The organism is Rhizobium sp. P2_G2, assembly GCF_056403555.1.
On sequence record NZ_JBFUFF010000003.1, the window covers coordinates 1 to 230686 of the forward strand.

The following is a 230686-nucleotide window of genomic DNA, read 5'->3' on the forward strand; positions in this document are numbered from 1 at the left end:
GGCCTGTCGTGGTCCACCGTTCCGCCACACCCACCCCCTTTGGACTGCAGCGTGCGACATGCCACGCCCGAGCTTCAAGTCTAAAGCCAATCATATCGCGTATGCCGCCGAATYGCCATTCAATGTCCGCCTCGAGTTCCCCAGGCCACCGACTCGACGAACACAATCAAAGAGAAATGTATAGCATAAATACAATCATTAAACGCATCATGCTGACATCCTATGTCACTGGGCCGCGCTATGAAAGGTTTAGCCAACCACTGACAACGAAAGGTATGACTATGACAAACAACAGCCCCGCGCTTCAGGTCGCTTTGGCCTACTATGAGGCCTGGAAAAATCACGATCACGCCACGGCCATGAAGGTCGTCGCAGGCGACGTGGTTTCCGAAACGCCGTTTGGCGTCATCGAAGGCGGCGACGCACTGCACGCGTCGGAAACGCAGTTCGCCGGCATGCTCAAGGGTGCAACCATGGTTGCCGCTTTCGGCGACGAGATGACGGCTCTGCTGATGTACTACACCCATACCCATCCCGTCCCCAATGTCCTCTCCACCAAGTATTTCAAGGTCGAGGATGGCAAAATCACCGGGATCAAGGCGCTCTTCGACAAAAGCGTTTTCGGGACACGGTAAGACAATGAACGCGTCCATGATCATCATCGCTGCAGCAGTGGGTGATGGTCGATCACCATGCCCAGGCGCCGGCAGGTGCCGGTTTGCCGGGCTTCGAGGCAGACATCGTCGCCGATAGATATACTGGCAGCACCAACCTGCCGCGCCTTTGGGCCGGTCGAGCACACCGCTCGCTGAGGTCGTCGCAACCACCCTGAACAGAAACGGACTAGCATGAAAAGAATTCAGTATCACAAATACGGCGGTCCGGAGCTGATGCGGCTGGAGGAATTCCAGCGGCGTGCGCCAGGCAAAGGCGAAGTCGCAGTAAAGGTCAGCTTTGCCGCCATCAATCCGATCGATTGGAAGGTCCGCAACGGCCATCTGAAAATGGTGACGGGTAAAACGTTCCCCCGCGCCATGGGTAGCGATTTTTCCGGGGTCGTCACGTCGGTCGGATCTGGCGTGACGCGTTTCAGGCCCGGTGATGCCGTCTTCGGCATGGCGAACATCAAGGACGGCGGCGCTTTTGGGGAAGCCGTCATCGCCCCCGAAACCTTTCTGGCAAAGAAGCCGGAGCCGGTTTCGTTTGAAGAGGCGGCCTGCCTCGCAACACCAGGTGTCACGGCTTGGAATGGTCTGTTTGACAAGGCTGACTTAAAGAGCACCAAGCAGGTGTTCATCAGCGGCTGCACCGGCGCCGTGGGCGAAACGGCGGTGCAACTCGCCCGCCGGCTTGGCGCAACGGTGTCGGGTAGCTGCAGCGGCGGGGCGATGCAAAGGGCGCGCGCGATCGGGGTTCAAAAGGCCTTCGATTATCGCACCACCGATCTGGCGACGATCGGCGACCGATTTGATGTCGTCTATGACACGTCTGCCACCATGAGATTGGCCACAGGCCTCCATCTGTTGCGCAAGGGCGGAGTCTTCCTGGACATCAACCCGACGATGGGCAAGTTCATTCGTGCCATCTTCGACCGCAGGCTCAAGCCGATCATCTGCACCGCACGGGCGGACATCCTCGACGGCCTCGCGAGCGCAGCAGCTGAAGGAAATCTGCGTTTGCCGATTGCCGAGATCATCCCGCTGGCAGACGCGATTGTCATGCTCACGAAGCTGGAGCAGGGTCATAAACTCAACGGAAAAGTCGTGGTCCGCATGGATTAGGCCGGCGGGGTACCAGGACAAGGTTGCGGCCTTGTTCTGGCGCGTCCCGTGCTAGGATGCCGTCATGTCCCAAAGCCAGCGCCTCTTCGATCTGCTGCAGATACTACGCCGGCACCGCCAGCCCGTCTCCGGCAGTTATCTGGCGGAAGAAACCGGCGTTTCGCTGCGGACAATTTACCGGGACATGGCGCTCCTCCAATCCATGGGCGCGGAAATCGAAGGCGAACCCGGTTTCGGCTACGTGCTGATGCCGGGCTTTATGCTGCCCCCACTGATGTTCTCGGAACGGGAGCTGAAGGCCATTACCCTCGGGATTCAATGGGTCAGCCGCCAGACTGATGACGAACTGGCGCTGTCGGCCCACGATGCGCTTTCGAAAATCGAGGCGGTTCTGCCGTCCGAACTCCGCCACAAACTGAACGACAACGATTTTCACGTCAGTCACGCGTCGCTCCCCACGCCTGCCATCGACCTGAAGATACTGCGCCAGGCCATGCAGCAGCAAATGAAGCTCCGGATCACTTACCGGGATGTGAAGGATGCAGAGAGCGAACGGGTGATCTGGCCGATTGCCGTCGCCTTCTTCGACTCCCGGCGCATTATCGCTGGCTGGTGCGAGCTGAGGCAGGATTTTCGCATGTTCCGGGCCGATCGGATTCGTCAGGCCGAGCTTCTAGCCGATCGCTACCCTGGGAAACGACGTGAGCTGGTCAGGCAATGGCGTTTATTGGTGGCCGAGCAGGCGAAGCAAGAATTCGAAGCGCCGCGGCAAATAAATCAAGACAGCGGCAAGACATAGCTTGGCGGCTGCAGCCGATCAGGCGCTGCAGGCAATCGTCCACCTTTACAACATGAGATTTTTCTTGCGCTATCCGTTCATCAATTGGCGCTGGGACTCACGGCAATCAAACCCAAAGAGCAACACTCCCCCAACCCCGCAGGATCGCCTCGGGTTTGGTGCGCGCACAGAGCGCAATCGTTCCGGCAGCTGACATTCTGCACCTCAAACGGTTGGTGTCCGACGTGTCGTCTGCTGGCGCACCGTTCTGTGCGGCCTCGGTCACCGGATTGACCGAGATATCGGCGCATTGGACGAGGCTTGGCATCCGCCATGAGCGCATCGATCCCAGCCAGCCACAACAGAATGGCCGCCATGAGCGGTTTCATCCGACGCTCAAGGAGGCAATGCTGTCATCGCAAAACAGCCAGGATGAACAGCAGCACCGCTTCAATCGCTTTCGTCACGACTATAATCACGAGCACCCGCACGAGGCCCTCGGACAAAAGCCGCCGGGCCGATTCTACCAACCAAGCCCGAGGCCGATGCCCGCCAGGATACCAGAGCCGAATTACCCGGCAGGCACGAAAATCCGACGGGTGCGATCCAACGGAGAGATCAAGTGGCGCGGCCACAAAATCTATATCTCCACCGTCATCGCCGGAGAGGAAATCGCGCTCAGAGAAATCGACAACGATCTGTGGTCAACACAATTCTACGACCGCGCGCTCGTCGTCCAGAAGCCATCATCTCACCTTGACGACGACCTTGCCTTTTGCTCGCCCGGTCTCGACATAGGCCAGGGCATCGCTGGTCGATGCGAAGGGGAAAATGCGGTCCACGACCGGCCGTATGATGCCGGAATCGATCAGTGAAGTGATCTCGCGCAGCTGATCGCCACTCGCCCTCATGAACAGAAACGAATAACCGACGCGATGGGACTTTGCCTTCTTCCTGATCCCGGAGCTCAAGAGACGCATGACCAGCCGCAAAAACCAGCCCGATCCGAGTTCGTCTGCAAAATCGGGATCGGGCGGACCGGAGATCGAGATCAGCTTGCCGCTGGGTTTCAGCACGCGGAGGGATTTCTCGAGCGTGTCCTTGCCGAGACTGTTCAGGACGACGTCATAGCCACTGAGGACCGTCTCGAAATCGTCCTTCTTGTAATCGATGACGATATCCGCACCAAGATTCCTGACTAGGTCGACATTCGCAGTGCTGGTCGTCGTGGCAACCGTTGCGCCGATATGCTTTGCCAGCTGAATCGCAAACGTTCCGACGCCGCCGGAGCCGGCATGGATCAGGACTTTCTGGCCCTTCTTGAGGTTGGCTTTCTCAATCAGTGCCTGCCAGGCGGTCAGGCCGACGAGAGGAATCGAGGCCGCCTCCTCCATGCTGAGGTCCTTTGGCTTGATCGCCAGGTCGGCTTCGCGGATGGCAATGAATTCCGCGAACGTGCCGATGCGGTCTTTGTCCGGCCGCGCATAGACCTCGTCGCCCGGCTTGAAGCGCCTGACTTTCGGCCCGACCCGGACCACCACCCCGGCCACTTCGTTGCCGAGAATGAGCGGCAAACGATAGGGCAGGATCAGTTTGAACTCGCCATCCCTGATCTTGGAATCGAGCGGGTTTACGCCGGCAGCGTGAACCTGGACCAGCACGTCGCCGTCGCGCAGTTCCGGATCCGGCCGTTCGCCGATCCGTGCGCCATTCTTCTTGCCATATCGATCGATGAAGAACGCCTTCATGTTGTTTTCCCGTTCATTGTGTTTCTGTTTCCGGTTTTCGCCGATTGTCTGAAGGCGCTATTGCTGACGTATCCAGGTCTGCGAACGGCCCAGCAGTGATATGCCGATATAGCCGCGCACATTGAGTTTCCTGCCGCCGTCGAGCAGGTGCAGCTTGCTGCGATAGAGCTCGCCACTCTCCGGATCGAGGATTTGGCCATCGGCATAGTCGTCGCCATCCTTTTTCAGTCCGGATAGAATCTGCAAGCCGACGATGGGCGCATTCTTGAGAGCGCCTTCGCATTTGACGCATTTTGGATTCTGATCTTCGCTGGGGGCCGGGAAGACCTGTTCGACGGTGCCCTGCAGCGTTCCGTTCGTTTCGGTGATGCGTATCAGTGCTCTGGACTTGCCGCTGACATCGTCGATGTTCTTCCACAGGCCGACGGGAGACGTGTCATCCGCCCTGGCAATGGAGCAGGTGAGCGCAGTTGTCAGTGTGATGGCCAGCATGGCCGCATGCTTGAAAGTCATCTATTGTCTCCGGGAGCTTGAGTGTCATTTGTCTAAAAGCCGGCCGCGGCCGGGTTTGATGGGCGGCAGAAGTGCACCGCGCGCCCGCGGTGCCGGATCTTTCACCTGCAGCCCTTGGACTGCATCGCAGCCTCGATTGCATTGAGTTCGCCCTTGCCACGGGCAACATCGTCTTGCCTGTCCTGGCCGGTGACGGCGGCGATGGGAATATGGATGACGGCCATGGCTCCCATGTCACGCTCAGCTGCCCTGCGCTGGGCCTCCTCGAGGTTTTGCTGGGCGACCTGTTTGGCAGCCCGATCGGCGACAAGCTGGGTGCAGGGCAGCTGCAGATAGGGATCGGTCGAGACCGACAGTGCCGCTATCTGCCCGGGCTGCTTGGCGCAGCCGGAAACGACCAGCGCCAGCGCACACAGCACCGCTGTTTTCATAGGAATTTTCCTGGGGCTCACCCGCATGGTCATCAAACTCGATCGAGACCCAATTGCTTGCGCAGGATTTTGTCGACCATGGCCTCCGGGAAATAGCGACGCAGCGAGCGAACCTGGCCCGACTGTTTGCCGGCCGAATAGCGCAGTTTGGGTTTGGCGGCGGTGGCCGCCTTGACGACAGTTGCCGCAACGACCTCCGGAGAATCGCCGGCGCCGACCCATTTGCGCATCAATGCCTCGGAGCTTTTGCGCGCCGTGTCGTAAACCGACAGCGGCTGGTCGACCCTCGTAAGGTTGTCTTCAAACGACGTTCGGGTGACACCGGGCTCGACCAGCACGACCCGGATACCGAAGTTCCGCACTTCGTGATCAAGCGACTCTGAATAGCCCTCGATCGCATGTTTCGTGGAGGCATAGAAGGCGTTGAAAGGCGACGGGATAAGACCCAGGATCGAGCTCATATTGATGATCCTGCCCCGCTTCTGGCTCCGCATGATGGGCAGGACCGCATTCGCCACGCGAGCCACCCCGAAGACATTCACATCGAACAGCCTTTGCGCCTGAGCGATCGAAGACTCTTCCGCACCGCCAATGAGGCCAATGCCGGCATTGTTGACCAGGACATCGATCCGGCCGGCCTCCGACAGCACCGTCGAGACAAGAGAATGGACAGACGCATCGTCCGTCACATCGCAGACCAGCATCGATACGTTGCGCGGGCTGCTGCCGGTCATCCGGCGGCTCGTCCCGAAGACTTTGAATCCCGCCTGGGCCAGGGCCTCGGCGGTGGCGCGGCCGATGCCCGAGGAGGCCCCCGTCACGATCGCGGTTCGCTGCGACTGCATGTTCATTCCGTTCTCCAAATCCGCGGCAAGCCTTTCGCCGCTCTTTAAATTATGATCGTACTATGATATAACACTCGTAATATCATTTGAAAAGCCCTAAAGAGAATCATGCGCTACGAAAAAGGTCGAAAGGACGCCTCGCGTCGCCACATCATGAAGGTCGCAGCGGAGCGGTTTCGCTGTGACGGTATTGCTGCATCCGGACTTGCCAGCGTTATGAGCGATGCCGGGCTGACCAACGGGGCCTTCTACGCCCATTTCGAATCCAAAGCGGACTTGGTGCGGGAAACCGTCGCGGCAGCGCTGGAAGATCTGTCAAAACAGGTAGAGGACGCCATCGCCGCCGGCGGGCTGGCGGCTGCTATAGCCACCTATCTCTCAACCGCGCATCGGGACGACCCGGCACATGGCTGCTCGTTTGCAGCGCTTCTGCCGGAACTCGCGCGTCAGCCGGCAGAGACACGCCAAGTATACACCCAACGATTCCTGACCCTGGTCAACCAGCTGGCAGCGGCCCTACCGCCGCAAACACCGAATGCCGAAGACACGGCAATGGCGATGTTCGCCACCCTTATCGGCACGCTTCAGCTTGCCCGCACCCTGGAGGGGACTGCGTTGTCGGCCCGCATGTTGAAAGCAGGCGCGGATGCGGCGCTGCGGCTGGCAGAGCCGCGGCAGGACTAAACGAGCACGGTGGGCATGAGAACTCCGGCTGGCTCGACCTCTGGACCGGTGACATTTCTTTCAGCTCCACGCCGGCGACAGCTTTTCCTTCAAGAGCACCGAGACGCATCGGTGTACGAATTCGGGCAGCGAGCCGGTGAAAGTGGTCTGGGTGATCACGCCGCCGCTTTATTGAGACGGGTGTGATACTGGCCTGACGAAGCTTGATATCGCCCGGCCGCACGTGATCGAAAATGCTTGGCAACAGACCGGCGTCGGTGGTAATTATTACCACCGAATTTTCGGAGACCAACCATGGCCAATGTCGAAAAAGTCAGTGTCTCGATGACGCCGCAGCATGCGCAATTGCTTCGTGACGCCGTCGAAAGCGGCGCTTATGCCAGCGGCAGCGAAGTCGTCCGCGAAGCGATGCGGGATTGGTCGGCCAAGTGGCAGCAACGGCGCGGCGATATTCAGCGCCTCCGCGAACTTTGGGCTGAGGGCAAGGCCAGCGGCCCTGCCACGCCTGTCGATTTCGACGAACTGCTCGAAGAGGCGCGAGAGGAACTGAAAGCCATCCGCTCTCATGGCGGCTAGACTTATCTGGACGCGACAAGCGCGTGCCGACGCCAAGACAATCTATCTCGATATAGGCCAGGAGCAGCCACGGAGCGCCGAACGATATTTCCAGCAATTCCGCCAGAAGGCGAACATGCTGGTGGATTATCCCCGCCTTGGCCCGCGTCATCCRGAAATCTTCCCAACGGCCCGTATGCTGGTCGAAGCGCCTTATATCATCCTCTATGAAACGATCCCCGATGATGACGATGCGGATGTGCGCACCGTGGAAATCGTACGCATCGTCGATAGCCGCCGCGACCTGACTACCCTTTTCTGAAAACCCCTACCGCGTCACATACTCCAAAAACTCCCGATGGCCGAGCGCGCGCGCAGATGCTAGCCGATATTCCTTCACCAGGCTGTCGGCCGTCTCTCGCGCAAATTTCCTCAGCGCCGGGTCGCGCTCCATCTCGGCGCGCGCGACAGCGGGATCGAGCAGGCCAAGCCCATCGAGCACGGGATAGTGGAGCTGGGTCTCGATATGCGGCAGGCCATGGAGGAAGTCGCCGAAATGCTCGTGCCGCGGCATTTCGCGCTTCCAGCGGGCAAGCCGCTCCCTGGTTTCCGGATGCAGGCGTTCGGCGCGGACATTGCGCCAGAACGGCGTGTCGTCGCGTTCGGTGACGTAATGGGTGTTGACGAAGGTCCTGAAGTCATCGACCTGCCGGCCGAACTTCTTGTTGTAGTCGGCGCGGTCCGCCTCCGTCATCCGGTCGGGATGCTTGAGATAGTGTTCGGCAAACAGCATCATCTGGACGACCGTACCGTGGATCGATGTCGATTCCAGCGGCTCGATGAAGCTTGAGCTCAGGCCCACGGCCAGGCAATTGCCCATCCACGGCGTCTCCAGCCGGCCGATGCGGAAATGGATGTCGCCGCGCACCTCGATCTCATGGCCGAGCAGCGCCTCGATCTCGCGCTTGGCGCCGTCCGGATCCAAAAACTCGTCGGAATAGACATAGCCGCAGCCATAGCGCCATTGGGTCGGGATCTGCCACATCCAGCCGGAGCTCAGAGCGTGCGCGAGCGTGTAGTTGGCAAGCTCTTCGCCTTCCTTGACATCGACCCAGAACGGCATGGCGCGATTGACCGGCAATTCCTGAGCATAGGAGAGCCAGGGCGCGTTCAGCTCGCCGACGATCAGCCGCTTGCGGAAGCCGGAGGCGTCGACGAAGAAATCGCCCTCCAGCCGCGCGCCATCCTCAAACACCAGGGCGGCAATATTGCCGTTCTCGGGATTGCGCTCGACGCCGGCAATCGTCGCGTCGATGATCTCGACGCCTCTGGACCGGCGCTTGAGGAACTGGCCGACCCGCGCCTGGTCGAAATGGAAGGCATGATGGAAGGGGCCGAGCGCGATCAGCGATCCGTCATCCCTCAGCGCATAAGGCGCTTTCTTCTGTTCCAGCAGCGGACCGAAAAGATGCATATCCTGCACCTTGCGGCCAGCGGCGACGGAAAAGACGTTGAGATAGTCCGATGGCGCGCCTTCCGGCGGGGTCACGACCTGATGCGGGTCATCGATCGGGCCGTAATAGGTAAAACCCTTGCGGCGCCAATCCTGGTGACGGATACCGAGCTTGAAGCTCGCGCCCGTTTCACGGAAGAATTCGAATTCGTCGAGCTTGAAATATTGCATCATCACCCGGAACGCCGCGGTCGATGCTTCGCCGACACCGACGGTGGGGATTTTCGAGGATTCGACCACCGATATCCGCGCAGCGATTTTCTGGCGCTTGAGGCCATCCTGGATGATGAATGCCGCCAGCCAGCCGGCCGTGCCTCCCCCGACGATGACGAAATGCGGCTCTCTCTCCATCCCGCGGCTCCCCCCTGGATTTTGCGTTTCTCATGAAGGGGATACGTTATCCTGCCACCGATGAACAAGGCCGATCGGCTGATATGGCGTCAAAAATGCGGATGGTTCACGCAACCTTCGCCGCGAGGATGCGGACAGGAGCGGTAACGGAAAGAGGCCTTAGCCCCGCGCCGGCACAGTCTCGATTGGCATCGGCCGCAAGCCATTTGGCAGTATCTGCCACTGCTAAAGAGCGTACCCATCCTTAGAAAACGGGGGGCGCCGAGACCCGATATCTCGGCGCTCAAGGATGGAAGTCGAGCCGGCCCAGCCGCCGAGACATCCTAAAGTAACGACAGCCATCGCCCCGACCGCTGACCTTTTGGCGCCGGCGGCAGCCAAACATCTAAAGGACATCTCATGCAGACCTTCAATCTATTCAGACGAATGGCCATCGCAATGGCGCTGGTCACTGCCGGACTGCTTTTTGCCCCCGCGGCCTTTGCCGGAGAGCCGGCTGCAGATGCCATTATCGGTACCTGGGCAGCTGACGATGGCAGCGTCAAGATCGACATGTACAAATCGGGCGACGCGTACCAGGCCCACCTTCTCTATGGCAACCACGTCGTCGAAGCCGACAACGTCACGTTCAAGAAGGACACCAGGAATCCGAACCCCTCGCTGCGCTCCCGTTCCCTCAAAAACATCGTACTCCTCTGGGGGCTGCGCTGGGACGGCGGGAAATGGACCGGAGGCTCGATCTACGACGGCTCCTCCGGCCGCACCTATAATTGCAAGGCTGAGCTCGATGGCGGAAAAATGCTGTTGAGGGGCTATCTCGGCGTCTCGCTGCTCGGCCAGACCCAGGTCTTCCACCGGGTCAGCAGCTGACATCTTGCGCGTTGGACGATTGACGTCCGGCGCGTCTCCACCTGTTCAATCGTTGCTTGGTGGTGTGTTCGGGCGCATGATTGGCGCATTATGCAAATGCCCTGGCATCCTTCGTCAGTGATCGATCCGACATGGGACCCCATAATCAGTCTCATAACCAAGAGAGGTCGATATGATTGACAACAGACAGAAGACAGCACTCGTCACCGGAGCATCCTCCGGCATGGGCAAGGCGATCGCCAAGCGGCTCATCACCGATGGCTACAAGGTTTACGTGGCCGCTCGCCAGGTCGACAAGATGAATGACCTTGCCCGGCTCGGCGCCAGGCCGCTCAGCATGGACATTTCCAGGGACGATGAGATCCAGGCCGCCGTCCAGACCATTCTGACCGAAGCCGGTGGCGTCGATGTCCTGGTCAACAATGCCGGTTTCGGCCTCTACGGCCCGGTCGAGGATATCGGCCTCGAAGAGGCCCGCTATCAATTCGAAGTGAACATGTTCGGCCCCGCACGGCTGACCCAGTTGCTGCTGCCGGCCATGCGCCAAAAAGGCGCCGGGACGATCGTCAACATCACCTCCATGGGCGGCAAGATCTATACCCTGCTCGGCGCCTGGTACCATGCCACCAAGCACGCGCTGGAAGGCTGGTCGGACAGCCTCCGGTTGGAACTCGCCCCCTTCGGCATACGGGTCGTCATCATCGAGCCTGGCTTGATCGAGACCGGTTTCGGCGATGTGGTTGCCGATGGCCTGCTCAAGCGCTCGGGCCAGGGCGCCTATGCCAAGGTAACACAGGCCGTCGCCAAATCGACGCGAGAAGCCTATAGACCAGGCCGCGGCACCGATCCGCGCGTGATCGCCGACATCGTCTCCAAGGCGGTTCGGGCAAGAAGGCCCCGCACGCGTTACGTCGCCGGCAAATATGCGAAGCCGATGATCACCATTCGCAAGTGGTTCGGCGACCGGATGTTCGATCGCATCATTCTGAGCCAGATGCGCTGAGGGAGACGAGGATGAGTGGAGCGCCGGCGGACAGGTGTAAAATCCCAAGGGCCTTCTGGCCCGCGGTCGAACAGATCGGCGTGCCCGCGGCGGCTCTGTTGCGGCAGGCACGCCTGCCGGCGACCTTGCATCTGAACGGCCAGGGTCTGGTCACCACAGCACAATTCTTCGCGGTGTGGCGGGCGCTGGAGGAACTGACGCAGGATCCGGGTCTCGGCATGAGGCTGGTGGAAGCAGCGGAAACCGCTGTGCATCCGCCCTCCAGCCTTGCGGCTTTCTATGCCCGCGATTTCCGCGACGGCCTTTCCCGCCTCTCGCGGTTCAAGCGCCTCTGTACCCCCGAGCAGCTGCATTTTACCGAAGAGGGCGGCGAGTGCACTGTCATGTTCGAATGGATCTATGCCACCGCGCCGGAGCCGGCGATCGCCGTGGATGTCGATTTCGCCACCCTGGTGGAGCTGGGACGCCGGGGCACCGGCCAGCGGCTGACGCCGGTGCGGGTGGAATTGCAGCGCCCGCGGTCCAAGAGCGGCGCACATGCGGCCTATTTCGGCTGTCCTATCCGCTACGACGCGCCCGGCAATGTGCTGGTTCTCAAGTCGGCCGATCTGGACCGCCCGTTTCCAGGCCACAATCCGGAGCTTCTCGAACTCCTCACCCCGGCCCTTGGCTCCGCCCTCGGTGAAATCCAGGCCCGCAGTTCCATCCGTGAGCAGGTCAAGATCGTGCTCAAGCGCAGTCTCGCAAGCGGCCGGCCGGAACTGTCCGACGTGGCTGCCGACATGGGCTTGAGCGAACGCACATTGCAGCGGCGGATTACCGAGGAGGGCGCGACCTTCCGGGAACTGCTCATCGAGGCTCGCCAGGAGCTGGGGCGGCAGCTGCTTTCCGATCCCGCGGCCGAGATCGACGAAGTGGCCTGCCTGCTGGGTTACCAGGATGCGAGTTCCTTCTACCGGGCCTTCCGCGACTGGGAAGGCGTGACGCCGAACCAGTGGCGGGAACGTCATGCCCACAGTTCCGGCGGCCAGCTTGGCCCGGACATCTCCCTGCATTGACGGCGCAACCGCTTTGGCGCCGAGCGCAAACGGATTGGCATGCCTTGCCACTGTCGCAGTGGCGTCCGGGTGTTACCTCTCGCGCACAGCATAGGCTGGAACGTCAACAATCCTGGAACATTATCATGTCTGGCAAAGTCTGGTTCATTACTGGAGCATCCCGCGGCTTCGGCCGCATTTGGGCGGAAGCCGCCCTTCAACGCGGCGACAGGGTCGCCGCAACGGCGCGCTCGCTGGCAAAACTCAAGGATCTGGTCGACCGCTACGGCGATGCCGTCCTTCCTCTCACCCTCGACGTGACCGACCCGGACCAGGCCTGGGACGCGGTCACCAAGGCGCATGCGCATTTCGGCAGGCTCGACATCGTCCTCAACAACGCCGGCTACGCCCTGGTCGGTGCCATTGAAGAAGCGCGCGAAGCCTACGTGCGGGACGAGTTCGAGACCAACTTCTTCGGTGCGCTGCGGGTCATCCAGGCCGCGCTGCCGCTGCTGCGCCAGCAGGGCCACGGCCATATTCTGGGCGTCTCCAGCGTCGCCGGCCTCGTCGCGCATCCGATCTCCGGTTTCTACAACGCCTCCAAATGGGCCTTCGAAGCCATGCACGAGGCGCTGGCGCAGGAAGTGAAAGGGTTTGGCATCCAGGTCACCCTGCTGGAACCGGGCGCCTATGCCACCGATTTCTCCACGGAATCCTCCCTCGCGATCTCGTCAATGCTCGAGGCTTATGCCGAACTCCGCAGGCATGCCTTTGAAGCAGGCGCCAAGATGGACTTTGGCGATCCCCATGCAACAGCAGAGGCCGTTCTCGCGATCGTCGACCACGAGAACCCGCCGCTGCGGTTCTTCCTGGGTACGGAAGGCATGCCCGCGGTGCGCAAAGCCTATGCCGAGCGTCTCGCCTCCTGGGAGGCATGGGCGGATGCTTCGAACATGGCACAAGGCTCGGCGCCCCAGCACAGGATTGCATCGCTCTAGGCTCGACGCTGTGGCCGTTTGTCGGCTTGGGTGTGGGGCTGGCGCCCCCACCCTAATTCCCATGCCCATTCTCTCTTGCCGCAAGCAGCTGAGCCTTGGCGCGTTCAATGAACTCATGCTTGAGCTCGTTGTATTGCGCACGACTGTCCGGCGATGCCGCGGCCGCATATTATATGCCGCACGCAGCTCCGGATTCTGCCGCAACGCATCTCTCAAGGCCAAGTTCGACTGCCAGGACTGGCCCATATATTCGACGACATGCACCAGATGTGTCCGCTCGGTCATGTCGCGGCCGCGTCCGAAAATGTAGTGCCCTGGCACGCCCGCATGCGCTGCATAATCGTAACCGAGCCCGAGCAGGGGGTCGTGGCACTTCTGCCAATTTGACAGCGGGAGAACACCCACCAGAATGTCCAGGATCGGTTTGGCACGCATGCCTGGCACCGCTGTCGAGCCGTAGTGCTCTATTCCTCTGGGGATATCGCCAAGCGCCGCGGCAAGCCGCTGCCGTTCGGAGTTGAACTCGACCTCCCAACCCGGATGGTAATCGAACAGGACATTCGTGTTGTGTTTGAGGCCCAACATGTGTGTTTCCTCGATATAGGACGAGGATACTACACCACGTTGCAGAGCCGAAAAAGCAGTCGCGCAAAGCCTGCGTTATCGGCGAGCAGGGAAACGGTCGCTTTCTTGCCTCGGGAGGCCGCACTACGCAAACTTGCGGAACGAGGACAGCAAAACTCTATGAAAGTTCGACTTTCATACCAGTGACGGCGGCTGAGATATCGCGAAGCCTTGTCAAAAGATGGACGCCCTTGATCTCCAAGCCTTCGAGGTCGGCGGAATTCGCGAAAATCAGATGCGTGCAATCGGGCCAGCCCGGCCCTCCGCCAACAATGGCATCCCAGAGAGCATCAAGGTTTCTTCCGAAAAAGGCGCAGTTATCCCTTCCGACGGCACTTTCATACCTGTTCCAAAACACCTCGCCGCTGGCGGCGTTTGCGCAATCAACTATCAGGGGCATGCTGGCAACCTTGGCAAGTTTGATCGTCGTTGGATCCACGACGGGCTGATGGCGGACAATACCATTCGGCAAAACTGACACATCTTCCTGAAAGAATTCAATGTCCGTACGGGTTGTTTTTGCCCGCACTGCCCTTGGGTTGGCCTTACCCAGATGACGGCAGGTTCCCGATCGCCACCGCCCGCCCATCATCCCTCCCCCCACATCTTTTGCCACGACCATCATCCAGGCCTTGACAATCGCTTCATCCTGCCGCTTTATCACCATATCCAATGCTATGGACACATGTCTATTATATTGGACACTATCAAAACGAGGGGAATGACCATGACCAAATCGCTACGCGCCTATGCACTCTCTTTCCTGGCCTCGCTCGCGCTCAGCGCCGCGCCGGCTTTGGCGCAGGAGGCCAAAAGCAAGCTTGACGAAGTCCTCGCACGCGGACATCTCATCGTCGGCACCGGCAGCACCAATGCGCCCTGGCACTTCAAGGATGCCAACGACAATCTCGTGGGTTTTGACGTCGACATGGGCCATATCATCGCCAAGGCGCTGTTCGACGATCCCAACAAGGTCGAATATGTCGACCAGTCGTCGGATGCCCGCATCCCCAACATCACCACCGGCAAGGTCGACATTACCTGCCAGTTCATGACCGTCACCGGCGCCCGCGCCCAGCAGATCGCCTTCACCATTCCCTACTATCGCGAAGGCGTGGGCCTGATGCTGAAGGCCGACAGCAAATATGCCGATTATGCCGCGCTGAAGGCCGCAGGCTCCGCCGTCACCATTTCCGTGCTGCAGAACGTCTATGCCGAAGCCATGGTGCATGCGGCTCTGCCGCAAGCCAAGGTCGACCAGTATGATTCCCAGGACCTGATCTATCAGGCGCTCGAATCCGGCCGCGCCGATGCCGCCGCCACCGACCAGTCGTCGCTTGCCTGGTACATGACTCAGAATGCCGGTCGCTACAAGGACGCCGGCTACGGCTGGAACCCGCAGACCTATGCCTGCGGCGTCAAGCGCGGCGACCAGGACTGGCTGAATTTCGTCAACACCGCCCTGCATGAGGCAATGACCGGCGTCGAGTTCGATTTCTACGCAAAGTCCTTCAAGACCTGGTTCGGCAAGGACCTGACCCCGCCGCAGATCGGCTTCCCGGTCGAGTATAAGTAAGCCATTCTCCCCGGCGGTCCCGCCCTCGGGCGGGCAATCGCATACCGGGTAAAGACCCTCTCTGGCCTGCCGGCCATCTCCCCCACAAGGGGGGAGAAGACTTGCGGAACCGCCTCGGCCCCAATTGAGGCATTCGCGGTGCGGCCAGGTTAGTCCCTCCCCCTTGTGATTGGGGAGAGGTCTTCGCCCCAAAATGCGATTTCCCTTGCCCCCGGGGCGGGGCCGTTTGATCTTCGTGAATGGTAGGCTTGCATGGGTTACACACTAAATTTCGCCGCCGTCTGGCGGAGCTTCGATCTGTTGCTCGAAGGCCTGGCGCTGAGCCTGGGCCTGGCATTCGCCGCCATCCTTGTCGGCTTCTTCGTCGGCCTGGTGGTTGCCTTCGCGCTGGTGTCGAAAAAGCTCTGGCTGAGAAAACCGGCCGGCCTCTATGTGACGGTCATCCGCAACACGCCGATCCTGGTTCTGGTGCTGTTCAGCTATTTCGCGCTGCCGGAACTCGGGCTCAGGCTCGACAAGATCGAAAGCTTCATCCTGACGCTGGCGCTCTATTCCGGCGCCTATCTGGCGGAAGTGTTTCGCGGCGGGCTTCTGTCCGTGCCGCCCGGCCAGCGCGAGGCCGGGTTGGCGATCGGGCTCAGCGAAATGCAGATCCGCACCTCGATCATCATTCCGCTGATGCTGCGCAATGTGCTGCCGTCGCTGTCGAGCACCTTCATCTCGCTGTTCAAGGACACATCTCTGGCCGCGGCCATCGCCGTTCCGGAACTCACCTTCGAGGCGCGCAAGATCAATGTCGAGACGTTCCGCGTCATCGAGACCTGGATCGTCGCCAGTTGCCTTTATGTCGCCACTTCATCGCTGCTCGCCGCATTGCTGCGGATGATCGAGCGGCGGCTTGCCGTGCCGAGGTGAGTGCCATGGATTTCTCCGCCTTTTTCCACCAGGCCTGGATCGCCCGCATCCCCCTCCTCAAGGGGTTGGGGATGACGATCTCGATCTCGCTGCTCGCCATCATCGTCGGCACCTTGCTCGGCATCGCTGTCGGGCTGACGCTCACCTATGGCTACAAGCCGTTCCGTCTGCTGGTGCGTGCCTATACGGATTTCATCCGCGGCACGCCGGTGCTCGTCCTCGTGCTTGCCAGCTATTATGTGCTCGGCACGATCGGCATCGATCTCAGCCCGTTCGAAGCCGGTGTGCTGGCGCTGTCGGTGTTCTGCAGCTCGCATGTCGGCGAACTCACTCGCGGCGCCTTGCAGGCGATCCCCAAAGGGCAGACCGAGGCGGCGAAAGCCATCGGCCTCACCTTCTCGCAGACCTTCCTCTACGTGCTCGGCCCGCAGGCGATGCGCGCCGCCCTGCCCGCCTGGGTCAACACCGCCGCCGAAATGGTCAAGGCTTCGACGCTGCTCTCCATCATCGGCGTCGCCGAGCTCTTGCTGCGCAGCCAGCAGATCATCTCGCGCACGTTCCTGAGCCTCGAATTCTATTTCTTCGCCGGCTTTCTCTATTTCGTCATCAACTACGCCATCGAGCGTTTCGGCCGCTATGTCGAGCGCAAGGTGACGGTTGCATCGTGAGGTCAAGGTGACAGACACACTGCTTGAGATACGCGACCTGCACAAGCGCTACGGCACCGTGGAAGTGCTCAAAGGCGTCGACTTCTCGATGACGCGCGGCGAGGTGATCTCGATCATCGGCTCCTCCGGCTCCGGCAAGACGACCATGCTGCGCTGCATCAACATGCTGGAGGAATTCCAGGCCGGCTCGATCCAGATCGACGGCCAGGCGATCGGCTATGACATGGTAGGCGGCGTGCGCCGGCGCAAGAAGGAAGCCGAGATCGCCCGCCAGCGGGCGCTGACCGGCATGGCCTTCCAGCAGTTCAATCTCTTCCCGCATATGACGGCGGCCCGCAATGTCATGCTCGGCCTGATCAAGGTCCGCAAGATGGGCAAGGACGAAGCCCGCGCACTGGCCGAGAAATGGCTCGACCGGGTCGGCCTGCTGTCGCGCATCGATCACTATCCGGGCCAGCTTTCGGGAGGCCAGCAGCAACGCGTCGCCATTGCCCGGGCGATTGCCATGAACCCGAAACTGATGCTGTTCGACGAAGTCACCTCGGCGCTCGATCCGGAACTCGTCAATGAAGTGCTGCAGGTGATCAAGGCGCTGGCCGAGGACGGCATGAGCATGCTCCTGGTCACCCACGAAATGCGCTTCGCCTACGAGACCTCCAACCGGGTGATCTTCATGAACCAGGGCCGGATCGGTGAACAGGGCAATCCGCGCGAAATGTTCGTGAAGCCGCAGACCGAGCGGCTGGCCGAATTCCTCAAAAACTCGACTTTCAACTAGACATCAGCAGACGGAGAATGAACGTGACGATCAAGCGATATGGCGCGGGTGAAACGGGCGCAGGCGGACAGGCATTGCCCTTCGCGCGCGCCGTCGAGGCGAACGGCTGGCTCTACGTCTCCGGCCAGGTGCCGATGGAAAACGGCGAAATCGTCAAGGGCGGCATTATCCAGGAAAGCCGCAAGGCGATCGACAACATGATCGCCATCCTGCACGAGGCCGGCTATGGCCTCGAAGACGTGGTGCGCGTCGGCGTCTGGCTCGACGACCCCCGCGATTTCTGGAGTTTCAACGGTGTCTATGCCGAATATTTCGGCGCCCACCCGCCGGCCCGCGCCTGCGTGCAGTCGCGCATGATGGTGGACTGCAAGGTGGAAGTGGATTGCGTGGCCTATAAGGTGAAGTGACGGCCTTTGCGCGAGGGCTTTGACGCGGAAAGCCATTCATTGGTGGCCGGGCGTCGCGCCGGACGCTACTTTGTCTGTGCCGGCCACATAGGTTCTTACGCTACATCTTGACCTGCCGCCCTATGCGGCAGGTTCCTGCAAAGCCTTGGATTTGCGATCAGGCGTGTGCATGAGGATGGTGCTGCTGCCAGACCGACCAAAGCGATGCTGCGGCCACGAGAAGTCCGAGCACCACGTCAGTCCACATCGCATTCACGTTGGTTGCAAAACCAAGCAACCAGGGAGATGCGACCAGCCAGCAGCCTAGCACCAGGCCAACCCATTCTTCCCATTCGGCGAAAACCGAAATTTCGGCAACCGCCAGCGCGCCAAGCAGTCCTCCGACAAGCCACGCGTTCCAGCTCGGCATGGTTTCGGGTACGAAACCGACAACCCATGGCGAAGCGAAGACGCATGCCGCGAGGACCACATTGACAAGATCCAGCGCACTCTTTCCTTTCATCTGAACATTGGGCATGTCAGACCTCCATACTAGAAGTTCAACTGAAGTATTATACCTCTTCTTCGACATTCGACCCAAGGAAAATAATGACGGAAGGACCGTCTTTTGAAAGATTTTGTCTTTGAGATCTTAGCTGTTCGCGGCCGTCCCGCCTGTCTTAACTTTCGGTGGGGACGAAAGTATCAGGCAAGTGCTCGCCTTCGCTCGGGGCATTCCCCACCGCCGACAGCGTGGAGCTCGACCGCCCAGGTCATCGCTGCGTCCGGCCCACCCCGTCACCATGGTGCCCAATGACGTGAAGCGCAATGGCGCCTCGAAGGATCAGCCGCAGCCACGATGCGTCATGACACGCTCCTTAAGTGATCAGGCCTGCGGCAACAGGCTTCATTTGCGAAGCACAGTCGATTGGCTGCCCACTGCTGTCACAGGACTTTCAGAACAAGAAATCGCCAGCGGAAAGCGCGCGCACCCTGCAGCGCCGCCGCACAGCGGCGCTGGGAAAATCGCCGATCGCCTGTTGCAAGGGCCTGCGCACAGAGCGCGCCCAATCGCTGCTGTATGGCAGCGGCCTCGTCATCGCCGGCCAATTCGATCGCTGGATCGGCGACAATTTCTTTCAGCTCCACACCGGCGACGGCATTTCTCCAACCGAGGTCTATCCAGTCGCACGCCCAACAAATGCGAAGCCGCCCAGTTGTCAATTGTCAAACTACCTGAAAATATCTCCGGGTACTGAGACTGCAGGAACGATGATGGACACCCAGGCTGACCCGCGGACCGATTTCGAAACGGCCGGACTATTCGATGCCGGTCACACCGCGTTTCTCGAGACCATCACGCATCTTCGCCCCGCTTTGCACCGCTACTGCGCGCGCATGACGAACTCCGTCCTCGATGGCGAGGACGTCATGCAGGAGGCGTTGTTCGAAGCCTATCGCAAATTGGCAATGCACGATCAGAGCATGGCGCTCAGCCATTGGCTCTTCCGCATCGCGCACAACCGATGCATCGACTTCCTGCGCCGGCGGCGTGTTCGCCAACAGGCGGAGACGGCTGTCATGCCGTCCGATGTCGTTCTTCCGATCGAGCCGCCGGGTGGCGGTGTCAGCCGTGCCGTTGAGCGACTGGTCTATCACCTCCCGCCCAAGGAACGCGCCTGCGTCCTCCTCAAGGACGTCTTCGACTATTCGCTCGACGAAATCGCCGATCTGGTCGGTTCGACATCCGGCGGCGTGAAATCCGCGCTCAGCCGCGGGCGCGCAAAACTGCAGGCATTGCCGCAGACGCCAGCAGCCGGATCGATGCCGAATGCCGAGGCCATGGAACTGCTGCGCCTCTATGTGGATCGCTTCAATCGGCGCGACTGGGACGGCGTGCGTGAGCTTGCCAGCGCCGATGCAAGGCTGCGGGTCGCCGATTGCTTCTCGGGCCGCCTGGCCGACTCGCCCTACTTTGTCGAATACGAACGTCCGATCATTCCCTGGCGCATGGCGCTGGGTTCGATCGACGGCGAAATGGTGGTCATCATCCTGCGCGCCGATCTCGCGGAGCAGACCCCATTCTCGGTGATCCGTCTCACCACGACCGAGGACAAGATCACCGGTATCACCGACTATATCAAGAGTTCCTGGATTCTCGACGCCGCAGAGCTGACCACGATCACCGACACTTGAAGCGGCACTCGGCCAAAAAATGCCGCTGTCAAAAAATGCGGTGGCCACGTATCCCGCGGCGACCGGGCTACGTCTTATGAGCGCAACCATCGTCGAACCCGCTCGAACCCGTTCGAACCGGCGTCGATGACAAAGGAGATCGCTCATATGACTTTAAAGACTTATTCCGGCGGCTGCCATTGTGGCGCGGTGCGTTTCCAAGCTGATGTCGATATCGCAGCAGGTACGATAAAGTGCAATTGTTCAAGCTGCACGAAAGCACGATCCTGGCTGATCTTCACGCCAGCCGACAGGTACCGGCTCGTCGCGGGTAGCGAAACCCAGGCCGAGTATCAGTGGATACCGCCTGGTCGATCGGAGCCATCGATCCAATTTCATTTCTGCAAGGCCTGCGGCATCCGCACGCCCGGCCGTGGCGATCTTGAAACCATGGGCGGTGTTTTCTACGCCGTTCAGGTTCAACTGCTCGACGATGTGAACCCGGATGAATTGGCCGCAGCACCAATTCACTATCTGGATGGCCGCCACGATCGCTTCGACCGACAACCTGCCGATATACGTCTGCTTTGAAGCCGCCCGAGCGGATCAGGAACTGTGGAAACGTGGTGGCAATGGTTATCGTCTGTTGCCACCACACCGCGCTCAATCGCACTCTTTGCGCCGTTTCTGACTTTCGGTTCGGTGCGGAGAAGGCCGCGTGCGGTCGGCGAGCACGTCGGCGCGTTACGGTTTCAATGACATCAGGGAGGGCGGGAGCATCGACCCCGTCGAAAGCATCATCACACTTTCGGCTGAAAACCTGGAATATCTTCCTCATAGGAATCGATGTCAGGTTTCAGTCGCTTCCTTTGCATGTCAGCGCGGGAGGGGCTCAACGTGTCGAAGCGTGAGACGAAGGCCGACAGGCCGCCATTGCAAGCCGCACCCCCTCCAGCAAATGCGCGAGGTCACTCTCGCGTTCGAACTCGGTGCCCCGCTCAATGTCGGTCTCGACGCCAAGGTCGGGTTTCATATCCACGGCTATGGTGATGTAGCGGGCGGCGGCGGCCTCGTTGCCACTCATCGCGTGAGCGGCCGCGCGGAGGATTTCTGGCGCGCGGTGGTGGAGGGGTAGTCCTTCGATCGCCTCGACCGCCTCGGCATAGCGGCCAAGCACGTAGAGCGCCATCGACCGATCGAAATGATACCATGGCGGATGAAACGGATTAAGGGCTGCCGCGCGATTAAGCCATCTAAGCCCGTCGAGCGCGTAACCCCGCATCGTGCGAAGATAACCCATTTGGGCAAGCGTGTCGGCATCGTAGGGGTTGAGGTCCAGTGCACGTTGCAGGTGCCCCTCCGCGGCAGCATGTTCGCGAAGATATAACCGCACCAGCGCCATAATGCGGTGGCAGCGCGCCTCTTCGGGCGCGAAGGTGAGAGCCTGAAGCGCATTATTGCGGCACGCCTCCAGGACAGGTCTTGGAGCAGAGCCATATTCGGCGATTATCAGGTCGCTCAGTGCGAGATAGGCGTAAGCCAACCCATAACTTGAATCGATCGCGATTGCGCGCAGGAAATAGTCTCTCGCCTTCTCGTTAACGTCCTGCCCATAACCTCTCAGATAGACAATTCCCCGCGTGAGATATTCGAAAGCGTGCAGGCTTGCAGCCGGTTTCGTTGCGCTACGGCGAAGTACGGATTCTTCGATATTGGCGACGAGACGACTGATAATGCGTCTGGCGATGATCAAGTCGATGCCCAGAAGATCGGCCTCGGCGCAATCAAAACTCTCGCCCCAGATCTGCCGGCTGCTCGGAGCATGCGTCAGCGTCACGGAGATACGGAAGCCGGCTGTCGTTCGGCGAAATGTCCCTTCGACGAGATGATCAGCGCCAAGTTTTTCGCTGACGACCTGCGGCGAGGGCCGGTTGGTCGCAGGAAAGGCAAAGGCCGATGCACGAGCGATGATGGTCACAGTCTTGAAACGGGCTAGACCATCGGTAATCTCTTCGATAATGCCATCCACCAGCACAGGGTCACTGTCACCAGCGACTGTGAAAGGGAGAACGGCAACGACCGGTTCGGAAGCCACCGTGGATACCGAGACATTCCTGGGAGACATTTGCGCCGCGCCCCTGACATTGGGATCGCCAATCTGCAGCGAATAGACATGGACTGGATCAGGGATGTTCTTGAGTTGCACTGCGCCGCGGTCGATAACCGCGACTTCGAGCCGTGCCCTGACTTGCCAGTAGGCCTGCTCGGACAAACATATGCAGCCGGGCTCGCAAACACCTTCAAGGCGCGCGGCCACATTCACCCCGTCACCCATCAGATCACCGTCGCTCTCTTGTACGACGTCACCCAGGTGAATGCCGATCCGCAACTCTACGCGGCGGTCGCTGGACCGGCCGGAATTGCGCTCCAGCATCTCCGTTTGGATTTTGATGGCGCACTGCACGGCATTTACGACACTGCCGAACTCGACAAGACTGCCGTCGCCGGTGCTCTTGACCACACGACCATGGTGCATGGCCACGGTGGGCTCGATAAGATCGCCGCGCAGCACTCGTAGCTGCGACAGGATATCGTCTTCGTCTATCCTCGCCAGCCGGCTGTATCCGACGACATCGGTGACCAAGATTGCTGCCAGCTTCCGGATTTCACTCATGCGGCACACTGCCCCATCTGGAGACCGGCAAGATACGGGGAGGCCAGGTCAAAGAAAAGATGCAAGTTGGCAAAATCGCCTCGGCCTTGGTTGGGAATGTGTGCTCGACAGGATTGGGTCAGCTTCTATTTGAAAACTTGACATGGTTTGCATGCAGGATTCGATTTCAGGTTTCGTTTCCCCCGGGCGGCGGAGAGATCGTCATCTATGCCATTAAGCCCCAATAACGGCGACCGATCAAATGGCGCCCGGCAAAGCCCGCCCCCAATCCAAGCACCATACCCCACCAAAAATCTCACAATGCAGTTGCGGTTATGGATCATCCCTACAAAGCAACAGGGCGAATTCCTGATTTTGCATCACCCGGCCGCTGGTCAGCCTCTCCAACCAGGCGGTGGAAATATCGGAGACGTCTTGAAGTCAAAGTTTGTCATGATCCACCCGCTTCCGTTCCTCATGAATATATATCTTAGAAATAGGAATTGATTGAGCGGAAGATCCGGGTGCGGAAAATGCACATAGTCGATGATAATATTGATAGAGTTGCCGTATTTCGTATTCAATACTTCATCCTCGACGTCGGCTTTGCCGTTTTTGGTGAGGAGTTTGAAGGCGGTCGTCAATTGGTCGGAATTGGACTTTGTTGACGTCGTTGAGCGTAAATCTTTCTCGAGGGCCGCAGACGCCTCATCAGGCCTGGCATCGGCCAAGAGTTTGGATATCCCCGCAGACGCGGCACCGGGCTCGACGACCGGATAGACATATTCGGCGGCAGAGGCTGGATAGACGTTCAGAAGCGCCAGAAACGCAATGTAGCAGCATGCTTTGTTCATTGTGCTCTCCCTGTGGTCACTGCTTTAAGATGAGCTTTCGCATTGGCTCGGCTTGTCGCGGAATTCCTGACTCTCCAACAACCAGCCTGTCTTGCGCTTTACGTGTCCGATGAGCATCATCTGCGGCACGACGTCGAAATCGGACTCCAAAATGAGCCAAGTCACCGACTATTTGATCGACCAAAATGGCAAAAACTGGAAGGAATTGCTCGCCGATTGGCTTGCGGTCTTTCCGCCCAGGTTCACGGTCTGGCTCGTCAACAAAGTCGGCGACATCATCGCTGTCTTCGAAGACGGGAGCGTCCATTTCCTCGATCTCGGAGCCGGCAGCCTGACGCGGATCGCCGACAATCAAAACGACTTTGCCGCTCGGCTCAAGCAGGGCGACAACGCCTCGATTTGGCTTGCAACATCGCTTGTCGATGGCTGCGTCGCTGCCGGCATGACTCTGGGTGAAGACGAGTGCTACAGCTACCGCATTCCGCCATTCCTGGGCGGTGAATATGCCGTCGAGAACCTGGAACCAACGGATTTGTCCGTTCACTACAGTGTCCTTGGACAAATATGGCAGCAGATCAAGGACCTGCCGGATGGCACACCTATGGGGAGCTTTTCGATAGGCGATCGATAAGGCCACGTTTGCCCAAGTCTTGAATTTCGCGGGCCGATCAAACCCTCAGCGACATCATCTCACTCATACAAAAGCTTCTCGCCATTTGCCCCCAACTTCGCCGCATAGAAGGCCAACCCAGTTCAGCGGCTTGGCAAGGCATCCTGCACGTCATGGCAGAGGAGTGCCCATCAGCTTCAATCATTCGTGATCCGCAGCCTCGTGCCCTCACGTCATCATAAAATAATCGTGATCAGGGCCGAATAAACTCCCTCGGCGATGCGTCTTCCACCATGCCGGCAGACCGCGCCAAAAGCGGTCGCGCGTGCGACTTTACCCGAGGGAGGCAAATGTTGCGGCTCAACGACCGACATGGTGATTTTACGCGTGCACCTGCTGCGCCGAGGCCTTTTGCGCTTCCCTTCACCAGACACAAATCCTTCATTTCGCAAGACAATTCATTGGCGGGAGGCATTCGATCAGCACTTCGATCTTGACTTGCCTCCGCCCGCACTGAAACATTGGATCATCGGCCCAGCGCCACAATCGGGAGCACTTACGTCCATGCGCACGTTCATCCGATCCGCCCTCATTCTCGGTACTTTGCTACTTCAGCCCTTCGCCGCCCACGCCGCCGGCGCCAACCACAGCGTGGTGACCGTCAAGGATGCGGATTATTTCGGTTTCGACCTGCGCACCGTGCAGAACCTGACGCTCGACCAATGCAAAACCACCTGCATGGGCGACGACCAGTGCAAGGCCTTCACCTATAATGTGAAAGCCAAGTGGTGCTTCCTGAAGTCGGATTTCAACAAGATGAACCCCTTCGTCGGCGCGATCGCCGGCAAGGTGGTCGACACCATAGCCGAGCCCGATATCGGCGCCGCACCGCCGCTGAAATTCCTCACCGAACAGCAGACCAACGACGCCAAACAGATGCGCGCCAATCTCGCGACCGCTGACGGCCAGGCCGATATGGGCCTGCAGTCGCTGCTGTTCATCGCCCGCAAGGACGTGACCTCCGGCACGATCGACCATGCGCTCGCCACGTTCAAGAGCGCGCTGGTGATCTCGCCCGACGATTCCCAGCTCTGGACCGAGATGGCCGATGCGGCCAACCGCATCACCGCCAACAGCGACGTCAACAATGCCGGCCTGCAGGCGGCGATCAACGCCTATCAGGTGAGCCGCAGCAAGGGCCTGCGTGCCGCAGCACTCTCCAGCCTCGCCAAGGCGCTGGCGAATATGGAGAATTACCGCCCGGCGCTGACCGCCTACAAGGCCAGCCTGAAGCTGGTGCAGAGCCCGGCGGTCGAGACCGCCTATGAGGACCTGCGCGCCCGCCAGGGTTTCCGCGTCACCGGCAACACCATCGACAATGACAATGCCAATCCGCGCGCCTGCGTGCAATTCTCCGAAGCGCTGGTGAAGAGCGGCACCGATTATTCGTCCTATGTCACCGTCGACGGCGCCGCCCCCAAGGCGATTTCCAACAAGGGCAGCCAGCTCTGCGTCGAAGGCCTCGTCCACGGCGACCGCTACAAGATCGCGCTGCGCGCCGGCCTGCCGTCCTCGGTCGACGAGCCCCTGCAGAACCAGGTCGACCTCGACGTCTATGTCAAGGATCGCGACGCCTCCGTGCGCTTCACCGGCGACAATTTCGTCCTGCCGGGCACGGCCCGCCATGGCATTCCGATCGTCTCGATCAACACGCCAAGCGCCCTGCTGAAACTCTATCGCATCGGCGACCGCAACATCACCTCGATCCTGACCAATTCGCAATTCCTCTCCCAGCTCGACGGTTATCGGGCGCAGACAGTCGAAAACGACCAGGGTCAGCTGATCTGGCAGGGCACGATCGACATCAAGTCGGAACTCAACAAGGAAGTCATCACCTCCTTCCCGGTCGACACGGCGCTGCCGAAGCGCGAACCCGGCATCTATGTCCTGACCGCCGTCGCCGGCGACAAGGACAGTTCCGACAATTGGGACGGCAAGTCGACGCAATGGTTCGTCGTCTCCGATATCGGCATTTCCACCTATGCCGGCACCGATGGCCTCAACGTCTTCACCCGTTCGCTCGCCTCCGCCAAGCCGCTGCCCGGCGTGACGCTGACGCTGCTGGCCCGCAACAATGAAGTGCTCGGCACCGCGACATCGGACCAGAACGGCCGCGCCGTGATCTCCGCCGGCCTGATGCGCGGCAAAGCCGGCATGACACCGGCCATGCTGACCGCCAGGAGTGGCGACAAGGACTATGTCTTCCTCGACCTGACCCGCGCCGGCTTCGATCTTTCCGACCGCGGCGTCACCGGCCGTGCCGCCCCCGGCGCCGTCGACGTGCTGAGCTGGACCGAGCGCGGCATCTACCGCGCCGGCGAAACCGTGCATGTCTCGGCCCTTGCCCGCGACATCGCCGCGCAAGCGATCGACAAGCTGCCGCTGACGTTCATCTTCACCCGCCCCGACGGCGTCGAAGATCGCCGCATGGTCGTCAATGACAGCCATGCCGGCGGCTATAATCTCGACCTGCCGCTGCTCAACACCGCCATGCGCGGCACCTGGACGGTCCGCGCCTATACCGACGTCAACCAGGCGGCGCTGAGCGAAGAGACCTTCCTCGTCGAAGATTTCACCCCCGACCGCATCGAATTCACCATGACGGCCAAGGATAAGGCCATCGAGCCCGGCCTGGCCGCCAAGGTCGACATCGACGGCCGTTTCCTTTATGGCGCGCCCGCTGCCGGTCTTGACCTCGAAGGCGATATCGGCGTCAAGCCGACCCATACCAGCGATGCCTATCCGGGCTATCTCTTCGGCCTCGCCGACGAGCAGGCCGGCGACGACACTCGCACGCCGCTCGATAACCTGCCGTCGCTCGACGACCAGGGCAAGGCCACGCTCGACATCAATCTGCCGAGCCTGCCCTCGACCACCCAGCTGCTGCAGGCCAATATCGTCGTCCGCATGAAGGAAGCCGGTGGCCGCGCCGTCGAACGCCACGTCACGCTGCCGGTCAGGACCGGCAATGAAGTGATCGGCATCAAGCCGGAATTCGACGGTTATGTCGGCGAGAATTCGCTGGCCGCCTTCCATGTCATCGCGCTCGACCGCGACGCCAAGAAGACCGCCATGACCGGCCTGACCTGGCGTCTGATGGCCATCGACCGCGACTACCAATGGTATCGCGATGGCACCTCCTGGCGCTATGAACCGGTCGACACGCCGAGACAAGTCGCCAGCGGCAATATCGACGTGACCACCGACGGCGCCCGTGTGCAGGCGCCGGTCACCTGGGGCCGCTATCGCCTGGAAATCGAGACCGCCAGCAGTGACGGCGCGACGTCGAGCGTCGAATTCGACGCCGGCTGGTATGTGCCGCAGGCCTCGACCGATACGCCGGATGGCCTTGAAATCGCGCTCGACCGCGACAGCTACAAGGTCGGCGATGTCGCCAAGCTGCATATCTCGCCGCGCTTTGCCGGCGAAGCGCTGATCAATGTCGGCACCGAAAGCGTTATCGAGACGATCAACGCCTCGGTTTCGAAGGACGGCACCGATATCGAAATCCCCGTCACCAAGGATTTCGGCGCCGGCGCCTATGTCACCGCGACGCTCTTCCGCCCCGGTGATGCACAGGCAAGCCGCATGCCGATGCGCGCCATCGGCGTCAAATGGCTGACGGTCGATCCGGGCGAAAACCATCTCGATGTGTCGCTGACCGCGCCTGACAAGATGCTGCCGCGCCAGCCGCTCGATATCGCCGTCGCCGTCAAGGGCGCCGGCGCCAATGAAGACGCCTATGTCACGGTCGCCGCCGTCGATGTCGGCATCCTCAACCTCACCAATTACGAACCGCCGGCGCCGGAAGACTGGTATTTCGGCCAGCGCCGGCTCGGCCTCGAAATCCGCGACATCTATGGTCGCCTGATCGATGGGTCGCTCGGCACGATGGGTGCGCTGCGCAACGGCGGTGACGGTACGGAAAGGCCGCTCGGCGCCAACCCGCCCACCCAGAAGCTGATCGCCTTCTTCTCCGGTCCGGTGAAGCTGGACGCGCAAGGCATGGCGCATGTCAAGTTCGACATCCCGCAGTTCAACGGCACGGCCCGCCTGATGGCGGTGGCCTGGACCAAGGCCGGCCTCGGCCATGCGACCCGCGACGTGATCATCCGCGACCCCGTGGTGATCACCGCCTCGATGCCGAAATTCCTCGCACCCGGGGATCAGGCGGAATTGCGCCTCGACGTTGCCGACACCGATGCGCCGGCAGGCGACTATACACTGACCATCTCGCCGGATCCGACGATCTCGATCGACAGCAAGGCGCAGACCCGCAAGGTGACGCTGACTGCCGGCGGCAAGACGGCGCTGATCGTGCCGGTCAAGGGTGGCCTGCCCGGCCAGGGCGCACTGACCTTGACGCTTGCCAGGGAGGGCGGCTTCAACATCACGCAGAATGTCGATGTCCTCGTCCGGCCCTCGACGCTACCGATGACCGAGCGGCGCCTGGTGCGCATCGATCCGGGTCGCACTCTGCTCGTCGACAGCCAGCTGCTGGCCAATTCGATCATGCAGGGCGCCTCGATCAGCGTCAACCTGACGCGGTCGCCGGCCTTCGACATACCCGGCCTCTTGATGTCGCTCGACCGCTACCCCTATGGCTGCGCCGAGCAGACCACCAGCCGCGCGATGCCGCTGCTCTATCTCAGCGAGCTCAACGCCAAGGCCGGCCTGCCGGATGACGGCGAAGTCAAGAAGCGCGTGCAGGAGGCCATCTATCGCGTGCTGTCCTACCAGGCCTCGACGGGCAGCTTCGGCCTCTGGGGTCCGGGCTCCGGCGACTTCTGGCTCGATGACTATGTCACCGACTTCCTGACCCGCGCCCGCGAGCAGAAATATGACGTGCCGGAACAGGCTTTGGTCTCGGCGCTCAACAATCTCGAAAACCAGCTCGGCTATGACAACAATGTCGCCGGCCGCGGCGAAGAGATGGCCTATGCGCTCTATGTGCTGGCCCGCAACCGCAAGGCCGCGATCAGCGACCTGCGTTACTATGCCGACACGATGATCGGCCAGTTCCCCACCGAACTGTCCAAGGCCTATATCGGCGCGGCCCTGGCGCTCTACGGCGACCACGAACGTTCCGAGCGCATCTTCGCCGAGGCCGCGCATCAGCAGGGTCTGCTGACCGAGGTCAACTGGGCTCGTTCCAACTATGGTTCGAACCTGCGCGACGATGCGGCGATCCTGGCTCTGGCGGCCGAAAGCCGTCCGATGTCGCAGATCGTGCCTGACATGACCAACGTCGTCGGCAAGGAATGGGAGAAGTCGACCTGGACCAGCACCCAGGAACAGGCCTGGCTGACGCTCGCAGCCCGCGCGCTCAAGGATGCCGACCAGGATATCCGCGTCGAGGTCAACGATCAGGTGAAGAAGGGCGGCTATGAAACCCGGCTGACGGGCGATGCGCTGCTGACCCATCCGATCAACATCGTCAACACTGCCAATGATCCGGTCACGGCAGTGGTGACGACGGTTGCTTCGCCCAAGGAGCCGCTGAATGCCGGCGGTAACGGCTTCGACATCTCGCGCGCTTACTATACGATGGACGGCGAGGAAGCCAATATCAGCGACATCAAGCAGAACGAGCGTTACGTCGTCGTCCTCAAGGTCAACGTCAACAACGACTGGTCGTCGCGCCTGATGGTCACCGACCTCCTGCCGGCCGGCTTCGAGATCGACAATCCGAGCCTGGTCAACAGCGCCGACCTGACGAATTTCGACTGGCTGCCGCAGACCCAGGCTGCCCATCTCGAATTCCGCTACGACCGGTTCCTGGCGGCGGTCGACCACAATCCGGGCGACAATTCCGAGATCACGCTCGCCTATGTCGTCCGTGCGGTGAACCCGGGCGTCTATGACCATCCGGCCGCACAGGTCGAAGACATGTACCGGCCGCAATTCTCGGCCCGTACCGCAGCCGGCAAGATGGAAGTCGACAAGCAATGAAGCTCGGGCACAGATTGCTGGCTTTCTCGGTGGTCCAGGCGGCATTGGCCGCCGGGATCACCTGGGGTCTGCATGCCGCCGACCGGGCCTTTCCGCCGCCGCTCACCGCGGCGTCGGAGCGTTCACGCGAAGTGCTGGATGCCGATGGCCAGCTGCTGCGCGCCTTCACCACCAAGGACGGCAAATGGCGCCTGAAGGTCAAGGCGTCCGACGTCGATCCGCGCTATCTCAAAATGCTGGTCGCCTACGAGGATCAGCGCTTCTACGATCATGACGGCATCGATCTCGTCGCCATGAGCCGCGCCTTCCTCCAGGTCTTCACCCATGGCCATGTCGTCTCCGGCGCTTCGACGCTGTCCATGCAGGTGGCGCGCCTGATCGAGCCGCGGCCGGAACGCTCCCTGGGCGCCAAGCTCTTGCAGATGGCCCGCGCCGTGCAGATCGAACGGCGGCTGACCAAGGCTGAGATCCTCGATCTCTATCTCAATCTCGCCCCCTATGGCGGCAATGTCGAAGGCATCCGCTCGGCGAGCCTCGCCTATTTCGGCCGCGAGCCGAAACGGCTGACCGTCGGCGAGGCCGCCCTGCTCGTCGCGCTGCCGCAATCGCCCGAACGCCGCCGCCCGGACCGCTTCTACGACAATGCCCGCGCCGCCCGCGAACGCGTGCTGGAGCGGCTGTCGGTCGAGACCGTCATCGGCGACAGCGAAGCCGGCCGCGCCCGTTTCACCGCCATTCCGCGCCGGCGCCTGATGCCGGCCTTCGCCGCCCATATCGCCGAGGCAGCCCTGCGCAAGCAGCCGAAGCAGCAGGTCTTCAAGACGACGCTGAAGCGCAATATCCAGCGGGCGCTGGAAGACGTGGCCCGCGATGCCGCGTCGCGGCTTGGCCCGAAAGTCTCGGTCGCCATGGTCATGGCCGATGCCCGCACCGGCGCCATCGTCGCTGAGATCGGCTCGGCCAATTATTTCGACGCCAGCCGCTTCGGCTGGATCGACCAGACGCGCATCCTGCGCTCGCCCGGCTCGACGCTGAAACCGTTCATCTATGGGCTCGCCTTCGAAGACGGCATGATCGCCCAGCAGACGATCATCGAAGACCGTCCGGCCGATTTCTCCGGCTATCGGCCGAAGAATTTCGACACATCCTACCAGGGCGACGTCACCATCCGCCAGGCGCTGCAGATGAGCCTCAACGTACCGGCGGTGCGCGTGCTCGATGCGGTGGGTACGACGAAACTGCTCGTCCGCTTCCGCCGCGCCAACGTCAAGCCGGTGCTGCCGACCGACGACACGCCGGGCCTGGCGATCGCGCTCGGCGGCGTCGGCATCACGCTGCATGATCTTGTGCAACTCTATTGCGGGCTGGCCAATCGCGGCCATCCGGTCAATATCGGCGACGGCATCCACGAGCAGCCGAGCCAGATCGACGGCGAGCCGATCCTCGATGCGGTCGCCGACTGGCAGGTGACCGATATCCTCTCCGGCATGCGCCCGCCGCTCGGCGCCATCAATCGCGGCATCGCCTACAAGACCGGCACCAGCTATGGCTTTCGCGACGCCTGGACGGTCGGCTTCGATGGCCGCTACGTGCTCGGCGTCTGGGTCGGCCGCGCCGACAATGCCGCGATCCCCGGCCTTTCCGGCTTCGTCTCGGCCGCGCCCATCCTGTTCGACGCCTTTGCCAAATCGGGCGTGGCCTATACGCCGCTGCACGAAGCACCGGCCGGTGCGTTCAGGCTCTCGGAGTCGGAGCTGCCGGTCACCCTCAAACGCTTCGCCCGCAATGCCAATGGCCTCGTGACGATCAGCGCACGCGAACCTGCACCGCAGATCGTCTATCCGCCCGAGGATGCGCAGATCGAGCTCGACCTCGCGACAGCCGACGCCATGCCGCTGTCATTGAAACTGCAGGGCGGCAGGCCGCCGTTCCGCTGGCTGGCGAACGGCAGGACGCTGGATGATCCGACCCGCAACCGGACCTATCAATGGCAGCCGGACGGGGCGGGGTATTCGACGCTGACGGTGATTGATGCCGTCGGGCGGGCGGCGACGGTGCATGTGTTTTTGAAGTAGGCATGCACGGTGGCGACACGACTGTTGGGTCTACCCCATTTCCGGACGGAGAACCGGTATCCACTTCTCCTGGAATTGCTCTGGGAATACGCAGCTCTGCCTATTTCAACCCGACTACTCATCGTTTGCAGAGGAACTATGTATGCAGTTTGAGATCCGCTTTCGAAGGACACATAAGAAACCAATTGCAGTGGAAATTGAATGCGCCGCCGACGCGGACTATGGCGTCAAGCTCCGCGAGGCCCTGGGCCAGGCGCTGGAAGCCAATGCAGATCTGACGGGGGCGGAGCTCAAAGGGATCAACCTTCAGGACGCACTTTTGCGAGGAGCCGACCTCAGCGACGTCGATTTGCGGAAAGCGGACTTGCGGGGCGCTGCGCTGACAGGCACCGATCTGACCGGCGCCGACCTTCGGGAGGTTGATCTCAGGGACGCCGATATGGCAGGCGCCACGCTGACGGGCGCCGATCTCAGGGGCGCCATCCTGCCGGCTGCGCCGAAAATCGACAATATCCACCGGACTGTCTACGCTGCGGCATCGCGACCCGGCGCACTTGATATGGAATACTGGCATACTTCGGAGACAACGCACAGCCGTGCCGGCTGGGTCGTGACATCCGCCGGAGATGCGGGACTGAAACTCGAAGAGAGCGTCGGTACGGCGACTGCGGCGATCCTGATCTATCTGGCCAGCGATCCGACAATCGATCGCGTTCCAGATTTTTACAGCGAAAATGCCGAGGCACTCGCCGACATGAAACGTCTGGCCGACGCCGAAGAGGCGAGATGATGGACCACAACGCGCTGGAAGGCTGTAAATGAGCGCAGCGCAGTCTGCCTTCCAGCAAGTTGGCCCAGTCGGCCCGAAGCTGCGATTTCGGCCAACTCGCAGAACAATCGTGGAATATGTAACATTAAAGTGGCTCGACCGCCCAGAGGGGGGTGCCACACGGTAAAATGCCGAAGCCCCAAGCAATCGCAGCGACAGCCGCTAAGCCACCAACTGCCCCGCCTCACCCTTCGCCGCATCGCCAATCCTGAACTGCCCAATCAGCGCCATGAGATTATCAGCCTCCGTGGCGAGATGCTGGGTGGCGGCATTGGTCTCCTCCACCATGGCCGCATTCTGTTGCGTCATATGATCCATCGAATTGACGGACGCATTGACTTCACCCAATGCAAGCGCTTGGTCACGGCTCGCCACGGCGATCATCTCCACCCGTTCGGAGACGGTGACGATTTTTTCCGAAATCTCCGTCAGGACCCTGCCGGTCTCCTGCACCAACTGCGATCCTGCTGACACTTCATTACTCGACGTTTCAATCAGGCCCTTGATTTCCTGCGCCGCCTGTGCCGACCGCTGCGCGAGCTCGCGCACTTCCTGCGCCACGACCGCAAAGCCCTTGCCGGCCTCTCCGGCGCGTGCCGCTTCAATGCCGGCATTCAGGGCCAGCAGGTTGGTTTGAAAGGCGATTTCATCGATCACGCTGATGATCTGGACGATCTGGTTCGAGGCTCCCTCGATCCGGCCCATGGCATCGATCGCATTTGCGACGACCACCGAGGACGCATCCGCGGACTGCTTGGTCTCGGAGACGATCTGATTGGCCTCCTGCGCCCGCTCGGAAGAGGATTTGACCGTCACGGTAATCTCCTCGACCGCTGCCGCGGTTTGTTCGAGAGAGGCGGCCTGCTGTTCGGTGCGCTTGGACAGTTCGTCGACCGCCGCACTCATCTCGCCGGCATTGCGCTGGATCAGGAAGATATTGTCGCGGACATTCGCCATCGTCGTCTGCAACCGTAGCAGCGACGTGTTGAAATCACTGCGCAGCTGTTCGAGACGGCCGAAGAAAGGCGTCTCGATCGTCTGCGAAATATCACCCTGCGACAACCGGCCGAGGCCTGCGGCAAGCGCATTGACGGCAAAGTCGATCTGGCCGTCGATATCGAGCTTTTCCTGGTCATTGCGCAGGCGCTCGGCTTCCGCAGTGGCGCGCTCGGCTTCGCTCTGGCGTTCGATCTCGATCTTGGCGACCGCATTCTGCTTGAAAACGCCGAGCGCGCGCGCCATTTCGCCGATTTCGTCGACGCGCGCTTGCCCATTGATCGCTGTGTCGAGCTTTCCTTCCGAGAGCTTGCGCATGGCCGACGTGATCTGCCCGATCGGCCCCTTGAAGGTCATGACCAATCCGATGCCGGCAAAGATGGCGATCAAGATTCCGGCCAGCGTCGTGCCGATCGAGATAGAATTGGCGCTGTCGCGCTCCGCTCCGGCGCTTTGCATCTGCGACTGGGCGAACTGGGTGAGATGTTGCCAGACCGCGCCGATTTCAGCGGAGCCAACGGCAAATTCGGTGCTGCGCTTCTCGCTGATATCAACCAGAGCCTGGCTGTGGGACAGCAGGCTGTCCGCCACTTTGCCAAGCTGCGTTCCCAAATCCTTGAACTCTGCAATGCTGCCGGAATTCGTCAGCAGCCCGCCAATGCTCTTCTTCATGAACTGCAGCCTGTCGGACACCGCAGCCTGGTTGCTCTTGCTTGCCTCGAGCAGAAAACTTGCAAACTGGATCTTGACGTTGAAGACATCCTCTACGATCTGCTTGGCGGCGAGCGTGGCGCGATCGACCGGGATCGCCGCGGTCTTCGCTTTGGTCAGCTGTGCCGCCGCCTCGCGCATTTTTTCGCCATAGGCGTCAATCAGCCTGGCCAATGTCTTTTTCGCGGCAACCGCGCTCTCGGTCAGCGTGTCATTCGGCAGGACGGAGGTCACGTCGACTGCCGCCTGCAACGCCTTGAAGGATTGGTCGAATTCATTCGGAAGCAGCTTGAACGCCACCGGCAGATTGCTCTCCAGCAGGCCGCGTTGCCAGCTGAAGCCGGCAATCAGTGCCTTGACCGCGGCCTGCTTGTCGCCAACGGATTTTGCCGCATCGAATTTGTCGAAGCCACCGGCGATTGCCTGGATGACATTGTCTATTTTGCTGGCGGCGAGAAAGATCTTGTCGGCCGCGTCCGTGTCCTTCTTCATCAGGAACTGAAGCTTGGCGCTATTGGTCTTGAGTCCCGCCTGCAGCTTGGTCAAAGCGTCCATGTCGCTCTTGATCTCAGCCTGCACAGCGCTTTCGTCCTCGAAAAGCTTCCAGAGCGTTTCGATCTGAGCGTCCGTGTGACCGACGCCCTCGATGGCCGCCGTCAGGTCCGAAGCGCCGGCCGCCTTTCCTGCCAGCGAGGCGCGGACCGTCTCAAGTATGGTCTTCTGATTGGCCAATTGAGCGAGAACGGCGTCGCGCGCATTCGTGGACGAATGTTCGAGAAACTGGTTCATCGCCGCCGAGACGTCGCGGAAACCGCCAAGGGAGCGCATGATCTCGCTCGACAGCACAAGTCTGTTGCTCAGGGTGCGTGACGTCGCAAAGCCGATGACGCCGACTGCGCAGATACACAAGATGAACGGCACGACGAAGATCGATACCTTCGTCTGTATCTTGAAGCGCGAAAGAAGGTCATCGATTCTCACGGAGCAACTCCTTGATCGCTGTCGCATCGCATCGGATGCGGGTGTCGTCACACTGTTCGAATTTTGGTGGAATCGCATTTGAGAGAGGTTGGACGCGACAGTCGTGTCGCATCGGTGTGCTTTCGGCGCTTCCGGCCATCGGCGTTCCGCAGTGTTGACACCCCATCGGCCCTGCTGCGTTGATCGAAGGCGCGCATCTCCCAACGAGGCAAGGCTCGCAGATGCTTGCTCCCTCTTCTCCCATCGGGGAGAAGTTGGCCCATAGAGGCCGGATGAGGGGGGCGCCCCACGCGCGAAGCCCTCATCTGTCCTTAGGACAACTTCTCCCCGCGGGGGAGAACAGGGAGGGCGCGGCTACGCCCTGCCTTTGCGCTTCTGCCTGTAGACGTCGATCGCCACCGCCGCGACGATGATCGCGCCCTTGACGATTTCCTGGTAATACGCACCCACCCTGAGGAAGGTGAAGCCCGACGTCACCACGCCGAGAATGATCGTGCCGATCACCGTGCCCGTGATCCGTCCGACGCCACCCGCCAGCGACGTGCCGCCGATCACCGCGCCGGCAATCGCGTCCAGTTCGAAGCCGATGCCCATATTCGGCTGGCCGGACTGGGCACGAGCCGCGAGCATCACGCCGGCGAGGCCGGAGAGCAGGCCGGCAACGGCATAGACCTTGATCAGGTGTCGGCCGATATCGATACCCGAGACGCGGGCCGCCAGCGGATTGGCGCCGATCGCATAGGTGAACTTGCCGTAACGCGTATAGGCRAGCGCTATGTGGCAGATGATTGCCACAAGGAAGAAAATGATCACCGGCCGCGGCACCGGAAAGCCCGCAACCTCAAAGCTCTGTCCGAACCAGGCGAAATCCGGGCTGAGCAGCGCCACCGGCTGGCCTTCCGTGTACCAGCGCGCCAGACCGCGTGCCGACACCATCATGCCCAGCGTGGCGATGAAGGGCGGAATGCCGGTCTTGGCGATCAGGAAACCATTCAACCAGCCAAGCAGCAAGCCAAGCAGCAGGCCGGCAACGATCGCCCAGACCGGGCTCGCATCGATGAACCAGCTGAAACCGAACTTCGACCATTCCGGCTGCAGGAAGACGGCGCGCGAATTGATCGCCGTCTGCGCAAAGCTGGCGGCCACCATGGCGATGAAACCCACCATCGATCCTGACGACAGGTCGACGCCGCCGGTGATGATGACCTGGGTGACGCCCACGGCGATGATGCCGGTGACCGCCACCTGCAGCACGATGATCGAGATGCGCTGCTTATTGGCGATGAAGCTGTCGCCGATGAAATACCAGCCGAGCACCTCGAAGACCAGAATGATGCCGATCAGCACCGCAAGGATCGAAATCTCGGCCGGCAGTCTGCGGACCTTCTTCAGACCGGTGGCGGAAGTATTGCCTAATTCGTTTGTTCTCTCAGTCATAACCGTCTCCCCACACCGTCACCGATCAGTGTGACGCCAGTTCCATGATCTTCACCTGGTCCGCATCCTTGCGGTCCAGAATACCCGTCACACGTCCTTCATGCAGCACCAGGATGCGGTCGCTCATGCCGAGGACCTCAGGCATTTCCGACGAGATCATGATGACCGCCACCCCCTGCCCCGCCAGTTGCGAGATCAGCCGGTGGATTTCCGCCTTGGCGCCGACATCGATGCCGCGCGTCGGCTCGTCGAGGATGAGAATCTTCGGGTCGGTCATCAGCCAGCGGCTGATCAGCACTTTCTGCTGGTTGCCGCCGGACAGGTTCAGGATGCGCTCATGCATGTCGGGCGTGCGCACCCGGAGCCGATTGGCCATGGTAGCCGCATCGCGCGACAGCTTGCCCTGCTGCACGAAGCCGAAATTGACATAGCGGTTCTGCAGCACCGCCATCTGGGCATTTTCCTGGATGTCGAGCAGCAGGAAGCAGCCTGTTTCCTTGCGATCTTCCGTCAGGAAGGCCATGCCATGCCGCATCGCCACCGCCGGCGACGACATCTTGACCTCCTCGCCGCGGATGAAGATCTGGCCGGAATTGGCCGGCGTGACGCCGAAGATCGTCTCGGCGACATTGGAGCGCCCGGAGCCGACCAGCCCGGCAAAGCCGAGAATCTCGCCGGCGCGGACATCAAAACTGACATCGTGGAAGATGCCCTTCAGCGTCAGGTTCTTGACCGAAAGCACCACATCGCCGATCGGCACCGTCTCCTTGGGGAACATCTGCGTGATTTCGCGGCCGACCATCATGCGGATGATGTCGTCACGGGTGACCTCGCTCGACGGCTTGGTGGCAATATAGTGTCCATCGCGAAACACCGAGACCTCGTCGGCGATCTCGAACAGCTCGTTCATCTTGTGGGTGATGTAGATGATGCCTTTGCCTTCGGCCTTCAGCGACCGGATGATGCGGAAGAGGTGGCTCACCTCCTTTTCCGTCAGCGCCGAGGTCGGCTCGTCCATGATCAGCACATCGGAATTGTAGGAGACCGCCTTGGCGATCTCGACCATCTGCCGGCTGGCGACCGACAGCCGGCCGATCTTGATCTCGGGGTCGATATCGATATCGAGCCGCTTGAACAGCGCCTCCGTCATACGGTTCATCTCGCCGTGATTGATCAGGCCGAAACGGCTCCTCGGCTCGCGGCGGATCCAGATATTCTCGGCCACGGTCATCGGATTCATCAGGTTGAGCTCCTGATGGATCATGGCGATACCGTTTTCCAGCGCATCGAGCGGGCTCTTGAGGCGGATGTCCTGGCCGCGCAGCTTGAAGCTGCCGGTGTCGGGCGTGTAGATGCCGGCGAGAATCTTCATCAGCGTCGACTTGCCGGCGCCGTTTTCGCCCATCAGCGCATGCACCGTGCCGCGCTTGAGCTTGAGCTCGACCTTGTCGAGTGCGACGACGCCGGGAAATTCCTTGCGCACATCCTCCACTTCGAGAAGGTATTCGGAGCCGGGCACCGCACCGCTTTCGCGCACGGCCTGCATCGTGGACGGGCTGACTGTCATGGGCATGATCCTTGCAACGGCACTATCCTTGGAGCATACCGTGCGCCGCCCCTTGACAGGGCGACGCACGGCAATCGGATACCCTCGCCGATCAGTTCTTGGTCACGAACTTGGCCATGTTGTCAGGCGTGACCAGCTGGAACGGGATCCAGACCTTCGTCTCGACCTTCTCGCCCTTGGCGAGCTTGATCGCCGCGTCGACCGCGCCGGAACCCTGGCCGAACGCATCCTGGAAGACGGTGACGTCGAGATCGCCGTTCTTCATGTAAGCCAGCGCTTCCTGAGTGGCGTCGACGCCGCCGACGACGACATCCTTCATATCCCAGCCGGCAGCCTTCATGGCGTTGATCGCGCCGATCGCCATATTGTCGTTGTTGGCGATCACGGCGGCAGGCTTGTGGCCGGCGGCGATCCAGTTGGTCATCAGGTCCTGCGCCTTGACCGGATCCCAGACGGCGGTCTGCTCGTCGAGGATCTTCATGCCAGCGCAGTCCGGCGTGGCGATCACGTCATGGATGTCCTTGGTGCGCTGTACGGCGGCCTGGTTGGCAAGGTCGCCTTCCATGACCAGGATGTCGCCCTTGCCCTTGAGCAGGCGGCAGACTTCCTTGGTTTCCAGCGTGCCGGAATCGGCTTCGTTGGAAGCGACGAACGCACCCTTGGGACCGAGCGCATCGACGTCGATCGGCTGGCGATTGACATAGACGATCGGGATGCCGGCATCGTTGGCGAGTTTGGTCATCGGTGCCGAGGCCGAGGTATCGACCGCATTGACTATGATCGCATCGACCTTGGCGGCAATGAAGTTCTGGATCTGCGACAGCTGCTTCTGCACATCGTCGTCGGCGATTTCGATCTGCACCGGCTGGTTGGCATCCGCCGCAGCCTTCTCGATACCCTTGCGCAGCACCGTCAGGAACGTATCGGAATCGGCCATCGACACGCCGATCGTGCCGGCATGCGCCGAAGCCGCCATGATCGCGGCCATCGCTGTTCCGAGCAGGAATTTCTTCATTGTCTTTCTCCTCCACATGCGGTGTCCGGCGGCACCTCACTTGAACCGGAACCCCGTTCTTCGGGGCCAACTGTTTGCGGATATCTCCCAATATCCAATATGGAACATAAAATCCGTCATTCCATATTTCGGAATGTTTATTCCATTTTCTGCGGCTGTCAATCCGGTCCGTTCCCTTTTTTGTGGAACGGACCGGATTTCGCCCTCGCTCATCGAACTTTCAGACCGGCCGGTCGATATAGTCCATGCTGTCTTTGATCATCTTCTCAGGATCGGCATTGTCGTGTACCGACGCCGCGAACGGCTCGAACGAGAAGTAGCCGTCGTAACCAGCGGCGCTGAGCGCCCTGATCTGGCTGACATTGTCCATCCGGTCGCCCGGCCCGACCATGACGCGATGCGCATCCAGCATATCGTCGATGCCGACGGCAGTGTCGGTGACACCGGAAATATGCACCAGTCCGGTCCGCTCGGCAAAAATTTCCGGTTCGCCAGCGAGCACGTGATGGAATGTATCATGCACCAGGCGAAAAATGCCGGTGCCGCCGACGGCATTGATGGCGTCGACCGCCTCCCGCTTGGAGCGCAGCGAACAGATCTGGAAGCCGAGCGGCTCGACCAGGCCGGTCAAGCCGTGATCGGCCAGGATCGGCTTCAGCGCCTTGAGCGATACCCGCACATTGCCCTGCCGCTCGCCTTCCGCCCGGCCGCTGCCGTCATTGACGGGCACCAGGACCAGCGCCTTGGCACCGCAATCGCGGGCATAGGCCGCAAGCTCGACCGCTTCCTTTTCCCGCGCATCATTCCATTCGTTGAAGCGCTGCAAGGCATTGATCGAAATGATGTCCAGACGGGCTTCGCCGGCCAGGTCGCGGATTTTTGCCGGCGGCGTGCCGTCGAGAATGGCGTTGCCGGCGAGGTCGTTGCGGATTTCCACCGCGCTGATGCCGAGCGATTTTGCAAGCTCGAAAAACTTGGAAACGCCGAGACGCGGCGCGGTCATATGGTTCAATGCGTATTTCATTCTGCCTCATTCCGGCGCTTATGTCAGCGGCCGGTTCCTCCGGTTTCGCGCATAAGTCAGCAGGTTCGGAGGCTTTCGTCAAAGCGGAATCGGCTTGCGAAAGTAGCATCCCTGAAAGAAAGAACGGCAGAAATGATGGGATTCTTGCAAGAGAAGGCCGCCGGCTCCTCTTCTCCAGCGGGGAGAAGAGGGAGCCGGAAGCGCTCAAATATTCTCCGGCACATACATCTCGAACGGCAGGAACGTCTGCCCCGGCACGCTCGCCGGACCATTCTCGATCGTCTTGACCATCAGGCCGATCAGGTCGCGGCAGAGATGCTGCAACGGCGTGGCGATCGCCATCATCACCACGTCGTCGGCGAGCGCCGAGCGCGAATCCGGCGTCAGCTCGTTGACGACGATGTTGAGCTTGCCGCCGAGCTGCTCCTCGCGGATCGCCGAGATCGCCCCTTCCATGCCGCCGCCGGCGACATAGAAGCCGATCAGGTCCGGATGCCGGTGCAGGAGATCGAGCGTCGCCTCATGGGTGATCTGCCGCGTCTCGAGATTGACCAGCGTGTCCAGCACCTCGAATTCCGGTGCATGTTCGCGGAAATAGGAGCGGAAACCCATTTCGCGCAATTCGTGACCATGGAATCTGTGGCTGCCGACGAAAACCGCCACCTTGCCCGGCCGCTTTGCCGCCTTGGCGATCATCCAGGCCGCCGTCCGCCCGACCTTGCGGTTGTTGAGGCCGAGATAGCCCTCGCGAATGCCGGAGGCGAAGTCGGAGAGCAGCGAAAACACCGGAATGCCCTTGGCCTTCAACTCCTCGACCGCCACCGTCAGCGCCGGATAATCGGGCGCCGTCATCGCCAGCGCCTGGTTGCGGCCGCCGACCGTGCGGATCATGTCGGCCAGCGCGGTCGGCGTCTGGTTGGTGGCGAATTCGATCTGCGGCACACCGCGAATACCCGGTGCAGACAGCACTGCATTTTCCAGTTCGCGGGCGAAAGCCTGGTAGAAATCATGCTTCGGCTTCTGCAGAATGAAGCCGAGCTTATATTGCGGCAGGCCTTCGAAGACGCGTTGCCGCAGCAGGCTGACCGCATGGAAGCCGATATCGGTGGCGGCGTCATAGACCCGCCGCGACGTTTCCTCCCGCACCTTGTGACGGCCGTTGATCACCCGGTCGACCGTGGCGACGCTGACGCCCGCGGCCTTGGCAAGGTCGGCAATGGTGGGGCGCGAGGCCATGCCCTCTCCTCCGTTTGAGAGAAACATATCATCATGAGGATGTGTTTTGCAATGAATGATAGAATATTTCATAAGCGCATTGAGCAACGCCGCCGATCACCCTATCCTTTCGTCATTCAACGCGCACCCGATATCCGGCGCCGGCGGCCCGAACCGCCGCGGGAGGAAGTTTATGAAGACACCGACGAAAAGAGATTACAGCCTGCTGGGGATCGATGGCGCCAAAGCCGCCGAGGACGGACTGTCCGCCGCCGAATGGTATCACACCGACATCCCGCGCAAGGAGATGAAGGAATTGATGAGCCGCAGCGACGGCCCGGCGATCCGCGACACGATCCTCTGGTTTGCGCTGCTGATCGGCTTCGGCGGCACCGCCGCCCTGCTCTGGGGCTCCTGGTGGTCTGTTCCGTTCTTCATCGCCTATGGCGTGCTCTACGGTTCGTCTTCGGATTCGCGCTGGCACGAATGCGGCCACGGCACCGCCTTCAAGACGCGCTGGATCAACGACGCGGTCTATGCCATCGCCTGCTTCATGATCATGCGCAATCCGGCGATCTGGCGCTGGAGCCATACGCGCCATCACACCGACACGATCATCGTCGGCCGCGACCCGGAAATCGTCGCCATGCGCCCGCCGGCCTTGTGGAAGATCGCGCTCAATTTCTTCAACATCATCAACGCGCCCACCGCGCTATGGAGCGCCGTCAACTATGCCTTCGGCCGGCTGAGCGAGGAGGAGAAGACCTTCGTTCCGCAATCCGAATGGTCGAAAGTTTACTGGACCGCGCGGGCCTGGATGGCGATCTATGTGGTAACGATCGCGATCGCCCTTGCTTTCCATTCCATCCTGCCGCTGATGCTGATCGGCGTCCTGCCGACCATGTATGGCGGCTGGTTCTCCAACATGGTCGGCCTGACCCAGCATGCCGGCCTTGCCGAGAACGTGCTCGACCATCGGCTGAATTCGCGCACCGTCTACATGAACCCGGTGTTCCGCTTCCTCTACTGGAACATGAATTATCATGTGGAGCATCACATGTTCCCCATGGTCCCCTATCATGCGCTGCCCAGGCTGCATGAGCGGATGAAGGCCGACACGCCAAAGCCCTATGCCTCGACCTGGGAAGCCTATCGGGAAATCATTCCCGCCCTGTGGCGCCAGCGCCGCGAGCCGGAATGGTATGTCCGCCGCGAACTGCCGGCCTCGGCCAAGCCCTATCGGCCGGAATTCCACGGCGAGGTCGTCGCCATGCCGGCCGAATAGATCATTTTGATGCCAAATTGATCACGACACACCTCAAAAAGACGCTATAACGACATCATCATTTCAGGAGGAAACCCGATGAGCGAATGGGTCAAGGTCTGCGACAAGGACGATATCGATGAAGAAGACGTGATGCGCTTCGATCACGGCGGCAAGACCTATGCCGTCTATCGCAGCCCGGAAGACACGTTCCATGCCACCGATGGGCTTTGCACGCATGAGCAGATCCATCTCGCCGATGGCCTGGTGATGGACGACATCATCGAATGTCCCAAGCATAACGGCCGCTTCAACTACAAGACCGGTGACGCCAAGGGTGCGCCGGTCTGCGTCAACCTGAAAACCTATCCGGTCAAGGTCGACGGCGACACCGTCCTGCTCCAGGTGCCCTGATGCTGCGCATGGATCAAAGCGCCGTCATCATCGGTGCCGGCGAATGCGGCGCGCGCGCCGCCTTTGCGCTCAGAGACAACGGCCATGCCGGCCCGATCGTGCTGATCGGCAGCGAGGCGCTGCATCCTTATGAGCGGCCGCCGCTCTCCAAGCATGGACTGGCTGCCGATGCGCTGCCCACCCATGTCGCACCGCGCGAAAGATTTGCCGAACAGAATATCGATCTGCGCACCGGCGTCTCGGCCATGGCGCTCGACCCCGCATCGCGGGCGATCGAACTCTCCGACGGCAGCCGGATTGTCTTCGACACGGCCCTGCTCGCCACCGGCGCCAGCCCGCGCCGGCTGCCGTTCATGCCGGCCAACAGCCGCCGGATCGTGACGCTGCGCAGCCATGACGACGCGGTGACCATTCGGGGCGCGCTCGGCCAGGGCCGCAGGCTGGCGATCATCGGCGGCGGCTTCATCGGCCTCGAACTCGCCGCTTCGGCGCGCAAGGCCGGCACCGCGGTGACGCTGGTCGAAGGCCTGCCGCGCGTGCTGAGCCGCGGCGTGCCGGAAGCCATTGCCACGCGCATCGCCGCACGCCATGTCGCCGAAGGCGTCGACCTGCGCTGCGGCGTCTCCATTGCCGGCCTCGAAGAGACTCAAGACGAGGCAGTCATCGTGCTCGCCAATGGCGACAGGATCGCTGCCGACCTGGTGATCGTCGGCGTCGGCGCCGCACCCAATATCGGCCTGGCCCAGATCGCCGGCCTCGCCATCGACAACGGCATCGCCGTCAATGACAGGCTGGAGACCTCCGCGCCCGGCATTTTTGCCGCCGGCGACTGCTGTTCCTTCCCGCTGCCCATCTATGGCGGACGGCGGGTGCGGCTCGAAGCCTGGCGCAATGCCCAGGACCAGGGCACGCTTGCGGCCCGCAACATGCTCGGCCATGACGAACCGATCGCCTCGGTGCCATGGTTCTGGTCGGATCAATATGACCTGACGCTGCAGGTCGTGGGCCTTGCGGACGGCGCGACCACCCATGTCACCCGCCCCCTCTCCGACGATGCCTTCCTGCAATTCGATCTCGCCGAGGACGGGCGGTTGCTGGCGGCAAGCGGCATGTCCACCGGCAATGCCGTGGCCAAGGATATCCGCATCGCCGAAATGCTGATCGCCAGGCGCGCCCATCCTGACCCGGCCGCCCTCGCCGACCCGGCCACGAAGATGAAGGCACTCTTATCCTAACTGCATCGCCGATTGCGGCGCAAACGGGTCGTCCTGCTCGGCCTGGGCGCTGACGATCAGCCTGAGCACGAAGTCGATCTTGGTGATCACCATCGGCGTCAGCACGAAGGGATAGAAATCCGGCTGGCCGAGGCTGCGGTTGAGGCTGTTGATCGCCACGGTAAGCGGCACCCAGGAGGCAATGACCGGCCTTATATTGGTGGCCCGATAAGGATCGAAATCGGGATCGGCCGGCTTGCCGAGCCCCATGTCGACCTTGAAATCCGGATGGATGCCGAACACCTTCGCCGTTTCCAACCCGTCGACCATGTGGAAGCAATGCGCCCAGGTCTCGGCAAAATCCTCCCAAGGATGGGCCGAAGCATAGGCGCTGATATAGTTGTCGCGCCAGCCGACGAGCGCGCCGCTCTGGTAATGCTGCTGCAGCGCTGCGGCATAGTCCCGATCGGGATCGCCGAACAAAGCCGTGAACGCCTCCATCCGCTCGCCGCTGCGGACCAGCAGGTCCCAATAGAAATGCCCGATCTCATGGCGGAAATGGCCGATCAGCGTACGATAGGGTTCGCCCATCGCCGTACGCCGCTGCTCGCGCTCGGCATCGTCGGCCTCGGCGACGTTGATCGAGATCAGGCCGCTGGCATGTCCCGTCATGACTGGCTCCGCCGTGCCGTCCGCATTGACCATGTCGGCGAGGAATTCAAAGCCGAGGCCGTTCTCAGGATCGGCGGCCCGGTTCGGAATCGGCAGTTCGAAACGCGTGAGCGAATAGAAAAGGTGCTTCTTCGCCTGCTCGATCTTCTGCCACCGTTCGCGATTGTCGGGCACCGAAAGATCGGGAATGGTGAGATTGTAGCGGCAGGCAAGGCAGAACGTCTCACCCGATTCCTGCGCCACCAACCAGTTGCAGGCGGCCTCACTGGCATTGTGGCAGAAGATATAGGGACGGTTCGGATCGACCAGCGCGCTCAGATGCTCGCCTTGCGGCTGGAGCGCCGACATGGTGAAAAGCTCGGGTATATAGCCGACCTTCAGGCCGCAGTTCAGGCAGGTGTCATTGTTGAAATGGAGGGTATTGCCGCAATTCTGGCATTTGAAGATCTTCATTCGTCCWCCTTGATCGAGTTCATTGCACCACCGCTGCCTGGTTCCGCATCTGCACGGTATTGCGCAAAAGAGCATAGATGACCAGCAACGACGGCACGGCGATGAAGCCGCCGATCGGCCCCCAGAGCCAGATCCAGAAGGCCAGCGCCAGAAACACCAGGAACGGGTTCATTGTCATGGTCACGCCCAGAATCTGCGTCGTGACGAATTGCGACTCGATGAGGTGCAGGCCAAGATAGACGCCCGGGGGCAGCAATATGTCGAAACCGTGTCGCGTCGCCAGGCCGATGGACAGGAGCACCACGGCCATCATGGCCGGACCGACATAGGTGACATAATTCATCACCGCTGCCAGCACGCCCCAGAGCACAGGCGACGGCATGCCCACGGCCCAGAGTGCCAGCGTCACCGCGATTCCGAGACAGATATTCACGCTGGTGATGGTCAGCAGATAGCGCGAGATCAGGATTTCCACATCGCGGAAGAAATGGGCGATACGCCAGCGCAGGCGGCGCGTCATGCACAGCGCCAGAACCGAAAGCCGGAACTGGTCGCGCGTGGCGATGAAAAAATAGATGCTGGCGAAGAACAGCAGCAGTTCCGCGACGATCGTCGGTCCAAGCGTGGCCACGCTTTCCACCGGACTGCCGCTGTCGAGCTTGACGATCATCGCGCCCGTCTGCCCCATCAGGCTGCCGAACTGGCTCTGCAGGCTGGTGAGCGAGGAAAGCACGCTCTTCCAGTCCCTGATATGCAATTGCAGGCTTTTCCAGATATCCGGCGCCCTGTCGATCCAGTTGGAAAGCGGCACCGCGATCGCCGTCGCGATCAGCAGCAACAGCAGGATAAAGACGAAGACGATGACCAGTCCCGAAAGCCAGTTCGGCACGCCGTGCCGCTCGATGGACCGGGCGACCGGGGAGAACATCAGCCCGATCACCAGGCCGAGGAAAATCGGCGCCAGGATGATCTCGGCATAATCAAGTGCATAAACGGTGGCGATCAGCGCCACGACGACTTGCGAGACGCGCGCGGCGATAACGAAGACATGCTCGATGCCGGTCCGCGGCGCCAGTTTCACGGTGCGCAGCCCGAAAGTGCCAATACGCATACTTTTTACCCAGGATTTTCCCGGAAACGCGACGGATTGGGGTTTTGTTCCGGGGGAAGGGGGTGGGCGAACAGGGAGTAGCGAATAGTTATTGACCAATAGCGAATAGTTAAGAAGCAGTTGACGTCATTGCTGTAAAACTATTCGCTGACAACTATTCGCCATTCGCTCACCCACGGACTTCCAATGCCCCACACCACCGGCCTTTCCACATGGCTGCTTCTGGCGCTGATCATTCTCGTCTGGCCGGTCTTCTTCGGCGGGCTGTGGACCTTCGTCCTGATGTCCATGTCCTTCATCGGCGGATGGCGGCGGCTGGCCAGGCGCTATCGCGCCACCCGGCCGCCGGAAGGTCGGCGCGTGATCCGGGGCGTAACCGGCATGGTTGGCATCACGAGCTACAATCGGGTCCTGACGGTGACCATCACCGATGATGGCATGTTCCTCGCACCGCTTTGGATGTTCCGGATCGGACATCCCGTACTCTTCATTCCCTGGCGTGACATCCGCAATTCTCGCCATGCTCGGTCGTTCTTCCGCGACTATGTCGCCTTTGATGTCGGCGATCCCAAAGTCGCGGGCATGCGCTTGCCATCGGACGTCTTTGACGGCACGCCGGTATTCATCGACTAAGCAGGTCCCTGAAAGCAGCCCCCATGGCAGGCCGGCCGGTCACCTCTGACTGACGGCGAGGGGTGGGTCGACGCCATCGTTCTACGCCGTTCACTCAGACACATCGTGGGCGCCACGCGATCCAGGATCTGTGCGTCACGGCAACAATGGAAATGAAGGCGTCGGAGAGGGGCTGCCGATGCGGCCCCTCCCCAATTCGATCGATCACGTCAATTGCAGGCCGGCTTTGCGCCGTTGCAAGCATCCGTCAGTTCTGCAGGCGGGTCCTTCTTGAAAACGGTCTTGTAGGATTCGAGCACATTGGATTGCACGACCGGCAATGACTGGACACCGACCCAGGCCGGCGGCGTCTTGCCGATGAGCGCATTCATCATCGCCATCGCTTCGGCGACACCCTGGTCATAGGGCCGCTGCGAACCGGTCGCCTTGAGCGGGCCGCCCTTGGCTATTTCGATCGAGGACTGCAGGCCCAGATCCACCGTCGCGATCGGGATGTCGACGCCCTGTGCCCGCATCGATGAGAGCGTGTCAAGCGCCGGCTGGTCCCAGACTGCAAACAGGCCCTTTACATCGGGATTCGCCGTCAGGAAGTCCCCTGCGATCTGCGACACTTTCGAAGGGTCGGTGAAATCGACCTGCTTCATTTTGATGTCCGGCCGGTTCTTTGCCATCCAGTCGTGGACGCCTTTGGTGCGTTCATTGGTGCTGAAGTAGTCGACGCCGAAATTGACCAGGCCGATCGTGCCGTCCTGCGGAACACAGGATGCCAGGATCTGCGCAGCGATCCAGCCATTTCCCTGGCTGTCGGCGGAGATCATCGATGCATATTCTTCCGGATGCTTGAGACCGGTCGGAACGTTGTCCATGAACACCAGTTTGATGCCGGCCTGGGAAACCTTTTTGTAGGTCGCAGCCGTCGCCGTTCCATCGACCGGAATGGAGATGATGCCGTTGGGATGCTGCTGGATGGTGTTTTCAATGTCGGCGATCTGCTTGTCGACCTGATATTCGGCAGATGCAACGCCGGTCACTTCGACGCCATATTTTTTCAGCGTATCGGTAATGCCCTGCACCTGCAGTTGCGACCAGTCGAGATTGACGGTCTGCATGGAAATCCCGACCTTGAAGTGGCCGGCCTTGACCTTTGCAGCATCGTCGTCCGAAAGCTTGAGTTCATCAACCGAGGCTGCTTTTTCGCCGTTCGGCCCCTGCCCTATGATCGATGTCGGCCCGAGTTTCGTAAGATCGACACCTGTCACGCAGGATGCGGTCGTCTCCGCCCGGCTGACGGCGGCGGACAGCGCGACCGCGCTCGTTGCCAGCATCAGCGCCGCAAACAATGTCTTTGATTTCGAAACGTAATTCATGATTTCCTCCATTGATGTCTTGTGCTTTGGTCATCGATGCACCCGCCTCGGTGACCCCTCCTCCAGGCAGACCTCTCCTGGCTAGCTGTGTGAGCGCATCGGCTACCTCCTCGTGAAAGCGACCGCGGCAACGATGATCGCGCCTTTGATGACAAGCTGCAGCGAAGAGGTGACGCCAAGCAGCACCAGTCCATTGTTGAGCGTGCCGATGATCAGGCTGCCGAGCAGTGTGCCGAGGATGAATCCGCGCCCGCCGAACAGGCTGCACCCGCCGAGGATCACCGACGCGATGACATCGAGTTCAAGCCCCTGCATCACATCCGGGCGCGCCGCATGCGACCGTGCCGAAAGCACGAGGCCGGCCAGGCCCGCAAGCATGCCGGTGAGCACGAAAGCCAGCGTGGTGACGCGCTTTGTGTTGATGCCCGAATAGAGCGCTGCCGTCGGGTTGCCGCCGGAAGCGTAGATCTGGCGGCCATAGACGCTGTAATGCAGCAGCAGGATGCCGAACACTGTCGCCGCCGCCGTCCAGATGATCGGCGCCGGCATCCCCGCAAGAGTGCCTTCGCCGAACAACGCGAAATAGGTCTCGTTGGTGATGATGACGGGTTTGGTATCCGTCACCAGCAAGGCCAGTCCACGTGCGGCGCTCAGCGTTCCCAGCGTGACCAGAAAGGACGGGATCGCGAGCCGCGTGGTGAGAACGCCATTGATTGCACCAACCAAAGCCCCGGTCCCCAATCCCGCCAACGTACCGACGAGCCAGTTATTGCTGATGTGAGCCATGGCCAGAGCCGCACACATGCCGGAAAACGCCAGCGTCGATCCGACTGAAAGGTCGATCTGCCGCGCGATGATGATGAATGTCATGCCAATCGCGACGATCGAGACCAGCGTCGTCTGGCGTCCGATATTGAGGAAGTTGTCGATGGAGAGGAACCAGGGCGATGCCATGCTGAAGATGACGAGCAGGACCAAAAATGCGATATAAAGCATATAGGGTCTATCGCCTTGCAGCAGCAGCCGAGCCAGCCGGCGGCCACGCGGCGGCTGGTGTGCTCCGAAAGCTGGCCGCTCGGCCGGAGAGGAAGTAACAGTTTCGGTCATGCCGCGCCCTCATCCTGGGATTGGGAGGTTTGAATCAGATGGTGAAGTTGTTCAGCGCTGTCGAACGCCCCGCGTTCCACGGTCTTGACGACCCTGCCATCGACGACGAGCGAAATCCGGTCGGAAAGAAGTAGAAGCTCCTCGAGGTCGGAGGAGACGACCAGGACGCCGGTACCGGCATTCGCCGCTTTGCGGATCGAGTCGTAGATTTCCTCACGCGCGCCGACATCGACGCCGACGGTCAGTTCATCAAGCAGGAGAACCTTTGGTCGCGGATGGCTCCATTTTGCGAAAACGACCTTCTGCTGGTTGCCGCCGGAGAGGTTCTTGACCTCAGTCGATGGACCCGGCGCCTTCACAGACAGTGTCCGCATGGCCAGCTCGGCCTGCCGGACCGACGAGCGGTGCTGCAGCCATCCCCAGCGGGAAAAAAACCGCAGCCGCGGCAGGGTTAGATTTCGCTCGATGGAATGTTCGAGGACGAGGCCCTGCTCGTGACGGTCTTCCGGCACGAGGGCAACGCCGAGTTCGATGATCTCTGCCGGGGTGCGGTGGCTGAGCGAAACCCCATCAAGCACGACATTGCCTGTATCGATGCGCCGGAGGCCGAAAATCGTCTGCAGGATCTCCGTTCGAGAACTGCCGATCAGCCCGGCAATCCCGTGAATCTCCCCTTCGAGAAGCGTGAGATCGACTTGGCGAAGCCGATCGTTGCAGACACCCGACAGGGTCAGAACCGGATTGCCGCCGGCAGCCAGCCTTTGCCGATGCGATGCGCCCGGTTGCGGCAGCTTGCCACTCTGTTCGCCGGACTTGGCGACGGAATGGCCGGGTCCGACAATCGCGGCAACCAGTTGCTTCATGTCCGTTTCGGCCGTCGCGAAAGAGCCGGCATTGACACCGTCGCGAAAAACGGTGACCCGCTGCGAAATGCGAAACACCTCGTTCAATCTGTGGGTCACGTAGATGACGCCAACGCCGCGGTCGGTGACCGTGCGGATGGCATCGAAGAGAATCTCCTCTTCATCACCCGTGAGCGCCGAGGTCGGCTCATCGAGGACGAGGACACGGACATCCCCCATCAATGCTTTGCAGATTTCGGTCATCTGCCGGTAGGCAAAGGGCAGCGAACCGACGGATGCGCGTGCATCGAGCGGCATGCCATGCTGCTTGAGAAATGCATCGGCCTCCTCCATCAGCTGGCGCTTTCTGAGAAAACCCAGACGCGTGCGCGGTTCTCGACCCAACATCAGATTGGCGCCGACGGAGAGCGACTCGACCAAGCTTAGATCCTGATAAACCACGGCAATGCCGGCATCGCGCGACTTCGCCGGGGAATCGAATGCCACCCTTTGTCCGGCGATCTCTATGAACCCGCCATCACAGGCATGAACCCCGCTGAGGATCTTGATCAGAGTGGATTTCCCGGCGCCGTTTTCACCCAGAAGCGCATGCACTTCACCTGGATAGACGTCCAGATTGACTCCTCGGAGTGCCTGTACGCCGCCAAAATTCTTGGTCACCCCCTCGACGCGAACCAAGGGCGTTGGCGACGGCGATTGCTTCGCAACCGAATTCGTTTCGACCATACTGCCTCCCCGCCGAAACAGCCGCGCGCCTCAAAATTGTGGCCAGCGCTGTGAGTGACGGCACCCAACGCTGTTAGAATTTCATCAACATTTTGCGATGTCAATCACAAACGCGCAAAAACTCACGACCAATCTGTTATACTCTGTTAAAATCGCGGTTTTCGAACCAGGCGTGGAGACCCAGGCATGCACTTGATTTTTATTGTTATTCGTCATCTTTTCTGCGCAAGAAAACGACTTCATAGACGGGCGGGACCTGGAATCCTGCCCGGTCGCGGAATTCGAGACCGCCCCCGCCGATTGCCACACGCCCAGCGGCCAATTTTCATGAACCTCGATCTTGACGCCTTGTCCCTATGATGAAATTCTAACAAGGAATGAAACAACTATAACATCGACTCCAGATGGAGCAGGCTACGGGAGAGGGCGCGTGAAGGTGGGCATTTCAATTCTTGGTATTTTTGTCGCCGACACCGCTTATCTCGCAGGGCGCATGCCGAAGCCCGGCGAGACGATCAAGGGCACCGGCTTCTCGGTCGGCCCGGGAGGCAAGGGCTCCAATCAGGCGGTCGCAGCCGCACGAGCGGGCGGCCAGGTGTCGTTCATCTCGAAAATCGGTCGCGACACATTTGGCGATCTGGCCCTGTCGACCTATGCCGAGGCCGGCGTCCTGCCAAAGCTGACGACCATGGACGACATGCCCACGGGCGCTGCCTTCATCTATGTCAACGATGACAATGGCGAGAACGCCATCATCGTCTACGCTGGTGCGGCAGGCACGATCGGCATCGACGATGTCGAGGCGGCGCGAGAAACGATCGAGGCATCGAAAGTGTTCGTCACGCAACTGGAACAACCCGCCGCGGCGGCCGCACGGGCCTTGGAGATTGCCCGCTCTGCCGGCGTCACCACGGTCTTCAATCCCGCTCCGGCTGAGCCTTTCCCGGATAGCATATACCCGCTCTGCGACTATATCGTTCCCAACGAGACCGAAGCGGAAGCACTGGTGGGTTTCTCGCTCACTTCGCTCGATGATGCGCGGCGGGCGGGCGATGTACTGCTTGGCAAAGGCGTGAGGACAGCGCTGATCACCCTTGGCAGCCGCGGCGTTCTTTACCACAAGGCCGGCCATTCCGAGCTTGTTCCAGCGATCGCCGGCGGCGCCGTCATCGACACGACGGGCGCGGGAGACGCCTTCATCGGCGGTTTCTCCGCAGCGCTGTCGAATGACGCAAGTCCCATCGACGCCGTGCGCTTCGGCTGCGCCACGGCTGGAATCTCCATTACCCGGCGCGGCACGGCACCCTCGATGCCAATCCTCGACGAAATTCGCGCGCTGCTTGCCGCTCAGGCACCGGCAATATCGGCCTTTCGCAGCGTTTCGCTGGGTGGCGTCAGCCGCCCTTGAGTGATCGCGAGGGGAAAAGATATGTCGCTTCCCTGCGCGCCGCGCTGATCACTTGCTTTGTCGCCTCGTCGTCAATGGCTGCCTCCGCCTGTTCCAAGCCGGTGAGCGTGTCATCGAGAATCTTGTCGATATCCTGGTCGGAAAGCGTTCCCGCTCTCCTGAGGGCATGGACCAGCGAATTCAAAATGCCTCCGATAGCAAGGACTTGGGCTGCGGTATTGTCTTCTCTGCCCGGCATTGGTTCATACCTTTGCAAAAGAGCAAGCTCATTGGAGCTAACCGATCCGGGCTGCGATGGTTGCGTGCGGCTAAATCACGCAGCGTCGTCAGCGGCACCGTGGCGCCATGTCGCAGCTCTGGAAAAGCTGCGACCTCGTCAGAACTCTTCCCAAGCGCCCTGTGAAGCTGCGCCGCCTGCCGCGACTTTCTTCGGTGCGGAAGCATGGAGCGGCGCGCGAACGGGTTGCGCCATGGCGCGCGCCGTCTGGCGTAGCGCCACGGCCGGAGAATTGGCCCGCTGCAGTTTGAACTGGCCGACGAGTTCGCGCAGCTTGGCCGCTTCCAGCGCAAGGTTTGCCGATGCCGCGGTCGATTGCTCCACCATGGCGGCGTTTTGCTGCGTCGTCTGGTCCATGGCGTTGACGGCAGTGTTGACTTCGGCAAGGCCGGTGGACTGTTCCCTGGCCGATGTGCTGATCGCTTCCATATGGCTGTTGATGTCCGAAATCTGGTCGCCGATGGTCTTCAGCGCGACGCCGGTGTCGCGAACGAGCTTGACCCCGCCCTCGACTTCCGCGGTCGACTTCTGGATCAGCCCTTTGATCTCCTTGGCGGCCTGCGCCGAACGCTGGGCAAGTTCGCGCACCTCCTGGGCGACGACCGCAAAACCCTTGCCGGCTTCGCCGGCGCGTGCCGCTTCCACCCCGGCATTGAGCGCCAGCAGATTGGTCTGGAAGGCGATCTCGTCGATCACGCCGATAATGTTGGAAATCTGCTGCGAGCTTTCCTCGATCCGGCGCATCGCGTCTTCGGCATGGCTGACCACACCAGCCGATTGCGCGGCATTGCGATTGGCGTCGGTGGCGGCCAGTCGAGCTTCTTCCGTGCGCCTGGTGGAGTTGGAGACATTGACGGTGATCTCGTCGAGAGCCGCGGCCGTCTCTTCAAGCGCGGAGGCTTGTTGCTCGGTGCGTTTGGAAAGGTCCTGGGCACCTGAGGAAATCTCGCGCGAACCATTGTCGATCGCGGCAATGCTTTCCGAGATCGATGAAAGGGTCGTGCCCAACTGCTCGACCGAACTGTTGAAGTCCTGGCGTAGCGCTTCGAAATCCGGAGCAAAGGCTTCCGTGAGCTGGAACGAGATGTCACCGGCGGCGAGACGCTGCAACCCGGCGGCAAGCCCCGAAGTAGCAATGCGCAGTCGTTCGGCGGCATCGGTCTCGGCCTGCTGCTGGGCGGCGATACGGTCCGCCTCGGCGCGCTTGCGGCTTTCCTCTGCCTCCTGCTCAAGGCGCTTATTGCTGATTGCGGCCTGGCGGAACACTTCCACGGCGCCCGCCATGGAACCGATCTCGTCGGCACGCCCGGCAAAGGGAATGGTCGAAGCCGTGTCGCCCTCGGCAAGCCTGCGCATCGCACCGGTGATGCGGCCGATCGGGTTGGCAATGCCGGTGAGCGCAAACAGGCAGCCGGCGATGGAAATCAGTGTGCCGAAACCGAGCGCAATATAGGTCAGACCTACCGTCGAATCGTAGACTGCCTGGCTTTTCTTCTCGTTGCCCGCAGCCTCGTCCAGATTGTGCCGTACGAGTTCTTCTACGGCGTTCATGGTCTTTACGCCGATCGGCGCCATGTCGTCGTTGAAGACTTTGGTTGCGTCCTCGTTCTTGTTCTGCCGCGACAGCGCAAGCATCTTTTCCGACGCCCGGTCGAAGGCGGCTGCCGTCGTTTTGATCTCCTCGATCAAAGACCTTTCGCGCTCATTGGAAACGAAGGGCTCGTAAACCTTTATTGCGGCATTGGCGGCTTCGCGTGCTTTCAGGATGTCCTGTTCCGCAACGGCCATGGCTTCAGGCGTAAGCGAAAGGATATGGCCGACATAGGCGAGGCGCAGCTTGTACCGCGCCACCTGAATGCTCTTGACCGCTTCGACGCTCGGCAGTGAGTCCCCGGCAATCTCCAATGTCGAACTGTGCAGCGCCTGCATGCCGCTGACACTGAGATATCCCGACAGGCAGCTCGAGATGATGATGAGGGAGAAAATCCCTGTCAAAAATGCCTTGATACTGGGTCTGCGCATTTCAGAATTCCCCTTTAGGGGCGCAACCGGCAAAGACGTAAAAGGTGGCTGCCCGCGTTAGAACAATGCATTGGCTAGATTTGACAAAATATTTAAAGTTTCCATTAACCTTGACCGTAACAACGGCGGAATTTCGTGAAATTTACGGAAAAACATCTAATTAAGCAAATGGTGAAATAATATTCATCAAATAAACGCTGATTTTTCCGTCTTTTTAATGGTTATTCCCGGAAGATGGCATCGATTGCCGCCCTGGAGCGGCCGGAGTGATTCGCCGGCCGAATATTGTTGGCGACTGCAAAGTCAGTGCTCGAAATGGATCGTAACCTCAGGTCAAGTCATTTCGAACCGGCGCCCTCAATTATGCCTGTCCAGAACTTGCTGTCCTTTATATGTCTGTATCTTCGCAAAGACTCTACTTGCGTTTCATCGGCGATAAACTTCCCGCCTGCGTCAATTAATATGGTTGCGCATTGAACACAATTTGCCAAAGCGGCGCTAAAGAGCGGACTTATTCCTCCCTCTGTCTGATTCACATCAGCTTTATATTTAAGAAGTATTTTGATCTCCGGAATATCTCGGTTGGATACAGCGGCCCCTAACGGGGTATCGCCATCGGGGCCTCTGCAATTCGGATTTTCCCCTGATTTGAGGATGCTCTCTAAAGTATCGGCCGAGCCAGAGGCAACTGCATCCAACATGTCAATCGCACGCTCACAAGCTCGGGCAGGAGATGCTCCGAGCAACACAATGAACAACACACAATAAAATCTTGATATGATGTGCGCCCTCATGGCTTATACCCTATACGGTCAAGTATTTGCTGGCCACTCATTGTTCCCACCGGCACAGAAAGGTCCGGATAACCAGCTGTGCCCAATCTCCAGCCCACACCCCAGGGTGATAGGCCAGTGTCACTGCCTTTTATTGGCCCTGTAAGACCGTCCAAGATGCTGTCCTTCAACGAAACCACACGGTCAATTGCCGAGAGCGTCCGGTTAGCGCAGTTGTTATGGAAAAGGTCATACGGCTGCTTGGCCATTTCCTTTAAGTTTTTAACAATTGCTTGATCCTGTTCAGGAGTTGTTTTTATTGAATAGATGTCCTGATCACGTTGCTGGGCCTGCTTTCCCAAAAAATCGCCTGGGTCAGAGCCAAGTTTTGTACCCGTCTCGAATGAAAATACACCGAAGCGATCTACGACGATAGATGCATGTCCGAGGGGATTTGTCGACTTCTCAGGAGGTATTGCTTTACTCTTCCAATGTCCCCAGACAACATATGCGTCTGCAACTTCTGTGTCATCGTTTTGCAGTTTCTGTTTCTCATMTTGAGAAGTTACACTGCCACTACCTTCTTTGGCTCCGGAATCCGTCCGCATTTGCGGAGACTCGTCATCGTCAGTCTCTGTCCCGCTTAGGCTATGCCCATCATTGTCGGCATGATTAATCGGATCGTCTTCTGCATAGGCGTACCTATTCGTTCCGACACCATCTTTGGTTGGGTCCCAATTGTCCGGCGAAACAAATCGCGCCTTGATCGGATCCATGTACCGGAAATTGAGGTACATAAGCTTAGTTTCGGTGTCGTAGCGTTCACCGATATATTGGACCTGACTGGGTATGAGTGGGTTCGTCGGTTCGCCGTAGGCGGCGTATCGAGTGGGTGATGGGTCGATCGCGCCGGTGTCCTTCAGCACCATCTTTACCGAGCCAAGGTGATCGCGCATGAGGAACTCTTTGGTCGTTCCTGTAGTCGTTCCCCTGATCATCAGGTCGCCGAAGGGATAGCGTGTGAATGTCGCAATGCTGGTGCTTGGATCGATGGAGATTTCAGTCTTGGCGTCCGGATAGAGGGTGTAGAGCCCCGTCGCCGGCGCCTTCTTCACGCGCGCCCCATCCGGCCCGTAGACGAACTTGGTCACGAGACCACCGACGGTCATGGTTACCTGCTTCAGACGGTTGGCGGCATCCCACTGCAGGCTACGTGCATCATCAAGTGTCATGTTGCCGTTCGCGTCATAGGTGAAGTTGACCGAGCTGCCGCTGATCGAGGAAACTTGGTGCGGCGTCAGGCCGTTCAGGCCGCTATAGTGGAAGGTGAGGTTTCCGCGCGAGCGGGTCCAGATGTTGTCGTTGTCCGTATAGGTGAAGCTCGGTTCCGAATAGGCGTCTTGAGCAGTGTTCTTTGCCGATGTCAGCCTCTCCAGTCCGTCATACGTGTACGTCCAGGTGTCTGCCGCATTTGGGCTCCCATCGGGGTTGAAATCATTGATGTTGGTGATCAGGCCGGAGGCATCATGCTGATATGTGTCTGAGATCAGCTGTGTTGTCGTGCCGAGCATGGTCAGTCTGCTCGTGACCCAACGTCTGTTGGGATCATAGGCATAGGTGGTTTTGGCATTGTTGTTGTAGAGGATCGAGGTGGTCTGGCCGTCTGCCTCATAGTTCAGGCTGACATAGCCCGGAATATGCTGCACCTCGCCCTTGATGGTGTAGGTCCAGGGATCGGTCGTGGCGCCGACCGTCAATGCGCCAGCACTCAGGGTATTGCCGTTATTGTCCTGTGCCGAATAGGATTTGCCGGTGATCAGCTTGGACTGCGGATCGTAGGTGGTAACCTCGTTCTGGACGATACTCTTGCTGGCCGCCCAGGCGATGGTGGTCTTCTTCCTGGTGACCATGCCATTGGCATCGTAGAAGAACTGCTGCTGGGCGAAGTCCTGGTCGGTGGCAAGAAGACCGTTTGTGGCCGTCGTCAGGTGACCGATGCTATTATCGGACGTCGGTTCGTCATATGTGTTGGAGACGATGACGGCGCCGGCAACCGTGTCGGTCGTCACGCGGTTCAGCTTGTCATAGGCAAATATCGACGTCTTGCCGCGCGCATCCACCTGCGTGACGAGATTGTTGTCGTTGTCATAGGTATAGTTCCAAGCCCCCATGTCGGGATCGGATACCTGCTTCCGGTTGCCGGCATTGTCATAGATGTAGGACCATGTCGCGCCGCCAGCGTCCTGCACGTTCAGCAGCTGGTGCAGCGGTGTGTAGGTGGCGGCTAGCTTGAGCGTGTAGCTGGTGTCGCTGGGGCCCTTCTTTTTGAGCAATGCAATATCGCCGGCCGTTGTGTAGGTCGATTGCGTCACCCTGCTCTTCTCGTTGGTGACCGTTCTCTGACCGAGAAGCAGGTTCGATGTCGGGAGGCTGTGATCCTCGTTGTCATTGGCGACATTGCTATAGTCGATGTGCACATGTTGCCCATCTGGACGGGTGACCGTGATCAGGCGGTTGCCCCAATCGTGATCGTAGGTGGCGACATACTGCGTTCCCGTCGGCAGGGTTTGCGATTTGATATTGCCGCGGGGGTCATATTCGGTATTGACGGTCGACGTGGGTGAATTGCTGTCGCCGGTCTTCACGGCGCGATAGATGCGGCCGAAGCCGTCAAAATACTGGGTCGTTGTGGTAAGCTTTTCCACCGCATGGCCACTACTGTCGTAACTGTCGAATACGGGCGCCTGGGTGACGAGGCTCGGTGCCGCGGTGCCGCTGCCGAGAAGGCCGTTGGTGCCGAAATTCCCTTCATTGGTGAAGGTTGTCATCGTATAGGCGCCGGTGTTCTGATTTATGACTTTCTGCGACCGGCAGAAGACATCGTAGAACGTATCGATTTCGATGCCGTTCGGATCGGTCTGGCTTCGGATCGCTCCGCAGACCGGATTGTAGGTGTACGTGGTTGTTTGGGTTAGGGCATTGGTTTCGGTTGCCGGGAAGAGGTTGTAAGTGGTGTCATAAGTCCACCTGGTGACATTGCCGAGCGAATCTGTCTGTTTTGTCCGGTTGCCGTAACTATCATAGACGTAGTTCGTTGTCTCCGCGGTGGTGGTATCGGTTACGTCCTTGAAGATTGTGCTCTGCACCAGGTCGGTCGAGATCGGCGGGTTGCCGAGCACTGGTGTGCTGTTGCCATCCGGATAGACCGCCGTGGTTCGCTTGATCTGGCTGCCGTTGGCCGGCGCGTTGTAGACGATCGTCTTATAGGGTAGCGAGACGATATATTTGGATGTATTTGGCGCGAAGGAAACCACGGTCTGCGTTCCGTCGCCCGCGATATCGGTGTCGGCATTGTTTCCAGGCGCCGTGCCCGTGATTACGTCCGAGGCGGCGACGCCAGGCGATATCAAACCGAAAGCGGTTTTGGTCGTGACATTGTTGTAAGGATCGTAGTCATTGATGACTTTGAGCGTCCGCGCCACACCGCCGTCATTGGTGTAGAACCAGTCAGCCGTATCCGTCGCCCGATAGGGCTTGGACGTCTGCAACGTCCAACGATGGGCAATGATCTTGCGCCAAGTCGACCCGCTGGCGGTATTCTCGTAGAAGACGCTCGTGAGCGGCGAACCGCTGTTTTGTATACTCTGGTCGTAGGTCGTCACGACACTGGGCGCCAAACCGTCGGCGGCGATCCTCGGCAACGTCTTGGTCTGCTGCTGGAAGCCAAGGAACTTGCGCGGGACGGAATCGTAGAGGCCGCCAGAGAAAGTGTAGGATGTCGTCGAGGTGTTGCCGCGGCCATCGTCGGCCACTGTCTGGCCGATCGTCTGCAGCACGAACGGCAGGAAATTGTTGGCGTAGGCGGTCGACGGCTTGTAATTGAACGTGACTTTGGCGCCGGTTTCGCTGCGCACCGACATGAGCGCGTTCGGAACATAGCCCGTCTGGCTGCTCTGGCCCCAGCGGATGTGGTGGCAGCTGCAATCCAGAGCATTGCCGGTCCCGATCATGTCGGCAATGCCGTCACCGTCGAAGTCAGCGATATTCCCGACCATATGATTGTTGAACACAGTATCGTCGGCGAGCGCATAGCCGCTTGAGGTCTGCATGAGACGCTCGATATACGACACGTACTTGCCGTTGGTATACTTGTCGATCATGATTTCGGCTTTGCCGTCGCCATCGAGGTCGGCAATACCGCTCTGGTCCGATGAGAACGTCGGGCTATGCGGAGTCACCGAACTCGTGTCTTGCAGCTGCGCGCTGTAGGCCAGTTTGAGGCCGTTCACGCCATCCGCCGCGCCCGTGCCGAGATAGACGTTCAGCGTTATTGTTATCTCAGTGGAGACAACGCTACCTTGATTGAAGGTATTGTATTTCTTGGTCAGCAGATTGACCACGTCGTCTATACCGTCACCGTTGACATCCCCCACACGGCAGTCCGGCTTCAGGATTGTGGTGCCGTCAGAGGTCGGAATGCAGCCCACTATGTTGGAAATCTTCGTCAGCGCCAGTACGCCGCCGAACACCTTTTGGTGGGCATAGAGGCCATCGGGCTGTGCCACCACTGTCTCTTGGCGGCCATCGTCATATAAATTGGCCGTGCCCACCGTAACGATTGTCGGATTGTCTCCAGGGGCGATGTAGACATTCGTGTAAGCGGGAGTGGATTTATCGATATAGGTGGTTTGCAGCGTGGCGCGCCCATCGCCATCGACGTCGAGGGTTTGCGAACTGTCCTTGCTCTTGTTGCAATCAACGCTGATCGGATTGCTGCTGTCGATCGCCGAGCAATCCGTCGTCGAGGGCTGGAAGTTGTTCAAGCGGGCCAACTTCACCACTTTGTCGACCGGCGATTCGATGCTCTGAGATGGATTGTTAAGGCCCTTCCGGAACAGAAGCTGCGTTTCTTTGAGATTGCTGCCGAAATTGCCGATGCTGAAGCGAGGCGCGCCATCGCCCATGTAGAGGTAGCATGGCGTGCTCAGTGCCTGACTTTGCACATTCGCCCGGTTTGTGGGATCAACATAATACAGCGAGTAGTTGCACGTGCCGTTCTGGGTCGTCCACAGGATCTCGGAAACGCCGTCTCCGTCTACATCGACCGGCACAGCCTGACCACCCCCTGTCATGTTGGTGACTTGCTGAACAGAAGAAAATCCGTTGTAGTTGGCATAGGTAAACTGCGTCGCGGGCATCACGGTGCCACCCGTGACGGCTCCCCCGCTCACGGTGGCGTCGTTGCCATAACGGGTGACGCTTGAAAGGCGCAAAGTCCCAAGATCGCTCTCGGTTGCATAGTTGAACGCCCATGCCGCCACCATCGAACCAGATGTCGTGACAGAAACGGCGCTCAGCTGTTTCTTGATGTTCGACATGCCAACGCCGTTGGCCGTGGAAAGATATTTGTTCTGGTCCACCATGTAGAAGTGGACGATGGTGCCGTTGTAGGAAATCGTCGACGGATAACAGACCGGCAGCGTCGGGCAATCGTAGGCATAGGTGACTTGGTTTCCGTGTATGTCGGTAACCGATTGCACCAGCCAGCGCGCCTTATAGGCAAGTCTGTCGTCGCCGCTGCCCGCTACATACCCGCTGAGATCACCGACAGTGGCGAGCACAATCTGCGTGCCATCCCGCTGCGTTAGCGTCCAAGTATTGCCGGCGGTATTGCCGCCCTGGTGGACGATCTTGAGATAATTCTCGTGTTCGGTGACATGCGTGCCGCCCGCGGTGCAGGATGCGCTGGAGGTGCTCGACACAACGACTTCGGCGGCAACCGGGTTCTTACCGGAGCAGACGTCAAGCTCTTCGCCGTTAAACTGAACCGTGTCCTGGGCATTGTCGAACGACGGAACGCCGCCTTTTTGCCGTGTCCGCTCGATGACGTCGAAGCCGTTCAAACCCCAGCCGTAACCGAGCCAGCCCTGGTACGTGCCGCCCAGCCGCGTCTTGCGGTTTGATGAGTAATTGAGGGTGACATTGGGCTCGATGCCATGAAAATCGGGGAGGTCGAGCTTATAGTCATACCCCAGCGTTCCGGCGCCGCCGATATCCGGCACCTTGGCCGCTTCCATGACTGGCTTCTGCGTCGGGTCGGATGGATCGTCGGTCGATGCCAGCGTATCGTCGTCCGCGACATGGACCAGCCCTTCGAGCCCGGCAAGCCGCGTAGCGTGAAGACGGAGAGCCCGCACGATGTCCTTATCGGATTGAAGGGCGAGTGCAGGGAAGCCGGGGCTTGTGTATTGCGGGAGTGGTACGGGCAAGGATTGCCGAGCGTCGATCGATGCAGCCGCGCCGCTGGCATACAACGCCAAGCCGGAGAATGCTGCGAACTTGACAAAAAAGCACGAAAAACCAATCGATCGACGCATGCCGGATCGCCCCTCTAGGTACAAAAATCCCCGCGGAATTGCTATCATGGTAATTTTTAGATCAGCAATATTTGGTTGTGCATAGGCACCTAGAAAAGATCGAAAAACATATATGACAACATTCTTCAATACTTTGATTGAGATCAGATTTTCTTACGTGTTGCGACAAAAGCGCACAGGCAATACGGGAGCATGAGCACCCTGAGGGCACAAATACCCAGCCCGGCAACCAATCTGTCGCCGGAATTAAAAAAGGCTGGATCTGAGTCGGAAGACCATCGAATTCAGCAGACGCTTGGCGAATGTTCGCTGCAGCGGCCGAAGTGGACAGCCTATTGCTGCGTGCTTTGTTGGTCGGTGACCGTGGTGTTGTCGGCGGTGCCCTGGTCGGTCACCGTCGAAGTGTCGGTCTGCGTGGCCGTGGTATCCGTCGTCGTTACCGAACTATCGCTCGTCGTCGTGTCCGTGGCGGTTGTCGTCGCGGACGTGTCGCCAGTCGTGTCGGTTGCCCCTTGAGAGGTCGTATCGTCCGTCGACACATCCGCCGTGGTCACCGGCGGCGGATCCTGCGTCACCTCAACGCTGATCGCATCCGTCGTTCCATCCGTGCAGGTCACGTGCACGATCTGGTCGATGGCAAGCTGATCCATCGAAACGGTATCAGTCAAATTAAGCGTCTCGCCCGTCTCCAGCGTCAGCTGCCGCAGATCGCTGTCGAGCGACACGATCCGTCCGTCGAGCGTGCTCGCAAAAGCCGGAATGCTCGACAGCGCCACAAGCGCTGCCCCTAATGTCAGTCCCCTCAACATATCGCCTCTCCATGCATAGTAAAATCACCGGACGCATGTGCACATGCAATCAACCACAGGGCAAGAAGCCGGCCGCCCAGGAGGTGGGGTATTTCCCTGCGTCATGGGGTCGCATGGCAGGGCGTGTGATTGGAAACGGAATCATCGTTCTTATCCGCCGCCATCCATTTTCGATTTCTCAAACTTTTGAAGGCATTGTCACTGCTGACGGACTGTATTGCGTCTGTGCCATCTTCTGCGCCGGCGGGGAAGAACACACCTGCCGGGGCGCCTCGCAACGTGTATAGCCGGCGATCAAATTGTGCGCACATCCCGGATTCGACCATATTTGCTGTTGAACCCGCGCCGCGAAGCCGTTAAGAACAACCCGTGCGGGCAGGAACCCCTCAGGAAAAGATGCCCCAATATCTTTCGAGTAAACCCCTCGAACTTGATACCTGCCCGCATGTTTCCACTCTCAAGATTTGACATCCGCAAGCGCAGACGGCCATAGCGTCATCAGGATCGCGACACGAAAGCGGCGAACCTGTCCGACTTGAAATCCCTTTTCAGACCGAACAATCTGGCTGACCGCGACGCCTCCGGCGCGGGACACTTGCGTCGAGAATCCCGCTCACACAGGGACACGCCTAAACAACGAACTCATCCGGATACATATTCTGCCTGAGAAGCTGTAGGCGATCGCTGCATGATTTGGCCTTTTCACCAGCGATCCTCCGTTACAATCCAAGCCGATGAGATCAGTGTTTTCGGAGCCGGTCCTCCGGCCGCGTTGACGGCCATGAGTCGGCTGGCTATCAAATGGACATATCGGCGATCAGGGCAGGTCTTGAGTCGAGCCTTGGGAGTCGAACGAGGATAGGCGGCCCGCCAGGCGGGTGTTGCAAACATCATCGAAAGGAAGCCCGCGGCTCGGTCTTAGGTCAGAGAACAACAGGCAAGCCCTCGATCAGCGGGAATACAGGACAGATTGTCAAATGGATGACGGCGTCTATCATCGGGAACTAAGACGAGCGCAGACGAAAACAGACATTTTTCGTGTTTTGCGGATGGCCTGTGACCTCTTTTCGATCGAGGGCTTCGTGTTGCTCGATTTCGACGCAGCCTTAAAAAAGGGCCTGGCGGAATCCATCGTCTTCGACAACTTCTCGCAGGCAAGGCTGGATCGTTTCCTTTCCGAACCCGGGGCCCTCGCGAAGATCGACACGCTTGCAAGCATGCGATTCAGCCATTGGAGTTCGGAGGACGGGGAAACATCGCCCTTGGACAATCTCGGCGCCCCCAATGCCGTTTCACTGATGATGGCGACGAAGAATGGCTCGCCGCTGCTGCTCATTCTGGTGAATTGCAAATCCTACGCATCGGGACTGGATTTCACGTCTCAGATGCTCGAATTCCAGGGCATTCTGGCCCGGTTTCTCGAACTGACCGTCTCGACGGCCGCGTCCGTTTCTTTGACCGAGCGGGAAATCGAGATCGCTCGATGGACCGCGCGTGGAAAGACGTCGGCCGAAATCGCGGTGATATTGGGATTGTCGCAACATGCCGTCAACGATCACATTACCGAGGCGATGAAGAAGACCGATGCGGTCAATCGGGTGCAATTCGTCGCCAAGTCCATTCGCCTGGGGTACATTTAGTCAAACGGAGTCATTTCTCATGGATCGTCCCGCGACAGGCCATCAACCCAAGCCGATCTCGATTCTGTTTGTCGACGACAATCCGGAAGAGTTCGACTACCTGCAGCAGAGGATGTCGCTTGCGCCCAACAGCGAAATTGCGCTGCAATATGCCATTTCGATCGAAGAGGCACTTGATGAATTGCGCAAGTCGACCATCGATATCATCCTGGTCGACAACCAGCTGCTGCCGAACAACGACTTCCGCGAAACGGTGCCGGTCCTCAGGCAGAGCGGCTATATCGGCCCGATCGGCGTGATTTCGACGGATATCGGCGGAGAGTATTTTCAAAAATTCCGCGATTACGGCGTCGATTTCCGCATGGGCAAGGACGAAATCGATCCCGGCAGCCTGAGATACATTCTCAGCGAATATTTAAGGGACAACACGCCAGGCAGCCCGGAAGATTTCCTCTGATCACTGTGTTTGAGGAGCGACCGGCAATCGAATTTTGAAGACGCTGCCTTGAGGGCCGGAGGAGTCGAGCCACAATTCGCCGCTATGGGCTTCCACAATACGGCGGCAGAGCGACAGGCCAAGCCCCGAGCCGGTTGCGACGTTTCGGTTGGGGACGCGTTTGAAAACCTCGAATATGTAATCCTTGTATCTGGCCTCGACGCCGATACCGTTGTCGGCAACGCTGACAATCGTATCGGTTTCGGATCGCTCCACACCGATGGATATCCTTGGAGAGGCGGAGGACCGATATTTGATCGCATTGGCGAACAGGTTCTGGAACACCTGCCGAAGCAGGATTTCGTCGCCGACGACATCCGGCAATTCGCCATAGTCGATCCGGCCACCGGATTGGCGCAGTTCAGGCAAAACGATCTCGATGGCATTCTCGATGACGGGAACCAAAGAAATCGGTTCCACCGCGATATCGTCAGCCGCCTTGGCCAGGGTCAGCAGATTTTTGATGAGCTCCTGCAGATAGCCTGACTTCGAGGCAATTGCGTTGACGAACTTGCTTAGCTCCGGATTTTGTCCGTGCCGGAGTTCGGCCTCCAGCAATTCGGTCTGCAGGCGGATGTGGCGCAAGGGTGCCTGAAGATCGTGAGACGCAAATGAAGCGAATTCCTTCAGCCGCATATTGGCTTGCGACAATTGCTCCACCAGCTGCTTTTGGACGGTGATATCCCAATTCGTGCCGATCAGCATTTTGGGATCGCCCTTCTCGTTGCGGGTGAGCAGGGCAAGCGCCCGGATATGGCGAAGCTCACCTTCGGGTGTGATGATCCGAAACTCTCCATCGAACTTGGCGTCGCCCTCAATGACTCTGTTCAGGAGCTCCGTTGTTTGCGGCAGATCGTCCGGGTGAACCCGATCGGACCAACTGTCCGACATACCGGCAAAGGTCGCCGGATCGGTTCCGTAGAGCGCGTGCATCCGCTCGTCCCACGATAGTTTGTCGGCCTGGGGATCCCAATGCCACAACCCGACCTCGCCGGCCTGGACGGCGAGCTTCGTGCGCTCGCTCAGAAGCAGGATTTCTTCTTCAATCTCCTTTTGGTGGGTAATGTCGGTATGGGTGCCGACCATCCGCAGCGCTTTGCCCTCTGAACTTCTCTCGATCACCAGGCCCCGATCAAGAATCCAGATCCACCGTCCGTCCTTGTGACGCATACGGAACCGGGCCTCAAAATCGGCGCTCTTGGCGGCGATCTGGTTCTGGTTGAGCGCGATGGCTTCCTCCCGGTCGTCTGGATGCATAAGGTCCAGCCAGCGGCCGCCATCGTCCCCGACTTCCGCACAATCATAACCCAACATCGAACACCAGGTTGGCGAATAATAGGTTTTCCCGGTCGCCAGGTTTGCATCCCAGACCCCCTGCTTGGCGGCCGAGAATGCGAGCTGCCATCGCTCTTCCATGGCTTCGAGCGCAGCCTGGTATCGCTTCGAAGCGTCGATATCTTCGACCTGGGAGATGGTATAGTAGCCCTTGTCAGGCGATCGGATGACAGATCCGGCGAGCAGCGCCCAGAAGGTTGAGCCGTCCTTGCGCTTATAGCGCTTCTCGAAGCGGAACCGATCCAGTTGACCGTGGGCGATCTTGGCGAACGTGTCGGCGCCGAGCTTGAGGTCATCGTCATGCGTGATGTCGGCGACGCGTAGCGTTTCGAGCTCATGGGCGGAATAGCCCAGCATTTCGGCAAAGGCTCGGTTGACTTTCGTGATGCCCCCGGTTCCCGTCACCAGCGCCATGCCAACGGCGGAGTCTTCCATCACCCTGCGAAACTGATCGGCTGCTGCGAACGCCTTCTCCTTCTCAAGCCGAAGGTTATCGAGGACCAGACTCAACACGATCGCCGGGAGAACGGCGACGGCTGCATGCAGATGCAGGGCATTGCCAATGGCACCTGGACCATCGGCGAAGCTGAACACGTTTTCGAAAGCACAGATCGTGATCGTCACGACGACAAGCGCAGCACAGATTGCGGTCCACAAGGGCCGGCAACGGATGGCAACCAGCATCATCGCGAGGCCGACATAGACGAACGGATAGGATATGTAGGATACCGAAAGAACCGTGACGAGAATGACGGCTGGAAAGAAGAGCAAATTGGAAAGCGTCTCAGACAGGGAAACGTCGGGGGCCTTCCAGCTTGGGAAAAGGACGATCGCGGGCAGGAGCGTGGCCGTTCCGGCGGCATCGGCGATCCACCACGACGTGAGGAAGCCTGGGTCAGGTTGTATCCCCGCGATCACCAGAAGGCCGGTGGCGGTGAAGCTGCTGATCATTGGCGGCAGCGCGGCTGCAACGACGACAAGGCGCGTGAAATCCATCGGATTCAGGTTGGGATTGCCGCGACGCAACAACCACTGAATGAGGAAGGTGGCAATACCGACCTCCACCAGGTTGGCCGTCATGAAAGCAACTGCAGGCACGACCTTGCTGCCCGCGATCATGTTCGCCGTTGCCCCCGCGGCAAAGCACGCAGCTATGATCAGCGCCTGTGTCCGAAGCGTCCGGTGGAGGCAAAAGCCGACGGTTGCGATGTTTGCCAGCCACAGAAGCGCAAAATCGCTATGGGCGCGGGACAGAGCAATGCTGATGCTGGCAATGATAAAGAAGCTTGCGGCCGCTGCGAGGGCAACTGAAATGCTCGACCGGAACGCAATTCTCATGTCAGCCGTGAACGCCTCTGATACCATCCGTACGTCTTGCAACCTTCTACCTTGGCAAGCGGCCTCCACTCCATCGAACGATGCTCGATCCCAGGCTGTCGACGCCCGGAGCTACCCCTGCTCCTGCATGCCGTCAAAAGCTATCTGCTTCACCTTGCCTGCAGATGGATGCGGGACGATGGCTCTGCCGCGCAAAAAACCAGTTTTGCTCAAGCCACGATGAATAGGCTGAGCAATCACTGGTAGTCGTCTGGCTGCCAATCGACGACGTGCCGCGCCCGGTCGGATTGAATATTGAAGGACACATATGCCTGGCTGCGCGCTGGTCAATTCCCTCGACGAATACGAAGATCTCTCCGATGTGCCACGGCAACGGCGGYTGCGGGAAAGCTCGGTCGTAGAATTCCTGCGCAAGGCGGTTCCGTTCCAGCACATAGCCGTCGGAGGGCTCGATCTCGACGGTTATAATTTCGGGCATGGGCATTCGATCGATACGGACATGCCGCCCGCCTTTATCGAAACCTATTTTTCGGAAGGTTTGGGACAGGCCGATCCCGTCGTCATACAAGCTTTGCAGACAGACAAGCCCTTTACCGAAGAACAGGCCAACGACGGGGTCCCGCCGTCACCGCGGCTCGAAAGCCTCATGCAATTCTTTGAAATACGAAACCGGTTTTTCATTCCGATCGCCCGCGAGGGAAAGGTTTACGGAGGCGTATGCTTCACCAACACCCGGCCGTTCACCACCGGAGAGGCCGAGTTTTTGATCATGACCGCCGAGCCTCTTCACCGCACCCTGACAAAACCGCTTATGGACCGCTTCGCTGAAAAAGTTCTGAAGCTGACCCCTGGCGAGATCACCTGCCTCGAGCTCGCAAGCACCGGATTGACCAGCGAGGAAATTGCCGAAGTCTCAAAATATCAGACCGAAACGATCAACAGTTATCTCAAATCGGCGACCAAAAAGCTCGGTGCATCCAACCGCGTCGAAGCCGTCGCAACGGCGATCCGACGCGGCCTGCTGCGCTAGGTCTGTGGCATTGGCCCTCCCGAAAAAGAGGATAATTGCCCTCCTGTTAACGTTTAGCCAAAGCCACCCGTCCCTTTTTCATCGTCTCATGGAGTTTGGCCTTGATGCGTTCGAATAGTTCTGGCGGGACCATTCCATAATCATATCGGTTTGGATCAGAGGGTAGTGTCCTCAGATGAATGCCGGGCCACTCGAATCTATTGACCTCGCTCACGCGAATCCAGTTGGCGTCATCGTCCAAGCCAAGCTGGCTGCAGAGTTCCGCTGGAACCTCGATAGATAGGTCCTCCTCACCAAGTTCGGGTGGAGAGTGCGTGATCGGTACGACGATCGTATCATTGGTCCTGGAGTGGTACACGACAATAGCACAAGGCCTGTCCTTGCCCCCTAAGGAGAACCCTTCGCTCTTTTCCTTGTCCCATAGGTAATTGTATCGGATGACAAGACCTGCAACCGGGGTCGGATAACTCACTCGGATGCTTTGCCGTATTCAGAATTCATGATCAGCGCCATGGTTTCGTCATCCATTTCGCTGACACGAATAACCTCGCGCTCACGCCTTTTCATGTCATGATAGTGGCTGAGTTCAGCTGCAGACAGGAATCCTCCAATCGTGCGGTCATGAGCTGTGATCTCAATGACGCCCACCGACTGCACCCGCTCCCTGAATGTCGTGAATTTGCGAGCGAACTCAGTCGCCGACACCCTTAAAGCTTGAGCCATGATTGCCAGTCTCCTTTTTGAGTAAAATACGAGTTTTACGCATTTTATCAAGGGCTGACAACTCAACGCCTGTGCGGGCCTATGAGACTTATATGACAGAAGGCTTGACGTGATCGCCTTACGCGGCGCGAGACGAACCTGGCGTAAGAGCGGCTCACGGCAGAGAACGCGACGGCTCGAAGTCAGATGCCGGCAAGACTGGTGGCATCTGCGACCTCATTCCGCTTTTTTACCCCATTCAGGAACGGCAATTCCGGAACCGCATTGCGCAGCGGGAATTGGGTCGCCTTGACCGAACGTTATCGATCTGCACTCCCATGGGGATCATTAACTTCTCAGAAATATTCGCGTTTTACCTGCAGTATTCCGATACTCGCGCGACAAATCTCTAAAGAAACCGGTTTATTTCCGATATTTTTCTGAATCTGTCTGACGATAGTCAAATTCGCTGCTGTTCATTTACGATCCATAAAGACAATTGACCCCATTTCTGGGGTGTGTACGGCGCTCGATATCTGTTGATGGGCGCGAAAGCGGCCCGGCAACACGGCGTGTGCCCACCATTTCTGGGGAATTGCATGGCCGCCGCCACACCAAGAAGCACATAGGGGAAGCACCAACATGGGAATACTGGGGTTCAGTTCTGACGCAAAAGCAATTCTTGCTGCTATGAGCAAGTCGCAGGCCATCATCGAATTTGACTTGACCGGGAAAATACTGACCGCAAATCAGAATTTCTGCCAGGCACTGGGGTATCAGGTCAGTGAGATCATAGGCCAGCATCACCGGATGTTCGTCGATCCGGCTGAAGCAGCGTCTCCGGACTATCGCGAATTCTGGGCCAAGCTCGGCCGCGGCGAATTCGACCGGCGGCAATATAAGCGCATCGGCAAGGGCGGCAAGGAAATCTGGATCGAGGCGTCCTATAACCCGGTCTTCCGCGGCGGCAAGCCTTACAAAGTGGTGAAGTTCGCCACCGACATCACCGCGCAAAAACTCAAGGCCGCCGAGGATGCCGGAAAGCTGGATGCCCTGTCGCGTGCCCAGGCGGTGATCGAATTCACGCCGAGCGGCGAAATCCTGACGGCCAATCAGAATTTTCTGGTCACGCTCGGTTACCAACTGGCGGAAATCCAGGGCAAGCACCACGCTATGTTCTGCGACAGCAGCTACACCGCCGGTGATGATTACCGTCGTTTCTGGCAGAGATTGGCGGGCGGCGAATTCATCGCGGATGAGTTTCTGCGCATCGGCAAAGGCGGCAAGAAGGTCTATATCCAGGCCTCCTATAACCCCATCTTCGACATGAACGGCAAAGTGTTCAAGGTCGTGAAATTCGCCACTGACGTCACGAGCCGTGTCGCCAATGTCGACCAGCTTGCCGGCGCCCTGCAGGCGCTTTCCGGCGGTGATCTGACGCAGGACCTTTCCACTCCGTTCATCCCCACCCTGGAGAAGCTGCGGAGCGACTTCAATGCGACCGTCGACAAGCTGCGCGGCGCCATGCAAGGGGTGGCTGAAAATGCCGGCGCCATTGCCGCTGGAGCGCAACAGATCCGCTCGGCCTCCGACGATCTGTCAAAGCGAACCGAGCAACAGGCTGCATCGGTCGAAGAAACGGCTGCGGCGCTTGAGGAGATCACCACGACGGTCACCGATTCCAGCAACCGCGCTCAAGAGGCCGGCCAGCTTGTGCGCAAGACGCGGGAGAACGCCGAGCATTCCGGCATCGTCGTCCGCAGCGCCGTCGATGCCATGGGCAAGATCGAAACCTCATCCGCCGAAATCGGCAATATCATCGGCGTCATCGATGAAATCGCTTTCCAGACCAATCTTCTGGCGCTCAATGCAGGCGTCGAAGCCGCACGCGCCGGGGATGCCGGCAAGGGATTTGCCGTCGTCGCGCAGGAAGTACGCGAACTGGCGCAACGCTCCGCCAAAGCTGCCAAAGAGATCAAGGAATTGATCACCGCCTCCAACGAGCATGTCAAAAGCGGTGTGGCGCTGGTCGGCGAAACCGGCAAGGCGCTTGAAGAGATCGTCTCCCAGGTGCAGCAGGTCAACGGCAATGTCGCGGCAATCGTCGAAAGCTCGAAAGAACAGGCAACCGGGTTGAAGGAAATCAATACGGCCGTCAACACCATGGACCAGGGCACGCAGCAAAATGCAGCCATGGTCGAGGAGTCGACGGCTGCGGCTCACAGTCTGGCAAAGGAAGCGGATAACCTCTTCCAATTGCTGAGGCAATTCAACATCGGAACGGTCCCGGCCGCACATCGAGGCCATAGCCCGCGCGCGGCAAGTGCCCCCGCCCTCGTCAAGCCGTCGGCAAAGCCCGTCGTCTCGCCGGCCCGCCAAATGTCCGCCAAGCTTGCCACGGCTTTCAACGGCAATGCCGCCGTCTCCGGCGACACCTGGGAAGAATTCTGATGGCTGATCCGAATTCCATGGTCGGGCTTGAGCGCGACACCCTTGAAATCATTGCTTTCCGTCTGAACGGCCAGCAGTTCTGCGTCATGACCACGACCATCCGCGAAATCCGCGGATGGTCACCGTCCACACCGCTACCCTATTCGCCACCGGACGTCCTCGGCGTCATGAATTTGCGGGGGTCGGTGATTCCCATCGTCGACCTTTCCCGCAAGCTTGGAATGCCGGCCACCGTTCCCAACGAGCGTAGCGCGATCGTCGTCGCGGACGTGCACAACACGATGCTCGGTCTGCTCGTCGACCAGGTGTCCGACATCCTGACCGTCAAGGGCAGCCAGATCCAGCCGCTGCCCGAAATATCGTCCTCAAGCGATCGCGGGTTTTCCGACGGGATCATCACCCACGAGAACGGCATGATCTGTTTTCTCAATCTCGGTCGTATGTTCCAGCCGCAGGATTTGGGCGACATGGCTGCTTGATCGGCGGCAAAGTCGCACGCATCGGACCTGCACCGCTGCCAATGAACGCAATTTTGCCGGCGGCTCGCTCCGAGACGAGCGCGTTTCGAAGCCGCGCCGATCCCCCGGCCGGCCGGCAACCGATGGCGATCTCTCGGCCATTTACGCAAGATTATTGTTTTTCTAACATAATTCCCGTTGTGCTCACGATGGTTGACGTATGGGGTCGGTAATGAGCAATGGAATTTTGACGAACCAGATTTGCATTACAAAATCGATTGCAGCGGAAACATCCGAAGATCACAGCCCTGAACGCCCCGGCGATGGCTTGGGTGAAAAATTGGCGGGCTTGATGACCGCGCTGGATTACGACACCGCGGGGGTGACTTTCTTCGGCGGCACTGGTCATCTCGGGTATGTCAACCAGGCATTTCTAACGATATTGGGAATATCACCTGCCGCGACATTGATCGGCCTCGATGTGCGGCAACTGGAAGATCTGCTGGCTGTGGCGTTCCTTCGCAAGGCCGATATCCGGGCATGCCTCATCCCTTCTGATGGCAGCAGGCTGCACCACCTGCCGGAACAACTGACGGCAACTCTGTCGAATGGCGGAGTTTTGAAGGTCAGCCACTACCCCCAGACAGAAGGCGGCTGGGTCACGCGGCACGAAATAGCGCGTGACATCGGCTCGCAATCGAGCAGCAGCAACGTGCTCGTATCGCTTCAGACTCTGATCGATCAAGTCCCTGACTATCTCTGGATAAAGGACACCGACAGCCGATTCCTGGTCGCAAACCACGCCCTTGCGTCGGATAGCGGACGCGAGCGGTCAAGCGACATGGTGGGTCTCACGGATTCCGATTTGCACGATGCGGCCAGGGCCGCCGAATTCCGTGCGAAAGAATGCGAGATCCTCCGCACCGGGCATGCCATGATCGACGAAGAGGAGGCCGTTATCGATGCCAAGGGGCACGAGAAATGGCTTTCCTCAAGCAAGATTCCGCTGCGCAATGCCGATGGAGATATCATTGGCCTGATCGGTGTCGCCAGGGATATAACCGCTCGAAAGAAGACGGAAGCCTTGAAACGAAGGGCTTTCGAGGCTGAAGAAACATCACGCCGGCTGACAGATGCCTTGGAACGCGAGCAGAAGGCAAGCGCGCTGCAGAGACAATTCGTGGCCATGGCCAGCCATGAGTTTCGAACGCCCCTGGCGATCATCGATGGAGCCGCCCAGCGGCTGGTCAGACGGCAAGGAGAAATCGAGCCGAACTTTGTCGCGGACAAGTCTCAGCAAATTCGCCTCGCCGTCAGCCGGATGGTCGAACTGATGGAAAGCATTCTCTCCTTCGACAAGCTGGAATCCGGCATGGCTGGGATGAAGGCCGAGGAATGTCATATCCGGGATTTATTGTCCGCCTGCTGCCAACGCCAGCAGGAATTATCCAAAGACCACCACATCTCCCTGGATCTCGCGAATTTGCCCCAGACGATCGTGGCGGACCGGTCTGCACTCGAACAGATCTTCGGCAATCTGCTGTCAAATGCAGTGAAATATTCACCCGGTTCGGCCGAGATCGAAGTCCGAGGCCGGTCCGACGGAAGCAAAGTGGAAGTCTCGGTGCGGGATGGCGGAATTGGCATAGATCAGGACGATCTGCCAAAAATGTTCGAACGCTATTTTCGCGCGCGAACGTCGACGGGGATTGCCGGCACCGGCATCGGTCTCAACCTGGTGAAATCCTACGTCGAACTCCATGGCGGCAAAATAACCGTCGAAAGCAGGAAAGGCGAAGGTTCGACCTTTATCGTCTCGCTGCCGATTTCCGGCCGCTGACAAGCAGGAGAGCATTCGCGGTGTGGGCGCACCGATCTATCTGGCCACGATGCGTTTTCAACGCTGCGGTCACACGCGCATCGCCTCGATGACGGCCCTCAGGCCGGCCGACATATGCCTGCGGGTCGGGTAATAGATGTAGAGCCAGTCCTCGAGCGGACACCAGGCGCCGAGACACTGCACGAGCCTGCCGCTCTCGATATGCGGCCGGACACGATCCTCCCAGACATAGGCCAATGCCAGGCCGGAGAGCGCTGCCTCGACCATCAGTTCGTGGTCATGCAGCGACAGCGGCCCGCTCGGCTCGAAATCGACCGCCTCGCCGTTCAATGCAAAAGACCATGGATAATAAGCGCCGCTTGCATACATGTTGCGGATGCAGACATGATGTCTGAGATCGGCCGGTATTTCCGGCATGGGCCGATGCTCGAAATAACGCGGTGACCCGACCACGGCAAGGCGCAGCCGCGGCCTGATCCGGACCGCCGTCATGCCCTCCTTCAAGCTCTCGCCCAGCCGAATGCCGGCGTCGAAGCCTTCCTCGACAATATCGACCAGCCGGTCGGTGGCGACGATTTCCAGTTCGAGATTGGGGTTGTCGCGGATCAGCCTGCCCATGACCGGGCCGAGCACGAAAGGCGCGATCGAATTGGGCGCGTTGATCCGCACCTTGCCGAACGGCGTCTCGCGATATTGGTTGAGCGCATCCAGCGCCGAGCCGATCTCGCCAAGCGCCGGCGACAGCTGCGCCAGAAGCATTGCCCCGGCATCGGTGGTCGAGACGCTGCGCGTGGTGCGGTTGAGAAGCCGGATGCCCACCCGCGCTTCGAGGTCGCTGACCGCATGGCTGATCGCAGAGGCGGTGACGCCGCGTTCCTCGCTCGCCTTGCGGAAGCTGCGATGGCGGGCAACAGCCTCGAAAGCCGCCAGTTCGGAGAGATCAGTGGCGCGCATTGCTGAGTTTCACTCATGATTGTTCTGATTATTATCGCTCTAATCGTTGGAATAGCAAAGCGCTAAATCTCTCTCACCGGCCAATGAGGGCCGCCGCTCCAGAAAGAGGATAGAACAATGGCCGACTTCATCGCACCCGCAGCCAACACCGCTTCGCCCTTCGCCGACATGCGCGGCCACCATGTCGCCGTCCGCACCCCCGATCTCGAAACCGCCAAGCGCTGGTATGTCGAGAAACTCGATTTCCGCGTCATCCACGAATGGGATTTTGCCGACGAGAAGCTGGCCTATCTTGCCCCGCCCACGGACGACCATTTCTTTATCGAAGTACTCGGCGGCGGCGAACCCGCCCCTGAGCGCGTCCGCCCCTATACCGATCTGGCCGACAGCCTGAAATATGGCGGCTACCATCATTTCTGCCTCACCGTGAAGAGCATCGACAAGACCGTGGCGACCTTGCGTGAACGCGGCGTTCCCGTCGTCACCGAAGCGTTCGAACTGCCGGCCATCAGCCGCCGCCTCGCCTTCTTCGCCGATCCGTTCGGCAACCTGATCGAACTCGCCGAAGTGCTCGACTGAGCCGAGCGGCGACCACTCCGACATTTCGGAGGCCGGCATCCGGCCGGTCTCCCGCTCTCCATCCATCACAAATTCGAGGTTATTCCCATGCAAACCTGGTTCATCACCGGCGCGTCCCGCGGTCTCGGCGCCCTCATCACTGAACGCGCACTGGCCAAGGGCGACCAGGTCGTCGCCACAGCGCGCAATCCCAATTCCGTGCTCGACCGCTTCGGCGATCATGCCAACCTGCTGGCCGTCGCGCTCGACGTGACCGACGAGGCACGGGCGGCAGCGGCCGTCGAGGCAGCCATCGCCCGCTTCGGCCGCATCGATGTGCTGGTCAACAATGCCGGCTTCGGCCTCTTGGGCGCCGTCGAGGAAGCAACGGCGGCGGAAGTCGAGGCGATCTACCGCACCAATGTGTTCGGCCTGCTCAATGTCACCCGCGCCGTCCTTCCGCATATGCGCCGCGAGCGATCCGGCCGCATCCTGAATTTCTCCTCCATCGGCGGCTATCGCGCGGCCGCCGGTTTCGGCATCTACTGCTCGGCGAAATTCGCCGTCGAGGGATTGAGCGAAGCGCTGCATGACGAACTTGCACCGCTCGGCGTGCATGTGACGGCGATCGAGCCGGGCTATTTCCGCACCGATTTCCTGGACTCATCGTCGCTATCCGTCAGTCCGGCTCGGATTTCCGATTACGACACAACCGCGGGCGTGGTTCGCCAGCGGGCGGCCGGGATGAGCAACAACCAGCCGGGCGACCCGGCCAAACTTGCCGATGTGCTGATCGATTTCGTCCAGGTCGCCAATCCGCCGGTCCGCCTGCCGCTCGGCAGCGACACTGTCGCGGCGATCGAGAAGAAGCAGGCTGGGGATGCGGCGATTGTCGCGGCGTGGCGCAACGTGTCGGCTTCCACCGACTCTGCGCAGTGAAGCCATCAGCATCTCGGTGTCGCCAAGCAACAGGCCCGTTAAAGCTTCGCCCTCGTGCTGCGCGGCGTTGCCAGCAGCAGGCTGGTCTCGCTGCCGATAATGCCGGGGATCAGGCGGATGCGGCGCAGGACGGCGTCGAAATCGGTCAGCGTTGCCGCGCCCAGTTCGGCGATCAGGTCCCAACGGCCATTGGTCGTGTGGATGGCGCTGATCTCGGAAAAGCCGCCGAGCGCGCGGATCACCTTGTCGGCCGAATGGCCCTCGACCTCGATCATCATGATGCCGCGAACCGGCAGCGATATCGCGTCCGATTTCAGGATCACCGTATAGCCGATAATCTCGCCCGACCGCTCCAGACGCTCGATGCGGTTCCTGACGGTGGCGCGCGCCACGTCGAGCTCGGCGGCAAGCTCGGAAATGCCGCGGCGCGCATCGTGCCGCAGCAGCGTGATCAGTCTGTGGTCCAATTCATCCATCTGACCAAATCGGCAATCATATTGATCGAAATGGCAAGCTACATTCACAAGATTGCCAAATCAATATGTTCAAATCGCCGATCACATATGGTCTAATCACAACAGTTGAGGGAGCGCGAACATGCTGGTGAAACTTTTGGGTGCCCCGGTGCAGGAAGGGTCTGGCCGACGCGGTTGCGACATGGGTCCGGCCGCCTATCGTGCCGCTGGTCTTGCAGAGTCACTTGAAGAGCTCGGTCACGAAGTCGTCGATCTCGGTGATGTCAGACCGCTCGTGCACAAGGTCGAGCCGCACACCAACCCGACGATCAAGAAGCTCGACGAAGTCGTTGCCTGGATCGAGGCGCTGTCGGATGCCGCCTATGCCGCGAGCGCCGAAGGCATGCCGATCTTTCTTGGCGGCGACCATGCGTTGTCGGCCGGCACCGTCCCCGGCATGGCGCGCCGTGCCAAGGAGATGGGCAAGCCGCTCTTCGTGCTCTGGCTTGACGCCCATACTGATTTCCATTCGCTGGCCACGACCGAAAGCGGCAATCTGCACGGCACGCCCGTCGCCTATTTCACCGGCCGTCCCGGATTCGACGGCCACTTTCCGCCGCTCGCCACCACCGTCGATCCGAAGAATGTCGCGATGATCGGCATCCGCAGCGTCGATCCAGCCGAACGCGCCGCGATCCGCGATGCCGGCATCGGGGTCTGCGATATGCGGATGATCGACGAAGAAGGCATTGCCGCGCCGCTCAAGCGCTTCCTCGCCGCGGTCGAAGCGGCCGGCGGCATGCTGCATGTCAGCCTTGACGTCGATTTCCTCGATCCGTCGATCGCCCCGGCGGTCGGCACCACCGTGCCCGGCGGCGCCACCTTCCGCGAGGCGCATCTGGTGATGGAGATCCTCTGCGACAGCGGCCTGGTCGGCAGCCTCGACCTTGTCGAACTCAACCCCTTCCTTGACGACCGCGGCCGCACCGCCATCCTGATGGCCGATCTTGCCGCCAGCCTGGTCGGCAAGCGCGTCATGGACAGGCCAACCCGGAGCTATTCATGAACCCGATTCCGAACCTCAACATCGTGCCGTTCGTCAGCGTCGACAACATGATGAAGCTCGTCATGAAGATCGGCATCGAGAGGTTCATGACGGAACTCGTCGGCTACCTGGAGGAGGATTTCCGCCGTTGGGAATTGTTCGACAAGACGCCGCGGGTGGGCTCGCATTCGGCTGATGGCGTCATCGAGCTGATGCCGACCAGCGACGGCACGCTCTACGGCTTCAAATATGTCAACGGCCACCCCTACAACACCCGCACCGGCCGCCAGACGGTGACCGCCTTCGGCGTGCTTGCCGACACGGCCAGCGGCTACCCGATGCTGATCACCGAAATGACCATCCTGACGGCTTTGCGGACGGCCGCGACCTCGGCCATGGTCGCCAAATATCTGGCGCCGAAGGGTGCGAAGACCATGGCGATCATCGGCAACGGCGCCCAATCCGAATTCCAGGCGCTGGCCTTCAAGGCCGTCCTCGGCATCGACAGGCTTCGCCTCTACGACATCGATCCGACTGCGACGAAGAAATGCATGCGCAATCTCGCGGCTTACGGCTTCGACATCGTCGCGGCGGCAACGCCGGAAGAAGCTGTGACAGGCGCCGATATCATCACCACAGTCACCGCCGACAAGAAGAATGCCACGATCCTGACCGACAACATGGTCGGCGAAGGCATCCATATCAATGCCGTCGGCGGTGACTGCCCAGGCAAGACGGAACTGCATCGCGACATCGTGCTGCGCTCCGACATCTTCGTCGAATATCCGCCGCAAACCTGGATCGAGGGCGAGATTCAGCAGATCGACAAGAACCATCCGATCCATGAAATTTGGAAGGTGATTGCCGGCCAGGAGCCCGGCCGTGCCAGCGCCCGCCAGATCACCCTGTTTGATTCCGTCGGCTTCGCCATCGAGGATTTTTCGGCACTGCGCTACCTGCGCGACCGCCTGAAGGATGAAAAATTCTACGAGGAACTCGATCTGCTTGCCGATCCGGACGAACCACACGACCTCTTCGGCATGCTGCTGCGATCGGTAAAGGCTTGATCCCAAAAGGCCTGTCAGTATCGCCATGCAAAACCGACTCACGGTATTTGCGAGACATGCATTTGTAGCATGATTTCAATGGTTTTGATCAAACCTGTCGCTTTTGCGTAACACCTTGCTCACCGGAACCCGATTTTCAGGTAAAGTTTTGTAAATTCGCCGCGTTTTTAGCATATCGCCACTTGTGCGACGCAAAACTATGTCCAAATAGGTCGCATTGAGAGATTTCTGCACGCGATCAGGCCGCCGGTCCGGGTCAGTTGTGTGGGTCGGGGATGGGGTCGAAAAGACCGCGCGGGGCATAATCAGCCGGCTTGACCGGAGCCCACCAGCGCAGAGGGTATGCGATGGGGATCGCGAACCACACCAAAGCCCCGACTGTGCTTGTTTCCGGCCGAGGACGTCCGTATGCCCATTGTCAAGACCGCAGCCATTCTGGCCGCCTCCATCCTCATGGCTGCCCCCGCTTTGGCCGCGGCCGAGGACACGAGCACCACACCCGCGGCCAAAGCCCAGAGCTTCCCGGCAATCCGCGTCGTCACGGTGCGTGAGCGGACGCTGACCGATCGGGTCATCGTCACCGGCACGATCCAGGCGGTGGAAGAAGTCTACGTTCAGCCGGAAGTCGATAGCTTGCAGATCGACAAACTCGACGCCGATGTCGGCGATGTCGTCAAAGCCGGACAGACACTGGCGACGCTTAAACAGGATTCGCTGATCCTGCAGAAGAGCCAGCTGCAGGCCAATCGCGCCAAGACGGTCGCCGTCGGCGCCCAGCTCGAAGCGCAGCTCGCCGAAGCCCAGGCCAATGAGCAGGAAGCCATCCGCCAGGCCGTCCGCGCCGAAAACCTGGTGAAAAGCGCCGCAGTACCGGTAAGCCAGGCCGAACAATTGCGTTCCGCCGCAACGGCCGCGACCGCCCGCGTCAACGCCGCCCGCCAGGGCATTCTCGCCAACGAGGCTGATGTGAAGGTGCTGGACGCGCAAATCAGCGATATAGACCTGAAACTCGCCCGCTCCGACGTCAAGACGCCGGTGGCCGGCGTGGTCTCGGCACGCACCGCCAAGATGGGCGCCAACGCGATGATGAATGCCGGCAGCCCGCTCTTCACCATCATCCGCGACAACGCCATCGAATTGAAGGCCGATGTCGCCGAAGGCGATCTGTTGAAGCTCAAGCCCGGCCAGACCGTGCATGTCTCTGTCGCCGGCACCTCGACGGAAGTCGACGGCAAGGTGCGCATGATCGATCCCGTGGTCGACGCCCAGACCCGTCTCGGTACAGTCAAGATCACCATCGAAGATCCGGCCGTTGCCCGCATCGGCATGTATGCCAGCGCCGAGATCATCATTTCCGAGCGCAAGGTCCTGTCGCTGCCGCTGACCGCCGTGACCGCGGAGAAGGAAGGCATGGACGTCCGCCGCGTCCAGGATAACCGCGTCGAGATGCGCAAGGTCGAGACCGGCGTCCAGGACGGTGACTATATCGAAATCTCCAAGGGCCTCGCCGCCAACGACGTCGTCGTCGAAAAGGCCGGCGCCTATGTCCGCGACGGCGACCGGATCACACCGGTGCCTGAGAAAACCGCGTCGAACTGACGGAGCAGAGGGTCATGAATTTTTCCGCCTGGTCCATTCGCAATCCCGTAGCACCCCTGCTGGCATTCTTCCTGCTGCTGCTGCTCGGGCTGTATTCGTTTTTCAACCTGCCGATCACGCGTTTCCCGAACATCGACGTGCCGATTGTCTCCGTGCAGGTCACGCAGGCTGGCGCCGCACCGGCCGAGCTTGAAACACAGGTCACACGCGAGGTGGAAGACGCAGTCGCCGGCATTGCCGGCGTTGACTATATCCAGTCCACCGTCAACGACGGCGTTTCTACGACGCTGATCATGTTCAAGATCGAAGTGCCTTCGGACAAGGCGCTGCAGGACGTCAAGGACCAGGTCGACCAGATCCGTTCAGATCTGCCGGCGACCTCCGACACGCCGCTGGTCACCAAGATCGAAGTCGAAAGCCAGGCGATCCAGACCTTTGCCATTTCCTCACCTAACATGACGCTCGAGGAGCTCTCCTGGTTCGTCGACGACACCATCAAGCGCGCCCTGCAGGGCAAGCCCGGCGTCGGTCGCATCGACCGCTTCGGCGGCGCTGACCGCGAGGTGCATATCCAGCTCAACCCAGCCAAGCTCAATTCCTACGGCATCACCGCCGTCGACGTGAACAAGCAGCTGCGCAACACCAATGCCGACATAGGCTCCGGCCGTGGCCAGCTCGCCGGCTCCGAACAGGCGATCCGTACGCTTGGCGACACGCGCGACGTGAAAGCCCTGGCGAATACGACGATTGCCGTCGGCAACAATCGCTTCGTCAAGCTCTCGGATCTCGGCACGGTCGTAGACACCTATAAGGAGCCGACCTCTTTTTCGCGCTTCAACGGCAATCCCGTCGTCTCCTTTGCCGTGTTCCGCTCGAAGGGCGCCTCGGAAGTAACGGTGGCGGAGTCGGTTAAGACAGCGCTGGCGGGTGTCACCGCCAAGCATCCCGAGGTCAATCTCCAGCTCGTCGACGATTCCGTCTATTTCACCTATGGCAACTATGAAGCGGCCATCGATACGCTGGTCGAAGGCGCCGTACTGGCTGTCATCGTTGTCTTCCTGTTCCTGCGCAATTGGCGTGCGACGCTCATCTCGGCGGTGGCCCTGCCGCTCTCGGCGATCCCGACTTTCTGGATCATGTCGATGCTGGGCTTTTCGCTCAACCTGGTGAGTTTTCTCGCCATGACGTTGGCGACCGGTATTCTGGTCGATGACGCCATCGTCGAGATCGAGAATATCGCGCGGCATATCAAGATGGGCAAAACGCCCTATCGCGCCGCCATCGAAGCCGCCGACGAAATCGGCCTCGCAGTCATCGCCACGAGCTTCACCATCATCGCGGTCTTCGCGCCGGTGTCGTTCATGGGCGGTATTCCCGGCCAGTATTTCATCCAGTTCGGCCTGACAGTCGCCATAGCCGTGTTCTTCTCGCTCGCCGTGGCGCGCCTGATCACACCGCTGATGGCCGCCTATCTCATGCGTGCCTCCGACGCCAACCTGGACCATGACGGCCATGACAGCGAAGGCCCCCTGATGCGCGCTTACACGGCTGCGGTCAGCGCAGTTACGAGGAGATGGTACGGCCGCTACGGCACGTTCCTCGGCTCCATAGCGCTTATCATCGGCTCTTTCTTTCTGCTTTTGCAGGTGCCGGGCAGCTTCATGCCGCCGGAAGATTCCGGCCGTATAACCCTGTCGGTCGAGCTGCCGCCCAGTGCCGGTCTTACCGACACCGACGCAACGACGACTGAGGTCTACAATCGCATCAAGAACCTGCCCGGTATCGAGAATATCTATATCCTCGGCGGTTCTTCGCCGAAGGGCGATCTCGAACTGCGCCGCGGCTCGATCTACGTCAATCTGAAGAAGATCGAGCATTCACTGCCGAAGAAGCTGGTCAACGACATCTTCACCAAGCTGCCCGTCATCGGCCAGTACATTCCGAAAATGACCGAGCACGGCCGCACTGTCCCACAATGGACGATCGAATCGGAGATCTTCAAGCGTGTCGCCGACATTCCGGATGTGCGTATCCTGAAGCTCAACGATCGCGGCGACCAGGATATCACCTATAACTTCACCTCGGCCAATGCCGACGACCTCGACGCGGCCACTGCCGTGCTCGAAGCCAAGCTGCGCCAGCAGCCGCAACTGCAGAATGTCGGCACCGAAGGTGCCCTGCCCCGTTCGGAAGTCCAGATCAAGCCCGATCCGGTGCGCATGGCCCGTCTCGGCATCACCACGCAGCAGGTGTCCGACCTCGTCCGCGTCGCAACTATCGGCGATGTCGATACGGCGCTTTCCAAGGTCTATCTGGACGATCGCATGATCCCGGTCCGCGTGCAGCTCGACCTTGCGGTCCGCCGCAACATGGCCGCGATCAAGGCTCTCAAAGTACCGACCGCCAGCGGCGCCACCGTGCCCCTGGAATCGGTCGCCGACATCCGCTACTCGGAAGGCCCGAGCGTGATCAAGCGCTACGACCGCAACCGCGTCGTGACGCTGGGCGCCAGCCTGCCGCCCAGCGTGGCGCTGGACACCGCCACCAAGGCCTTCGACGTGGCGGTCAAGCAGGCCAAACTGCCGCCCAACGTGCAGAAGCTCGAAAGCGGCGACACCAAGATCCAGACGGAAATGTTTCTGGGCTTTATCAAGGCCATGCTCCTTGGCGTCCTGCTGGTCTTCGGCGTGCTGATCCTGCTGTTCAAGGATGTGATCCAACCGATTACCATCCTGTACTCGCTGCTGCTTGCGACCGGCGGCGTGGCGATCGCGCTGCTCGTCACCCACAATGCGCTCTCCATGCCTGTGCTGATCGGTATCCTGATGCTGATGGGCATCGTCGCCAAGAACGCCATCCTGTTGGTCGACTTCGCCATCGAGATGATGCATCGGGGCATGAAGCGGACGGAGGCGATGGTCGAAGCCGGCCGCAAGCGCGCCCGGCCGATCATCATGACCTCGATCGCCATGTCGGCCGGCATGCTGCCCTCGGCGCTCGGCGTCGGCGAAGGCGGCGCCTTCCGTGCTCCGATGGCGATCGCCGTCATGGGCGGCATCATCGTCTCGACTGTTCTGTCCCTTATCGTCGTGCCGGCCGTCTTCCTGGTCATGGACGACCTGTCGTGGCTGCTCGGCTGGATCTTCGGCCGTATGTTCGGCAAGAAGGAAGAGGAGCAGGAAGCGCTGGAGAATGAAGAGCTGACCCGCATCCTTGGCGAAAACAGCCGCACGCTGTCGTCGCTCGAGGAAAGGCTGCAGTCGCTGGAAATGGACAAGGCCGCCGTCGAGCCGAAAACGACGCACGCGCGGCCGCAGCGCGCGGCCGCAAATGACATCCAGGAAAAGCCCCTGGCCGCGGAATAGCCTGCCCCATCCTCAAACCACGCGTAAAAAACCCGGCACAATGCCGGGTTTTTTCATTTTATTGCCGGAAAAGGCCGAGCAATTTGATCCTCATCAAATTTTTCTCCGACGCTTCAGGGTATTATGACGCCATAACTCAGGCGCGCCCGGAGGTACGAATGAACAAGGTATTGAGGATGAATCTCCGCGACAGGGATATTTTACAGTCGACACCGCTGCTGGCTGGGCTCAATCCCAGTCTGGTCAAAAGGATTCTCGACGGCGTGGTGATCTTCAGCGCCGAGGCGCGTGACCTTCTGTTCCGCGAAGGCGTTGCGGCCGACTGCTTCTATGTCGTGATCGCCGGCTATGTCAGGCTTTACCGGACCGGCCTGGACGGCAAGGAAGCGGATACCGGCGTGTTCGGCCCCGGCGACGTTTTTGGCCAATGCGCCATGTTCCTCAGCGACCGCCACACATTCAACGCCCAGGCTGCCGAACCCTCGACACTGGCTCGTTTCGACTATGCCAAGATCCGCCACATCATGGCGGAGGAGCCGGAACTGTCGCTGTCGCTGATGAACATCATGGCCCGGCACCTCAATGACGCCCGCATGAATGTCGCCAATGACCGGCTGCATACGGCGCCGCAGCGCGTCGCGCGCTACCTGCTCGAACTTTCGCATAACCAGGGCGACGGACACGCCAATTCCTTCCGGCTGCCATTCCAGAAGAGCCTGCTGGCGGGCAAGCTCGGCCTGGCGCCCGAAGCGCTGTCGCGCGCCTTCTCGCTCCTCAAGAACTCGGGCGTAACCATCCGCGGCCGGGTCATCCAGATCAGCGACGCAGAAGCGCTGCGCAAAATATAACGCTTGTTACCCCTCTTCCCTCCAAGCCCTGCCCTTTACCCCGGCAGGGCTTTTTTTGCACGCCACGCTGTCACGACAATTTCATCTCTTCTGTCAACGTAAGCATGCGCCCGTCGCAGTGCTCGATTGAAAGCTTGTCCAGTTCGACATTTTCCAGGCATCGCACATTCACGCTATACCCCTCCGGCTTGAGATCGTGCCGAATTCACGGCAGGCTGAGCTTTGCCATGCGGCCGCCGTCGATGGTCCAGACCTGGCCGGTGACGAAGCCGGCTTCCGGCGAGGCGAGCCAGGCGACAAGGGCTGCCACCTCTTCCGGCTTGCCGGTGCGGCCGACCGGATGGATGCGGCCGATCTCGCGGCGGAACGCGGCCGGGTCCGGCATGCTCTCGATGAAGTCCATGTTGAGATCCGTATCGATCCAGCCGGGTGCGACCGCGTTGCAACGCACGCCCTCGGCCCCGTGATCGATGGCGACGGCGCGGGTCAACCCGTGCAGGCCGGATTTCGAGGCGCAATAGGCCGCGTGCTTCGGGTTCGAACCCAGCCCCTCGATGGAGCCGATATTGACGATGGCGCCCTTTGCCGCTCTCAGATGCGGCATCGCCGCCTTGATCAGCATGAAGGGCGTGGTGAGGTTGACGGCGATATTGCGCTCCCAATCGGCAAGCGACATATCCTCGACCAGCGCTTCCTGCATCATGCCCGCATTGTTGACGAGCACGTCGAGCCGCCCCGCCCGAGCCACCACTGCGTCCACGGCCTTACCGGCGGAAGCCGGATCGGTGAAATCGGTCGGAATACTCTCGAACTCAGCGTCCTCCCCACGCTGGGCGGTGAAGACGCGCGCGCCTTCTTCCCCGAGCCGCCGGGCAATCGCCTGGCCGATGCCGGAGCGCCCACCTGTCACCAGTGCAATCTTGCCGTCGAAGCGCATCAGCCCACCGCCTTTCCGCCATTGATCTCGACCAACGAGCCGCACATGTAGCGCGCGGCATCGGAGGCGAGGAAGAGCACGACGTCGGCAATATCTTCCGGCTCGGCGATGCGGCCGATCGGCACGGTCTTGCCAAGTTCGGCGACCGCCGTATCCGGATCGAAGCCACGCTTGATGAAGCCGGTGCGCAGCATGGGCGTATTGACCTCATTCGGACAGACGGCGTTGATGCGAATGTTCTGGTGCGCGTGGTCCATGCCCATGCACTGGGTCAGCGAGGCGATTGCCGCCTTGGTCATGCAGTAGACCGCATGGTTCGGGCCCGGACGAAGGCCCCAGCAGGAGGCGGTGTTGACGATCGCCCCGCCGCCGCGTGCGGCAAGCAGCGGAATGGCGGCGCGGCTGACCCGGAACGGCGCCTGGACATTGACGCCCACGGACAGGTCCCAGTCGGCATCGGTTGTTTCGGTCACCTTGCCGCGGGTGATCACGCCGGCATTGTTGACGACGATGTCGAGCCCGCCAAGCGCGTCGAAGGCCGCCTGGGGCAAGCCATCGGCATAGGATGCCTCCAGAAGGTTGCCCGGCAGATGGGCATCGGCCTCGACTGCCGACACGTCGCGGTCGGCCACGGCCACCCGCGCGCCCTCGGCACGAAGCTGTGTGACGATAGCGGCGCCAATACCGCCGGCAGCGCCGGTGACGAGAGCCAGTTTCCCTGAAAATCTCATGTTACGCTCCAAATGTCGGTTTAGAAGCTGGCGACCGGGTTGCCGAAGATGCCTTCATCGGGCGTCACGCCAAGACCAGCACCCTTCGGCAGTGCGATATGACCGCCTTCGATCCGAACGCCGTTCTTTCTGTCGTAATGGCCTTCTATGTAGGGCGAAGCAATCCACACCCCTTCGCAGTTTTTGGGGTTGATCGTCGCACCTGCCTGCGTGCAGGCGGCATTGATGACATCCCCGCCCCAAGCGTCATCGCATGTATGCGGAAGGTTGCGGGCGGCGCAGATGTCGCGAAAGGTCGCGAAATTGTGCAGGCCACCGATGCGCGTCACCTTCATGCCGAAGCCGTCGACGAGCCCGGTGCCGACAGCCGTGATGACGGTTGCGAGATTGACGCTGTTTTCATCCATGTAGATGCCGTGCTGGACCTGCGGCCGGATCTTCTGCAGGTCTTCGATCGTGTTGCACGGCTGCTCCATGATGAAGGGAATGTCAGAGCATTCACGGCTGATGCGCAGCGCATCCCGCGTGGTCCAGCCGCGATTGGCATCAACGGCAAGCCGCATGCCGGATTTTCCGATGACTTCCCAGACCTTGCGGACCACTGCGATATCGACCTCCACCGGCCGGCCGCCCACCTTGACCTGAAGACGGGGATAGCCTTCCTCCATCTTCTCGCGGGCGATACGGGCAATGTCATCCGGCGTGCCCACGCCGGTCGCGTAGTAGGATGGAACCTTGTCGGTAGCGGCACCGCCGAGCAACTGGGCCACGCTCAAACCCAGCTTCTTGCCGATCAGGTCGTGGGCCGCGATATCGATGGCTGCCTTGGCGTAGTTGTGGCCATTCAGCAGGCTCTCCATCTTGCGCTGGAGCGCCAGCGGCCAGATATCGGCGCCGACGAGCCCCGGCGCCATTTCCGTGAGTGCCGCGACGGCACCGGCGGCATGGGATTCGGCATAGGTCGGACCGACAGGACAGGTCTCGCCCCAGCCTTCGGTTCCGTCCTCGCCGACAAGCCGGACAAGCGTCGTCTTCAACGACCAGACCTGGGCATTCGCCATCGTATAGGGACCGTTTTTCACCGGCAGGTCGTGGCTATAGAGATGAACGTGTTTGATCTTCATGTTTCAAGACTCTCGGGAATTTCAAGGTTGGCGGAAGGGGTTCAGCCAATGCCCTCGGCTGCGAGCGCTGCTTTCGCCGCCCGAAGCGCCGCGGCACTGGCCCGGTCGCGCCCGTTGAGACGGGCCGTCTGCGTCATGCCCTCGTGAAGCAGGAAGAGCGTCTCTGCGAGCTGCTCGGTGTCCCGACCGGGCGCAATGGTCTGAAGGCGTCTGCGAAACTCGTCGGCGAGCCGAGCCTTGTGATCGATGACGACCGCGCGGATCGCTTCGCTGTCAGGATGTTCGGCCAGCGCATTGAGAAACAGGCAACCTGTATTGGCCACTTCGCGCAGCCAGTCGGCAAGGCGGATGATCGGATAAAGAACGTGGTCGACACCGTCCTGCGGCCCGCCGGCAAGCCAATCGAAATAGGTCTTGTCCCGGTATTCCAGCGCCCCCACCACCATCGCCTCGCGGCTGGGAAAATACTTGTAGAGCGTGCGCAGCGACACATCAGCGCCAGCCCGCAACGCTTCGACGCCCTGCTCGGCGAAACCTTGTTCGGCAAACTGCCGGTCGAGGTCGCCTGCGATTTTCTGTTTTGTCGTGTTCATGCCGACAATGGTAGAATGATCGCTCTACCATGCTGGTATCAAAACGACCCCCTTTGGTGAAAAAACGCATGGCTGGTGGCGAGACAGCTTAATGTGTGCATCGCCCTTGGAACGTCGCACCCTCGGGCGCCGACGTGACCAGCGCAAGGGTCAAAGATGCCCGCTGCCTTTCAAGGCGACTGCGAAAGTTGACAAAGGCGCGACCAGCGTCCGCGGCCGATCCCCGAGCGGTTCGGCGCCAAAGCTGGCATACCATTTCGCGGCCGGGTCGTTCTTCGCGTCGATGATCATCAGAACATCGCCGACGTCCTGTGTGCACGAATACATCGGAGTGCTGCCGCCAGCAGTAGCTGTCCGCCGAGCCCCCTGCCCACCACAAACAAAGACCTCTCCCCTCCCTTTGCCGGCCTCTACATGCGCGGCTGCGCACGCCGGCAGCCAGTCACGCTGCCAAACGAAGCTCGGCGGAACCAACTGAGATGCCTGCGTTTTCGCGTGGATTTTACGGCTCGTCACGATGAGGCTTCAACCATTTCACAGCCTTGAAACAATTGAAACGAATTTCACCGCGCCCGGACAACCGACTGAAACAAACAAGCATCAAACCCACCACCACGCAAAACAGACCGACACAAACCCAGAGGCATAACAATGACCGATGCAGTTCAGATAGGCATTTCGAACGATCAGTACGATATCAACGGCTCGGACACGACCTACCAGCTGGCATATGGAAAATACATTCTTCAAACCAAAGACGACGGTTTCGCGGGCATCAAGGAAAGTTCTGCATCCCAGAACAACACTATCCAGGTAGACGGAGCCGTGGGTTCGACCGGCGTTGCAGGACGTGGAGTGGACGGCAACATTTGCTCCTTGTAAATCAATGAATTACCGAGCAAATTGCCGTACCTGTTCAATTGGGACAGCAGAAACAGCCTTCGGATGACAGTTCGCCCTCAGCCGGAACCGCCCCTATGATTATCCCACTTATGTAAATTTGGAGGTTCAAATGCATCTTATGCGTAAGATATTGACTGGATTTGCTATTCTTATTTCGCTTTCGATCGCCGGCCCGGTTTTTGGCGCGGATGACGGGTTCAAGGCGTTCTGGGCTAAATTCACTGCCGCCATGGACAAGGGGGACGTGAAAACCACGGCGAAATTGATCAAGTTCCCACAGCCGATTGGCACACCCGACATAACAGCGGCAAACTTCGCTGACCGCTGGAAGGAGTTTCTGCCGCCAGAAGTCCGCAAGTGCCTCGCCAAAGCGAAGCCGGTCGCCGACAAGGACGCGGATGGCAAACCCTACTACGCCGCCACATGCGACGAAGAGTACTATGTCTTCAGCAAGACCGGCGATCGGTGGCTGTTGAGCGATATTGGACCGAATGATTGAGGCTTGATGTGCTTAGGTGATTGCTGTGCGAACTATCACCGGGCGCGGCGTGCTCGCACGGGTGTCATTTCGCCCCGAGCCGGAACCGACCCCAATAAGCGGCGCCACTTATCGCGAGGTGATCGACCCGCGCACCAAGTTCGCCTTCCCCCGTGTCGTCTCGCTCCCGGGCGGCGGCGATATCGCGCCGGTCAATGCCATGCTCGACCAGCGGCGCTGGGCTACCAACTTCGTCGGCTTTGAGTGCCTCGGCAGAGACTATCGCAGCGGTGGTTGGATGCCTATCCCGTTCGGGACTGGCGGCGCCTCGCTGGGCGGGATCGATCAAGACCGCATCTCGATTGACTATCTCAGCGACACGGTGATGACCATCCGCCAGGCCGGCCGCAGTTCTTGCGGCGGAGGGGCACCCGACGACGGCACCAGCTACTACACCTACGACGTCCGCGCGGGTCGTGCCCTCGATCCCAGCCAAATTTTCAAGGACTGGGACGCCGCCAGAAACGCTCCGACTCAGCCATTGATCGACTGGGTCATCGCGGCCTATCGCAAGGCATCCGATTACGATGCCGATCGTACCGCCGGGTGCGTAACCAACGACAATATGACCGAGGGTCTCGATGTCAGCTTTGCCCAGGACGATGTTGCGGTATTCTTCATCGGCGATATCGAGGATACCGGCTGCATGGGAGCCATCGTCTCCGTCCCGCTGGCCGATATCAAAAACCTGCTAACCGACAAAGCTGTCGATTATTTTCCGTCGCTGAAACCCTGAGGAACGATAGGTATCAGATATCGGCAGTGATCCGTCCAAGGTCATTTGCCCTGAATTCCGCTCTTGTGCGTCGGCGTGCTCAGGCGAGTGGGACAAAATCGCCGGATCGCTTTTTTGATTTGACGCCGGGTCGATAAGGGTAACATTAGCGACCGGTGCTTTGCCCAACGGCATGGCGCCGATCTGTCTATCGTCCCGGAGAACTCATATGAAGGACATCGGACTCAGATTCTCGTCAGCGGCCGTCATGCTGCTGGTGGTTTCTTCCACCGCGTCGCTCGCAATCGATCACGGCAATACGACGACCCAGCGCCTGCATGCCGTGAAGAGCGAGAAAGCGTCACTGTGGAACGCTCACTATAATGGTTGCAACGCCGGCGAAGATCCGCCTCCCGGCACCAACTGCTCGAACTGATCACGAAGCAGGTTCGGGAAAAGTGTCCCACGGTTTTCCGACAGAACCTGCGACAAGACAAAGGACTCTCAGCGGATGAATCGCCGGCTTGCCGACGAAAGTCCGCTTTGATCGGCATCCGCTTGCACAAGGATTGATGGGAAGCGGATCGAGGAATAGGCCTGCTCCCGAAAGTATCGATGATATCCGCCGCAGCGGATGCGCCTGGTTGCTGAACCAGCGACGCTTTCGGGAGCGGCAGCAAGGGGCACCGTATCGTGCAGCCGCCGCGTCCTTGCTGTCGTCGAGATCGGTATTCCGATCTCGCTTCACTTTCTCCCGCTCCTCCCCCGGCGACAGCGCTGGCGACGCCGCAAAAAAATGCTCGGGGGTCTTGAAAATCAGGTCGAAATTACGACTTGGATATAGGGGAAATGTGTCATTTTAGACCATCTCTATAGAGTGTGTTATTCGCGCAACGCCAAAGGCGTTTAGCGGTTTCCTGCGGCCAATTAATATGGCCCCCTGATTGTTCGCGATTTCTCGAAATGTTAGGCGTGGGTCGAGATCAGTTGTTACTGTCTCGCACGCACAAGGATCCGGACAGGGGTAGCCGCCTGGCGGCAAGGCCCGGACCCTGATCGAATTATTACTGGAGATCATCCCATGACAATCAAGAGCCTTTTGCTCGGCTCGGCAGCCGCATTGGCAGTCGTGTCCGGCGCTCAGGCCGCCGACGCCGTCGTTGCCGCGCAACCGGAACCGATGGAATATGTTAAAGTCTGCGATGCCTATGGCACCGGCTTTTTCTACATTCCGGGCACCGAGACCTGCCTCAGGATCGGTGGTGAACTGCGCTACGAGAAGCGCTTTTCCAAGGTAGGCGGTGAGTCGGCCACTTACGACAACCACGGCCGCGTCAAGTTGGACGTCGAAGCCAAGAATGATTCTGAATGGGGCACGGTCTACAGCTGGGTTCGCATCCAGGGCGATGAAATCAACAATGGCCAGGATGCTGCCGGTACTCCTGGCGACAACGGCACCGACGCGCTGAAGTGGTACTACATCTTCGGCATCGGCGGCCTGGAATTCGGCAATTTCGACAGCCAGTGGCAGAAGTTCTTCGGCTATGGCGGCTTCACCGACGATGGCGGTTTTTACTATTCGAACGACAATTTCCCGGATTCACGCCAGTATATCAGCTACACCGCGGAATTCGGTTCGCTGAAGGCTTATGTCTCGCTCGATAACGACGCCGATGAATACAATTCGCCTGAAGAGCACAATACAAGCGACTTCTGGGATGTGACCAAGGACACCAACGCTCCGCGGAAGGGCCATAAATACATGCCCGACGTCGAAGCCGGCGTATTGGACACGTTCGGCGACTGGCAGGTTGCCGGCGGCGTGGGCTATGACGAATCCGACAAGACCGTCGCCTTCAAGGGTCTGATTGYCGGTCAGTTCGGCATGTTCGGCGTCCGTTTCATGCCGATGTATTCCTACAGCAACCAGAACATCTTCTTCAACTATGACGGCTTCAGCGCCATCCTCGGCCTGCAGGCCAAGGTCACCGACACGATCACGCTGTCGAACGACCTCCAGTTCTGGGATGACGGCTCGTGGCGCCTGGTTGGTGACGTGAGCTGGCAGGTGGCTTCCGGCTTCTCCGTCCTGGTCGAAGGCATCTATGGCGATCCCCATGACGGCCCGAAGACCAAAACCGGCCTCCTCCGCTTCCAGCGGTCGTTCTGATCGTATGACAATAAGCGGCAGCCCGACAGGCTGCCGCCTTCTTCCATTGCGCATGTCTTTATCCCGAAACCGGTTCCCACTGTCGGGAGACATGCGTTAGCCTTGGATGCGAACGCACTGACCTCCAGTCGTCGCGCCAGAGCCCGGTTCGTCCTCCCTGCCGAACCGGGCTTCTGGGCGTTCTGAAGAGATTGTCTTTTATGCAGGCGATCGCGCACCCGAGGCGTAGCGCTCGGCCCATAAGACGCAAACATTCATGGAAAAAGTGCCCACGTGAACGCGGCGCATAAGAGAAATGGTGCGATCCACGACAGCCGATGGATGATTCGATCCCGGGTGCCTACAAAGTAGGTGGGCGCCATGTGTTCCAGCCCACGAGCCGGAATAGGGACAGCTCCCATAAGATCGAGTATGGCCCCTGGGTATATTTGAAATCCTGTCGGGGCGCGCAGACCGCCTTCGTTATATAGTTCGAATCCGGCTAAAACAAAAGGGCGAACATCGACAATTCACCGGTGTCGTGAGAACCGGGCAGTTCGCTGTAGCCAGGAAACCTCAAGTCTCGTCCGGCGTGCCGTTGAGCTTGGCGGAAATCGCCTTCACCTGGGTGGTGAGCTCGGTCAGCATGCTTGCCACCGCCTCGTCGTTGCGTTCGGCCGCGACGGCGGCGCCATCCTGATTCTTGCGCAGGCTCGCGAGCTCTGCTTCCAGCGCCGTCCGTTGGCGGTTGGCCTCGTGCAATTCGTCCATGATCATGATCGAGGCCATGACCGTCACCCGGAGGTCGCCGATCTCGCCGAACTGACGCTTGAGATGGCCGACATATTGGTCGAAATTCTGGGCAAGCCCCATCAGGTGCTCTTCCTGGCCTTCCTCGCATGCCATGCGATAGGCCTTGCCATCGATCGTCACTGTTACCTGGGCCATGGGACCTGCGCTTTCAGTTGCTTCAGCGGTCGAGGACGGCGCGAATGGTTTCCATGGCGGTCACCAGACGTCGCGACACTTCGCGATTGACTTCCTCGAGGCGGTTGGCGCGGAATTCCGCCTGGTCGAGCTCCTGGGCAAGACGGGAACGGTCGGCATGCGTACGCCGAACCTCGCCTTCGAGCTCGGCTGAATCGTGCTCGCGCTCGAAGCGCAGGTCGACCGCCCGGTCGAGTTCACCGAGCGCCCTGCGAAGGTCTTCGATCGCCGCTTTGACTGCTGCCCCTGCCGGCATTGTCCTCGTCGTCCATGAGTGGGCGAATCGTCACTGCTCCGCCGCATTCCGCCAATATCAATTCTATGGGAAGCCCAGAGCTCCCGTCAATCAAAAGAAGTGGAGAAAAATCAGGCAATTCTGTGGAAGAGTTGCAGTTCTGCATTGCCTTCCCCAAATCTCTTCACTGCACCGGCTTTGGCAGGGCGGCACAAATTTTCCGCAGTGCACGCACAAAGCCTGTGCGTATTTGTTGACAGAGCCGGTCCAACTGCTATGTCTCGCCTGCTTTACCGGCAGTCTCCCGCTGACTGCCGCCTGAAAAAACTCCGGAGCCGGCGAAAGACATGATCTCACGCGAAACACATGACCGGATGGCAAATGCGATCCGTTTCCTTGCCATGGATGCCGTTGAGAAGGCAAATTCGGGCCATCCCGGCCTGCCGATGGGCGCCGCTGATGTGGCGACCGTGCTGTTCACCCGCTACCTGAAATTCGATCCGAAGGCGCCGCACTGGCCCGACCGCGACCGTTTCATCCTCTCGGCCGGCCACGGCTCGATGCTGCTCTATTCGCTGCTCTATCTCACCGGTTACGAGGATATGGGCATCGAGGACTTGAAACAGTTCCGCCAGCTGCATTCCAAGACCGCCGGCCATCCGGAATATGGTCACGCCACCGGCATCGAGACGACCACCGGTCCGCTCGGCCAGGGCCTCGGCAATTCGGTCGGCTTCGCCCTTGCCGAGCGCAAGCTGCGCGAGGAATTCGGCGAGGACCTGCAGAGCCATTATACCTATGTGCTGTCCGGCGACGGCTGCCTGATGGAAGGCATCAGCCAGGAGGCGATCGCGCTGGCCGGTCACCTCAAGCTCAACAAGCTGATCGTCTTCTGGGACAACAATTCGATCACCATCGACGGCGCCGTGTCGCTGTCGGACTCGACCGACCAGATCGCCCGTTTCCAGGCGGTGCATTGGAACACGATCGCCGTCGACGGCCATGATCCGGAAGCGATCGCCGCGGCCATCGAAGCCGCGCACAAGTCGGACAAGCCGACGCTGATCGCCTGCAAGACGACCATCGGCTTCGGCGCCCCCAACAAGCAGGGCACCCATAAGGTGCATGGCTCGCCGCTTGGCGCCGACGAGATCGCCGCCACCCGTGTGGCGCTCAACTGGCCCTATCCGGCCTTCGAAATCCCGCAGGACATTCTCGACACGTGGCGCCAGGCCGGTGCCCGTGGCGCTTCCGTCCACAAGGAATGGGAAAACCGTCTGAACGGCTCTGCCAACAGGGCTGAGTTCTCGCGCCGCTTCGCCGGCGATCTGCCGGAAGCGCTCGGCCCCGCCGTCAAGGCATTCAAGCAGAAGCTCGCCGAGACCAAGCCGACGGTCGCCACCCGCAAGGCGTCGGAAGATGCGCTGGAAGTGATCAACGGCATCGTCATCGAGACGATCGGCGGCTCCGCCGACCTGACGCCGTCGAACAACACCAAGACCAGCCAGATGAAGGAAATCACACCGACCGATTTCTCCGGCCGGTACATGCATTACGGCATCCGTGAGCATGAAATGGCCTCTGCGATGAACGGCATCGCGCTGCATGGCGGCCTGATCCCCTATGGCGGCGGCTTCCTGATCTTCTCCGACTACTGCCGCCCGCCGATCCGGCTGGCCTCGCTGATGGGCATCCGCGTCATCCACGTGCTGACGCATGACTCGATCGGCCTTGGCGAAGACGGCCCGACCCACCAGCCGGTGGAACAGCTCGCCGCTCTGCGCGCCATTCCGAACATGGTGATGCTGCGTCCGGCCGATGCCATGGAAACCATGGAGTGCTGGGAAATCGCGCTTGCCGCCAAGGACCATCCGACCGGCCTGGCGCTGACCCGCCAGAATCTGTCGGCCGCCCGCACCAGCTATTCGGACGAAAACCTGTCGGCCAAGGGCGCCTATGTGCTGCATGAAGACGCCAATGCCCAGGTATCGATCTTCGCTTCCGGTTCGGAAGTCGAGATCGCGCTGAAGGCCAAGGATCTGCTCGCCGGCAAGGGCATTGCCGCCCGCGTCATCTCGGTGCCGGGCGTGGCCCTGTTCGACAGGCAGCCGGCCGAATACCAGGCCGCCGTCCTCGGCAATGCCAAGGTCAATGTCGGCGTCGAAGCGGCTGTCCGCCAGGGCTGGGATCACCTGATCGGCCGCGACGGCGTGTTCATCGGCATGCATGGCTTCGGCGCCTCGGCACCGTATAAGGCGCTCTACGAACATTTCGGCATCACGCCGGAACATGTCGCGGATGCCGCTGCGGCAAAGCTTGCATAAATCGATTAAATACGTTTGATACAGCTCTGTAACGACGGAGCTGACGGAAAGAGCTGGAGAGAAACATGGTCGTCAAGGTTGGTATCAATGGGTTTGGCCGCATTGGCCGTAACGTGCTGCGCGCTATCATCGAGTCGGGCCGCACCGACATCGAGGTCGTCGCACTCAACGATCTCGGTCCGGTCGAGACCAATGCTCATCTGATGCGCTATGACTCGGTGCATGGCAAATTCCCGGGCACTGTCACCGTTTCGGGCGACACGATCGATGTCGGCCGCGGCCCGATCCGCGTCACCGCGGTCCGCGATCCCAAGGAACTGCCGTGGTCGGATGTCGATATCGCGCTCGAATGCACCGGCATCTTCACCAGCAAGGACAAGGCCGCCGCGCATCTCGCCAACGGCTCCAAGCGCGTGCTGGTGTCCGCTCCCTGCGACGGCGCCGACAAGACGATCGTTTATGGCGTCAACCACAGTGCGCTGACCAAGGACGACGTCGTCGTCTCCAACGCTTCGTGCACCACCAACTGCCTGGCTCCGGTTGCCGCCGTGCTCAGCAAGACCTTCGGCATCGAGAAGGGTTACATGACCACGATCCATGCCTATACCGGCGACCAGCCGACGCTGGATACGATGCACAAGGACCTTTATCGTGCCCGCGCTGCAGCCTTGTCGATGATCCCGACCTCCACCGGCGCTGCCAAGGCCATCGGCCTGGTTCTGCCGGAACTGGCGGGCAAGCTCGACGGCTCGTCGATCCGCGTGCCGGTGCCGAATGTCTCGGTCGTCGACCTCAAGGTGATCACCAACAAGGCCGCCACTGCCGAAGAAGTCAACGCCGCGATGAAGGCCGCTGCCGAAGGCGAACTCAAGGGCATTCTCGCCTATACGGACGAGCCGCTGGTTTCGAGCGACTTCAACCATGACAGCCATTCGTCGAGCTTCGCCTCGGCCCAGACCAAGGTCATGGGCGGCAATCTCGTGCGCATCCTGACCTGGTACGACAACGAATGGGGCTTCTCCAACCGCATGGGCGACACCGCGGTGGCGATGAGCAAGCTCATCTGAACACGCAGTCGATATTCAGCGATCGCTGGATGCAGAGGGGCGGGTGAAAACCCGCCCCTTCTTCATGATATGGGTTTGATCTGACCGCGTTCGATTGAGAGCATGTCGCCCGAAAGCGGTCACCGGTTTGGGTACAACGACATGTGAAAACAAAGAGATAAAGCGCGTCTCCTGAATCCGGCAATACGCGACGCGCTCTATTGGGTCGCTGAGCCCCAAGCCGAGGCGCCGGCAACTTGTGCGCAGCCATAGCCGCGTCGATCACTATGCGACGTTCTGCGCACGACTTTCCTGGTTTTTGGCCTTGCGGTGATAGTAATTGAAGACAATGGCGCGGCCGACCTGCATCGGCGTGCTCGGTCTCCGCTTCGCCTCCGTGTCGGCGGTCGAAATGACCTCTCCATCGTCACCTCGAGATGATATGACCGGCGCCGCGCTCTCTCCAGTGCCGGCCCGCTGCCATATCCGATCTTTTATTCTCAACAGCGGAGAGATGAACGCACCGAAGAGTGTGTTGAATTGCTGCAAGTCGGCGTCGCTATACCCCGATATCCCGTAAATTATTTCCTCGCCTCTTGCCGGCTTGTAACCCGTGTTGAACATCCAGTCGAAGATCGACAGGTTGTTGCCGAAATTCTTGTCCCAATGCTGCTCCAGCTTGCTGTGATGCACCTGGTGCATGTGAGGGCTGATAAGGATCGTGTCGAGCCAGCCGAAGCCAAGCGGAATGTGGGAATGTTTCAGGGGGCTGAGCGTCCAGAAATTGGTTATCTTGTTTGTGAACGCCTGCAGGGCAATTGCTTCGATAAAGCTGATCTTGAACAGGAACATCAAAATGCCGGCGGTCGGGCCGACGATGAGACCCGAAACAATTCCAGAATAGACCAGCGAGATCGAATGGTTGCGCCTTGATGTCAATGGGTTGATGAAATCCGCGGAGTGGTGAACTTTGTGCAGTTCCCACAGAACAGGTATTTTGTGCTCGGCATAGTGAACGATGTAATCAGACAGTTCGACTGCCAGTAATATTGCAACGAAGCAGATGAAAGCGGCGATATAGCTGAATTGGCCCGCCGTGTAATGCGGAGCAAAGCCGGACACCCATGTGGCGACGGCATTTGACACGAGGGCCATGACGATCAATCCGGGGAAATAGAAAACAGAATCCGTCGCCGCGTGTATAATATTCATCATTACATCCATGCGAAAGCTCTTTGAATGCAAGACGTCGAAGGGTACGCAATGCTTTAGCAAAGCCTTAAGAGAAAAGTTTTTGCGATTTCTTATCAGCTGAACCAGGAAACTTATGCTTCCGGCGCCGAAGAAAAAAATTCCAGTAATTAGAAGTTGAGAACAATTCATGAAATACTTGTATAAGTCTTCCATTACTTCTACTCCCTCTTCAACGCTACTACTTCTCTCGGAATTTCACGCGGTCGTTTTTTCTGTGTCCCGCCATTCTATGGTTAATTAATTGTATATATCATCGCTATAAAATCAACTCACGTTGGCGTGCAATACATAAATTTCTACATCCACGCGTATTCTGCGGCCTCTTGATGACACTGGTCGGGATCTGGCTTTCTCATCGGGCTTGGCAACCACCTGTTGATTTCTGCCAAGGCATGGTTGGATCACAGCGGCCAGTTAGACGTCCCGGTCGTTTGCCGTCATTGCCAAATCCCCCCGAGCAGCAGCCAGACCTTTCTTCCAATCGGCGCCCAAACGTCCGTCCTTGTCATTTCCATGTGACAAAGGCCTTATTCTCGTCCAATATGATCCTATTGATTTGGATGCCGGTTTGCGAACCGTGACGTCAAAAGCCGTTGCGGACTGAATATTGTCCGCGTCACGGAATTAATGATCAGTATATTTTTTAAGGACGGGCAGTTTATCGGTCCGCCGCGCTGAAACTATATGGAAGGGGCAGGGTTTGGATTCATTTTATCTGGTCGTCCTGGTCGGCACCGCGCTGGTGTTGCTCGCCGCCATATCCTCCCTGCTTGCCTTTCGCTTTGGAGCGCCGCTGCTTCTTCTTTTCCTGGCCGTCGGTTTGATCGCCGGCGTCGATGGTCTCGGCGTGGATTTCAGCGACAACAATGCTGCCTATATGCTGGGCTCGATAGCGCTTGCCGTCATCCTGTTCGATTCCGGCTTCGGCACGCCGTTCAAGGCGTTCCGGCATGCGGCAGCGCCGGCCATGGCGCTGGCCTCAGTGGGCGTGGTGATCACCTCGGGCCTGTTCGGCCTTGCGGCCATGATGCTCCTGAAGTTCAGCCTGATCGAAAGCCTGCTTATCGGTGCAATCGTCGCCTCCACCGATGCGGCTGCGGTATTCTTCCTGCTCCGGGTCGGCGGCATCAATATCCGCGACCAGATCACCTCGACGCTGGAAGTGGAGTCGGGCACCAACGACCCGATGGCGATCTTCCTCACCGTCACCCTGGTCGAACTGGCAGCCGCCGGCAAGGGACTGTCCGGCCTTGATATCGGCGTGCTCATGTCTTTCTTCGAGGAAATGGGCATCGGCCTGGTCACCGGCATAGCCGGCGGCTGGCTGATCGTCACGGCGGCCAATCGCTTCGACCAGGACCGCGGCCTGGCGCCGATCCTGGTGCTGGCGCTGGCGCTGCTGGTCTTTTCAATCACCGGCGCCGTGCATGGCAGCGGCTTCCTCGCCGTCTATGTCGCGGGCCTGGTGGCCGGCAATCGCCAGATCCAGTCGAAGATCGCCATCAAGCGTTTCCAGGAGGGCATGACATGGCTGGCGCAGATCGTCATGTTCGTCTCGCTCGGCCTGCTCGCCACGCCGTCGCAGTTCGATGTCATCGCGCTGCCGGCCGTCGTCCTCGGCCTGTTCCTGGTCTTCGTCGCCCGGCCGCTGGCGGTCTGGCTCTGCCTGCTGCCGTTCGACTTCGCCCAGAAGGAGATCACCTTCGTTGCCTGGGTAGGCCTGCGCGGCGCGGTCTCGATCCTCTTGTCGATCCTGCCGATCCTGAGCAAGCTCAAAATGGGCCAGGAAATTTTCAACGTCACCTTCATCGTCGTACTGGTCTCACTGGTGGTCCAGGGCTGGACGATCAAGCCGGTGGCGCGGCGGCTCGGTCTGTTGATCCCGAAGCAGACGGGCGAGGTCGACCGTCTCGAGGTCGATCTTCCCCGCGCCGCCAATCACGAGCTCGTCTCCTATCGTGTCATCCATGACAGCCCGGTGGTGAGGGGGACGCGCATTCCCCGCTGGGCAACGCCGTCGCTGGTGATCCGCGACGGCCATTCGCTGCGCTACCAATATGCCGGGCGGCTCAGGGAACACGACCTCGTCTATATCTTCACCGTTCCGACCCTGATCCATCTCCTCGACCGGCTGTTTGCCAGCCGTGCGGAACTCAGCGCCGACGACGAGGATTTCTTCGGCACGTTTGCCATCTCGCCGAACCGGCCCGCCACCGAGCTCGACGCGGCTTACGGCCCCGGCCTGCTCATGGAAAACGAAAAGGCGATGACCATCGGCGAGCTGATCATCAGCCGGCTCGGCGGCCGGGTCGATTATGCCGACCGCATCCGCTTCGGCTCGATCATCCTGATCGTCCGCGATATCGACGAGAACAATCACATCGCCGCCGTCGGCATGTCGATGGAGGCAGTGGCGCCGCCGAAGACGCTGCCGATCTTCTTAAACCTGCATGAAATTTCGGACCGTATCCGCGAGCGTTTTCGCCGCGCCTGAGCCCTCCATCCGACGCGGAAAGAAAGCTTGAATCCGTAAAAGGGCGGTGTATGGTCGCGCCGAATTATTCGTCCTCTCTCAATGGATTTCCGCCATGGCTCAATTCAAAACCCTCGACGATCTCGGCGATATCAAAGGCAAGCGCGTGCTGGTGCGCGTCGACCTCAACGTGCCCGTCAAGGACGGCAAGGTGACGGATTCCACCCGCATCGAGCGCGTCGCCCCGACGATCCGGGAATTGGCCGACAAGGGCGCCAAGGTCATCCTGCTTGCCCATTTCGGCCGGCCGAAGGGCGGACCGGAGGCGGAATTCTCGCTCTCCACCATCCGCGCCGATGTCGAGGCGGTGCTCGACCGCGACGTCCGTTTTGCCGATGACTGCATCGGCGACGTGGCCGAAGTCGCGGTCGACGATCTGCCGAATGGCGGCATTCTGATGCTCGAAAACACCCGCTTCCACAATGGCGAGGAGAAGAACGATCCGGATTTCGTCAAGGCGCTGGCGGCCAATGGCGATATCTATGTCAACGACGCCTTCTCGGCCGCGCATCGCGCCCATGCTTCGACCGAGGGGCTTGGACACAAGATGCCGGCTTATGCCGGCCGCACCATGCAGGCCGAGTTGGAAGCACTGGAACAGGGCCTCGGCAATCCGAAGCGGCCCGTCGTCGCCATTGTCGGCGGCGCCAAGGTGTCGACCAAGATCGACCTGCTGCAGAACCTGGTGAAGAAGGTCGACGCGCTGGTGATCGGCGGCGGCATGGCCAACACCTTTGTCGCTGCGCAAGGCGTGAATGTCGGCAAGTCGCTTTGCGAACATGACCTTGCCGACACCGCCCGCAAGATCATGCAAGAAGCTGAGAAAGCCGGTTGCGCCATCGTGCTGCCGGTCGACGGCGTCGTCGCCCGCGAGTTCAAGGCCGGTGCCGCCAACGAAACGGTGGCGATCGACAAGATCCCCTCCGACGCCATGATGCTCGATGTCGGCCCGAAATCGGTCGAGGCGGTCAAGCAATGGATCGGCAAAGCCGAGACGCTGGTCTGGAACGGCCCGCTCGGCGCCTTCGAAATCGCCCCCTTCGATGCGGCAACGGTTGCCGTGGCGAAATTCGCGGCCGACGAGACCAAGGCCGGCAAGCTCGTCTCCGTGGCGGGCGGCGGCGATACGGTGTCGGCGCTCAACCATGCCGGCGTCGCCGACGATCTCTCCTATGTGTCGACGGCCGGCGGCGCCTTCCTCGAATGGATGGAAGGCAAGCCATTGCCGGKCGTCGATGTTTTGAAGGCCCAGAAATAATGACCGAATGGCGGGCCTGGCCCGCCATTTTCTTTTGGGGCGGAGGGCACATGCATCACGACGGTTTTCCGGTGGTCTACATCATTCTGCTGATCTTCGTGCTGGTGCCCTGCTTCACCATGGCCCTGCTCACCTTCATATTCTCCATCATTGCCGCCGGCGGCTGGCGCAGGCTGTCGAAGCAATTTGCCTCGCCGCGCGGCGTGATCGGCAACACCACCTACCGGGTGACCGGCAAGGTCGGCAGCTCGACCTATAAGCAAGGCCTGAAGATCACCACGACCGGTTCCGGCTTGGGAATAGAGGTGAGCCCCTTGATGTTCATCGGCCACACGCCTCTGTTCATCCCGTTCAGCGCCATGCACGATCCGGAAAAGACAACGCTGCTGCGCTACAATGACTATATCTCCATCAGCGTCGGCAGGCCGGAAATCGCCAAGCTCAGGCTGCCGGCGTCGCTGTTCAAGGGCTCGCCCTTCGAGCGGGCGGCGTAGTTTGAGATTTCGCGGAAGCAAGAAGCACGATGAATGGTGAAGTGAAGAAGGCCGGAATTGCGATCGTGACCGGTGCTGCACGCGGTATCGGGGCTGCGATCGCTAGGCGGCTCGCAGCAGACGGATGGCGGGTCGCGGGCGTCGATCGGGCATGGCCGGACGGGGATGGCGCCTGCGCGCTCCGCGAGACGCTTGACGTGACCGACTACGCCGCCGTCAGCGCCTTTGTTGAGCGGGCGGAAGCAGAGGGGGGCGTCGCGGTGCTGGTCAACAATGCCGGCATCACGCGCGACGGCATCGCCCACAAAATGGACCCGGCGGATTTCAAACTGGTGCTCGACGTCAACCTGGTCGGGCCGTTTCATTTCTGCCGTGCCGCCCTGCCTTTCATGCGGGCGCGCAATGCCGGCAAGATCATCAACATGTCGTCGATGAATGCGCTCAAGGGTGCTGCCGGCCAGGCGAATTATACCGCCGCCAAAGCCGGGCTGATCGGCATGACCAAATCGATCGCGCTGGAAAATGCCGGCAGGGGCATCACCGCCAATTGCATCGCGCCCGGCTTCATCGAGACGGAGATGACGCAGGCAATCCCAACGCAATTGCGTGAGGCCGAGATCGCGAAAATCCCCGCCGGTCGCGTCGGCACGCCGGACGACATCGCCGGGACCGTCGCCTTCCTGGCGTCGAGCGCGGCTGACTACATCACCGGCGAGGTGATTTCCGTCAACGGCGGACTGCTGATGTCCTGAACCTCAATCGGCCAGCACGCGCTGCGGCGGGAATGTGATCTCCACCAGCGTGCCATCGTTGGGCGCCGACTGGATCGAGAAGATCGCCCGGTTGGCCTCGGTCATCGCCCTGGTCAGCGGCAGGCCGAGGCCGGTGCCGTCGCCGCGCTTGCGGGCGCCCGGTTGCACCTGGCCGAAGGGCTTCATCGCCTGTTCCAGTTCGGCTGCCGACATGCCGACACCCGTGTCGCGGATTCTCAGCGTCACCGAGCCGTTCGGCTCATAGGCGGTGGAAACGACGATCTGGCCACCCGAGGGCGTGAAGCGGATGGCATTGGCGAGGATATTGATGGCGATCTGCTTGATCGAGCGCAGGTCGGCCACGACATCCGGCACCGACTGCGACAGCGAGGTGCGAATGATCACCCGCTGGCTATTGGCCTGCGGTTGCACCAGCGACACCGCCTCCGAGACGCATTCATTGATGCCGACGGCAGAGAATTCCAGGTCCATCTCGCCTGCCTCGATCTTGGAAATGTCGAGCAGGTCGTTGACGATGTCGAGCACGTGCCGGCCCGAACGGCCGATATCATTGGCATATTCGGCATAGCGCGGATGGCCGGCCGGACCGAAATGCTCGCTGGCGATCATATCGGCAAAGCCGATAATGGCGTTGAGCGGCGTGCGGATTTCATGGCTGACGCGGGCGAGGAAATCGCTCTTGTGCTGGTTGGCGGTCTCGGCGGAGCGCTTGGCGGTCTTGAGCTCCTCTTCCGAGCGCTTCCACTGGGTGATGTCGCGCATGACGGCGCAATAGCTGTTCGAGCCTGGCATGCGGCCCATGGTCATGAACAGGGGGAGGAAGCCACCGGATGCTTCGCGGCCGATCACCTCGCGGCCGTCATTGAGGACGCTGGCGACGCCGTGACCAGACAGACCGTTGAGGTAATCCTGCACTGCCTTCTGGCTCTCATGGGCGAAGAGCATGGCGAAGGGCTTGCCCTGGATCTCACTATTCTCGAAATTGAACAACGCGCTGGCCGAACGATTCATCGAGCGGATGCGGCCGTCCGTATCGAGCACGACGACGCCATCGGTCGCGGTTTCCAGGATCGAGCGAAGTTCCTCAGCCTCGACCTTCAGCGAGGCGAGCTTGCGGGCCGCCTCATGATCCTCGGCGAGCGTATCCTGCACCGGCCTGGCGGGTTCCGCCGGCGTCAGCGTCAACATCAGGAGCTTGGCGCCCTCGTAGCGCACCGATTGCAGCCGGGCCGAGACGGGGATTTGCGAGCCGTCGGCGCGGGTCGCATAGACGCCGGCATCCGGGCCTTCGCGGCGCGAGATCAGCGCATCGAGCCCGCCGGCGGCATCAAGCGCCTCCAGGCTCTCATAGCCGGAGAAGCGGCGGAATTCCGCGTTGGCGTGGATCAACCGATCACCGGCATGGATGAGGATCGCGAGCGGAATCTGGTCGGCGGCCGAAGCAGTCAAGCCGATATCGGCGTCCGACTGCGGGGGCGCGGCGATGATGTCATTCGTGGACGGCTGGGCGGCCGTTTCCGCACCTGTCTCGTCGTCACTCTTTGCTTCCGTCTCACTGGATGCCGACGCTTCCTCGTCGGGGGCGCTCGCGAAAGCCTCGGCTTGCGCCTCGATCTCTTGGCCATCGCCAGTCGCCTCCGCCTCCACTGGCGCTTCGGCGGGCGTTTCGTCGGCCTGGGCGTCCTGTGGCGTCTGCTCGGTGGCAGCATCCTGCTGCTCGAACAAAGTCTCGTTCGGCCGCTTGCCGAACGGCTCGAGCTGGCGGGCGATTTCGCGGAAGGCGTTCTGTTCGGTTTGCGTCAGCCCGTCCCGGCCGCGGGCGCGGCGCTCTTCAAGCTGGATGATCTTTTCGGAGACCTGAGACAGGCTTGGCGATTCCATCCGCAGGGCCGGCACTTCGCCGCGGAACGCATCCTCGGTCTCTTTGCCCGGATCATCGACGGTGATCGTCTCCGGTTCGGAGAAGGACACTGCCGGAATCTGCTCCTCCGGCTTTTCGCTGCGGGCGTCGTCGGCGCTCTGCGGTACCGCAGCCAGCAGCGAAGACGCATTATCATTATCCGGCTCGGCGGACTTGTCCGATGCGGCTTCCGCAGGCGCGATTTCGCCGGACTCAGGCGCGACGCTGCCCGTCTCTTCCCGAGCCTCCGCACCTGTCCGTACATCCTGCAGCCCGGCCTCGCTGAGCATCAGACCGACGGCATGCGGATCCTTCTCGGCATCGGCGACGCGGATGATGCCGAAGCCGCGAAAACCGTCGAATTCGCGGTTGCGGGAATAGGTCGGCAGCGCTGCGAGGTCGACGGGAACCACGAGATCGGTGCCCTCGACCGGCCAGCGTATGGTGCGGCCCGACCAGGTGTCGCGCCGCTCGAGCAATGTGGCGATCTCCCGGCTGGGGTCGAGGTGGAACAGGCTATCGAGGTCGCGATAGGCCATGCCGTTGATGCTGCCGGCATGCGGCCCGACGGTGCGGGAGAACTCGTCGGAGACTTCCGAGAAACGGCCCTCGGCGTCGAGCTTCCAGACGAAGCGCACCGGACGGCCATCGCGTTTGAAGGCGAAGCCCGGTTCGTGGGCGGACGATGTTTCGGCGGTAGCATGCGTGTCATCGGCCGCGGTCTGTTGCGGCTCGGCCAGCTCGTGCTCCAGCTCGGATGGCTGGGCATCATGCTCGATATTTGCCTCCGCCACATGATCTTCATGATGATCGTCAGCTATGGCCTCGACGGTCTGTTCAGCGGGTTCCGTCACCTGAGCCGGCGTGCTCTCGATAATCGACACTGTTTCGGAAAGATCGGCAGACGCCGCCTTCTCCTCAAGCGTCGGAATTCCGCCGGCGGCAATGTCCGTCACCTGCTCCGCATCGGCCGGCTCGACGAAATCTTGCGGCGCGATGGCATGATCGTCCGATGACGGCATGTTTTCCGCAAGCGGTGTCTCACCCTGCTCGTCTCGATCGGTCGTGTCGGCTTGCGTGGCAGTGCTGTCGAGGAAACCGGCCGAGTGGAATGCCTCCTCTGCGGCCGCGGCTTCAACATGGTCTTCGGGCTCCTGAACCGCCTGGTTTTCCATCGCGGGTTCAGGGATGGAATGCACGAACCGCTCATCGGCACCTTCCAGTGTGGAATGTGCCTCGACGTCCCCGGCGGATGCCCCATCGAGAAGCCCCAGGTCTGCTACGTCCTCGGCGGTTTCGCCATCATTCATCGCCGCCTCGGCCATATCAGCTTCAGCGTGGTCTTCGGGCTCTTGATCGGCCTCGGCGCCTGACACGGCGTCAGCGAAGAGAGGCACGGCATGCTGATCGGCATTGTCGGGCGCGGAGCGGGCTTCGATCTCGTCAGCCGACACGCCATCGATCAGTGCGAGGTCGGAGACATCCTCGACGGTGTCGGCCTCGTTCAGCGCGGCTTCCGCCATATCCGCTTCGGCGCGGTCTTCCGGCTCTCGATCGGCATCGACGTCCGGCATGGCGTCGGCGATGAGAGGCTCGGCATGCAGGTCGGCATTGTCGCGCGCTGGATGGGCTTCAACATCTTCGGCCGATGCGCCGTCGATCAGCGCCAGGTCGGAGACGTGCCCGGCGGTGTCGGCCTCGTTCGTCGCCGCTTCCGCCATGTCTGCTTCGGCATGGTCCTCGGGCTCCGCGGTCGGTGCTAGTGCTGCAAACGACCTCGCCTCCGCTTCGTCGTCGCTGAGCTCCGGGTTGGCCTTGTGGGTGTCCATGTCGGTCTCGGTGGTCGACACGGGTGCATCAATCGCGGCGGATGTCTCCGCATGGTCTGCCATAAGCTCCGTCGCCGGCGGCGGCTCCGTCGTCCATCCGGCGTCATGTTCGGCTGCCGGGCTCAGGCCTTCAGCCGTCTGCTCCACACGATCCGTAAAGAGCTCCAGGGTGGATTCCACCGATTGTACGAAAGGTACGCCATCGCTGGCCGACGTTTCGGCATATTGTTCGGCGCGTGCGGCTTCGATCGCTTCATCCTCGTCGGCGTCTGCGGCTTTCGTCTCCGCATCCTCCTCGAAGACAGTCTCCTCGAGGCCCTCGACGGGCAGAGTTTCGGTTTCCTTGACGCCCAGCAGCGAGGGCTTGTCTTCCATAGTGTCGGTTCCGACCGGAGCCCCCGCAACGGAATAGCTTATGGCCTTCGCCGGAACATTGACTTCCGGCGCATGCGTCTCCTGCGGCGCATCCATGCGGCCGAGCACGGTCTCGACGCAGAAGACCAGATTGAGGGGCGGGTCGATGGAAAGCTTGCCGATGGCGGCGGGTAGATAGCCGGCAGCCGAGGCGATCGGGCGCTTGATCAGGCCCTCGTTGCTGCGTGCCACAGCGGTGACCAGCGTGCGCACAGTCTCCGGCAGGATGCCGAGGGCGGCATAGCCCCGGGAAGCGTCGAGCACCATGCCGTGGTCGTCGACGACGGCCATATGCGTGTCGGGATCGTCAAAACCCTTGAGCATCGCGGCGATGCAGGCCGCGGGATTGGCATTGGCGGCCACCGGCGCCGAGAAAATCACCACGGTCTCGTCACGGCGGATTTCGACCAGGCTGACCGCGGCCGCGATCGTCCGGCTCGAAAAGCCGGCACTGATGCGCATCATCAGACCGCGCCGGTCGCCCACTGTCTCCAGCTGCCGTGCCGTTGCCGCCAGCTGGCGGAAGGCCACGCCAGTCTGATCGGGGCCATTGTCGATAAGGTCATAGATATTGGCATAGCCGAACAGTTTCGCCCCTTCGCCATTCGCCCACAGCACCTGCGCCATGTCGCGCGAAAACAGCGCAATCGCGTCGCCCGCCGCGAATTTGCCGCGAATGGCCGGGTGAACGGCGATATCGATGAAGGGATACTGCACCTGCGGCATATGGGACCTGACCAACGCGAAACACCAACGGCAATCCTAATATCGGGGATGCACACCTACGATCAGCGGCAGCGGATCGTCTATATCGCTCCGGTGGCAGCGATCCCTAATATTAACAAATTATTAATACAGAACCGGGCGTCGCGGGTCCACCGGCATCTCAGGAATTACGATTTCAGGGTTAATTGTACCGCACTGCAAAATTGATGTTGCAATGCACAAAAACCAGTGTTATATAACCACTATTGAATGAACAGACCGCCAAACACGCGGCGCACACCTCAAGGAGCACTACCATGGTTGTCAAGAAGTCCGAAGACGCATTCTCCATTTCCTCTTTCGATCCGTCCAAGTTCAACGAGAATTTCCGCGATTTCGCCGAGAAGAACTCGGTCAAGACCAAGGAAGCGCTTGCCAAGGTGAAGGAAGCCACCGAAGAAGCTGGCAAGACCGTCGAAGCGACGTTCACCAGCGCCCATGCCGGCACTGTCGAGCTCGGCAAGAAGGCGATCGAACTGCTGCGCACCAACACCGAGAACTCCTTCAGCCATCTCGAGCAGCTCCTCGGCGCCAAGTCGGTTTCCGAACTGTTCGAACTGCAGACCGGCTTCATCCGCAAGCAGGCCGAGCTCGCCGTCGAGCAGGCCAAGGTCCTCTCCGAGACCTCCAAGAAGATTGTCGAGCAGGTCACCAAGCCGGGCAAGGACGCCGCCGAGAAGGCCATGTCCTCTTTCAAGCTCAGCGCGTAAGCTTCGTCATCTGAGTGTGCGTGAAAAAGGGTCGGTGGAAACGCCGGCTCTTTTTGCGTCTTGTGGAGTGCACCACAGGACAGTAGCTGGGCTTTGCGCCTGCATTCATTTCTCCTTGGCCGGCGATGGCATGTTTTCTAAAACATGGAAAACCGCCTCAGCCAGAGAGGAAAAAAGTCTGTCGGTTCCCCTTGTCGAGGAACCGTCCCAAGAGCTTTGCACTGCCCAGACCGCGCTGTCTGCCGGGTAAATAATCGAAAGCTCCTTGAAAGCCCGAACTTCATCCCCGTCGCCTGGAAATGAAAAGACGCAAATGCTGTCGCCAAAAGACCACTGACGTTCATTGGCGAAGACGCCTGCTTCGGTCAGTAACCTGATGGCATCGGCGCGGCTCATATATCCTCGGTCTCAAGCATGTTCTGCAGCTTCATAATCTTATGCGACGTCGAAGAGGCAGGCAAAGGCGCAGCCTAGCTCTTCGTGTCGTCACGCTCAGTCAGCACCGCGGTAACGCCCGGCTAAATGTTCCCGTGGGAACGGCGATGAATTGAAATTTGGCGGATAACCGATCAATCTTAAAATTCGCGTCGGAGGGGGCTTGAAAAAACTGTCGTGCCCCGTTATGTCGCCACAACGAATGCCACACATTCGGTCATGCGGTTGTAGCTCAGTTGGTTAGAGCGCAGGATTGTGGCTCCTGAGGTCGGTGGTTCGAATCCACCCAACCGTACCATCTTTCATAACAACAATAATCCAACGTGGGGAACCCCAGACCGGGATCAGGCCTTGCGGCCAGACCGCCAATCCCCTCGCCGCTCCTCCGACAGGCTCCCGGCGGCGAGCACTACTTTTCCTTGCTTGCCCTCTTCGCACTTGCAGCATAAAACAAGGCGCCAATAGGGCAGTGGAGATCTGTCAGGATAAATATAGAAGGGACCCTATATGACCACTTCACTTCAGCGTGAAAGCGATTTCGCACAGGACGAGTTCGACCTTGTACAGGTCGGTAACCGTGTGCGCTCGCTCCGACAGTCTGTCGGATATTCCATTGAAGATCTTGCCGAGACTTGCGGTCTCACCAGCGCCGAGATTACCGCTATTGAAGAAGGCCTTGAAGCCGATATGGGCCAGCTGAAGCGTATTGCTCAGGCCTTGCAGGTGTCATTGACCAGCCTCATAGACAGCTGATGATATCTGGCGACCGGTCTCCACGCCGGTCGCCTGTCTCCATATGGCGCATCAGCGCCTGCATATCCCCTAAAAATGATTCTCTTGCCTCCGCCTGCTGGGCCGGATTGCCCGACCGCAGAACGGCCGACGGATGGATGGTCAGGAAGACCGGCGTCTCGCCATCATCGGCAATTTCAACTTTACCGCGACGTTTCAATATGTCGGCGCCATTGCCGGTGACCGCCAAAGCCGCTGTTGCACCCAAGGCGACGATCATCCGGGGTCGGACAAATTGTCGCTCCAGCCCCAGCCACCAGCGACAGCGCGTGACTTCGCCGGCATCGGGGCGCTGATGGATGCGCCGCCTGCCGCGCGGCTCGAATTTGAAATGCTTGACCGCATTGGTGACGTAAGCGCGGCGCCGCTCCAGGCCTGCCTCCTGCAGCACGCCATCGAACAGCTTTCCCGCCGGACCGACAAAGGGACGCCCCGCCAGATCTTCCATATCGCCCGGCTGCTCGCCGACGAACATGATATCGGCGCCGATCTCGCCTTCGCCGAACACCGTCTGTGTGGCATAGCGGCAGAGGTCGCAGCGGGTACAGATGACCGCGGCCTTGCGGGCCTCCTCCAGCGTGGCAGGGACAATGCCATCCTCCGGCTGCTCTTGCCGTGGCAATCTGCCGATGATCCGCTCCGTGCGCGGATTGGGCAGGGTCGGCATCGCCTCGCGCATCGCCTGCACCGACTTTTCCGCATTGGCGATCAGGTCGGGAATCAGCTGCGCCTCCGGCAGGTTCTTCCAGTATTTGACCGGCATCTCGCTTTTCATCGCCTTCACCTTCAGCCGGGCCGGATTGAAGATGCTGGCATAGTACGTGCGCCAGAGATCATCGGCGGCATCATCGGGCAAATCCGGCCGTTCGTCTGAGAGCGACAGCTCGAGATGGCCGGATTCATAGCGCGCGGCATAGCCCGGCGTGACGATCAGCCAATCCATATCGGCGAAGCGGCGGGCGAAGAACGGGGCCGTCTGTTCCAGAATGACATGTTCCGGCTCGAACCATGCGGCAAATTGCCGCCGGCCGGTGTCGGAGATGCCTATGTCGCGGAAACGGACGAAGGCCTTCATCTTGTGGGCATCGCGCTGGACAGACTTTTCCATCGCATGGAGGCCGGCGACATCGCCATCGGACCGGTCGTCAAGCAGCGTCTTCTGCTGTTGCAGCCGCCAGAGCAGGCGATAAGGCAAGGCAAAGCGATCACGGCTGGAATGACACAGCGCCGCCGCCGCCAGCGGCAGGAAGGCGGCGGGCACGGTGGGCCTTGCGATCGGCGTCGCATGCATGGCGCCAGGCAGAAGCGTCGAGAACAAATCGACCTCGTCGCCTTCGGAGAGCCAGTTGATATTTCCAGGGGCAATGCCCTCCTGCAGCAGCCCGCGTGCCTTGTTGCGCCAGGCATCGACAAAACCGAGCCGTGGAATGGTGATCGTGCGCATCAGAAGAGTGACAATTGTTTTGGCGCCGGCGTGAAGCGCTGGCGCAGATCGGCACTGTCGAGCACCTTGACCGGCCGCCAGTCGAGACAGGTGATGAACGGCTTGGCATGCGCCATCACCGCGCCGATGCGGATCAGGTCGTCATAGCGCAGCGCCTTGAGCTTGCGCGACGACAGAATCCGGTCGACCGACCTGGTGCCGAAGCCCGGCACTTTCAACAAAAGTTCGCGGCCGGCCTTGTTGACGTCGATGGGGAATTGCTGGCGGTTGGCGAGCGCCCAGCTGAGTTTCGGGTCCATGTCGAGGTCGAGCATGCCGCCCGGCTGCGCGCTCATCACTTCGCCAGCGGAAAAGCCGTAGAAACGGGTCAGCCAATCGGCCTGGTAGAGCCGGTGTTCCCGCATCAGCGGCGGCTTGATCAGCGGCAGAGCCTGCGAGGAATCCGGGATCGGACTGAAGGCGGAATAATAGACCCGCCTGAGGCCATAGCCGCTATAGAGCGATTCGCTGCGCGCCAGGATATCGGCATCCGAACTGCCGTCGGCGCCGATGATCATCTGCGTGCTCTGGCCGGCGGGCGTGAAGCGTTTGGTCAGCTTGCTCGCCAGCGTCGGCTCGCCATGTTCGGCGATCTTCATCTTCAGCTCGGCCATGGACTTGCGGATCGAGAGCGCGCTCTTCTGCGGCGCAAACCGCGTCACCGATGCATCGCTTGGCAGCTCGATATTGACCGACAGCCGGTCGGCATAAAGCCCGGCTTCCTCGACGAGCCCGGGCGCGGCATCGGGAATGGTCTTGAGATGGATATAACCGCGGAAATGATGCACCAGCCGCAGATCGCGCGCGATCCGCACCATCTCGCCCATCGTATCATCAGGCGATTTGATGATGCCGGAAGACAGGAACAGGCCCTCGATATAATTGCGCCGATAGAATTCCAGCGTCAGCCAGACGACCTCCTCCGCGGTGAACCGCGCCCGCTTCACATTGCTGGACACCCGGTTGATGCAATAGGCGCAATCATAGATGCAGAAATTGGTCATCAGGATTTTCAACAGCGATATGCAGCGTCCATCCGGTGCATAGGCGTGGCAGATGCCCATGCTCTCGGTCGAGCCCAGGCCCTTGCCATCGGCCGAATTGCGCTTGGTCGTGCCGCTCGACGCGCAGGAGGCATCGTATTTGGCCGCGTCGCTCAGGATTGCGAGCTTGTCTCGGAGCTTTATCTGAACCATTTGTTCATGATATGTTCCGTGAGCTTGGTTTGCAATGGCAAAGTGGGTCTGTGCGAAAACGCACCGAAGCCATCCGGCCGAAGCGACCAACCGAAGGCTGTCAGTGATTGTGCCGCGGCGGTATCCTGGCGATCTGGCGGAACTCGTCCATGCCTTCGAGCGTCGCACCTTCCGACAGCTGCGTTACCGAACGGCGGTAGAGCCGCTGCCAGGGCGTACGATCCGGCGGCACGGGCGGAATGCCGTCGCCCTTGCGGCGCTCGATCTCTGCCGTGTCGACCAGCATGTCGCATCGGCCCTGGTTGAAATCGATGCGGATCACGTCGCCCGAGCGTAGCCAGGCAAGCCCGCCGCCGGCGGCACTTTCCGGCGAAGCGTTGAGGATCGACGGGCTGTCGGCAGTGCCCGACTGGCGGCCGTCACCGATGGTCGGCAGGCTCTTGATGCCGCGCTTGAGCAAATGATCCGGCGGCTGCATGTTGACCACCTCGGCCGAGCCCGGCCAGCCGATCGGGCCGGCGCCGCGGATCACCAGAATGGTGTTCTCGTCCACGCCGAGCGCCGGATCGTTGATGCGGGCGTGATAATCCTCCGAGCCGTCGAAGACGACGCATTTGCCCTCGAACACACCTTCATGGCCGGGCTCCTGCAGGTAGCGGGCACGAAAATCCTCGGAAACGACGCTCATCTTCATAATGGCGAAATCGAATAGATTGCCCTTGAGCACCAGGAAGCCGGCACGCTCCTTGAGCGGATCGTTGAACGGGCGGATGACCTCGCGATCCCTGGCCTCGCGCCCCCTGAGATTTTCAGCCATGGTCTTGCCGGTGACCGTGCGACAGTCGCCGTCGAGCTTGCCGGCCTGCAAAAGTTCCCACATGACAGCCGGCGTGCTGCCGGCCCGGTGAAAGCGCTCGCCGAGATATTGCCCGGCCGGCTGGACATTGGCGAGCAGCGGAATGTCATAGCCATGCACCTGCCAGTCCTCGGGGTAGAGTTTCACACCGGCATGCTTGGCCATCGCCGCCAGATGCGGCTGGGCATTGGTCGAACCGCCGATGGCCGTATTGGTGCGGATGGCGTTGAGGAAGGCTTCGCGGGTCAGGATATCGGACGGCTTCAGATCCTCGAAGACGATTTCGACAGCGCGGCGGCCGGTGCGATAGGCCATCTGGCCGCGCTCGCGATAGGCGGCCGGGATATTGCCGCAGCCGGTTAGTGACATGCCAAGCGCCTCGGCCAGCGCATTCATCGTCGAGGCCGTGCCCATGGTGTTGCAATGGCCGATCGAGGGGGCAGAGTCCATCGCCGCCTCGAGAAATTGCTGCTCGTTGATCTCGCCGACCGACAGCTTGCGCCGCGATCGCCAGAACACCGTGCCGGAGCCGACGAGGTCACCTTCGTGCCAACCATCGAGCATCGGCCCGCCGGAGAGCACGATCGCCGGGATATCGACCGTCGAGGCCGCCATGATTGCCGAGGGCGTCGTCTTGTCGCAGCCGGTGGTCAGCACGACGCCGTCGAAGGGATAGGAATAGAGCACTTCGACCAGGCCGAGATAGGCAAGATTGCGGTCGAGCGCCGCCGTCGGCCGCTTGCAGTTCTCAAACAGCGGATGGGTGGGAAATTCGATCGGAATACCGCCGGCATCCCGGATGCCGTCGCGGGTGCGCTTGGCCAGTTCGATATGGTGACGATTGCAGGGATTGATATCGCTGCCCGACTGCGCAATGCCGATGACCGGCCTGCCGGAGCGCAGTTCCTCGGGCGTGATCCCCTGGTTCATGAAGCGCTCGAGATAGATCGCCGTCATGTCGATATGATCAGGGTTGTCGAACCAGTCCTGGGAGCGGAGACGGCGTTTCGGCGTGGTGTCGGACATGATGCGAATTCCTAGCGGCAGGCAATGGCCTGACAATTAGTAGCGCTGTCTGGGTTCTGACCACAAGGGGTGGATTGTTAGATCGCAGGCTCGGCGCACGTGATCACCCCCCTCTGTCCTGCCGGACATCTCCCCCTCAAGGGGGGAGATTGGATGAGGCGCTGCCTCGCACCAATCTTCTGTCGTATTCCGTGCACTCGACGCTAGTTTGAGCGAGGGAGCCGGCGTCTGGCCAATCTCCCCCCTTGAGGGGGAGATGCCCGGCAGGGCAAAGGGGGGTAGCCCCGGATCGCTGACTTACTTGATCTTCCCCAACGCCTGATCGAAATCCTCGATCAAATCCTCCACATCCTCGATACCGGCCGAATACCGCACCATGCCCGGCCCAATGCCAAGCTCGCCACGCGCATCCTCACTCAAATTCTTGTGCGTCGTCGTCGCCGGATGGGTGATCAGGCTCTTGGCGTCGCCGAGATTGTTGGAGATGCTGATGATATCGAGCGCGTTCTGGAAGGCGAAAGCCGCGCTCTTGCCGCCCTTCAGCTCGAAGGCGACCAGCGTCGAGCCGCCGGTCATCTGCCGGGCGATGATCTCGGCCTGCGGATGGTCCTTGCGACCGGGATAGATCACCTTGGAGACGGCGCTGTGATTGGCGAGGAAATCGGCGATCTTGGCGGCGTTTTCCGTCTGCTCGCGGACGCGCAGCGCCATGGTCTCCATGCCCTTGAGCAGCACCCAGGCATTGAAAGGCGACATGGCCGGGCCGGTATGGCGGAAATAGTCATGCAGGTTGGCGTCGATCCATTCCTTGCTCGACAGCACCACGCCGCCCAGCACGCGGCCCTGACCGTCGATATGCTTGGTGGCGGAATAAACGACGACATGGGCGCCGAGTTCGAGCGGCTTCTGGAACAGCGGCGTGGCGAAGACATTGTCGACCACGACCTTGGCGCCGATCTGGTTGGCGAGCTTGGCGACGCCGGCAATATCGACCACTTCCAGCGTCGGATTGGTCGGGCTTTCGAGGAAGAACACCTTGGTGTTCGGCCGGATTGCCTTTTCCCAGTTCTCCAGATGCTTGCCGTCGATCAGCGTAAATTCGATGCCGTATTTCGGCGCCAGCGTCTCGACCACCCAGCGGCAGGAGCCGAACAGGGCGCGGGCCGCAAGAATATGGTCGCCGGCCTTGAGCTGGCAGAGGATCGCGGCAGAGACGGCGGCCATGCCGGACGCGGTGGCGCGCGCATCTTCCGCACCTTCGAGCAGGCACATGCGCTTTTCGAACATGTCATTGGTGGGGCTGCCGTAACGGGCATAGATGAAGCCGTCATCCTCGCCCTTGAAACGCGCCTCGGCGGCTTCGGAGGAATTGTAATAAAAGCCCTGCGTCAAAAAGATCGCTTCCGACATTTCACCGAACTGCGAGCGGAGCGTGCCGCCATGGACGAGTTTGGTTGCCGGACGCCAGTTCTTCTTGCTCATGTGCATCACCCTCAAAACAAAAAACCGGCCGCGTAAAGCAAGCCGGTTTCATCACGAACCCGGCCTTTTTAGCTACTTGTTTAACGTGGCTGCAAGCCGGCCGGCCAAATCACCACGGAATAACTGGGGCTTATCGCATCTGGTTGCTTGCGTCAATGTGGATGGGTTTCTATTGTCCGGCGAAAAATGAGGGCAGAATGGCAGGCATATTGGCAGATCGCGCGATCAGGGCGCTTTGGGACGAAGGCCGGCTCCGGGCCGAAAAAGCATTGGATGTCGACCAGGTGCAGCCTGCGAGCCTCGATCTCCGGCTCGGCGCGCAGGCCTTCCGCGTCCGTGCTTCTTTCCTGCCCGGACCGCACAAGCGCGTCGCCGACAAGCTCGACCGGCTGAAGCTGCATGTCATCGATCTCAGCCAGGGTGCGGTGCTGGAAACCGGCTGCGTCTATATCGTGCCGCTCCTCGAAAGCCTGGAACTGCCGGAAGTACTGTCGGCCTCGACCAACCCCAAGAGCTCCACCGGCCGGCTCGATATCTTCACCCGCGTCATCACCGACTATTCACAGGAATTCGACAAGATCCCGGCCGGCTACAAGGGGCCGCTCTATCTCGAAATCTCGCCCAAGACTTTTCCGGTGATCGTGCGCAAGGGCTCGCGCCTGTCGCAGGTCCGCTTTCGCGACGGCCAGTCGCTGCTGCAGGAAGGCGAGATGCTGGCGCTGCATCTCGCCGAAACCCTGGTCGCCAGCGAAACGCCTATTATCGCCGGCTCGTCGATCGCCCTTTCCATCGATCTCAAGGGCACCGGACCGGATGGCCTGGTCGGCTATCGCGGCAAGCGCCACTCGGCCGTCATCGATGTCGACGTCAAGGCGGCCCACGACGTCTACGATTTCTGGGAACCGCTCTATAGCCGCGGCGCCAACGAATTGATCCTCGACCCAGACGAGTTCTATATCCTCGTCTCCCGCGAAGCCGTCCACGTGCCGCCGCTCTACGCCGCCGAAATGGTGCCCTTCGATCCTCTGGTGGGCGAGTTCCGCGTCCACTATGCCGGCTTCTTCGACCCCGGCTTCGGCCACGCACAGGCCGGCGGCTCGGGCTCGCGCGCCGTGCTGGAAGTGCGCAGCCACGACGTGCCCTTCATCCTCGACCACGGCCAGATCATCGGCCGCCTGGTCTACGAACGCATGCGCGAACTGCCGCAGGCGCTCTATGGCGCGGGTCTGGGCTCAAACTACCAGGCGCAGGGCCTGAAACTGTCCAAGCATTTTCGCGCACACGCATGAAGGCGAAATCCAGGGCAATCGGGTGACGGCCTACGGGACTTGCGGTAGGACTTTCACCCGAAAGAATGCACCCCCATGCCCGGCGCACAGACGAGCTCCGGCAGGCGAGCCGCCGGAGTGGATGTATGTTCTACCGCGACGTGTCGCGCTCTGCCCTACCCCGGCGATTGCACCTCACGCCGCTTCGAGCGCCCGCAAGCTGCTCGGCAGGTTGAGCTCGACGGGGAATGTCGCGACCATGCTCGGATGCGCCACCATCCGTTCGAGCCAATCGAACAGCCCCATGCCTTCCAGCATGGCGCGGACCTCCGGCACGCCGGAGATCAAGTGCAGTTGCGGAGCCAACAGCAGATCGGCCAGCGACAGTGCATCCCCGGCAAAAAATGGCTTCTTCCCCAGTAGACGATCCAATGCCGTCAGACAGACTTGCGTCACGGGCAAAGCCTCGGCCACCACTGCCTCGTCTGGAGTAAGGCCCATCAAGGCCGGACGCACCACCCGCTGCGCGCCGATCGGCCGAACCGACTGCGTGAACATATAGCAGTCGTGGATGCCCATGGCCTGGCTCATTTGCCCGAGGGCTTTTGGTTCAGTGGGCTGCAACGGCTGCTCGGGAAAGCGCGCGTCGAGATAACGCAGGATCGCCTGGGTCTCGTAGATCCTGAAATCGCCGTGATCGAGCACGGGAACCCGGCCGAATGGATGAAGCTCAAGGTGTTCAGGGCTTCCCAGACCACCGGCGGCAGGCCGCAGTTCAAGACGCCGATGCCGATAAGGCACGCCCTTGATCTCGAGTGCCATCGCGACGCTGCGAACATAGGGGCTGAAGAAGATCCCGTGGATGATGATTTCGGTCATGACCTGTCTTTCCTTTTGCTATGGTGGGCTCTGCCGCAATTGGCGGGGCCCTGCTAGACAAGACGACGGCGCGAGCGGAAATTCATCGCGCGGCAAGCCTTCAGCGACATCCGCGAAGAAAAAGGCGCTCCGCGGCGAATTCTTCATTTCGGGCGATGAATTGGCGCTCTGCAATTCGTCCAATGGAGCGGAGATATCTCTTTCGAAGGGTGAGCAAAGATCATGCAGGCTAGAGCGATGACCATAATCGACGCAGAGGCGGTCTTATGAGTTCACTGAATGTGCAAAGCGGAAGCGCTCAGCCAGAGGGGCAAGCCGAGGCCGACAGCTCGACAACCGCCGAGCGTGCCGCCTTCGACCAGCTCACGCGTGAGCGACAGAAGGAAATCAGGCTGCATTGCTACAGGATCATGGGATCGCTGGCGGACGCCGAGGACATCACGCAGGAAACTTTTGCGCGTGCCTGGCGCTCGCGCAAGGACCTGGCCGATCAGGCGCATGCGCGGCCATGGCTCTACCGCATCGCGACCAATGCCTGTCTTGACGCGCTCAGGCGGCACAAGCGCGAGCGGCGCCTCTGGGGCGACCCGGTTCCGAAACGCATCCACGATTTCGCTGGACTGGGCGTGCCGGATCTCGATATCGCCTGGCTTGAGCCAATGCCGGATTCCGCACTCTCGCTGATAGCGGACGAAGCGCCGAACCCGCATGCAAGTTACGAACTGGCGGAATCCGTGCGCCTGGCCTTTCTGGCTTGCGTGCAATTGCTGCCCGCGCGGCAACGGGCAATCTTCCTGTTGTTCGAAGTCCTCGGCTGGAGCGCCGCCGACGTCGCCTCGGCCTTCGCCATTACCCCACAGGCGGCCAATAGCGGGCTGCAGCGGGCGCGTCGCGCCTTCGATGCTGCTTATCGACACGAGCCGAAATGGGCTGCCGCCAGTGATGTGGACCAGCAAGTGGCGGCGCGCTACGCAGCGGCCCTCGAGAACCGCGACCTCGATGCGTTCGTGTCCTTGCTGCGCACCGACGCGACGTTGCGCATGCCGCCCTGGCGGACATGGCTCAGCGGCAGCGATGTGCTCGGGGTGTTCATGCAGCAGGCTTTGGTGCGTTGGAGAGACTATCGCGGGCAAGTGCTGCAATCCAACGGCCGGAGCGCCGTCGCACTCTACGTTCGCGCGAGCGAGGACGAGCCCTGGCGCCCCCACTCCCTCAACGTTCTCGAGGTCTCCGAAGGAGCCATCTCATCGGTCGTGGCCTTTGTCGGGCCACTTGCGACTCCGATCTTCAACAGTGCAGGCCTTCCCATGCATCCCCGATGAATTGCTCATCCAGGTTAAGTTTGGCTTTGATCTCAGGAGCCAAAAATCCCAGCGAATGCCGCCGATGCAAACACCACGCTCGCAAGAGCAAGAATGACGCCCACGATAAACACCCGAACCGTGATGCTATAGGCCTTGGGATTGTCATCAGACAGGCTAAGGGCTCGGGCCAACGCGACAATCTGCACCGTGATGGAAACGACCATCGCTATCGCAGCAATCAGGGACGCCACGGTCCAGTCTCCCGGCGCTTCGAAGTTCCAGAAACGCAGGAAATAGAGCGAAAATCCCAATATCACGGTGATGGCCGTGACGATCGCCGGCCGGTAGCCGTTGGGCACGACGGCCGGTTGCTGCGATTCCTGATTTTTCATACATGCTCCTCTATGCCGCTAACCAAACTTGCCGGCCGCGAGCGCAACGACAATCAATATATACTCCAAAGCGTACCCTGTCCCGAAGGTCCGGCAGTTCCGCGTTTGTCATACACGGCTTCACCCGATTGCCCCCAAGCCAAAATCCAATTCGGCTTGACAGCCAAATGCCAGTCATGGGATTGGATGTGGAATGCGGGTGTAGCTCAATGGCAGAGCAGCAGCTTCCCAAGCTGAATACGAGGGTTCGATTCCCTTCACCCGCTCCAGAAACTGCAATAAAATCAATGAATTAAAAAAGCGGCGTTTCACTGCCTGTTCTCTGTCCGTGCCTTGGCTATTTTGCGACTCTCTTCGAGGCCGTCGCCGCGTGCGTAGCGCCCGCCGAATTTTCGGCAGTTGATCGGCGCGACATCGTTGGTCATTCGACGCGCGTCAAGATCGCCGACGACTGCATCGGTCACCGCGCAGCTTGTGTTGCACTCACGCTTGGCGAGGAGCTCGAACACTTCTGGCGATGACTGGCGGGCGGACAAGCTTCCGGTGACAGCGATTCCTATGATGACGCCCCGCGGCGCCCGTGCCCTCGGGTTCGACTTGGTCAAGATCGTTCTGCTGATGATATGAATACTCGGATATAAACTTGATATTTCCGAGGTTTTATATCATATTACGCCTATGAATGCAGGACCCCAAACCCAGCCCAAACAGGCAATCGCACTTCTGCAGAGGCGGGGCATCATGCGCCTTGCCGAATTCACGCAAGCCGGCATCAGCGCCGCCACCATTCAGCGAATGGAGCAGAAGGGCCTTGTCCTTCGGCTCGGCCGCGGGCTCTATCAACTGCCGGGAGCGGAATTCGACACCCACCACTCCATTGCCGAAGCCGCCAAGCGCGTGCCCAAGGGCGTGATTTGCCTCACCTCCGCCCTCGCCTATCATGAACTGACGGACACGATCTCATCCCGCATCTGGATGGCTATCGGGCCGAAGGACTGGAAACCGGTGGTCAGCGATCCGCCGCTGCAGTTCGTACGCTTCGGCCCCAAGGTGCTGAACGCGGGCATTGAGACTCACGAGATCGAAGGCGTAACAGTGCGCGTTTACGATCCCGCCAAGACCATTGTTGACATGTTCCGCTATCGGGCGAGCACCGGGACACGCTATAAGCAAAGCCCCGGTCTCAACCTCGCCATTGAAGGCCTGCGTGAGGGCCTGCGAACACGCAAGGCCAGCCCCTCTGACATCGCCAAATTCGCATCCGAGGCCGGCATCTGGAAAACCATTGAACCCTATCTCGATGCCATGACCGCCAATGTCTAAGCCCATTACCAACATGACAGCATCGGTGCTCGACCGTCTACGTGTCGTCGCACGGGAGCGCAATCAGCCCTTTGAGCTGTTGCTGGTCCGCTATGTGCTGGAGCGTTTGCTTTATCGCCTGAGCACGACCGACTACCGGGACCGGTTCGTGCTCAAGGGCGCGGTGTTGATGACGACATGGTTTGAGAACGCATTCCGCCCTACGCGCGATCTGGATCTGCTTGGATTCGGCGATGCGGCACCGGAGGCGCTGCTCGGCATCTTCCGGGGAATATGTGCCATCGAGCTTGATGATGGTGTCATGTTCGATAGCAAAGCGCTGAACGTGAACCAAATCCGTGAAGAACTGGAATATGGCGGCCTGCGACTGCAAACGACCGCCTTCCTTGGCAAGACGCGGATCAAGGTGTCGATCGATATCGGGTTTGGCGACGCCACCGAACCGGGCGTGCAAGAGATTGATTTGCCTGTCCTGCTCGACCTACCTTCGCCGCATCTTCGGGCCTATGCCAAGGAAACGGTCATCGCCGAGAAATTTCAGGCGATGGTGCTGCTCGGGCGCGCCAATACGCGCATGAAGGATTATTACGATATCTGGATGCTGTCGAAGACGCATGAATGCACCGGCAACGATCTCGTCAGGGCAATTGCCGCGACATTCGAGCGGCGGAAAACGGAAATTCCAAACACTGTCCCGGACGGTCTGAGCCGGGAGTTCGCGACTGATCCGGCCAAAATACAACAATGGGAAGCCTTTGCCCGCAATATCGAGATTGCGCCTCCATCACTGGAGGCGATCATTGAGGATTGGCTGCGTTTATCCTGCCGCATGCGGCAGCGGCACACGGGAACGCCGCTTGACGGCAATTCCCGCGCGGATTTGTGCCGCCAGCGCAGCGCCTTGTTTGACATCATGAAAGGGTGCCAAGCGCTTCATCCGCGCCAGCAACAAAAAACAATCGCTCAATATATCGCGCACTATTCATGCCCTACGAACGAGCCTCCGCTGCATTCCGGCTCCCTTCCAGACCGCTCATAATTTGCAACGCCGCATGAATTTGCGCCACCACTGCCGCCCCCTCCCCCACAGCCGCAGCAACCCGCTTTGTTGACCCGGCGCGGACATCGCCGATGGCGAAGACATTCGCCACGGAGGTTTCCAGCGGCAAAGGCGCCCGGGCATAATCCGGCCGGCGGAACGGCGCGCCCGTCAGGATAAAGCCCTTGTCATCGGTCTCGACGTGGTCGCGAATCCAGGCAGCGTTCGGGTCGGCGCCGATGAACAGGAACATGTGGCGCAGCGGCACGCGCTTGTCCGTCCCGGTCTGCCGGTTGCGCAGGATCGCGGCGGACAGTCCGGTGGTCTGGTCGCCTTCGACTGCCTGCACATCACAGCTCGTATGCAATTCGACATTTGGCAGGGCGCCAATGCGATCGATCAGATAGCGCGACATCGTCGCTTCGAGCGGACGCCGGACCACCAGGTGCAGCCGGTTGACCTGCGGCGCCAGGAACGCGATGGCCTGGCCGGCCGAATTGCCGCCACCGACGAGCACGATGTCTTCGCCAGCACAGAGCCTCGCCTCGATCGAGGACGCCCAATAGGAAATGCCATTGCCTTCCAGCGCCCCGATATTGGCGACATCCGGCCGCCGGTAGCGGGCGCCGGAGGCGACGACGATGATGCGGGCCGTGATTGTCCGATCTCCTGCAAGCTGCAAAATGTGCGGACCGGCCGCGTTGACGGCAGGCGAAAGGCCGGTGACCTCGATCGGCAGGGCGATTTCCGCACCGAACTTCAGCGCCTGGTTATAGGCACGGCCGGCAAGCGCCTGGCCGGAAATGCCAGTCGGGAATCCGAGATAGTTTTCGATCCGCGCCGAAGCACCGGCCTGTCCGCCGACGGAACGCTCGTCGATGACGGTGACCTCGAGCCCTTCCGAGGCGGCATAAACGGCTGCGGCCAGTCCGGCCGGCCCGGCACCGACGACGGCGACGTCGTAGATCTTGCCCGGTGTGAGGTCCGGGGTCATGCCCAGGCAGCGTGCAGCCTCGACGTCGGACGGGTGTTTCAGCACGGTGCCATTGGGGCAGACCATCAGCGGCAGTTCGGACGATTGGATGCCCAACCGCTCGATCAAGGCCCGGCCTTCTTCATCGGAAGATGCGTCCAGGACAGTGTAGGGATAGGCGTTGCGGGCCAGGAATCCCTGAAGGCGGGAAAGTGCGGGGCTGCCCGGCGCTCCGATCAGCACCGAACCAGCGGTGCCGGCGCTGATCAGCGCCACCCGCCGCAAGATGAAAGCCCGCATGACGATTTCGCCGACATCGGCTGAAGCGATGACCAGGGCCCTGAGATGTGCGGCATCGAAAGCCACGGCCGTGCAGCCATCCCCACCGGCACGGGCGCCGGTCAGTGCCGGCCGGCCCGAAAGCTGGTTGACTTCGCCCGAGATCTGGCCTGGCCGGTGCGCGGTGATCGCCGCGGCATGGGACAGCCCGTCGTGACGGAAGACATCCATCGATCCTTGCAGGACAAGCCAGGCAGGAACCGGTCCATCGCCAACGTCATAGATCATTTCGCCGGCATCGAAATGCCTGGGCTCGCCATTGGCGAAGCGCCTGGCTGTCTCGATCTGGTGCGCGGTGAACACCGGAAACATCTGATAGTCGCGTGAACCTGGCTCTGCCATGCGTTCTCCGAATGTCCGTTTGCGCTTATCGTCGCCTCAGTAGTAACGCGGAATAGGGCCGCGCTGCGGCGTCTGGTCGGGAAGTTCGACCATGGTCTGATCGACGAAGCACCAGCCCCAACCCTCCGGCGGATCGTAGCCTTCGATGATGGGATGTCCCGTTTCATGGAAATGCTTGGTCGCATGTTTACCCGGCGATTGATCGCAGCATCCGACATGGCCGCATTCGCGGCAGAGGCGCAAGTGGAACCACATTTCACCAGCCTCCAGACATTCCTCGCATCCAAGGGTCTTTGGCGTGACATCGCGTATTGTGGACAAGTGGCTGCACGGATGTGGCATGGGCTCAACTCCTTGCTTCGGGCGACAGAATAGAGAAAAGCGCCGGGATTGCCACCCTTGTCATTCGGGCAACGGGATGCGACCGGCTCGCATGGATCGGGATCGCCGAGCGGCGTAGAAAGGCCTGAAAATCTCAAACCGGCATCGGACCATCTTCTGCAGACAGAGCATGTGGGACGAAAACCCTCTGCGGTTCGCGAAAGCCAGCCAGCTCGAATTCACCAATCGCCTCGAATCGCCCAGGCGCTTCAGCCGCAAAGTCGCTTGAAGCGACGATCACCCGCCCTTCCCGCGCGGCGATTTTTTCCAACCGCGCGGTCATGTTGACCGCGGGTCCAATGCAGGTGAAATCGAGGCGGGCGCCAGCGCCGATATTGCCATAGAGCGCCTCGCCGACATGCAGGGCGACGCCGAACCGGAGTGGCTCGCCACCGGAGGCGACAATCTCGTCCGACAGCGCTTTGACGTTTGCTTCGGCGGTCAGCGCCGCGCGTAGCGCCCGCGAGCAGGCGGCCGCTTCCATCGCGGGATCGGTAATATGGAAAATCGCCAACACGCCATCGCCCATGAATTTCAACACTTCTCCGCCTTCCGCCTCGATGGGCGCAACGATCCGGTCGAAAAACTGGTTCAACAGGCCGAGCAGCGTCTCCGCCGGCTGGGAGTCGGCGCGCCGGGTGAAGCCGCGCATGTCCGACAGCCAGATCGCCGCCCGGATCTTTTCGGAAACGCCGCGTTGTATGCGACCGGACAATATGCGCTCGCCCGCATCGCGCCCGACATAAGCATTCAACAGGCTGATCGCCGTCGCACGCAGCGCCCGCACCTCGGCGACACGCGACAGCGGCGAGGCAAGACGTTCGAGCACGGCGATCTGCTGTTCCGAAAAACCGCCGACGCGCTGCGTGGCGAAGGTCGCAACGTGAATTTCCGAATTGGTGAAAAGAAGCGGCAGTGCCAGATAGTCGGTAATGCCCTCGGTGCGAAGAGTGGCAAGCAGGGAGAAATCGTCCGGGCAGTCGGGATCGGCGAGATGGCGGCGGATTTTCTTGCCGTCGCGGTAGATCGTCGCCACGGGGCTATCGAGAAATTCGTCGCCGTCGAGCACGGCATAGGCCGCTTCGGAGACCACGACCGCAGCACCCGGCCGCCAGACAAAGCTGCGGCCCATCAGCAGCGGATGCAGGGTGCGGACAAACACCGCGACACGGTCGAGCGGCAGGCCGGCATCGACAAGTTTGCTGCAGAGTTCGGCGAGAACATCTTCGGATTTTGCCGCCGATCTCGCGCCTGCCACGAGCCAATCGATCGTCGCCGTAATCCGCTGCAGATCCGGGCTGTCGGGCGCTGTCGGATTGTCGGTCACGAGATACCCCTCCCCACCATTCATGGCGTTGCGAAGCCTTCAGCACGCCAGGAGATCTATTCATCATCAAGACGCCTGCGGAGCACCACTGGATAATCGATACACCCGGCTTGCATTCTTGTGAAGCAAACGCATGAGATCACGGCGCGGGACGGAGCGGCAATCATGCCGACCGGTTTGCAACAAGGAAGGTGCCCTCCCCGGAAGACCGGGCGGCCTAGACTTCAGAGTGATCAGCAATGACGGCCGACGACCCCGGAATGAGCCCCTAGGAGTGAACGCCTCGGCGGGCGGGCGACCGCAATTAGGTTGCCGCGGCTTTGCCTGCAGCACGGAATATTACGGTTGACCCGTGCTGGTTTGGCGCAACGCAGCGATCTCGGCCAAAAAGGCAGGTGTGAAGTCCCGGATAATGGACTCAATATCGCGGCGCTGGTGCAAAATAGTGATGATGACGGGAGCATTGCCGATCATCTCATAGACGATGAAATGGCTTTCCGCAGGAACCATGCAGAAAGGCAGCGATCTCTTTTCTCGCTGTTTGGCACGGCTGTCATCGGCTTTCAGGCTACCCATCACGGCATAGAGCTTGTCAATGTAATCGCGTGCCGTTTTCTCACCCCACCGCTCGCGCGAACGTTGATGGATGTCGCGCAGATCGAGGGCCGCGCGGCGCGTGAGGTGGAAACGGATTCGGCTCATGCAGAGGCCTTGGCTTCAAGGTCTTGCAGCGCCTTCATGTCGCTATCAAAGTCACCGCTGGAGGCAAAGACGCGGCCTGCAGCCAGATCGCGATAGCCGGCAAGGATGGCCTCCTGTTCGGAGTTGGCGCCACGCCGTTCCATATCGCGGCGGATCAGGTCGCGGATATATTCGCTGGGCGTTTCATAAAGTCCCTCAGCGCCGACCATCCGTTCGACGAAAGCGGCCAGAGGGCCAGACAAGCGGGCGTTGATGCGGGTTGAAAGCAATGGGACTCTCCTTACCGGTTTCTGCCGATATAGCATTTGTCGCCATAAATGACAAATCTGTCGCCAATATTGCGACAACATCCACGGTTGAGATGAGGCTTGCTGTGGCCTCCAAAGGAAAACCCGGCGTCAGCGACTGGCTGCACATCCTATCTGCAGCCAGTCGCAAGCAACACCGCTATCCGTTCACGCCGCCTGGCTGAACTCGACATAGGCGATCAGGTCTTCGATCGTGACGAGCAGCAGGTTATGACGCTCGGCGAACTTCTCGAGATCCGGCAGCCGGGACATCGTACCGTCGTCATTCGCCACTTCGCATATGACGCCGGATGGCTTCAACCCGGCAAGCCGCGCCAGCTCGACAGCCGCCTCGGTGTGGCCCGGACGGGCGGCAACACCCTGGGGATGGGCGCGCAACGGAAAAATGTGCCCCGGCCGGGCAAAATCTTCCGGTCGGGATTTCTCGTCCAGCAGCGCGCGAACCGTCGCTGCCCGATCGGCAGCGGAAATCCCGGTGGTCGTGCCGGGGATGTAATCAACGGAGACCGTAAACGCGGTCTTCAGCGATTCCGTGTTGTTGGCGACCATCAGAGGGATATCGAGGGCATCCAGCCGTTCGCCCTGCATGGCGACGCAGACGAGACCGCGCGCATGGTTCATCATGAAAGCGATGTGCTGCGGCGTCACCGCTTCCGAGGCGACGACGATATCGCCTTCGTTTTCACGATCCTGATCATCGACGACCACGACCATTTCGCCACGAGCGATTGCGCGAACCGCGTCTTCGATTTTTGCAAAACTCATTCTTCTGCCTTTCAAGGGTGTGCCTCGCGGCACGGTCCAGCACATCGAAAGATGCGCCCATTTTCCCTTGGGCGAACAAGCGACACTGCTCCCGGTCAGGAGCATAGCCACGTGTCCTCTTCCATCCGGACTATACCGTCGGCCCCGGCATCTCACCGGGTCTGCTGACCTTTCACCTCGACGGCGAAAGCGCTCGCGGGCTCCAGGACAAGTCCTGATACCGCCGGTGGGGAATCTCACCCCGCCCTGAGAACATCTGAAACATAAGCGCGACGCATACCGGATTTCAAGAATGAATCCGCCAACCATTGTCCGGAATGCGCAAAAGCATTCCGGATCGCAACAATATTCACGACATGATCAGGCCGCCATCGACATTGATCGTCTGCCCGGTGATGTAGGCGGCATCATCGCTGGCGAGGAACGTCACCAGACCCGCGACGTCGTCGCCGGACCCGGCGCGCTTCATCGGAATGTTCTGCACCCATTCCTTCATCAACTCGCCCGGCTGATAATTACCGAGCAGCTTGCCCCAGGCTTGGTCGTTATAGGCCCACATGTCGGTTTCGATGATACCGGGGCAGAAGGCGTTGACGGTGATGTTCTCGGTTGCCACTTCCTTGGAGAGGCTCTGGGTGATCCCGACCACGCCCATTTTCGAAGCCGCATAGTGCGGCGTGAAAATAAAACCTTGCCGCGCCTGGCCGGATGCGGTGCTGATGATGCGCCCGCCCCGCTTATGCTTGCGCATGCGCAGGATTGCCTCGCGCGCGCAGAGGAAAACGCCCTTGGTGTTGACGAGCATGACCTTGTCCCATTCGGCCTCGGTCATGTCTTCCAACCTGGCAATCGTGATCACGCCGGCATTCTGGATCGAGACGTCAACGCCGCCGAAAGCCTCTTCCGCGCGGTCGTAGAGAGCAACGACGCTTCCGGCATCCGTGACATCGCCGACGAAGGAGATGCTTTTGCCGCCGTCCGCCTTGATCGCATCGGAGACACCATGAACGCTGTCTTCATTGGCCGAGACCACGACATTCGCGCCCTCGCGGGCGAAGCGCCTGGCAATTGACGCGCCAATTCCACGGCTGGCACCGGTGATCACCACCGTCTTTCCGTCAAAGCGGGACATTGCGTTCTCCTTTTCGATTGATTGAACCGTTGGACGGCACGTGGCTGATAGTGCCGGTCAAGCGCCCGGATCCAGGCGCTCAGGGCATCGACAACACCGGCGCAATCGGCGGCTTTCAGCCTCCGCCGATCAGCTTGAAAGGGGGATGACGACCACGCTGCAATCAGAGCGGTCCGCCTTGGTCGTCATCGCCATGACCTCTGCTAGGGAGAATGAGAGGCCATTCATTTCCAGTTTCCGGCAACGCGCTTCCGGCGCGCGGCGATCACCAGCAGCAGAACCCGCCGTCGACCAGCAGGTCGACACCGGTGACAAAACTCGCGGCGTCGGACAGGAGGAACACCGCGGGACCGACCATCTCGTCGACATTGGCCATCCGCTGCATCGGCGTCTGTTCTTCAAACTGCTTGGTCTGGTGCACCATTTCCGGCCGCGTGTTCATCGGCGTCGCGGTATAGCCGGGCGAGATGGTGTTGACGCGGATGCCGCGTCCCACCCATTCCATCGCCATGGACTTCGACAGGTGAATGACGCCGGCCTTCGAGGCGTTGTAATGGCACTGGCTCAGGCCACGATTGACGATCACGCCCGACATGGAGGCGATGTTGACGATCGAACCCTTGCCGTGCTTCAGCATCGCCCGCGCTTCCGCCTGGCAGGAGAGGAAGACGCCCTTGAGGTTGATGTCCATCAGGGTCTGATATTGGTCTTCTTCCATGTCCTCGGCCGGATTGGCATTGGCGATGCCCGCGGCATTGACGGCAAGCGACAGCGCACCGAGGTCAGCCTCCGTGCGGCTGATCGCATCGGCCAATGCGGCCTTGCTGGTCACGTCGGCGGCGATCTGCACGGATTTCCTGCCCGCCTTGGCGATAAAGCCGGCGGTTTGCGCCAGGCCGTCATCGGTGCGGCGATCCATGAGCGCAACGTCGGCTCCACATTGGGCAAGGCCCATGGCAATGCGCTGGCCGATGCCGCTGCCGGCACCGGTGACGAGCGCCACATTGCCGGAGAGATCGAAAAGTTTCGGGGCGTTGAGCGTGATTTCGGCCACCACTCGTTCCTTTCATTGCATCAGATTGTCGCTAGTTCCATGACGGACACGTCGTTTGCCTCGGCGCGGTCGAGAATACCGGCCTGCTTGCCTTGCGCCAGCACGAGAATACGGTTCGAAATACCCAGGACCTCTTCCAGGTCCGAGCTGACGACGATCACCGCCACGCCGCTTTTGGCCAGGTTGACGATAATGTCATAGATGCCGGCACGCGCGCCGACGTCGATGCCGCGCGTCGGTTCATCGAGCACGACGACCTTGGGATCGCGCATCAGCCACTTGGCGATCACCACCTTCTGCTGATTGCCGCCCGACAGGTCCGACGCCGGCTGACCGGCACGGCCCTTGACGCCGAATTTGGCGATGGCTTTGTCGGCGAACCGGCGTTTCGCCTCCGCGGTGATCCAGCGGCGGCCAACCTGGTCGAGATTGGCATAGGCAAGATTCTCGCCGATCTGGTGCGAGACGATCAGCCCCTGCAGCTTTCGGTCCTCGGGCACCATGACGATGCCGTGCGAGATGGCGTCAGCGGGGCTTTTCAGCTTCAATTCCCTGCCTTCGAGCAGCACGCGGCCGGCGCTGATCGGATCGGCTCCGGTCATCGCTCGAACCAGTTCGGTGCGGCCCGCACCGATCAGGCCGGCAATACCGAGAATTTCCCCAGCTTTGACGTTGAAAGAAATGTCATTGAAGGACTTTTCCGGGGACGACAGGCCGATCACTTCCAAGACAGGCCGATCCTGCGGCACGGGGAGTGCGGGGAACATCCGGTCGAGCGGCCGCCCGACCATGCTCTCAACAATCCTGCGGACCGGGGTGGCGCTATCGGCAAATTCATTGACGCGCTCGCCGTCGCGCAGCACCACGATGCGGTCGGTGATCTGCTTTATCTCTTCCATGCGGTGCGAGATATAGATGATCCCCACGCCTTCGGATTTCAGCTTGCGCACCTGCTCGAACAGCGCTTCCGTCTCGGCACCGCCAAGGGCTGCCGTCGGCTCGTCCAGGATCAGCAGCCTGGCGTTCAAGGCGAGCGCCTTGGCAATCTCGATCAGCTGTTGATTGGCGGTCGAAAGCCCGGCGACCTTGCGCGTTGCCGGAATATGAAGGTTCAGGCGGGCGAGCTGCTCCTGCGCCCGCCGCACCATGGTCGCCCGGTCCAGCACGCCATTCTTCATCGGCCAGCGGCCAATGAAGACATTCTCAGCAATCGAAAGCTCAGGCAGAAGCTGAAGCTCCTGGTGGATCAGCACGATCCCCTTGTCGATTGCCTCTCTTGGAGAGGTCGGGGCATAGTTCTGCCCCAACCAGGTCATTGTTCCCTCGGACGGATCGCGGGAGCCCGCAATGATTCCCGACAGGGTGGATTTGCCTGCTCCATTTTCGCCGAGAAGTGCGACGACTTCTCCGGCGTAAATGTCAAGATCGACTTTCTTGACCACGTCCAGGTTGCCGTAGCGCTTGCTAATGCCCCGGAGTGTGAGAACAGGCTCAGCCATAACGTATCTCCCGTAGCCGATCAGGGATGGTTGGCGATGAAGCCGTCGACATTATCCTTGGTGGTCAGCGTCGCGTCCATCAACTGGATCGGCGGAACCTTCTCACCGGCGACGATCTTGACGGCATTGGCAACGGCGTCGCGGCCCATCTTCTGGGTCTGCTGCGTTGCCGTCACGTCGAAGACGCCGTTCTTCAGCGCCTTGAGTGCCGCAGTGTCGCCGTCAAAACCGCCGAGGGCAATCTTCTGCGACGGGTTGGCCACCTTGATCGCCTGGGCGGCGCCGAGGGCGAGCGCATCGGCTTCAGCAAAGACGATGGTCACGTCCGGGTTTGCCTGCAGCATGTTCTGCATGATCTGGAAACCCTCGTCCTGGCTCCAGATCTGCGAATATTGTTCGGCGACGACCTTGACGCCCGGATTGGCGGCAATCACTTCGCCACAACCCTTGCTGCGGTCGACTTCCGGCGTCGTGCCCTTCTGGCCATGGATGATGACCATCTTGCCCTTATTGCCGGCCTTGTCGATGATGTACTTGCAGATCGCCTTGGCCGAGGTCACGGAATCGGTCGCCAGGAAGGTGTCGCCGGGAGCGCCATCGGCGTTACGGTCGACATTGACCACCGGGATGCCGGCGGTGCGGGCGAGCTTGACCGGAACGGTTGCGGCAGCCGCACCAGCGGGGATGTAGATCAGGGCATCGATGTTCTGCGTCAACAGGTCCTGGATCTGGTTGACCTGGGTCGGGCCGTCACCCTTGGCATCGACGGTGACGACTTCGATGCCACGCTTCTTGCCCTCGTCTTCGACGGCCTGCTTGATCTGGTTGAAGAAATTGGCCTGCAGGTTGGCGACCGCGAGGCCGAGCTTCTTGACTTCCTTTGCCTGCACAGCGTTGAGCGAGAGGGCCAGTACGGCCGCCGAAGCCAGGAGAACACGCGCGAATTTCATTTTTTCCTCCGTTGGTTTGAACTATCCCGGGGGCTATTCCCTCCGTCCCGGGCCACTATCCGCTCCGTCATGGAGAGGAATTCTTCGAAGGGGCTGGCGGAGCCCCGTAATCTCAGGATCTCCGCTTGCGCAGCGTTTCAGCACCGACGGCGAGCACGATGACGATGCCGATGATCACCTGCTGCAGGAAGGGAGAGACATTGAGGAGATTGAGACCGTTGCGCAGGACACCTATGATCAGCACGCCGATCAGCGTGCCGCCGATGCCACCGGACCCGCCGGTCAGCGACGTTCCGCCGATGACGACAGCCGCAATGGTGTCGAGTTCATAGCCGAGGCCGCTGGAAGGCTGAACCGAGTCCAGCCGAGCCGCCAGAACGATGCCTGCAAGTCCGGCCAGGACAGCGCAGACGATATAGACTGAGATTGTCACGCGCTGGACGTTGATGCCGGCGAGACGGGCGACTTCGGGATTGCCACCTACGGCATAGAGCATCCGCCCTTCGGCGCGAAATCTCAGAAACAGCCAGGCGACCAGGAGAACGACAAGCATCAGAAAAACGGTCGCCGTCAGCACGCCGAAATGCCGGTCGATAGCCAGCATCATGAACCAGTCCGGAAAGCCGACGATCTGCTGGCCGTCGGTGATCATCGAAGCAACGCCACGCGCCGCCGACATCATCGCCAGTGTCGCGATAAAGGCCGGCACGCGGAACTGGGTGATCATGATTCCGACAATCAGACCGCTGACGGCCGAGGCGACGAGCGCCACGGCCATGCCGACACCCATGGGAAATCCGGCGACATTCGCCGTCCAGCCCATCACCATCATCGACAGCGCGATCACCGAGCCGACGGACAGATCGATGCCGCCGATCAGGATCACGAATGTCATGCCGACGGCCATGATGCCGAGGACGGTAATCTGATCGAGAATGTTGAGGCCATTGTGGACGGAGAGGAATTTGTCCGTTGCAACGCTCAGGAACAGGCACAGCGCGATCAAGCCGATCAGCGGGCCGGTCGCTCCACGCAGCCAGGCCAGCGGCTTTCTCTTTGTCACCTGTGCTTGTTCATTGACGCTAACCGCTGCCATGGTTCCTCCCGTAGCTCGGCTATCCTGAATAAGGCGGCAGTTTAGAATATTTATTCACATCTGCCGGAAAATGCACTAACAGGTCCGATTTGGACTGTCAATCAAAAATCGGCCACCGGTAAATGCCCGGCTCGCAACGCAAAATATTGACGAGGGACTTGACTAATGCACGTTTCTCGCAAAAATATAACATACTGAATAAATATGCAGGAGCGGAAATATGGAACTGGAGGAGCTTAAGCGCACAGCACGGCAAATCCGTTTGCGTGATCTTCAGGCGGTGTTCGAAGCGGGCGCGGGCCATATCGGCGGGGAAATGTCGGCGATCGACATCATGACCGCGCTCTATTTCCGCGTCCTCAGGATCGACCCGAAAGAGCCGCGTCTTCCCGGGCGCGACCGCTTCGTTCTCTCCAAGGGCCACACGGCCTGCGCCCTCTACGTGACGCTCGCCAAGCGCGGCTTCATTCCGGAAGAGGAAATCTCGACCTTCCTCAAGCCCCATTCCCGGCTCAACGGTCATCCGAACTGCAACAAGGTGCCGGGCGTCGAAACCAATACCGGCCCGCTCGGGCATGGCCTGCCCGTCGCCGTGGGCATGGCGAAAGCGGCGAAGCTTTCGGGCGCTGCCTATCACACCTATGTCATGACTGGCGACGGCGAGATGCAGGAAGGCTCCAACTGGGAAGCCATCATGGCTGCCAGTCAATTCAAGTTGGACAATCTGACGCTGATCGTCGACCATAACCGCTTCCAGCAGGGCGCGGCACTGGCGGAAACCAACGATCTGGCGCCGCTTCGTCCGAAGCTCGAGGCCTTCGGCTGGGACGTGACCGAGATCAACGGCAATGAAATGGCCGAAGTGGTTCCGGCGCTCGAAACGCGCACCTCCCGGCCGCATTGCATCGTCGCTCACACAAACAAAGGGCACGGCATCAGCTTCATGCAGGACCGTGTCGAATGGCATCACAAAGTGCCGAGCAAGGAACAATACGAGATTGCTGTCGCAGAACTTTCGGAGGCGATTTGATGAACGCGCATGTTCCTGCAGAGGGTCTTCATGACTGCCGTGACGCTTTCGCCGCGACCCTGGAGCGACTGGCGGCCGAGAACAACAAGGTCGTCGCCGTGTGCAACGACTCCGTCGGCTCGTCGAAACTAACCGGCTTCAAGGCCCGGTTTCCCGAACGCCTGGTCAATGTCGGTATTGCCGAGCAGAACATGGTCGGCGTCGGCGCCGGTCTCGCCAATGGCGGTATGCTGCCTTTCGTGTGCGGCGCGGCCCCCTTCCTGACGGGCCGTTCGCTCGAACAGATCAAGGCCGATATTTCCTATTCGAATGCCAATGTGAAGCTTGTCGGCATATCCTCCGGCATGGCCTATGGCGAGCTTGGACCGACGCATCATTCCATCGAAGACTTCGCCTGGACCCGCGTCCTTCCCAATCTGCCGGTGATCGCGCCCTGTGACCGGATCGAGACCGCTGCAGCCATCGAATGGGCCGCGAGCTATGCCGGCCCCTGCTTCCTTCGCCTCTCTCGCGTCGGCGTCCCGGACCTGCTCCCGCAAGGACACAGGTTCGAGGTCGGCAAGGCCAACCTCCTTCGCCAAGGCTCCGACGTGACCTTGATCGCCAACGGCACGTTGACGCATCGGATCCTCAAGGCTGCCGAGATCCTGGCGCAGCGCGGCATCGAAGCCCGCGTCCTCAACATGGCTACCGTCCGGCCGATCGATGAAGCCGCAATCATCGCGGCCGCAAACGAGACCGGCGCGATCCTGACGGCTGAGGAACACTCGATCTTTGGCGGTCTCGGCTCCGCCGTGGCGGAAGTTGTCGTGGACAATGTGCCGGTGCCGATGAAACGCCTCGGCGTGCCGGGTATCTTTGCGCCGACCGGGTCCGCAGAATTCCTGCTTGATGAATTCGGCATGGCTCCGGCGTCGATTGCGGACGCCGCCGCCGAACTGATCAGGCGCAAGTGAAAATGGATTGCCGCGCATGTCGCCCGAAAGTGGCCCCCCGGTTTCGGGACAACGACATGCGCAAAAACAAACAGATAAAGCGCGTCACCTGATCCATAAATATGCGGACGCGCTTTAGCGGACTGACGGGGCGCGTTCATTCGCGCCCTCACGCGTTGGAGGAGAAAATTCATGCGAGCCATTCTCGCAATCGATCAAGGCACGACCAATTCCAAGGCGCTGTTGGTATCCACCACGGGAGAGCTGCTGGCGCGCGGATCGTCACCGGTCGGCATTTCCTATCCCCAACCCGGCTGGGTCGAGCAAGACCCGAAGAGGATCTGGGAATCGGTCTGCGAGGCGATCCAGGCCTGTCTGGCAGCGAAGCCGGACGCCGTGGTCGAAGCCGTCGCCATCTCCAACCAGCGGGAATCGGTGACGATCTGGGATGCCGAGACGGGAGAAGCGCTCGGCCCGGTCTTGAGCTGGCAGTGCCGCCGAACCGCGGCGGATTGCACCCGGTTGATCGATGCAGGCCATCAGCCGCGCGTGCAGATGCTCACCGGGCTGCCGCTTGATCCGATGTTTCCCGGCCCGAAGATGCGCTGGCTGCTCGAACAGGCGCCAAAAGGCCGCAAGCTGCGATTGGGCACGATCGACAGCTGGCTGATACATTGTCTGACCGCGGGCAGGCAGCACGTTTGCGACGCGTCCAATGCAGCAAGAAGCCAGCTCTTCGACCTCAATGCCCAGGTCTGGAGCGACGAGCTGTGTGCGCTTTTCGACGTGAACAAGGATGCGCTTCCCCTGGTGCTGGACAGCGCCGCCGATTTTGGCACAACGCTGAATGTACCCGGCGTGCCCAATGGCACGCCGATCCGTTCGGCGATCGGCGACAGCCACGCGGCACTGTTCGGTCACGGCGCCTTCAACACCGGCGACGGAAAGATCACCTTCGGCACCGGCTCGTCTGTTATGACGACGTTGCCCAGCTTCATCGCTCCGCAGAAAGGCATCACCACCACGGTGGCCTGGCGGATCAACGGCAAGCCGACATTCGCCTTCGAAGGCAACATCCTGGTTTCAGCCGCGAGCCTTCCATGGATGGCCGAGATATTGGGCCTGCCGGATGTCGCTTCCCTGGTCGAACTCGCGGCCACGGCTGAACCCGATGGCCCGGGATTCGTGCCGGCATTCGTCGGCCTCGGTGCTCCCTATTGGAATTCGGATGCAAGAGCACTGTTTTCGCAGATCAATTTCAGCACCACGCGGGCGCAGATGGCACGCGCCGTCACCGACTCGATCGCCTTCCAGGTGAGGGATGTCTTCGCCGCGATGCAGAGCCAGTTCGGCCATGGCTTTGGCGCACTCTATGTCGACGGCGGGCCGAGCCAGAACCGTTTCCTCATGCAATGCGTGGCCGACGTGCTGCGGCATCCTGTCATCCAGCGCGAGGCACCCGAAGTCTCGGCCCTGGGAGCGGCTTATCTCGCCGGCCTGTCGCTGGGGATCTGGGAGAGCATGGACGCCATTGCCAGGTTGCCGAGAAACGGCGTCGAAATCGGGCCTGAGGACAGCGAACAATCGAGAAAACTCGACACTTGGTACGATGCAATTGATCGCTCGACGTTTGTGCGCGCTGGGACTAAGAGTGAATAAAAATTCAGTCGGGGGAATGTATGAGTCGTCTGAACGAACTGCGCCTGATTGCTCGCGTCGCTCAGATGTATCATATCGAGCACAAACGTCAGGCGGAGATCGCCGAACACCTGCATCTCTCCCAGGCCACAGTCTCCCGCATGCTGAAAAAGGCCGAAGCGGAAGACATCGTCCGCACCAGCGTCATTCCTCCCGCCGGCACCTTCATCGACCTTGAAAACGGTCTTCGCGARCGCTTCAATCTCCCCGAGGCGATCGTCGTCGAATGTTCGGAAGATCGCGATGGCGCGATCATGGCGCGCATCGGCGAAGCCGGAGCCCATCTCCTGGAAATGACGCTCGTTCCCGGCGAGATCATCGGCGTTTCGAGCTGGAGCCAGACCATTTTCAAGATGGTCGAGAACATTCATCCGCAGAAGAGCGCGCAGGCGAAATATGTCGTTCAGACGCTGGGGGGCATGGGCGACCCCTCCGTGCAGACCCATGCGACACAGCTGACGACGAGACTTGCGAAGCTCACCGGGGCGGAGCCGAAGCTGCTGCCGGTGCAGGGCGTGACCACGTCCCGGGAAGCCAAACTGCTGATGACATCCGATCCCTATGTGCGTGAGACCATGGACCTCTTCAGCAGCATCAGCCTCGCGATCGTTGGCATCGGCGCCGTCGAGCCGTCGGAACTGCTGACGCGTTCGGGAAACATCTTCTCCCAGCGCGAACTGGCCGATCTTGCCGAGGCCGGTGCGGTCGGCGACATTTCGCTGCGGTTCTTTGACAGACATGGGAAATCGGTGAAGACGCCGCTGGACGAGCGCGTGGTCGGGTTACCTATGGAAGACCTGTCCCATGTGAAGCGCGTTATCGCGGTGGCCGGCGGGGCCAAGAAGACGGAAGCGATCGCCGGCGCATTGCGAATCGGTGTCATCGATACGCTGATCACCGACCACTTTACCGCCGCCCGTCTTTTGTCTCCGCAGTCCGCCTGACTTGAAAGCCCATCTCATTGGGCCGGCAAGCACGATCCTGCACACCAACCAACTTACTCGCGCCAAAGAAGAAGCCTGGTCCTGCAGGGCGGGCGGGGCTTCCGGGCGATCTGCGCTTTGCGAACAGGAATCGAGCGCAGGTGCGGACTTTGTTCAGATAGGGCTTGCCGGAATAATCGCGCCGCCACCGCATTTCCACCCGGCAACCAGGCTTGGAGGCACAAGTCGCCCAGGCTCGATCATGAACAGGGCCGAAACTTAGCCTCTTTGGTGACGCAGATATCGAGTTCGACGACGGTTTTTTTCTTGGCCACAACCGATAGTCCCGCAGCGGTCATGCCTGGATTGGCGGCGATAAAGGCTTTCTTGATCTCCGCAGAGTCACCCTTCTTGAGCTTTTTGGGGGCACGGAATTCATCGGGAATCACGACGGCCTTCACGTCGGCCTCCGACAATTTGAAATAATCGGAGGGCGACAGACCGGAACACGTACCATGCTTGGGCCATTCGTGATCGATCAGCGATGGGTCGGCATAGATGTCAGCCCATTGTTCGTGCTCAGCATCGCTGAGGGCTGTTTGGCTGCAGGAGGTCGGATATGCCCCGCCTTCCATCTGCGGCCAGAGCCCATGCAGGACAAAGCCCTTCGGAGAACTGCACTCCTTCTGGTGCCCATGGTTCGTGGCACAGAAGCCGGGCTCCCACGACAGCGCCAGGACATAATAATCGAACTGTCCCGGCGGCCGCTTGCCGACATCGTGTGGAGCAGCGTTCAGATTGACGGGAGCAACCAGCGTGGCCGCCGCCAGCATGGCTGCAAGGCCTGTCGATACGCAATTGCGAAAGCGCTTTTTCGTCGCCATGAGATTAATCCCCTCTCGTGATTTCCAGCAGACATACCCACAATTGCCGCACTCACCTTCGGGAGAGGCTTCTACAAAGCGCTCTCGACGGAAAAATAACGGTGGCGCGCGCTTGGAGCATAACGCGACGAGCATCGCATTTCAACCATTGCGGTGAACATCGAAGAATACAATCCGGCGATTTTACGCGGGGTGACTTGCCAGACGGAACGAGTTGATGAGGGCAAAGAGGAAGCCCGGTCCAGCAGGGCGGGCGGACCGGGCTTCAGGGCGATCTGCGCTTTGTGAACGGGGATCAAGCGCAGATGCGGACTTTGTTCAGATAGGGCTGGCCGGAATAATCGCGCCGCCAGCGCATTTCCACCCGGCATCCAGGCGTGGAGGCGTCCGTCCTCCAGGCGAGCCGGACCGAATTGGCAGTGTCCTGTGAGGACGGGGTGGCGGCGGTGGTCAGGTCACTTCCGGCGGGGCCGAGAGCCGCAAACGCAGCACCTGCTGCAGCAACCAAGCCGACAAAGAACCTGTCCATCACCGCCATCCCATCTCAAAACGGTCGCACTTAACTTGAGATGGTTTTCGCACAGATCGGACCGTCCTGCTGTTCCCAACGGAACACGCCTGCTCAGGCGGGCGATTGAGCGCCAAAAGCAGAGAACTGGGCAACCAGCGGCGCCGGCAGCCGCTGCGGCCGGCCACGGCCATTGATGACTGCGACGATGACGCGCGCGGCGATCAGCAATGTCCCATCGCGGCGGATTTCCTGGTCGAGGATCAGCTTGGCGCCGGCGGCCTTCTCCGTCACGGTGCGGATCGTCAGTACGTCGTCCATGCGCGCCGGCTGTTTGAAATCGATCTCCATGCGATGCACGACGAAGACAAGGCTTTCCTCTCCCCTCGACACCTTGCTCTGATCGATGCCGAGGCAGCGCAGGAAATCGGTGCGGCCGCGCTCGAGAAAATGCAGGTAGCGGGCGTGATAGACGACGCCGGAGAAATCCGTGTCTTCGTAATAGACACGCTGGGTGAGGATATGGCCTTCGGCCGTCAGTTCGCCGGAAAGCGAAATGGATTGATGCTGCATTGCGGAACTTCTCTGTTGATACGCCGCAAATCCTTATCGTCAGCCAGCCGTCCAGCCAAGCGGATTGACCGATAGGTTTGCGCTGCTATGGTCCACACCAATAGTTTGCAGGAAATGGATATTTGCAAATGATGACAATTCGATCCGGCCTTGTCGTTCTCGTCAAAACTTTGATGCTGTTGCTTGCCCTCGAATTGATCATGCGCCTGATCGACGTGTCGGCGGGAACGACAGTGCGCTGGTCTTTCATTACTGCGGGGACCCTGCTGTTTATTCCCCTGATGCTGATCTACTGGCTCGCAGAAGCCATTGTGGATCACATGACGCCGAAATCGAACGAGACTTTTGCCGAAACGCCGTTGAAATTCGACGACCTACAAGCCATCGTCTTCAGCGCCACAGGCGCCTATGTGCTCGTCACAGCGATGCGCGAAACAATCTATCTCATGGATTTCCTATTTCAGACACAGCCACGCGCGCTGGAGATACCGATCCCGATTCCGGCTCACCTCTATCTGACGCCGATCGCCAACTGGCTATTCGGATTCTACCTGTTGATCGGTGCGCCAGTGCTGCGGCGATGGCTGGCGAATATTCGCCGCGCCTCGCCTGTCCCGCGGCCACTCGAAGAAGAGTAGAATGGTCAGCCCTTCCAAAGCCCCTCACGGCTGAGCTCATCCTGCGTCATGACGATGCTCTTGTGCAGGATGTCGGCCATCTGATCGATCTGGCTTTCGGAAATCGTCAGCGGCGGGCTCATGACGCACATGTTGATCAGCGGCCGCACCAGGAGCCCAAGCTCCTGACAATGCTTGTCGATGCGTTTGCCGACTTCAAGATCGAGCGCCAATGGATTGTTGCTGACATGGTCGGCGACGCATTCGATGCTCGCCATCAGGCCGACACCGCGCACCTCGCCCACCAGCGGCAAGTCTTCCAGCGCCTTAAGCCGGCCCTGGAAATGCGGCGCAATCGTCCGAGTCCGCTCCAGCAATCCGTTTTCCAGCATATCGAGATTCTTCAGCGCCACCGCGCAGCCGATCGGATGGCTGGAATAGGTCAGACCATGCGCAAACATCGCATCCGGATGGTTGGACTGGCGCAGTTCCTCGAACAGCCTTGAGCGGATCATCACGCCGCCGAGCGGGAAATAACCTGATGTCACGCCCTTAGCGAAGGTGATCATATCCGGCTCGATACCGAACTCATCCTTCGAGGCGAAGACATGCCCGAGCCGGCCGAAAGCCGTTACCACTTCGTCGGAGATATAGAGAATATCATGTTCGGTGCAGAGCGCCCGCATGCGCGGCAGATAGCCCGGCGGCGGCACGATCACGCCGCCCGAGGCCATGATCGGCTCGCCGATGAAGGCGCCGATACTCTCGGCGCCAACTTTTTCGATGGTGGCGCGGAATTCGTCGATCAGGAAATCGGTGAAGGCTTCCACCGTCATGCCTTTCGGTCGGCGGAACGGATTGGGGCAGGAGAGCTTGATCACCAGCTCCCTGGCGCTGTCCATCCAGTCCTGGTCGCGCGGCCGGCCATTCATCGAGGCGGCGAGATAGGTCGAGCCGTGATAGGCACCCTCGCGGCTGACGATCAGCTTCTTCTCCGGGCGTCCCCGGACATTGTTGTAGAACTGCAGGAAGCGGAAGGCCGTCTCGACCGCCGAAGAGCCGCCGGTCGTGTAGAACACGTGGTTCATCCCCTCAGGCGCATGGCCCGCCAGCCGCTCGGCCAAGAGTGCCGACGGCTCGTTGGTAGTATACCACGGCGAATTGTAGGAAAGCGCCATCGCCTGATCGAACATGACCTGCGCCAGCTCCTTGTTGCGATGGCCGACATTGACGCACCACATGCCCGCAGGCCCATCGATCAGCTGACGGCCGGCGCTGTCGGTAACATAGATGCCGTCGCCGCTTTCGATCAGGCCGCGCGCTTCCGCGCCGATCGAGCCGGCCACCGGCCAGGGCTGCACCAGATGCTTCTCGGCAATCGCCTCGATAGCGGAAGGGCTCTCTTCCATCTCGATCTCTTCCCGTTTCGCAGCCATGATCGCCTCCCGTGCAAATTTCAGATATCGCTTCAACAGACTGTTTTACAATAGAATATGCGATTCTTATTGAATGTCTGTTCAGTCAATATCTCAGAAACAGTAAGGAAGATCAATCCCGCGCCGCGGATTTCTTTGCTGTAGGACAGAGTCTGTCGGCAGGCGCTCAGCCGCCAGCCCGAAGCCGTTTGCGCGTTTCCGACGGGCTCTCGCGGAATTGGGCGCGATAAGAGCGGGAGAAAGCTGAAGCCGAATTGAAGCCGCTCGAAGCGGCGATATCGGCGAAGGAGGCGCGGCTTTCGATCACCTTGCGCCGCGCCGTATTGAGCCTGAGCGCGAGGTAATGCACATGCGGCGAGACGCCGAAACTCTCGTTGAACAGGCTTTGCAGGTGGCGGGCGCTGATGCCGGTACGTTTCGCGAGCCGCTCCAGTGAAAACGGCTGGTCGACGCTTTCCTCCATCAGCCGCACCGCCTGCACCAGGCGCTTGTCCATCTCACCGGAATTGCCGGATGGCGACGGCAGCGGACCGGCGCCGGCATCGCGCTCATAGAGGAAGGCACGCGACACTTCGAGCGCCAGCGAATAGCCCTGCCGGCGGCGGATGATTTCCAGCATCATATCGATCGTCGGCAAGGAACCACCGGATGTCATGCGCTTGCGGTCGATGACGAAGCGTTCCTTGACCACATTGATCTGCGGATAGCGGCCGGCAAATTCGTCGCGGTCCTCCCAGTGGACGCTGACCTGGTGGCCATCGATCAGGCTCGCCTCGGCCATCAGCCATGTGCCGGATTCGATGCCGGCGATCATCGAGCGGTGGCGGGCGGTTCGCGATAGCGCCATCTTCATCGGCGCTGTATTGTTGCGCCGCCAGTTGTAACTGGAGACGACGAACAGCGGATTTTCATCCTTGTCGGGCCGGAAGGCGCCATCGACGGGAATGTTGATATGCGCCGTGGTTTCCACAGGCTTGCCGTCGGGGCTCAAAAGCCGCCAGCTATAGAGCGTCTGGCCGGCGACGCGGTTGGCAGCACGCAGCGGTTCGAACACCGAAGCGAGCAGCAGCACCGTCGTTTCAGGGAAGGCGAGGATATCGATTTCCAATGGCCGGTCGGGATGGTCGAACATGGAGGCTCCACAGGCTTCCGATTATGTATAGAATTCTGCCGAAACTGCAAAGCAAAGAAATGCAAGCACAGGCCTAATTGCCGCCAAGCTGCTCCGAGGGAGGTTTTCGAAAATGCCGCTCACCATGAACCGTGAAGTCTTCATCACCTGCGCCGTCACCGGCTCGGGCGACACCGCCGGCAAGTCGCGCCTCGTGCCGCGCTCGCCGAAGGAAATCGCCGATTCGGCCATCGACGCCGCCAAAGCTGGCGCCGCAATCGTCCACTGCCATGTGCGCGATCCCGAGACCGGCGCCCCCTCGCGCCTGAATTCGCTCTACAAGGAAGTCACCGATCGCATCCGTCAGGCCGACACCGACGTGGTGCTCAACCTGACCGCCGGCATGGGCGGCGACATCATGTTCGGCGGCCCGGAAAACCCGCTGCCGCTCAACCCGGCGACCGATCTTGCCGGCGCCACCGAACGCGTCTCCCACGTCGCCGAATGCCTGCCGGAAATCTGCACGCTCGATTGCGGCACGATGAATTTCTCGCTCGGCGACTATGTGATGACCAACACGCCCGGCACGCTGCGCGCCATGGCCAAGCTGATGACCGACCTGGGCGTCCGTCCGGAAATCGAAGCCTTCGACACCGGCCATCTCTGGTTCGCCAAGCAGCTGGTCCAGGAAGGCCTGATCGAGAATCCGGTGCTGGTGCAGCTCTGCATGGGGGTTCCGTGGGGCGCGCCCAATGACCTCAACACCTTCATGGCAATGGTCAACAACATACCCTCGGACTGGACTTTCTCGGCCTTCGCCATCGGCCGTGATGCGATGGCCTACCCGGCCGCAGCCATCCTCGCCGGCGGCAATGTCCGCGTCGGCCTCGAAGACAATCTCTATATCGGCAAGGGTGAGTTCGCCACCAATGCCCAGCTGGTCGAAAAGGCCGTCGGCGTCATCGAAGGCATGGGCGCCAAGATCATCGGAYCGGAAGAGGTTCGCAAGAAGCTGAAGCTGCAGAAGCGCTGAAGGTTTCGGCGAGGGGAAATTCACCCCTCACCAAGCGCGCCCAGACACTCGACTTCGTCTCGCGCGGGCTTGCTATCCTCTCCCGCAAGGGGAGAGGCAGGGGTGCCACAAGCACCGCCTCGCTTGGGGCAAGGCGCCGCCGCGGGTTTTACCTCTCCCCTTGCGGGAGAGGATACGAAGGCCGGGCGAGCTTGCGAGCCCTTGGCCGAAGTTGGTGAGGGGTAAATTCCCGCTCAAAATGATTTGAAATTTGGAAAGTGGAACAGTCATGAGCCAAATCAAGCAAGCAGCCTGCGTCGGCGGCGGAGTGATCGGCGGGGCCTGGGCGGCCCGGTTCGTGCTCGCTGGCATCGACACCAAGATTTTCGACCCGCATCCGGAAGCTGAGCGCATCATCGGCGAAGTCATGGCCAATGCCGAGCGCGCCTATGCGATGCTGACCACCGCACCGCTGCCGAAGAAGGGCAAGCTGACCTTCAGCAAGACCGTCGAGGAAGCCGTAGCGGGCGCCGACTGGATCCAGGAAAGCGTGCCGGAACGCATCGATCTCAAGCGCAACGTCATCACCCAGATCGACGCCGCCGCCGACCCCAAGGCGCTGATCGGCTCGTCGACGTCAGGCATCATGCCGACCGAATTGCAGCGCGACATGAAGCATCCCGAGCGCATGTTCGTCGCCCATCCCTATAACCCTGTCTACCTGCTGCCGCTCGCCGAACTCGTCGGCGGCGAGAAGACCTCCAAGGCCACGCTCGAAGACGCCAAGGCCAAGCTCGCACCGATCGGCATGAAGGGCGTGATCATCAACAAGGAAATCGAAGCCTTCGTCGGCGATCGCCTGCTCGAAGCCGTCTGGCGCGAAGGCCTGTGGCTGATCAAGGACGACATCTGCGACACCGAGACCCTCGACGATGTCATCCGCTATTCCTTCGGCATGCGCTGGGCGCAGATGGGCATGTTCGAGACCTATCGCATTGCCGGCGGCGAAGCGGGCATGCGCCACTTCATTGCCCAGTTCGGCCCCTGCCTCTCCTGGCCCTGGACCAAGCTGATGGACGTGGTCGATCTCGACGACGCACTCACAGACAAGATCGCCAGCCAGTCCGACGCCCAGTCCGGCGCCCGCGGCATCCGCGAACTCGAACGCATCCGCGACCAGAATCTCGTCGGCATCATGCAGGCGCTGAAGTCCGGCGACGAAGGCCGCGGCTGGGGTTCGGGCAAGCTGCTCGCCGATTTCGAGGCGCATCTCTGGAAGATTGCGCCGAAGCCGGAGGTCAAGGCCAGCCAGGAGCCGATCGAACTGCTCAAGGTCAAGGTCCATCCCTCGTGGATCGACTATAACGGCCATATGACCGAATTCCGCTACAACCAGTGCTTCGCCGACGGCGGCGATGCCTTCCTGCGTCTGATCGGCGCCGATCTCGACTATGTCGCAGCCGGCCACAGCTATTATACGGCCGAAAGCCATACGCGTTTCCTCGGCGAAACTAAGCTCGGCGACGAACTCGCCGTCACCGCCCAGGTCCTGCCGAGCGATGGCAAGAAGATCCAGCTGTTCATGTGGCTGAAACGCGTCTCCGACGGCGCCCTGATCGCCACCTGCGAGCACCTGATGCTGCACGTCGCCTCCGCCGACGGCAAGGTCGTGCCGCCGCTGCCGGCGGTGCTTGGCAAGTTCGAGGCGCTGGCCAAGGCGCATGCCGGTTTGGCGCTGCCGGACGGCGCGGGACGGCATGTAGGGCAGAAGAAGGCCTGATCATCGCCTGGCAGGCCCCCTCATCCGGCCCTTCGGGCCACCTTCTCCCCGCTGGGGAGAAGAGGGAGACTGCCGAACAGCCTCGGCAAGAAGCGCTGAGGTTGGAGAGAGTTGAAGAAGGGCGCCGCGAGCGCCCCCTTCTCCCCAGCGGGGAGAAGGGTCCAACGGACGGGTCGAGACGAGTGGCTCGACCCCAAGAAGGGCCGGATGAGGGGGCTTCTCGCCCTCTGAACGTGGATTTTGGCTGGGAGTAAATTCCATGAATTTCGGATTGACCGAAGAACAGCAGATGATCGTCGACACCGTGCGGAGCTTCGTCGAAACGGAGATCTATCCGCTCGAAGACCAGGTGGAAAAGCAGGGTTTCGTGCCGCCGGAAATGGGCCAGGAAATCGCCCGCAAGGTCAAGGAACTCGGCTTCTTCGGCTGCAACATGCCGGAAGATGTCGGCGGCGCCGGCCTCGATCACCTAACGTTTACGCTCGTCGAGCGCGAACTCGGCCGCGGCTCGATGGCACTCACCGTCTTCTTCGGCCGCCCCTCCGGCATTCTCATGGGCTGCAACGCCGAGCAGCGCGAACGATACCTGATCCCGGCCACGACGGGCGAAAAATTCGATGCGCTCGCCATGACCGAGCCGGGCGCCGGCTCCGACGTGCGCGGCATGAAATGCTTTGCCCGCCAGGACGGTGACGACTGGGTTGTCAACGGCACCAAGCATTTCATCAGCCATGCGAATATCGCCGACTTCGTCATCGTCTTCATCGCCACCGGCGAGGAGCAGACGCCGAAGGGGCCGAAGAAGCTGATCACCTGTTTCCTCGTCGACCGCGGCACACCCGGCTTCGAAATCCGCGACGGCTACAGTTCCGTCTCGCATCGCGGCTATAAGAACATGATCCTGAATTTCGACGAATGCCGCTTGCCCTCGGCGCAGATCCTCGGCGAAGTCCACAAGGGTTTCGATCTGGCCAATAACTGGCTCTATGGCACGCGCCTGACGGTGGCCGCCAATTGCGTCGGCCGCGCCCGCCGCGTCTTCGACTATTGCGTTCCCTATGCCGCCGAGCGCAAGCAGTTCGGCAAGCCGATCGGCGCCAACCAGGGGGTCTCCTTCAAGCTCGCCGACATGATCACCGAGATCGATGCCGCCGATTTCCTGACGCTATACGGCGCCTGGCTGCTCGACCAGGGTAAGCCGTCGAACCGCGAGATCGCCTCGGCAAAGCTCTACGCGTCGGAAATGCTCGCCCGCGTCACCGACCAGGCAATCCAGATCTATGGCGGCATGGGCTTGATGGACGACCTGCCGCTGGCCCGCTTCTGGCGCGACGCCCGTGTGGAACGCATCTGGGACGGGACGAGCGAAATCCAGCGGCATATCATCAGCCGCGAGCTGCTCAGGCCGTTTGGGGCGTGAGGTTTGCATCTCACGAGTTCACCCCTCACCAAGCGCGCCCAAGCACTCGACCTTTGGTCTCGCGCGGGCTTGCTATCCTCTCCCGCAAGGGGAGAGGCAGGGGTGCCACGAGCAGCCGCAGGTTTTTCCTCTCCCCTTGCGGGAGAGGATACGAAGGCCGGGTGAGCTTGCGAACCCTTGGCCGAAGTTGGTGAGGGGTAATGCCACGCCCACCGGCACATGCTGACTTTATAAATTGAGGCCTTGATGAAAACCCTTTCCCCTAATTCCCTCAACCGCCTGATCCGCCCGAAATCCATCACCGTGGTCGGCGGCAAGGAAGCCGGCCGCGTGGTCGAACAGTGCAAGAAAATGGGCTACCAGGGCGACATCTGGCCGATCCACCCGACCAAGGACGAAGTGCACGGCTACAAGTGCTACCGCTCCGTCGCCGACCTGCCGGCCGCCCCCGATGCTGCCTTCGTCGGCGTCAACCGCAACCTCACCATCGACATCATGCGCGAGCTCCGCGACAAAGGCGCGGGTGGGGCGATCTGCTATGCCTCGGGCTTTTCCGAAGCCGTCAAGGAACTGCCCGACGGCCATGAACTGCAGGCAAAACTGGTCGAGGCTGCGGGCGACATGGCCGTGGTCGGCCCCAATTGCTACGGCTTCATCAACATGCTCGACGGCGCCCTGCTCTGGCCCGACCAACACGGTATGATCCGCACCGAGCGCGGCGTCGCCATCCTGACGCAGAGCTCCAACATTGCCTGCAACATTTCCATGCAGATGCGCGGCCTGCCGCTTGCCTATCTGATGACCGCCGGCAACCAGGCGCAAACCGGCCTTTCGGCACTCGCCGTCGCCGCGCTGGAAGATCCGCGCGTCACCGCCGTCGGCCTGCATATCGAAGGTTTTGACGACCTCGAAACGCTGGAACTGCTGGGCAAACGCGCCCGCGAGCTGAAAAAGCCGGTCGTGGCGCTGAAGATGGGCAAATCCGAAGCCGCCCAGAAAGCCACGGTTTCGCACACTGCCTCGCTCGCCGGCAATGACAAGGTCTCCGCCGCCGTACTCGAACGCCTCGGCATCGGCCGCGTCGCCTCCCTGCCGGAACTGCTGGAAACCCTGAAACTGCTGCATGTCGTCGGCACGCTGCCGACCAACGAGATCTCGTCGATGAGCTGCTCGGGCGGCGAGGCGTCGCTGATCGCCGACTCAGGCGTTGGCCGCAAGGTAAATTTCCGCGACCTGAAGCCGGAACAGCTGCCAGTTCTGCGCGAAACCCTCGGGCAGATGGTCACACTCTCCAACCCGCTCGACTACCACACTTTCGTCTGGGGCAAGGGCGACAAGATCGAAACCGCCGTCTCGACCATGATGGCCGGCGACTATGCGCTCAACATGGTGATCCTCGATTTCCCTCGCCGCGACCGCTGCGACCCGGCCGACTGGATGACCACCGTCAACGCCATCATTGCCGCCCACAAGGCCACCGGCGCCAATGCCGCCGTCGTCGCGTCGATGGGCGAGAACCTGCCGGAAGATGTCGCCTTCACCCTGGTCGAACATGACGTCGTGCCCTTCCTCGGCATCGACGAGGCACTGGCCGCGGTCGAAGTGGCGCATTTCATCCACCAGGCTTGGGCCGGCCCAGCGCCCGCCCCGCTGCTTAACGCTGTGGCCTCCGAAGGCGAAGCCGTAACGCTGACCGAGCATGAATCCAAGCAGGCGCTGAAGCCCTTCGGTCTGCAGGTGCCTGCGGGCAAACTGGTTGCCAGCGCCGAAGACGCCGCCGAGGCGGCTGCCGAGATCGGCTTCCCCGTGGCGCTCAAGGGTTCCGGCGTCGCCCACAAGACTGAGGCCGGTGCGGTAAAGCTCAACCTGAAAACCGAGGCCGAAGTCATCGACGCCGCGAACGCCATGGCCGGCGTTGCCAATGGCTTCCTCGTCGAGAAGATGGCAGCCAAGCCCGTGGCTGAACTGATCGTCGGCGCGTTGCGCGACCCGGTCGCCGGTCCGGTGCTGACCGTCGGCGCCGGCGGCATCCTGGTTGAACTGATGGACGATTCGGCAATCATCACCCTGCCGACGACGAAAGAGGCGATCCGCAAGGCGATCGACGGGCTGAAGATCACCAAGCTGTTGAACGGCTATCGCGGCCAGGCCAAGGGCGACATCGCAGCCCTGGTCGACGCCGTCTCCGCCGCCGCCGATTTTGTTGCGGCCAAGGCTGCCGATATCGAGGAACTGGACATCAATCCGCTGATGGTGTTGCCGGAAGGCGAGGGCGTCGTCGCGGCGGATGCACTGGTGCGGATGAGGAAGTAGCCTGTAAGCGATGTTTGCCTGGGTGTGGTTTCACCCCTCACCAAGCGCGCCCAAGCGCTCGACCTTTGGTCTCGCGCGGGCTTGCTATCCTCTCCCGCAAGGGGAGAGGCAGGGTGCCACAAGCGCCGGCCTCGCCTGGGGCAAGACAGTGCGGCAAGTTTTTCCTCGCCCCTTGCGGGAGAGGATACGAAGGCCGGGTGAGCCTTGCGAACCCTTGGCCGAAGTTGGTGAGGGGTGAATCTCCTCGATTGACATTATGAGAGGAAGCACATCATGACCGACACCCCGATAAAAACCCGCCGCGAGGGCGGCATTCTGGAAGTCACCATCGACCGGCCGAAGGCCAATGCCATCGACCTGATCACCAGCCGCATCATGGGCAAGATTTTTCAGGATTTCCGCGATGACGACACGCTGCGCGTCGCCATCATCACCGGCTCCGGCCCGAAATTCTTCTGCCCCGGCTGGGACCTCAAGGCGGCCGCCGCCGGTGACGCGGTGGATGGCGATTACGGCGTCGGCGGCTTTGGCGGCATGCAGGAACTGCGCGACCTCAACAAGCCGATCATTGCCGCGATCAACGGCATCTGCTGCGGCGGCGGCCTTGAAATCGCGCTTTCGACCGACATGATCCTCGCCGCCGAGCATGCCACGTTCGCGCTACCGGAAATCCGCTCAGGCACGGTGGCGGACGCCGCCTCGATCAAGCTGCCAAAGCGCATTCCCTACCACATCGCCATGGACATGCTGCTCACCGGCCGCTGGCTTGATGCCAACGAGGCCCATCGCTGGGGTTTCGTCAACGAGATCCTGCCCGCCGACAAGCTGATGGAGCGCGCCTGGGAACTCGCCCGCCTGCTCGAAAGCGGTCCGCCGCTGGTCTATGCCGCGATCAAGGAAGTCGTGCGCGAGGCCGAGGGCAACAGGTTCCAGGACACGATGAACAAGATCACCCGCCGCCAGCTCAAGACCGTCGACATCCTCTATGGCAGCGAGGACAATCTCGAAGGCGCCCGCGCCTTTGCCGAGAAGCGCGACCCGGTCTGGAAGGGCAAATAAGCCGTATGGCCACGGCGCTGCCGGCCTCACCCCGGCAGCGTCACGCCGATCTTGCCGAGCTGGATCACCGCCTGCGTGCGGCTATCGACATCGAGCTTCAGCAGGATCGCCGAGACATGCGCCTTGATGGTCGCCTCCGAGACGCCGAGCTCATAAGCGATCTGCTTGTTGAGCAGGCCCTCACCGATCATGCCGAGCACACGGGTCTGCTGCGGCGTCAGCGTCTTTAGCCGGCTAATCAAGCGCTCCATCTCCGGATCGTGCTCACGACCGGCATCGAAACCCGGCGGCACCCAGATGCCGCCCTGGTGGACGGTGTCGATCGCATCGCGGATTTCGTCGATGCCGTTCGATTTCGAAATGAAGGCCGAAGCGCCGAGTTCCAGCGCCCGCCGGATGGTCGGCTGGTCGTCGCTGGCGGAGATGACGGCAACGGGAATGCCGGGATGTTCGGCGCGGATCATCATCAGCGCCGATAGTCCGCTGGCGCCTGGCATGGTCAGGTCGAGCAACATCAGATCGGCATCGGGATGGTCGGCCGCCGCCTGGCGGGCGGCAACGAAATCCCCCGCCTCGATCACCCGCGCGCCATCCTCCATCGATAGCGCCTGCTTCAAGGCCCCGCGAAACAGCGGATGATCATCGGCAATGATGATTGTTGCGGCGCCAGCCATTGTCCCCCCACGGCGCGGCTTGAGCGCCGCATCCATTTCTCCACTTGGATAGAACAGCGCAATCAGGCTGGCTTTTCAAGGAGAAAAGCCGTTCAGAGATTGCAATCCTTCTGGTTTTCACGGCTCATTGCCATGAAATGGCGCATGGCCTTGTCCATCATCGTGAGCGCCCGGTCGAAATCGTCGCTGGATTTGTCTTCCTTAAAGCCCGGCTCGAGACGATCGCCTTGCTTCGGCTCGATGCCGGCCTCCGGCCGTGCCTTCTCCTCGCCGGCATCCGGCCGCATGGCCTGCTTGTCGGTATCGGCCGAGATCGGACCGCAGCGGAAACTGTCGACCTCGTCGCGGCAAAAGGTCATCACGCCGGTGACCGTATCGAGCCGCACGAAGCCGCCTGAGACGGAGATCAGCTGGTAGCGCGCCGTTTCATTGCTCTGGGCGAAGGCAGGAAAGGCGGTGAGGACGAAAAGGGCGGCCAGGAGTTTCGCTTGCATCGGTTTTCCTCCGTTTTGGGGATTTGGCAATGTTGCAGGCCTTCCCGGCGGCGGCAAAAGGGGTTAGGAGGCCAGAAACCGGAGAGACGCACATGGCTACCGTATACAAGATCGTTTCCGCCGATTTATGGCGGGCGGCCGAAAAAGCCGGCCTGTTCACCGGCGCCGGCATCGATATCCAGGATGGCTACATCCATCTCTCCACCGCCGCCCAGGCCAAACGCACCGCCGAACTCTATTTCCAGGGCCAGCAGGGCCTGCTGCTGGTGGCCGCCGACGGCGCCGAGCTGGGCGATGCACTGAAATACGAGCCCTCGCGCGGCGGCGACCTCTTCCCGCATCTCTATGGCCACCTGCCGTTCACGGCCGTGCTCTGGGCCAAGCCGCTGCCGCTCGACGCCGACGGCAACCATGTCTTCCCGGAGATGCCGGAATGAAGGATGCATTCTGGCCCCTCATCCGCGCCGGCCTGTTCCGCATCGATCCGGAGACGGCGCATGGCATGTCGATTGCCGGCCTGAAGAGCCCGCTTGCCCCCGCTTGCGCATTGCCTGCCGACCCGCGWCTGAAAGTGGAACTCGCCGGACTCAGCTTTGGCAATCCGCTCGGCCTCGCCGCCGGCTACGACAAGAATGCCGACGTGCCGATGGCGATGCTGAAGCTCGGCTTCGGCTTCACCGAAATCGGCACCGTCACGCCAAAGCCTCAGGCTGGCAATCCCAAGCCCCGGCTCTTTCGGCTTGTCGCCGACGAAGGCGTGATCAACCGGTTCGGCTTCAACAACGAGGGCCACCAGGCCGCTCTCACCCGCCTGCAAGGCTTGCCGTCCTCAGCCCTGATCGGCGTCAATATCGGCGCCAACAAGGATGCCGCCGACCGCATCGCCGACTATGTCGCCGGTATCAGGACGTTTTATTCGGTGGCGCGCTATTTCACCGCCAACATCTCCTCGCCCAACACGCCCGGCCTGCGCGACCTGCAGGCGCGCGAAAGCCTCAAAGCGCTGCTCGACGCCGTGCTTTCCGCGCGGGACGAGGAAGCCCGAAAGGCTGGTCGGATGGTGCCGGTTTTCCTGAAAATCGCTCCCGATCTGAGCGAAGAAGGCCTCGACGACGTCGCCGCCGAAGTCCTGGCAAGCAGGCTCGAYGGCCTGATCGTCTCCAATACCACGCTATCGCGCGATGGCCTGAGGGACCAGACCACGGCGAAAGAAGCAGGCGGCCTTTCCGGCAAGCCGCTGTTCGACAAGGCCACGACAGTGCTGGCAAAAATGCGCAAACACCTCGGCCCCGCCTTCCCGCTCATCGGCGTCGGCGGCATTCACTCACCGGAAATGGCGGCAGAGAAAATCCGCGCCGGGGCCGACTTGATCCAGCTCTATTCGGCCATGGTTTATGAAGGTCCCGGCCTGCCCGCCCGCATCATCAAGGGTCTGTCCGCACTCTGCGATCGGGAGAAACTGGCGTCGATCCGCAGTATAAGGGACACTCGGCTGAATTATTGGGCCGACAGGAAAATCTGATCCCTGAGCTTCGGCAGTGCCAGCGCCAATGTGATGCCGCGTAGCAGCAGAAAAATATTGAGCGACAGCCATAGCCCGTGATCGCCGGCGATCGGCACCAGCACCAGCAAGGCAATGATATAGCCGACGAAAGCCATCAGCATGCGGTTGCGCATCGCATGCGACCAGGTGGCGCCGATGAAGACGCCGTCCATCAGGAAGGCGGGACAGCCGGTGAGCGCCGTCACCGCCGCCCAGGGCAGGTGCGCATAGGCGATCGCGCGAACCGGCTCCGACGTCGTCAGGAAATCGATCACCGGTCCGCCGACCGCCATGACCAGCAACCCCGTCAATGTCGCCAGCCCCAGCGACCACCACCAGGTGAGTTTCAGGCCGCGGTCGAAGGCCGGGCGGAAGCGCGCACCGATCGAACGGCCGATAATCGTCTCGGCGGCATTGGCCAACCCGTCGAGCCAGTAGCCGGAGATCATGAAGAAATTCATCAGCACTGCATTGGCCGCCAGCGTCACCGGGCCGAGGCCAGCACCGGCGCGCGTCAGCAGCAGGAAGGCCGCCAGGAGCAGGAACGAGCGCACCATGATATCGCTGTTGAGCGAAAACAGGCTCAGCAATTTGTCGCGGTCGAACAGGCCGGCAATCAGCCACGGATTGCGCCGCCGGAAGCCGGCGAGGATGATGGCGATGCCAACAAGCGCACCCATCGTCTCGCCGGTGATCGTCGCCAGCGCGATGCCGGAAATACCCCAGCCGAGCGTCAGGCCAAGGACGATGCAGAGCACGATGTTGATGCCGTTGATCAGCGCCTGTAGCAGCAGCCCGATGCGCGAGCGGCCGCAACCGAGCAAGTAGCCGAGGATCGCGTAATTGGCGAGCGCCGCCGGCCCCGACAGGATGCGGATCGAAAACCAGCGGCTCGTCGCAGCCGCTGCACCCGCATCCGGCGATATAATCCAGAGGCCGATTTTGAGCAGCAGCGGCCCGAGGATGACAATGGCAATGCCGAGCGCGACAGCCAGGATCAGCGCCCGCCAGAACACTGCCTCCTGTTCGTCCCACTCGCCCCTGCCCCAAGCCTGCGCGACCAGTGCCGTGGTCGAGGCGCGCAGGAAATTCAGCGATGCGAAGATCAGGTCGAACAGCACCGCGCCGATCGCTAGGCCCGCCAGCACATTGGGATCGCCGAGCCGTCCGGCGACGGCCGTCGAGGTGAAACCCAGGAGCGGAATGGTGAGGAAACCGAAGGTCATCGGCAGCGCCAGGCCGAGCACCATGCGATGCGTGACCTCGAAGGCACCTGACGATCCCAACTTCTGCTCCATCAGGCCCTCACAGGAACATCGGCGGCATGCCGGCCGCCGTCGGCGGCTGCGTAACCCGGCAGAGCACCATGGCCCAGTAGGGAATATTGCCGGTACCGGGATTGCGCGCCTCGACCACGCCGACCGAGTCATAGCGGCCGAGCATGTTTTCGAGATGATGCGGCGAATGTTCCCAGGCCGACACCGCCTCCTCGATCGACTGCTGGCCGGCCGCGATATTTTCCGCCGCCGGCATCGGCACGTCCTGGCGTTTCATCCGGGCGAAGAAGCTTTTGTCGGGGCCGATGAAATGGCTCATCTTGCCATAGCTCGACATGCGCACCGCCTGGTCCTCAGCCGCCGCAACCACCACCTTGGCCACCTTCAGCGGCGGCAGCCTGTGCCGGGCGCGGATCGCATTGACCAATGGCAAAGCCGCGGCGCTGACATCGGCCGTCGCGCTATCCTCGGCGGGTGCCGCCGGCGCAAGCACGGACGTCGTGCTGCAGGCCGAAAGCAGGATCAGGCCGGCAGAGGAAGCAAACCCGGTCAGAATCCGACGCCGGGAGAGAGATGGAGAGTTCAAGACTTACGCCAGTTCAGAATACGAGAGATGATAAAAAGCGGAATGACGATCACTGCTCCCAGCAGCAGATAATCGCCGACCTTGCCGAGCGCGGCAAAGCCGTTGCGCCAGAGATCGAAAAACACGTGCCGTATCCAATAGAGGATATTGCCCGGATAGATGCCGAACGTGCTCATGACGAAGCCGACAACAACGCAGAGGATAATCAGCTTGACGACTGTCCGCATGGGCGTATCACCCAGAATACGGTTGAAACCGTCTGCCATGCCTGTCTCCACCTTTGATTCGGAATGAATCGCTTGACCGCCACTCGCGGCCAAAATTAGACAAACTCTGTTTCAAAGCAAAGAAAAAGCCATGGCCCCTGCCGGAAAACGCAATCTCACCTCAGGCGACCTCGTCGCCGACCGCCGCGCCGACTATGCCTCCATGCTCGCCGAGGGCGGCGACCCCACCGCTGCCGCCGAGCTGATGGAGCAGGCGCTGGAGCTCGCACCAGGCTGGGCCGCCGGCTGGTTCCGGCTCGGCGAATACCGCGAAAAGGCCGGCGCAACAGGTGCTGCCGACGCCTATCGGCGCGCGCTGGAACTCGCACCCGACGATATTTTCKGCGCCAGCTTGAAGCTCGCTTTGCTCGACGGCGCAGACGGCCCCCATCTGCCGCCAAGCCGCTATGTCGAGGGCCTGTTCGACGACTATGCCGACCGCTTTGACGCAGCCCTGGTCGAGCGGCTGGGCTACAGCGTCCCCGGCAAATTGATGCGGCTGATCGAAGCCCACCGGTCGCCGCGCTACGGCCACGTGGTCGACCTCGGCTGCGGTACCGGCCTGTTCGGCGCGGAAATCCACGGGCGATGCACGGCGCTGGAAGGCTATGACCTCTCGGAAAAGATGCTGGCGAAGGCCGAGAGCAAAGGTCTCTACGATCACCTCGCCAAGGCCGACCTGTCGCTCCAATCCGAAACCTCCGGCCTGTTCGCCGGCCGCCCCCACCACCGCGCCGACCTGATCGCCGCCGCCGATGTGATGATGTATCTCGGCAATCTCGACGCCGCCTTTGCCAATGTGGCTGCGCTGATGAAGCCGGATGGGGTTTTTGTATTTTCGGTGGAGAAAGCTTTGGCCGATGAGGGCTTCGAACTCAGGCAATCTCTCCGCTATGCGCATTCTGCCGGCCATGTCGAGAAGATGCTGGCTGGGCATGGGATGCAAACGTTCGCAAGTGAGGAAACTATCATCCGCATGGATGCGGGTGAGCCGATTATCGGTCTGCTCTTCCTGGCCAACGCGATGTAATTGCCCCTCACCCTAACCCTCTCCCCGTAAACGGGGCGAGGGAATCCGCTCCGAGTTTGCCTTACTGTGAGTGTCTGCAGACGCTTGCGAGGGACAAAAACAGCGCCGCGCGTCCCTTCTCCCCGTCCCTACGGGGAGAAGATGCCGGCAGGCAGATGAGGGGCATGGCACGACAGACGACATCGGCGATGCCTCCTCTACACCGACGTGCCCGCCCCCCGCACGATGTGATTTGACGGCTGACCGTAGGGCGCATATCTTACGGGCAGCAATGCTTTTCGCCTGACATTCAACGCCAAGGGGAGGATGATGTCATGGGAAACAGCAGGCAGTACCGTGAAAGTCCTTCCCAATATCCTCGTCCATTCCTGTGCAAAAATCCGACGCAGAGATTTCCCTCATCCGAGATGATCCGGCAATGACGGAAGAGACCTTCAACCAGGCTGCCTGGCTGGCGCGCATCGGCTATCGCGGCACACTGACGCCGACGCTCGACACACTCAACGCCCTGATCGCCGCCCATTCGTCGGCGATCGCCTATGAAAGCATCGACATCCTGCTCGACCGCCCACCGCGGCTGGACGTCGCCTCGCTGCAGGCAAAGATGATCGGCGGCGGGCGCGGCGGCTATTGTTTTGAACAGAATATGCTGTTCCGTGCCGGGCTGCGCTCGCTGGGCTACGACATCACCAGCCTGCAGGCGCGTGTCGTGCGCGGCCTGGACATCGACGCGCCGCGGCCGATGCTGCACATGGTGCTGCAGGTCAATCTGCCGGAAGGTCCCTATCTCGCCGATGTCGGCTTCGGCAACCTTGCCCCCACGGCCGCCTTGCGGATGGAAGCAGACATCACGCAGCCGACGCCGCACGAGCCGATGCGCTTCATCGCCATGGGAGAAGAACTCGTCCTGCAATCATGGCTCGGCGACCATTGGGAACATATCTACCGCGTCGTGCGCCTGCCCCGCGTCGATGCCGAATACGAGATCTGCAACTGGTTTACCGGCACGCACCCTGAGAGCCCCTATCGCGCCAACATCATCGCGGCCCTGCCCGGCAGGGATGCAACGCGGCTGACCCTGTTCAACAGGCGCCTCAAGACGCGCAAAGCCTCAGGCGAGTCGGAACTCAGAATGCTGACGGATGATGCCGAGTTTTCCAATGTCCTGACCAGCCTCTTCGGGCTGCGGATGACGGAGGACGACGTCCGTCAGGCACTCAACAATATGCGGGAGAGGGCAGCAGCGGGGCCGCCCCACCCCTTCTTCGCCTGACCGTCAGGCCGCCTTGGCCGGCTTGTCGATCGGATGCGGGGCACGGAAGCCGACCGCTAGCCGGTTCCACACATTGATCGCGCCGATCGCCACCGTGATGTTGGTCATCTCGTTTTCGCTGAAATGCTTCTTCAGTTCTTCGAAGGCCGCGTCCGGCACGCCGGTCTGGGCGATATTGGTGACGGCGTCGACCCAGCCGAGCAGCGCCCGCTCCTTGTCGTCGTAGACAGGCGATTCCCGCCAGACCGACATCAGGTTGATCCATTGTTCCGACAGGCCGTCATGGCGCGATTCCTTGACATGCATGTCGACGCAATAGGCGCAGCCATTGATGATCGAGGCGCGCAGCTTGATCAGGTGGATGAAGCGGCGTTCGAGGCCGGACTCCTGGACATATTGTTCGAGTGCCGAGACGGCCTTGTAGGCATCGGGGGAGGCCTTGGCGAAATTGAAACGCGGATGCATGATCTTTTCCTCTTCTTGGGTCAGGTTGATCTTCGTTCGTGAAGCTCGAGAAAGGCGCAGCCTCTTGTGGCAATCGCGCCCGTCGTGTCGTGTGCGGCCACCTCGCCGAGGACTTCGGCAATGGTGACGCGGTCGAGTTCGGCGCGATAGGCGCGCTCCGCCTTGAGCATGGCGGCATTGATCTCGCAGGGTCGCACAGGCTTTTCCGGCAACGGGTTCGGTCCCCGCTGGCGGATTTCGGCGCAGCGGAAGGCCGGTTCACGACCTTCGACGGCCAGCACGACATCGAGCAGAGTGATCTTTTCCGCTGTCTTGGCGAGCCGGTAGCCGCCCTTCGGTCCCGGCACCGTTTCAAGGATGCCCGCACCCGACAACGCCTGCAAATGCTTGAGCAGATAGCTCGGCGAAACCCCATGAAACTCGGCCAGCGCCGCTGCCGCGAGCACGCCACCGGGCGTCAGCCCTGCCAGCATCGCCACACTGTGGATCGCCTGTTCGACGCCGTCACTGAGTTTCATCGACCCGCTCCTTAATCATGGATAATTTATGTCCATGATTATCCCATCCGTCAAGCGGCTTTCTGCAGCTATTGCCAAGCCGCTCGAAACGTCTATCTTCGTCCTGAACGAAAGAGGAACGATCATGGACGCAAAAACGGAGAGGAGCACGGCAGTCACCCTGCCGCCGCCGTTTTCGACCTGGTTCGCCTCCAAGGGTTGGAAGCCGCGCGAACATCAGCTCGGGCTGCTCGAAAAGACCGCCGGCGGCCAATCGGCACTGCTGATCGCGCCCACCGGTGCCGGCAAGACCCTGGCCGGCTTCCTGCCGTCGCTGATCGACCTCAATGCCCGCGGCAAGAAAAGGCCGGGCACCGCCTTCCAGGGCATCCATACACTCTACATCTCGCCGCTGAAGGCGTTGGCCGTCGACATCGAGCGCAATCTTGAGCGTCCGGTGACGGAGATGGGCTTGCCGGTCGAGATAGAGACCCGCACCGGCGACACGTCGCAGCACAAGCGCACCCGCCAGCGCCTCAATCCGCCCGAGATATTGCTGACCACGCCGGAACAGGTGGCGCTGCTGATCTCGTCGAAGGAGGCGGAACGTTTCTTCAGGGACCTGAAATTCGTCATCTTCGACGAGCTGCATTCGCTGGTAACGTCGAAGCGCGGGCATATGCTGGCGCTCGGGCTGGCGCGGCTTCGCAAGCTGTCGCCGGGCCTCAGGACGATCGGCCTCTCCGCCACCGTTGCCGATCCCGACGATCTGCGCCGCTGGCTGGTGCCGCAGATGCCGGGCGAGGATAATCTTTCGGCCCTCGTCACCGTCCATGGCGGCGCCCGGCCGATCATCACGATTCTCGGCACGGAGGAGCGCATTCCCTGGCAGGGCCATTCGGCGCGTTATGCCATGGGCGAGGTCTACGAGGCGATCAAGGAGCACCGGACGACGATCCTCTTCGTCAACACCCGCTCGCAGGCCGAGCTGCTGTTCCAGGAACTCTGGCGCATCAACGACGACAGCCTGCCGATTGCGCTGCATCACGGCTCGCTCGACGTCGGCCAGCGCCGCCGTGTGGAAACCGCCATGGCCGACAATCGCCTGCGCGCCGTCGTCGCGACCTCCACCCTCGATCTCGGCCTCGACTGGGGCGATGTCGACCTCGTCATCCATGTCGGCGCGCCAAAGGGCGCCTCGCGGCTTGCCCAGCGTATCGGCCGCTCCAACCACCGCATGGACGAGCCGAGCCGCGCCATCCTCGTGCCCGCCAATCGCTTCGAAGTGATGGAATGCCAGGCTGCGCTGGACGCCAACTATCTCGGCGCCCAGGACACGCCGCCGGTCGGCCAGGGCGCGCTCGACGTGCTCTGCCAGCACATTATGGGCCTCGCCTGCGCCGACCCGTTCGATGCGCTGCAAGTCTATGACGAGATCACCACCGCCTCGCCCTATGCCGACCTCTCCTGGGAGACATTTGAGCGGGCGCTCGATTTCGTCGCCACCGGCGGATATGCGCTGAAAAGTTATGAGCGCTATGCCAAGATCCGCAAGACCAAGGATGGCCTCTGGCGCGTCTCCAATCCCGCCTTCGCCCAGCAATATCGCCTCAATGTCGGCACGATCGTTGAATCGCCGGTGCTCAATGTCCGGCTGGTGAAATCCGGCCGCGGCACGGCGGGTCGTGGTGGGCCGGTGCTCGGCCAGGTCGAGGAATATTTCCTCGAAACCATGTCGCAGGGCGACACATTCATGTTCGGCGGCAGGGTGCTGCGCTTCGAAGGCATTCGCGAGAACGAATGCCTTGCCTCGGAAGCCCGCTCCGCCGATCCGCGCATTCCCGCCTATGCCGGTGGCAAGTTTCCGCTTTCGACCTATCTCGCCGACGGCGTGCGCGCCATGATCGCCGATCCGGAAAAGCGCCGCGAACTGCCCGACCAGGTGCGCGACTGGCTGGCGATCCAGGCGGAGAAATCCGTGCTGCCGAAACGCGACGAACTCCTGATCGAGACTTTTCCACGCGGAAACCGCTTCTATATGGTCGCCTATCCCTTCGAGGGGCGGCTGGCGCACCAGACGCTCGGCATGCTCCTGACCCGCCGGATGGATCGCGTGGGGCTGAAGCCGCTGGGCTTCGTCGCCACTGACTATTCGCTCGCCGTCTGGGCGCTGGAGGATATTGGCGCCTTCTTCTCGACGAAAAAGACATCCGTGTCCGAACTCTTCGATGAGGATATGCTGGGTGACGACCTCGAAGCCTGGCTCAACGAAACCTGGCTATTGAAACGCACCTTCCGCACCTGCGCCGTCATCGCCGGCCTGATCGAACGCCGCCATCCCGGCAAGGAAAAGACCGGCCGCCAGGTCACGGTGTCCGCCGACCTGATCTATGACGTGCTGCGGGCGCATGAGCCGGACCACATCCTGCTGGAGGCGACGCGGCAGGATGCCGCAAAGGGACTTTTGGATATCCAGCGACTTGGCGATATGCTGGCACGAATCAAGGGGCACATCAAACTGATGCGCCTCGACCAGATTTCGCCGCTCGCCATACCGATCATGCTGGAAATCGGCAAGGAATCGGTGGCCGGCGCCGCGGATGAGGCACTGCTGGTGGAAGCGGCGGATGATTTGATACAGGATGCGATGAGTTGAACAATGTGATTGGTTTCGGCGCGGAGCTACCCCCCTCTGCCCTGCCGGGCATCTCCCCCTCAAGGGGGGAGATTGACTCGTGGCGACCTCTCGCCCCAGCCTCGACATCTAAAATCTGGCAAGCAGTGTGCCCCCAGCCAATCTCCCCCCTTGAGGGGGAGATGTCCGGCAGGACAGAGGGGGGTATCGCCGAATGAACCGCCTCGCAAGAAGCGCCATCCAAGCGTACGACCTCACCACCCCCGCCTGTGAATCCACCCTCGCCGGCCAAACCCTCCTCCTCGACCCCGCCGGCGCCATGTTCCTGCCCGAACACGGCCTGCTCTGCATCTCCGACCTGCATCTCGAAAAGGGCGCCGCCTTCGCCCGCCGCGGCCAGCTGCTACCGCCCTGGGACACGCTCGCCACCCTGCGCATCCTCGAAAGCGTCATTGCCCGCCACAATCCGAAAATCGTCGTCTCGCTCGGCGACAATTTCCATGACCGGACCGGCTCCGTTCATATGCCGGTGGAATTCCGCCTGATGATCAACACCATGGCGCGCGGCCGAGAATGGATCTGGATCAACGGCAACCACGACCCCGATGGCGTCACCGATCTTGCCGGCACCTCCGCCGATACACTCGATTATGCCGGCCTGCATTTCCGCCACGAACCGCAGAAGGCGCCGCAGGCGGGCGAGATTGCCGGCCACCTRCATCCGGCCGCCACACTCTGGCGCAAGGAGCGCGCCGTGCGCCGCCCCTGCTTCGCCATCGACGGCCGGCGGCTGATCATGCCGTCCTTCGGCGTCATGACCGGCGGGCTCGACATCGACAACCGCGCCTTTGCCGGCCTGTTCGAAAAGGAGCGGCTAACGGCGCATATGCTGAGCCAGGGCCGCATCCACTCCTTCGCCTATCACATGCTGCGCGGCTGACCGCAATCAGTCCTTGCGGAACATCAGGCTGGCGCCCCAGCCGGTCATCACGGCCAGCAGCACGGCAAAGAATCCATAGAACAGCGGCCGCTGCTTGGCGGCAAAGGTGATGCTTTCCTCGAGCCCGGTCTTCACCACCTCAAGCGTCATCTGCTTCTCGGCGACGAAAACACCTTTGCGGAACAGCACGGCTCGGATCGTATGCGTGCCGTTGGGAATATCGGCCGGGATGTGAATATTGGCCTGGAACAGCGACGACGAGATGAAGGTCACGCCGCCCGGATTGCTCTGGTAGAGTTTCGATCGCTGCTTCAGCGCCATGAAGGCGTCGCGATACTCATCGATATCAGAGGCGCGTCCGGAAAACGTCGAGGGCACGATCTTCACCCGCGGGAAACCCACGCTGAATGTAAAGAGTTCCGCCGGTTTGGCGATCAGGTCGATCGCCCTGGTCGAGGCCATGGAAAACGATTCCGGCATATATTCGAAGGTGACCGAGTGCCGATTGATCCAGACGCCGGCGACACGCTCCTTCTTGCGTATGGTGATGAAATCACGCGGCCCTTCCAGCGACACGACGATGTCGTAACCACCATTCTTCAGCAACTCCGGATCGGCATTGTCGACCGCGCCGAACACTGTCACATCGGTGCCGGCAAAATCCGGGGCGATGGCGATCTCTTTTGAACTGACGCCGATATTGACCGCTTCCGGCTGCAGTGACCGGTCGACATCCGTCTGCGCCAGAACCGGCGCCGCGGAGAGGATCAGCAATGCTGCCACAAGCCATTTCATCGACCGGACCCGGCATGTGCGAGCGAATAGAGATTGCCCGGCGGCACGAACAGATCGATTGCCAGCCGCAGGCCGACAGCCAGGATCAGCATCGCCAGCAGCGCACGCAGCTGCTCGGCTTTCAGCCGTTGACCGACCCGCACGCCATATTGCGCCGCAACAACGCCCGACAGCATCAGGATGAAGGCCAGCACGATATCGACCGAATGGTTGGTGACCGCCTGGATGATGGTCGAATAGGTCGAGACGAAGATGATCTGAAACAGCGACGTGCCGACCACGACGCTGGCCGGAATGCGCAGCAGATAGATCATCGCCGGCACCATGATGAAGCCGCCGCCGACGCCCATGATCGAGGTCAATATGCCGACGCCGAGCCCGAGCCCGATCACGGGGATCACCGAGAGGTAAATCTTCGATTTCTTGAACCGCATCTTCAGCGGCAGCTTGTGCACCCAATTGTGCGGATTGCGCTGCACCACCGGCGCTTCGTTGCGGCGCGCCCGGCGGATGGCGTTGACGCTTTCCCACATCATCATCGCGCCGACAGTGGTCAGCAGGATGACGTAAAGCAGCGAAATCACCAGGTCGAGCTGGCCGAGCACCCGGAGCACGCCATAGATCCAGACGCCGATCGTCGCGCCGACGAGGCCGCCGGCCAGCAGAACCGAGCCGAGTTTCAGGTCGATCGTGCCGCGCCGGAAATGCGTGATCGCGCCCGAAATCGACGAGGCTATAACCTGGTTGGCGCCCGTCGCCACCGCGATCGCCGGCGGCACGTTATAGAAAATCAAAAGCGGCGTGATCAGAAAGCCGCCGCCGACGCCGAACATACCCGACAGGAAACCGACGGCCGCACCCATGCCGAGGATGATGAAGATATTCACCGACAGCTCGGCGATAGGCAGGTATATCGTCACGCCATTTCCTCGGAGACAAATAGAAATTCGACAGGCCGGATATTTTCAGGCCTGTTACGAGTGTCTTACGTCGAATTTAAGATATCCTTGCGCTGCCCAATTGTGGCTGTCAACTGCAGTGCAGCAATGTTTCGATATTTAATTAATTATGAATTTCGCTGGTTAATCCATGGGTTAAGTAGAGATTTAAATCGTCCTCGCGGATCGCGGCCACCCCTCTGCCCTACCGGGCATCTCCCCCTCAAGGGGGGAGATTGGGTGGGGGCACCCTCTCGCCCCCATCTATCGTTATATCCCGGAATTCGGCGTTTGTTGCTGGTCAAGCGCGTGCCCCTAGCCGATCTCCCCCCTTGAGGGGGAGATGTCCGGCAGGACAGAGGGGGGTGTTTCGATCTCCAAACCGACCCTCACCCTCTCCACCTTCTCAATCCACTCTCCACCCATATGGTACGCTCTCAACGCATCCACGGCATCCTCGCCGTCCAGCCGCGAACAGATGCGATAAGCCTCCAGCACATCTTCACTCATCTCGCCAGCCCTGAAGAAATACATCGCCGCCGCATAGCGCGCCCGGCCGGACCATGCCTTGCCGGTAGGCGAGAGAATCAGCCGCCAGTTCTCGCGCGCTTCGTCATCCATCACATCAGTCCGGGCGGATTGGCGCCGCGCCGGTCGAGCCTCAGGAACGGCCGCGGCACGATCTTCACCGGCTTCATCAGTTTCTGGTAGTTGAGCTCGCGCAGCGCATAGATCTCCACCCAGAGATCGCCCAAAATCTTCTCGCCATGGGGCCGCGCCAGGCTGGCAATGGCGATGTTCTTCTTGAGGATCGGCGACCAGGCCGAGGCAGTGATGATGCCCACTTCGCGCCTCTTGCGATGATAGATCAGCGATAGCGGCCCGGCGACATTGCCCTCGACCTCCAGGCCGACGAGAATATGCCGGAGCGTCTTCTTTTCGCGCGCCTTGACGATCGCATTGCGACCGTTGAAATTCGGCTTCTCCAGATCGACCAGCCAGTCGAGCCCGATCTCGTCTGGCAAACGAAGCCTGTCTTCGCGCAAAGCCGTCTCCGAGGTGACGAAATCGGCATTGGCGACGATGAAACCGGCTTCGACACGGGCATGGTTGAGCGCCGCATAGCCGATGGCGCGCAGTCGGTTCTTTTCGCCCACCGCCATCAGCCGGTCCCAGAGACTGAGCGCCTGCTGGCGCGGACAGAACAATTCGTAGCCGAGATCGCCGGTAAAGCCGGTGCGGGAGATGACGACGCTGCCGCCCTCGTGCGGGAAACTGGCGAGATGGAACGGTTTCAGGTTCTCGACGCCATCAAAACCGGCATCGCGCAGCACCACATACGAGACCGGCCCCTGCAGCGCCAGGCCGGCAATGTCCGTGCTTTCGTCGCGGATCGTCACGTCAAAACCCTCGGCACTGTCGAGCAGCCAGGGCAGATGCCGTTCCTGCGAGCAAAGGCGGAATTCCTGGCTGCCGAGGCGGAAGAGCGTGCCGTCATCCAGCACATAACCTTGGTCGTCGCACCAGCAGGTATAGTGGACGCGGCCGACGCCGAGCTTGCGCACATCGCGCACTGTCAGCCGGTTGCAGAAAGCCTCGGCATCCGGCCCGCTGATCCGGTATTTGGTCATCGGTGAGATATCGAACAAAGCCGCCGTCGAGCGGATGGCAAAATATTCGAGCTCCTCGTCAGCGAGCGTGTGCGGCGCCTTGTAGCCCGACCAGCCATACCAGTCATTGTTGATGTTGAGTGCCGCGAGCCGCGCATGAAACGGGCTTTCTTCCAGCGGCAGCAGCACATGGCCGGCCTGCATGGCACGGACATTGCGGGAGAGGTTCGGGATCTGGTTCATGCGTCTCTCCTCGACAGGATATATTTCGCCGCATTCATCCCCGGCACGCCCGAAATGCCGCCGCCCGGATGGCTGCCGGCACTTGCCAGGTAAAGACCGGCGAGCGGCGTGTCATAGCCCGAAACCGCAAAAATCGGGCGGTTGAGCAGCATCTGGTCGACCTGCAATTCGCCGTGATGCCAATGACCGCCCGGCATGTTGTAGCGCGCCTCGATATCCGGCGGCACCAGAAGTTCGCTTGATTTGACCAGCGCGCCGATGCCCGGCGCATAACCTTCCAGCACGGCCATGATCGCCGCCAGGAATTTGGGCTTGCCGCTCGCCCAGCCCTCGCGCAGGTCGTAGGGCGCATATTGCACCACGGCCGACAGCGTCGGCGGCAGCGAAGCATCGAACAGGCTCGGCAGGATGATCTCCATCACCGGATCGGCGGAGAACTCGCCATATTTCGACGGGTTGAACGCTTCCTCGACATGGCGCACGCCCCGCGCGATCACCAGCCGGCTCCTGAGATTGGAGGGCAGTACGCCGGTGAAGTCCGGCAGTCTGTCCAATGTCAGCGTCAGCCGGGCGGCATCGCCCTTGCTGCGCACGTGCTTCATGCTGCTCGCGAGATGCGTGTCGATCTCGCCCGGCGCGGTCAGTTTCCTCAGCGTCGTCGCCGGATGGATGGCCGAGACGATCGCCTTGGCGGAAATCTCCTCGCCGCTTGCCAGCACGACGCCGGTCGCCTTGCCGCGCTCCGAGACGATCTTCGCCACCGGCGCGTGGAAACGGATCTGGGCGCCGGCCTTGACGGCCGCCTGCTCCAGCGACCGCGCCACCGCCGCCATGCCGCCCTTGGGCACGAACTGGCCGCCAGCGGCGCCATTCGCCTCGCCAGTCAGGCGATAATAGAGGCCGAGCAGCGATGTCGGAGAGCGCGGACCAAGATGGATGCCGAGCGTCGCATCGAACGAGACGAGCCCCTTCAGCCGATCATCCCTCAGATATTCGTCGGCGATATCGGCAACATTCATCAGCAGCATACGGGCGAAATCGCGCGCCTCGTCACGACCGTGACGGATCACGCCAAGGCCGGTCAGGCCGAGATCGATCAGGTCGCTGAAGGCGATCTCACCCGGACGCGGCGGCCGGCGGCCGAAAAACCGCTTCAGCATGGTCGCCTGCATCAGCAGCTTCTTGCGCATCTCGCCCCAGGCTTTGGCCTCGTCGGCGCCGACGCCCTCGACGGTTTCCCCATAGCCGCCGCGCAGGATGGCCGGGCCGCGTTCGGGATCGAGCACCACGGAGGGCAGCAATTCGCCAGCGAAGGCGCTGGCATCGACGCCGAGACCCTTGGTCACCTCTGGCGACAGGCGGTTGATGACATGGCCGAGACCGATGGCGCCGCCAGCCTTGTCGGAGGCTTCGAGCACCAGCACCTTGCGGCCGGCCTTGGCGAGGAAACCGGCGGCCACAAGCCCATTGTGCCCGGCGCCGATGATGATTGCGTCAAAGGATGTCATGGGCGGGGCTCATATGTTCGCGGGATTTCTTGAGGTCACGGAGGATTTCGGCCGCCGCATTGCGGCCCGGCGCGCCCATGACGCCACCGCCCGGATGGGTGGAGGAGCCGCAGATATAGAGCCCGTCGATCGGGCTGCGATATTGCGCATAGCCAGGCACCGGCCGGTTGAACAGCAGCTGGTCGAAGGTCAGTTCGCCCTGGAAGATATTGCCTTCCGTCAGCCCGACTTCGGCCTCCAACTCGCGCGGCGTGCGCACTTCCATATGCAGGATACGATCACGGAAACCCGGCGAATAGTCCGCGATCTGGCTGACAACGCTGTCAGCAAAGGCATCGCGGTCGGCATCGGTCCAGTCGCGGCCCTCGACCTTGGGCGGGCAATATTGCACGAAACAGCTCATGAAATGTTTTCCGGGCTCGGCCATGGTCGGGTCGAGCGTCGTCGGGATCATCGTGTCGAGGAAGGGATCGGCAGACCAGCGGCCGGCCTTCCAGTCGTCATAGGCCCGCTCCATCCGCTCCACCGTATCGGTGAAATGCAGGTCGCCCTTGATGCAGGTGGAATTCTCAGGCAGCGCCGGAAATTCCGGCAGGCCTTCGAGCGCGATATTCACCTTGCCTGACGACCCCCGCATCTTGAAATGCTTGACCCGGTGGACGAACCTTTCCGGCAGTTCCTTCTCCTCGACGAGCTTGAGGAAGGTGCGCTTCACATCGGCATTGGAGACGACGAAATTGCCGCGCACTTCCGTGCCATCGGCAAGCGCCACCCCTTCCGCCTTGCCGTTTCGGACGATGACCTGGCTCACTTCGCTGTCGGTCAGGATCGTGCCGCCGGACGCCCGGAAGGACGAGGCGAGCGCCCGCGTCACCGCCCCCATGCCGCCGCGGGCATAACCCCAGGCGCCGACCGAACCGTCGACCTCGCCCATATAATGATGCAGCAGCACATAGGCCGTGCCGGGCGACATCGGCCCGAGCGCCGTGCCGATAATGCCTGATATCGCCAGATAAGCCTTGACCACATCGGTCTCGAAATATTCGTCGAGGAAGTCGGAGATCGACATGGTCCAGAAGCGCAGCGTCTGGGCCAATTGCTCGGGGCTGAAATCGCCGATCTTCCTGGCGAGGAACATCAGCTCGCCGAGATCGCGCGGCTTGAACGAAAACGGATCAGGCGCGGTGCGCATCAAGAGCGGCTGGATGAAACGGCATTGCCGCGTGACGTCGCGGGCATAGCGCTCATAGGCTTCGGCGTCGCGGGCCGAATAGCGGGCGAATTCGCGGCGGTGCTGGTTGTGATCGCGATAGCTGGCGAGATAGCCACCCTCGCGCGTCAGCACCGCACCGCCCTCATAGGCGACGATCTGTAATCCATGCTTCGGCAGTTCGAGATCACGCATGATCTCCGGCCGAAACAGCGAGCAGACATAGGAACAGTTGGAATAATAGACCCCCGGCGTCAGCTCGCGGCTGACCGCGGCACCACCCACCCACGGGTTCTTTTCGACCACCGCGACATTCAGCCCGGCGCGCTGCAGATAGCAGGCCGCGACCAGTCCGTTATGCCCGCCTCCGATCATCACTGCATCATATTTTGGCATAGCGCTCCCCATCCATTGCCTGGAGATTTGCCATGAAAAGCATGATCTTGTCCAGTTATTTTGAATGAACATTCAGCAAGAATCTTGCAATTGACTGAAAATGCGATAGGATTTCTACTCCTCTGAACGGCGGAGAATGGAGAGACCGGGATGACCGAGGATGCGCCTGAATACGACGACGTGCATATGCGCTTCCTGGAACTGCTCTGGGGCGACGGCTATCTTTCGCCCGGCGGACCGGCGGAGGTGGAGCGCGTGCTCCGGCATGTCGATCTCACGGGCAAGCGCGTGCTCGATATCGGCTGCGGTTCGGGCGGCATCACCCTGTTCATCGCCAGGCAATTCCAGCCGGCCCGGATCGTCGGCTTCGACGTCGAACTGCCGGTCATCGAAAGCGCCCGCCGCCGCGCCGCCGAAGCCGGACTGGCCGATCGCGCCGAATTCACCCAAGCGTCCCCCGGCCGCCTTGCCTTCCCGGACGAGAGTTTCGATGTGGTCTTCTCCAAGGACGCTATGGTGCATGTCCCCGACAAGGACGCGATCTTCGCCGAGATTTTTCGCGTGCTCAAACCGGGCGGCAGCTTTGCCGCATCCGACTGGCTGATCGGCCACGACGGCGAGCCGACGTCGGAAATGCAAGCCTATATCGCCGCCGAGGGCCTGTCCTTCGGCATGGCCTCGCCAAGGCGCTATGCCGAGGCGATGACGAAGGCAGGCTTCATCGATATCCGCACCGAAAGCCGCAACGGCTGGTATCGCGAGGAGGCAGCGCGGGAATTGAAACGACTGACCACCGACCTATATGACGAGGCTGTACGGCTGACCGGCAAAGCTTTTGTTGACAAGAACATAGCCACCTGGACCGCCATGCAGAAGGTGCTTGACAGCGGGGAACATTGCCCTACGCACTTGAGCGCAACGAAACCCGGCACGTGATTTGGCAAGCTGACTTGCTGGATAGGTCGCGCCAGAAATCTCTCCTGAACAGGCAACCCGGCATGAACATTGCTCCGGCAATCGAACCCGACAAGAAGAGCCGCAAGGCATCGAAGGAAACCCGACAGCAGCAGCTGATCGAGGCGACGATCGATTCGCTCGCCAAGCGCGGCTATGCCGACACCACGCTTGCCAATGTCGCCGACGGCGCAGAGCTGTCGCGCGGCATCGTCAACTTCCATTTCGAGAGCAAGGAAAAGCTGCTCATCGCGACTCTGCAATATATGGCGGACGAATATTCCAGCCATTGGAACACTGCGCTGGAAAAGGCAGTGCCGACGGCTGCGGGGCGCATGTGGGCGCTGCTCAATGCCGATTTCGACCGGAAAATCTGCACCAAGCGCAAGCTCGCCGCCTGGTGCGCCTTCTGGGGCGAGGCCAAGTCGCGCCCGACCTACCAAGCCCTCTGCGGCGCCAGCGACCTCAATTACCAGAAGACATTTGTCGACCTCTGCGCCGAGATGAAGGCCGAGGCGGATTATGCTTACGATCCCGAGCCCATGGCGCTCGGCCTCTGCTCGATGATGGAAGGCCTGTGGTTCCGGCTGATGATGAATGATGGGCTGAGCCGCGAAAAGGCGCTTGCCGCGGCAATCGAATATGCGGCGGCGGTGTTTCCGAAGCATCTGTCGACGAAGGGGTTGGTGAAGCGGTAGGGCTGCATTGAGCGTCGTCTCTGCGGTTACCCCCTCTGCCCTGCCGGGCATCGCTTTGCCCCAAACAGCCGTCTACCGCCCAGTTCTCGACTGATATTTGAGCCGATGAGCGCGCCTCCTGCCAATCTCCCCCCTTGAGGGGGAGATGCCCGCCAGGGCAGAGGGGGGTAGCCACAATCCCAGGGCCGGCCTTACCCTTTCCTTACGCCCCGCCAAAACCTTCCCGATCGAGACTTTATGCCGATCGGCCTAAAGAGATCAGCATCGACAACAACATGCTGAGTTGAGCCATGTCCCCGAATCCGGATCATCGCCGGCCGCTGTCGACGCGGATGATATTCGCGCGCCGCGAGATCGGCCGTTTCGCCGCCTTGCGCCAGCATCTGAGCGAGGAGCGGCAAAGCACCCGCCATCCGTCGAAATTCTCGCTGCTGCTTCTGATCGCACTCGCCACGATCGGCATGGTCGCCGCAATCAGCGTCATCCAGCTTGTCGAAGCGTCCCTTCGATAGCCTGGCGACGCGCGAGCAAGGGGGCTATCGCCCCCACACCCCCGAACATATTTGCAGAAGATGTAGGAAACTGCTTGGGGGCTCTTTCAGAGGGTCGGGGAACGGAGCCTTCCACGGCCAATGTCATCCATCACGCAGTAACGCAAACACGCTCCGGTATTGAGAGGTTGCAAGATTGGGAAGTCGTTCAGCTTCTTCCAACGTAAACCACTGGATCGTTGTGTGTTCATCATTCCGCACAGCAGGTTCTCCGTGCCACGACCGAAGAGCGAACACATGGAGGCAACTGGCATCGAGAAGTGTAAAAGTTCGAAGATGATGGCCCTCAAGGCCCTCGATTCCAAGCTCCTCCATCAGTTCGCGAAGAAGGGCCGACCACAAGGTCTCGCCTGGCTCAACGTGCCCGCCAATTATATCCCAGCACCCAGCGAAGGATTTATGCCTGGCCCTGAGCCCAAGCAACACGCGACCTGCGTTGACGAGTACGGCACCAACCATTTCTGCCACGGAACCCACCCGATCGCGCGATGCCGCCAGTCATCGCAGCGCCGCCCGAGTGACGGCGCTGCCCCGGGAAGACTCAGATCTTCCAGTAATCTTCCGGCTTGCCGATATAGGCGAGGTACTGCTTCATATCAGGCTCGATCATCGCCTTGACCCGGGCGTAGATTTCCGGCGACCATTCCGGCTTGTCGAAATAGACGCGGCCCTTGGCGCCGGCCTCATTCTGCTGCTCGAACTTGCCGTCGACCAGCACCGTGTCCATCGCCTCCTGCGTCGCCGGCAGGCCGAGGAATTCCAGCACTTTCTTCAGCGTGCCCGGCGCATCGCTGATCATATCCTCCATCGTCAGGCAGAGGATCTGCGCATCGGGGAAATACCGGCGGTATTCGGAAAGCCGCGCCCAGTACATCGATGATCCGACTACCAGGCCGGTCAGCGACTTTTCTTCGAGCATGCTGTTGAAATCGCCGTGACGGCCGTTCTCGTCACGGCCCTTCACATGCCGCCAATGCGAGACGACGCGGTCCATCGGCTGGCGTGACATATGGATGAGCTTGACCTCCGGCAGATAGGTCTTCATCAACAGCGGCGCAAAACGATGCGACCCCTGGCCCGACGAATAGCGGGTCGACGCTTCCATGCGGATCTTCTTGTCGACGCCTTCGCGGAACAGCCGCAGATACCAGGCCCATCCCTTGTCATATTCCATCGACAGGAATTTCGGTTCCTTGGGGCTGCTGCGGAAAATGTCGGGGTGTTTGCCGAGCGCATCGATCAGCGTCGTCGTGCCGCTCTTGGCGGCGCCGATGATGATCGCGTTGGGCAGGAACTTTTCCTTGCCTGCGATCTGGTCATGATGCTCGCCGGCAAGCCCGTCGAGAAGGTAATTCAACGAGGCCAGCATATTGGGGCTGCCACCGCGTTCCTTGTTGCCGCGTTCCTTGTTCTTGCCGCCGCGACGCCTGTTGCGTGCCGCGGGCGCAGACTCGCCGGCGACATCGGCAGCAGCGCCGGCATCCTGCCTCTTCCTGCGCTTGCGGAGCTTCTCAGTGCCTCCCGCAGCAGCACCCCCAGCGCCGGTGGACTCCCCCTTACGCTTTTTTCTTCTTACGGTTTCTTCTGGCGTGTCGGCGCTCATTGTAGCCTCTTGATTGGGAACTGACTCTCGACCGGGAGCAGTCAATATCAAAGTTGAACTTGGCATATAAGGGGTAAATGGTCGCGATTCCCGGATTTTCGGTGACGCGAATGCATTCCTCACTGGATCTCTGCGATCCGTCAGGCAGAGCGACAGGGAAACGGGACCGGACGAGCAGCGTCCGGTCCGAAGTAGCGCAATCGCCGCTTATTTGGCGTTGCAGCTCTGGGCGCTCGGCATCTTACCCTTCATCCCCGAGATCGGGATGGCGGTGAAACGCACCGATTCATTCCACGAGCGCCAGGCCAGTTGCGGCCCATCGTCGTCGCTGGCCTCGAACAGCAGGCCCACGGTGTTTTTCGACGGCGAATAGACGGCCGAGGAATAGCCGGCGCTGCCGGGATAGATCGACTCATAGGCAACATTCGATCCATTGTCCGAAGGCGCGCAGCCATTGGTCGTCGCCGGCATCAAGCCCGAAGGTTCGACATAGATGCGCACGGCCGAAAGGTTCCTGCGGTAATCGAGCCGCTTGGCGCCGCGCTTCTTCTTGTGTCCCTCGCGTCCGACACCTTCATCGGTATTCGCTAGGTTGATATGCAGCATCGATGGCGGGTTGGAACCTTCGATGCCGGCAATCGACGCCTGGGCGATGGCATCGGGGATCAGTTCGTGGCCGTTGGCCGTAATCGGCTTGTCCGCCGACCATGTGGCGCCGCCATCATGGCTGATCGAGAACATCCGCACGTTCGACGCATCGCCCTTCTTGCCGCCGACCAGCCGCAGGCTCATCACCAGCGTGTCGCCGCCCACCCAGGCCGCCTGGCGTTCGCCACCATGCTGGATTGCCTCGGCATTGCTGCAATGGAAGGTACGGCCGCCGTCATCGGTATAGAATGGCACCGGGGCGCCGGCGAAAAACAGGCGTGTTCCGCCATTGAACGGAAAGGCGACGCCATTGCCCGGCCCGACGCGAATATTGGGCTTGAACAGCTGCTGCAGCCCACGCCCATCGGCTTCAATGGTGCTGGCCGAAACCCCGAGCAGCTTTGCAGCCGCATTGGCATCGACATCCTTCCGGTAGCCCAGCGCATCCGCGATATCGGTGAATTTTTCATAGGCGTTCGGGTCGGCCTTCGCGTCATCGGCGAGGAACGGGGCAACCGCCCGCCGCAGCCCCGCATCCTTGATCAGGTCGGCAGCGCAGGCGGCATAGATTGCCGAATGCACGCGCTGCGGCTCGGACCATGTCCTGCCGCCATCCGCACTCTTGATCAGGAAATAACGCGCCTTGACGTCGCCATCCTGCAGATTTTCCGGCGAATTGACGCAGACCTCCCGGTCGCCGCATTGGGCCTGGATATTGTACTGGGTGACGAACATCAGATAGACGTCGTTGCCGACGGACACCAGACCTTGATTGCCGACGCGCACGATGCGATCCTCGGCCGGAATCTTGCTGAAGGCGGGATCGTAGATGCGCGAATTCGGGGTAGCAAGTTTTTCGCCGATCACATCGGAACTGACGATCGTGTGCTCCGACGACCAAGTCTCGCCATTGGAACTCGTCTTGCCGACCAGATCGACCGTGCCGTCGTCACCGCAGACCCGGCGGCCGCGAATGCCGCGCCTGTGCTCCACCACGGCCAGATAACCGCTATTGGTCAGCGCCAGGCTGGGAATGCGATAACAGGCCTCGTCATTCTTCCTGAAGACGATCGGCTCGTCGGCGGCAAATGCCTGCGAGGCGAAGACGAGTTCGACAATTGCCAAGAGGATCAACAGAAGTCGCATGACGGTTCCTTTCCGGCCCTTCAGTCGCGCGCTGAAGGCGGCCGGAGGCTTCCCGTCAATTTTGGCAATTTGGTGGCTGGAGCAATGGCATAGGCTGCCGCAGGGGAACAATCACCCAACCATCACCGCCGCCTTGCGCATTTCGGCATTCAGCCCGGCAATCTCGCTCTCGTGCGGCGCCTTCTCCAGCGTCATCACCGGCAGCACGGCCCGCAGGTGATCATGATGGGTGCGGACGCCATATTCGAGATCCGAGAGATAGAAGCTGGAAAACTGCTTCGACGCCATCGCCTCGTTCGACCACATGGTCAGCTGGACGTCCTCGGCCTGCGTGTCGCGGTCGATGCGGGTGGCGAGGTAACGCGCCACGCGACCGCGACGACTCTCCTCGCGATAGCAATAGACGCCGCCACGCAGCAGCGACCGACCCTTCGACAGCGGGAATTCCTGGTAGAACTGCACCGTCTCGGGCGTCACTGCGATCACCTGGTTCGGGAACATGCCGTAATAGATCCAGGCCTTCTTCAGCCGCTCCGGCAGATGCCCGGCCTCCTCGCTGATCTTGACATAGTTGCGCACGCTCCAGCGCCGCCCGGCATGCGGATTGTAGGTCGCAAACGAGCGGCAGATGCCATTGACGAAGGGCTCGTCATAATAAGTGGAGCCGTAGAGGTCCTGCAGCGCCGGATGCGCCATGGCGACGTGGTAGCCCTCATTGTCGACGTCGCGCACCGATTTCCAGTTGACTTCCGACGTCTGCGTCCAGATGCCGGTGGTCGGTACCACCGTCTCGGGCAGGTAATGGCCGAGCTCCTCGGAGAAGGGTTTCAGCACCTCGGCCACCGAGGGCTGCGGCCCCTTTTCGAAGCGGATGAAGACGAAGCCCATCCAGATTTCGAGCTCGAGCGGGATCAGGCCGAAAGCCACCTTGTCCATCGGCGGAAAGGAGTTCGGCCGCGACGGCCCGCGCAAGGTGCCGTCGAGATTGTAGACCCAGCCGTGGAACGGACAGACCAGCGCATTGCGGCAGCTGCCGTGCTCATCGGCCACCAGCCGCGAGCCGCGATGCCGGCAGACATTGTTGAAGGCGCGCAGCTGGCCGTCCTGGCCGCGCAGGATCAGCGCCCGCTCACCGACAATATCGAGCGTCAGGTAGTTGCCGGGCGCGGCAACGTCGGAGACATGGCAGGCAAGCTGCCAGTGCTCGCGGAAAATATGCTGCTTTTCGAGCTCGAACAGGGCATCGCTATGATAGGTCCAGCCGGGCAGGCCGCGGCGGTCCCAATCGTTCGGGACGGAAAGGTCACGCACCAGCTCGTTCATCTGAGGCTCCGATATTTGCTGAATGTTCATTCAAAATAATCATAATTCGCAATAGATTGCAACCGCTTGAAAGAAACGCGGACGCCTTATCGGTCGTACAAAAAATTGACCGGCCAGGATTTTTCCTGTCCGGTCAAGGAGATGCCAGGGTCCATGGCATGTGGAAAATTTTTGTTGCCGCCTTGATTTTTCAGGTCGCGCGCTCGTCGGCTTTCGCCTTTACCAGCCGAATCTGACGTCGCCGCAGCGGGATCACTGCAGCCTGTCGAGGCGTGCCAGGACGCGTAGCGCTTCGACCCGATCGGGTTCCCAGAATTCCAGCACTATTTCACCTTCGCCATTGGCGATGTGAAACGCCTCGCGGTCGAGACCGACCTCGACAAGGCGATCTTCCCAAGCCGCCTGGTCGGGGATGTCGTGGGTGAAGCGCAACGTCTGAATATATTGGGCAGCCAAGATGATCATTCTGTTCTCCACGAGGTGTGCCAAAATGATATTGCCCGATATATTTCAACAATCAAATATAAACGCCAATTAACTTTACCGACAAAATCATCCGATATTTAAAAACGCAAGTTTTTCTTGTCATAACGCAGTTTCTTTGAACAGCCAGTCGCGGAACAGGATCGCCTCTGCCTTCAGCCGCTTCTGTCCCTCCGGCAGCACGATATAGTGCGACTGGTCGATCGGCAGCGCCATGTCCACCGGCCGCACCAACCGGCCCTCGCGCAGATACGGTTCGGCAAGGTTGAGCTGGATGATCGCCGGACCGACTCCAGCCACAGCCATTTCCAGCGCCGAGACGGTCGTATCGATATTCATCCCGGCCGAAGGCGGCAGCGTCAGGCCCAGCGGCTTGACCAGCCGCTGCCAGAGATTCTCATAGCCGGTAACGTGGATGAGCGGCGCCTTGGCAAGCATCGATTTCAGCCGTGAAACATCGTCTTCGCCTTCCGCCAGGCCGGGCGCGCATACCGGCACCGCCGGCTGCCGCATCAGGATGGTCGACTGAAAACCCGGCCAATTGCCGTCGCCGAAGCGGATATCGACATCGGCAAGGTCGTCGCTCGCCGCCGGCGCCCAGACCACGGTCGAGATTCTCAGCGAAATATCCGGCCATTGCTTGGAAAACCGCGGCAGCCGCGGCGCCAGCCACAGGACCATGAAGGAGATCGGCGCACGAATCGTCAGCGTTCGCTTACCAACCGGACCGAACAACCCGGCCGTGGCTGCGGCGAGTTCGTCAAAACTGTTGCGCAGCGGCGGCAGATAAGCGGCGCCCTTTTCCGTCAGCCTGAGGCTACGCGGCAGGCGCTCGAACAGGGTGACGCCGAGATGCCGCTCAAGCGAGCGCACCTGATGGCTGACCGCGGCCTGTGTCAGGCTCAGTTCCGCGGCGGCGAGAGTAAAACTTTCATGCCGTGCAGCGGCCTCGAAGGCGCGCAGCCAGGGCAGCGGCGGCAGCTGGTAGCCGGCAAAGGGATTATGATCGTTCATCGGGCGGGCTTGCTGTGTCCGTGTCGGTTGAGATTCTAGCCAGATGTTTTCCATTTGGGAAGTTATCCTCGATCGCCGAGGATCATATCGGCAGCCTTGGCCGCCGCCATCATCACGGGCGCATTGATATTGCCTGAAACGACGCTCGGAAAGACCGAGGCATCGGCGACGCGCAGCCCTTCGACACCATGCACCCTGAGCCGCGCATCGACAGCGCCGGTCCGGATATCGGCGCCCATCCGCGCCGTGCCGCAGGGATGATAGACCGTGCCGGAACGGTTGCGGACGTCGTCGATCAACGCCTCGTCCGACAAGACGGCCGGACCCGGCTGCAATTCCTCGACGGTGATTCCGGCAAGCGAAGGCTGCGCCACCAGTCTACGGATCACCTTCACGCCTGACAGCATAGCCCTGACGTCGCTCTCGGTGCCATGGGCATTGGGACGGATCGCCGGCGCTTCGAACGGATCGGCGGCGCGGATCAGGCAGGAGCCGCGCGCCTCCGGCCGGCAGCTCGACACGCCAATCGCGTAACCGGGGAACGGGTCGGGCACCAGAAGCGGCCGCGTCCCCTTCTTGCCGGTGAATGTGGTGATTGCCTGCATATAAAGCTGCGTGTCGGGCCGTTCGAGCTCCGGCCGCGATTTGACGAAGCCGCCGCCCTGGTTGAGGCTGAGGCTGAGCGGCCCGCGGCCGCCGAAGACAAACTCCATGCCTGCCCGCATTCGTCCCATCCAGGGCCTCAGCACCTCATTGAGCGTCGGCACATTCGCCTTGAACACATAGTTGATGCCGAGATGGTCCTGCATATGATGCCCGACCGCGGGGCTATCGACCAGCACGTCGATGCCGAGCGATTTGAGATGCTCTGCCGGGCCGATGCCGGAAAGCTGCAGCAATTGCGGGCTGTTGAGCGACCCGCCGGCGAGAATGACCTCACGCTGCACCGTGATCGGCAGCCGTGCACCACCACGCATAACCTCGATGCCGCGCACACGCTTGCCGTTGAACAGGATCGCCGTCGCCTGCGCGCGCGTGAACAGGGTCAGATTATGCCGCTTCAGCGCCGGCCTGAGGAAAGCCTTGGCCGCCGAAAACCGCCAGCCGTGCTTGGTGTTGATCTGATAGAGCCCGACGCCTTCCTGGCTCTCGCCGTTGAAATCCGGATTGAGCCGGAAGCCGGCCTCGACGCCGGCCTTGAGAAAGCGCTCGGTCAGCGGATGCAGGCGTTTTCGCACATCGGTGACATGCACAGGTCCGCCCGTGCCGCGCCATTCGTCGCCACCGGCTTCGTTGGCTTCCAGCGCCTTGAAATAAGGAAAGACATCCTTCCACGCCCAACCCGGATTGCCCGATGCCGCCCAACCGTCATAGTCGCGGTGATCGCCGCGGATCCAGACCATGGCATTGAGCGAGCCGGAGCCGCCGATGATCTTTCCGCGCGGCCAGTAATCCGTCTGGCCGTTGAGGCCGGGATCGGGCTCGGCGAAGTAGTTCCAGTTGATCGACCTGTCGTAAAAGGTCTTGCCGTAGCCGAGTGGCATCTGCACGAAGAATTTCTTGTCCGACCCGCCCGCTTCGACGATCGCCACCGTGCTCTTGCCGTCGCGCGACAGCGCTTCGGCCAGCACGCAGCCGGCCGATCCCGCGCCGACGATCACATAGTCGAAGGCGAGCGCCATATCAGAGCTCAGCCGGGAAACCGGGCGCCCTGAGATCCGTACCGACGGCATCTTCCAGCAGCTTCACCACCTGCGACGACCATGCGCTGCCGCCATATTGCGACCGCGCCCGGATGAAGGTCTGCATCGCATGACTGGCAAGATCGAGCGGCACGCCGAATTCCTTGCCGAAGCCCAGCGCAAAGCCCAGGTCCTTGACCGCGAGGTCCATGGTGAAATTGATATTGTAGCTGCCGTTGAGGATAACCTGGCTCTCGGTCTCGTGCACGAAACTGTTGCCGGAAGAGGCCTTGATGATGTTGAAGGCGTCGGTCAGGTCGATACCGCCCTTCTTCGCCAGCATCAGCGCCTCGCCAGCGGCGATCAGGTGGATGAAGGCGAGCATATTGGTGATCACCTTGATCACCGCCGCCTTGCCGAGCGGCCCGGCATGGAAGATCTCACCGCCCATCGCCTCGAGCGCCGGCCTGTGCAGCTCGAACAGATCCTTGTCGCCGCCGGCAATCACCGTGATCTCGCCGCTGGCCGCCTTGTGGACACCGCCGGTGACCGGGCTTTCCATCATCCGCACGCCTTTCGCCGCAGCGAATCCCGCCAGCCGCCCGACATCATCGGAGGAAAGCGTGCTCATCTCGATCCAGGTCGCACCCGGTTTCAGACCGGCAAGGACRCCGTGCGGACCGGTCAGCACCGCCTCGGAAACCTTTGGCGACGGCAGGCAGGTGATGACAGCATCGACCTGTTCCGCCACCGCCTGCGGATCGGCCGCCCAGGCAGCACCGGCGGCAATCAGGCCGTCCGCATTCGCCCGATCAAGATCATTGACCGTCACCTTGAAGCCAGCCTTCACCAGGGAGCCAGCCAGAAACCGGCCGAGATGGCCTAGCCCGATAAATCCATAATGCATGTTCGCCCCGCACCGCTGCCGCCAGAATTGCGGCCTGTCGCCATCGCCGGATGGACGATCTCAAGTTCTAAGGGGCATAATTATTTGTGTCAAACGCGGTAAAATGCGCTAACTTGCCTGAAAGCACAAAAAAATCAGCCTCATTGCCGCCTTATCCTTTGTTTGCGATTTGGCGCAGATCAGGGTGAAAGTCGTCGCAAATTATACAGTGAGGGAATTTAGCGTCCGCTGGCGGAGCGTGGCGCTTCTGGCAATGCCGGAATTCCCGCTTAGGAGAATAAAATGGACGATATCGCTGCCAATTGTGCCGTAGCCCCCTCGCGCCGCGCCGGCGGCCGCGCCGCCCGTGTCGCGGCCCGCGCCGCACCGCTGGCCGAAAACCTGCGCCCCATCCGTCCCGGCCTGCCCGGCGGCCAGTACAAGCCGCTCACCGATGCCGGCGTCAAGCGCATCCACGAAGCCGCACTCGACGCGCTGGAGCAGATCGGCCTGTCGCAGGCGCCGCAATCCGGTATCGACATCATGACCAGAGCCGGCGCCATTCTCGGCGACGACGGCCGCCTGCGCTTTCCCCGCGCGCTGGTCGAAGACATGCTTGCCAAGGCCGCCCGCAACATCACGCTCTTCGGCCGTGATTCCAAATACGACATGGAGCTGAGCGGCACCCGCACCTATTTCGGCACCGCCGGCGCCGCCGTCCATATCGTCGACGTCGAGAAGCGCGAATATCGTGAATCCACCTCGCACGACCTGCTGGCCGCGTCAAAACTCGTCCATCACCTCGACAACATCCATTTCTTCCAGCGCGCCATGGTCTGCCGGGACGTTCCCGACAATCTGATGATGGACATGAACACGCTCTACGCCTGCTGCGCCGGCACCACCAAGCATGTCGGCACCAGCTTCTCCGATCCGGCCCATGTCACCGACGGTTTCGACATGCTGCACATGATCGCCGGCGGCGAGGACAAGTGGCGCGCCCGGCCCTTCGTGTCGAATTCCAATTGCTTCGTCGTGCCGCCGATGAAATTCGCCACCGAAAGCTGCATGACCATGGAGCACTGCATTCGCGAGGGCATGCCGATCCTGCTGCTCTCGGCTGGCCAGGCGGGTGCCACTGCACCGGCACCGCTGGCCACGGCCATCGTGCAGGCGGTGGCCGAATGCCTTGCCGGCGTGGTCTATGTCAATGCGATGTCGCCCGGACATCCGGCGATCTTCGGCACATGGCCATTCGTCTCCGACCTGCGCACCGGCGCCATGTCCGGCGGCTCCGGCGAACAGGGCCTGCTGACCGCCGGCTGCGCCCAGATGCATCATTATTACGACCTGCCGGGCGGCGCTGCCGGCGGCATGTCGGATTCCAAGCTGCCGGACATGCAGGCCGGCTGGGAACAGGGCATCCTCAACGTGCTCGCCGGCCTGTCCGGCCTCAACATGGTCTATGAATCGGTCGGCATGCATGCCTCTCTGCTCGGCTTCTGCCTCGAATCCCTGGTGCTCGGCGACGACCTGCTCGGCCAGGTGCAGCGCTGTGTGCGCGGCATCGATGTGACCGAAGATTCGGTCTCGATCGAAACCATGCGCTCGGTCTGCCTGGAAGGCCCCGGCCACTATCTCGGCCACGACCAGACGCTGGCGCTGATGCAGACGGAATATGTCTATCCCGCTGTCGCCAACCGTTCGAGCCCGAAGGAATGGGTCGAACTCGGCAAGCCGGACCTGATCCAGAAAGCCATTGAGCGCAAGAACCGCATCCTGCAGGACGCGGCCCCTTCGCTCATCGACCCGCTCGCCGACGCCGCCATCCGCAAGCGCTGGCAGATCTACTGCTGATCGCTATTTATCGAGCTCCGCAAAATATTTGGCGCCGGCCTCCGTCAGGAAAGGCCGCGCCTCTTTGAGCGGAATCTCGACCATATCGCCACCGCAGGCAAAACTGACATTCGGCAGATCGACCAGCGCCAGGATCATTTTGTCGTCCTTGAAATAGACGCCGAGATTGGTCTTGACGAGATCCGGGATGCCGCAATCGTCGTCCGTGTTCGTATCGCTCTTGCGGTGGTCGAGAACATATTGCGCGAGCTCGTCGTCCGGTCCCCAGGTCAGCGTGACCGGGTCCGCAGCCTTGGCAGCATCGACGATATTGCCGTCCACATCGCGTGCAACCCAGCCTTTGAGGAAATCCTTGGTGCCGAGCGTCTTGCCGGTTCTGGTGTCGATGAGCTGGTGGCTCTCGAAATTGTTGGGATGCGCACCACCGCAATATTGGCTGCCGCTCTCGGTAATCCCCATCAGCCGCGGCGTCAGATAATCGACGGTGACCTGCGCGCCGCCATCTTCGAAGCCACTCGTGCCCTCGCCGCCCGAGCCGGACCAGCCATAGCCGAGATAGGCCACCGAATAGCACCAGAACGCAGCCGACACCCACCGGAGCCGTTGGTTCGTCAACCCGCGGTCGAGTGCCGTGTGATCGGCATCGCCGAGCTTGGTGACTGTCGGAAAGTCCAAGCCGGTGCGGCTGTCGAGGTCCATGCGGTAGGCGCTGTCGCCGATGGTGACGACCTTGCCCTGCTTGTAGGGCCGATCGAGCTTGAGGAAATCATAGGGCAGGTCCTTCGCCGTCAGTATTTTATAGCTATCCTGCATCTCCGGACTGGAACTGGGGTCCAGCATATCGACGCTGCCGACATCGTCCGCCAGCGTCCGGACGCCGCGTTTCGCCAGCTTGACCGGCAGCGTTTTGCCGCTGTCCTTGTCCGTCCATGTGCCTTCGAGGCCATCGCCTGAATTGTCCGGCTTGAGCGACCATTCCGCCCCGATCGGCGCATTGTCGATCACGTCGCCATTTGCCTTCTTGCAGATCTTGTCCGTGCAGGGCTTCTCTTCCTCGATGGTCCAGCCGCCATCGGTGCTCGTCCCGTGCAGCGGAATGTCGATGCCCTTGATCATATAGGCATAGCGGCCGAAAAACGCGCCGCCTTTGCCGGGGACCTGCAGTTCGACGATGATGTTCGCTTTGCCGAGCGTTCCGGCATAGGTCACCACCTCWTCGGCGAAGGCGTTTGGGGTGCAGATGGTCAAGAGGAGGAAAGCGGTCAGGGAGGAAGGAAGCAGTCGCATGAAACACCTTGATTGATTGGCAGCGGTAGACAGCCGGCAGGACTGGTGCGTGACGTTTCCGCCAGCACTTAAATTCGAAAGCTGTCTCATCGCCGGCCTATTTGTCGAATTCCGCAAAATACCTGGCGCCGGCCTTCGTCAGGAACGGCCTGGCCTCCTTGATCGGCACGGACGAAAGATCGCCGCCGCAGAGAACGGTAACCGTCGGGAGATCGACGAGCGCGAAGATCAACTTGTCGCCCTTGAAATAGACGCCGAGATTGGTCTTCACCAGATCGGCGGTGGGGCAGTCCTTGTCCTTGCCCGCGCCGCTCTCGTTGCGGTGACCGAGCACATATTGCACGAGCTTTGCGTCCGGGGTCCAGGTCAGCGTGCTGGGGTCGTCAACCTTGGTGGGATCGACGAGATTGCCATCAAAATCTTTGGCGACCCAATCGTTGAGCAGATCCCAGGCATGTAGCAGTTTGCCGGTCCTTGCATCGAGAACAATATGGCTCGTGATGTCATCGTCATGGGCACCGCCACAATACCAGCGGCCGCTTTCGGTGATCCCCATCAGCCGCGGCGTCAAATAATCGACGACCACCCGGGCTGAGCCGTCTTCGAAACCATTTGTCCCCTCAGCATCAGAGTCGGTCCAGCCGTAACCCAGATAGGCGCTGGAATAGCAGCCGAAGGCGATTGACACCCACCGAAGCCGCTGATCCGTAAGGCTGCGATTGAGCATCGCCGGATTGACCTTGCCAAGCTTGACGACATCAGGGAAATCGAGCTCGACGCGATTGTCGAGATCCATGCGATAAGCACTGTCACCAATCACGAGCACCGTACCCTTTTTCAGCTTGTGGTCGAGCTTGAGGAAATCGTAGGGCAGATCCTCCGCCGTGGCGATGGTGGAGGTCTGGTCTAGCCCCGAGAAGGGCTCCAGCATGTCGAAGTCGGTGACGTCGTCCTCCAGCTCGCGCGTGTCTTCGCTGGACAGCTTGACCGGCAGCGATTTGCCGCTGTCCTTGTCCGTCCATGTTCCCACGAGAATATCGCCGGAACTGTCCGGCTTCAGCGACCACTCCGCCGCGATCGGCGCCTTGTCGAGAAAATCGCCACTCAGAGTCTTACAAAGCGCCTCGGTGCATGGCTTCTCCTCTTCGAGCACGAAGCCATCCTTCGCACGCGTCCCATGCAGTGGAATGTCTATGCCTTTGACCATGTAGGCATAGCGGCCGAGGAACGCGCCATCCTTGCCGGGCGCCTGCAACTCGACGATGATATTCGCCTTACCGAGGGTGCCGGCATAGGTCGTCAGTTGATCGGCGAAGGCACTTGGCATGCCGACCGTCAGGAGGAGGAAGGCGGTCAGGGCGGAAGGAAACAGTCGCATGAAACACCTTGGTTGATTTGCGCGGCAAACTTGGGTGCGTAACGTTCCCTCCCGCGTCTAAATTCGAACTCCGTGCGACCCGCCGGCCTATTTGTGGAATTCCGCAAAATACCTGGCACCCGCCTTCGTCAGGAAAGGCCCGATGTTCTTGATCGGTATCTCGGCCAGATCACCGCCGCAACCTATGGCCTCGGTCGGCGGGCCGACCAGTTCGAAGACGATCTTGTCGCCCCTGAAATAGACGTCGAGATTGGTCTTGACGGCATCCGGAAGGCCACAATCGTCGTCGGACCTCGTGTCGCTCTTGTTGCGGTGGTCGAGCACATATTGCGCGAGCTTGTCGCTCGGACCCCAGGTGGGCGCATATTGAGGGTCGAGCTTGGCTGGATCGACGATATTGCCGTCCGCGTCGCGGGCGACCCAATCGCGAAGCAGGTCCTTTGCATACGCCAGTTTGCCGGTCCTGACGTCGATAAATTCATGGGTCTTGATAGTGTCGGAATGCGCACTAGGCCAATGCAGGCCGTCGCTTTCAGTAATCCCCATCAGCCGCGGCGTGAGATAATCCACGGTCACCTGGAGCGAGCCGATATCGGGCTCATTCGTTCCCGTGCCCTCCGAGCCGTTCCAGCCGTAAGTCAGATAAACTTGGTCAGAGAGGCGGAACGCGTTCGACATCCATCGCAACCGCAGGTCCAACAGCCGGCGATTGAGCATCATAGGACCCACCTTGCCAAGCCTGATGACAACAGGGGAATCAACGTTGGCGCGACTGTCGAGGTCGATCCGATAAGCGCTGTCACCGATGACGACAACCTTGCCCTTCTTCGCGGGATGATCGAGCTTGAGGACGTCGTAGGGCAGATCCTTCGCTGTAATAGCGGTGGAGTCCTGCTGCATGGCGGGGCTGAAAGTGGGGTCCAGCATGTCAGCACTGCTGACCTCGTCCGGCAGCGATCGCACGCCTTTCTTGGAGAGCTTGACCGGCAGTGATTTGCCGCTCTCCTTGTCCGTCCAGATTCCTTCCAGCCCTTCCCCTGTACTGTCTGATTTGAGCGACCATTCCGCCCCGATCGGCGCGTCCTCGGTCAAATTGCCCGCAGCCATCCGGCAGTTCTTGTCCGTACAGGGCTTTTCCTCCTTCAGCGTCAGGCCGTCACCCGCTTTCATCCCATGCAGCGGAATGTCGAGGCCCTTGATCATGTAGGCATAACGGCCGAAAAACGCGCCGTCCTTATGCGCCGTTGTCAGCTCGACGACGATGGAGGTCTTGCCGAGCGTTCCGGCATAAGTCGTCGCCTCGTCGGCGAGGGCGTTTGCAGCGCAGATGGTCAAGAGGAAGAAAGCAGGCAGGGCGGACGGAAGCAGTCGCATGAAACACCTTGATTGATCGGCAGCAGCGTACAGTTGCCAAGACTAGGCCCATTACGTTTCCGCCCGCGTCTAAATTCGGAAGCTGTCCGGGAGCCGGCTTATTTGTCGAGTTCAGCGAAATACGCAGCCCCCGCCTCCGTCAGGAACGGTCTGGCATCCTTGATCGGTACTTTTGTCAGGATGGCGGCGCAGGTGGCCTCGTCAGAACCCAAATCGGTGAGGGCAAAGATCAAGTCGCTGCCCTTGAAGTAAACGCCGACATTGCCGTGCATGTATTCATTGCTGCGGCAATCGTCGGAGGCGCTCTCATCGCTGTCGCCGCCGGTCCCGGTGTAGCGGTGCTTATCGAGGTAATCCAGAAGCTTGTCGCCGGGTCCCCAGGTCAACTGACCCGGGCTTTTTGCCTTGGCAGGATCGACGATATTGCCGTTCGGATCGCGCGCCACCCAGTCGGCAAGCAAGTCCGTCGCTGTCACCAGCTTGCCGGTCTTGGCGTCGACAATGTAATGCCGGTCGAAAAAGTAGGGCTGCCCGCCGCCGCAGAACTGGCCGCCGCTCTCGGTGAATACCATGAGCCTCGATGTCAGATAATCGACGGAAACCTCCGCGGCGCCGTCATTATAGCCGGTGGTTCCTTCGCCGCGGTCGCCATTCCAACCATTGCCGAGATAGGCTTGTGACAGGCAGTCGAATGCGGTTTCTTCCCATTGCCGCCGTTCATCCAAAAGCCTGCGATCGAGCGCAGCCGGGTCCGTGATGCCGAGTTTCGTGACGGTCGGAAAGGCTAGGGCGGAGCGGCTGTCGAGATCCATTCGATAAGCGCTGTCGCCAACCTCGACGACCTTCCCCTTCTTCAGCGGACGATCAAGTTTCAGGAAGTCATAAGGCAGATCTTTCGGCGTGAGAACAGAAGACGTATCATCCTCGTCGATGCTGAAGACGTCACCGACCAGCTGAGAGTCTTTGTCCATCCTCAAAAGCGTGCGCGTGCCTTTCCTTACGAGCTTGACCGGAAACGTCTTGCCGCTGTCTTTCTCCGTCCAGCTGCCTTCAAATCCATCACCGCCGCCGGTCGGCTTCAGCGACCACTCCGCCCCGATCGGTCCTGGGTCGGCGAGATTGTTCGTCGCTGTGTTGCAGGTCTTCTGCGTGCACGGCTTTTCCTCTTTGATCGTCAAGATGCCTTTCGCATCCGTTCCATGCAGCGGAATATCGACACCCTTGCTCATGAAGGAATAACGACCGACAAAGGCGCCATCCTTGCCCGGCGCCTGCAGTTCGACAATGATGTGCACCTTGCCGAGCATGCCGGCATAGGTCGTCGCGCCGTCGGCGAAAGCGCTTGATGTGCAGATGATTACGAGGAGGAAAGCGGTCAGGGCGGAAGACAGCAGTCGCATGAAACACCTTGATTGACCGGCAGCAGCGGACAGTTGGCGAGCCCCATAACGTTTCCGCCCGCATCTAAACTCGGAAGCTGCCTGGCCGCCAAGCTATTTATCGAATTCGGTGAAATATGCCGCACCCGCTTTCGTCAGCAAAGGCCGGGCGTCCTTGACCGGCACCTTTGCCAGGATGGCGGCACAGTCGGTGTCCTCATAACGCATGTGAACGAGGGCGAAGATCAGGTCCTTGCCCTTGAAATAGACGCCGACATTGCCGTGCATGTTTTCATCCGTGCGGCAATCATCCGAAGCGCTGTCATTGGCATCGGCACCTTCCGGGCTCTCGTAGCGATTTTTATCCAGATAATCCAAAAGTTTGTCGCCCGGCCCCCAGGTCAACAGAGTCGGATCTGCCGCCTTGGCGGGATCGACGACATTGCCCTCTGAGTCCCGCGCCACCCAATCGGCAAGCAGGTCCTTCTCCGTCATCAGCTTTCCGGTCTTGGCATCGACAAGGTAGTGATCGTCGAAATGGTTGGGATGCGGACCGCCACAATCCTGGTCGCCGCTTTCAGTGAACCCCATGAGCCGCGGTGTCAGATAGTCGACAGCAACCTCGGCTCCATCCAAGCCGGTCGTTCCTTCGACGCCCATGCCGACCCAGCCGTTTCCGCGATAGGCTTTTGAGAGGCAGTCGAAAGCCACGTCCTGCCACCGTCGCCGCTGATCCAGAAGCCCGCGATCGAGTGCAGCCGGATCGGCCTTTCCAAGCCTGGTGACCGTTGGAAAGGAGAGACCGGAACGGCTGTCGAGGTCCATGCGATAGGCGCTGTCGCCGACCTTGACCACCTTGCCCTTCTTGAGCGGATGGTCAAGCTTGAGAAAATCGTACGGCAGATCCTTCGGTACCAGAAGCGCGGACATCTGATCCTCGCCGGCGTCAAAGAAGAGGTCGATCGAGGTCGGATCGAGGTCGGTGCCGGAAAGCGTGCGCGCACCTTTCTTCGCAAGCTTGATCGGCAGCGATTTGCCGCTGTCCTTGTCCGTCCAGGTGCCTTCAAATCCATCGCCGCTGCTGGTCGACTTCAGCGACCATTCCGCGCCGATCGGCGTCGTTTCAGGGAGCTTGTTGACCGACGTCCAGCAAATCTTGTCGGTGCACGGTTTTTCCTCTTCGATCGTGAAACTGCCTTTCGCATCCGTTCCATGCAGCGGAATATCGACGCCCTTGACCATGTAGGAATAGCGGCCGACAAAAGCGCCATCCTTGCCCGGCGCCTGAAGTTCGACGATGATATTCGCCTTGCCGATCGTGCCGGCATAGGTCGTCGCCTGATCGGCAAAGGCGGCTGAGCTCGACATGCCGAAAAGGGCGAAAGCGAGCAAGCCGGCAGGAAGCAGTCGCATGAAACACCTTGATTTGATAGAACCGCAGGCTCACGTGGGCTTGCGGCGTTGGACGGGATTCTTGGCGATATCAGTTTTACCACCGCTGGATGACATCACGTTTCAACCGGCATTTAAATTCACAGCCGGTCGGCCACGCGGTCGCGCCGCCATCGTCCTTCATGGAGTCCTAGGATCAGCCTAGATCGCGAAGCGCTTCAGCCGATCCTCGAGTTGCAGGATGGTCGGCGCGTCGGCATTCGCGAAAGCAAACCGGAGATAGTCCTGCTGCCCATCGCCGAAATAGACACCCGGCAGGCAGACGACACCGGCCTCGCGCGCCAGTTTTTCCGCCACGACTTCCGACGGCACGCCGGTGAAGGGATGCCGCACATAGGCGAAATAAGCGCCCAAGGCCTCGACCTTCCAGATCGGCAGCTTGGCCATCACCTGACGTAGTGCGGCGGCCCGGCCGACAATTTCCTGCCGGTTGGCCCGCCGCCAATCGGCCAGCGCCGGAATAGCCTTGGCGGCCGCGGCCTGCGCCGATCGCGGCGCGCAGATCTGCAGATTGTCCATCACCTTCGCCACCTGGTCGATCACGGCCGCTCCGGCCGTGATCGCGCCCAGCCTATGGCCGGGAATGCAATAGGATTTCGAGAAACTATAGGTCAGCGCCAGCCCGTCTTCCCAGCCGGGAATGGAGAGAAGCGCATGCGGCGGGTTCTGGCTCTCGTCGAGAAAATCGCGATAGGTCTCGTCGACGATCAGCCATGTACCGTTCTGCCGGCAGAGTGCAAAAATCTCCGACAGCAGATCGGACGGATAGACGGCGCCGGTCGGATTGTTCGGCGTCACCAGCACCAGCGCCTTGACGCCGGGTTTCAGCGCCGCCTTCATGGCCTCCATATCCGGCAGGAAGGAATTTTGGGGATCGCAGGCAACCGTCGTCACCTTGATCCCCAGCATGGCCAGCGTGGTTTCCTGGTTGAAATAGAAGGGATTGGTGACCGCCACCGTATCACCTGCCCCCGCCACTGCCATCGCCAGGCACATGAAGGCCTGGTTGGCGCCAGAGGTGATATGGATATTCGCCGCCGTCACCGGTGCCCGATAAAGCTCCGCCACATGCACCGCATAAGCCCGCCGCAGCACCTCCTCGCCCTCGATATCGCCATAACCGGTGAAATCCCGCGAACCGGCGGTCTCCGCCAGCCATGCCAGCATGTCGGGATGCGGCGCATAGCCGGGCACTGCCTGGCTCAGATTGATCAATCCGCCGCGCGACCCGCCATAGGCCTGCGCCCAGGCCAGCACCGACGGCACCGGCGGCGGCGAAAGCTTGGCGATGAGCGGATTGAATGCGGGCATGATCGACCTCCGGAATGGGCCGGAAAGCATCATATGGATGATTGGCCGGTTGGAACGGCTTTGACGGATGGAAAAGATGCCGTCAAGCGCAAGCCGCCAAGATGGTTCCCCGATTTAGATCGGTACCAATAAAAATCCCTCCCCTGTTCGGGGAGGGCGGCCCGGGCGACCGGGAGGAGCATGGATTTTTAAGTCGCCCTCAGGCCAGAAGGCTTGCCGGTCAGGCCACCGGCTTTCCGTCGGCGCCGAAGCGGTGCAGCTTGCCGTCGGCGGCCTTCACTGACACCGTATCGCCGGTATGGTATTTGGTCGTGCCGTTTTCACGCACCGTCATCGGCTCGTCGGAGCCGATGTCGAGATAAAGGAAGCTATCGGCGCCGAGCTTTTCCGTGTGGATCACCTTGCCGGTCCACTGGCCGCCGCTGGTGCCGACGATGTCGAGATGTTCCGGCCGGATGCCGACCGTGGTGCAATTGAACGGCGCCGAATTCTTGCCGGTCATCAGATTCATCTTCGGCGAGCCGATGAAGCCCGCGACGAACAACGACTGCGGATGCTCGTAGAGTTCCAGCGGCGAGCCGACCTGCTCGATCTTGCCGGCCGAGAGCACCACGATGCGGTCGGCAAGCGTCATCGCTTCCACCTGATCGTGGGTGACGTAGATCATGATCGCGCCCGGCATGGAATCGTGCAGCTTGGCGATCTCGATACGGGTGGCGACGCGCAATGCCGCGTCGAGGTTCGACAGCGGCTCGTCGAACAGGAAGACTTTTGGGTTGCGCACGATGGCGCGGCCGATGGCGACGCGCTGGCGCTGGCCGCCGGAGAGCGCCTTGGGCAGGCGTTCCAGATATTTGGTCAGCTGCAGGATCTCCGCCGCCCCGCGCACCCGCTTGTCAATCTCCTCCTTCGAGGCTTTGGCGATGCGCATGCCGAAGGCCATGTTGTCGTAAACGGTCATATGCGGATAGAGCGCATAGGACTGGAACACCATGGCGATGCCGCGCTTGGAAGGCGGCACATCGTTGACCTTGACGTCGTCGATGAACATGTCGCCCGAGGTGATTTCCTCGAGACCGGCAATCATCCGCAGAAGCGTGGACTTGCCGCAACCGGAGGGGCCGACAAAGACGACGAATTCGCCCTTCTGGACATTGAGATCGACCCCGTGGATGACGTTGATCGCACCGTAGGACTTATGGATATTCTTCAGAACAACCCCTGGCATGCTTCCCTCCTCCGTTATTATGCCCGCCGGGCGAAATAGGCGCCCCAGGCCGGCAGCTTGACGCTGTTATCTTGTCTTTCTGCTGTGAACCCGTGCCCTTCGAGCGCCTCCCAGGCACCATCGGGCAAGTTCGCGTGCGCCTCGCTCTCTGTCATGTTGAGCACGGCCAGCACGATTTCGTTGCCGAAGGTACGGCTGAAGGCCAGCACATGGTCATCGGCAGTGTGAAATGTGATGTCTCCCTTGGCAAAGGCCGGATGGCGTTTGCGGAAGGCGATGAAGGCGCGGTAGTGATTGAGCAGCGAGTTCGGATCGGCATTCTCGACGCTGACGGCACGTTCGAGATGCGCCGCCGGCACCGGCAGCCACGGCTTGACGTTGGAAAAGCCGCCGATCGACGTCGCGTTGGTCCAGACCATCGGCGTGCGGCAGCCATCGCGGCCCTTGAAATCCGGCCAGAACTGGATGCCATAGGGGTCGCGCAAGTCCTCATAAGCGAGTTCCGCCTCTTCGAGACCCAGTTCCTCCCCCTGGTACATGCAGACCGAGCCGCGCAGGCTCAAGAGCAGGCCGATCAGCAGCTTGCCATGCGCATCGCGGTTCTCGACGCCGAGGCTCCAGCGGGTGATATGGCGCATGACGTCATGGTTGGAAAAAGCCCAGCAGGCCCATCCATCAGGCGCATAGCGCTCGAACCGCTCCAGCACATTGCGCACCCGCGCCGGCGTCAGCGGATCGGCGGCGAGAAATTCGAAGGCATAGCACATCTGCACCTTGTCGCCGCCGGACGTATATTCGCCGACGATCTCCAGGCCGCGCTGCGCATCGCCCACTTCGCCGACAGAGGTGATTGCCGGGAATTCATCCAGCACCTTGCGGAAGCGTTTCAGGAATTCGAGGTTCTCCGGCCGGTTTTTGTCGTAGAGATGTTCCTGGTGATTGTAAGGATTGACTGACGGAGCAATGCTCGCATTGCGGCGGCTGATCTCGAGCGGCGGGTTGTCGCGCAGATCCTTGTCGTGGACATAGAAATTGATCGTGTCGAGGCGGAAGCCGTCGACGCCCTTTTCGAGCCAGAAGCGGGTGACGCCGAGCAGCGCGTCCTGCACCGCCGGGCAATGGAAGTTGAGGTCCGGCTGCGAGGTGAGGAAATTGTGCAGGTAATATTGCAGCCGGCGCGAATCCCACTGCCAGGATGAGCCACCGAAGATCGACATCCAGTTGTTGGGCGGCGTGCCGTCCGCCTTCGGGTCGGCCCAGACATACCAGTCGGCCTTGGCATTGTCGCGCGACGAGCGGCTTTCGGCGAACCAGGGATGCTGGTCCGACGTGTGCGACAGCACGAGATCGATGATCACCTTGATATCGAGGCGATGCGCCTCGGTTATCAATGAATCGAAATCCTCGATCTTGCCGAAGATCGGATCGATGTCGCAGTAGTTGGAGACGTCGTAGCCGAAATCCTTCATCGGCGAGGTGAAGAAAGGCGAAATCCAGATGGCGTCGGCGCCGAGCGAGGCGACATGCTCCAGCCGCGCGGTGATGCCTTCGAGGTCGCCGATCCCGTCATCGTTCGAATCCTGGAAGGAACGCGGGTAGATCTGATAGATCACCGCTCCGCGCCACCAGTCCTTGTCAACAGGGTTTTGAACGTCAGTCGCCATTTCATTCTCTTCTTGAACAGGGGGTGGGATGCCGGAGCCCGGCATCCCGATTGCAATCTCATCAGCCGCCCTTGACCGAACCGGCCAAGAGGCCGCGCACCAGGAAGCGCTGCAGCGTGAAGAACACCGACAGCGGTACGATGATGGTGATGAAGGCCGAGGCCGTCAGGATTTCCCAATTGCCGCCGCGCGAACCGAGCAGGTTGACGAGACGTCCGGTCAGAACCAGCGATTCATCGCCGGTGCCGAGGAAGACCATGGCGACCAGCAGGTCGTTCCACGTCCAGAGGAACTGGAAGATCGCGAACGAAGCCAGTGCCGGGAAGGACAGCGGCAGGATGATCTTGATGAAGATCTCGAAATCCGAGGCGCCATCGACGCGGGCGGATTCCATGATCTCCTTCGGCAAGCCGGCCATGTAGTTCCTGAGCAGGTAGATGGCGAGCGGCAGGCCGAAGCCGGTATGTGCCAGCCATATGCCGAGATAGGTCTTGGAGGGCACGCCGAAATAGCCGCTGACGCCGTTGTAGATCCTCAATAGCGGGATCAGCGACATCTGCAGCGGCACGACCAGCAAGCCGACAACGACCGCGATCAGCAGTGCCCGGCCGGGGAATTTCATCCAGGCCAAGGCATAGGCGGCAAACGCCGCCACCAGGATCGGAATGACCGTCGAGGGGACTGCCACCGTCAGCGAGTTGATGAAGGAGGCGCCGATGCCTTCCGACGTCAGCACTTGCTTATAGTTGTCGAAAGTGAAGCGCGGCGGGATTTTGGCCGTGTAGAAGATGCGCTGGCCGCGCGTCTCCTCCATCTTCTTGTCGGAGACGATCGAGAAATTACCGTCCTGCTGCAGCGTCAGCGTCGAACCGTCACGCAATGGCGTCGACTGGCCAGGCTTGAACTTGGCCGGTTCGGTGCTGGTTATGCCCCAGTCGCCGACCTGGCCGCCGCCCGAGAGCACATTGCCTGATATGACGAACTTGCCGTCCTTCTCGACCTGTGCCTCGGCGGTCGGGGCACGGAAGACGACGTTCTGGGTCGAGGTGGTCAGTGCCGTCCACCAGCCCGACGCGGCGATCTGGTTCTTGTCGCGGAACGAGGAGATCAGCAGGCCTGCGGTCGGCAATGTCCAGATGACCACGATCAGCAGCACGGAAAGGTGGACGACCCAGACCAGCGGTGATTTTTTCGTCGCATACATCAGCGTCCCTCCATTTCCTTGCGCGCGTTGCGGATGTTCCAGATCATGATCGGAATGACCAGGATCATGATGACGATGGCGATCGCAGCCCCTCGACCAAAGTCGCCGCCGCCGCGGAACATCCAGTCGAACATCAGGTTGGCGAGCACCTGGCTGTTCCATTGACCGTTGGTCATGGCGAGCACGATGTCGAACACCTTCAGCACCAGGATGGTGATCGTGGTCCAGACGACCGCGATCGTCCCCCAGATCTGCGGCACCATGATCTTGAAGAAGATCTGCATGCCGTTGGCGCCGTCGATGATCGCCGCCTCGATCGTCTCTTCGGGAATGCCGCGCAGCGCCGCCGACAGGATGACCATGGCAAAGCCGCTCTGGATCCAGATCAGGATGACCATCAGGAAGAAATTGTTCCAGAAAGGAATGGTCAGCCAGGCTTCCGGCTGGCCACCGAACCAGACGACGATGGCGTTGAGGATGCCAATCTGCGCCGCGCCGACATCACGGAAATCATAGACGAATTTCCAGATGACGGCGGCGCCGACGAAGGAAATCGCCATCGGCATGAAGACCAGCGATTTGGCGATATTACCCCACCAGATACGGTCGGTCAGAACCGCGATCACCAGGCCGAAGAAGGTGGCGGCGGCCGGCACGACCAGCAGCCAGAGGAAATTGTTGAGGATCGACTCACGGAACTGGTCATCGTGCAGCATCCAATTGTAATTGAAGAAGCCGACGAAGTGCTGTCCGCTCTTGTCCATGAAGGACAGCCGGATGGAATCGAACACCGGATAGACGAGATAGAGCGTCAGCGCGATCAGCGCCGGGCCGAGAAACAGCCACGGCCGGATCATCGAGGCCGTGCGCATGTTGCGCGCCGCCTTGGCCGTATCGCCGCCCTTGGCTGGCAGGATCGCGTCGAGAATGATGTTGCTGCCGTAGAAATATCCGGCGCAACCGAGCACGCCGATCGCCATAGTGACGACCGCATAGAGTAGCTGCTCCATGGTTTATCCCCTCCCCGGTAAAACGATGAGCGTCATTATTATGGTTTGTTCCGCCTCGTCGGTTGAGATGGCGCCGGCAAGGTACACTCATTCCAAAGGTGGCGGGGACCGGAAGCCGGCCCCCGCCATCCCGATTACTTCAGCGCGTCCCAGGCCTTCTGGATCGAGGCTGCGACATCGTCGGCCGACTTGCCGCCGACATAGTCGACCATGCCGGTCCAGAAGGCGCCGGCGCCAATCTTGCCGGGCATCTGGTCCGAACCGTCGAAGCGGAAGGTGGTGGCGGTGGTCAGAATCTCGCCCATCTTCTTGGACTGCGCATCGGCATAGGCATCCGGGTTGACGCCCTTGAACGGCGTCAGGAAGCTCTTCTGCGCCATCCAGACTTCATGCGCGATCGGCGTTTCCAGCCAGGCGATGAAAGCCTTGGCAGCCGGCGAATCCTTGGTGATCGTCACCAGCGTACCGGCGCCGAGCACCGGACGGCCGAGATCAGACTTCGAGGCATAGGGCGGCATGTAGAAGAAGTCGGCATCTTGGCCCATCTTCGTGCCTTCCGGGAAGAAGGACGGGATGAACGAGGCCTGATGGTGCAGGTAGCACTTCGGCGGCGAGGTAAAGAGACCCTTCGGGCTGTCGCGGAAGTCGGTGGCGGCCACGGCGGCCACCCCGCCATCGACGAACTTGTCGTTCTTGGCGAACCAGCCGAATTCGTTGATCGCGGCGATCACGGCCGGGTCGGTAAACTTGACCTTGTTGGTGACCCACCCGTCGTAGACGTCGGGCTTCTGCGTGCGCAGCATCAGGTCTTCGATCCAGTCGGTGGCCGGCCAGCCGGTGGCGCCGCCCGAGCCGAGGCCGATGCACCAGGGCTTCTTGCCCTGCGAGGCGATCTTTTCGGTCAGAGCCTTGAGCTCTTCCATGGTCTTCGGCACTTCATAGCCGGCGTCGTCGAAATTTTCCGGCGAATACCAGACCAGCGACTTCACGTCGGACTTGTAGGAGAAGCCGTAGAAATGCGACTTGCCATCCTTGCCGGGATAAGTGCCGAGATCGACCCAGGACTGGCCGGCGGCATAATTGTCCTTCATCCATTTGGCGGTGTCGTCGCCGAGATCGGTGAGAAAGCCCTTGGCGGCAAGGTCGGCCAGCAGGCCCGGTTGCGGCAGGATGGCGATATTCGGCGGGCTGCCGGCCTGCGTGTCGATGACGATCTGCTGCTCGTAGTTTTCAGAAGAAGAATAGTTCACGGTGACGCCGGTGGCGTCTTCGAAATAGGCGAGCATCGACTTCGCGAGCGTCTCGTCTTCGCCGCGCCAGGGTCCGAAAATGGTCAGCGTCTGGCCCTTGAGGTCGCCATGCGCCTTCTTGAACGCGTCATAGCTGGCCCAGTTGAACTGCTTGCCCTCGCCCGGCTTGAACTTGAGGTCGGCGGCGTGCGACGCGCCGGCCATCAGCGCGAATGCGGCAACGCTCAGCAATAGAGTTTTCTTCATCCGATAATCCTCCCTTGGATATGGAATGCGTTATGACCACCCGCGCGGGACGGACGGCCTTTCAAAAGCAGCTTTCGGATTGGGCTTTCAATTAATCCGTCTCCCCGATTTGAAAGCGCTTTAAATAAATAGAACGTCTTTGCGTGTAAAAAGTCAAGAGTGGAAGCGCGAAAATTCGCGGAGAATTTGCCTATTGAGCACCGAACAACCCGAATATCTTACCTTTTCAATCGATTAGCATCATTAACGATTTTTTCGAGATTACAGCCGTGAACGTGCACCGCAATCGTCATTCGACGTGCTTAAAAAAACAATTGATGGCGCTTTCAAAAAAGTCGGACTTATTCTATACTCCTGCTATTGGGAGAAGGCAGCCAGGGCCGAGCGGGAGATCGGCATCAGGTCGTTGCGACAACTGCCGGAGGAGGATTGATCCGCCTATGAACCTGAAAGAATTCGCAAAATCGATCGGCATGAGCCAGACGACCGTGAGCCGGGCAATATCCGGCTATCCGGAGGTCAAGTCCGAGACGCGCCAGCGGATTTTGAAACTCGCGCAGGAACTCGGCTATCACCCCAATCGCTCGGCGGCGGGTTTGGCGACCGGCCGGGCCGGCGCGGTGGGCATCGTGCTGCGCGAGAGCCATGGCTTTGACCCAAACACGACAGAATTCATGGCCGGCCTCGGCAGCCGGCTCGAAACGCGCCAGGTCGATATCCTGATCACCGTCGTCGAGGACAAGGAGGGCGAACTCTCCGCCTACCAGCGGCTCGCCGCCTCCAAGCGCGTCGATGCCGTCATCCTGCATACGCCGAAGATCGACGACGAACGCATGGCCTTCCTCAACAAGCTCAACATGCCGTTCGTGCTGCATGGCCGCGGCAGCGAGGATGGCAATTTCCCCTGGCTCGACATCGACAATCTCGGCGCCATCTACCGCGCCACCGGCTATCTGCTCGACATCGGCCACCGCCGCATCGGCGTCATCAACGGCGAACGCGGCGACGTCTTTGCCGAGCACCGCGAACAGGGCTATCGCAAGGCGCTGAAGGAACACGGCATTGCCTTCCGCGACGAACTGATCACCAACGGCGCCTTCATCGACGATGTCGGCTACCGCTCGATGCAGGATTTTCTGAGCCTGCCCGATCCTCCCACTGCCGTGCTTGCCGGCTCGATGATGACCGCACTCGGCGTCATGCGCGCCGTCCGCTCCGCCGGGCTACAGCTCGGCCGCGACGTCTCGCTCATCGCCCATGACGACGTCTTCAACTACATCAACGCCGACAACATGGTGCCGACCGTTTCGACCACCCGCTCATCGATCCGGGAAGCGGGGATCAGGATCGGCGACATCCTGTTGCAGATGCTGGCGGGACGGGATGTGTCGAACCACAGCGAGGTCTGGCCGGTGGAACTGGTATTGAGAGAGTCGACGGCGCCGCCGATGGGATGAGAAAGGCATTCCAATTTAAATTGGACGCGCTTTCACTTTAATTTGGACGGAAATCTACGGTCGGCTTTGGAAAGGACTCTGCCTTCGCATTTTAGGAAGCAGGCGACGAATGCAGCGTAGATTGTTGGTGCACAATTGCCAGCGGACCTGTGCGCTGTCATCTGGTGTCGGCCGCTTTATAGACTTCCGAACGCTCCCGTTTGCCGACGGCGATGACAAGCACGACCACCTCAGTGTCGCGAACCTCGTAGACGAGCCGATAGCCGCTGCTGCGCAGCTTGATCTTGTAACGATCCTTGCTGCCATGCAGCTTCGCCGCGGGGATGCGCGGTGTCGTCAGTCGTTCAACAAGCTTCTTCTTAAACTGAGAGCGAGTATTCGGGTCGAGTTTGCGCCATTCTTTCTCTGCTTCCACCAGGAACTTGAGCTTAAAGCTCATCGACGCTGACCTCGATCTCCTTCTGGCCCTTGCGGGCATCGGCGATCGCATTCAGCTCGATATCCTCGAGGCGATCCATCAACGCTTCAAACGCCTTGGCCGGCACACAATAGAAAGCCGGCTCGTTGCGATTGAGAATGGCGACCGGAAAGCCTTCGCCAGCTGCGACAGTGCCCATCGGATTGCGTTTCAATTCAGAAACACTGGCCGTGACTTCTGCGAGGATCGTATGTGGCATAATGGTCTCCATGGCTTAGCACTTTAAATAGCACTCGTCACAGGTCTGTTCAAGCATCGCTCGATGCAAAGGAGCGGCTGGGAAAGGACATTGTCCGTGGCTGGGTTCGGCCCCTCCCTTTTGATCGTTGCCGATGACACGGTCTACAGCCTCATGGAGCCGCTCAGCCCGCGTCGATTATGGTAGCGGTTTCTGTGGTTTCTACGAACGCGAGGGCAAGCCGTTGTTTTTGCTCCGAGAGCCGAATTGCGCTTCCGGATAACCGGCAAGATCACACATTTTCAGGGCATCATTTCACACGGCGAGCAGTCCCCCACCACCCTTACTTGAGCCGAGTGGGCAAGTGCCGAGTAGCTTGGTAAAGATTGCTGGGGTCATCGACCCCTTGCTGATCGTGTTGCATTCAGATCAGGCTGGGGCGGAGCCGTCGAGTCGCCCTCCGAAAGCTTGCACGGAAAGAGAATCGGCTCGCCATTGTCCGGCAGCGTTCTCGTGCCGAGAAGAATTTCGACTGCAGTGGCGGCGATGTCCGGAATCGGTTGCCTGACCGTCGTCAGACGTGGCGTCGTCATTTTCGATAGCGGGATTCCGTCGAAGCCCATGATGGAAAGAGCGGCGGGCACCGGAATTCCGAGATCGTGGGCGGCCCGCATGCAGCCGATGGCCTGCTGGTCCGAGCTTGTGAATATCGCGGTCGGCCGTTCATCCCGCGCGCGGGCCAGGAGATAATTGCCTGCTATGCGCCCACTCTCATAATCGAAAGTCGCTTCCGCAACCATCGGCGACAGGGGCAAGTGGTGGGCGCCGGAAAACTGCTCGATGGCATCGAGATAGCCGGAGAGGCGGTCATTGGCCGGCGTGGACCCTGACGGTCCGGATATGAAGCCGATACGGCGATGCCCGAGCGTCAACAGATGTTCGACGCCCAGTCTCGCCCCATGACGATGATCCGATGCCACCCCGGGATAGGCCGACATGAGGCGATCGACCACCACGATCGGCAGGCCTTTCGGCGGTTTGACCGCGTGAAAACCATTGCTGGGGACGAGGATGATCCCGTCCACCTTTCGGCCGGCAAGCTGCGCCAGCCGATCGGCTTCCTTGGCGACGTCGTCGAAGGAGGTCATGAAGATCACGTTATGGCCGTGATCCGTGGCCGCCTGCTCTGCGGATTGCACCAGTTCGGAGAAAAACGGGTTAGTCAGATCGGGTATGACAATGCCAATCAGGCGACTAACCTTGCTGCGCATGCTCCGGGCCAGCGGGTCCGGCATGTAGCCGAGTGTTTCTATCACCTGCTTTACGCGCGCCCGGACCTCTTCGGTAACCGAGGGGTGACCATTCAAGACCCTCGAAACAGTCCCGGTCGCAACCCCAGCACGCTCCGCGACTTCCCTGATTCCAACTTTCCGCATGGACGAAGCGAGTTCCATTCCTATTCGGCTGCAATGGCGAGCCAGGCCCGGCGCGGCTTGCGACTTTCGAAGCGCAGCACCGCTCCGAACGCAGGAACCGTTACGATCTGCAGCGCGGGATCGCAAACGAATTCATATCGCCTGTCGCTCAATGAAGCAATGGAAACGATTCACGGAAAGGTGCGTGAGCGTCATGTAAATCGCGCGTCAAGGTCGATTTTCATGTAAATTTGCCGTCTTGACAAGGGTATCCCGCATTGTTACCCAAAGCGCGTTGGAAACGGTTCATCAACGAATAGCTGGGGAGGACTCGGCTGGGAACCGTTCTTGGGAGGATAAAATGGCGAATTCCACGCAGTCTAAATCCGATTCCGTCAATGCTGGCCGCCGCCGCGCATTGAAAATGGGCATAGCCGGTTCGGTCGGCCTGATCCTGGCAGCAACTTCGTTCGCTTCCCCCGTTTTCGCAGGAAGCAAGCCGAAGGTCGGCCTGATCATGAAATCCTTGTCGAACGAGTTCTTCAAGCAGATGAAGGCCGGTGCCGATGACTATGCGGCAAAGAACACCGACAAGTTCGACTTCAAGGCTGTCGGCATGAAGGATGAACGCGATTTTGCCTCACAGGTCGATGCCGTCGAAAATTTCGTCACGCAGAAATATGACGTCATCGTCGTCGCGCCCGCCGACTCCAAGGCAATGGCAACGCCGCTCGCCAAGGCCGTGAAGGCCGGCGTCAAGGTCATCAACATCGACGTGCCGCTCGATGCCGATGCGAAAAAGGCAGCGGGAATCGACCTCGCCTTCTTCGGCCCTGATAACCGCGAGGGCGCACGGCTTGCCGGCGATGCGCTTGCGAAGGATCTGGGACCGGGCGCCAAAGTCGTGATCCTTGAAGGCAATCCGGAAGCCGACAATGCCAAGGAGCGCAAGGAAGGCTTCGAGGACGCCATCAAGGCCGGCAAGCTCCAGCTTCTCGACAGCAAGACCGCGCATTGGGAAACCGAGGAAGCCAACACCCTCATGACCAATTTCCTGACCAAGTACCAGGATATTCAAGGCGTGATGGCGGCCAACGATTCCATGGCGCTGGGCGTCGTCAAGGCGCTTGACGCAAGCGGCCAGAGCGGCAAGATCAAGGTCATCGGTTTCGACAACATTCCCCCGGTGCAGCCGCTGATCAAGGGCGGCAAAATGTATGCCACCGTCGAACAATACGGTGCTAAGATGGCCGTGATCGGCATCGACTACGGCCTGCGGGAACTCGCCGGCGAAAAATTCACCGGCTGGGTGAAGACCGATATCAAGCTCATCACCGCCAAGGACTTGCAGTAAAGCAACAGCGAGCTTTGACAGGGCGACACGCCGGCCTTTTGGCCGGCGTGTTGGACCTTGATGGCATCTTGTCGTCGATCGAATTATGATCGGCGTCCTGCCGGTGTTGCCATCGGCAGCGAGTTAACATTTCCCCCATTGGAAGACGCGTGAGGCTGATTTGTCGGACCTGCCGGATGACCACATTTTGAAGCTGGAGGGGATCGGAAAGCGTTTTCCGGGCGTTGTGGCGCTTAACAACGTCTCCATCGATTTTCGCCGCGGCAAGGGACACGTCCTGCTGGGCGAGAACGGCGCCGGAAAATCGACCCTGATCAATCTCCTGGGCGGCGTCTTCAAGCCCGACGAAGGCCAGCTCTGGTTCGACGGCAAGCCTTACAGCCCCGCCTCGCCGCATGCAGCCTTCAAGGCAGGAATCCGCATCGTCCATCAGGAACTGCATCCACTGTCCAATCTGACGGTCGCGGAAAACCTGCTGTTCGAACATCTGCCGCGCCGCTTCGGCCTGGTCGATTACACGAAAATGAACCGGCGGGCCGAAGAACTCCTGTCCGAGGTCGGCCTGGACATAGCGCCCACGACCCCGGCCAGCCGCCTGAGCGTCGCGCAGCTCCAGCTCCTCGAAATTGCAAAGGCGCTCTGCTACGAGAGCAAATTCCTCGTCCTGGACGAGCCGACCGCGACCTTGACGTCGCACGAGGTCGACCGGCTGTTTGCGATCCTCAAACGGCTGAGAAACCGCGGGGTGACGACCCTCTACATCTCCCATCGGCTCGAAGAAGTCTTTGAAGTCGGCGACGACGTAACCGTGTTGCGTGACGGCCAGCGCGTCACCACCCGCCCGCTGGCAGGCCTGACCGTTCCCGAGATCGTCGAGCTGATGGTTGGGCGGACGATTTCAAACCACGGAGTTTTCCGGGACGACAGCCCGGTGCATGGCGAAGCGCTTGGCGTCTCTGGCCTGCAAGTGACGCGCAACAGCCCGCAGCTTTCCTTCTCGGTCGGCCATGGCGAAATCGTCGGCATAGCCGGCCTGGTCGGCAGCGGGCGAACCGAAGTGGTCCGGGCGATCTTCGGCGCCGATGTCAAACATGCCGGTGAAATTCGCGTCAACGGTCAGCCGGTGACGATCAACTCGGCCAAGGATGCCGTGGCCGCCGGCCTTTGCCTCGCCACAGAGGATCGCAAGACGCAGGGCCTGCTCCTGGATCTGAGCTGCGCGCACAACATGACCATTGCCGATCTGAAAAAGATCTCCCGCAACGGCTTGATCGCGCGCAAAGCCGAGCAGCAGCATTCCGAACGCCTCGTGCGGGAATTGCGGGTAAAGACCCCGTCGATCCACCAGGCCGTCAGAACCTTTTCCGGCGGCAACCAGCAGAAAGTCGTGATCGCCAAATGGCTGTTCCGCGGCCCGAATGTGCTGATTTTCGATGAGCCGACCCGCGGCATCGATGTCGGCGCCAAGGCCGAGATCTATGAGCTTCTGTGGAAGCTCGCCGCCGACGGCAAGGGAATTCTGATGGTGTCATCCGACCTGCCGGAACTCATGGGCATTTGCCATCGCGTCATCGTCCTGTCGGATGGCAAGATAGCCGGGGAAGTGCCGCGCCAACAGTTTGAAGAGAGCCGGATTCTCTCGCTCGCCTACAAGGAGTACAGCCGTGTCAGAGAACGCTGAAAATTCAATCGGGGCGAAAGAGAACCATCTCTGGAACACCATCCTCAGGATTTCGATGCGCGAAGCGGGCGTGGCGATCGCCTTTGTCCTGATCCTGTTGTTTTTCTCGGCGACAGCACCCTATTTCGCCACGCCGGAAAATTTCCTCAAGATCTTCGTCCAGATCGCCATCAACACGGTCCTGGCTTCGGGAATGACCTTCGTCATCCTCACGGGCGGCATCGATCTTTCCGTCGGTTCGCTGCTGGCGCTCTGCACGGTTGTCGGCGCGACGATCATGATCGATCCGCGGTTCTCTCCCTGGCAGGCCATCGTGCTGGCCACGCTTGCCTCGATGGGCACCGGCGCTGTTCTCGGGGCCATCAATGGCTGGGTCTGCGAGAAGTGGAAGCTGCCCTCGTTCATCGTCACCCTCGGCATGCTCAATGTCGCAAGCGGCCTGGCGCGCGTGGTCAGCGATAATTCGACCATCACCGGCCTGCCGCAGCCCTTCGTCGATTTCGGCAATCTGATCTTCTGGGGCGTGTTCCCGTCGATCTTCCTGATCGCCATCGTCGTCGTCCTCGTCGGCTGGTTCGTGCTGCGCTACACGGTGTTCGGACGCTTCGTCTTTGCCATCGGCACGAATGAGGAGGCCGTGCGGCTCTCCGGACATAATCCCAGAAAATACAAGATCGCGGTTTTCACCATCTCCGGCCTGACCGCCGGCATCGCCGCCATGGTCTACCTGCTACGTCTCAATGTCGGCAGCCCTGTCGCGGGCATTGGCTACGAGCTGAATGCGATCGCCGCGGTCATCATCGGCGGCACGAGCCTGTCCGGCGGCAAAGGTTCGATCATCGGCACCCTGGTCGGCGCCTGCATCCTGCAGGTTCTGTCCACCGGCCTGCAGCTGCTCGGCGCCGACGACAATGTCAAACCGATCGTCATCGGCGCGGTTATTGTCCTCGCGGTCATTGTCGACACGTATCGAGGCAGGCTGTTGCGGATATTGGAAACGCGCTGACGCGGGTGAGTAGGCGGAATGGGCGGCCGATTGCTGCCTGCTTCTGCTCACTGTAAGCAAGAAGGTAAGGGTAGGAAGCCGCTGGAGCGCGCGCCGAGACCGCGACGCGCATTAACTGAGACGGGATGCGTCGAACCAGAGCGAAGTCTGGCCGGCGGAACTGGTGCGCAAGGAGTCGATAGCGTCGCCGGTGGGGTGAAGGGTTCAGCATCAATGTTCTTATAAAGGGTCCGTCCGATGACACCCGTTTCCACATAGGCGGCCGGATGACTTTTTTGGCGTAGCAGTCTTCGCAAACGAAGATACTGTCGACTCACGGACTCGCCGCGCACCGTCCGCAGACTTACAACGTTCAGGTCCAGCGGCGCATATCGCGCTCCAGTCTTTGTCCGACATCGCCAGCGATCTTTTTCTTCATCACTCTCCAAAAATTTCGAGCAACCCCGGCTCCATGCCGTGGCGACGGCACGCATCAGCCCCTTCGAAATATCCTATCTATTTTATACGGTAAACTTGACACCCTATCTATTTTGTACTATATTCCTTTCATCGTCACGATTGACTTCTGGTTTTCGACCGCAGGCAACATGAAGATCGTGACGATTAGCGGTCGAAACCATCAACCAAAAACAGGAGCTACTAAATGCACGATGCTGACCCTTTCTCCGCCGACCGCAGGGTCTGCGGAGCAAATCACTTCCTGGAATAGTGATGTTACCTGAGAAGGTTCCCGGCGGTGCGTTCGGAATGCTTCTCCTAGCGGCGGTCAACCGCCTGCGGGACGATGCATATGGCGCAAAGATCGCGAAACTTCTGGACGATAACGGAAGGCAAGCTCCAACCCCGAGAGTGTATCAGAACCTGTCGCAGTTGGAAGATGCTGGCTTTCTAACATCGCAAACGAAAACCGATGGTGGGCCCCGTGTCCGCGGTATGCCTGCAAGAGTGTACACTCTTACAGACTCTGCCGAAGCCATCATGCGGTTCTTTGCGGAGCGGGATCGGCGATGAGAGTCGCAGGCACAACAGAAGGAAGTCATCATGACTCCAGAAGAAGTGCCAAAACAAAAAGATGCCCGCCTTCCGGGGCTGGCTAGGTGGATGGTCAAACATTCACTGCGAACGAAAGTTCGTGAAGAAGGGCTCGCTGCCTTTGAAGACGAATTTGCTGAGAGGGTTGCCACGACTGATGTGTCAGAGGCACGCTCGTGGGCATACCGCGTCGCATGGGAAAGCCTGCATTGGGCTTACAAGCCGACGATCGAAATTGGAATGTATATTCTAACGATCTTGAGTGTTATATTGGCGGTGATATCGATCTTGTGACAGCGGCGCGGTCTGATCCCCTCCTCCTCCTTCAAAAAGCCACTAGCAATTAGCTAGTGGCTTTTTTGCTGAGTCGGTCTCAAAGATAGACTTGCAGTCACGACAGCGTTCGTCGCCTACGGCGGTCGGCGCATGTATAGTTGTCTTGGTATCTCCCGGCCTTCCACGAAGGAGCCGAGTCCTCCCTCACGGCCACTCGTAATACCCTGACGACAGCGGCACCGCCGTCCCGGCCGCACCCACCGCCAGCGCGCGGTATTTCGCCGGCGAAACACCTGTCTTGCGCTTGAAGAAATGGCTGAAATTCGCCGGGTCGCGAAAGCCAAGACTGTCCGAAATTTCCTGCACGCTGCGCGCCGCCCGTTCCAGCCGCAGCTTCGCCTCCTGCACCAGCCGGTCATGCACCAGTTCGATCGGCGGTCGCTTCAGTGTGCGTTGGCAGATGGCGTGCAACCGGTCGGGGCTGATGCCGAGTTCGAGAGCATAATCGGTGATTGACCAGTGCTGGCGGAAATTCGCCTCCACCGATTGCCGGAAGCGCTGAAGGATCGAGCCGGTGCCGGTCGCCGACGTCGCAGCACGTTCGCCAGCCCCGGAGAGCCGCCACGCCGCCATGAGGATCAGCCGCGCATAGGCGCCGGCCACCATACGTGAGGCGCGCCCCTCCTGGTGCAGTTCGGAAATAAAGCCCTGGAACAGCGGCGCGATCTCCGTGCGCTGTCCGCTCTCCAACCGGTCGGTGATCGAGAAGCCGCTGGAAAACAATCTGAGCGACGGTGACTCCGCGTGGTCGCCGATCGCCTCGCCGATGATCTCCGGCGACACGCCGATCAGGTGCCCATGCGCGCCTGCGGCAATCGCCAGGCTCTCGCCTTCCGACGGCGGGAAAAGCACGAGCGCCGGCCCGTGGACCACGGTTGGGCTGTCGCCCCGCGCGATCGTCATCGCACCGGCAGCGAGGAAGACGGCGTGGTGAAACCAGCGCTGCGGTGCCCGCCCGATGCGGATCACCCGCTGCGAGATCGCCGGCTCGAACGTTTCGCCGCGCGCATCGTGATGGATCGCCGTGTCATTGTGCATCTTCAATGTCCGCCGTGGAAAATCAGCTTCAATCTACCCGGAATTTCACAAGTTTAAACCGGAAAATCACATTCATATTCCCGATACCTGCGCTACTCTCATGTCAGGCCTTTGGGAGGAGGCGATGATGTCAGTCGAGGCGCGGGTGGATTTCCTAGGGGATAAGACGGTTTCGCGTTTCGAAGCGCCGGCTGCCGCCGTCCGTAGCGTCCGGCTTCTCATTGGCGGGACGGATCGCGATGCCGCCCATGGCGCGAGCTTCGAGCGCCACAATCCCATCACCGGCGAACTTACCACCACTGCCAGCGCTGCCAGCCTCGACGATGCGCTTGCCGCTGCCGATGCGGCCGCTGCCGCCTTCCCGGCCTGGGCCGACAGCACGCCCGCCTTCCGCCGCGCCGTTCTTGAACGCACCGCCAATATCCTCTCCCGGAATGAAGACCGCATCGTCGAGATCATGATGTCTGAAACCGGCGCGACCCGCGCCTGGTGCGCCTTCAACGTCAAACTCGGCAGCGAGATTTTCCGAGATGCCGCGGCCATGACCACGCATGTCAGCGGCGCGGTCATCCCCACCGACCGGCCGGGCGTCACCGCCTTCGCCATCCGCCAGCCGGCGGGCGTCTGCCTGGCGATCGCGCCCTGGAACGCGCCGATCATCCTTGGCGTCCGCTCCATCGCCATGGCGCTCGCCTGCGGCAATACGGTGATCTTCAAGGCGTCCGAACTCTGCCCGGCCACACACCGCGCCATCGTCGACGCGCTGGTCGAGGCCGGCATCCCCGCGGGCGTTATCAATCTTGTCTCCAATGCCCCGGCCGATGCCTCTGCGATCGTTGAGGCGCTCGTCGCCCATCCCGTCGTGCGGCGGATCAATTTCACCGGTTCGACCCGCGTCGGCCGGGTCATCGCCCAGGTGGCGGCCAAACATCTCAAGCGCTGCCTGCTGGAGCTGGGCGGCAAGGCGGCCTTCATCGTTCTTGACGATGCGGACCTCGACGAGGCGGTGAAGGCCGCCGCTTTCGGCGCTTTCTTCAACCAGGGCCAGATCTGCATGTCGACGGAGCGGATCATCGTGCTCGACAGCGTCGCCGATGCCTTCGTCGCCCGCTTCCGCGAAAAAGTCCGGACACTCAAGGCCGGCGATCCGGTGCTCGGCCATATGCCGCTCGGCTCGCTGGTGACCGCAGATTCCGCCCGCCGCGTCCGCATGCTGATCGATGATGCCATCGCCAAGGGTGCGACACTGCTAGCCGGCGGCGACAGCCATGACGCCTTCATGGATGCCACCGTGCTCGATAACGTCACGCGGCCGATGCGCCTCTACCGCGAGGAAAGTTTTGGCCCGGTCGCCGTGATCATCCGCGTCGCCGATGCCGAAGAGGCGATCACGATTGCCAATGATTGCGAATATGGCCTTTCCGGCGCCGTCTTCGGCCGCGACATCGTCCGCGCCATGGCCGTCGCTCGCCGCATCGAATCCGGTATCTGCCACATCAATTCCGCCACCGTCGCCGACGAGCCGCAAATGCCCTTCGGCGGCGTCAAGGCTTCCGGCTACGGCAAATTCGGCGGCATGGCCGCACTCGATGAATTCACCGAACTGCGCTGGATCACGCTCTCCGCGCAGCCCGGCGACTATCCGATTTAATGCAGGTAATTCAACATGGGAGGAAAACATGACGAATGAAAAGAAGAGCGGCCTGACACGCCGCGAACTGATGGCGGCCACAGCCGCGACAGGTGTAGCCCTCGCGCTCGGCACCCGCCCGGCCTTTGCTGCCGACAGCCTCAAGATCGGCTTCATCAGCCCGCGCACCGGCCCGCTCGGCGGCTTTGGCGAGACGGACGGCTATGTGCTTGATCTCGCCCGCAAGGCGCTGGAAAAAGGCTTCGCGGTCGGCGGCAAGACATTCAGCGTCGAGATCATCGACCAGGACACCCAGTCGGATCCGTCGCGCGCCGGCCAGCTCGCCAAGGACCTGATCAACAACCAGGCCATCGACATGATGCTGGTGATCTCGACGCCGGAAACCATCAATCCGGTCGCCGATGCCTGCGAGGCCGCTGGTGTCCCCTGCCTCTCCACCGTTATGCCCTGGGAAGCCTGGTATTTCGGCCGCGGCGCCAAGCCCGGCGCACCGTCACCGTTCAAATGGACCTATCATTTCGGCTTCGGTGTCGAGGAGTTCCACAAGGCCTATGTGTCGCAGTGGAGCCTCATCCCGACCAACAAGAAGGTCGGCGTCATGTATCCGAACGACGCCGACGGCAATGCCATCCGCGCCCATCTCGCGCCGCTCTTGCAGAAGGACGGCTTCACCATCGTCGATCCCGGCGCCTATGAAACCGGCACCACCGATTTTTCCAGCCAGATCAGCAAGTTCAAGGACGAAGGCGTCGAGATCATCAACACCTTCCCGATCCCGCCGGATTTCGCCGCCTTCTGGCGCCAGGCTGCCCAGCAGGGCCTGCACAAGCAGATCAAGATCCTGCAGGTGGCCAAGACCGGCCTCTTCCCCTCGGATGTGGAATCGCTCGGCCAGCTCGGCGTCAACATGGCGAGCGCCTGCTATTGGCACAAGGCCTTCCCCTATAAGTCGACGCTAACAGGCGTCAGCGGCACCGAGCTCGCCGACGGCTACGAGACCACGTCCGGCAAGCAGTGGACGCAGCAGCTCGGCGCCACCCTGGCACTGTTCGATGCCGGCTTCGACGCGCTCAAGAAGTCGGGCGATCCGAAGACCAAGGAGACCGTCGCCAAGGCGATCGCCGGGCTCAACACGGTCACCATCGCCGGCAAGGTGGATTTCACCTCCGGCCCGGTGCCGAATGTCGCCCCCGGCCCGATCATCGGCACGCAATGGGTCAAGGCCGCCGACGGTGCGAAATTCCCGCTCGACTATGTCGTCACCGAGCATGTCACCGATCCGAACGTGCCGGTGGCTGCCAAGCTTCTGCCTTACAACGCCTGATCAAGGCTGATCATTCGGGAACAGTATGTTGAACGATACGGAAAGCAGGACCGGCCCCGGCCGGTTCTCGGGGATCGGCATCCACAAACGTTTCGGTGCGCTCGCCGTGCTCGAGGATGTCGACTTCTCCATGGGCCTCAGCGAAGCGGTGGGGATTGTCGGGCCGAACGGCGCCGGCAAGACCACGCTGCTCGCCACCCTGGCCGGCGCCTTCCCGCCGAGCGCGGGCGCTGTCAGCTTTGCCGGCCGGGACGTGACGCGGCACTCCGCCGCCGATCGCTGCCGCGCCGGCCTGGTCCGCACCCATCAGGTGCCGAAACCGTTTCTCGGCATGACGACATTCGAAAATGTCTATGTCGCCGCCTCGCATTCGGTGAAGGGCCGCGACGAAGCTTATGAGCGCGTGATCGGCGCGCTCGACATGTGCGGCATGCTCAAAGTCGCCAACCGCCGCGCCGAGACGCTCGGGCTGCTCGACCGCAAGCGGCTGGAACTGGCCCGCGCGCTGGCCACCGGCCCGCAGGTCATCCTGCTCGACGAGATCGGCGGCGGGCTGACCGATTCCGAGGCGCAGGAACTCGTCCTGACCATCCAGGAACTGAAGCGCCGCGGTCTCGGCATCGTCTGGATCGAGCATATCGTGCATGTGCTCTTGCAGGTCGTCGACCGGCTGATCTGCATGGATGCCGGAAAAATCATCGCCGATGGCGAACCGCAGGCCGTGATGTCCGACCCGCACGTGGTCAAGGCCTATCTCGGCGGAGGGCCGAAATGACCATTCTCGCTCTCGACAATCTCACCGCCCGCCACGGCCTGCTCGAAGCCGTCAGGGGCATCTCCTTCTCGGTCCAGAAGGGCGAGACGCTCGCCCTGGTCGGCGCCAATGGCGCAGGCAAGACCACGCTTTTGCGCACGCTTGCCGGCGCCCATGCCGTCGCTTCCGGCGCGATCCGCCTTGGGGATGAAGATGTGACCGCGCTCCCCTCGCACAAGCGCGTGGCAAAAGGCATTGCGCTCGTGCCCGAAGGCCGGCGCATGTTCGCCTCGATGACGGTGGCGGAAAATCTCAAGCTTGGCTCGATGGCCGGCCGCAAGGGCGACTGGTCGATCGACAAGATCCTCGACATCTTCCCCAACCTGAAGAAGCGCATCAACCACAAGACCGGCCATCTCTCGGGCGGCGAACAGCAGGCCACCGCCATCGGCCGGGCGCTGATGAGCAATCCGGATGTGCTGCTGCTCGATGAAGTCTCGCTCGGCCTGTCGCCACTGATCGTCGACCGCGTCTATGAATCGCTCGACGGCCTGATCAAATCCGGCACGACCATCATCCTTGTCGAGCAGGACCTGGCGCGCGCCATGGCTGTTGCGAGCCGCGTCATCTGCATGCTCGAAGGCCGCATCGCGCTGGAGGGAGATGCCAGATCGCTCACCCGCGACCAGGTCACCGAGGCCTATTTCGGCCTGCATCGCGCCCGCAAAGGAGCCGTGGCATGATGAACCAACTCGTCCAGGGCATCCTGCTCGGCGGCTATTATGCGCTGCTGGCCTGTGGCCTTTCCTTCATGTTTTCGGTGATGCGCATCATCAACCTCGCCCATGGCAGTCTCGCCATTTGCGCCGCCTATCTGATGTTTGTGCTCAGCGACCGCGCCCATCTGCCGATCTGGGCCTGTTTCATCATTGCCGTGATCGTCATGGCGGTGGTCGGCTGGCTGATCCAACGGCTGATCCTCGACCGCAGCGCCCGCGGCGGGCAACTGCTGCCGATCCTCTCCACCTTCGGCCTGTCCATGGTGATCGACAACTCGCTGTTCGAACAGTTCGGCGCCAATACCAAGTCGCTGGCCAATTCCATTGGCGACCTCTCCTGGGATAGCTGGCAACTGCCCGGCGGCATGTATGTCGGCAAGCTTCCGGTATTGATCTTCATCGTCGCCGTGCTCTTGCTCGCCGGCCTGCAGCTGATGCTCAACTATACCCGCCTCGGCCGCGCCATCCGCGCCACGGCGGAGGATCCGGATACGGCCGGCCTGATGGGCATCGATGCTATCAGAGTCAATGCCGCCGCCGCGGCGATCACGCTGGTGACGGTGACGATCGCTGGCATGTTCCTTGCCATGCGCGCCACCTTCGAGCCCTATGCTGGCGCCACGCAACTGCTGTTCGCCTTCGAGGCGGCGGTGATCGGCGGCGCAGGCTCGCTCTGGGGTACGCTGATCGGCGGCATTATCCTCGGCATCGCGCAGACGCTGGGCGCCACGCTGCATCCGCTCGGCTTCCTGATCGCCGGCCATGCCGCTTTCCTCATCATATTGCTGGCGCGGCTCTTCCTGCCCGATCTCGCTTTGCTGCCCGCCAGGCTCGCCAATCGTAGAGGTGCCGCATGAGCGTCGACATGACCCTTCCGACCGCAGGCTCGGTCGAGCGCTGGACCAGTTCGTCGCGCATCGCGGCATGGCTGTCGATCGCCCTCCTCGCCGTGCTCGCCCTCGGTCCCGCCTTCCTCAGCGCCGGCATGGTCGACCGCATGACCGCGCTCTTCATCTACGTCATCATGGCAGCGATGTGGAATGCGCTGGCCGGCTTCGGCGGCCTGGTTTCGGTCGGCCAGCAATTGTTCTTCGGCCTCGGCGCCTATTTCACCGTCCGGCTCGCCTATCAGGGCATCGACCCCTTCATATCGATGCTGATTGCCGCCATCGCCGTCGCCGCCGTGTCGTGGCCGCTGTCCTTCCTCATGCTCAGGCTCAAGGGCGGCGAATTCGCCATCGGCATGTGGGTGGTCTCGGCTCTCGTGCATCTCCTGGTCAATCTCGACAGGCTGATCCAGGGCGAAACCGGCACCTCGCTGATCTCGCTCAACGCCTATGCCAGCGGCGAACGGCGCGACCTCATCTACTGGTGCGCGCTTGTCGCCATGGCCGCCTTCCTGATCGGCCTCTTCGCCCTTCTGCGCAGCAAGACCGGCGCCGCCATCCAGGCGATCCGCGACAACGAGGATGCGGCGGGGGCGCTCGGCGTCAAGGTCACGGCGACCAAGCGGCTGCTCTTCGTGCTCGCCGCCGCCGGCATTGGCATTGCCGGGGCACTCTGGCTTGCGAGTTCCGTCACCTTCCAGCCAAAGAATTATTTCTCGGTGCAATGGACGGCCTACATGATCTTCATGGTCCTGGTCGGAGGCATCGGCACGTTCGAAGGCGCCATTCTCGGTGCGGTGATCTTCTTCCTGATCGAGACCTGGTTCGGCGGCCTGGGCGTCTGGTACCTGATCGGGCTCGGCCTGGTGGCGCTGATCTTCTCGCTGCTTTTCCCGCGCGGTCTTTGGGGCGCGGTCGAAAACCGCTTCGGCATCTCGCTGATGCCCGTGGGCTACCGGCTCCGGCTGCCCGAAACCATCACACGAAAGGGAGAATGATATGCTGTTGGGCAAGACCCTAGTCATTACGGGCGTCTCGTCGGGCATCGGCGCCCGCACGGCCGAACTGGCGGTAGCGCAAGGCGCGGACGTGATCGGCATCGACATGAAGGAGCCGGCCCAGCCGTCGGCGAATTTCATCAAGGGCGATCTTTCCAACCCGACCGGCATCGAAGCCGTGGTCGAGCAATTGCCGCTGCGTTTCGACGCGCTGCTCAACGTCGCCGGCATTTCCGGCAAGATCGGCGCCGAGCCGACGCTCGCCATCAATTTCTACGGCCTGCGCCTGTTCACCGAGGCGCTCGCCCGCCGCATCCGCGAAGGCGGCTCGGTGGTCAACGTCGCCTCGATCGCCGGCTATGGCTGGCGCGCCAATCTCGACCGCGCCAAGGCGCTGGTCGCCGAGACCGGCTTCCCAGACATCAAGGCCGTGATCGCTAGGCACAATATCCCGAACGAGATCGGCTACCCGCTCTCCAAGGAACTGCTGCTGCTCTGGACGCAGAAGGCGGCGCATGAGCGGCTGTTCAGGGATCGCAACATCCGCGTCAACGCCGTCAGCCCAGGCCCGGTGGAGACGCAGATTCTCAGGGAATTCCGTTCCGTGCTGGGCGACGAGAAGGTCGATTCCGACATATCCCGCGTCGGCCGCGCCGGCACCGCGTCGGACATCGCGCCTGTCATCCTCTTCCTCGCTTCCGATGCCGCCCGTTGGATCAACGGCGCCAATATCGCCAATGACGGCGGCCTCGAAGCTTCGATCAACGCCGACGTGCTCGGCTTCTAACATCCAAAAGAAGGGAAACACCATGTTGGAACTCCAGCAAATCATTGGCGGCAAGTCCGTCCCTGCCTTTTCCGGCAAGACGTTTGACCGCATCGACCCCTATACCGGCAAGGTCGCGACCCGCGCTCCCGCCTCGGGCGTCGCGGATGTGAAGGCCGCCGTGGCCGCCGCTCACGCTGCCTTCCCGGCCTGGTCGAAGACCGGCCCTGGCGAGCGCCGCGCGCTGCTGTTCAAGRCCGCCGACATGCTCGCCTCCAAGGTCGACGAATTCGCCAAGATCATGATCGAGGAAACCGGCGGCACCGCGCCCTGGGCCGGCTTCAACACTATGCTTGCCGCCGGCATGCTGCGCGAGGCGGCCGGCATGACCACCCAGATCCAGGGCGAGATCATCCCTTCCGACAAACCCGGCACGCTCTCCATGGCGATCCGCCAGGCTGCCGGCGTCTGCGTCGGCATCGCACCGTGGAATGCGCCGATCATCCTCGGCACCCGCGCCATAGCCATGGCGCTCGCCTGCGGCAACACCGTGATCCTGAAAGCTTCGGAAGCCTGCCCTGGCCTGCATATGCTGATCGGCCAGGCGCTGGTCGAGGCCGGCCTGCCGGCGGGCGTGATCAACGTCATCAGCAACGCACCGGAAGATGCCGCCGCGGTTGTCGAGGCGCTGATCGCCGCCCCTGAAGTCCGCCGCGTCAACTTCACCGGCTCGACCCGCGTCGGCCGCCGCATCGGCGAACTCTGCGGCAAATATCTGAAACCTGCTCTGCTCGAACTCGGCGGCAAGGCGCCGATGATCGTGCTCGACGATGCCGATATCGATGCCGCCGTCAATGGCGCGGTCTTCGGCGCCTATGCCAATATGGGCCAGATCTGCATGTCGACCGAACGCATCATCGTACACGAGAAGATCGCCGACGAATTCGTCCGCAAACTGGCCGACCGCGCTTCCAAACTGCCGGCCGGCGATCCGCGCGGCCATGTCGTGCTTGGCTCGCTGGTGACGCCGGAAGCCGCCCTTAAGATGGAAGACTTTATCAAGGACGCGGTCGACAAAGGCGCCAAGCTGGTCGCCGGCGGCAAGCGCACCGGCTCGGTCGTCGAAGCGACTTTGCTCGACGGCGTCAAGATCGGCATGCGCGCCTATGACGAGGAGAGCTTTGGCCCGGTCAAGCCGGTGATCCGCGTGCGCGACGAAGAGGAGGCCATCGCCATCGCCAACGACACCGAATACGGCCTGTCAGCCTCCGTCTATAGCCGCGACGTGCAGCGGGCCATGGCTGTCGCCGCGCGCATCGAAAGCGGCATCTGCCACATCAACGGCCCGACCGTGCACGACGAAGCGCAGATGCCCTTCGGCGGCGTCAAGGGCTCCGGCTACGGACGCTTCGGCGGCAAGGCGGCGATCAACGAATTCACCGACTTGCGCTGGATCACTATTGAGGACCCGCACCAGCACTATCCGTTCTGATCAGTGCGAGCGGCGGTGCGGCATGTTCCGCACCGCCGACGCTCAACCAAGTTTCTCATATCTCAAACGCGGCGTGAATCGATGAAACCGGCTGCCACCGGTTTCGACGTGCCTATCAAAGCAAATCCCCAGGGAGGAACAATGTCCAAGCAGCAACTGGAATTCATTCTCAGCATCAGCGCCCAAAATCCGCCGCCGGAAAACGCCACACCGGCCGTCATGCGCGAATGGTTCGAAGGCATCAATGCCCAGACGCCGATTGCCGAGGGTTCGATGATCCAGCGGGTGGCGGCAGGACCTTGCGGCGGCGACCTCATCCAGCGCACCGACACGGACAAGCGCCGGCTCATCATCTATTTCCATGGCGGTGGCTTCTTTTTCGGCTCCAGCCGATCGCATCGGGTGATCGCCACCCACTTGGCGCGGGCGAGCGGTATCAGCGTCCTGGCGCCCGACTATCGTTTGGCGCCCGAAAACCCGGCGCCTGCCGCCCATGACGATGCCGTCGAAACCTATAAATGGGCTCTGGCGCAAGGCTATGATCCGGCAGCAATCGCTATTTGCGGCGACAGTGCCGGCGGCAATCTGGCGCTTTCGGTCGCTGTCCGCGCAAAGAAGGCAGGCTTGCCGCAGCCGGCCGCGCTGATGCTGATGTCTCCGGCACTCGATCTTGCCGGCATAGGCGAATCTCACCGCTCAGTGCCGGATGCGCCGCTTTTGACGCCCGAGCTCATGGCCATCTTCAACGCCTGTTACATTGGCGATGGCGACAGGAAGTCCGAGACTGTCACGCCGTTCTACAGCGATTTCACCGGTCTGCCGCCTGTGCTCGTGCATGTCGGATCGTGGGAAATCCTCCGCGACGATTCCATTACCGTGGTCGAACGGCTGAAGGCGGCCGGTGTCGATGCAGAACTCAAGGTTTTCGACGGCATGGTGCATTCCTGGCAGCTCTTCGCCCCAATGCTCGACGAAGGCATGCAGTCGATCGATGAAGCCGGCGCTTTCCTGCGCGCGAAGAAACTCGACGTCTCCAGCGGCGCAGCTGCCTCGGCGGCAGTGGCATAGGAATGGCGTCCGCCATATCAATGGCCCGATCGCATGACGAGGCGCAAATGCCCTTCGGCAGCGTGAGCGTTTCGACTACGGTCGTGTTCGGGGCGAGGCGGTGATCAACTGATCGGCACCGGGCCATCATCGAGGGCCCACACCAGCACTATCCGTTCTGAGGCTTGAATCGAAAGCAGTCATTCAACGTCACCTGTTCTTGGCCGCCTTGCTTTAAGGCGGCCATCGTAACCTGCTTGCCAGCAGGACCACTGCTGCTAATCTCTGGGAATGAAGCTCGGTGAACTGAAATCCATTGGCCACAACATCGCGGACTCGCTTGCGTGCGGGCTCGGATTGATGATCGGATATTATCCAACAGATATATTCGGCGAAGCGGCGAACAGTGGCGAAGGTTACATTCTGGTAGATTTCATTGCCGGAACATCGTCTGGCGCTCGTCCGTCAGCATCATTGTCCAGGGCGATCTCACTTTATGCCGACGCGTTGGATAACTTAAGTCAGCGGCATGGAGTCGGATCGCATGTATTCCGCAAACTGACGGCGAGATATGCGGTGGACTCGCATGGGAACCGATTTACGGTGACAGTCGAAGACCAAAATGGGCGTCACTCAACCGACGAATATCTCGGTTCGCCGGGCGAACGAGTCATGGATCTTGATGCACTGGGTCGAGTTCGTCCGAAGCGAACCTCTCAGAAAACAGAATGAGTCCATGACCGGGGCGGCTTCACGCCTTCCTTTGCAGCTCATGTCCACCGTCCGCATATCGCGTGATTTGACTTTTTGCGTTACCGGCACTAAGTCAGCGGCAGGGCAAGGGACCCCTGCCGCTCGCAGTCTTCGGACATGGTGAAGTCCCTGAATTCGGATCAACGTCTGATTTCCACTTGAGGCATTCCGGCCTTTGGCAATGCGGGCACCCAAGCATTGCATCGGAATGCCAGGAAAGAGGACTGTCATGGGTGACACGACCCAACTCCCCTCGCTGGATGCGCTCAAGGAGCAGGCAAAACGCCTGCGCGATGCGCTTGCCCGCCAGGGAACCCAGATCAACCATTCGAAATCGCTGGAGCTGATCGCCAGCCAGTACGGCTTCCGCGACTGGAACACGCTGCATGCCAGGCTCGGCAACAGGGTGCCGAAGCGCACGCTTTCGCTGGGCGACAAAGCCTCGGGCCGCTATCTCGGCAAGGCTTTTACCGGCCGGGTGATCGCCGTGCAGCGCATGACCGCCGGCAACATGACCCGCGTGACCTTCGATTTCGACGAGGCGGTCAATGTCTCGCAGTTCGAGAGTTTTGCCGTGATGCGTAAGCGCATCGTCTGCATGCTCGACGAGGAAGGCAAGACGGTGGAGAAGACTTCGAACGGCGTGCCGCATGTGGAACTGGCGTGAGAAGTCGGATGGTCGGCAGGCGGCTTTGCGTGAGCCGTCGACCCGTCAGTGTTCTTCCGACACATAGGGGTGACCGATGGCCGATAGCTTGATCCAGACCCATTCCGGATATCGTTCGTCATCAGCCCATATGTCGACCTCGACCTCGCGGGCCGGCGTCGGCAGATAGATATAGTGGAATGCCGCACTGTCGCTCAAGGTCACCACGCCGCTGGTGACCGAAAGCGTTCCGCTCCAGAGCTTTGTGCCGCTGTCACAGTCATGATCGGTAACTGTCACCAGCGAGGCGCCATCAACATCCGGCATGACGCAGAACGCCAGGCAATCGGCTGTCGCAACCACGAAGGCCGAGCCTGTATTGTCGGGTATGGCAAAATCGTCAATCGCATCCGAGAGAAACAGGATCGCGTGCTCGACTTCCATCTGCATCTGGAACCTGGGCATGGCCGACCTCCGGTGGCATGAAGCCTTTCCCGGTTAAACGGCTGCAACCAGGAAAAGGCTCCCAATCCCCACTCTCGCATTCGGAGCCGCGACCTGCAAGCTCCCAGCATGTCGCCCGAAAGTGGTCCTGGTTTCGGGATAACCACATGCGCAAAAACAAGAGGGAAAGCGCGTGACGGCGCGCTTCAAAATGTCGGCGGCGTGTTGATCCAGAGCAGCACCGTCTCGCCGGCAAAGCTGTTGCGCCAGCTATGCGGCCGGCGGCTTTCGAAATAGAAGGAGTCGCCGGCACCGAGCTCGAAGAACTGGTCGCCATCGAGCACGATCTCGATGCTGCCGGTGAGCACATGCATGAATTCCTCGCCGTCGTGCTGATAGGCGCCCTCACTCGATGCGCCGGGCGCCAGCACGAAGCGATGACACTCCATCTGGTTCTTGCCTTCGGAGAGGACCTGCACCGTCACTCCAGACGATGTCGTCGGCCAATAGGACCAGGCGCCGTTGCGGATCAGTGATTCTCCCGAATTCCGCTCCTCCTGGCCGCTCAGAATGGCAAGCGTCGTGCCGAAATGGTTGACCACCTCATGCAGCGCCTTGAAGGAGAGGCCTTGCGACGTCCGCTCGAAGGTCGACAGCAGCGACACAGACACGCCGGTGGCGGCCGCGACATTTTCCAGCGTCTTGCCGGCGTCGCGGCGCAGCTGCCGCAGCTTCTGGCCGATGGCGGCATCGGCATCGGCACTTGCTCCAGACGACACCCGGGACTGCTCTTCCGCCTCCGGCACCTCCTGCAGCAGGCTCTCGCGGATCGCCGCAGGATTGAGCCCCTTGTCTGTTCTTAGCCAGCTAATCTTCTTCAGCCGCTCGACATGCACCGCCTCGTAGAGCCGCTGCCCCGACTCCGTCCGCACCGGCTCGATCAATCCCTGGCTCTCCCACAGGCGCAGGGTCGAGGGCGACACGCCGGCCATGCGTGCGGCCTCGGCGATCTTGTATCGAATCTGCTCCTGCATGGTGCAATCGGCCCCAAAAATCTCTTCCAACCCATATTGCAACTCTACAGAAAAAATGCAAAGAATATTTTCGAGGCTGTGGGGAGCGCTTCTCCGCAGTGTTGCTTTCCGTCACTCACATCCCGGGAGATTTCCATGCTCAACACTGAAATTGCGGCCCGCAGATCCGATGCGATCTCGCGCGGCGTCGGCGTTACCACGCAGGTCTATGCCGACAAGGCGCAAAATGCGGAAATCTGGGATGTCGAGGGCCGTCGTTATATCGATTTCGCCGCCGGCATCGCCGTGGTCAATACCGGCCATCGCCATCCCAAGGTGATCGCCGCCGTCAAGGACCAGCTCGACCATTTCACCCATACCTGCCATCAGGTCGTGCCCTACGAGAATTATGTCCGCCTCGCCGAGCGTCTCAACAATGCCGTGCCGGGTAATTTCAAGAAGAAGACGATTTTCGTCACCACCGGTGCCGAAGCTGTTGAAAACGCGGTGAAGATCGCCCGTGCCGCGACCAACCGCTCCGCCGTCATCGCCTTTACCGGCGCCTTCCACGGCCGCACCTTCATGGGCATGACGCTGACCGGCAAGGTCGTTCCCTACAAGACCGGCTTCGGCGCGATGATGCCCGATGTCTTCCACGTGCCCTTCCCGATCGAACTCCATGACCAGACTATCGAGGATTCGCTCGCCGTCCTCGACAAGCTGTTCAAGGCCGATGTCGACCCCAACCGCGTCGCGGCCTTCATCATCGAGCCGGTGCAGGGCGAAGGTGGCTTCTACGAGACGCCGCGCGCCTTCATGCAGAAGATCCGCGAAATCGCCGACAAATACGGCATCCTGCTGATTGCCGACGAAGTCCAGACCGGCTTCGCGCGCACCGGCAAGCTGTTTGCCATGGAACATTATGGCGTTGCCGCCGACCTGACGACCATGGCCAAGGGCCTCGGCGGCGGCTTCCCGATCGCAGCCGTCACCGGCCGCGCCGAGATCATGGATGCACCCGGACCGGGCGGCCTCGGCGGCACCTATGGCGGCAACCCGATCGGCATCRCCGCCGGCAATGCCGTGCTCGATGTGATTGAAGAGGAAGGCCTCAACGAGCGCGCTGAATCGCTCGGCAACCGGCTGAAGCAGCGCCTGCATTCGCTGCTCGGCGAGGTGCCGCAGATCGCCGATATCCGCGGCCCCGGCTTCATGAACGCCGTGGAGTTCAACATTCCCGGAACGAAAAACCCGAATGCCGACTTCACCAGCAAAGTGCGCGAAAAGGCTCTCGCCAAAGGCCTGATCCTGCTCACCTGCGGCGTCTACGGCAATGTCATCCGCTTCCTCGCCCCGATCACCATCGAAGACAATGTCTTCGCCGAGGCTATGGATATTCTCGAAGCAACCTTGCGCGAATGCGCAGCTGAGGCTTGAACCCATGATTTCCGATAAACTCACCTCCAAGCTCAAGGACCCGTCGCTGGTCACCGACAAGGCGTTCATTGCCGGCGAATGGGTCGCCAACAGCGACAGCGGCAAGACGTTTGACGTCACCAATCCGTCGACCGGCGACGTCATAGCCACCCTGCCGGACATGAACCGCGCCGAGGCCAAGCGCGCCATCGACGCCGCTCACAAGGCCCAGAAAGAATGGGCAAAGAAGACCGGCAAGGAACGCGCCGCGATCCTGCGCAAGCTCTACGACCTGATGGTCGCCAATGCCGACGACCTCGCCGCCATCCTGACCACGGAAATGGGCAAGCCGCTGGCCGAGGCCAAGGGCGAAGTCCTCTATGGCGCTTCTTACGTCGAATGGTTCGGCGAGGAAGCCAAGCGCGTCTATGGCGACACCATTCCCGGCCATCAGCAGGACAAGCGGATCATCGTCATCAAGCAGCCGATCGGGGTTGTCGCGGCGATCACGCCATGGAATTTCCCGAATGCGATGCTGGCGCGCAAATTCGCGCCGGCCGTGGCCGCCGGCTGCACCATGATCTCCAAGCCTGCCGCCGAGACGCCGCTTTCGGTCACCTCGCTCGCCATTCTCGCCGAGCGGGCCGGCATGCCAGCGGGCGTGTTCAACGTCATCCTGTCGAAGGATTCTCCGTCGGTCGGCAAGGAATTCACCGAGAATGACAAGGTTCGCAAGCTGACCTTCACCGGCTCCACCGAAGTCGGCCGTATCCTGATGCGCCAGGGCGCCGACCAGATCATGAAGCTCGGCCTGGAACTCGGCGGCAATGCGCCCTTCATCGTCTTCGACGATGCCGATCTCGATGCCGCCGTCGAAGGCGCGATGATCTCGAAATACCGCAACAACGGCCAGACCTGCGTCTGCGCCAACCGCCTCTACGTCCAGTCCGGCGTCTATGATGCCTTCGCCAAGAAACTGGCCGAGAAGGTCGGCGCGATGAAGGTCGGCGACGGTTTCGAAACCGGCGTCAATGCCGGCCCGCTGATCACCAAGGCCGCCGTCGACAAGGTCGAGGAACACATTGCCGACGCGCTGGAAAAAGGCGCCAAGGTGGCGGTCGGCGGCAAGCCGGACGCCCATGGCGGCCTGTTCTTCCAGCCGACCATCCTGACCGGCGTGACGTCGGAGATGAAGGTCGCCCGCGAAGAGACCTTTGGTCCGGTCGCGCCGCTGTTCAAGTTCGACACCGAAGAACAGGTCGTCGAAATGGCCAACAACACCGAATTCGGCCTCGCCTCCTATTTCTACTCCAAGGACGTCTCGAAGATTTTCCGCGTCGCCGAGGCACTGGAATACGGCATGGTCGGCATCAATACCGGCCTGATCTCCACCGAAGTCGCCCCCTTCGGCGGCATCAAGCAATCCGGCCTCGGCCGCGAGGGCTCGAAATATGGCATCGAGGACTATATCGAGATCAAGTATCTCTGCCTGAGCATCTGATTTCGGGTCTTCATCTCCGATTGGCCGCGGTACGTCCGCGGCCTTTCGTTTCCCTACGCTGAACGATCTGTCGCCATCGTCACACTTCAATGAACGATGCCGATGCGCTATCTATTTCATCAAGTAGACGGTCTAAGAGCCGTTGGAGATAGTCATGGCATCGCTCAGCAACGCATTTTCCAATCTCGCATCCACACCGCGCATGCCGGCTTTGTTCGTCGGCCATGGCAGCCCGATGAACGCGATCATCGACAACGAATATAGTCGGAAATGGCGCCAGATGGGCGAAGAACTGCCGACGCCCAAGGCAATCCTCGTCGTCTCCGCTCACTGGATGACGCGCGGTGCGACCCTCGTCCATATCGGCAGCAACCCGAAGACCATTCACGATTTCGGCGGCTTCCCGCCGGAACTCTTCGCCCAGCAATACAATGCGCCCGGCGCGCCGGATTTCGCCCAGGCGACGATCGAACTGCTGGAGGAAAGCCACGCCCATTCCGACGAACGCTGGGGCCTCGACCACGGCGCTTGGTCGGTGCTGATCCAGATGTTCCCCAAGGCCGACATTCCGGTCTATCAGCTGTCGCTCGATCTCTCGAAGGGTCTCGCCGATCATTTCAAGCTCGCCCAGGAACTGAAGGCTCTTCGTGAAAAGGGCGTGCTGATCATCGGCAGCGGCAATGTCGTGCATAACCTGCGGACGCTCGACATGAGCGGCCGGGTATTCGACTGGGCAGAGGAATTCGATCGCTACATGGCGGACGCCATTGCCGCCAAGGATGTGGGCAAGGTGCTGGAGGTCGRCAAACTCGGCCGGATCGCGGCTCTTTCGCATCCGACGATCGAGCATTTCCTGCCGATCCTCTACCCGCTCGCTGTCATGTCGGAAGACGAAAAGGTCGGCTTCTTCAACGAGTCGATCGATCTCGGCTCGATCTCGATGCGCAGCTTTCTGCTGTCGTAATCAGCTTTCCGGATGCCGGAGCAAATCCAGCGTCCGCTGATCCATCCGGCCGCCACAATAGCAGTCGATCGCCAGGCGGAAGATGCTGTCTGGCTGATCGTCCGCCGATGCGAACAGCGTCATCGACGAGCCGAATTTCATGTCGTCCGGTGAGCCGAAAATCTGGTGCGAGGATCGGCCTTTCACAGCGAGCACTGCCTCCGTGCATCGCCTGAGCCGTTCGCCCAGCACCGGATGCGCGAGATGGGCCTTTGCCTCATCCAGCGACACGATGCCGTATTTGAACGCGGTGGAGGAAATGCCGAGCCCGCGCATCTGCGGAAAGATGAACCACATCCAGTGGCTCCGCTTGCGGCCGGCCTGGAGCTCGGAAAGAGCAGTGTCGAAAACACCGTCCTGGGCGGTGATGAAGCGGTCAAGATCGAAGTCATCCATGCTCATCGGAATTTCCTCTCTTTGACAAATTGTAGCCAACTGGCTACGATCGTTTCATCCCGCTGTTCAAGAAGACGGATCAATTCGAGCGCTGGCTTGACCAGTTGAGAGACAGGCAAGCTCAGGCGCGGATTTTCCACCGGCTGCAGTCGGCAGAGCGAGGCCATTTTGGTGATGCGCCGCCGTCGGTGAAGGCGTTTCCGAAATGCGCATTCATTTTGGTCCGGGCTACCGCGTTTATTTCACCAGAATAGGTGAAACGATTTATCTTCTGTTGCTGGGCGGAGACAAATCGACACAGCCGAGAGATATCAAGCACGCCATCGAAATTGCCCGCGAACTTCGAAAGGAACTGTGATGATCAATACTACTCCATTTGATGTTGCAGACTATCTGGACAGCGACGAAATGATCTCCGAGTACCTCAATGTCGCTCTCGAAGACCAAGATCCCGAAGCGTTCATTTCTGCACTTGGAAGTGTGGCCAAGGCACGCGGCATGGCCCAGATTGCCAGAGACACGGGCCTCAGCCGCGAGAGCCTCTACAAATCCCTCAGATCAGGCTCAAAAGTACGTTACGAGACCGTGCAAAAGATCCTCAAAGCCCTGAATGTAAAGCTATCGGCAGAGGCAGCAGACGCGGCGGAATAAACCGCGCCTGCCAACGATCATCACTCCACGTCGAATTTCACTCCCTGCGCCAAAGGCAGCGTCCGGCCATAATTGATCGTGTTCGTCGCCCGGCGCATATAGCCTTTCCAGGCATCCGAACCACTCTCACGACCACCGCCCGTCTCCTTCTCGCCCCCAAACGCACCACCGATTTCGGCGCCAGAGGGGCCGATATTGACATTGGCGATGCCGCAATCCGAGCCGAGCACGGAGACGAAGGTTTCGGCCTCGCGCATGTCATTGGTGAAGATCGACGACGACAGGCCCTGCGGCACGCCGTTATGTAGCGCCAGCACGTCGCCGAATTCGGAATATTTCGTCACATAGAGGATCGGTGCAAACGTTTCTTCCAGCATCGGACCGGCCTGGACAGGCATTTCCACCAGCGCGGGGCGAACATAGGTTGCCTCACCCGGAGCCGAAACATCGACCTTCTCGCCGCCATGCACCTTGCCGCCTTCGGTCTTGGCCGCATCGAGCGCCGATTGCATACGGGTGAACGCGCCCTTGTCGATCAGCGGGCCGACCAGCGTGCCGGTCTCCAGCGGATTGCCGACCTTGACCGAGCCATAGGCCTTGATCAGCCGCGGCACCAGCGCATCATAGACGCTTTCATGCACGAAGAGACGGCGGAGCGAGGTGCAGCGCTGGCCGGCCGTACCCATGGCGGCGAAAGCGACGCCGCGCAGCGTGAGATCCAGATCGGCACTAGGGCCGACGATTGCGGCATTGTTGCCGCCGAGTTCGAGGATCGAGCGCCCGAAGCGTGCTGCCACCCGTGGTCCCACGGCCCGGCCCATGGCGGTCGAGCCGGTCGCCGAGACCAGCGCCACGGCCGGATCGTCGACCAGCGCCTCGCCCAGCGCCCGCTCGCCGATCAGCACTTGCGACAGATTTTCCGGCGCGGTGAAGCCCGCGGCGCGATAGCGTTCGATCGCCTTTTCCATGAGAGCCTGGGTAGCGAGTGCCGTCAGCGACGATTTTTCCGACGGTTTCCACAGGATCGAATTGCCGGCCACCAGCGCCAGCGCTGCATTCCACGACCAGACAGCAACCGGGAAATTGAAGGCGGAAATGATCAGCGTCACGCCGAGCGGATGCCAGGTTTCCATCATCCGGTGATCGGTGCGCTCGGTGGCGATCGTCAGGCCGGTGAGCTGACGCGACAGGCCGACGGCGAAATCGCAGATGTCGATCATCTCCTGCACTTCGCCCAGGCCTTCGGAGACGATCTTGCCCACCTCGATCGAGACCAGCCGGCCGAGCGCCTGCTTATGGGCGCGCAGTTCCTCCCCGAGCAGGCGGATCAGCTCGCCGCGCTTCGGCGCCGGCACGGCACGCCAGTCAAGGAAGGCGGCTTGCGATTTCTTCACCGCATCCGCGGCCGCCGCAGCGTCGTCTGCCTTGAGTTCGGCCAGCACTTCGCCCGAGATTGCCGAGCGAGCCGCAAGCGTGCCGCCGCCAAGTGCAGCTTCGGCGACGCCGAGCGATTTCAGGATGTCGCGCGTTTCGGATTTGAGGCTGTCGATCGTGCCGGACATGATTTTTCCCTGCTCTTCCTGTTGGCGAAATTTTGAGCGTTTTCGCCGAGCGAGGGCCAAATCGCAAGCAAATTCGCGTTCTGTGCCCATGGGAACAGCGAAACCGGCCTGCAAATCCTAAAAAACGCCAAGCAAACGCTCACAAGAACGCTTGAGGAAAAGAATGAAAAAGCTTGGTGCCATCCTGTTGCTGATCACGATCGCGATCGCCGCCACCGTCAATCCGGGCGAGGCCGGCTGGAAGAAACGCGGCTGGTATCTGAAGCGGGCCGACACCGTATGCGTGATGCGCAAAGTCAGCACGACGACGACCACCAACGGCAAGATCGCGGCACAGAAGATCCGCGTCTGCAGATAACAAGACCTCTACATTTACGGTTAAACCTTTCGAAACGACGCCGACGCTATAGTGCAGCCATCTCTCTATGGCTGGAGGCCCCTGTACCGGGCCGCGGAGTATTGCGTTGAAGATCGGCCTGCCCAAAATCCGGTTCAGCCGGAAAATGCTATTGCTATCGGTCGGCATCCTGGCGCTGTTCGCCGGCACGGGTGCGGCAGCGCTCTATGCCGGCGCCGGCGACCTGCTCTCCAAGCCCGAACCGAAGGACGACCCGGCCGGTGCGGCCTGCGACACGGTCCAGACGATGGTCTTCAAGACACCGGCACAGCGCCTCTGGATGCGCCGGACGATCCGCATGGATCATGCCGACGGCCCAACCCGGATCAGGACCGCGCTTCGCGTCGCCGGCCTGCTTGCCAATGCCAATGAGGCCATCGACCTGATTCAGGTCAGCGTGCTCGACCGCGATGGGCCGACCATGCGCGCCGACATGCGCGGCCGGGCGATCGGCGCCGAAGTGGTGCTCGCCATGCAGCCGCAATATCTGCCGGATATGAAGGAGCCCTTCATCGTCCGTTATTACGAGGGCATGCCGACCGATGACGGCCACTATTATGGCGAACGGATTTCGCTGGAAGTGCCCGAGATCCGCAAGCTGATGGGCGCGATGCGCAATGTCGCCGACAAGGCCGATTGCACGCCGCTGCCTGTGCCGGACAAAGCCAAGCCGCCAGGCGAGCACGTGGTCAGCACGGAGGGCGAAAAGTCCGAGGCGCATGATGCCAAGCCCGAGGACGCCGAGAGCAAGACCGAAGATCACGCCGCCCCCGCCGACGACAAGGCCGATGCGAAGGACCACGCCGCAAAAGACGCTCCGCCGAAGAAGGAACAGTCTTTCCTCGACAGCATGCTGAGCCTGGTTGGCCTTGGCGGATCCTCGGACAAGCCGGCGGAAAAACCGGCCGATGCCGAGGCCAAGCCGGAACACCAGGCAAGCGCTGACACCACGGCGGTTTCAGACGATCTGCCGATCCCGGAGATCAAGGACAAGCCGGCAGATTCGGAAACCCACTGAGCAGCGGGCTTTAGCGTGCGAACCGCCGCGCTCCGGCCACGCAGGCGACGACACCCAGCGTCGCCACCAGCATCAGGCCGCTGACCTGCTCGTGCAGCAACAGCGCCGCAAGCGCCAGGCCGAAGAACGGCTGAAGCAGCTGCAACTGGCCGACGGCGGCGATGCCGCCCTGCGCCAGGCCGCGATACCAGAAGATGAAGCCGATCAGCATGCTGAACAGCGCCACATAGGCGAGGCCGAGCCAGGCGCTTTGGCCGATCGATCCGAAGGATGGCGGCATGGTCATCAGCCCGAGCACCAGCATGACCGGCAGCGACAGAACCAGCGCCCAGGAAATCACCTGCCAGCCGCCCAGCTTGCGCGACAGGCGTCCGCCTTCCGCATAGCCCAGCCCGCAGACCACTATGGCCGCCAGCATCAGCAGATCGCCGAGCGGTGCGGCGCTGACGCCCTGCAGCAGCGCAAAGCCGACGACAAAGGCACTGCCGAGGCCGGAAAACAGCCAAAAGACCGGCTTCGGCCGCTCGCCGCCGCGCAGCACGCCGAAAATCGCCGTCGACAGCGGCAACAGGCCGATGAAGACGATCGAATGCGCCGAGGTGATGTGCCTGAGCGCCAGCGCCGTCAGCAGCGGAAAGCCGATCACCACGCCGGACGCGGTGACGAGCAGCGGGACAAGATCGCCGCGATCCGGCCGTTTCGCCCTCAAAACCATCAGCATGGCGAGCGCCAGGACGCCGGCAATGGCGGCGCGGGCGACGGTGAGGAAGACCGGATTGAAATCCGCCACCGCCAGGCGCGTTGCCGGCAGCGAGCCGCTGAAGATCAGCACACCCAATAATCCATTGATCCAGCCCTTGGTCGATTCATCCATGTCGCATCCTCGATTTTGCATCGGGATCGCATGGAATCGCCTGGCAAATCCAGCGACAGTGCATTACAATTTCGAAAAACTGTTATGCACACGAGAGCAATACAGATGGACAAACCCGCCGCATCATCCGGCACCCGTATCGAAGCTGTCATGGCAGCAATCGAGAGCGGCATCGCCGCCAGACGGTTCATGCCGGGCGACCGGCTACCATCGGTCCGGGCGCTGGCCGCCAGCATGCAGGTGTCGACCTCGACCGTCGTCGAGGCCTATGAGCGGCTGGCGGCGGACGGTGTCATCCGCTCGCGGCCTGGCTCCGGCTTCTTCGTCTCGGCGCCGTTGGCGCCGCTGTCGCTGGCCGAGATCAGCCCGAAACTCGATCGCCAAATCGATCCGTTCTGGATTGCGCGCCAGTCGCTGGAGGCAGGAGAGGCCGTGCTCAAACCCGGCTGCGGCTGGCTGCCGGCGGAGTGGATGCATGGCGAAGGCCTGCGCCGCGCCTTGCGAACATTGGCGCGCGCCAACGCCGTCTCGCTCGCCGACTATGCGACGCCGCTCGGTGAGCCCTTACTGCGCCAGATTCTCATTCGCCGCATGGCTGAACACGACATCGATGCCAGCCCCGAACAGGTGATGCTGACCGATTGCGGCACCCAGGCGATCGATCTCGTCTGCCGGCTTCTGCTCGAGCCGGGCCAGACCGTGCTGGTCGACGACCCCTGCTATTTCAATTTTCACGCCCTGCTGCGTGCCCACCGCGCCCATGTCGTCGGCATTCCCTTCACGCCGTCGGGACCCGATCTCGACCGCTTCGCCGAGGCACTCGCCGCCCACAAGCCGCGGCTCTACATCACCAATTCGGCGCTGCACAATCCGACCGGCGCGACGCTTTCGACGGTGACCGCCCACCGCCTGCTGAAACTCGCCGACCAGTCCGGCCTGACGATCATCGAGGACGATATTTTCGCCGATTTCGAGACGTCGCGCGCGCCGCGGCTTGCCGCGCTCGACGGATTGAGCAGCGTCGTCCATATCGGCAGTTTCTCCAAGACGCTGTCTGCCTCGGTCCGCACCGGCTTCATCGCCGCCCGTCCGGATTGGATCGAGGCGCTCGTCGATCTCCGCATCGCCACCACATTCAGCGGCGGCCGGCTGGCGCAGGACATGCTGACCATGACGCTACGCGACGGCAGCTACCGCAGGCATGTCGAGGCGCTGCGTGCACGCCTCGCTGACGCCATGGGCGAAACGATCGCACGGCTTGAAAAACTCGGTATCGTACCCTGGCTGAAACCATCGGCCGGCATCTTCGTCTGGGCGCGGCTACCGGATGGCATCGACGCCGCCGACATTGCCCGCGCCTGCCTCGCCGACGACATCGTGCTCGCCCCCGGCAACGCCTTCAGCCTGTCGCAGACCGCCAGCGGTTTTTTGCGCTTCAATGTGGCCCAATCCAGCGACAAGAGGATTTTCCAGTCGCTGGAGCGGGCGCTGGGCGCGAAGACCCCGCCCCAAACCCCTCCCCACAAGGGGGAGGGGCTTAACCCAGCCGCACCGCCGTTCCACAATTGAGGCAAGAAACGAGCCGCGAGTCTTCTCCCCCTTGTGGCGGGGTGAGGCGCGGTCCGCGAAGCGGAGCAATCGATCCAGTGAATCGATTGC

204 protein-coding genes, 2 tRNA genes, 1 other RNA gene, 4 pseudogenes and 2 riboswitches are annotated in these 230686 nt (G+C 60.9%); of the genes and pseudogenes, 105 read left to right on the forward strand and 106 right to left on the reverse strand.

Annotated elements, in window-relative coordinates; genetic code table 11:
* Positions 1-281 precede the first annotated feature (281 nt).
* The 4 genes and pseudogenes from AC1D06_RS03675 to AC1D06_RS03690 all read left to right on the forward strand — a co-directional run.
* Positions 282-635, forward strand: coding sequence for a nuclear transport factor 2 family protein (locus tag AC1D06_RS03675; RefSeq protein ID WP_477985065.1), 354 nt, complete (start codon positions 282-284; stop codon positions 633-635).
* 213 nt (positions 636-848) lie between these two features.
* Positions 849-1781: an NAD(P)-dependent alcohol dehydrogenase gene (locus AC1D06_RS03680; RefSeq protein WP_477985067.1), complete on the forward strand. Its 933-nt coding sequence runs from the start codon at positions 849-851 to the stop codon at positions 1779-1781.
* 64 nt (positions 1782-1845) lie between these two features.
* Positions 1846-2580 carry a helix-turn-helix transcriptional regulator gene (locus AC1D06_RS03685; RefSeq protein WP_477985069.1) on the forward strand — a complete coding sequence of 245 codons (735 nt, stop codon included), beginning with the start codon at positions 1846-1848 and terminating at the stop codon, positions 2578-2580.
* A gap of 224 nt (positions 2581-2804) precedes the next feature.
* Positions 2805-3062: pseudogene (locus AC1D06_RS03690) on the forward strand (integrase core domain-containing protein); the annotation flags it as partial.
* Between the two features lie 243 nt (positions 3063-3305).
* Here AC1D06_RS03690 and AC1D06_RS03695 read toward each other — a convergent pair.
* The 4 genes from AC1D06_RS03695 to AC1D06_RS03710 all read right to left on the reverse strand — a co-directional run bounded on the left by AC1D06_RS03695 (position 3306) and on the right by AC1D06_RS03710 (position 6102).
* Entirely contained in the window at positions 3306-4307 is a 1002-nt protein-coding gene (locus AC1D06_RS03695; RefSeq protein ID WP_477985071.1) for an NADP-dependent oxidoreductase, read from the reverse strand.
* Positions 4308-4364: 57 nt separating this feature from the next.
* The gene (locus AC1D06_RS03700; RefSeq protein ID WP_477985073.1) at positions 4365-4820 is read right to left on the reverse strand and encodes a DUF2147 domain-containing protein; all 456 of its coding nucleotides are present in this window, start codon (positions 4818-4820) and stop codon (positions 4365-4367) included.
* A 101-nt stretch (positions 4821-4921) separates the two neighbouring features.
* On the reverse strand, positions 4922-5251 hold the full coding sequence (locus tag AC1D06_RS03705; protein ID WP_477877168.1) for a hypothetical protein: 330 nt from the start codon (positions 5249-5251) through the stop codon (positions 4922-4924).
* A gap of 32 nt (positions 5252-5283) precedes the next feature.
* Positions 5284-6102 carry an oxidoreductase gene (locus AC1D06_RS03710; RefSeq protein WP_477877167.1) on the reverse strand — a complete coding sequence of 273 codons (819 nt, stop codon included), beginning with the start codon at positions 6100-6102 and terminating at the stop codon, positions 5284-5286.
* A 102-nt stretch (positions 6103-6204) separates the two neighbouring features.
* On the opposite strand from AC1D06_RS03710, the gene AC1D06_RS03715 reads away from it, so the two are divergent.
* From AC1D06_RS03715 to AC1D06_RS03730, 4 genes and pseudogenes are all read left to right on the forward strand, one after another.
* On the forward strand, positions 6205-6780 hold the full coding sequence (locus AC1D06_RS03715; RefSeq protein ID WP_477985075.1) for a TetR/AcrR family transcriptional regulator: 576 nt from the start codon (positions 6205-6207) through the stop codon (positions 6778-6780).
* A 103-nt stretch (positions 6781-6883) separates the two neighbouring features.
* Positions 6884-6955: pseudogene (locus AC1D06_RS03720) on the forward strand (helix-turn-helix domain-containing protein); the annotation flags it as partial.
* A gap of 119 nt (positions 6956-7074) precedes the next feature.
* Positions 7075-7356: a type II toxin-antitoxin system ParD family antitoxin gene (locus AC1D06_RS03725; RefSeq protein ID WP_477985077.1), complete on the forward strand. Its 282-nt coding sequence runs from the start codon at positions 7075-7077 to the stop codon at positions 7354-7356.
* The gene (locus AC1D06_RS03730) at positions 7346-7657 is read left to right on the forward strand and encodes a type II toxin-antitoxin system RelE/ParE family toxin (protein ID WP_477985079.1); all 312 of its coding nucleotides are present in this window, start codon (positions 7346-7348) and stop codon (positions 7655-7657) included. Before AC1D06_RS03725 ends, AC1D06_RS03730 begins: the two co-directional genes overlap by 11 nt.
* A 6-nt stretch (positions 7658-7663) precedes the next feature.
* Here AC1D06_RS03730 and AC1D06_RS03735 read toward each other — a convergent pair whose 3' ends face one another.
* Positions 7664-9199 carry a tryptophan halogenase family protein gene (locus tag AC1D06_RS03735; protein WP_477985081.1) on the reverse strand — a complete coding sequence of 512 codons (1536 nt, stop codon included), beginning with the start codon at positions 9197-9199 and terminating at the stop codon, positions 7664-7666.
* Positions 9200-9598: 399 nt separating this feature from the next.
* Between AC1D06_RS03735 and AC1D06_RS03740 the strand changes: the two genes are divergently transcribed.
* The 4 genes from AC1D06_RS03740 to AC1D06_RS03755 all read left to right on the forward strand — a co-directional run bounded on the left by AC1D06_RS03740 (position 9599) and on the right by AC1D06_RS03755 (position 13107).
* Positions 9599-10069: a DUF2147 domain-containing protein gene (locus AC1D06_RS03740; protein ID WP_477985083.1), complete on the forward strand. Its 471-nt coding sequence runs from the start codon at positions 9599-9601 to the stop codon at positions 10067-10069.
* A gap of 172 nt (positions 10070-10241) precedes the next feature.
* Entirely contained in the window at positions 10242-11072 is an 831-nt protein-coding gene (locus AC1D06_RS03745) for an oxidoreductase (RefSeq protein ID WP_477985085.1), read from the forward strand.
* Between the two features lie 11 nt (positions 11073-11083).
* On the forward strand, positions 11084-12130 hold the full coding sequence (locus AC1D06_RS03750; RefSeq protein ID WP_477985087.1) for an AraC family transcriptional regulator: 1047 nt from the start codon (positions 11084-11086) through the stop codon (positions 12128-12130).
* A gap of 125 nt (positions 12131-12255) precedes the next feature.
* Positions 12256-13107: an SDR family NAD(P)-dependent oxidoreductase gene (locus AC1D06_RS03755; RefSeq protein WP_477985088.1), complete on the forward strand. Its 852-nt coding sequence runs from the start codon at positions 12256-12258 to the stop codon at positions 13105-13107.
* A gap of 180 nt (positions 13108-13287) precedes the next feature.
* Here AC1D06_RS03755 and AC1D06_RS03760 read toward each other — a convergent pair.
* Positions 13288-13692 (reverse strand): annotated as a pseudogene (locus AC1D06_RS03760) (GrpB family protein); the annotation flags it as partial.
* 157 nt (positions 13693-13849) lie between these two features.
* Positions 13850-14416 (reverse strand): barstar family protein, encoded by a 567-nt coding sequence (locus AC1D06_RS03765; RefSeq protein WP_477985091.1) that lies wholly within the window; start codon positions 14414-14416, stop codon positions 13850-13852.
* A 42-nt stretch (positions 14417-14458) separates the two neighbouring features.
* Between AC1D06_RS03765 and AC1D06_RS03770 the strand changes: the two genes are divergently transcribed.
* The 5 genes from AC1D06_RS03770 to AC1D06_RS03790 all read left to right on the forward strand — a co-directional run bounded on the left by AC1D06_RS03770 (position 14459) and on the right by AC1D06_RS03790 (position 18075).
* Positions 14459-15307 carry a transporter substrate-binding domain-containing protein gene (locus AC1D06_RS03770; RefSeq protein ID WP_477985093.1) on the forward strand — a complete coding sequence of 283 codons (849 nt, stop codon included), beginning with the start codon at positions 14459-14461 and terminating at the stop codon, positions 15305-15307.
* A gap of 252 nt (positions 15308-15559) precedes the next feature.
* Positions 15560-16222 (forward strand): amino acid ABC transporter permease, encoded by a 663-nt coding sequence (locus tag AC1D06_RS03775; RefSeq protein ID WP_477877156.1) that lies wholly within the window; start codon positions 15560-15562, stop codon positions 16220-16222.
* Positions 16223-16227: 5 nt separating this feature from the next.
* Positions 16228-16890 carry an amino acid ABC transporter permease gene (locus tag AC1D06_RS03780; RefSeq protein WP_477985095.1) on the forward strand — a complete coding sequence of 221 codons (663 nt, stop codon included), beginning with the start codon at positions 16228-16230 and terminating at the stop codon, positions 16888-16890.
* A gap of 7 nt (positions 16891-16897) precedes the next feature.
* Positions 16898-17668 carry an amino acid ABC transporter ATP-binding protein gene (locus AC1D06_RS03785; protein ID WP_477985097.1) on the forward strand — a complete coding sequence of 257 codons (771 nt, stop codon included), beginning with the start codon at positions 16898-16900 and terminating at the stop codon, positions 17666-17668.
* A gap of 23 nt (positions 17669-17691) precedes the next feature.
* Positions 17692-18075, forward strand: coding sequence for a RidA family protein (locus tag AC1D06_RS03790; protein ID WP_477985099.1), 384 nt, complete (start codon positions 17692-17694; stop codon positions 18073-18075).
* A gap of 157 nt (positions 18076-18232) precedes the next feature.
* Here AC1D06_RS03790 and AC1D06_RS03795 read toward each other — a convergent pair whose 3' ends face one another.
* The gene (locus AC1D06_RS03795; RefSeq protein WP_477877152.1) at positions 18233-18592 is read right to left on the reverse strand and encodes an SPW repeat protein; all 360 of its coding nucleotides are present in this window, start codon (positions 18590-18592) and stop codon (positions 18233-18235) included.
* Positions 18593-19329: 737 nt separating this feature from the next.
* On the opposite strand from AC1D06_RS03795, the gene AC1D06_RS03800 reads away from it, so the two are divergent.
* Positions 19330-20250, forward strand: coding sequence for a sigma factor (locus tag AC1D06_RS03800; RefSeq protein WP_477985101.1), 921 nt, complete (start codon positions 19330-19332; stop codon positions 20248-20250).
* A 147-nt stretch (positions 20251-20397) separates the two neighbouring features.
* Positions 20398-20820, forward strand: coding sequence for a GFA family protein (locus AC1D06_RS03805; protein WP_477985103.1), 423 nt, complete (start codon positions 20398-20400; stop codon positions 20818-20820).
* Positions 20821-21121: 301 nt separating this feature from the next.
* Here the strand turns inward: AC1D06_RS03805 and AC1D06_RS03810 are convergent, their stop codons facing one another.
* Both AC1D06_RS03810 and AC1D06_RS03815 read right to left on the reverse strand, forming a co-directional pair.
* Positions 21122-22903, reverse strand: coding sequence for an adenylate/guanylate cyclase domain-containing protein (locus AC1D06_RS03810; protein ID WP_477985105.1), 1782 nt, complete (start codon positions 22901-22903; stop codon positions 21122-21124).
* Positions 22904-23277: 374 nt separating this feature from the next.
* Positions 23278-23736, reverse strand: a complete 459-nt coding sequence (locus AC1D06_RS03815; RefSeq protein WP_477985107.1) for a hypothetical protein — start codon at positions 23734-23736, stop codon at positions 23278-23280.
* A 151-nt stretch (positions 23737-23887) separates the two neighbouring features.
* On the opposite strand from AC1D06_RS03815, the gene AC1D06_RS03820 reads away from it, so the two are divergent.
* From AC1D06_RS03820 to AC1D06_RS03835, 4 genes are all read left to right on the forward strand, one after another.
* Complete coding sequence (locus tag AC1D06_RS03820; RefSeq protein WP_477985109.1) at positions 23888-24367, forward strand: DUF1851 domain-containing protein; 480 nt, start codon at positions 23888-23890, stop codon at positions 24365-24367.
* 543 nt (positions 24368-24910) lie between these two features.
* The gene (locus tag AC1D06_RS03825; protein ID WP_477985111.1) at positions 24911-30358 is read left to right on the forward strand and encodes an alpha-2-macroglobulin family protein; all 5448 of its coding nucleotides are present in this window, start codon (positions 24911-24913) and stop codon (positions 30356-30358) included.
* The gene (gene pbpC / locus AC1D06_RS03830) at positions 30355-32433 is read left to right on the forward strand and encodes a penicillin-binding protein 1C (RefSeq protein WP_477985113.1); all 2079 of its coding nucleotides are present in this window, start codon (positions 30355-30357) and stop codon (positions 32431-32433) included. Before AC1D06_RS03825 ends, pbpC begins: the two co-directional genes overlap by 4 nt.
* A 142-nt stretch (positions 32434-32575) precedes the next feature.
* The gene (locus tag AC1D06_RS03835; protein ID WP_477985115.1) at positions 32576-33223 is read left to right on the forward strand and encodes a pentapeptide repeat-containing protein; all 648 of its coding nucleotides are present in this window, start codon (positions 32576-32578) and stop codon (positions 33221-33223) included.
* Positions 33224-33424: 201 nt separating this feature from the next.
* Here AC1D06_RS03835 and AC1D06_RS03840 read toward each other — a convergent pair whose 3' ends face one another.
* The 6 genes from AC1D06_RS03840 to AC1D06_RS03865 form a co-directional block, all read right to left on the reverse strand.
* Entirely contained in the window at positions 33425-35950 is a 2526-nt protein-coding gene (locus AC1D06_RS03840) for a methyl-accepting chemotaxis protein (protein ID WP_477985117.1), read from the reverse strand.
* 354 nt (positions 35951-36304) lie between these two features.
* Positions 36305-37387 (reverse strand): ABC transporter permease, encoded by a 1083-nt coding sequence (locus AC1D06_RS03845; RefSeq protein WP_477985119.1) that lies wholly within the window; start codon positions 37385-37387, stop codon positions 36305-36307.
* Positions 37388-37412: 25 nt separating this feature from the next.
* The gene (locus AC1D06_RS03850) at positions 37413-38954 is read right to left on the reverse strand and encodes a sugar ABC transporter ATP-binding protein (RefSeq protein WP_477877141.1); all 1542 of its coding nucleotides are present in this window, start codon (positions 38952-38954) and stop codon (positions 37413-37415) included.
* A gap of 91 nt (positions 38955-39045) precedes the next feature.
* On the reverse strand, positions 39046-39969 hold the full coding sequence (locus tag AC1D06_RS03855; protein WP_477877140.1) for a sugar ABC transporter substrate-binding protein: 924 nt from the start codon (positions 39967-39969) through the stop codon (positions 39046-39048).
* Between the two features lie 220 nt (positions 39970-40189).
* Positions 40190-40993: a TIM barrel protein gene (locus AC1D06_RS03860; RefSeq protein ID WP_477877139.1), complete on the reverse strand. Its 804-nt coding sequence runs from the start codon at positions 40991-40993 to the stop codon at positions 40190-40192.
* Positions 40994-41197: 204 nt separating this feature from the next.
* Positions 41198-42229 (reverse strand): LacI family DNA-binding transcriptional regulator, encoded by a 1032-nt coding sequence (locus AC1D06_RS03865; protein WP_477877138.1) that lies wholly within the window; start codon positions 42227-42229, stop codon positions 41198-41200.
* Positions 42230-42401: 172 nt separating this feature from the next.
* On the opposite strand from AC1D06_RS03865, the gene AC1D06_RS03870 reads away from it, so the two are divergent.
* The 3 genes from AC1D06_RS03870 (at position 42402) to AC1D06_RS03880 (ending at position 45121) form a co-directional block, all read left to right on the forward strand.
* Complete coding sequence (locus tag AC1D06_RS03870) at positions 42402-43493, forward strand: fatty acid desaturase family protein (protein WP_477985121.1); 1092 nt, start codon at positions 42402-42404, stop codon at positions 43491-43493.
* A gap of 78 nt (positions 43494-43571) precedes the next feature.
* Positions 43572-43886 carry a MocE family 2Fe-2S type ferredoxin gene (locus AC1D06_RS03875; protein WP_477877136.1) on the forward strand — a complete coding sequence of 105 codons (315 nt, stop codon included), beginning with the start codon at positions 43572-43574 and terminating at the stop codon, positions 43884-43886.
* Between the two features lie 8 nt (positions 43887-43894).
* Positions 43895-45121, forward strand: a complete 1227-nt coding sequence (locus AC1D06_RS03880) for an NAD(P)/FAD-dependent oxidoreductase (RefSeq protein WP_477985360.1) — start codon at positions 43895-43897, stop codon at positions 45119-45121.
* On the opposite strand, the gene AC1D06_RS03885 is transcribed toward AC1D06_RS03880, so the two are convergent.
* Both AC1D06_RS03885 and AC1D06_RS03890 read right to left on the reverse strand, forming a co-directional pair.
* Positions 45113-46225, reverse strand: coding sequence for a zinc-binding metallopeptidase family protein (locus AC1D06_RS03885; protein ID WP_477985123.1), 1113 nt, complete (start codon positions 46223-46225; stop codon positions 45113-45115). The two genes, AC1D06_RS03880 and AC1D06_RS03885, sit on opposite strands and share 9 nt — an antisense overlap.
* Positions 46226-46244: 19 nt before the next feature.
* Positions 46245-47336 (reverse strand): AI-2E family transporter, encoded by a 1092-nt coding sequence (locus tag AC1D06_RS03890; protein ID WP_477985125.1) that lies wholly within the window; start codon positions 47334-47336, stop codon positions 46245-46247.
* Positions 47337-47522: 186 nt separating this feature from the next.
* Between AC1D06_RS03890 and AC1D06_RS03895 the strand changes: the two genes are divergently transcribed.
* A complete protein-coding gene (locus AC1D06_RS03895; protein WP_477985127.1) occupies positions 47523-47969 on the forward strand; it encodes a hypothetical protein in 447 nt (148 codons plus the stop codon).
* 209 nt (positions 47970-48178) lie between these two features.
* Here AC1D06_RS03895 and AC1D06_RS03900 read toward each other — a convergent pair whose 3' ends face one another.
* The 3 genes from AC1D06_RS03900 to AC1D06_RS03910 all read right to left on the reverse strand — a co-directional run bounded on the left by AC1D06_RS03900 (position 48179) and on the right by AC1D06_RS03910 (position 52032).
* Positions 48179-49336 (reverse strand): substrate-binding domain-containing protein, encoded by a 1158-nt coding sequence (locus tag AC1D06_RS03900; protein ID WP_477877132.1) that lies wholly within the window; start codon positions 49334-49336, stop codon positions 48179-48181.
* Positions 49337-49438: 102 nt separating this feature from the next.
* Positions 49439-50443, reverse strand: coding sequence for an ABC transporter permease (locus AC1D06_RS03905; RefSeq protein WP_477985129.1), 1005 nt, complete (start codon positions 50441-50443; stop codon positions 49439-49441).
* Positions 50440-52032 (reverse strand): sugar ABC transporter ATP-binding protein, encoded by a 1593-nt coding sequence (locus AC1D06_RS03910; protein WP_477985131.1) that lies wholly within the window; start codon positions 52030-52032, stop codon positions 50440-50442. The genes AC1D06_RS03905 and AC1D06_RS03910 overlap by 4 nt, the downstream gene beginning before the upstream one ends.
* A gap of 430 nt (positions 52033-52462) precedes the next feature.
* Between AC1D06_RS03910 and rbsK the strand changes: the two genes are divergently transcribed.
* Positions 52463-53440: a ribokinase gene (gene rbsK, locus AC1D06_RS03915; protein WP_477985133.1), complete on the forward strand. Its 978-nt coding sequence runs from the start codon at positions 52463-52465 to the stop codon at positions 53438-53440.
* On the opposite strand, the gene AC1D06_RS03920 is transcribed toward rbsK, so the two are convergent.
* From AC1D06_RS03920 to AC1D06_RS03940, 5 genes are all read right to left on the reverse strand, one after another.
* Positions 53427-53624: a hypothetical protein gene (locus tag AC1D06_RS03920; protein WP_477985135.1), complete on the reverse strand. Its 198-nt coding sequence runs from the start codon at positions 53622-53624 to the stop codon at positions 53427-53429. The two genes, rbsK and AC1D06_RS03920, sit on opposite strands and share 14 nt — an antisense overlap.
* Positions 53625-53816: 192 nt before the next feature.
* Positions 53817-55739, reverse strand: a complete 1923-nt coding sequence (locus tag AC1D06_RS03925) for a HAMP domain-containing methyl-accepting chemotaxis protein (protein ID WP_477985137.1) — start codon at positions 55737-55739, stop codon at positions 53817-53819.
* A 338-nt stretch (positions 55740-56077) separates the two neighbouring features.
* Positions 56078-56533: an ankyrin repeat domain-containing protein gene (locus AC1D06_RS03930; RefSeq protein ID WP_477877126.1), complete on the reverse strand. Its 456-nt coding sequence runs from the start codon at positions 56531-56533 to the stop codon at positions 56078-56080.
* On the reverse strand, positions 56530-62889 hold the full coding sequence (locus tag AC1D06_RS03935; RefSeq protein WP_477985139.1) for an RHS repeat-associated core domain-containing protein: 6360 nt from the start codon (positions 62887-62889) through the stop codon (positions 56530-56532). The genes AC1D06_RS03930 and AC1D06_RS03935 overlap by 4 nt, the downstream gene beginning before the upstream one ends.
* Positions 62890-63221: 332 nt before the next feature.
* Positions 63222-63698: a hypothetical protein gene (locus tag AC1D06_RS03940; protein ID WP_477877124.1), complete on the reverse strand. Its 477-nt coding sequence runs from the start codon at positions 63696-63698 to the stop codon at positions 63222-63224.
* Positions 63699-64675: 977 nt separating this feature from the next.
* On the opposite strand from AC1D06_RS03940, the gene AC1D06_RS03945 reads away from it, so the two are divergent.
* A complete protein-coding gene (locus AC1D06_RS03945) occupies positions 64676-65338 on the forward strand; it encodes a helix-turn-helix domain-containing protein (RefSeq protein ID WP_477877123.1) in 663 nt (220 codons plus the stop codon).
* A gap of 19 nt (positions 65339-65357) precedes the next feature.
* Positions 65358-65795 carry a response regulator gene (locus tag AC1D06_RS03950; RefSeq protein WP_477877122.1) on the forward strand — a complete coding sequence of 146 codons (438 nt, stop codon included), beginning with the start codon at positions 65358-65360 and terminating at the stop codon, positions 65793-65795.
* Here the strand turns inward: AC1D06_RS03950 and AC1D06_RS03955 are convergent, their stop codons facing one another.
* Together AC1D06_RS03955 and AC1D06_RS03960 are read right to left on the reverse strand one after the other, a co-directional pair.
* Positions 65796-68507, reverse strand: coding sequence for a PAS domain-containing protein (locus AC1D06_RS03955; RefSeq protein WP_477985141.1), 2712 nt, complete (start codon positions 68505-68507; stop codon positions 65796-65798).
* A gap of 133 nt (positions 68508-68640) precedes the next feature.
* A complete protein-coding gene (locus AC1D06_RS03960; RefSeq protein WP_477877192.1) occupies positions 68641-68985 on the reverse strand; it encodes a hypothetical protein in 345 nt (114 codons plus the stop codon).
* On the opposite strand from AC1D06_RS03960, the gene AC1D06_RS03965 reads away from it, so the two are divergent.
* Positions 68869-69537 (forward strand): LuxR C-terminal-related transcriptional regulator, encoded by a 669-nt coding sequence (locus AC1D06_RS03965; RefSeq protein ID WP_477985361.1) that lies wholly within the window; start codon positions 68869-68871, stop codon positions 69535-69537. The genes AC1D06_RS03960 and AC1D06_RS03965 overlap by 117 nt on opposite strands.
* A 468-nt stretch (positions 69538-70005) precedes the next feature.
* Here AC1D06_RS03965 and AC1D06_RS03970 read toward each other — a convergent pair whose 3' ends face one another.
* Entirely contained in the window at positions 70006-70260 is a 255-nt protein-coding gene (locus AC1D06_RS03970; RefSeq protein ID WP_477877120.1) for a hypothetical protein, read from the reverse strand.
* A gap of 621 nt (positions 70261-70881) precedes the next feature.
* Here AC1D06_RS03970 and AC1D06_RS03975 point away from each other — a divergent pair.
* From AC1D06_RS03975 to AC1D06_RS03985, 3 genes are all read left to right on the forward strand, one after another.
* On the forward strand, positions 70882-72690 hold the full coding sequence (locus tag AC1D06_RS03975) for a methyl-accepting chemotaxis protein (protein ID WP_477985143.1): 1809 nt from the start codon (positions 70882-70884) through the stop codon (positions 72688-72690).
* The gene (locus AC1D06_RS03980) at positions 72690-73169 is read left to right on the forward strand and encodes a chemotaxis protein CheW (protein ID WP_477877118.1); all 480 of its coding nucleotides are present in this window, start codon (positions 72690-72692) and stop codon (positions 73167-73169) included. Before AC1D06_RS03975 ends, AC1D06_RS03980 begins: the two co-directional genes overlap by 1 nt.
* Positions 73170-73380: 211 nt before the next feature.
* A complete protein-coding gene (locus AC1D06_RS03985; protein ID WP_477985146.1) occupies positions 73381-74988 on the forward strand; it encodes a sensor histidine kinase in 1608 nt (535 codons plus the stop codon).
* A gap of 69 nt (positions 74989-75057) precedes the next feature.
* On the opposite strand, the gene AC1D06_RS03990 is transcribed toward AC1D06_RS03985, so the two are convergent.
* Positions 75058-75942, reverse strand: a complete 885-nt coding sequence (locus AC1D06_RS03990; RefSeq protein WP_477877116.1) for a LysR family transcriptional regulator — start codon at positions 75940-75942, stop codon at positions 75058-75060.
* 117 nt (positions 75943-76059) lie between these two features.
* On the opposite strand from AC1D06_RS03990, the gene AC1D06_RS03995 reads away from it, so the two are divergent.
* A complete protein-coding gene (locus AC1D06_RS03995; RefSeq protein WP_477877115.1) occupies positions 76060-76521 on the forward strand; it encodes a VOC family protein in 462 nt (153 codons plus the stop codon).
* 87 nt (positions 76522-76608) lie between these two features.
* Complete coding sequence (locus AC1D06_RS04000) at positions 76609-77439, forward strand: oxidoreductase (protein WP_477985148.1); 831 nt, start codon at positions 76609-76611, stop codon at positions 77437-77439.
* 38 nt (positions 77440-77477) lie between these two features.
* On the opposite strand, the gene AC1D06_RS04005 is transcribed toward AC1D06_RS04000, so the two are convergent.
* Complete coding sequence (locus tag AC1D06_RS04005; RefSeq protein WP_477985150.1) at positions 77478-77915, reverse strand: Lrp/AsnC family transcriptional regulator; 438 nt, start codon at positions 77913-77915, stop codon at positions 77478-77480.
* A gap of 121 nt (positions 77916-78036) precedes the next feature.
* On the opposite strand from AC1D06_RS04005, the gene rocF reads away from it, so the two are divergent.
* The 5 genes from rocF (at position 78037) to AC1D06_RS04030 (ending at position 85818) form a co-directional block, all read left to right on the forward strand.
* Positions 78037-78960: an arginase gene (rocF, locus tag AC1D06_RS04010; RefSeq protein ID WP_477985152.1), complete on the forward strand. Its 924-nt coding sequence runs from the start codon at positions 78037-78039 to the stop codon at positions 78958-78960.
* On the forward strand, positions 78957-80006 hold the full coding sequence (locus AC1D06_RS04015) for an ornithine cyclodeaminase (RefSeq protein WP_477985154.1): 1050 nt from the start codon (positions 78957-78959) through the stop codon (positions 80004-80006). Before rocF ends, AC1D06_RS04015 begins: the two co-directional genes overlap by 4 nt.
* A 408-nt stretch (positions 80007-80414) precedes the next feature.
* Complete coding sequence (locus tag AC1D06_RS04020; protein WP_477985156.1) at positions 80415-81605, forward strand: efflux RND transporter periplasmic adaptor subunit; 1191 nt, start codon at positions 80415-80417, stop codon at positions 81603-81605.
* A gap of 14 nt (positions 81606-81619) precedes the next feature.
* Complete coding sequence (locus AC1D06_RS04025; protein ID WP_477985158.1) at positions 81620-84970, forward strand: efflux RND transporter permease subunit; 3351 nt, start codon at positions 81620-81622, stop codon at positions 84968-84970.
* 158 nt (positions 84971-85128) lie between these two features.
* Positions 85129-85818, forward strand: a complete 690-nt coding sequence (locus tag AC1D06_RS04030) for a Crp/Fnr family transcriptional regulator (RefSeq protein WP_477877108.1) — start codon at positions 85129-85131, stop codon at positions 85816-85818.
* A gap of 205 nt (positions 85819-86023) precedes the next feature.
* On the opposite strand, the gene AC1D06_RS04035 is transcribed toward AC1D06_RS04030, so the two are convergent.
* From AC1D06_RS04035 to AC1D06_RS04055, 5 genes and pseudogenes are all read right to left on the reverse strand, one after another.
* A complete protein-coding gene (locus AC1D06_RS04035; protein ID WP_477877107.1) occupies positions 86024-86755 on the reverse strand; it encodes an SDR family NAD(P)-dependent oxidoreductase in 732 nt (243 codons plus the stop codon).
* Entirely contained in the window at positions 86755-87486 is a 732-nt protein-coding gene (locus tag AC1D06_RS04040; protein WP_477877106.1) for an SDR family NAD(P)-dependent oxidoreductase, read from the reverse strand. The genes AC1D06_RS04035 and AC1D06_RS04040 overlap by 1 nt, the downstream gene beginning before the upstream one ends.
* Before the next feature lie 20 nt (positions 87487-87506).
* A complete protein-coding gene (locus tag AC1D06_RS04045; protein ID WP_477985160.1) occupies positions 87507-88610 on the reverse strand; it encodes a mandelate racemase/muconate lactonizing enzyme family protein in 1104 nt (367 codons plus the stop codon).
* A gap of 41 nt (positions 88611-88651) precedes the next feature.
* Positions 88652-89203 carry a TetR/AcrR family transcriptional regulator gene (locus AC1D06_RS04050; protein WP_477877104.1) on the reverse strand — a complete coding sequence of 184 codons (552 nt, stop codon included), beginning with the start codon at positions 89201-89203 and terminating at the stop codon, positions 88652-88654.
* A gap of 150 nt (positions 89204-89353) precedes the next feature.
* A pseudogene (locus AC1D06_RS04055) lies at positions 89354-89580 on the reverse strand (GNAT family N-acetyltransferase); the annotation flags it as partial.
* 274 nt (positions 89581-89854) lie between these two features.
* Here AC1D06_RS04055 and AC1D06_RS04060 point away from each other — a divergent pair.
* The 5 genes from AC1D06_RS04060 (at position 89855) to AC1D06_RS04080 (ending at position 93529) form a co-directional block, all read left to right on the forward strand.
* Positions 89855-90085 (forward strand): hypothetical protein, encoded by a 231-nt coding sequence (locus AC1D06_RS04060; RefSeq protein WP_477985162.1) that lies wholly within the window; start codon positions 89855-89857, stop codon positions 90083-90085.
* 139 nt (positions 90086-90224) lie between these two features.
* Positions 90225-90605 carry a hypothetical protein gene (locus AC1D06_RS04065; protein WP_477985164.1) on the forward strand — a complete coding sequence of 127 codons (381 nt, stop codon included), beginning with the start codon at positions 90225-90227 and terminating at the stop codon, positions 90603-90605.
* 49 nt (positions 90606-90654) lie between these two features.
* Positions 90655-91380 (forward strand): hypothetical protein, encoded by a 726-nt coding sequence (locus AC1D06_RS04070; RefSeq protein WP_477985166.1) that lies wholly within the window; start codon positions 90655-90657, stop codon positions 91378-91380.
* 208 nt (positions 91381-91588) lie between these two features.
* A complete protein-coding gene (locus AC1D06_RS04075; RefSeq protein ID WP_477985168.1) occupies positions 91589-91795 on the forward strand; it encodes a hypothetical protein in 207 nt (68 codons plus the stop codon).
* Between the two features lie 645 nt (positions 91796-92440).
* Positions 92441-93529 (forward strand): porin, encoded by a 1089-nt coding sequence (locus AC1D06_RS04080; protein ID WP_477985170.1) that lies wholly within the window; start codon positions 92441-92443, stop codon positions 93527-93529.
* A gap of 298 nt (positions 93530-93827) precedes the next feature.
* Here AC1D06_RS04080 and ssrS read toward each other — a convergent pair.
* The 3 genes from ssrS to AC1D06_RS04095 form a co-directional block, all read right to left on the reverse strand.
* Positions 93828-93987: non-coding RNA, 6S RNA (ssrS, locus tag AC1D06_RS04085), on the reverse strand.
* A 97-nt stretch (positions 93988-94084) separates the two neighbouring features.
* Positions 94085-94456, reverse strand: a complete 372-nt coding sequence (locus AC1D06_RS04090) for a cell division protein ZapA (protein ID WP_477877098.1) — start codon at positions 94454-94456, stop codon at positions 94085-94087.
* A gap of 22 nt (positions 94457-94478) precedes the next feature.
* Positions 94479-94751: a DUF4164 domain-containing protein gene (locus AC1D06_RS04095; protein WP_477877097.1), complete on the reverse strand. Its 273-nt coding sequence runs from the start codon at positions 94749-94751 to the stop codon at positions 94479-94481.
* Between the two features lie 326 nt (positions 94752-95077).
* Here AC1D06_RS04095 and tkt point away from each other — a divergent pair, with 326 nt between their 5' ends.
* Together tkt and gap are read left to right on the forward strand one after the other, a co-directional pair.
* Positions 95078-97054 carry a transketolase gene (tkt, locus tag AC1D06_RS04100; RefSeq protein ID WP_477985172.1) on the forward strand — a complete coding sequence of 659 codons (1977 nt, stop codon included), beginning with the start codon at positions 95078-95080 and terminating at the stop codon, positions 97052-97054.
* A gap of 65 nt (positions 97055-97119) precedes the next feature.
* Positions 97120-98121 carry a type I glyceraldehyde-3-phosphate dehydrogenase gene (gap, locus tag AC1D06_RS04105; protein ID WP_477877095.1) on the forward strand — a complete coding sequence of 334 codons (1002 nt, stop codon included), beginning with the start codon at positions 97120-97122 and terminating at the stop codon, positions 98119-98121.
* Between the two features lie 264 nt (positions 98122-98385).
* On the opposite strand, the gene AC1D06_RS04110 is transcribed toward gap, so the two are convergent.
* Positions 98386-99507: a sterol desaturase family protein gene (locus tag AC1D06_RS04110; RefSeq protein WP_477877094.1), complete on the reverse strand. Its 1122-nt coding sequence runs from the start codon at positions 99505-99507 to the stop codon at positions 98386-98388.
* 547 nt (positions 99508-100054) lie between these two features.
* On the opposite strand from AC1D06_RS04110, the gene AC1D06_RS04115 reads away from it, so the two are divergent.
* From AC1D06_RS04115 to AC1D06_RS04130, 4 genes are all read left to right on the forward strand, one after another.
* Positions 100055-101848: a potassium/proton antiporter gene (locus AC1D06_RS04115; protein WP_477985174.1), complete on the forward strand. Its 1794-nt coding sequence runs from the start codon at positions 100055-100057 to the stop codon at positions 101846-101848.
* Positions 101849-101942: 94 nt separating this feature from the next.
* Positions 101943-103145 carry a phosphoglycerate kinase gene (locus tag AC1D06_RS04120; protein ID WP_477985176.1) on the forward strand — a complete coding sequence of 401 codons (1203 nt, stop codon included), beginning with the start codon at positions 101943-101945 and terminating at the stop codon, positions 103143-103145.
* A 50-nt stretch (positions 103146-103195) separates the two neighbouring features.
* Complete coding sequence (locus AC1D06_RS04125) at positions 103196-103639, forward strand: hypothetical protein (protein ID WP_477985178.1); 444 nt, start codon at positions 103196-103198, stop codon at positions 103637-103639.
* Between the two features lie 29 nt (positions 103640-103668).
* Entirely contained in the window at positions 103669-104391 is a 723-nt protein-coding gene (locus tag AC1D06_RS04130) for an SDR family oxidoreductase (RefSeq protein ID WP_477985180.1), read from the forward strand.
* Between the two features lie 3 nt (positions 104392-104394).
* Here AC1D06_RS04130 and AC1D06_RS04135 read toward each other — a convergent pair whose 3' ends face one another.
* On the reverse strand, positions 104395-109281 hold the full coding sequence (locus tag AC1D06_RS04135) for a PAS domain S-box protein (protein WP_477985182.1): 4887 nt from the start codon (positions 109279-109281) through the stop codon (positions 104395-104397).
* A 296-nt stretch (positions 109282-109577) separates the two neighbouring features.
* On the opposite strand from AC1D06_RS04135, the gene AC1D06_RS04140 reads away from it, so the two are divergent.
* On the forward strand, positions 109578-110030 hold the full coding sequence (locus AC1D06_RS04140) for a phasin (RefSeq protein ID WP_477985184.1): 453 nt from the start codon (positions 109578-109580) through the stop codon (positions 110028-110030).
* A gap of 105 nt (positions 110031-110135) precedes the next feature.
* Here the strand turns inward: AC1D06_RS04140 and AC1D06_RS04145 are convergent, their stop codons facing one another.
* Complete coding sequence (locus AC1D06_RS04145; protein ID WP_477985186.1) at positions 110136-110426, reverse strand: hypothetical protein; 291 nt, start codon at positions 110424-110426, stop codon at positions 110136-110138.
* 260 nt (positions 110427-110686) lie between these two features.
* On the opposite strand from AC1D06_RS04145, the gene AC1D06_RS04150 reads away from it, so the two are divergent.
* Positions 110687-110763 (forward strand) — tRNA-His (locus AC1D06_RS04150).
* A gap of 209 nt (positions 110764-110972) precedes the next feature.
* The gene (locus AC1D06_RS04155; RefSeq protein ID WP_477985188.1) at positions 110973-111218 is read left to right on the forward strand and encodes a helix-turn-helix domain-containing protein; all 246 of its coding nucleotides are present in this window, start codon (positions 110973-110975) and stop codon (positions 111216-111218) included.
* Here the strand turns inward: AC1D06_RS04155 and AC1D06_RS04160 are convergent.
* From AC1D06_RS04160 to AC1D06_RS04175, 4 genes are all read right to left on the reverse strand, one after another.
* On the reverse strand, positions 111205-112701 hold the full coding sequence (locus tag AC1D06_RS04160) for a UdgX family uracil-DNA binding protein (RefSeq protein ID WP_477985190.1): 1497 nt from the start codon (positions 112699-112701) through the stop codon (positions 111205-111207). The two genes, AC1D06_RS04155 and AC1D06_RS04160, sit on opposite strands and share 14 nt — an antisense overlap.
* Positions 112701-113936, reverse strand: coding sequence for a putative DNA modification/repair radical SAM protein (locus AC1D06_RS04165; protein ID WP_477985192.1), 1236 nt, complete (start codon positions 113934-113936; stop codon positions 112701-112703). The genes AC1D06_RS04160 and AC1D06_RS04165 overlap by 1 nt, the downstream gene beginning before the upstream one ends.
* 100 nt (positions 113937-114036) lie before the next feature.
* Positions 114037-115818 (reverse strand): IlvD/Edd family dehydratase, encoded by a 1782-nt coding sequence (locus AC1D06_RS04170; RefSeq protein WP_477985194.1) that lies wholly within the window; start codon positions 115816-115818, stop codon positions 114037-114039.
* A gap of 297 nt (positions 115819-116115) precedes the next feature.
* Positions 116116-117300, reverse strand: coding sequence for an O-succinylhomoserine sulfhydrylase (locus tag AC1D06_RS04175; protein ID WP_477985196.1), 1185 nt, complete (start codon positions 117298-117300; stop codon positions 116116-116118).
* Positions 117301-117347: 47 nt separating this feature from the next.
* A riboswitch (SAM riboswitch) is annotated at positions 117348-117426 on the reverse strand.
* Positions 117427-117461: 35 nt separating this feature from the next.
* Here AC1D06_RS04175 and AC1D06_RS04180 point away from each other — a divergent pair.
* Positions 117462-118589, forward strand: a complete 1128-nt coding sequence (locus AC1D06_RS04180; protein WP_477985198.1) for a 2'-deoxycytidine 5'-triphosphate deaminase — start codon at positions 117462-117464, stop codon at positions 118587-118589.
* A gap of 174 nt (positions 118590-118763) precedes the next feature.
* Here the strand turns inward: AC1D06_RS04180 and AC1D06_RS04185 are convergent, their stop codons facing one another.
* A complete protein-coding gene (locus AC1D06_RS04185; protein WP_477985200.1) occupies positions 118764-119447 on the reverse strand; it encodes a glutathione S-transferase family protein in 684 nt (227 codons plus the stop codon).
* 266 nt (positions 119448-119713) lie between these two features.
* On the opposite strand from AC1D06_RS04185, the gene AC1D06_RS04190 reads away from it, so the two are divergent.
* Entirely contained in the window at positions 119714-120769 is a 1056-nt protein-coding gene (locus tag AC1D06_RS04190; RefSeq protein ID WP_477985202.1) for an RNA polymerase subunit sigma-70, read from the forward strand.
* Positions 120770-120801: 32 nt separating this feature from the next.
* Here the strand turns inward: AC1D06_RS04190 and AC1D06_RS04195 are convergent, their stop codons facing one another.
* Positions 120802-121143, reverse strand: a complete 342-nt coding sequence (locus AC1D06_RS04195; protein ID WP_477985204.1) for a hypothetical protein — start codon at positions 121141-121143, stop codon at positions 120802-120804.
* A gap of 195 nt (positions 121144-121338) precedes the next feature.
* Here AC1D06_RS04195 and AC1D06_RS04200 point away from each other — a divergent pair.
* Positions 121339-121412: transfer RNA gene (locus AC1D06_RS04200), tRNA-Gly, on the forward strand.
* A gap of 39 nt (positions 121413-121451) precedes the next feature.
* Here the strand turns inward: AC1D06_RS04200 and AC1D06_RS04205 are convergent.
* On the reverse strand, positions 121452-121679 hold the full coding sequence (locus AC1D06_RS04205) for a hypothetical protein (protein ID WP_477985206.1): 228 nt from the start codon (positions 121677-121679) through the stop codon (positions 121452-121454).
* A gap of 142 nt (positions 121680-121821) precedes the next feature.
* On the opposite strand from AC1D06_RS04205, the gene AC1D06_RS04210 reads away from it, so the two are divergent.
* On the forward strand, positions 121822-122466 hold the full coding sequence (locus AC1D06_RS04210) for a type IV toxin-antitoxin system AbiEi family antitoxin domain-containing protein (protein WP_477985208.1): 645 nt from the start codon (positions 121822-121824) through the stop codon (positions 122464-122466).
* Positions 122459-123505, forward strand: coding sequence for a nucleotidyl transferase AbiEii/AbiGii toxin family protein (locus tag AC1D06_RS04215; RefSeq protein WP_477985209.1), 1047 nt, complete (start codon positions 122459-122461; stop codon positions 123503-123505). The genes AC1D06_RS04210 and AC1D06_RS04215 overlap by 8 nt, the downstream gene beginning before the upstream one ends.
* Here AC1D06_RS04215 and AC1D06_RS04220 read toward each other — a convergent pair.
* The 11 genes from AC1D06_RS04220 to AC1D06_RS04270 all read right to left on the reverse strand — a co-directional run bounded on the left by AC1D06_RS04220 (position 123456) and on the right by AC1D06_RS04270 (position 134373).
* A complete protein-coding gene (locus AC1D06_RS04220) occupies positions 123456-125159 on the reverse strand; it encodes an FAD-dependent oxidoreductase (RefSeq protein WP_477985211.1) in 1704 nt (567 codons plus the stop codon). The genes AC1D06_RS04215 and AC1D06_RS04220 overlap by 50 nt on opposite strands.
* Positions 125160-125195: 36 nt before the next feature.
* The gene (locus tag AC1D06_RS04225; protein WP_477877076.1) at positions 125196-125501 is read right to left on the reverse strand and encodes a UBP-type zinc finger domain-containing protein; all 306 of its coding nucleotides are present in this window, start codon (positions 125499-125501) and stop codon (positions 125196-125198) included.
* Positions 125502-125634: 133 nt separating this feature from the next.
* Positions 125635-126867 carry an adenylate/guanylate cyclase domain-containing protein gene (locus AC1D06_RS04230; RefSeq protein WP_477985213.1) on the reverse strand — a complete coding sequence of 411 codons (1233 nt, stop codon included), beginning with the start codon at positions 126865-126867 and terminating at the stop codon, positions 125635-125637.
* Between the two features lie 339 nt (positions 126868-127206).
* On the reverse strand, positions 127207-127569 hold the full coding sequence (locus AC1D06_RS04235) for a type II toxin-antitoxin system RelE/ParE family toxin (RefSeq protein WP_477985215.1): 363 nt from the start codon (positions 127567-127569) through the stop codon (positions 127207-127209).
* Complete coding sequence (locus AC1D06_RS04240) at positions 127566-127838, reverse strand: ribbon-helix-helix domain-containing protein (RefSeq protein WP_477985217.1); 273 nt, start codon at positions 127836-127838, stop codon at positions 127566-127568. Before AC1D06_RS04240 ends, AC1D06_RS04235 begins: the two co-directional genes overlap by 4 nt.
* A 186-nt stretch (positions 127839-128024) precedes the next feature.
* A complete protein-coding gene (gene ribB, locus AC1D06_RS04245) occupies positions 128025-128642 on the reverse strand; it encodes a 3,4-dihydroxy-2-butanone-4-phosphate synthase (protein ID WP_477985219.1) in 618 nt (205 codons plus the stop codon).
* 109 nt (positions 128643-128751) lie between these two features.
* Positions 128752-128900, reverse strand: a riboswitch (FMN riboswitch).
* 91 nt (positions 128901-128991) lie between these two features.
* Positions 128992-129774 carry an SDR family oxidoreductase gene (locus AC1D06_RS04250; protein WP_477985221.1) on the reverse strand — a complete coding sequence of 261 codons (783 nt, stop codon included), beginning with the start codon at positions 129772-129774 and terminating at the stop codon, positions 128992-128994.
* 265 nt (positions 129775-130039) lie between these two features.
* Positions 130040-130828 (reverse strand): SDR family oxidoreductase, encoded by a 789-nt coding sequence (locus AC1D06_RS04255; RefSeq protein WP_477985223.1) that lies wholly within the window; start codon positions 130826-130828, stop codon positions 130040-130042.
* A 20-nt stretch (positions 130829-130848) separates the two neighbouring features.
* Complete coding sequence (locus AC1D06_RS04260; protein WP_477985225.1) at positions 130849-132327, reverse strand: sugar ABC transporter ATP-binding protein; 1479 nt, start codon at positions 132325-132327, stop codon at positions 130849-130851.
* A 20-nt stretch (positions 132328-132347) separates the two neighbouring features.
* Positions 132348-133277 (reverse strand): substrate-binding domain-containing protein, encoded by a 930-nt coding sequence (locus tag AC1D06_RS04265; RefSeq protein WP_477985227.1) that lies wholly within the window; start codon positions 133275-133277, stop codon positions 132348-132350.
* 112 nt (positions 133278-133389) lie between these two features.
* Positions 133390-134373, reverse strand: a complete 984-nt coding sequence (locus AC1D06_RS04270; protein WP_477877067.1) for an ABC transporter permease — start codon at positions 134371-134373, stop codon at positions 133390-133392.
* A 220-nt stretch (positions 134374-134593) separates the two neighbouring features.
* On the opposite strand from AC1D06_RS04270, the gene AC1D06_RS04275 reads away from it, so the two are divergent.
* From AC1D06_RS04275 to AC1D06_RS04290, 4 genes are all read left to right on the forward strand, one after another.
* Positions 134594-135403, forward strand: coding sequence for a transketolase (locus tag AC1D06_RS04275; RefSeq protein WP_477985229.1), 810 nt, complete (start codon positions 134594-134596; stop codon positions 135401-135403).
* Positions 135403-136359: a transketolase family protein gene (locus AC1D06_RS04280; protein ID WP_477985231.1), complete on the forward strand. Its 957-nt coding sequence runs from the start codon at positions 135403-135405 to the stop codon at positions 136357-136359. Before AC1D06_RS04275 ends, AC1D06_RS04280 begins: the two co-directional genes overlap by 1 nt.
* 171 nt (positions 136360-136530) lie before the next feature.
* Positions 136531-137997: an FGGY family carbohydrate kinase gene (locus AC1D06_RS04285; RefSeq protein ID WP_477985233.1), complete on the forward strand. Its 1467-nt coding sequence runs from the start codon at positions 136531-136533 to the stop codon at positions 137995-137997.
* 20 nt (positions 137998-138017) lie between these two features.
* Positions 138018-138980: a sugar-binding transcriptional regulator gene (locus AC1D06_RS04290; protein WP_477877063.1), complete on the forward strand. Its 963-nt coding sequence runs from the start codon at positions 138018-138020 to the stop codon at positions 138978-138980.
* Between the two features lie 239 nt (positions 138981-139219).
* On the opposite strand, the gene AC1D06_RS04295 is transcribed toward AC1D06_RS04290, so the two are convergent.
* The 3 genes from AC1D06_RS04295 to ybgC all read right to left on the reverse strand — a co-directional run bounded on the left by AC1D06_RS04295 (position 139220) and on the right by ybgC (position 140924).
* Positions 139220-139978 (reverse strand): ribonuclease T2 family protein, encoded by a 759-nt coding sequence (locus AC1D06_RS04295; RefSeq protein WP_477985235.1) that lies wholly within the window; start codon positions 139976-139978, stop codon positions 139220-139222.
* A gap of 160 nt (positions 139979-140138) precedes the next feature.
* Positions 140139-140372 (reverse strand): hypothetical protein, encoded by a 234-nt coding sequence (locus AC1D06_RS04300; protein WP_477985237.1) that lies wholly within the window; start codon positions 140370-140372, stop codon positions 140139-140141.
* A 93-nt stretch (positions 140373-140465) separates the two neighbouring features.
* The gene (gene ybgC, locus AC1D06_RS04305; protein ID WP_477985239.1) at positions 140466-140924 is read right to left on the reverse strand and encodes a tol-pal system-associated acyl-CoA thioesterase; all 459 of its coding nucleotides are present in this window, start codon (positions 140922-140924) and stop codon (positions 140466-140468) included.
* Positions 140925-141052: 128 nt separating this feature from the next.
* On the opposite strand from ybgC, the gene AC1D06_RS04310 reads away from it, so the two are divergent.
* The gene (locus tag AC1D06_RS04310) at positions 141053-141562 is read left to right on the forward strand and encodes a hypothetical protein (RefSeq protein ID WP_477985241.1); all 510 of its coding nucleotides are present in this window, start codon (positions 141053-141055) and stop codon (positions 141560-141562) included.
* Between the two features lie 5 nt (positions 141563-141567).
* On the opposite strand, the gene AC1D06_RS04315 is transcribed toward AC1D06_RS04310, so the two are convergent.
* Both AC1D06_RS04315 and AC1D06_RS04320 read right to left on the reverse strand, forming a co-directional pair.
* Positions 141568-142977 (reverse strand): aminotransferase, encoded by a 1410-nt coding sequence (locus tag AC1D06_RS04315; RefSeq protein WP_477985243.1) that lies wholly within the window; start codon positions 142975-142977, stop codon positions 141568-141570.
* A 166-nt stretch (positions 142978-143143) separates the two neighbouring features.
* A complete protein-coding gene (locus tag AC1D06_RS04320; RefSeq protein WP_477985245.1) occupies positions 143144-144109 on the reverse strand; it encodes a GlxA family transcriptional regulator in 966 nt (321 codons plus the stop codon).
* 112 nt (positions 144110-144221) lie between these two features.
* Here AC1D06_RS04320 and bcoG point away from each other — a divergent pair, with 112 nt between their 5' ends.
* From bcoG to AC1D06_RS04345, 5 genes are all read left to right on the forward strand, one after another.
* The gene (gene bcoG, locus AC1D06_RS04325; protein WP_477985247.1) at positions 144222-145121 is read left to right on the forward strand and encodes a 3-dehydrocarnitine:acetyl-CoA trimethylamine transferase BcoG; all 900 of its coding nucleotides are present in this window, start codon (positions 144222-144224) and stop codon (positions 145119-145121) included.
* A 268-nt stretch (positions 145122-145389) separates the two neighbouring features.
* Positions 145390-146880 (forward strand): carnitine 3-dehydrogenase, encoded by a 1491-nt coding sequence (locus tag AC1D06_RS04330; protein ID WP_477985249.1) that lies wholly within the window; start codon positions 145390-145392, stop codon positions 146878-146880.
* 259 nt (positions 146881-147139) lie between these two features.
* Positions 147140-148300, forward strand: coding sequence for an acyl-CoA dehydrogenase family protein (locus tag AC1D06_RS04335; RefSeq protein WP_477883398.1), 1161 nt, complete (start codon positions 147140-147142; stop codon positions 148298-148300).
* Positions 148301-148546: 246 nt separating this feature from the next.
* On the forward strand, positions 148547-150613 hold the full coding sequence (locus AC1D06_RS04340) for an acetate--CoA ligase family protein (RefSeq protein ID WP_477985251.1): 2067 nt from the start codon (positions 148547-148549) through the stop codon (positions 150611-150613).
* A gap of 273 nt (positions 150614-150886) precedes the next feature.
* Complete coding sequence (locus AC1D06_RS04345) at positions 150887-151672, forward strand: carnitinyl-CoA dehydratase (protein ID WP_477985253.1); 786 nt, start codon at positions 150887-150889, stop codon at positions 151670-151672.
* Between the two features lie 26 nt (positions 151673-151698).
* On the opposite strand, the gene AC1D06_RS04350 is transcribed toward AC1D06_RS04345, so the two are convergent.
* Positions 151699-152346: a response regulator gene (locus AC1D06_RS04350; RefSeq protein ID WP_477985255.1), complete on the reverse strand. Its 648-nt coding sequence runs from the start codon at positions 152344-152346 to the stop codon at positions 151699-151701.
* A 92-nt stretch (positions 152347-152438) separates the two neighbouring features.
* Positions 152439-152840 carry a hypothetical protein gene (locus AC1D06_RS04355; RefSeq protein ID WP_477985257.1) on the reverse strand — a complete coding sequence of 134 codons (402 nt, stop codon included), beginning with the start codon at positions 152838-152840 and terminating at the stop codon, positions 152439-152441.
* Positions 152841-152932: 92 nt separating this feature from the next.
* Here AC1D06_RS04355 and AC1D06_RS04360 point away from each other — a divergent pair, with 92 nt between their 5' ends.
* Both AC1D06_RS04360 and AC1D06_RS04365 read left to right on the forward strand, forming a co-directional pair.
* Complete coding sequence (locus AC1D06_RS04360) at positions 152933-153277, forward strand: DUF952 domain-containing protein (RefSeq protein WP_477985259.1); 345 nt, start codon at positions 152933-152935, stop codon at positions 153275-153277.
* On the forward strand, positions 153274-154362 hold the full coding sequence (locus tag AC1D06_RS04365) for a quinone-dependent dihydroorotate dehydrogenase (RefSeq protein WP_477985261.1): 1089 nt from the start codon (positions 153274-153276) through the stop codon (positions 154360-154362). The genes AC1D06_RS04360 and AC1D06_RS04365 overlap by 4 nt, the downstream gene beginning before the upstream one ends.
* Here the strand turns inward: AC1D06_RS04365 and AC1D06_RS04370 are convergent.
* Genes AC1D06_RS04370 through AC1D06_RS04380 form a run of 3 tightly spaced genes read right to left on the reverse strand, consistent with a single transcriptional unit; the run spans position 154338 to position 156512 of the window.
* Positions 154338-155681, reverse strand: coding sequence for an MATE family efflux transporter (locus tag AC1D06_RS04370; RefSeq protein ID WP_477985263.1), 1344 nt, complete (start codon positions 155679-155681; stop codon positions 154338-154340). The genes AC1D06_RS04365 and AC1D06_RS04370 overlap by 25 nt on opposite strands.
* Positions 155682-155688: 7 nt before the next feature.
* Positions 155689-156246, reverse strand: coding sequence for a CAP domain-containing protein (locus AC1D06_RS04375; protein ID WP_477985265.1), 558 nt, complete (start codon positions 156244-156246; stop codon positions 155689-155691).
* A complete protein-coding gene (locus AC1D06_RS04380; RefSeq protein WP_477883382.1) occupies positions 156243-156512 on the reverse strand; it encodes a DUF6460 domain-containing protein in 270 nt (89 codons plus the stop codon). Before AC1D06_RS04380 ends, AC1D06_RS04375 begins: the two co-directional genes overlap by 4 nt.
* 91 nt (positions 156513-156603) lie before the next feature.
* Between AC1D06_RS04380 and AC1D06_RS04385 the strand changes: the two genes are divergently transcribed.
* Both AC1D06_RS04385 and AC1D06_RS04390 read left to right on the forward strand, forming a co-directional pair.
* On the forward strand, positions 156604-157542 hold the full coding sequence (locus AC1D06_RS04385; RefSeq protein WP_477985267.1) for a class I SAM-dependent DNA methyltransferase: 939 nt from the start codon (positions 156604-156606) through the stop codon (positions 157540-157542).
* 418 nt (positions 157543-157960) lie between these two features.
* On the forward strand, positions 157961-158815 hold the full coding sequence (locus AC1D06_RS04390) for an arylamine N-acetyltransferase family protein (RefSeq protein ID WP_477985269.1): 855 nt from the start codon (positions 157961-157963) through the stop codon (positions 158813-158815).
* Positions 158816-158818: 3 nt separating this feature from the next.
* Here the strand turns inward: AC1D06_RS04390 and AC1D06_RS04395 are convergent, their stop codons facing one another.
* Complete coding sequence (locus tag AC1D06_RS04395; protein ID WP_477985271.1) at positions 158819-159280, reverse strand: carboxymuconolactone decarboxylase family protein; 462 nt, start codon at positions 159278-159280, stop codon at positions 158819-158821.
* A gap of 20 nt (positions 159281-159300) precedes the next feature.
* Positions 159301-159798: an RrF2 family transcriptional regulator gene (locus AC1D06_RS04400; RefSeq protein WP_477985273.1), complete on the reverse strand. Its 498-nt coding sequence runs from the start codon at positions 159796-159798 to the stop codon at positions 159301-159303.
* 124 nt (positions 159799-159922) lie between these two features.
* On the opposite strand from AC1D06_RS04400, the gene AC1D06_RS04405 reads away from it, so the two are divergent.
* Together AC1D06_RS04405 and pdeM are read left to right on the forward strand one after the other, a co-directional pair.
* Positions 159923-162433, forward strand: a complete 2511-nt coding sequence (locus tag AC1D06_RS04405) for a ligase-associated DNA damage response DEXH box helicase (RefSeq protein WP_477985362.1) — start codon at positions 159923-159925, stop codon at positions 162431-162433.
* Positions 162434-162626: 193 nt separating this feature from the next.
* Positions 162627-163352 (forward strand): ligase-associated DNA damage response endonuclease PdeM, encoded by a 726-nt coding sequence (gene pdeM, locus AC1D06_RS04410; protein ID WP_477985275.1) that lies wholly within the window; start codon positions 162627-162629, stop codon positions 163350-163352.
* A gap of 6 nt (positions 163353-163358) precedes the next feature.
* On the opposite strand, the gene AC1D06_RS04415 is transcribed toward pdeM, so the two are convergent.
* From AC1D06_RS04415 to AC1D06_RS04440, 6 genes are all read right to left on the reverse strand, one after another.
* Positions 163359-164147, reverse strand: a complete 789-nt coding sequence (locus tag AC1D06_RS04415) for a TIGR02186 family protein (RefSeq protein WP_477883372.1) — start codon at positions 164145-164147, stop codon at positions 163359-163361.
* On the reverse strand, positions 164144-165067 hold the full coding sequence (locus AC1D06_RS04420; protein WP_477883371.1) for a sulfite exporter TauE/SafE family protein: 924 nt from the start codon (positions 165065-165067) through the stop codon (positions 164144-164146). The genes AC1D06_RS04415 and AC1D06_RS04420 overlap by 4 nt, the downstream gene beginning before the upstream one ends.
* 333 nt (positions 165068-165400) lie before the next feature.
* A complete protein-coding gene (locus tag AC1D06_RS04425; protein WP_477985277.1) occupies positions 165401-165706 on the reverse strand; it encodes a hypothetical protein in 306 nt (101 codons plus the stop codon).
* Complete coding sequence (locus AC1D06_RS04430; protein WP_477985363.1) at positions 165706-166899, reverse strand: aminomethyl transferase family protein; 1194 nt, start codon at positions 166897-166899, stop codon at positions 165706-165708. The genes AC1D06_RS04425 and AC1D06_RS04430 overlap by 1 nt, the downstream gene beginning before the upstream one ends.
* 35 nt (positions 166900-166934) lie before the next feature.
* Positions 166935-168446 (reverse strand): phytoene desaturase family protein, encoded by a 1512-nt coding sequence (locus tag AC1D06_RS04435; protein ID WP_477985279.1) that lies wholly within the window; start codon positions 168444-168446, stop codon positions 166935-166937.
* Positions 168433-170052, reverse strand: a complete 1620-nt coding sequence (locus AC1D06_RS04440) for a phytoene desaturase family protein (RefSeq protein ID WP_477985281.1) — start codon at positions 170050-170052, stop codon at positions 168433-168435. Before AC1D06_RS04440 ends, AC1D06_RS04435 begins: the two co-directional genes overlap by 14 nt.
* Before the next feature lie 150 nt (positions 170053-170202).
* On the opposite strand from AC1D06_RS04440, the gene AC1D06_RS04445 reads away from it, so the two are divergent.
* The 3 genes from AC1D06_RS04445 to AC1D06_RS04455 all read left to right on the forward strand — a co-directional run bounded on the left by AC1D06_RS04445 (position 170203) and on the right by AC1D06_RS04455 (position 172216).
* Positions 170203-170988, forward strand: a complete 786-nt coding sequence (locus tag AC1D06_RS04445; RefSeq protein ID WP_477985282.1) for a class I SAM-dependent methyltransferase — start codon at positions 170203-170205, stop codon at positions 170986-170988.
* A 62-nt stretch (positions 170989-171050) separates the two neighbouring features.
* Complete coding sequence (locus tag AC1D06_RS04450) at positions 171051-171704, forward strand: TetR family transcriptional regulator C-terminal domain-containing protein (RefSeq protein WP_477985284.1); 654 nt, start codon at positions 171051-171053, stop codon at positions 171702-171704.
* 290 nt (positions 171705-171994) lie between these two features.
* A complete protein-coding gene (locus AC1D06_RS04455) occupies positions 171995-172216 on the forward strand; it encodes a hypothetical protein (RefSeq protein ID WP_477883932.1) in 222 nt (73 codons plus the stop codon).
* A 123-nt stretch (positions 172217-172339) separates the two neighbouring features.
* On the opposite strand, the gene AC1D06_RS04460 is transcribed toward AC1D06_RS04455, so the two are convergent.
* The 8 genes from AC1D06_RS04460 to AC1D06_RS04495 form a co-directional block, all read right to left on the reverse strand.
* Positions 172340-172714: an NUDIX domain-containing protein gene (locus AC1D06_RS04460; protein ID WP_477985364.1), complete on the reverse strand. Its 375-nt coding sequence runs from the start codon at positions 172712-172714 to the stop codon at positions 172340-172342.
* An 82-nt stretch (positions 172715-172796) separates the two neighbouring features.
* Entirely contained in the window at positions 172797-173858 is a 1062-nt protein-coding gene (locus AC1D06_RS04465) for a sulfotransferase domain-containing protein (protein WP_477985286.1), read from the reverse strand.
* Positions 173859-174065: 207 nt separating this feature from the next.
* Entirely contained in the window at positions 174066-175652 is a 1587-nt protein-coding gene (locus AC1D06_RS04470; RefSeq protein WP_477985288.1) for a sialidase family protein, read from the reverse strand.
* 111 nt (positions 175653-175763) lie between these two features.
* Entirely contained in the window at positions 175764-176975 is a 1212-nt protein-coding gene (locus tag AC1D06_RS04475) for an aromatic ring-hydroxylating oxygenase subunit alpha (RefSeq protein WP_477985290.1), read from the reverse strand.
* 252 nt (positions 176976-177227) lie between these two features.
* Entirely contained in the window at positions 177228-177440 is a 213-nt protein-coding gene (locus AC1D06_RS04480) for a hypothetical protein (protein WP_477883939.1), read from the reverse strand.
* 120 nt (positions 177441-177560) lie between these two features.
* The gene (locus AC1D06_RS04485) at positions 177561-178472 is read right to left on the reverse strand and encodes a LysR substrate-binding domain-containing protein (RefSeq protein WP_477883941.1); all 912 of its coding nucleotides are present in this window, start codon (positions 178470-178472) and stop codon (positions 177561-177563) included.
* 62 nt (positions 178473-178534) lie between these two features.
* Entirely contained in the window at positions 178535-180154 is a 1620-nt protein-coding gene (locus tag AC1D06_RS04490) for a GMC family oxidoreductase (RefSeq protein ID WP_477883943.1), read from the reverse strand.
* 1 nt (position 180155) lies between these two features.
* On the reverse strand, positions 180156-181061 hold the full coding sequence (locus tag AC1D06_RS04495; RefSeq protein WP_477883945.1) for an NAD(P)-dependent oxidoreductase: 906 nt from the start codon (positions 181059-181061) through the stop codon (positions 180156-180158).
* A 291-nt stretch (positions 181062-181352) separates the two neighbouring features.
* Between AC1D06_RS04495 and AC1D06_RS04500 the strand changes: the two genes are divergently transcribed.
* Positions 181353-182897, forward strand: coding sequence for a trimethylamine methyltransferase family protein (locus AC1D06_RS04500; protein WP_477985365.1), 1545 nt, complete (start codon positions 181353-181355; stop codon positions 182895-182897).
* Positions 182898-182900: 3 nt separating this feature from the next.
* On the opposite strand, the gene AC1D06_RS04505 is transcribed toward AC1D06_RS04500, so the two are convergent.
* From AC1D06_RS04505 to AC1D06_RS04555, 11 genes are all read right to left on the reverse strand, one after another.
* A complete protein-coding gene (locus tag AC1D06_RS04505) occupies positions 182901-184184 on the reverse strand; it encodes a hypothetical protein (RefSeq protein WP_477985292.1) in 1284 nt (427 codons plus the stop codon).
* 97 nt (positions 184185-184281) lie between these two features.
* Positions 184282-185562 carry a hypothetical protein gene (locus AC1D06_RS04510; RefSeq protein ID WP_477883949.1) on the reverse strand — a complete coding sequence of 427 codons (1281 nt, stop codon included), beginning with the start codon at positions 185560-185562 and terminating at the stop codon, positions 184282-184284.
* Positions 185563-185649: 87 nt separating this feature from the next.
* Complete coding sequence (locus AC1D06_RS04515) at positions 185650-186936, reverse strand: hypothetical protein (protein ID WP_477883951.1); 1287 nt, start codon at positions 186934-186936, stop codon at positions 185650-185652.
* Between the two features lie 98 nt (positions 186937-187034).
* A complete protein-coding gene (locus AC1D06_RS04520) occupies positions 187035-188336 on the reverse strand; it encodes a hypothetical protein (RefSeq protein ID WP_477985294.1) in 1302 nt (433 codons plus the stop codon).
* Positions 188337-188429: 93 nt separating this feature from the next.
* Positions 188430-189728: a hypothetical protein gene (locus AC1D06_RS04525; protein WP_477883955.1), complete on the reverse strand. Its 1299-nt coding sequence runs from the start codon at positions 189726-189728 to the stop codon at positions 188430-188432.
* A 180-nt stretch (positions 189729-189908) separates the two neighbouring features.
* Positions 189909-191078, reverse strand: coding sequence for an aminotransferase (locus tag AC1D06_RS04530; RefSeq protein ID WP_477985296.1), 1170 nt, complete (start codon positions 191076-191078; stop codon positions 189909-189911).
* A gap of 220 nt (positions 191079-191298) precedes the next feature.
* The gene (locus tag AC1D06_RS04535; protein WP_477883956.1) at positions 191299-192306 is read right to left on the reverse strand and encodes an ABC transporter ATP-binding protein; all 1008 of its coding nucleotides are present in this window, start codon (positions 192304-192306) and stop codon (positions 191299-191301) included.
* 17 nt (positions 192307-192323) lie between these two features.
* Positions 192324-193970, reverse strand: coding sequence for a beta-galactosidase BglA (bglA, locus tag AC1D06_RS04540; RefSeq protein ID WP_477883958.1), 1647 nt, complete (start codon positions 193968-193970; stop codon positions 192324-192326).
* A gap of 61 nt (positions 193971-194031) precedes the next feature.
* On the reverse strand, positions 194032-195174 hold the full coding sequence (locus AC1D06_RS04545) for a carbohydrate ABC transporter permease (RefSeq protein ID WP_477883960.1): 1143 nt from the start codon (positions 195172-195174) through the stop codon (positions 194032-194034).
* The gene (locus tag AC1D06_RS04550) at positions 195174-196184 is read right to left on the reverse strand and encodes a carbohydrate ABC transporter permease (protein ID WP_477883962.1); all 1011 of its coding nucleotides are present in this window, start codon (positions 196182-196184) and stop codon (positions 195174-195176) included. The genes AC1D06_RS04545 and AC1D06_RS04550 overlap by 1 nt, the downstream gene beginning before the upstream one ends.
* A 134-nt stretch (positions 196185-196318) precedes the next feature.
* A complete protein-coding gene (locus AC1D06_RS04555) occupies positions 196319-197680 on the reverse strand; it encodes an ABC transporter substrate-binding protein (RefSeq protein ID WP_477883964.1) in 1362 nt (453 codons plus the stop codon).
* A gap of 440 nt (positions 197681-198120) precedes the next feature.
* On the opposite strand from AC1D06_RS04555, the gene AC1D06_RS04560 reads away from it, so the two are divergent.
* A complete protein-coding gene (locus AC1D06_RS04560) occupies positions 198121-199137 on the forward strand; it encodes a LacI family DNA-binding transcriptional regulator (RefSeq protein WP_477883966.1) in 1017 nt (338 codons plus the stop codon).
* 157 nt (positions 199138-199294) lie between these two features.
* Here the strand turns inward: AC1D06_RS04560 and AC1D06_RS04565 are convergent, their stop codons facing one another.
* The 3 genes from AC1D06_RS04565 to AC1D06_RS04575 all read right to left on the reverse strand — a co-directional run bounded on the left by AC1D06_RS04565 (position 199295) and on the right by AC1D06_RS04575 (position 201229).
* Positions 199295-199576, reverse strand: coding sequence for a type II toxin-antitoxin system RelE family toxin (locus AC1D06_RS04565; RefSeq protein ID WP_477985298.1), 282 nt, complete (start codon positions 199574-199576; stop codon positions 199295-199297).
* The gene (locus AC1D06_RS04570; protein ID WP_477883444.1) at positions 199566-199814 is read right to left on the reverse strand and encodes a type II toxin-antitoxin system Phd/YefM family antitoxin; all 249 of its coding nucleotides are present in this window, start codon (positions 199812-199814) and stop codon (positions 199566-199568) included. Before AC1D06_RS04570 ends, AC1D06_RS04565 begins: the two co-directional genes overlap by 11 nt.
* Before the next feature lie 374 nt (positions 199815-200188).
* On the reverse strand, positions 200189-201229 hold the full coding sequence (locus AC1D06_RS04575) for a LacI family DNA-binding transcriptional regulator (RefSeq protein WP_477985300.1): 1041 nt from the start codon (positions 201227-201229) through the stop codon (positions 200189-200191).
* Positions 201230-201569: 340 nt separating this feature from the next.
* Between AC1D06_RS04575 and AC1D06_RS04580 the strand changes: the two genes are divergently transcribed.
* The 5 genes from AC1D06_RS04580 to AC1D06_RS04600 all read left to right on the forward strand — a co-directional run bounded on the left by AC1D06_RS04580 (position 201570) and on the right by AC1D06_RS04600 (position 206575).
* A complete protein-coding gene (locus AC1D06_RS04580) occupies positions 201570-202562 on the forward strand; it encodes a substrate-binding domain-containing protein (RefSeq protein ID WP_477985302.1) in 993 nt (330 codons plus the stop codon).
* Positions 202563-202722: 160 nt separating this feature from the next.
* The gene (locus tag AC1D06_RS04585) at positions 202723-204243 is read left to right on the forward strand and encodes a sugar ABC transporter ATP-binding protein (RefSeq protein ID WP_477985304.1); all 1521 of its coding nucleotides are present in this window, start codon (positions 202723-202725) and stop codon (positions 204241-204243) included.
* Complete coding sequence (locus AC1D06_RS04590) at positions 204227-205249, forward strand: ABC transporter permease (protein ID WP_477985306.1); 1023 nt, start codon at positions 204227-204229, stop codon at positions 205247-205249. Before AC1D06_RS04585 ends, AC1D06_RS04590 begins: the two co-directional genes overlap by 17 nt.
* A gap of 747 nt (positions 205250-205996) precedes the next feature.
* The gene (locus AC1D06_RS04595; protein ID WP_477985366.1) at positions 205997-206260 is read left to right on the forward strand and encodes a PadR family transcriptional regulator; all 264 of its coding nucleotides are present in this window, start codon (positions 205997-205999) and stop codon (positions 206258-206260) included.
* A gap of 30 nt (positions 206261-206290) precedes the next feature.
* Complete coding sequence (locus AC1D06_RS04600; RefSeq protein ID WP_477985308.1) at positions 206291-206575, forward strand: hypothetical protein; 285 nt, start codon at positions 206291-206293, stop codon at positions 206573-206575.
* 186 nt (positions 206576-206761) lie between these two features.
* Here the strand turns inward: AC1D06_RS04600 and AC1D06_RS04605 are convergent, their stop codons facing one another.
* The gene (locus AC1D06_RS04605; protein WP_477985310.1) at positions 206762-207655 is read right to left on the reverse strand and encodes a helix-turn-helix domain-containing protein; all 894 of its coding nucleotides are present in this window, start codon (positions 207653-207655) and stop codon (positions 206762-206764) included.
* Positions 207656-207779: 124 nt separating this feature from the next.
* Between AC1D06_RS04605 and AC1D06_RS04610 the strand changes: the two genes are divergently transcribed.
* The 11 genes from AC1D06_RS04610 to AC1D06_RS04660 all read left to right on the forward strand — a co-directional run bounded on the left by AC1D06_RS04610 (position 207780) and on the right by AC1D06_RS04660 (position 218773).
* Positions 207780-209306 carry an aldehyde dehydrogenase gene (locus tag AC1D06_RS04610; RefSeq protein ID WP_477985312.1) on the forward strand — a complete coding sequence of 509 codons (1527 nt, stop codon included), beginning with the start codon at positions 207780-207782 and terminating at the stop codon, positions 209304-209306.
* Positions 209307-209334: 28 nt separating this feature from the next.
* Positions 209335-210630 (forward strand): ABC transporter substrate-binding protein, encoded by a 1296-nt coding sequence (locus AC1D06_RS04615; protein WP_477985314.1) that lies wholly within the window; start codon positions 209335-209337, stop codon positions 210628-210630.
* Between the two features lie 28 nt (positions 210631-210658).
* Positions 210659-211405: an ABC transporter ATP-binding protein gene (locus tag AC1D06_RS04620; protein ID WP_477985316.1), complete on the forward strand. Its 747-nt coding sequence runs from the start codon at positions 210659-210661 to the stop codon at positions 211403-211405.
* Positions 211402-212127, forward strand: coding sequence for an ABC transporter ATP-binding protein (locus AC1D06_RS04625; protein ID WP_477985318.1), 726 nt, complete (start codon positions 211402-211404; stop codon positions 212125-212127). Before AC1D06_RS04620 ends, AC1D06_RS04625 begins: the two co-directional genes overlap by 4 nt.
* Complete coding sequence (locus tag AC1D06_RS04630; RefSeq protein WP_477985320.1) at positions 212124-213020, forward strand: branched-chain amino acid ABC transporter permease; 897 nt, start codon at positions 212124-212126, stop codon at positions 213018-213020. The genes AC1D06_RS04625 and AC1D06_RS04630 overlap by 4 nt, the downstream gene beginning before the upstream one ends.
* Positions 213021-213028: 8 nt before the next feature.
* Positions 213029-214048 (forward strand): branched-chain amino acid ABC transporter permease, encoded by a 1020-nt coding sequence (locus AC1D06_RS04635; protein ID WP_477985322.1) that lies wholly within the window; start codon positions 213029-213031, stop codon positions 214046-214048.
* Position 214049: 1 nt separating this feature from the next.
* Positions 214050-214835, forward strand: coding sequence for a coniferyl-alcohol dehydrogenase (locus tag AC1D06_RS04640; protein WP_477985324.1), 786 nt, complete (start codon positions 214050-214052; stop codon positions 214833-214835).
* 22 nt (positions 214836-214857) lie between these two features.
* The gene (locus AC1D06_RS04645) at positions 214858-216306 is read left to right on the forward strand and encodes an aldehyde dehydrogenase (RefSeq protein WP_477985326.1); all 1449 of its coding nucleotides are present in this window, start codon (positions 214858-214860) and stop codon (positions 216304-216306) included.
* Between the two features lie 141 nt (positions 216307-216447).
* Positions 216448-217374, forward strand: coding sequence for an alpha/beta hydrolase (locus tag AC1D06_RS04650; RefSeq protein ID WP_477883417.1), 927 nt, complete (start codon positions 216448-216450; stop codon positions 217372-217374).
* 270 nt (positions 217375-217644) lie between these two features.
* A complete protein-coding gene (locus AC1D06_RS04655) occupies positions 217645-218085 on the forward strand; it encodes a hypothetical protein (protein ID WP_477883416.1) in 441 nt (146 codons plus the stop codon).
* 250 nt (positions 218086-218335) lie between these two features.
* On the forward strand, positions 218336-218773 hold the full coding sequence (locus AC1D06_RS04660; protein ID WP_477883414.1) for a glyoxalase superfamily protein: 438 nt from the start codon (positions 218336-218338) through the stop codon (positions 218771-218773).
* A 45-nt stretch (positions 218774-218818) separates the two neighbouring features.
* Here the strand turns inward: AC1D06_RS04660 and AC1D06_RS04665 are convergent, their stop codons facing one another.
* Together AC1D06_RS04665 and AC1D06_RS04670 are read right to left on the reverse strand one after the other, a co-directional pair.
* Entirely contained in the window at positions 218819-219217 is a 399-nt protein-coding gene (locus AC1D06_RS04665) for a hypothetical protein (protein WP_477883412.1), read from the reverse strand.
* Positions 219218-219402: 185 nt separating this feature from the next.
* Complete coding sequence (locus AC1D06_RS04670; RefSeq protein ID WP_477985328.1) at positions 219403-220230, reverse strand: MerR family transcriptional regulator; 828 nt, start codon at positions 220228-220230, stop codon at positions 219403-219405.
* A gap of 135 nt (positions 220231-220365) precedes the next feature.
* On the opposite strand from AC1D06_RS04670, the gene AC1D06_RS04675 reads away from it, so the two are divergent.
* From AC1D06_RS04675 to ygiD, 3 genes are all read left to right on the forward strand, one after another.
* Positions 220366-221646, forward strand: coding sequence for a 4-aminobutyrate--2-oxoglutarate transaminase (locus tag AC1D06_RS04675; protein WP_477985330.1), 1281 nt, complete (start codon positions 220366-220368; stop codon positions 221644-221646).
* Positions 221647-221650: 4 nt separating this feature from the next.
* Positions 221651-223126: an NAD-dependent succinate-semialdehyde dehydrogenase gene (locus tag AC1D06_RS04680; RefSeq protein WP_477985332.1), complete on the forward strand. Its 1476-nt coding sequence runs from the start codon at positions 221651-221653 to the stop codon at positions 223124-223126.
* A gap of 154 nt (positions 223127-223280) precedes the next feature.
* Positions 223281-224090, forward strand: coding sequence for a 4,5-DOPA-extradiol-dioxygenase (gene ygiD / locus AC1D06_RS04685; protein ID WP_477985334.1), 810 nt, complete (start codon positions 223281-223283; stop codon positions 224088-224090).
* Here the strand turns inward: ygiD and AC1D06_RS04690 are convergent, their stop codons facing one another.
* Positions 224091-224531 (reverse strand): DUF1810 domain-containing protein, encoded by a 441-nt coding sequence (locus tag AC1D06_RS04690; RefSeq protein ID WP_477985336.1) that lies wholly within the window; start codon positions 224529-224531, stop codon positions 224091-224093.
* A 199-nt stretch (positions 224532-224730) separates the two neighbouring features.
* On the opposite strand from AC1D06_RS04690, the gene AC1D06_RS04695 reads away from it, so the two are divergent.
* Together AC1D06_RS04695 and AC1D06_RS04700 are read left to right on the forward strand one after the other, a co-directional pair.
* Positions 224731-224883, forward strand: a complete 153-nt coding sequence (locus tag AC1D06_RS04695; RefSeq protein WP_477985338.1) for a type II toxin-antitoxin system RelE/ParE family toxin — start codon at positions 224731-224733, stop codon at positions 224881-224883.
* Positions 224883-225176 (forward strand): addiction module antidote protein, encoded by a 294-nt coding sequence (locus AC1D06_RS04700; protein WP_477985340.1) that lies wholly within the window; start codon positions 224883-224885, stop codon positions 225174-225176. The genes AC1D06_RS04695 and AC1D06_RS04700 overlap by 1 nt, the downstream gene beginning before the upstream one ends.
* A 20-nt stretch (positions 225177-225196) precedes the next feature.
* On the opposite strand, the gene amaB is transcribed toward AC1D06_RS04700, so the two are convergent.
* A complete protein-coding gene (gene amaB / locus AC1D06_RS04705) occupies positions 225197-226738 on the reverse strand; it encodes an L-piperidine-6-carboxylate dehydrogenase (protein WP_477985342.1) in 1542 nt (513 codons plus the stop codon).
* Between the two features lie 163 nt (positions 226739-226901).
* Between amaB and AC1D06_RS04710 the strand changes: the two genes are divergently transcribed.
* Positions 226902-227096 carry a hypothetical protein gene (locus AC1D06_RS04710; RefSeq protein WP_477884386.1) on the forward strand — a complete coding sequence of 65 codons (195 nt, stop codon included), beginning with the start codon at positions 226902-226904 and terminating at the stop codon, positions 227094-227096.
* Positions 227097-227202: 106 nt separating this feature from the next.
* Positions 227203-228153: a hypothetical protein gene (locus AC1D06_RS04715; RefSeq protein WP_477985344.1), complete on the forward strand. Its 951-nt coding sequence runs from the start codon at positions 227203-227205 to the stop codon at positions 228151-228153.
* A gap of 10 nt (positions 228154-228163) precedes the next feature.
* On the opposite strand, the gene AC1D06_RS04720 is transcribed toward AC1D06_RS04715, so the two are convergent.
* Entirely contained in the window at positions 228164-229027 is an 864-nt protein-coding gene (locus AC1D06_RS04720; RefSeq protein WP_477985346.1) for a DMT family transporter, read from the reverse strand.
* A 105-nt stretch (positions 229028-229132) separates the two neighbouring features.
* Between AC1D06_RS04720 and AC1D06_RS04725 the strand changes: the two genes are divergently transcribed.
* Positions 229133-230596: an aminotransferase-like domain-containing protein gene (locus AC1D06_RS04725; RefSeq protein ID WP_477985348.1), complete on the forward strand. Its 1464-nt coding sequence runs from the start codon at positions 229133-229135 to the stop codon at positions 230594-230596.
* Positions 230597-230686: the final 90 nt, after the last annotated feature.

Coding starts and splice junctions, on each gene's coding strand:
- pbpC (WP_477985113.1), top strand. CDS start 30,355: ATGAAGCTCGGGCACAGATTGCTGGCTTTCTCGGTGGTCCAGGCGGCA.
- AC1D06_RS04350 (WP_477985255.1), bottom strand. CDS start 152,346: ATGGCTGGCGCCGCAACAATCATCATTGCCGATGATCATCCGCTGTTT.
- AC1D06_RS04670 (WP_477985328.1), bottom strand. CDS start 220,230: ATGCAGGAGCAGATTCGATACAAGATCGCCGAGGCCGCACGCATGGCC.
- AC1D06_RS04345 (WP_477985253.1), top strand. CDS start 150,887: ATGACCGACACCCCGATAAAAACCCGCCGCGAGGGCGGCATTCTGGAA.
- ybgC (WP_477985239.1), bottom strand. CDS start 140,924: ATGCAGCATCAATCCATTTCGCTTTCCGGCGAACTGACGGCCGAAGGC.
- AC1D06_RS04630 (WP_477985320.1), top strand. CDS start 212,124: ATGATGAACCAACTCGTCCAGGGCATCCTGCTCGGCGGCTATTATGCG.
- AC1D06_RS04315 (WP_477985243.1), bottom strand. CDS start 142,977: ATGGCTGCGAAACGGGAAGAGATCGAGATGGAAGAGAGCCCTTCCGCT.
- AC1D06_RS04295 (WP_477985235.1), bottom strand. CDS start 139,978: ATGCTCGTCGCGTTATGCTCCAAGCGCGCGCCACCGTTATTTTTCCGT.
- AC1D06_RS04510 (WP_477883949.1), bottom strand. CDS start 185,562: ATGCGACTGTTTCCTTCCGCCCTGACCGCCTTCCTCCTCCTGACGGTC.
- AC1D06_RS04360 (WP_477985259.1), top strand. CDS start 152,933: ATGGCTACCGTATACAAGATCGTTTCCGCCGATTTATGGCGGGCGGCC.
- AC1D06_RS04625 (WP_477985318.1), top strand. CDS start 211,402: ATGACCATTCTCGCTCTCGACAATCTCACCGCCCGCCACGGCCTGCTC.
- AC1D06_RS03945 (WP_477877123.1), top strand. CDS start 64,676: ATGGATGACGGCGTCTATCATCGGGAACTAAGACGAGCGCAGACGAAA.
- AC1D06_RS04695 (WP_477985338.1), top strand. CDS start 224,731: ATGCGCATTCATTTTGGTCCGGGCTACCGCGTTTATTTCACCAGAATA.
- AC1D06_RS04130 (WP_477985180.1), top strand. CDS start 103,669: ATGAATGGTGAAGTGAAGAAGGCCGGAATTGCGATCGTGACCGGTGCT.
- AC1D06_RS04285 (WP_477985233.1), top strand. CDS start 136,531: ATGCGAGCCATTCTCGCAATCGATCAAGGCACGACCAATTCCAAGGCG.
- AC1D06_RS04575 (WP_477985300.1), bottom strand. CDS start 201,229: ATGCGGAAAGTTGGAATCAGGGAAGTCGCGGAGCGTGCTGGGGTTGCG.
- AC1D06_RS04040 (WP_477877106.1), bottom strand. CDS start 87,486: ATGAGATTTTCAGGGAAACTGGCTCTCGTCACCGGCGCTGCCGGCGGT.
- AC1D06_RS04000 (WP_477985148.1), top strand. CDS start 76,609: ATGCAAACCTGGTTCATCACCGGCGCGTCCCGCGGTCTCGGCGCCCTC.
- AC1D06_RS03780 (WP_477985095.1), top strand. CDS start 16,228: ATGGATTTCTCCGCCTTTTTCCACCAGGCCTGGATCGCCCGCATCCCC.
- AC1D06_RS04165 (WP_477985192.1), bottom strand. CDS start 113,936: ATGGTTCAGATAAAGCTCCGAGACAAGCTCGCAATCCTGAGCGACGCG.
- AC1D06_RS04340 (WP_477985251.1), top strand. CDS start 148,547: ATGAAAACCCTTTCCCCTAATTCCCTCAACCGCCTGATCCGCCCGAAA.
- AC1D06_RS04140 (WP_477985184.1), top strand. CDS start 109,578: ATGGTTGTCAAGAAGTCCGAAGACGCATTCTCCATTTCCTCTTTCGAT.
- AC1D06_RS04025 (WP_477985158.1), top strand. CDS start 81,620: ATGAATTTTTCCGCCTGGTCCATTCGCAATCCCGTAGCACCCCTGCTG.
- AC1D06_RS04395 (WP_477985271.1), bottom strand. CDS start 159,280: ATGCATCCGCGTTTCAATTTCGCCAAGGCCTCCCCCGATGCCTACAAG.
- AC1D06_RS04050 (WP_477877104.1), bottom strand. CDS start 89,203: ATGAACACGACAAAACAGAAAATCGCAGGCGACCTCGACCGGCAGTTT.
- AC1D06_RS04020 (WP_477985156.1), top strand. CDS start 80,415: ATGCCCATTGTCAAGACCGCAGCCATTCTGGCCGCCTCCATCCTCATG.
- AC1D06_RS04330 (WP_477985249.1), top strand. CDS start 145,390: ATGAGCCAAATCAAGCAAGCAGCCTGCGTCGGCGGCGGAGTGATCGGC.
- AC1D06_RS04555 (WP_477883964.1), bottom strand. CDS start 197,680: ATGAAGAAAACTCTATTGCTGAGCGTTGCCGCATTCGCGCTGATGGCC.
- AC1D06_RS04225 (WP_477877076.1), bottom strand. CDS start 125,501: ATGCCACATCCGTGCAGCCACTTGTCCACAATACGCGATGTCACGCCA.
- AC1D06_RS04560 (WP_477883966.1), top strand. CDS start 198,121: ATGAACCTGAAAGAATTCGCAAAATCGATCGGCATGAGCCAGACGACC.
- AC1D06_RS04515 (WP_477883951.1), bottom strand. CDS start 186,936: ATGCGACTGCTTCCGTCCGCCCTGCCTGCTTTCTTCCTCTTGACCATC.
- AC1D06_RS03985 (WP_477985146.1), top strand. CDS start 73,381: ATGAGCAATGGAATTTTGACGAACCAGATTTGCATTACAAAATCGATT.
- AC1D06_RS03910 (WP_477985131.1), bottom strand. CDS start 52,032: ATGGTCGAAACGAATTCGGTTGCGAAGCAATCGCCGTCGCCAACGCCC.
- AC1D06_RS03680 (WP_477985067.1), top strand. CDS start 849: ATGAAAAGAATTCAGTATCACAAATACGGCGGTCCGGAGCTGATGCGG.
- AC1D06_RS04405 (WP_477985362.1), top strand. CDS start 159,923: ATGGACGCAAAAACGGAGAGGAGCACGGCAGTCACCCTGCCGCCGCCG.
- AC1D06_RS04720 (WP_477985346.1), bottom strand. CDS start 229,027: ATGGATGAATCGACCAAGGGCTGGATCAATGGATTATTGGGTGTGCTG.
- AC1D06_RS04145 (WP_477985186.1), bottom strand. CDS start 110,426: ATGAGCCGCGCCGATGCCATCAGGTTACTGACCGAAGCAGGCGTCTTC.
- AC1D06_RS04480 (WP_477883939.1), bottom strand. CDS start 177,440: ATGATCATCTTGGCTGCCCAATATATTCAGACGTTGCGCTTCACCCAC.
- bglA (WP_477883958.1), bottom strand. CDS start 193,970: ATGGCGACTGACGTTCAAAACCCTGTTGACAAGGACTGGTGGCGCGGA.
- AC1D06_RS03895 (WP_477985127.1), top strand. CDS start 47,523: ATGCCCCACACCACCGGCCTTTCCACATGGCTGCTTCTGGCGCTGATC.
- AC1D06_RS03855 (WP_477877140.1), bottom strand. CDS start 39,969: ATGAAGAAATTCCTGCTCGGAACAGCGATGGCCGCGATCATGGCGGCT.
- AC1D06_RS03695 (WP_477985071.1), bottom strand. CDS start 4,307: ATGAAGGCGTTCTTCATCGATCGATATGGCAAGAAGAATGGCGCACGG.
- AC1D06_RS04425 (WP_477985277.1), bottom strand. CDS start 165,706: ATGGATGACGAAGCGCGCGAGAACTGGCGGCTGATTCTCTCGCCTACC.
- AC1D06_RS04650 (WP_477883417.1), top strand. CDS start 216,448: ATGTCCAAGCAGCAACTGGAATTCATTCTCAGCATCAGCGCCCAAAAT.
- AC1D06_RS03770 (WP_477985093.1), top strand. CDS start 14,459: ATGACCAAATCGCTACGCGCCTATGCACTCTCTTTCCTGGCCTCGCTC.
- AC1D06_RS03775 (WP_477877156.1), top strand. CDS start 15,560: ATGGGTTACACACTAAATTTCGCCGCCGTCTGGCGGAGCTTCGATCTG.
- AC1D06_RS04220 (WP_477985211.1), bottom strand. CDS start 125,159: ATGGCAGAGCCAGGTTCACGCGACTATCAGATGTTTCCGGTGTTCACC.
- gap (WP_477877095.1), top strand. CDS start 97,120: ATGGTCGTCAAGGTTGGTATCAATGGGTTTGGCCGCATTGGCCGTAAC.
- AC1D06_RS04160 (WP_477985190.1), bottom strand. CDS start 112,701: ATGCGCACGATCACCATTCCACGGCTCGGTTTTGTCGATGCCTGGCGC.
- AC1D06_RS03800 (WP_477985101.1), top strand. CDS start 19,330: ATGGACACCCAGGCTGACCCGCGGACCGATTTCGAAACGGCCGGACTA.
- AC1D06_RS04125 (WP_477985178.1), top strand. CDS start 103,196: ATGCATCACGACGGTTTTCCGGTGGTCTACATCATTCTGCTGATCTTC.
- AC1D06_RS03810 (WP_477985105.1), bottom strand. CDS start 22,903: ATGAGTGAAATCCGGAAGCTGGCAGCAATCTTGGTCACCGATGTCGTC.
- AC1D06_RS04370 (WP_477985263.1), bottom strand. CDS start 155,681: ATGGAGCAGAAGTTGGGATCGTCAGGTGCCTTCGAGGTCACGCATCGC.
- AC1D06_RS04545 (WP_477883960.1), bottom strand. CDS start 195,174: ATGTATGCGACGAAAAAATCACCGCTGGTCTGGGTCGTCCACCTTTCC.
- AC1D06_RS04110 (WP_477877094.1), bottom strand. CDS start 99,507: ATGGAAGACTTATACAAGTATTTCATGAATTGTTCTCAACTTCTAATT.
- AC1D06_RS03925 (WP_477985137.1), bottom strand. CDS start 55,739: ATGCGCAGACCCAGTATCAAGGCATTTTTGACAGGGATTTTCTCCCTC.
- AC1D06_RS03890 (WP_477985125.1), bottom strand. CDS start 47,336: ATGCGTATTGGCACTTTCGGGCTGCGCACCGTGAAACTGGCGCCGCGG.
- AC1D06_RS04180 (WP_477985198.1), top strand. CDS start 117,462: ATGGGTTTCTATTGTCCGGCGAAAAATGAGGGCAGAATGGCAGGCATA.
- AC1D06_RS04570 (WP_477883444.1), bottom strand. CDS start 199,814: ATGCCACATACGATCCTCGCAGAAGTCACGGCCAGTGTTTCTGAATTG.
- AC1D06_RS03850 (WP_477877141.1), bottom strand. CDS start 38,954: ATGACAGTCAGCCCGTCCACGATGCAGGCCGTGCGCGAAAGCGGTGCG.
- AC1D06_RS04190 (WP_477985202.1), top strand. CDS start 119,714: ATGAGTTCACTGAATGTGCAAAGCGGAAGCGCTCAGCCAGAGGGGCAA.
- AC1D06_RS03975 (WP_477985143.1), top strand. CDS start 70,882: ATGGGAATACTGGGGTTCAGTTCTGACGCAAAAGCAATTCTTGCTGCT.
- AC1D06_RS04170 (WP_477985194.1), bottom strand. CDS start 115,818: ATGTCCGACACCACGCCGAAACGCCGTCTCCGCTCCCAGGACTGGTTC.
- AC1D06_RS04450 (WP_477985284.1), top strand. CDS start 171,051: ATGAACATTGCTCCGGCAATCGAACCCGACAAGAAGAGCCGCAAGGCA.
- AC1D06_RS04005 (WP_477985150.1), bottom strand. CDS start 77,915: ATGGATGAATTGGACCACAGACTGATCACGCTGCTGCGGCACGATGCG.
- AC1D06_RS03980 (WP_477877118.1), top strand. CDS start 72,690: ATGGCTGATCCGAATTCCATGGTCGGGCTTGAGCGCGACACCCTTGAA.
- AC1D06_RS04035 (WP_477877107.1), bottom strand. CDS start 86,755: ATGCGCTTCGACGGCAAGATTGCACTGGTGACAGGTGGGCGCTCCGGC.
- AC1D06_RS03885 (WP_477985123.1), bottom strand. CDS start 46,225: ATGAAGATCTTCAAATGCCAGAATTGCGGCAATACCCTCCATTTCAAC.
- AC1D06_RS04470 (WP_477985288.1), bottom strand. CDS start 175,652: ATGCGACTTCTGTTGATCCTCTTGGCAATTGTCGAACTCGTCTTCGCC.
- AC1D06_RS04520 (WP_477985294.1), bottom strand. CDS start 188,336: ATGCGACTGCTGTCTTCCGCCCTGACCGCTTTCCTCCTCGTAATCATC.
- AC1D06_RS03905 (WP_477985129.1), bottom strand. CDS start 50,443: ATGACCGAAACTGTTACTTCCTCTCCGGCCGAGCGGCCAGCTTTCGGA.
- AC1D06_RS04185 (WP_477985200.1), bottom strand. CDS start 119,447: ATGACCGAAATCATCATCCACGGGATCTTCTTCAGCCCCTATGTTCGC.
- AC1D06_RS04280 (WP_477985231.1), top strand. CDS start 135,403: ATGAACGCGCATGTTCCTGCAGAGGGTCTTCATGACTGCCGTGACGCT.
- AC1D06_RS04475 (WP_477985290.1), bottom strand. CDS start 176,975: ATGAACGAGCTGGTGCGTGACCTTTCCGTCCCGAACGATTGGGACCGC.
- AC1D06_RS04310 (WP_477985241.1), top strand. CDS start 141,053: ATGATGACAATTCGATCCGGCCTTGTCGTTCTCGTCAAAACTTTGATG.
- AC1D06_RS04700 (WP_477985340.1), top strand. CDS start 224,883: ATGATCAATACTACTCCATTTGATGTTGCAGACTATCTGGACAGCGAC.
- AC1D06_RS04260 (WP_477985225.1), bottom strand. CDS start 132,327: ATGGCTGAGCCTGTTCTCACACTCCGGGGCATTAGCAAGCGCTACGGC.
- AC1D06_RS04300 (WP_477985237.1), bottom strand. CDS start 140,372: ATGGACAGGTTCTTTGTCGGCTTGGTTGCTGCAGCAGGTGCTGCGTTT.
- AC1D06_RS03860 (WP_477877139.1), bottom strand. CDS start 40,993: ATGAAATACGCATTGAACCATATGACCGCGCCGCGTCTCGGCGTTTCC.
- AC1D06_RS03930 (WP_477877126.1), bottom strand. CDS start 56,533: ATGAGGGCGCACATCATATCAAGATTTTATTGTGTGTTGTTCATTGTG.
- AC1D06_RS03685 (WP_477985069.1), top strand. CDS start 1,846: ATGTCCCAAAGCCAGCGCCTCTTCGATCTGCTGCAGATACTACGCCGG.
- AC1D06_RS04610 (WP_477985312.1), top strand. CDS start 207,780: ATGATGTCAGTCGAGGCGCGGGTGGATTTCCTAGGGGATAAGACGGTT.
- AC1D06_RS04045 (WP_477985160.1), bottom strand. CDS start 88,610: ATGAAGATCAAACACGTTCATCTCTATAGCCACGACCTGCCGGTGAAA.
- AC1D06_RS04430 (WP_477985363.1), bottom strand. CDS start 166,899: ATGCAGGCCGGCCATGTGCTGCTGCCGCTGGAAGAAAGCCCGTTTCAT.
- AC1D06_RS03705 (WP_477877168.1), bottom strand. CDS start 5,251: ATGAAAACAGCGGTGCTGTGTGCGCTGGCGCTGGTCGTTTCCGGCTGC.
- AC1D06_RS04690 (WP_477985336.1), bottom strand. CDS start 224,531: ATGAGCATGGATGACTTCGATCTTGACCGCTTCATCACCGCCCAGGAC.
- AC1D06_RS04455 (WP_477883932.1), top strand. CDS start 171,995: ATGTCCCCGAATCCGGATCATCGCCGGCCGCTGTCGACGCGGATGATA.
- AC1D06_RS04250 (WP_477985221.1), bottom strand. CDS start 129,774: ATGTCCCGCTTTGACGGAAAGACGGTGGTGATCACCGGTGCCAGCCGT.
- AC1D06_RS03745 (WP_477985085.1), top strand. CDS start 10,242: ATGATTGACAACAGACAGAAGACAGCACTCGTCACCGGAGCATCCTCC.
- AC1D06_RS03675 (WP_477985065.1), top strand. CDS start 282: ATGACAAACAACAGCCCCGCGCTTCAGGTCGCTTTGGCCTACTATGAG.
- AC1D06_RS04235 (WP_477985215.1), bottom strand. CDS start 127,569: ATGAGCCGAATCCGTTTCCACCTCACGCGCCGCGCGGCCCTCGATCTG.
- AC1D06_RS04635 (WP_477985322.1), top strand. CDS start 213,029: ATGACCCTTCCGACCGCAGGCTCGGTCGAGCGCTGGACCAGTTCGTCG.
- AC1D06_RS04210 (WP_477985208.1), top strand. CDS start 121,822: ATGAATGCAGGACCCCAAACCCAGCCCAAACAGGCAATCGCACTTCTG.
- AC1D06_RS03900 (WP_477877132.1), bottom strand. CDS start 49,336: ATGAATTACGTTTCGAAATCAAAGACATTGTTTGCGGCGCTGATGCTG.
- AC1D06_RS04655 (WP_477883416.1), top strand. CDS start 217,645: ATGAAGCTCGGTGAACTGAAATCCATTGGCCACAACATCGCGGACTCG.
- AC1D06_RS03740 (WP_477985083.1), top strand. CDS start 9,599: ATGCAGACCTTCAATCTATTCAGACGAATGGCCATCGCAATGGCGCTG.
- AC1D06_RS04195 (WP_477985204.1), bottom strand. CDS start 121,143: ATGAAAAATCAGGAATCGCAGCAACCGGCCGTCGTGCCCAACGGCTAC.
- AC1D06_RS04605 (WP_477985310.1), bottom strand. CDS start 207,655: ATGCACAATGACACGGCGATCCATCACGATGCGCGCGGCGAAACGTTC.
- AC1D06_RS03865 (WP_477877138.1), bottom strand. CDS start 42,229: ATGGCCTCGCGCCCCACCATTGCCGACCTTGCCAAGGCCGCGGGCGTC.
- AC1D06_RS03755 (WP_477985088.1), top strand. CDS start 12,256: ATGTCTGGCAAAGTCTGGTTCATTACTGGAGCATCCCGCGGCTTCGGC.
- AC1D06_RS04275 (WP_477985229.1), top strand. CDS start 134,594: ATGGAACTGGAGGAGCTTAAGCGCACAGCACGGCAAATCCGTTTGCGT.
- AC1D06_RS03825 (WP_477985111.1), top strand. CDS start 24,911: ATGCGCACGTTCATCCGATCCGCCCTCATTCTCGGTACTTTGCTACTT.
- amaB (WP_477985342.1), bottom strand. CDS start 226,738: ATGTCCGGCACGATCGACAGCCTCAAATCCGAAACGCGCGACATCCTG.
- AC1D06_RS03940 (WP_477877124.1), bottom strand. CDS start 63,698: ATGTTGAGGGGACTGACATTAGGGGCAGCGCTTGTGGCGCTGTCGAGC.
- AC1D06_RS04490 (WP_477883943.1), bottom strand. CDS start 180,154: ATGGCGCTCGCCTTCGACTATGTGATCGTCGGCGCGGGATCGGCCGGC.
- AC1D06_RS04660 (WP_477883414.1), top strand. CDS start 218,336: ATGGGTGACACGACCCAACTCCCCTCGCTGGATGCGCTCAAGGAGCAG.
- AC1D06_RS04680 (WP_477985332.1), top strand. CDS start 221,651: ATGATTTCCGATAAACTCACCTCCAAGCTCAAGGACCCGTCGCTGGTC.
- AC1D06_RS04355 (WP_477985257.1), bottom strand. CDS start 152,840: ATGCAAGCGAAACTCCTGGCCGCCCTTTTCGTCCTCACCGCCTTTCCT.
- ribB (WP_477985219.1), bottom strand. CDS start 128,642: ATGAGTTTTGCAAAAATCGAAGACGCGGTTCGCGCAATCGCTCGTGGC.
- AC1D06_RS04440 (WP_477985281.1), bottom strand. CDS start 170,052: ATGCCAAAATATGATGCAGTGATGATCGGAGGCGGGCATAACGGACTG.
- AC1D06_RS04435 (WP_477985279.1), bottom strand. CDS start 168,446: ATGACATCCTTTGACGCAATCATCATCGGCGCCGGGCACAATGGGCTT.
- AC1D06_RS04215 (WP_477985209.1), top strand. CDS start 122,459: ATGTCTAAGCCCATTACCAACATGACAGCATCGGTGCTCGACCGTCTA.
- AC1D06_RS04445 (WP_477985282.1), top strand. CDS start 170,203: ATGACCGAGGATGCGCCTGAATACGACGACGTGCATATGCGCTTCCTG.
- AC1D06_RS04155 (WP_477985188.1), top strand. CDS start 110,973: ATGACCACTTCACTTCAGCGTGAAAGCGATTTCGCACAGGACGAGTTC.
- AC1D06_RS04580 (WP_477985302.1), top strand. CDS start 201,570: ATGGCGAATTCCACGCAGTCTAAATCCGATTCCGTCAATGCTGGCCGC.
- AC1D06_RS04530 (WP_477985296.1), bottom strand. CDS start 191,078: ATGCCCGCATTCAATCCGCTCATCGCCAAGCTTTCGCCGCCGCCGGTG.
- AC1D06_RS04460 (WP_477985364.1), bottom strand. CDS start 172,714: ATGGTTGGTGCCGTACTCGTCAACGCAGGTCGCGTGTTGCTTGGGCTC.
- AC1D06_RS04665 (WP_477883412.1), bottom strand. CDS start 219,217: ATGCCCAGGTTCCAGATGCAGATGGAAGTCGAGCACGCGATCCTGTTT.
- AC1D06_RS03805 (WP_477985103.1), top strand. CDS start 20,398: ATGACTTTAAAGACTTATTCCGGCGGCTGCCATTGTGGCGCGGTGCGT.
- AC1D06_RS04060 (WP_477985162.1), top strand. CDS start 89,855: ATGACCGATGCAGTTCAGATAGGCATTTCGAACGATCAGTACGATATC.
- AC1D06_RS04090 (WP_477877098.1), bottom strand. CDS start 94,456: ATGGCCCAGGTAACAGTGACGATCGATGGCAAGGCCTATCGCATGGCA.
- AC1D06_RS04075 (WP_477985168.1), top strand. CDS start 91,589: ATGAAGGACATCGGACTCAGATTCTCGTCAGCGGCCGTCATGCTGCTG.
- AC1D06_RS04485 (WP_477883941.1), bottom strand. CDS start 178,472: ATGAACGATCATAATCCCTTTGCCGGCTACCAGCTGCCGCCGCTGCCC.
- AC1D06_RS04565 (WP_477985298.1), bottom strand. CDS start 199,576: ATGAGCTTTAAGCTCAAGTTCCTGGTGGAAGCAGAGAAAGAATGGCGC.
- AC1D06_RS04390 (WP_477985269.1), top strand. CDS start 157,961: ATGACGGAAGAGACCTTCAACCAGGCTGCCTGGCTGGCGCGCATCGGC.
- AC1D06_RS03880 (WP_477985360.1), top strand. CDS start 43,895: ATGGATCAAAGCGCCGTCATCATCGGTGCCGGCGAATGCGGCGCGCGC.
- AC1D06_RS04015 (WP_477985154.1), top strand. CDS start 78,957: ATGAACCCGATTCCGAACCTCAACATCGTGCCGTTCGTCAGCGTCGAC.
- AC1D06_RS04095 (WP_477877097.1), bottom strand. CDS start 94,751: ATGCCGGCAGGGGCAGCAGTCAAAGCGGCGATCGAAGACCTTCGCAGG.
- AC1D06_RS03875 (WP_477877136.1), top strand. CDS start 43,572: ATGAGCGAATGGGTCAAGGTCTGCGACAAGGACGATATCGATGAAGAA.
- AC1D06_RS04415 (WP_477883372.1), bottom strand. CDS start 164,147: ATGAAATGGCTTGTGGCAGCATTGCTGATCCTCTCCGCGGCGCCGGTT.
- AC1D06_RS04175 (WP_477985196.1), bottom strand. CDS start 117,300: ATGAGCAAGAAGAACTGGCGTCCGGCAACCAAACTCGTCCATGGCGGC.
- AC1D06_RS03715 (WP_477985075.1), top strand. CDS start 6,205: ATGCGCTACGAAAAAGGTCGAAAGGACGCCTCGCGTCGCCACATCATG.
- AC1D06_RS03990 (WP_477877116.1), bottom strand. CDS start 75,942: ATGCGCGCCACTGATCTCTCCGAACTGGCGGCTTTCGAGGCTGTTGCC.
- AC1D06_RS04320 (WP_477985245.1), bottom strand. CDS start 144,109: ATGTTCGACCATCCCGACCGGCCATTGGAAATCGATATCCTCGCCTTC.
- AC1D06_RS04640 (WP_477985324.1), top strand. CDS start 214,050: ATGCTGTTGGGCAAGACCCTAGTCATTACGGGCGTCTCGTCGGGCATC.
- AC1D06_RS04725 (WP_477985348.1), top strand. CDS start 229,133: ATGGACAAACCCGCCGCATCATCCGGCACCCGTATCGAAGCTGTCATG.
- AC1D06_RS04615 (WP_477985314.1), top strand. CDS start 209,335: ATGACGAATGAAAAGAAGAGCGGCCTGACACGCCGCGAACTGATGGCG.
- AC1D06_RS04465 (WP_477985286.1), bottom strand. CDS start 173,858: ATGAGCGCCGACACGCCAGAAGAAACCGTAAGAAGAAAAAAGCGTAAG.
- AC1D06_RS03970 (WP_477877120.1), bottom strand. CDS start 70,260: ATGGCTCAAGCTTTAAGGGTGTCGGCGACTGAGTTCGCTCGCAAATTC.
- AC1D06_RS04265 (WP_477985227.1), bottom strand. CDS start 133,277: ATGAAATTCGCGCGTGTTCTCCTGGCTTCGGCGGCCGTACTGGCCCTC.
- AC1D06_RS03815 (WP_477985107.1), bottom strand. CDS start 23,736: ATGAACAAAGCATGCTGCTACATTGCGTTTCTGGCGCTTCTGAACGTC.
- AC1D06_RS04595 (WP_477985366.1), top strand. CDS start 205,997: ATGCTTCTCCTAGCGGCGGTCAACCGCCTGCGGGACGATGCATATGGC.
- AC1D06_RS04065 (WP_477985164.1), top strand. CDS start 90,225: ATGCGTAAGATATTGACTGGATTTGCTATTCTTATTTCGCTTTCGATC.
- AC1D06_RS04270 (WP_477877067.1), bottom strand. CDS start 134,373: ATGGCAGCGGTTAGCGTCAATGAACAAGCACAGGTGACAAAGAGAAAG.
- AC1D06_RS03710 (WP_477877167.1), bottom strand. CDS start 6,102: ATGAACATGCAGTCGCAGCGAACCGCGATCGTGACGGGGGCCTCCTCG.
- AC1D06_RS04535 (WP_477883956.1), bottom strand. CDS start 192,306: ATGCCAGGGGTTGTTCTGAAGAATATCCATAAGTCCTACGGTGCGATC.
- AC1D06_RS03950 (WP_477877122.1), top strand. CDS start 65,358: ATGGATCGTCCCGCGACAGGCCATCAACCCAAGCCGATCTCGATTCTG.
- AC1D06_RS04380 (WP_477883382.1), bottom strand. CDS start 156,512: ATGGCAGACGGTTTCAACCGTATTCTGGGTGATACGCCCATGCGGACA.
- AC1D06_RS03750 (WP_477985087.1), top strand. CDS start 11,084: ATGAGTGGAGCGCCGGCGGACAGGTGTAAAATCCCAAGGGCCTTCTGG.
- AC1D06_RS03735 (WP_477985081.1), bottom strand. CDS start 9,199: ATGGAGAGAGAGCCGCATTTCGTCATCGTCGGGGGAGGCACGGCCGGC.
- AC1D06_RS04135 (WP_477985182.1), bottom strand. CDS start 109,281: ATGCCGCAGGTGCAGTATCCCTTCATCGATATCGCCGTTCACCCGGCC.
- AC1D06_RS03795 (WP_477877152.1), bottom strand. CDS start 18,592: ATGCCCAATGTTCAGATGAAAGGAAAGAGTGCGCTGGATCTTGTCAAT.
- AC1D06_RS03820 (WP_477985109.1), top strand. CDS start 23,888: ATGAGCCAAGTCACCGACTATTTGATCGACCAAAATGGCAAAAACTGG.
- AC1D06_RS03870 (WP_477985121.1), top strand. CDS start 42,402: ATGAAGACACCGACGAAAAGAGATTACAGCCTGCTGGGGATCGATGGC.
- AC1D06_RS03700 (WP_477985073.1), bottom strand. CDS start 4,820: ATGACTTTCAAGCATGCGGCCATGCTGGCCATCACACTGACAACTGCG.
- AC1D06_RS04335 (WP_477883398.1), top strand. CDS start 147,140: ATGAATTTCGGATTGACCGAAGAACAGCAGATGATCGTCGACACCGTG.
- AC1D06_RS04710 (WP_477884386.1), top strand. CDS start 226,902: ATGAAAAAGCTTGGTGCCATCCTGTTGCTGATCACGATCGCGATCGCC.
- tkt (WP_477985172.1), top strand. CDS start 95,078: ATGATCTCACGCGAAACACATGACCGGATGGCAAATGCGATCCGTTTC.
- AC1D06_RS04525 (WP_477883955.1), bottom strand. CDS start 189,728: ATGCGACTGCTTCCTGCCGGCTTGCTCGCTTTCGCCCTTTTCGGCATG.
- AC1D06_RS04600 (WP_477985308.1), top strand. CDS start 206,291: ATGACTCCAGAAGAAGTGCCAAAACAAAAAGATGCCCGCCTTCCGGGG.
- AC1D06_RS03995 (WP_477877115.1), top strand. CDS start 76,060: ATGGCCGACTTCATCGCACCCGCAGCCAACACCGCTTCGCCCTTCGCC.
- rocF (WP_477985152.1), top strand. CDS start 78,037: ATGCTGGTGAAACTTTTGGGTGCCCCGGTGCAGGAAGGGTCTGGCCGA.
- AC1D06_RS04550 (WP_477883962.1), bottom strand. CDS start 196,184: ATGGAGCAGCTACTCTATGCGGTCGTCACTATGGCGATCGGCGTGCTC.
- AC1D06_RS03725 (WP_477985077.1), top strand. CDS start 7,075: ATGGCCAATGTCGAAAAAGTCAGTGTCTCGATGACGCCGCAGCATGCG.
- AC1D06_RS03955 (WP_477985141.1), bottom strand. CDS start 68,507: ATGAGAATTGCGTTCCGGTCGAGCATTTCAGTTGCCCTCGCAGCGGCC.
- AC1D06_RS03835 (WP_477985115.1), top strand. CDS start 32,576: ATGCAGTTTGAGATCCGCTTTCGAAGGACACATAAGAAACCAATTGCA.
- AC1D06_RS04030 (WP_477877108.1), top strand. CDS start 85,129: ATGAACAAGGTATTGAGGATGAATCTCCGCGACAGGGATATTTTACAG.
- AC1D06_RS04400 (WP_477985273.1), bottom strand. CDS start 159,798: ATGAAACTCAGTGACGGCGTCGAACAGGCGATCCACAGTGTGGCGATG.